Here is a 230,686-nt window from a genome sequence, read left to right as displayed (position 1 = left end):
GTATCAAATATGCATTCCAAGAGGTATACTACTGTATCTCTTATCCGAAAATGTAGAGTGAGGGATTACTATGAAAGTTAACGAATTGGCATCCTGTCTGGCCGTATCGCAGCTATACGGGGCAGGAGATATTGAGATCAAGAATCTGCAGACAGATTCCCGCCGGGTACAGCCGGGCGACTTGTTCATCTGTCTGCCCGGCCACACTGTAGACGGGCATGAGTACGCCTCACAGGCAGTGGCGAACGGGGCTGCTGCTATTGTGGCGGAACGAAGACTTGACCTTGATGTGCCGCAAATCGTAGTAGGCGACAGTCGTTTTGCGATGTCTGTACTGTCTAATGCCTTTTTTGGTTCCCCGAGCAGCCGCATGCGGATGATCGGTATCACGGGTACTAACGGTAAAACTACGACAACCTATCTTATTGAACGGATCATGGAAGATCATCAGGTGAAGACAGGACTCATTGGAACCATTCAAATGCGCTATGATGGTCAAAGTTATCCGATGTCCGGAACCACTCCCGAATCACTGGAGCTTCAGCGTTCACTGAGCGATATGGCGAACAAAGGCGTGCAATTATGCGTCATGGAAGTGTCCTCGCATGCATTGGAACAAGGGCGTGTGAAAGGAACAGATTTCCGCACAGCGATATTTACAAATTTAACCCAGGACCATTTGGATTATCATCATACAATGGAGGAGTACCGGGCAGCCAAGGGGTTGTTCTTCTCCCGCCTGGGCAATGTCATCTCCCCTTGGAAGGAAGAGCGCAAATACGCGGTGCTGAATGCAGATGATGGGGCCAGCGCTTATTTTGCTTCCCAGACCGCTGCAGAAGTCATTACATACGGCATTGACAATGAGGCCAATGTCCGTGCTTCTCAAATCTCGATCACTGCAAAAGGAACATTTTTCCATGTTGACACGTTTAAAGGGAAGACGGACATTTCGCTGCGAATGGTCGGCAAGTTCAATGTGTACAATGCGTTGGCTGCCATTACGGCCGCTCTTTTGGAGGATGTGCCGTTAGAGGAGATCAAGGCTAGTCTGGAAGCTGTTCCTGGTGTGGCCGGACGGGTGGAATCCGTGGACGAAGGTCAGGAGTTTGCGGTGATCGTGGATTATGCGCATACCCCGGATGGCCTGGAGAATGTATTGCGTGCTGTGCAGGAATTTGCGACGGGCAAAGTACTGACCGTATTCGGATGCGGCGGGGACAGAGACCGCACCAAACGTCCGCTGATGGGCAAGATCGCCGCCAAGTACAGTGATGCCATCCTTGTTACCTCTGACAATCCGCGCACCGAAGACCCACTGCTGATTCTGAAGGATATTGAAGCCGGGTTGGTGGAGGACGGGGTTGCACGGGAACGCTACGAACTGATCGCAGACCGGAGAGAAGCTATCAGGAAAGCTATTGAAATGGCAAGCCCCGGCGATGTAGTATTGATTGCGGGGAAGGGTCATGAGACCTACCAATTGATCGGCGGAGTGGTTCACGATTTCGATGATCGCGTCGTCGCTAAAGAAGTGATAAGGGGCCGAAGCTATTGATTACTAGTACACTTGAAAATATCGCCGCCATGTGCGGGGGGCAACTCTTGGCCCCTGCTGCTGCCGATATAGAGGTTACGGGAGTCGTTACGGATTCTCGCAAAATTGTGCCTGCCTGCTTGTTCGTTCCGCTGGTAGGCGAGAAGTTCGATGGACATGACTACGGTGCTGCATCGCTTGCGGCAGGGGCTGCTGGCACGCTCTGGCAGCGTGATAGGGGACCTGCTCCCGAGGGTGGGGTCATTCTCGTTGAAGATACGCTCATAGCTCTTCAGAAGCTGTCCGCTTCTTATCTGGATATCGTGAAGCCTCAGGTCGTAGCCATTACGGGTAGTAACGGTAAAACAACGACCAAGGATATCGTTACTGCCTTGTTAGAGAGCCAATATAAAGTTCATAAGACACAAGGTAATTTCAACAATCATATCGGTTTACCGCTAACGATTCTGTCGATGGCATCCGATACCGAGGTGGCCATCCTTGAGATGGGCATGAGCGGTCGGGGAGAAATTGCTCTTCTGGCCTCACTGGCCCCGCCTGATATCGCCATCATTACCAACATTGGCGAGTCCCACCTGCTGCAGCTCGGCTCTCGTAAGGAAATCGCCCGGGCGAAGCTGGAAATTGCTGAAGGCTTGAAGCCTGGCGGTCTGCTGGTCTATAACGGGGATGAGCCACTGCTTGCGGAAGTGATGGAGGAACCGGGGTTCCAGGCTCCGCAAGAGATGAGAACCTTCCGTTTCGGCCTGGCCGCAGACAATGATGATTATCCGACAGGCATGATGGCTCACAGTGCGGGAATGAGCTTCACTTCTCATCTCCATGCCGAGCGTGCCTTTACCCTGCCTTTGCCTGGCCGCCATAATGTGGTGAATGCTTTGGCTGCGCTGGCGGTTGCGCGTCACTTCGGCATTACGGAGGAGCATATCGAGCAGGGCCTCGGCGGACTCCGGCTGACAGGTATGAGAATTGAAGTGATCTCAGTGCCTTGCGGACTAACCCTGCTGAACGATGCCTACAACGCCAGTCCGACATCTATGCGGGCAGCGATTGATGTCATTCAAGCCATGAAGAGCAGCGGCAGCAAAATCGCCGTGCTTGGGGACATGCTGGAACTTGGGCCGGAGGAAGAACGGTATCACCGTGAAATTGGTAGCTACCTGAATGCCGAAGAGCTTGATTTTGTATTTACTTTTGGCCCTCTGTCTACACATATCGCAGAAGCTGCCACCAAGACATTCGGGCCGGACAGAGTATTCGCTTTTACCGATAAAGCGTCTCTGACTGAACTTCTGATCGCTAAAAGCACGCCAAGAGATATTGTGCTCTTCAAGGGCTCACGAGGCATGCGGCTGGAAGAAGTGCTGGGGTCACTGAATGCACATTATCAACAGACATAGAACATTGGAGGGGGTGTACCCATGGATTATCAATTATTGCTGCTTACTATCGCTGTTTCCTTTATCCTTGCGGTCATTGCCGCTCCGCTCTTCATTCCGCTGCTGCGCAGGATGAAATTCGGACAGCAGGTTCGTGACGACGGGCCTCAGAGTCATCTTAAAAAAGCGGGAACGCCTACAATGGGCGGGATCGTGATCATTGTGGCCTTTACCTTGTCTTTTCTTAAGTTTTCCGTAGTAAACTCGGATTTTTATGTCCTTCTTGTGGCTGCGCTCGGCTTTGGCCTGATCGGCTTTTTGGATGACTATATCAAAATCGTCTTCAAACGTTCCCTCGGACTAACGGCGCGCCAGAAGCTGATCGGACAGCTCCTCGTGGGAGCTGTAATGTGCTACCTGTTAATTTCCGCGGGACATAGCACCAGCATCAGTGTACCAGGCACGTCCTGGAGCTTTGATTGGGGTGGCTGGTTCTACTATCCGTTCGTCATCGTCATGATGATGGCTGTCACCAATGCTGTCAATTTTACCGATGGCGTAGATGGTCTGCTGTCCGGGGTTAGTGCGATTGCCCTTGCGGCTTACGCTGTTATTGCCATGCAGACGACTTCCATTGCGGCAGGCGTATGTGCTGCAGCGATGATCGGCGCTGTGCTGGGCTTTCTGGTCTTTAACGCCCACCCGGCTAAGGTGTTCATGGGAGACACGGGGTCGTTCGGGATTGGCGGCGCCATTGGTGCCATAGCGATCGTCACGAAGAGCGAGCTGTTGTTCCTGATTATTGGCGGTGTATTTGTAGTGGAAATGCTATCCGTTGTATTGCAGGTAGCTTCCTTTAAAACCCGCGGCAAGCGTATTTTCAAAATGAGCCCAATCCATCACCACTTTGAACTCAGCGGCTGGTCGGAATGGCGGGTCGTCATCTCGTTCTGGGCGGTAAGTCTGGTGCTGGCGGCAGTAGGACTTTATATCAGCAAGGGGTTGTAGACTATGAAACATCCGGATTTGTATCGTGGAGAAGAGGTCGTCGTTCTGGGTCTTGCCAAGAGCGGCGTCCAGGTAGCCAAAGTGCTGCATGAGCGCGGCGCCGTGGTTACGGTCAATGATAAAAAGGAAAGAGAACAAAGTCCCGAAGCTTCCGAATTGGAATCTTTGGGAATTTCTGTTATATGCGGCGGGCATCCGGAAGGGTTGATTCATCCGGGCATCAAGCTGGTGGTTAAGAATCCGGGCATACCGTATTCCGTGCCTCCTGTTCAAAAAGCATTGGAGCTCGGCATAGAAGTGGTCACCGAGGTCGAAGTGGCTTACCGTCTCTGTGCCGCACCGATGATCGGTATCACCGGTTCCAACGGCAAGACGACGACAACGACCTGGGTGGGTCAGATGCTGGATGCGGCAGGTATGAATCCGATCGTAGCCGGTAACATCGGCACACCGCTCTGTCAGGCGGCACAGGAGGCCACCGAGGACAACTGGATGGTGGTTGAACTGAGCAGCTTCCAGCTCAAAGGAACGGAGACTTTCCGCCCGAAGATAGGCTGTCTGCTGAACGTAGCCGAGACGCATCTGGATTATCACGGAGATATGAAGGATTATGTGGACTCCAAAGCGAAGATTTTTGCCAATCAACTGGATAGCGATACAGCAGTGCTGAACTGGGATGACCCCGTTTGTCGCGAACTGGTGCCTTATGTAAAAGCAGAACTGCTGCCTTTCTCTATGACAGAGGAGCTGGTGCAGGGCGTCTTTGTTAGTCCATCCTATGTACCTGATGTTGAAGACGATCTGGAGCGCGTCATTCTCTACCGTAATTCGGCGGGTCAGGAGATAGAGATCGCTCCGGTAGAGTCTATCAGTCTTCTAGGACGCTTCAATGTGGGGAATGCGCTGGCAGCCAGCGCTATTGCCATAGCGGCGGGGGCTGATCCAGCTGGACTGTCAGCGGTACTGAAGTCTTTCCGTGGTGTAGAGCACCGTCTGGAGTACGTTGCAGATAAAAACGGAGCTGCTTATTATAACAATTCCAAGGCGACGAATTCCCAAGCGACTACGATGGCGCTGACCTCTCTCCGTAGACCGGTAGTGTTGATTGCTGGCGGGCTGGACCGCGGGTCTGATTATCTTGAACTGCTGCCTGTCCTGAGCAGTCGTGTTAAGGCACTTGTGGCTCTGGGAGAGACGAAGGACAAGCTGGTGAACGTGGCGAAGCTGGCAGGACTAAACGCCGTGGTGTCCGTCGATAATGGGGAGAGCGCCGCCGCCGTGCTGGAGCAGGCTGTGCGGGAGGCTTCCGCCCTGGCGGAAGAAGGAGACATCGTTCTCTTGTCACCTGCATGTGCAAGCTGGGACATGTTTACATCCTATGAAGAGCGCGGGCGTATTTTTAAAGAGGCGGTGCATAACCTTTAAGTAGGGGGGCGGATAAGCCCCTACTACGGAAGCAGAGGTGTGCTCCTCATGAACAAATCCCGTCATGCGCCGGATATTTGGCTGCTGATCCCTATTCTTGCCCTGCTGGTTATCGGCATGGTGATGGTATACAGCGCCGGTTCCGTCTTGGGCTTTCGCAATTATGGAGACTCGTTTTATTTTGTCAAAAGGCAGCTGTTGTTCGCGGGTCTGGGCCTGGTGGTCATGTTCTTTACCGCCAATACGGATTATCGCGTTCTGAAGAAGTTCGCCAAACCGCTGTTGATCATTTGTTTTGTATTACTGGTGATTGTGTTGATCCCTGGAATCGGGGTTGTGCGCGGGGGAGCGCGCAGTTGGCTGGGCATTAGCTCCTTCGGCATCCAGCCCTCGGAGTTCATGAAGATGGGCATGATCCTGTTTCTGGCCAATTGGCTGGGACGCGATGATTATGATATTTCCACCTTCACCCGTGGACTGTTGCCCCCGCTGGCACTGATTGGTACGGCCTTTGGTCTGATTATGCTCCAGCCTGACCTTGGGACGGGCACCGTCATGTTCGGCGCCGCATTGATGATGGTCTTCACAGCTGGTGCCCGGATGAAGCATCTGGTGTCACTGGGTATTGCGGGCCTGGCCGGATTTGCCGGGCTGATCGCCACGGCTCCGTATCGTTTGCAGCGGATCACGGCGTTCCTGGATCCCTGGTCCGATCCGCTCGGCGCAGGCTATCAGATTATCCAATCGCTGTACGCCATCGGTCCTGGCGGACTTGGGGGCATGGGGCTTGGAATGAGCCGCCAGAAGTACAGTTATGTACCGGAACCACAGACTGATTTTATTTTTTCCATATTGGCCGAGGAATTGGGGTTTATCGGGGGCTTGGCGGTATTGACCTTGTTCTTAATTCTGATTTGGCGCGGGATGAGGGTGGCGATGAGCCTGCCTGACCGCTTTGGGAGCTACTTAGCCGTAGGCATCGTCTGTATGGTGGCTGTGCAGGTCGTCATCAACATCGGTGTGGTTATCGGCCTGATGCCGGTAACGGGCATTACGCTTCCGCTGATCAGCTATGGCGGGTCCTCGTTAACTCTCATGCTCACGGCACTCGGCATTCTACTGAATTTATCCCGTTATGCGAGGTGAAAGGCATGCGTATCGTATTAAGTGGCGGCGGCACGGGTGGACATATCTATCCGGCCGTCGCAGTCGCAAGGCAACTGGAAGCAGAGGACGACCAAGCTGCTTTTCTGTATATTGGCGGCACGCGCGGCCTGGAGAGCAAACTGGTTCCCCAGGAGAACATTCCGTTCAAATCTATTGATATTACCGGCTTCCGCCGCAAGCTATCTATGGATAACGTTAAGACCGTTATGCGTTTTCTGAAAGGAGTCAGGGCTTCTAAAGAGATGCTTAAAGAGTTCAAGCCGGATGTAGTGATCGGGACGGGCGGTTATGTCTGCGGTCCTGTCGTGTATGCCGCATCAAGGCTGGGCATTCCAACATTGATTCATGAGCAGAATGCCATTCCTGGTCTGACTAACCGCTTCCTGAGCCGTTATGCAGATACAGTGGCTGTCAGCTTTGAAGGCACGGAATCTGCGTTTCCTGGTGGTAAACGGGTCATTTATACCGGCAACCCGCGGGCTACTACAGTAACCACTGCAAGCGCACAGCGTGGGTATGCATCGCTTGGTATTCCCGAAGACAGCACAGTTGTGCTGGTGGTCGGCGGCAGCCGGGGAGCCAAGGCCATTAATGATGCGATGATTGACATGGCCCCTTTTGTGGGTAAGGGTAATGGAGTTCATTACGTTTATGTGACGGGCGAGCCTTACTTTGAAGAGACCCGCAAAGCGCTGCGGCAAAAATTGGGGAGTCTCCCCAACTGGCTGCATGTGCTTCCTTATATTCACAATATGCCGGAAGTACTGGCATGCACGTCGCTGATCGTCAACCGTGCGGGCGCATCATTTCTTTCGGAGATTACGGCTTTGGGCATTCCTTCTGTACTTATACCTTCTCCTAACGTAACGAACAATCACCAGGAAGCCAATGCCAGACAGTTGGAACGCGAAGGCGCCGCCGTGGTGGTGTTGGAGAAAGAACTGAATGGGCAGGCACTGCATGGAGCCATTGCCAAGATTATTGGAGATGAGGCTGTTCGCCGTAAAATGTCTGAGTCCTCGCTGCGTTTGGGCAAAAGAGATTCTGCCGCGCTGGTCGTCAGTGAGCTGTACAAACTCGTCGGCAAGCAAAAGTAATTCCTCAGCGGCTAAAGTACAGGCCGCACGACAGTGGGAAATAAGCCTGGATTTAGGGCTGCGGTGGCGGAAAATGCCTTATTGGCAGCCACAGTCACACACCCGAGGGATTGAACATAGGATAATCCTATAATCGTGACAATCACCCAGACACTTCCGGTATTGAAATGAGGCAGGCGGGCGTTCCTGTTCATTTCACGAAGGCCCTGGTACCGGAAGTGTTTGTGGTGGGTGAGCGGTAATCTCGGAGGTGATACATTGGACAAATTGGTGATTGAGGGTGGGAGTCCCCTGTCCGGCACCATTCGGATCCATGGAGCAAAAAATGCGGCGCTGCCGATCCTGGCGGCAAGTCTGCTGGCCGAAGGAGTTCACTCACTGCATAATGTGCCGAAGCTGCTGGACACCGTGACCATGCTGGATATTTTGGACCGGCTGGGCTGCAAAAGTGTGCATGAAGACGAGAGGGTGACGATTGACACATCCTCCGTGGCTACTTCTCATGTTCCAGAGGATTTAATGCGGCAGATGAGGTCCTCGATCTTTCTGATGGGTCCGCTCCTCGCCAGGTTTGGTGAGGTGAAGATATATCAGCCTGGTGGCTGTGCTATCGGCGAACGCAAGATTGATCTTCATTTGCAGGGGCTAAAGGCGCTCGGTGCGGTGATCGAGGAAAGTAGTGGCCAGATCTCCTGCAGGGCGGAAAAGCTTACAGGAAGTGATATTCACCTAGACTACCCGAGCGTAGGGGCGACAGAGAATATTATGATGGCTGCGGCTACGGCGGAAGGCACCACAACGATAACCGGTGCGGCCAGGGAACCGGAGATACAGGATCTTCAGCATTTTTTGAACAAGATGGGGGCCCAGATCATGGGTGCAGGGACTGATACCATCACAATTCAAGGTGTGAAGAAGCTTTACCCCTGTACGTATGAGGTCATTCCGGACCGGATTGTAGCTGGGACCGTAATGATTGCAGCGGCGGCAACACGGGGGAACGTTACGCTGACACATACTAACGCAGGGCATTTGACCTCGCTCATTCATGTGCTCAAGCGCGCCGGTGTTCAAATTACAGTCTGCAATGATATAATTAATGTCAGCTGCATGGGGCGTCCCCGGGGGGTAGAGCGAATAGTGACCTCTCCATATCCTTCGTTTCCGACGGACCTCCAGTCCCAGGTGATGGTGCTGCTTTCGCTCGCCGACGGTTTTAGTGTGATCAAAGAAACCGTGTTTGAGGGGCGCTTCAAGCATGTGGAGGAAATGGCTCGCATGGGTGCGGATATTTCTATTGACCTGAACCGGGCGTTCATCCGCGGTGTGCAGAGGCTCTACGGAGCTACTGTGGAGGCAACTGACCTGCGGGCGGGGGCAGCGCTTGTGATTGCCGGCCTTGCCGCCAACGGGACGACCATTGTCGAGCAGGCGCATCACATAGACCGGGGCTATGACGGTATTGAGAAGTTGTTTCAGAAACTGGGTGCCCGTATTAGCCGCAAGGTGCCTGTTCCGGGACCGATTGATTTGGCCAATTAAAGCTCCCTGTCTCCTTCGGAAGAATTGCCCGGGAAGGAGACAGGGCCTTACTACGGAGAAATGAGAATGTCTAAAACCACTGTGCCTCTATTGAAAGAGGACAAGCCCAAAAAGAAAATGAGCCGCAAGGTTACCTTTATTCTAATCCTGCTGTTCACCGCGCTGCTCGCTGTGATTTTTTTCCGTTCGTCTGCCAGCCGGATTACAGAGATAGATTTTGAGGGAAGCAAGTATTCGACGCAAGAAGAATTGCTAGCCCAAAGCGGTCTGCAGACCGGAGGACAGTTCTTTGCTGTCTCCAAGAGCGCTGTGGAGGAATCTCTGATGAAACTGGATACAGTGCAAAAAGCAACGGTAGATAAAAAGTTCCCGGGCTTAATTTCCATACACATTGAGGAGTACCCGGCGGTGGCTTATGAACTGGATCAGGATGGCAGCCTCAAGGCTATTCTCTCTAGCGGAGCAGCTGTCAAGGTAAATGAGACCGGAATTGCCGTCGAGAAGCCTATTTTGACCAATTGGAATCCATCCGATCCGTTTAAGGCAAAGCTCTCGCAGGTACTGGCTGGGATTCCTAATGAGCTGACGAGTGATATTTCTGAAATTGTACCTTCACCGACGCTGTCTTTTCCGGACAGAATTAAGCTGTACACCCGCTCCAAATTCGAGGTGATTACGGCGATTTCGCTGCTAAAGAACAAGGTGGGCTATCTTAATCAGGTCATAGAAACGGAGCAACCCGGATTGATCACGATGCTAGAGGCGGATTCCTACGTTCCGTTCCAACCGGAAGACGCAGAAACAGAGGGGAAATAGGTACACAAGAGTAAATAGTCCCTACTAATAGATTTAAAAAAATGCTAAAATAGATTTTATGGGTTATGAGCTCCATCCCTCTTTTTTCTCCGGATTTTTTGGAATCTGAGCATATTTATGGATATATTTTCACTCTTTTGCTTATATTTCTTGTGTGAAATGGTCTGCTTTTTGCTTTTTAGCAGAGTCATTTGCTTCTGGGATAGCTGTATTATTATTCCACTCAAAAAATTTGTAGAAAAAAGAGGGAAAGGATTAGGTATGTTGAATATGTACAGAAGATGTTTCCCGAGAACGGGAAAGGCTTTGCAATTTACTTTGATTATAACAGGAGGTGCCATAGGGCTTGAGCAACAATGACATCATTGTTAGTTTGGACATCGGTACATCCAAAGTTCGGGCGATCATTGGTGAAGTTACCAATGGAACCTTTAATATTATTGGCGTTGGATCTGCTGATTCGGAAGGAATACGCAAAGGTGCGATTGTAGATATCGACCAGACTGTGCAATCAATCAGAAGCGCTGTAGAACATGCAGAGCAGATGGTTGGTATTCAAATATCCGAGGTCTATGTCGGGATTACCGGCAACCATATCGGCCTGCAATCCAGCCACGGTGTCGTGGCCGTTCAGAATGAAGACCGTGAGATCGGTGAAGATGATATTGATCGCGTGATCAAGGCAGCGGAGGTGCTCGCCTTGCCTCCAGAACGCGAAGTGATCGATGTTGTCGCCAAGCAATATATCGTCGATGGCCTGGAGGGCATTCAGGACCCGCGCGGGATGATAGGCGTCCGTCTGGAAGTTGACGCGACCATTATCACTGGTGCGAAGACGCCAATACATAATTTGCTGCGCTGCGTAGAGAAATCAGGATTGAAAGTTAAGGATCTTGTACTGATGTCTCTTGGCGCTGGTGGATTGGCGCTCTCTAAAGACGAGAAGTCGATGGGATCGGTCTTGGTCGATATCGGAGCAGGATCAACTACAATTGCCGTATATGAAGAGGGTTCCCTCACTGCAACCTCTACGATTCCGATCGGAGGGGAATTTGTAACCAATGATATTGCCTATGGACTTCGGACACTGACCGATCAGGCGGAGAAGGTGAAGCTGAAGTATGGCTGCGCCTGGATCGACGATGCGGCTTCGGATGTGGTCTTCAAGGTGCTGCGTATTGGCAGCAACGTGGAGAAGGAGTTCAACCAGGAGGATCTGGCGGCGATTATTGAACCGCGAGTCCAGGAAATTTTCCATCTAATCCGCAAGGAAGTGAAGCGCCTGGGTTACAGTGAGCTCCCCGGAGGTTATATACTATCGGGCGGCACTGTTTCTATGCCAGGTGTGTTAAAGGTTGCTCAAGCAGAGCTGGCGGCATCTGTACGTATAGCTGTACCCGATTATATCGGTGTGCGCGACCCCGGATTTACCGGTGGTGTCGGCATTCTGCATAATGTGGTCCGCAGATTCCGTGGACGCAGTACCGGCGGAAGCGGCAACAAGAAGACGGCGGCCCGCACGAAGCAAAGTGCCGCACCCAACCAGGATACCGCTCGGAAGCCTGGATTGGTGGAACGTCTGAAGAACATGTTCAGCGAGTTTATATAACTGTAAGACCAGATATACTTGGACCGGGCATCCAAGCACTTTTCTAGGGGGAGATGGAACAATATGTTGGAATTTGATTTTGAAATGGAGAGCTTGGCGCAAATAAAAGTCATTGGCGTGGGTGGCGGCGGAAGCAATGCGGTCAACCGGATGATTGAAAATGGCGTTCAAGGTGTCGAGTTCATTACCGTTAACACGGATGCCCAGGCGCTGCATATGGCCAAATCGGAGCATAAGCTGCAAATTGGGGATAAATTGACTCGTGGACTTGGTGCAGGAGCCAATCCAGAGGTCGGCAAAAAAGCGGCTGAGGAATCCCGTGATTTGATCTCAAATACGCTTAAGGGTGCAGACATGGTATTTGTTACCGCAGGAATGGGCGGCGGTACAGGAACAGGAGCAGCACCGGTAATTGCTGAAATTGCAAGAGAGTGTGGAGCATTGACTGTAGGCGTGGTGACACGCCCGTTTACCTTTGAAGGCAGAAAGCGTTCGAATCAAGCTGATCTTGGTATTGAAGCTTTGAAAGAAAAGGTCGATACCTTAATCGTTATCCCGAATGACCGACTTCTCGAAATCGTCGACAAGAAGACCCCGATGCTTGAAGCTTTCCGCGAAGCAGACAACGTATTGCGTCAAGCGGTACAGGGTATCTCGGATTTGATTCAGGTTCCCGGCTTAATCAACCTTGACTTTGCAGACGTGAAGACGATCATGACTGAACGTGGTTCAGCACTGATGGGCATTGGTATCGCTAACGGTGAGAACCGTGCTGCGGAAGCTGCACGCAAAGCGATTATGAGCCCGCTCCTGGAGACGTCTATTGAAGGCGCACGCGGAGTTATCATGAATATTACCGGTGGATCTAACCTTTCACTTTATGAGGTTAATGAAGCGGCAGAAATCGTCACCGAGGCATCGGACCCGGAAGTTAATATGATCTTTGGTGCGATTATCGAAGAGAGTATGAAGGATGAGATCAAAGTTACGGTTATCGCGACTGGCTTTGAACATAAGCCTTCTTCTATGGCTCCTGGTCGTCGTCCGGCAGCTCCGAGTACGAGTACCGAGCCTGCAGCGGCGGATAAGAATGCTAATTTGCGTCCGTTCGGCAATCAGAATACTTCTGATCAGCTCGATATTCCAACGTTCCTCCGGAACCGTACACGTGGCAATAATGACTAAATAGATTTTAATGAGATATACGGAAGCACCGTATTGCTTTAGCTGACAGCTATGGGCAATGCGGTGTTTTTTTATTGTGCCTGCTGTTATAATAACAATAACGGGAGATGACATGATGGAACTGCTCGATCCCCGGGTGGATTTTGTATTTAAACGGATTTTTGCCAGTGACAACAATAAAGATGTGTTATTGGCCTTTCTTAACAGGATTTTCGCCGAGGCGGGAGAACCTGCCCTGGATGAAGTGGTACTGCTGAATCCATATACGGATAAGGATGATCCGCTGGACAAGCAATCTATCTTCGATATATGGGCCAAGACAGTAGATGGCAGAATGATTGATATTGAGATGCAGCTGTTTAACAAATATGATATTGAAAAACGAACGCTTTATTACTGGAGCAAACGGTATTCCGGACAGCTTCAGGAAAGCGGCAAATATAGAGATCTTAAAAAGTGTGTGACGATCAACATTTTGAATTATAGCTTGTTGCCTGGCGAGCAGTATCATAGTGTTTTTCATTTGCGTGAGGATCATTGCGGCATAGCGCTCACCCAGGATATAGAGATACACTTTCTGGAGCTGCCGAACCTGAAATTGTCCTCACCTCCCGAGCAAGAAGGTTTAGTGAACTGGCTGTTATTTCTCAAAGGTATAGACCAATCTCACTGGGAGGTGCTGAGCATGAATGAACCGGTCATGAAGAAGGCCATGGATACATTGCAGTTTTTAAGTCAGGATTCGGAGGCCCGCCGAATTTATGAAGCCCGCCAAAAATATTTGCATGATGAAGCTTCTCTTCGTGATGCAGCTGAGAATGGCTGGGAAAGAGGTTTGCAAAAGGGCATGCAAGAAGGTTTGAAAGAAGGTTTGAAAGAAGGTTTGAAAGAAGGTTTACATGAAGGACAACTAAAGGCTAAGCTGGAAATCGCCAAGAAACTGTTGGCAATGGGGTTGAACCAGGCAGAAATTCGCGAAGCTACCGGACTGAGTGACGAGGAGATTGAATCTAGTAACCCTTAACATTTAAAGTATTACAAATGCTGCGTAAGCAGACGCTTATGATTTAATATAATAATTAGCTTAGGGCCAGCCGGAAACGGCTGGTCTTTTTACGCTGCAATGGCGGTAGCTGTTCTATAACTCGACAAAAAAACCGCAAGAATGCCTCCCAAGTTTAGACAGACTTTGAATACGAGACTTTCTATACTAATCATATCGTCCAAAAAAGAGAGCCTGCTCTATTGTCCGTTTCGGGAATAGATTGCAGTCTGTAGGCAGGTGAATGTCCTGGTAGTTTATATTGACTTGATATTCGCCGCCAATTTGCTGATTGACGGAGTGCTGCTCTGGCTGACGGGCTGGCTGGTCAAGCTCAAAGTATCTTGGTGGAGGCTTGTACTATCTGCTGTGGTTGGAGCACTGTATGTGGTTATGATGTTTGTACCGGAGCTGACCTTCCTCTATACCTTCCTTATCAAGTTCGGATTGTCAGTGATTATGCTGTGGATTGCCTTTGGGTTCGGGAGCCTTCAGCGCTATCTGCGGACGATGGGCGCTTTTTATATCATCAATTTTGCGGCGGCAGGAGGAATTGTTGGCATTCACTATCTATTGCAGAGCTCAGGTGATATCTGGAATGGCATCATGTTCACGGCGGCAGGCGGGCATGCCTACAGGCTAAAAATCGGCATTTGGTTCGTTATTGCACTTCTGCCTTTGGTGCTGCTCTGCTTCAAGGCGGTACACACTTCTAGGATGAAGCGAGAACAGCTAGAGTCTTATATCGGCGAGGTGACTGTGGAGATTGATGGTGTAACCGTTACCTGCCTTGGCCTGCTGGATACAGGCAACAGACTAAGTGATCCGTTGACTCGTATTCCAGTCATGGTCATGGAGTCGTCGCTCTGGGAGAAGCAGCTTCCAGCATCCTGGAAGGGGAGGCTGACACAGAGTAGTGCGGACCAACTTTTACTGGAGACGGACGGGCAGTCCTTTGCTTGGCAAGACAGAATTCGGCTTGTTCCTTACCGGGGAGTAAACCGAAGTGCATCGTTTATGCTCGCCCTGAAGCCTGACCTTGTGACCATAAGGCTGGATGCAGACACCTTTTGCTGTAAGCGGGTGCTAATCGGGCTGGATGGCGGGACACTTTCGGGAGACGGAGCGTACCGGGCTGTGATACATCCCGATCTGGTTGTGCGGGAAAGCGCCGAGGCGGTGCCTTCCTAATATGGGCATACGACTGACAGACATGTACGTTTCTCAAGGCCATTCTTTTACGAGCCAGGCACATCTTGAAGGAGGAACAAGAATGATCAAATGGAAGATTTCGCTGCAGCTACAATATTACCGCATGCTTTTTCTGCTGGGACTGAAAAGCCAGGAAATTTATTATATCGGCGGGAGTGAAGCTCTGCCACCCCCGTTAACACGCGAGGAGGAAGAGTTTCTGCTGCAGCGGCTGTCTAGTGGTGATGCGGCTGTACGTGCGATGCTGATTGAGCGCAACCTGCGGCTTGTCGTCTACATTGCCCGCAAATTCGAGAATACTGGGATCAACATTGAGGATCTCGTCTCTATCGGTGCGATCGGACTGATTAAGGCGGTTAACACCTTTGACCCGGAGAAAAAGATCAAACTTGCAACCTACGCTTCGCGTTGTATTGAGAATGAGATTCTGATGTATCTGCGGCGCAACAGCAAAACACGCAGCGAGGTCTCCTTCGATGAGCCGTTGAATATTGATTGGGACGGTAATGAACTCCTGCTGTCCGATGTACTGGGAACCGAGAATGATACGATTTACCGGAACATTGAAGAACAGGTGGACCGCAAGCTGTTGCAGAAGGCGCTGGAGAAGCTGAGTGAGCGGGAGCGGCTGATTATGGAGCTGAGATTTGGGCTGCGCGGCGGTGAGGAGAAGACACAAAAAGATGTGGCTGATCTGCTGGGCATCTCCCAATCCTACATCTCACGTCTGGAAAAAAGAATTATCAAGCGACTGCGTAAGGAGTTCAACAAGATGGTCTGAGGTGAGATCATCAAGGAATAAAATGCCGGACCGGGGAGATAATGTACAGTAATGTTTCTCCTTGGGAGGTTAATCATCATGACCCGTAATAAAGTCGAGATTTGCGGTGTGGACACATCCAAATTGCCCGTTCTAACGAACGTTGAAATGCGTGAATTGTTCACTTCGCTGCAGCAACAGGGGGAGCGATCCGCCAGAGAGAAATTGGTTAACGGCAACCTGAGGTTGGTCCTGAGTGTAATTCAGCGGTTCAACAACCGGGGGGAATTCGTGGACGACCTGTTCCAGGTGGGGTGCATCGGGCTTATGAAAGCCATCGACAATTTTGACTTATCGCAAAATGTTAAGTTCTCCACATATGCGGTTCCCATGATCATCGGCGAGATTCGCAGATATCTGCGCGATAACAATCCGATTCGTGTCTCCAGATCGCTGCGGGATATCGCCTATAAGGCGCTGCAGGTTCGCGACAGTCTGACCAACCAGAACTCGCGGGAACCGACGATTTTCGAAATTTCGCAAGCCCTTGGCGTACCTAAAGAGGATGTTGTCTTTGCCCTAGATGCCATTCAGGATCCAGTGTCCTTGTTCGAGCCGATCTATCATGACGGCGGGGATCCGATTTATGTCATGGACCAGATCAGTGATGATAAGAATAAGGATGTCTCATGGATTGAGGAAATTGCCTTGCGGGAAGCTATGCGGAAGTTAGGTGGCCGGGAGAAGCGAATTCTATCCATGCGCTTTTTCGAAGGGAAGACTCAGATGGAAGTCGCTGATGAAATCGGCATTTCACAGGCCCAGGTCTCACGTCTGGAGAAATCCGCAATTCAGCAAATGCAGAAGCATGTTAAATCGTAATTATTAGCTTCACTAAAAATGGGATGTCCCTTCAGCCGAATTCAAGGCTTGGGGACATCCCATTTTCTATGTGCATTTCTAATCTAGAACTATCCTATGAACGCACAGGCAGCCTCGACTTGCAGTATTCCATGAAATGCTCCATCTCACCGACAAAGCTGCATAGTGCTTCCAAATTATATTTGTCCGAGGGAGGGAGAATGGGGACGAAATAGACATGTTGCCAAGCTTAGGGATCATATATTGGACTATAGGTCTGATAGTACAGGGGTGATGAAATGAATCAGGAAACTATAGGAGCGGGCAAAAAAATGAAGATCTCTGATTTTCAGACTAAGGATGTCATCAATATCGTAGACGGTAAGCGACTGGGACAGATCAGTGACTTGGAGCTGGATCTCCGGCGGGGTGTTATTGATGCTATTGTGGTTCCCGGGTATACCCGTTTCATGGGATTGTTCGGCGGTGGTGCAGACCTGATCATTCCCTGGAGGAATATTGTGAAGATTGGATCGGATGTTGTCCTCGTGAAAATTGAAGAGAACCGGATGCCCCAGGCTGAGGAAGAACGGCAGACGATGTATTTGGAGCGGGGAGACCGGAGTGAACGGCGCATGTATTAATGATGCGTCTTTTTCTTTGGATCTTCTCTTACAATCTAGGTCAAAATGCCTGGATTTTCAGAATTTGCCCTGAATCAAAGGCATTTCTTTGTGGGGAGTTTTGCCCTGTGTTACACTAAGGCGGAGGTGAGGAAATGGAACCGTTTGTACGGAGCGGGAAGGCTCCTATGCTACTGCGGCTGGAACCGTGGGCTGAGGAGCATCCGGAAATAACTGCGGGATTTACTGGCAGAGAGGGTGGGACCGGTACGGCACCCTATGATAGTTTTAACTGTGCATTCCATGTCGGGGATGATCCCGACAATGTTATGAATAACCGGACAAAGTTGGTCGATAGTCTGGGATTTGCCCTGGAGGACTGGACCTGTGGTGAGCAAACGCATGGTGCTACAGTCGCTGTTGTTACAGAGAATGACCGTGGACGGGGTCGTCTGGATCGAGCCTCTGCTTTTCAGGCTACAGATGCAATGGTCACCAACATTCCTGGTGTACTGCTGACTTCATTCTATGCAGATTGTGTGCCGCTGTATTTCTATGATCCCATCAATTGTGCCGTAGGTCTTGCTCATGCAGGCTGGAAAGGGACTGTAGCGGAAATTGCTGCTGCCGCTGTTCAGGCTATGGAGCAAGCATATGGGAGTCGTCCGGAGGATATTCGTGCCGCCATCGGCCCTTCGATTGGTGATTGCTGTTATGAAGTCGACGATTATGTGATGGATCATATCCGGCGTCTGGAAGCAGAGTGTGGGGAGTCACCAGGGCAGGGTGAAGTGCTGTACAGTCCTTCTGCTGCAGATAGCAGTAAATGTATGCTGAACTTGAAAGAAATGAATCGACGCATTATGATAAAAGCAGGAATATTGCCGACTCATATCGAATGTACATCATGGTGTACAAGCTGTAATACAGATATTTTCTTTTCATACCGTGCGGAAAATGGGATTACAGGCAGAATGACGAGCTGGATCGGAATAAAGGAGAGTTGAAAGTTGGCTTTAACACTACAGGAGAGAATAGCCGAGGTAGAAGAGCGCATAGCACGTGCCTGCGCAACGAGCGGACGAGACCGTAAGGACGTCAAGGTAATCGCGGTTACAAAATACGTTTCCTTGGAAACGGTATCCGCTGTGCTGGAAGCAGGGCTGGAGCATATCGCCGAGAGCCGCTGGCAGAATGCTGAGCATAAGTGGTTGGCCTTGGGAGAGAAGGGGACCTGGCATTTCATCGGTCACTTGCAAACGAATAAGGTTAAGGATGTTATCGGTAAATTTCAATATATACACTCCCTGGACCGTATTTCGCTGGCCCGGGAGCTGCAGCGAAAGGCCGAGAGCATCGGACAGAAGGTCAATGTTTTTCTGCAGGTTAACATCTCGGGTGAGGATACGAAGTTTGGTTTGTCACCTGCAGATGTACCGGGATTTTTGCAGGAAATCGCTGATCTTGACCGCGTTAACGTGATCGGACTGATGACCATGGCACCTTATGAGATGGAGCCTGAACTGACTCGCCCTGTCTTCCGTGGACTTCGAGAATTGCGTGATGAGCTGAATCGGCAGGGACTGACACCGGAGCCGATTACGGAATTGTCGATGGGAATGTCAAATGATTTTGAAGTGGCGATAGAGGAAGGAGCTACCTGGGTTCGCTTGGGTACGGTGTTGGTAGGTCACAAGGAGGGATAGGTGATGGGTGTTATGAACCGTTTTATGAGTTTTTTTGGCTTGCAGGAGGAAGAGGAGATTGTGGAGCGGGAGCAGATTTCTTCACGTGAGGAAGATGAGTACGAGCCAACCCCTGTAGAAACCCGCAAGAATCAGCGGACCAACAACGTCGTCAGCATCCACTCACAGAAAAATGTCAAGGTTGTGCTGTATGAACCGCGTTCCTATGAGGAGGCGCAGGAAATTGCCGATCATCTCCGGGCACACCGGACCGTTGTAATTAACCTGCAGCGTGTGCGCAATGACCAGGCTATGCGAATTATTGATTTTCTAAGCGGAACTGTTTATGCCCTGGGTGGAGGAATATCCAAAATCGGGGGCAATATATTTATGTGCACTCCGGATACGGTTGAAATTCAAGGCTCCATCACCGAGATCCTTGGCGACGAACAAGACTATAACAGAATGAGGTGAACGGGCTTTGTACCAAGAAGTGAGCTCCATTATTGATATCCTGTTTAATATTTACTTCTACATGATTTTTATCTATATCCTGATGTCCTGGGTTCCTAGTGTCCGTGAGAATTTTATTGGGGAACTGCTGGCAAAGCTGGTTGAACCGTATTTGTCACCGTTCCGCAAGATTATTCCGCCACTTTTCGGAATGCTGGATATCTCGCCGATCGTTGCGTTGTTTGTACTCAGATGGGCGGTTTACGGCCTCAAATCTTTGCTGAGCTATGTTCTGTAACCTATGTTGAAGACAGAAATTTACGGGCATTTTCATCCCGACGAGCGGCAGTTTGTGGACAGGGCCTGGGACTGGGTGACGGCTGCTGGGGAATATCATGAGAGTAAACTGACTGATTTCCTCGATCCGCGCCAAGGTCATATTCTGCATAGTCTGGTGAACCGCCATCCTGATGTCATAGTCAGATTGGAAGGTGGCCATGAAGATGCAGAGCGGTGCAGAGCCCTCATTGCTCCAGATTACCGCGAGCTGGATGGCGAAGACATGGAAATGAAAGTGTTAGCGATTACCTCCGGGGAGCAGAAATTTCTGGCTCTGGAGCATGGGGATTATATGGGCGCCATTCTGGGCCTTGGAATCAAACGAAGCAAAATTGGTGATATTCATGTGCTTGCAGATGGTTGCCATGTCGTAGTAACGGCAGATATCGCCGATTATCTCACCATGAATCTGCATGGTGTGCATAAGGTTAATGTCAGCACTGAAATCTTACCGCTTTCCTCGCTGCGTAGCAGTGAGACCAAGCTTGAAATGATGGATTTGACTGTGGCCTCCCTGCGGCTTGACGGCATTGCTGCGGATGTGACCCGTCTTAGCCGGAGCAAAATTCTTGCGCCGATCAAAAGCGGACGGGTACGGGTGAACTGGAAGGTGGAGGAGGATCCGTCCACCGCACTCAAGGAAGGCGATGTGGTATCTCTGCAAGGCTTTGGCCGTTTCAAGGTGCTGGAAGTCGGCGGCTTGACGAAAAAAGGCCGATACCGGGTTCAGGTTGGCAAATTTGTGTGAATCCCTTTGCAGGAATCCCGCTTTCCTTGTCGAAAATGATTAACTCGTGGGAAACAAACGAATTTGAAGCTGGACGCCGATAGTGTAGAAGAGGCGGACCCTAGCCGGCAGTGAGTATGAAACAGCAACTTCTGCCTAATACTTGAGTTACAATCTTGCTTCTTTGTCTGCTGCACGGCTGCAGAGGCCAGGAAGGTCCGAAATTTCTAGGAGGTGCACAGCATGCCATTAACGCCGCTCGATATACATAACAAGGAGTTTTCCCGGCGGCTCCGCGGTTATGACGAAGATGAGGTCAACGAGTTTTTGGACCAGGTCATCAAGGATTACGAAAGCGTCATTCGTGAGAACAAGGAACTGCAAAATCAGCTCCTGGCCCTTCAGGAGCGTCTGGACCACTTTGTGAACATCGAGGAGACATTGTCCAAGACGATCATCATTGCTCAGGAAGCAGCTGATGAAGTGAAGAACAACTCCAAGAAGGAATCGCAGCTGATTATCAAGGAAGCGGAGAAAAACGCTGACCGTATCATTAACGAAGCTTTATCCAAATCCCGCAGAATTTCGATTGAGACTGAAGAGCTGCGTAAGCAGGCTTCTATTTACCGGACTCGTTTCCGGACGCTGCTTGAAGCCCAGCTGGAGCTGCTCTCCCAGGATGACTGGAATGCACTTGAGAGTCGTGAGGTTACCGAGAACGCATTTTAGGTGTGTTCTGTCCGGTTGACATTTAAGCTCAAAGAGGCTATAACTAGAACATATCTTCAACCATGATTATATGTAATTCGATGAAGGGCCAAGTACGACAAGAATCTGTTCCCCAGAGAGTCGGTGATTGCTGAAAGCCGATGTTCAGACCCTGCCGGAAAATCTCCCCTTAGAAGCGACGCTGAAGCGCATTCTCGCGTGTGTAAGCCGAGCCGTCTGCCGGACGTTATACCGGACCCGCGTCATAAAGTAACGGCGCGGAACTGAGATCGTGCCTGAATACTCTCCCTCTAAGGAGGTGCTCATGCACTGAATTAGGGTGGTATCGCGAGCGTCGTCTCGCCCCTTGTGGGGCGGGATGGCGCTCGTTTTTGCGTGGACGCATCCCCCTAAATCCCCCTTCTAAGGGGGACCCCAAGGGCCGCAGCCCTCTGGACACCCGCAAGTAAATCTCGACGGAAGAAGGTTGGCTAGCGGACAGGTGGTTTGTTCGGCGGGGGAGCGGCACTTCTTAGGCTCCCCTGGCGGGTTCGCCTGCGTGGCCTCCACAGCGTTAAAGAGCAAGGAGACTGCGCCGCTACGCCTGTCGCAGAGTCCCGAGCCCCGGGCTGCCTCCTTTGGAGGATCGCGGGCTCGGGTCAGAGCAAGGAGACTGCGATGCTACGCCTGTCGCAGAGTCCCCGAGCCTCAGGCTGCCTCCTTTGGAGGATCGCGGGCTCGGGTCAGTGTAAGGAGACTGCGACGCTACGCCTGCCGCAGAGTCCCGGAGCCTCAGGCTGCCTCCTTTGGAGGATCGCGGGCTCGGGTCAGAGCAAGGAGACTGCGACGCTACGCCTGCCGCAGAGTCCCCGAGCCTCAGGCTGCCTCCTTTGGAGGATCACGGGCTCGGGTCAGAGCAAGGAGACTGCGATGCTACGCCTGTCGTAGTCGAGGCCGCGTAGGCGAACCCGTAGGGAAGCCTAAGAAGGGCCGGTTCTCGCGCCAACGTATCAGTTACTATTCCACCACTGCCACTCCCACCTGGAGCTCTGCTTCCGGGTGTCCAGAGGGCGGCGCCCTCTGGGGCCCTCCCTTGGCGAAGGGAGGGTTTGGGAGGGATCGAAAAGATTGAAAAAGGTTGAAAAACCAAGAAAGGATTTGACCCTAAATGCAAAAAGTTGATGTCAGAGAAAAAGCGCGGGCTAGAGACGTCCGCATCTTGAAGAAATGGAGCGACGAAAATACGTTCCGCAGATCCATGGAGAACCGTGAAGGCCGCAAGAACTATGTGTTCTATGAAGGACCTCCTACAGCGAATGGTGCACCCCATATCGGGCACGTGCTGGGACGCGTAATCAAGGACTTTATCGGCCGTTACCAGACGATGAAGGGCTACCGCGTTGTTCGTAAAGCGGGCTGGGATACACACGGCCTGCCGGTTGAGCTGGGTGTTCAGAAGCAGCTCGGAATCTCCGGGAAACAAGAGATCGAGGAATACGGCATCGAGAAGTTCATCGAGAAATGTAAAGCGAGCGTCTTTGGATACGAGAAGCAATGGCGTGAATTTACGGAAGCGATCGGGTACTGGACGGATTTGGATAACCCGTACATCACCCTGAACAATACGTACATTGAGAGTGTTTGGAACATCTTGGCGACAGTGCATGAGAAGGGTCTTCTATACCGTGGGCACCGCGTTAGCCCGTACTGTCCGAGCTGCCAAACGACACTGAGCTCCCACGAAGTTGCACAAGGCTACAAGACGGTCAAAGACCTCAGTGCTACCGCCAAGTTCAAGCTGGATGACAGCGGAGAATATGTACTGGCTTGGACCACAACCCCTTGGACGCTGCCGGCGCATATGGCGTTGGCGATGAACCCGGACATGGATTACGTGCGGGTACAGCAAGAGGATGGAGTATACATCCTGGCGAAGAATCTGGTGGATGATGTGATGAAGGGTGAGCATACGATCCTTTCCACGCATAAAGGTTCCGAATTTATCGGCAAAACCTATGCGCCTCCATTCAGCTATATTCAGGCTGAGAAGCACAATGTCATTGTTGGCGCCTCTTTCGTTACAGATGCCAGCGGTACAGGGATTGTACACATGGCTCCGGCGCATGGTGAGGATGACTACAAGACTTGCCGCGAGAACGGCATCAGCTTTGTGAATGTGGTTGATGCTTCCGGTAAATATACAGATCTGATTGTTGATTTTGCCGGACGATTCGTGAAGGATTGCGATCTGGACATCGTGAAGACGTTGTCGGAGAAAGGTCTGCTCTACAGCAAGGAAAAATATGAGCACAGCTATCCGTTCTGCTGGCGCTGTGATACCCCGCTTCTGTACTATGCGACAGACAGCTGGTTCATCAGCACGACAGAGATCAAGGATCAACTCATTGCCAACAACAACGGTGTGAGCTGGTATCCTGAACACGTCCGTGATGGACGTTTTGGAAAATTCCTGGAGGAGCTGGTGGACTGGAATATCAGCCGTAACCGCTATTGGGGAACGCCGCTGAATGTATGGGTCTGCCAGGACACCGGCAAGGAGTTCGCGCCGCACAGCATCGCTGAGATGAGAGCGATGGCCGTGGACGAAGTACCAGAGGATATCGAGCTGCACAAGCCGTTCGTGGACAACATCAAGCTGCGCAGTCCGTTCAGCGAGGGTGGAGTGATGGTACGTACATCGGAAGTTATCGACGTTTGGTTTGATAGCGGATCGATGCCATTTGCGCAAAGCCACTATCCATTTGAAAATGCTGACGCGTTAGATGACCAATTCCCGGCAGATATGATCTGTGAAGGAATTGACCAGACTCGTGGCTGGTTCTACAGCCTGCTGGCAGTTTCCACGTTGTTCAAGGGCGTAGCGCCTTACAAAGCGGTTATTGCTACTGGTCATATTCTTGATGAAAATGGCCAAAAAATGTCCAAATCCAAGGGCAATGTCATTGACCCATGGGAAATCATGAACGAATACGGCACCGATGCTTTCCGTTGGGCGATCCTGTCCGACAGCGCACCATGGAACAATAAACGCTTCTCCCGTGGTCTGGTCGGTGAGACCAAATCCAAAATCGTGGATACACTGGTCAACACGCACGCGTTCCTGACCTTGTATGCTGGTATTGACGGTTATGATCCGGCGGATCATCCGTTCAAAGTATCCGAACACAAGCTGGATCGCTGGATTCTTTCTCGCATGAACAGCCTGATTCTGTTGGTAGATAAAGGGCTGGCTGTGAATGATTTTGTCAATACGTCAAAAGCGATTGAGAACTTCATCGACGAGCTCAGCAACTGGTACATCCGTCGTTCCCGTGACCGCTTCTGGGGCAGCGGCTTGGGCGAGGAAAAGCTGGATGCTTACCGTACGCTGACTCATGTACTGTTGACCACAGCACAGCTGATGGCGCCGTTCACACCAATGCTGTCTGAGGATATCTTCACAAACCTGGGTGGCGGCGAGAGCGTACACTTGGCGGATTATCCGGTAGCTGACGAAAGCCTGATCGACAAAGAGCTGGAGCAGGATATGGAAAGTGCTCGGGGCATCGTAGAGCTTGCACGTAACGTGCGTAACGAGACGGGCATTAAGAACCGCCAGCCGTTGTCCGAGCTGATTGTGTCGATTGATCGCAGCTTCCACGTGGCCGACTATGAAGAAATCATCAAGGATGAGATCAACATCAAGAACATTGTGGTGGAGACCAGCGATAGCGGGTTTGTTGATTTTACCTTGAAGATGAATCTGAAGGTTGCTGGTAAAAAATACGGCAAAAACATCGGCTTCCTGCAAGGCTTCCTGAAGAGCCTGGACAGTGAGGCTACACGCAAAGCCGTACAGGACGGCGTAATCGCCATCGTCTCTCCGGAAGGGGAAGAGCTGCAAATCACTGCCGATGAGCTGCTGGTGGAGAAGCAGGCTAAGCCTGGTTTCGCCTCTGCATCTGGCTATGGTATCACTGTAGCGCTGAATACCGAGATCACGCCTGAACTGGTGCAAGAAGGCTGGGTGCGGGAGATCGTACGAGCGGTGCAGGATTACCGCAAACGTCTGGATCTGCCGATCGATAAGCGCATTGCACTGACACTGGATCTTGACGACGAACTGAAGGCGGCGGTTACTGCATTTGAGCATGTGCTACGTGAGAACGTTCTGGTTACCACTGTTGAATTAGGTGGAGCACAATCCTTTGAGACCGTGGAAGCCGGAGGCAAATCTATCGGTATTCACATCGGTGCTTAAAAATGTATCACTTGTCCGTTAATGGCATATACTAGCGTCACAAGCATAGATGAACAGTCTTTGGGCCGTCCGTCTATGCATGAAATATAGTTCCTTATATTTCGGCGCAAAATAACGAGCCCGTGCTAAAGGAAAGATATTTCCTTTGCCGGGCTCGTCTGTTTTGAGATGCCAGGAACATGGGAAGGGACGGGTGACAGTGACGGAACGAAAGGAAGACAGCAAAGGTTCAGGGCCTAGAGGGAGAATCTCCATCAAGACCTCGGACAAGATAAAGGGGCACAAGGAAACTCCAGCCGGGGATCCTCGAAATCCTGAGGAAATTCCACCGGAGGAGAAGCTAAACCTCGTCTATCGGATGACCTTTGATCTGGCACAGCAGATGGAGAAGTCTCGGATTGCCGAGTATACACAGCTGCTGTACTCTCCTTGGCGCCTAATTTGGCTGAATGTGCTCTCAGGAACGTCACGTGGAGTTGGAATTGCAGTGGGCTTCACGTTTTTTGCGGCAACGATTATTTATGTCCTTCAAGTGCTCGGGGCGCTTAATCTGCCGATTATCGGGGATTATATTGCGGATATCGTGCGGATTGTACAACATCAACTGGAACTGAAGACTTTTTAAAAGCCGTGGCCTCTGCGTTGCTCCAACCGCTTGCTTTGATCGGCTTTCTAAAGCTGTTCCAATCCCTCTTCAACCGCTGCAGCGGAGTGTATTGCTTCTTTTCCGCATAGATAATCCGCAGTTTTCTCATGAGCAGTTGATAACGCCGGTCATCTTGATGACTGAACTGATGTACTTCTTTAAAGTAATTAGATTTCATTGTGCATACTCCTTCTGAGTTGGGTTCGTGATACACATAGACAGAAAAGAATTTATACAGGGCCAACAGATATATAGTTCAACAGAACTATTATACTAGGACATTCTGAACATTTTCTCAAAGTTTTCTTAAACAAAAAAAGAGGAGCCGGTATATAGCGTCCTGCAACCGTCTCCACGCGATTTATTCTGATGTTTTTCTGTGCATAATTCATGAATAGGTTCTATTAGTCTTCTCCGTCTTCTTTGCCATGGGGATCAAGCAGGTAACTACCCTCGCCGCTGTCCATATAATGCTGGTAGCTGCGCCCTCTAACGACAGTTACATTGTTGCCTTCGATATCGGTAGCAATGAAATTTTCCCAAGGCTCTACGAAGCCTTCGGTCTCGTCGGCCTCAATCTCCATGTCTTCATAAGCTCCGATCTCATTGCTTTCTGCCATGGCCGGAGAATTGGAGGTACCCCAGCTCTCGACAATTTGCCAGGCGTCTTCGCCGTCAAAACCATTCTGCTCTTCATTCTCGTCAAGACTGGTTCGCCCAAAAGGGGGCGTGAGGAATTCCTCTTCGGCGGGACGGTTATTCGGCTTCTTTTGTTTGGGATTATGCTCTTTGCAGTAACGGGTAGCTGGGACGACGGCTAACCGCTCAAATGGAATAGGTTCACCGCCGGCAATACAGGTGCCATATGTTCCTTCATCCATCGCCTTCAAGGCTGCATCGATATCCTCCAGCTCATGCTCGTCCCGCTCCAGCAGCGAAATGTCCATGGACCGGTGATACAGGTCGGTAGCGGCATCGCCTGGATGGTTATCGATTTCTGACAGTTCCCCGGAGTTGTCGCGCATGGATTCCTGCAGCCCGTAATGTTCATTATTTTGCAGTCTGTGGCGGATATCGGCCCGTTGCTGGTGCAGATTTGCACGAAGTTCCGAGAGCTGCTCTGCTGTCAGGTGTGTCATTTGATTGTGCTCCTTTCTGATCCTGCTTCAGAACATCATTCCTTCCCCTTCGCCTGTGCGGGAGGGATCCTTGATAGGTTGACCGGAGAGAAGGGATTTTAGCGATGGAAAATAGTCCCCAAGAGTCCCTGCACGAAAGGGTCTGCAATAGACGGGTCTTTAGGCCTGTGCTACAATATACGAGTCTTTAATCAGTATTTGACCGCGTAGACGCGGGAAAAATAAGAACGGAGTGACAACTTCTGTGGTGTATTATCTGATAGCTCTCATTGCTTTTTTGATCGACCAGGCAACCAAATATGTAATCGCTACGCGTCTGGAGCTCGGGGAACAAATTCCGGTGATTGGGAACTTCTTTCTGATTACCTCCCATCGCAACCGCGGGGCCGCTTTCGGCATTCTGGAGGGACAGCAGTGGTTCTTCATTTTGGTTACCATTGTGGTTGTTGTCGGTATCGTATGGTATCTGAATAAGGTCAAAGCGACACGCAAATTGCTGCCTACCGCATTAGGTCTCGTACTCGGTGGAGCCGTCGGCAATTTCCTGGATCGGATGTTGAACGGCGAGGTTGTCGATTTTCTGCAATTTAATTTTGGAAGCTATACCTTCCCGATCTTCAATGTCGCGGATTCCTGCATCGTTATCGGTGTGGCGCTGATTATTCTGGATTCGCTGCGTGATATGAAGGGCGGAGAAGAGATCACGGAAGTAAAGGAAACAAAGTAAGCTCACAGAAAGGAATGAATGATTTGAATAATGACGTCAATCAGCAACCGGCATCCGGCTACGAAGAAGAGAGGGACGTCACGGAGTGGACGGTCTCCGGCGAGAATGCCCGGGAGCGTATTGATAAGTATATCACCGAGGCTTGGGAGGAAGAGGTGTCCCGCTCACAGGTTCAGCTGTGGATCAACGGCGGAAATGTTACTGTGAATGGTGCAACGGTCAAAGCCAATCACAAGCTATGGGAAGGCGACGTGGTCGCTGTCACGGTACCTGAAGCGGAAGTCACGGATCTGGTTGCGGAAAATATCCCGCTGGACGTTGTGTATGAAGACAGCGATGTGATCGTTGTGAACAAGCCGCGCGGAATGGTCGTGCATCCTGCAGTAGGTCATCCCTCAGGAACACTGGTTAATGCCCTCATGTATCATTGCAAGGACTTGTCCGGCATTAATGGTGAGATCCGTCCAGGTATTGTACACCGCATTGACAAAGATACCTCTGGCCTCATTATGGCCGCGAAGAACGACGCCAGCCATGCTTCGCTGGCTGCGCAGCTGAAGGAGCACAGTGTGACCCGTCGTTATATTGCTGTAGTTCAGGGCAATCTGAGTCATGACAAGGGAACTGTAGATGCGCCAATCGGCAGAGATCCGCATGATCGCAAGCTGTACACCGTAACGGAGAAGAACAGCAAAAAATCTGTAACTCATTTTACCGTACTGGAACGGTTTGGCGATTGCACGCTTCTGGAGCTGCAACTGGAGACAGGGCGCACCCACCAGATTCGGGTACATATGAAATTCATCGGTCATCCTCTGGCTGGTGATCCGATCTATGGCCGCAGCAAAGGAACGACGATGAAAGGTCAGGCTTTGCATGCAGCTGTTCTCGGATTTGTTCACCCTTCTACTGGAGAGTATATGGAGTACAGTGCACCACTTCCAGCAGATATGGAAGAATTATTGTTCGCTTTGCGTAGCAGATAAGTACAAATGAAGTGATAATAAATCCATGGTTTTGCATCACGGTTTACGTCATATTTATGATTAGAACTTTGAAAAAAAGCCAGGAGATGACCTTTATGAGTATTGAACAATATCAAGATACATTCATCCAGAGTAACTTTGCAGACCGCATCGGCGGTGCCAATTACGGTAAAGACACCGCGATTTATAAATTCGAGAAAATCAAACGCGCCAAGGCATCCGCGAAGCTGGATTTCCCTGACATCGAACTTATTGACATGGGTGTCGGCGAACCGGACGAAATGGCGGACGCGGGCATTGTTGCCAAGCTGGCCGAAGAAGCATCGAAGGAAGAGAACCGTGGTTATTCGGATAACGGTATTCCTGAGTTCAAGGCTGCAGCTGCACAATACTTGCACGATGTATTCAGCGTGGAAGGCATTGATCCGGTAACCGAGGTTGTGCATTCTATCGGTTCGAAGCCAGCATTGGCCATGTTGCCATCTTGCTTCATTAATCCCGGCGATATCACCATCATGACGGTTCCAGGCTATCCGGTCTTGGGCACACACACCAAATACTTGGGTGGACAAGTCTACACGGTGGAATTGAAGAAAGAGAACAAATTCCTGCCGGATCTGAACGCCATTCCTGAGGACATTGCCAAGAAAGCCAAACTGCTTTATTTGAACTATCCGAACAACCCTACGGGAGCCAGTGCGACGCCTGAGTTCTTCGCTGAGGTAGTAGTCTGGGCCAAGAAATACGATGTTGTCGTGATTCATGATGCACCGTACGCTGCCCTGACCTATGATGGTGTGAAGCCGCTCAGCTTCCTGTCTGTTCCGGGTGCTAAGGATGTCGGTGTTGAGCTGCATTCCCTGTCCAAGTCGTATAACATGACTGGTTGGAGAATTGGCTTTGTAGCCGGCAACCCGCTGATTGTCAAAGCGTTCAGCGATGTGAAGGACAACAATGACTCCGGTCAGTTTATCGCCATCCAAAAAGCTGCAGCCTATGGTCTGGCTAACCCTTCGATCACAGAAGCGATCGCGGACAAATATTCCCGCCGTCATAACCTGCTGGTAGATGCGCTGAACAGTCTCGGCTTCCAGGCCGAGAAGCCTAAAGGCTCGTTCTTCCTGTACGTGGCTGCGCCGAAAGGCGTGAAGGGCGGACGCCGTTTTGAGACTGGCGAAGATTTCTCGCAGTTCCTGATCCGTGAGAAGCTGATCTCCACCGTACCTTGGGATGATGCCGGAGCCTTCGTACGTTTCTCCGTAACCTTCGTTGCCAAAGGCGAAGAGGAAGAGCACCGCGTGATCTCTGAGATCAAACGCCGGCTCAGCGATGTTGAATTTGAATTCTAAGATAGTGGATATAGCATACCCCGCAGCCAGTAATGGCTGCGGGGTATTGTTTTACTCAGGAGAAAATGAAATACATATAACTGGTGGGCAAGCATCCGTTATTAAAACAACTTCTTCAAAACTAATTCATCAAGACAATCAGCCCAGAAAGTGGAAGATCATTTATATGAGCTAACGGACCGTATAGTCCTTATTTTCCGGATGAAGTTGCTCCAGGTATATGGAGTGGACTCAGACGACGTTATTTCGTTCCAAACAGAGGATTTTGAACAGGATTTGTGCCCATAAGGTCTCTGGAGTCCTTTATCTTCCTGAATGGTTGATTTTATAGCCAATAAAGCCGCTGGAGTCCGTTACGAGGCAAGCACTGGTAGTATGGAAGACATTATGATGGAAAAATTGTTAGTTTATTTTCAAAAAAAGAAAAGGCCATCCTGCAAGGATGGCTCTTAAATTTACCGTTTCAGTCAACACGGGGAACAGCGTATCTCACTAGTGTTAAAGTACAGAATATTCGAGCACCTTTTTATAAAGGCTTTGTCCCACACGCCATAAAAAATAGCATCATGGCATGAGCTTCCGGAGAATTAACAAAATGGTCATAGGATTTATTTAATTCCTCAAATTCGTATGAAGAAATAATGCCATGTTTATAGAAATCAGCAAAGCGGTTGATATCAAATTGTCGTTTGAAGCCTTCGATACTATGTAAATCACTATGTTGGATGATTGCATCCATATCCACGTCTATAAAGCCGGAATCGGATAGAATCCGCGGCAAGCTTCTTCCGATATTCCGGTTGCCACCTCTTGAAGCTTGTAGTTGTGACAGCTTTTTCAATATGGATGGTAAAACATCTAGTTCAGGTTGAACAGCACCAAATACCCCGTCATCGATATCAATAATAATGAGTTTCCCGCCTGGTTTTAAGACACGGCTAAGTTCTTCCGCAGCTTGCAATGGGTCATGTAGATGAAGGAAAATTAATCGTGCAATCACAAAGTCATACTGATTATCGGGGAGTTCGGTATTGTAAATCGATGCTTTAACAAAATTAAGTCTTGATTCAGGGATATGACTTAGCCTCTGTCTAGCTTTTTCAAGCAGAATATCATCAATATCCAATGCGGTAATTTGACTCTGCGGTAATTCCTCCAGTAGTTGTTCAGTAACAAATCCGGGGCCACTTCCAACTTCCAATACCTTCATCCCATCTTGTAGTCCAAACCATTTCAGAGTGCGGAATTCTTTTTCCCAACCCATCAGAGCTTGTTCTTTTAAGCGCAACAATTCTGCGTCGGCTCCAATACTAACATTCTGAAAATTATATGTTGATTTGCGTTCTTCCAATGATATTCCCTCCTGTTAGATTATGAGTTCAATGGAATAAAATAATCATAACATCGGTTGGAAGAAAAGTGAAAATTATAACAGTGAGGATGCTTTCACTTCGATAATAGTTTTTCAATAAACCAAGGTTTAATCAAAGGCAGAACCGTTTCAGGCTGCATCGCTTTTGTATGATCCATGTTCTCCCCGCGTAAAAGATTAACATTCCAGCCAAAGTGCTTGAGTACATCTTCATTTTTCTTTAATAAGCCGCTGATATTGACAGTTACATTCCCAAAGTTCTCGCCATAAACAATGGTATCTTTGTCACCAGTGAATGTAAGCTTAGGAAAGTTTAATCCGGCCTGAATTTTGCTATCATCGAAATCTATTAAGTTTTTGTACATGGTGACAAATTGTTTGGTTTGTTTTGGATCTATTGTTACCTGTATGTTATCCCAATCGAATTCCTCTGGACTGATATTTTCTTCGAATTGATACTTAGAGTTATCATGATTATTTAATGCTTGCTCATAAGTCTTTGTGGTTACTACCATCATTTCTTTATAGGGCCCCTCATAGGGTGGGAATCCTCCCATAACTAAACTTTCCAAACGGTTTGTTCTAATCGCCAATTGTAAGCCAATTAGAGCCAACCAGGAGTAGCCGTAATAACTAAATGTGTTAACCTTCATTTCATCAGCGATTCGTAATAAATCCTTTGAGATGTTCTCTGGTGTAAGAAGATCTGGTTGAGGATTGCGAAAAAGGTGGCCTTCATAGTCAAAGTACAACACCTGAAATTTATCAGAAAGTCCTTCCACAAAATTTCTTCCTAGTTCAGGATCTACACCCCACAATTTCAACGTTTCAGCTTCTTGACCAAAAACAGATTTTTTAGCGATTGGTAACATAATTACTTTACTAGCAGGATCTCCAGTCAAACCTGCCTCTAATTTTGATCCATCATTTAATGTTACGATTTTGTTCAACATGATCACTCCCCACCGGATATACTAATAACATACAACATTCATGCAATAGTCCGGTTTTTCCCAACAAAACCTTGGTATTAGTATAGAATACGGACTTTATGTTAACGCAGCACTTTAAGGTTTTACTTTAAGATTTGGGAGTGGGGAAATGCAAAGTATATTCACACCTACACAAATTGCTAACAAACTGAACGTAAGTACCACTACTTTAAGGAGATATGAAGAACAAGGATTAATCCCTGATGTACCGAGAACGGCAGGAAGTCATAGATCCTATACTCTGGTACATTTTCAGGCTTTTAGTACCATTCGATCATTATTGAAGGGATATGATATACCTGTAGTTTACGATGTCATGAGGCGAATCAAGAATATTGATATAACGGATGCTCTTTGGCTAGTGAACCATCAGCTGTACCTGACTCAAGAAGAAAAACAGCGGGTTGAAGAAATACTGGGTATGATCAGAAATGCTGATTTCAGCCAATACAGAAATATTAAATTAATACAGCCACTGACTATTGGAAAAGCAGCTGAAATTGCTGGGGTTAACACCTCTGCTATTAGGCATTGGGAGCAGGAGGGGTTGATTTCTTCAGAACGAGACGAAGGTAATGGTTATCGAATTTTCACTATGTCTGAATTGCGGAAGATCTTAGTGATTAGCAGCTTAAGAAAAACAATATATTACACTGAAAATCTGAAAGACCTTCTAAATGACCTAGAAACACACCATTTTACAACAATAGATCGATCGTTTCAGTTAGCACTTGAAAAATTAAACGATAAGCTAATAGTACAATTAAAGGGAATAGTAGAACTAATGAAATATATAGACTACATCAAAGTGGATTAGCAATTCTGGTAGACAATCTCTTGGGTAAGGGGTGACCGGATAGAGGTCATAAATTTTATCCGCTCATCGTATAGCCCCTCTGAAGTTCCCCATGGTAATCGGTGTACAATAGATATTCTACTTTGCCTGATAGTGAACAACAGAACTCAAGATGTTCATAAATCATGTCCGTGATAAAAGTGATTCTGCCGGGCTCCTGACGGATAGGGATCAGTTTGAATTTATACGGCACCCCATACATTTTAGTAACCGTTAGATAAAGCTCTTGATTTTTAGTGGAAATGTCCAAGGACGTATTTGTCTCGTTTTCAAGGAAATAGCAGCCGGTTAGAGCGTCTAGGCCTGTGAATGGTACCCGGACTGCAATAGGTGGTAAAGTGACCTGATCCTCAAATATTGTCTTGGCTATATCTCTGGATAAATGCGTTACAGGTGTGACATTCATATTGCTTAAAAAAATGATTGTCAATTCATCGTCAACAAATCGCAGGAAATCATTAAAAAATCCACTAATATCTCCAAAATGATTCAAGCATTTTCTTCCCAGTTCATTAGAAACGACCCAACCGCAGGCATAGGACTGGAGGTGTGGGGTAAACATGTGGTTCATCAGCTCTTGACTTAGTATTTTCGCAGATTTCAAGGCCTGATCCCAAACCAATAAATCCTCCGTTGTAGAATATAATCCATACGACCCTAAAGGCAAGGACATATCGGCGTAAGCGGTATGAATCGGCTTCTCCCAGAACGAATAACCGGAAGCCATTCCTGGAATGACGTTTATCCCATCGTCGCATCCCGTATTATACATGCCTAGCGGCAGGCATATTTGTGCTTGTATATAATCTGAATACGACATCCCGGAGACATTTTCGATAATGGCCGTTAAAATTGCATAGCCAGAACTAGAATACCCAAAGCGGCTTCCAGGCTGGAATTCCAATTTCTGCTCTTTAAATGAGTCTATCAGCTGATCCAGAGTCGAAGGTAATCTCATCGTACGAGGCCAAAAATCCGGGGAGCTTGTATAGTTGGGGATGCCAGCAGTATTCGTTAGGCAATGATAAATTGTAATTCCTTCAGGATTTGGGTAATGGGGCAGGTACTTGTCTATTTTGTCGTGGATGTTCAGTTTCTGCTGCTCATGTAATTGAAAAATGCACATAGCTGTAAAAGCTTTGGTTATAGAGCCGATGCGAAATTTCGTTGCAGGTGTATTAGGTACTTTATGCTCCCGATTTGCCAGTCCAAATCCTTTGTTGATAAGGATATTTCCCTTATAAGCCACCAGGATGGCTCCGTTTAAATAACCATTTCCATCGTAGGACGCAATCCATTGATTAATCCGTTCCTCTACACTCACAATTAGTTCCCCCAATATAATCATGACATTGATAAAATCCAGCTGCCATCATGATAACAGAAGGGGGTGAAATGAAACTGGTATAAAATTATTAAGGTTAAACTCTCCCCAATCGCACAGCATATCTAACAATGAAATAAGAGAAAGACTACGTTCACATAGCTGAAAAGAGGTAAACACGGTTATTCCAAATAAATTTATAATAGTTAAGACGGTTTCTTAATTCTTCTTACGTCTAATGTTATGAACTTAATTTGAGGAGGATGAAAGTGGGTTGTTCGGATACAGAGCTGGTAAATAGGGTGTGTAAAGGAGAGGTTGATGCATTCGGTGAACTTATCAGCAAATATGCCAATGCTGTTTACGGGGTAGCTTACGGCAAATTGGGTGATTTTCACACTGCACAGGATGTTGCACAGGAGGTCTTTGTCAAGACATTCAAGAAGTTGTCCAACTTAAAGGAACCCGAAAAACTCAGCAGTTGGCTATATGCAGTTACCACAAGGGAATGCATGGACTGGTTTAGGGCTAACAAACACAAGGAAGTGTACAAATTAGCGGAACAAGTAGATACTCCGCAGCTAGAAAGCACCGAAGATACATTATTAAAGAAAGAACTTCATAGTGAGGTATGGAACGCTCTAAACACCCTATCCGAAGCTAACCGTACAGTCACAATTCTATACTATATTGATGGATATAAGATTAGGGAGATTAGTGATTTCCTTGGTGTATCTGTCGATGCAGTAGAGAGCAGACTTCGCAGATCAAGAACATCATTAAAAAGGGAGATGTTAAGCATGGTAAATGATAATCTCAGCGAGAACAGATTGAATGAGGAGTTTAAGAAGAAGGTATTTCAAGATGAGAGAATGCCAGAAACGCAGTTCCGGCGTGTGGCTATGGGAGGCAGTGATTTTGACGACAGCGATCTGAATACAACAAGATTCTATAACATTAATCTGGAGGGCTCCAGTTTTGATGATATCAATATGAGCAAGACCGTCTTTAATAATATAAACATGCATCTTGCGAAATTTGTTGAGGTTGGATTGTGGGAGATTGAGGTGAGTAATTGTCAGATGGGAGGAGCTCATTTCCATGATATTACCAAGCACGGAGAAGGGAATCGGTTCGAAAACTGCGAATTACAGGGGAGCTCCTTCCTAAACTGTAATCTTTCAAACGTCGACATTAAAGATTGCGATATCTCAGGGCTTAAAGTTAATGGGGTGTCCATCGAAGCCCTTTTGGCGAGCTATAATAACAAATAAAACATGTAAGTTGTTTAAATACAAAGGCCATCCTGTATTCAGGATGGTCTTTGTTAATTCTTACTATAATTAAACTTTACCGAAATTCTTCCTTCAACCTTTAGTATTATGAAAATGGGATATCCATTTATATACAAAGGGGATTTTAAATGCTGAATGTATTTGATGTTGCCAAGTCACTTTTGAATCATATAGAGAAAGTTTACGCTGAAGAGATTGCGATTGTTGCTTACTACGGATCATACGCGCAGGGAACCGCGACGAAACGCTCTGACTTGGACTTCTTTTTTATACCAGCCACATCAAAAGGATATGAAGCAAGTATTCAGTTTATCATTGATGACATAAGCTTTGACTTCTGGCCGATTAGTTGGGAACGTGCGGAGAGAATGGCTTCGTTTCAAGAAGATAAAACCACGATTATCACGGATTGTAAGGTCCTCTATACTCGTTCGGATGAAGAGCGGGAAAGATTTATGAAGCTGCGGGAGACCACTTCTGTATTGCAGGCCTCTGAGAATGCGCAAAAGATGATAGAGAAGGCTGAAGCCGAGCTCCGTGATGTTTATGTGCATTTGTATAAGCTGACCAGGGCTAGAGGGTCTGGTTCTTTAGCGTTCTATAGAACAGAGGCACACGGTATTTTAACAAGGATTTTCCTAAGCCTTGCCCTGTTAAATGGGACGTATTACTCAAAAGGCTTTGGTAAAAACAAGGAAGAAATATTAAGCCTGCCGCTCAAGCCGGTGCGCTTGGAATCTTATATAGAAACGATTACACAAAGCGACGTGAACGCCCGTATTCATGAGGCATGTGAAGAACTCGTGGCAGATACACTTGAGCTAATCATGGCGCAAAGGGAACAGCACTACAGCGACCCTGCTTACCCCGAAAGAATGAAAGGCTTTTATGAAGAGGAAAAGGGAGTTCTGGATAAAATCATTACCGCTTGTGAAACGAACGATTTCGATACCGCATTTTTCTCTGCTGTCCATGTACAGGATGTGGTCGCTGCCTTTTTGTTTTACGCTGAAACCGGGCATTGGCCAAGTGATTATACCACTGATTTTAAATACCAGGAGCAATACCTACAATTGGGATTCCCCGATCTGGTGTCACTTCTCCGCTCGCAGGATCTAACGCAATTACAAGCAGCCACTGAACGTTTAAGCGCTATGCTAGAGGCTTATCTGCGAAGTAAAGGGGTCCAAATCAATCGTTTTGAGAACATTGAGCAGTTTGTAGTGTTTCTTGAGAAGAAGGAAGTAGCCAGACACAATTTCACAAAAACAAGCGGTGCGCCTGTTACCTATTCTTTCAATGAGGTTACCTTTCAGCTTCAAGAACAACACGATTTTGCATGGCTGCGGTCTCTAGGCAAAGTATTCTGCGTGTTTGATCAACAGGATTCAGGTAATATCTGTTTCGGAGTGGAGAAGGATGGGGAGAAGAAATTCGTTAAGTATGCAGGAGCCAGGCCGCTAGATTTTTCGGGAAATCCTCAAGAGGCTGTGTCGCGGCTAGTTGCGGCTATTCCATTGTACGCTGCTTTAAATCATCGGCATCTTATTCAGCTCAAGGATCATTTCCGTACCGCTAACGGATACGCAGCAGCATTTGAATGGTTTGAAGGGGAATGTCTTCATTCACATTGGTCCTTCGCTGGTGAAGCAAAATATAATCATCCAGACTCGCCATTTTATAAATACAAGCATTTGCCCCTTGAAAAGCGCCTGGAATCCCTTGATGCCATTTTTGAATTTCATACTTTTGTTGAAGCACAAGGATATGCCGCAGTTGATTTCTACGATGGAAGTATCTTATACAATTTTTCACACGATATAACGAAAATATGTGACATTGATTTCTACAGAAAAGTCCCTGCTGTAAATGATATGGGGGAGAATTTCTGGGGTGCAACGAGATCAAAAGCTCCTGAAGAGTTCATATTAGGTGCCCCTATTAATGCACAGACCAATGTTTTCACGATGGGTGCTATTGCCTTTGGTTTGTTAGGCGGTGAAATGGATCACTCCTTCGCTAAATGGGAAGCAGGGAGACCGCTCTACGAAGTAGTACTGCGAGCAGTTAGTGAAGATCGAGAATTGAGGTACGACAATGTCAGCACGTTCAAATGCTTCTGGGATGAAGCAAAGGGCTTGTAAATTGCAATAATGGAACAGCATGTTTGCTAAATTGCTTTGCTTAAATACACTCAAGGAGGTAGATAAGATGATAGAACTATCTGATGAGGAGTACACTCACGTTCTGCCGCTGCTTAAGAACCAAGCGTATGAACCTGTGTTTGCGTATTCCGTAATTGATCATAATCAGTCTGGAAAAGTGTTTGTGGATCACCGTGAGAATCCTGCCTCTTGTCTTGTCATCAATTCGTATGGACAGTATCTTTTGGCCGGGAGCGGCAGCGATGAGCGCTTTATGAACGATGTAGTTGAATATTTACTCAATGAAGAGAACCATTCAACTTACTATGATCTTTATGTTACAACGCCGGAACTGCTAATTCTAATTAACGAAAGGCTAGCGGGGCGGACTGTTTTGTTGCACTGATCTTCTTTTACATTCGATCCATCCCGATTCTAGAATCTTAAAACTACTCTAAAAGCATTGCCCGAGCATTATGTAATGAAATCAATGGATGACACGCTGTTCAACAAATATCGAAATGAAATGGACTCTTCCTATGACTCGCTATGGAATTCGTCCCAACATTTTATCGAGCGAGAATTTGGTTATTGCATAATGATGAATGATCATTTCGCTAGCGTGTGCAATTCTTTTTTTGTAGGTGGAGGGTATGCGGATATTGATATCGTAACGGTGGATGAGTACCAGAAGCAAGGGTTAGCAACACTTACAGGTGCAGCATTTATCGAGCATTGTTTGAAGCATGATGTAGTGCCAAACTATAATTGCGACGCAGGCAATCAACGTTCGATCCAGTTAGCGGAGAAGTTAGGATTTGTAAGAAATCATGATTTTCCAATGTTATGGTGGCATCAGGACAAGACAATCATTAGTGATTATTTGGAAAAATTCAATTATTCAAACCAGTAGAAAATCCTGAAACCTAACGCTATGGAGGTACGATGAAAAATAATATTGCTTTAACCAATGAGCTACTTAAGATAGCGGCACAACTTTTTAATACGAGCAGCAATGAGCTCTCTTATATAGGAGGCAGTCAGAATATCGTCTACGAGTATGAGCGGGAGGGAGCAAGCTTTATTCTGAGATTCACGCCAAGCGCCAATCGTTCAGAGAGTTTGGTCCAAAGTGAACTGGATTGGATGATGTTCCTCGCAAATGCAGGGATTGCAGTCTCCTTACCTACACTTTCGAATAAGGGACGATGGACGGAGGTCATTCATTTTCCGGGTGGGTATTACACTTGCGTGTCTTTTGAAAAAGCTCAGGGAAACAAGATCGACTACCCGGAATGTCTTCAGGATGATGAGCTGTACGAGCGGCTGGGACAGTTGACAGGCAAAATGCATGCGTTGTCTAATACATATCGCCCTAAGGAAGGTATTGCCAAAAGACAGGACTGGAACCAAAACTGGTTTCTGGAAAACATTGAACTGCTTCCTGAATCACAGGTCAGCGTTCGTGAGAGCTATTTGGCCCTGATCAAGATTATCGGGGCTTTACCCAAAGATAATAACGGATACGGATTGATCCATGGCGACATTAATGTTGCGAATTTTAAGGTGGATGATCATGGAGTGATTACACTTTTTGATTTTGATGAAGCCCAGTATAGTTGGTTTGTAGAGGATATAGCGATCCAGATCTATTATTTGGTATATGTTTATGGCGGTGATGATGGACTGGTTTACCGAGAGGAGCAGACCAGCCGATTTATGCATCACTTTATGAAGGGTTATCGCTTAGAGCATACATTAGATGAATATTGGCTCGGGCAGATCCCGTTATTTCTAAGACTAAGAGAACTGATCGTATACATAGGCTCATTTCGAAATTGGGACGGAGATGAAACTTTCAGCAGCTCTGACAATCAATGGTTTAAGGACTGGATTGCAGAAAGTAGATTCCGGATCGAGAACGAAATTCCTATTGTAAATCTGTAGTGCCTCTTCTTCCCAAAATCAGTTCTTGGAGTTGACAGGCCGCCGTCATTCTGTCATACTTCTGTTAAATGAATAGCGCCTTTAATTCAGTCCCGTGAGACTGGCAAGGTAACGTGAATCGAGGTTCGCGACTCTAGGAAGGTATCCGTATGACTATACGGAAGTCTTTTCATGTGCGCAGCCGTCATCTTCTTCATGTGTGGATTCCACTCCTTGCCTGTTTCAGGCAAGGAGTTTTTTGTTTTCCAAAGAACTTGAAGTGGCGTTCAAACAGAGAGGATGACAATCATGGTTACTGAAAAAAACGTCATTATGGACGAAACGGCGATTCGCCGGGCGTTATCACGAATTGCACATGAGATTTTGGAGAAGAACAAAGGTATTGAGAACTGCTTGTTAGTGGGTATTCGCACTCGAGGCGTATATTTAGCCCGCCGGATTGCTGAGCGGATCAAGGAGATTGAAGGGGTAGCCATTCCTTACGGTGAGCTGGATATCACCCATTACCGCGATGACCGTAGTGATGAGGGCAAGAGCAGCAATGAAGCGGGAGCCTCGGCGGTTGTAAGCAGTAATCTGATGTTGAATGCGGACAGTGCAGGCATCCACGATCAAAAAGTTATTCTGTGCGACGATGTGCTCTACACCGGACGGACCATCCGGGCGGCGATGGATGCCCTGATGGACTGCGGCAGGCCGCGCATGATTCAACTAGCGGTCCTTGCGGATCGCGGTCACCGTGAGCTGCCGATCCGGCCAGATTACGTCGGCAAGAACGTACCTACCTCCAAACATGAGCAAATCGAAGTGGCGCTGAAGGAATATGACGGTAAAGACGAAGTGTCCATTATTTCGCAATGGGAGGAAAAATAATCATGATGACAGCAACCAAGGTGAAGGAACGCAGCTTGCTCGGCTTAAAAGATCTGGATCGCTCAGAGATCGAACAACTGCTGGAGAGAACATCCCATTGGGATAATCAGAGTCAGAAATTAACACCCGTTCTGGAATCGCGGTTTGTGTCCAACATGTTTTTTGAGAATAGTACCCGCACCCGCTTCTCATTCGAAATGGCTGAGAAGCGCCTCGGTGCACAAGTATTGAACTTCACGGCTGCCGCTTCCAGCGTAGAAAAAGGCGAATCCATCTACGACACCGTACGGACGCTGGAATCCATGGGGATCGACGCGGGGGTTATCCGCTTGAAGCCGGCAGGGGTGCTGGAGCAGCTTGCGGAGAAAGTAGCTATCCCGCTAATCAACGCGGGTGATGGTAACAACGAACATCCGACACAAGCGCTGCTGGATATGTATACCATGACCAAGCATTTCGGTGCTCTGAAAGGCCTGAAGGTGTCGATCATCGGAGATATCCTGCACAGCCGCGTGGCTCGTTCCAACCTCTGGGGATTGACCAAGATGGGAGCACAGGTGCAGTTCTGCGCACCAGAGAATATGAAGGCTCCCGAGCTTGCGGCTTACGCGCCATATGTTTCCATGGAAGAGGCGATGCAAGCTGATGTGGTGATGATGCTGCGGGTACAGCTCGAGCGTCATGCCAGCGGAATTCTGCAGTCGGCAGAAGAATATCGCCGCCAGTTCGGCCTGACCGAAGAACGCGCTTCGAAGCTCAGTGCAGGTACGATCATCATGCATCCTGCACCGGTGAATCGGAACGTTGAGATTGATGATGCAGTGGTGGAATGCAGCCAGTCGCGCATCTTCCCGCAAATGTCCAACGGAGTGCCGGTACGGATGGCTGTACTCGAAAGAGCGCTTCTCTAAAAAAAGCTAACATTAACCGATTAATAAATATACACAATGATGAATTTTTATTATATAATAACGGGGAAGCTTGCGGCAGTGGTCTGCAGGCAAAAAGGAGAATCATGACAGTGATCATTAAAAACGCCAGCGTATTGAACAAGGACGGCAAGCCGGAGCGCAAACACATCGTCATTGAGGACGGAGTGATCTCCGCTCTTATAGATGGAAATGAGGAAGTAACCGGAGCTGCTGAGATCGTTGATGCAGAAGGAAAGCTGCTGATTCCCGGCCTGATTGACATGCATGTGCATCTGCGTGAACCAGGATTCGAGCACAAGGAAACGATTGAAACGGGCAGCCGTTCGGCAGCCAAGGGCGGTTTTACCACTATCGCCTGCATGCCGAATACGCGTCCGGTGACAGACAGCCCCGAAGTGGTTCAATTGGTTAAAGACAAGGCTCGTGAAGCCGGTCTGGTAAAGGTCCTACCTTATGCAGCAATTACGAAGAATGAGCTGGGTAGAGAGCTGACTGATTTTCCAGCGCTGAAGGAAGCCGGAGCGATTGGGTTTACTGACGACGGTGTGGGCGTGCAGAGCGCGCAAATGATGAAAGACGCCATGAAGCTGGCTGCAAAGCTGGATATGCCGGTGATTGCCCACTGTGAGGATAACTCGCTGGTGGAGGGCGGCTGTGTGGCTGAAGGAACGTTCGCAGAGAAGCACGGCCTGATCGGAATTCCGAATGAGTCGGAAGCGATCCATGTCGGCCGGGATATTTTGCTAGCGGAAGCGACTGGGGTTCACTATCATGTCTGCCACGTCAGCACAGAACAATCGGTACGTCTGATCCGTCAAGCCAAGGAGATCGGGATTAAAGTGACCGCTGAAGTATGCCCGCACCATCTGCTGCTCTCAGAAGAGGACATTCCAGGGCTGGATGCCAATTGGAAAATGAACCCGCCGCTTCGTTCGCGCCGTGACGTGGAAGCATGTATCGAAGGACTGCTGGACGGTACGCTCGATATGATCGTTACCGATCACGCTCCACACAGCGAAGACGAGAAAGCTAAGGGTATGCAGCTTGCTCCATTCGGTATCGTAGGCTTTGAGACAGCATTCCCGCTGCTCTACACGGCTTTTGTAGACACAGGCAAATGGGACTTGTCCCTGCTGGTCCAGCGGATGACCGCTGATCCGGCTCGCGTATTCCGGTTGAACACCGGGGTTTTGGAGGCCGGAGCGCCTGCAGACTTGACACTGATTGATCTGGAGCAGGAGAAGGAAGTGAACCCGGCGGATTTTGCGACTAAGGGTCGGAATACTCCTTTTACCGGTTGGAAGCTTAAAGGTTGGCCGGTAAGTACCTGGGTGGATGGCAAGCTGGTCTGGAATGAGACAAACTAACTAACGAACTTTTATAATAGAAACAACAAGAAGGAGTGGAAGGGAATGCAGGCAAGATTGTTGCTGCAGGATGGCACGCTGTTTACAGGTACCGCATTTGGTGCCGAGGGCGAGAAGACAGGCGAGGTTGTATTTAACACAGGAATTACAGGATATCAAGAGGTACTGTCGGATCCTTCTTACTGCGGTCAGATCGTTACCATGACCTATCCGTTGATCGGAAACTACGGCATCACCCGCGATGATTTCGAATCGGCACGTCCGTTCGTACACGGATTTGTGGTGCGTCGTCATGAGACGGTGCCAAGTAACTGGCGCGCAGAATACAGTGTAGACGATCTGCTGAAGGAATATGGCATTCCCGGTATCAGCGGGATTGACACCCGGATGCTGACCCGCATCATTCGCCACTACGGAACGATGAAAGCAATCCTGACCACGTCCAACAAACGGGTAGAAGAACTGCAGGAAATGATGGGTGACACCAGTATAGAGGAATTGCGCAATCAGGTAGCGCGCACCTCTACACCGAACACTTACATTAGTCCTGGCAACAAGGAAAGAATCGTACTCGTTGATTACGGTGCTAAGACAGGAATTCTGCGCGAGCTTAACAACCGCGGATGTGACGTTGTAGTCGTACCGCATGATGTGACAGCAGATGAGATTCGCCGCCTGAACCCGGATGGCATTCAGTTGTCCAACGGCCCTGGGGACCCTAAGGATGTACCTTACGCGGTACAAACAATCTCTGAGCTGCTTGGCGAATATCCGATCTTCGGCATCTGCCTGGGTCACCAATTGTTTGCCCTGGCTTGTGGAGCGGATACAGAGAAGCTGAAGTTCGGTCACCGCGGCGGGAATCACCCGGTTAAGGAACTGGAGAGCGGACGTTGCTTCATCACTTCACAGAACCATGGCTACACCGTTAATGAAGACTCCATCAAGAGTACAGAGCTGGAAGTTACACATATCAACAATAACGATAAGACAGTCGAAGGACTAAAACATACCCGTTACCCTGCCTTCTCGGTGCAGTATCACCCAGAAGCAGCGCCGGGACCGCATGACAGCAGCTATTTGTTTGACCGTTTCCTGCAGATGATTGCAGAGCATAAAGCGAGCAAGCCTGTAAGCACTCGTCAGGCGCAGCTTGCAGCCAACGCCAGAATCACGGCGCAGCAGTGGGCGCCCCAGCTTGAAGCCGTGAAAGGAGCAAGATAACATGCCTAAGAATGATAAACTTAAAAAGATACTGGTGATCGGCTCCGGTCCGATCGTCATTGGCCAAGCAGCCGAGTTCGACTATGCAGGAACTCAAGCTTGCCAAGCTCTGAAAGAAGAAGGCGTTGAGGTAGTGCTGATCAACAGCAACCCGGCGACCATCATGACCGATACCAATATGGCCGACAAAGTCTATATTGAACCTATCACCCTTGAATTCGTCACCGGCATTATCCGCCAAGAACGTCCGGACGGCTTGCTGCCAACACTCGGCGGACAGACCGGTTTGAATATGGCTGTAGAACTGGCCCGTGCAGGCGTTCTGGAGCAAGAGAATGTGAAGTTGCTCGGAACGCAGCTTCACTCCATCGAAAAAGCTGAGGACCGCGATTTGTTCCGCGAACTGATGCGCGAATTGGATCAGCCAGTTCCAGAGAGCACAATCATCACTACACTGGAAGAAGCTCTGAGCTTCGCTGATGAGATCGGCTATCCGCTGATTGTCCGTCCTGCGTACACTTTGGGTGGTACAGGCGGCGGTATCTGTGATAACGAAGAGGAACTGCGTGAGACGGTTAAGGCAGGTATCCGTTACAGCCCGATCGGACAATGTCTGGTTGAGAAGAGCATCGCCGGCATGAAGGAAGTCGAATATGAAGTTATGCGCGATGCCAACGATAACTGTATCGTGGTCTGCAACATGGAGAACTTTGATCCGGTGGGTGTACATACCGGGGACAGTATCGTTGTGGCGCCGAGCCAGACGCTGTCTGACCGTGAGTACCAAATGCTGCGCAGCGCGTCGCTCAAAATTATCCGTGCGCTGAACATCGAAGGCGGCTGTAACGTACAGTTCGCGCTTGATCCGCAAAGCTATCAATACTATGTCATTGAAGTGAACCCGCGTGTTAGCCGCTCCTCGGCGCTGGCTTCCAAGGCAACCGGCTATCCGATTGCGAAGATGGCTGCCAAGATTGCCCTTGGCTACACGCTGGATGAAATCGTCAACCCGGTAACCGGACAGACTTATGCCTGCTTCGAGCCTACCCTTGACTATATCGTGAGCAAAATCCCGCGCTGGCCGTTCGACAAGTTCACGTCGGCTAACCGCAAGCTGGGCACGCAGATGAAAGCGACCGGAGAGGTTATGGCCATCGGCCGTACTTTCGAAGAGTCCATTCATAAAGCGGTTCGTTCCCTTGAAATCGGCGTTCACCGCTTCCGTCTGCCAGGGGCAGAGAAGCTCGAAGAACAGGTTCTGAGAGATCGGTTGGCAAAAGCCGATGATGAGCGTCTGTTCCTGATCGCCGAGGCATTCCGCCGCGGCTACGGATTGCAAGAGGTTCAGGATATCACTAACGTTGACTGGTGGTTCCTCTCCAAGATCGAAGGTTTGGTGAACTTCGAGAGCGTTATTCGCGGGGAAGAAAGCCTGACCGCAGAAACGTTGTATGAAGCTAAGCGTTTTGGCTTCACTGACCTGGCTATCGCCGAGATCCGTGCTGAAGGTGACCCTAACGGCAAGCAAACGAAGGAATCCGAGGTGCGGGCATTGCGTCTCAGCCAGGGGCTGAAGCCAGTGTTCAAGATGGTAGATACTTGTGCGGCTGAGTTTGAGGCTTCCACACCTTACTACTACTCTACCTATGAGACTGAGAATGAAGTGACACCTTCTGACAAGCAGAAGGTAATCGTGCTCGGCTCTGGTCCGATCCGTATCGGACAGGGGATTGAATTCGACTACTCTACTGTACACGCGGTATGGGCGATTCAGAAGGCTGGTTATGAAGCTGTAATTATCAATAACAATCCGGAGACTGTATCTACAGACTTCAACACATCGGACCGGTTGTATTTTGAACCACTGTTCTTTGAAGATGTAATGAACGTAGTAGAGCAGGAGAACCCGATTGGGGTAATCGTTCAGTTCGGTGGACAGACCGCGATCAACCTTGCGGCACCGCTGAGTGCTGCCGGGGTGAATATTCTCGGAACAAGTCTGGAAAGCATCGACGAAGCCGAGAACCGCAAGAAGTTCGAAGCATTGCTCTCCCGTCTTGATATTGCACAGCCGAAGGGTAAGACGGTTACGACTGTCGATCAAGCGGTTGAAACCGCACAGTCGCTGGGGTATCCGGTATTGGTTCGCCCGTCTTACGTACTTGGCGGACGCGCGATGGAGATTGTCTACAACGACACTGAACTGCTGAGCTACATGGTCGAAGCTGTCAAGGTGAATCCAGAGCATCCGGTACTGATTGACCGTTACATGCTGGGTAAAGAGGTTGAGGTAGACGCCATCTGCGACGGAGAGACTGTAGTCATTCCGGGCATTATGGAGCATGTGGAACGGGCAGGGGTTCACTCCGGTGACTCTATCGCCGTCTATCCGCCGCAATATCTGGATGAAGGTCTGAAGCAGAAGATTTCCGAAATTACAATCAAGATTGCCAAGGAACTGAAGACCATTGGTCTGGTCAACATCCAGTTCGTTATCTATAAAAATGAAGTCTATGTTATCGAGGTTAACCCGCGCTCCTCGCGTACGGTTCCGTTCCTGAGCAAGGTGACCGGGATTCCTATGGCCCACCTGGCGACTAAAGTTATCCTTGGCGGCAAGCTCAAGGAAGACGGCTACCAAGAAGGACTATGGCCGGAAAGCGATTATGTATCGGTTAAAGTGCCGGTGTTCTCCTTTGCCAAGCTGCGCCGCGTAGAGCCTACACTGGGGCCGGAAATGAAATCCACCGGTGAAGTTATGGGCCGCGACAAGCTGTATGCCAAAGCGCTGTATAAAGGTCTCATCGGAGCGGGTATGAAGATCCCGGCTACGGGAGCCATTATCGTGACGGTGGCTGACAAGGACAAAGCTGAAGCGGTTGAACTGATGAAGGGCTTCCATGCGATGGGTTACAAAATCATTGCTACAGGCGGTACGGCAATCGCACTTGAAGATGCTGGCCTGAACGTGATGAACGTGAACAAGCTGGGCGAAGGCGAGCCGAACATCGTCGACTTGATCCGCAGCGGACAAGCGAACTTTGTCTTCAACACCCTGACTAAGGGTAAAACACCAGAGCGTGACGGATTCCGTATCCGCCGTGAAGCGGTAGAGAATGGCGTAGTATGCATGACCTCCCTCGACACCGTAGCGGCGCTGCTGAGAATGCTGCAGACAATCAACTTCTCGTCGCAGTCCATGCCTGCATTTGTCGGTCAATAAAGAACTGAATAGACAGCATTGAACATGCTACAGGGACGGTTTGCGGATGATTCGCAGACCGTCCCGCCATGACCGGGCCATGAATAAGATGAATGAGGTCCTCGTGGACAAGGTGAAACTGGATAGGAGCGGTGGTTATGGCTTACGAAAAAGAACAAGAGGTGAAGACAGATCTCGATGCTGCATGGTCAGACATGGCTAAGCGGCTGATGATTGCCCTGGATTACCCGGATGTAGCGAGTGCAAGACTGCTCATGGAGAAGCTGGAAGGCATCCCATGCTATATGAAAGTAGGCATGCAGTTGTTCTATGCGGCTGGGCCGGAGTTCGTACGGGAGCTGAAAGAACGAGGCTACTCTGTATTCCTGGATGTCAAAATGCATGATATCCCGAACACGGTAAAAGGCGGAGCAGGCAGCATTACAAGGCTGGGTGCTGATATGTTCAACGTGCATGCCGGAGGCGGCAAGGCTATGATGGCTGCTGCCCGTGAGGGCGCAGCTGCTGCGGTTAGCGCTAATCCGGAGCTTAATATGCCGGTGATTATTGCGGTAACCCAGCTGACCAGTACGAGTCAGGAAGTCATGAACGGGGAGATTGGAGTCCCGGGCAATGTAGATGACACGGTGGTTCGGTATGCCAAGCTGGCTGCGGAAGCAGGCCTGGATGGCGTTGTAGCCTCCCCGCAGGAGTCGGCGGCCATTGCGTCCGCCTGTGGCCCGGATTTTCGCACAGTGACCCCTGGCATCCGGCCAGCCGGCTCATCGATGGATGACCAGACGAGAGTCCTGACACCGGGACAAGCGATCCGGCAGGGCAGCCACTATCTCGTCATCGGCCGACCGATTACGGCAGCATCCGATCCGCGTCAAGCGGCACTAACCATTATTGAGGAGATGATTCAAGCGTGAGCCAATTTTCGAATAAAAGTGAACAAGTCGCTTCGTATTTGCTGGAGATCGGGGCGGTAAACCTGCGTCCGCAAGAGCCTTTTACCTGGACTTCCGGTATTAAGTCGCCCATCTACTGTGATAACCGTCTGACTTTATCGTATCCAGAGGTCCGTAACTATATCGCCGATGCATTTGCCGAGCTGATTAAGAGCCGTTACCCGGATGCTGAAGTGATTGCCGGAACAGCAACAGCGGGTATCCCGCATGCGGCTTGGGTAGCTGACAAGCTGAATCTGCCTATGGCATATATCCGTGATAAAGCTAAGGGTCATGGCAAGCAGAACCAGATTGAGGGCCTGATTGCTCCAGGGCAGAAGGTGATCGTTATTGAGGACCTGATCTCCACTGGGGGCAGCTCCATTAAGGCCGCTCAGGCGGTTCAGGAGGCCGGTGGCGTGCCACTGGCGGTACTGGCTATTTTCAGCTATGAGCTAGATCGGGCTACACAAGCATTCGCTGATGCAGAGATTCCGCTGCTGAGCCTGTCCAATTACACCACGTTGATTGATGTTGCACTGTCGCAGAGTAAAATTGCTGCAAGTGATGTAGATCTTCTGCACTCCTGGAGAAAAGATCCTGCGGCATTTGGAGTATAAATGATGTTTTACAGTCCCTCGCCTTGGCGCGCAGGGACTTTTTTTAATATATATATCGCTGAAACGGATACCGTCCCTTAGCGGACGGAGAAGCCGTTCTAATTATTCCAATATAAGGGAATTCGATGAAAGATTCGTTGTTTAACTTTAAATTTGCTGTAACTTTCACAATGCTATAAACCTATATAATACATAAAGAAGGAATGGATGATTACTCCAGTAACCAGGCGTTCATGATCTAATGTTTAGTATGTTCAGGAGGGATATATAGTGAAATTTAATAGGAATACAACTGACAAGAAACGAAAGGCAATCCGCCGGGTGAGTCTTGGTCTTAGCGCGGCATTGCTGCTGCCATTGGCGTCATCGAACTTACATACAGCGTGGGCAGAATCAGGGCAAGGCCATGCTCAGCAGAAAGAACGTGTGCTGCGGATCGGTAGCTTGTGGAGCGGAGAAGAGGATACCTATTTTCGCCAACAATTTACGGATCTGTATGAATTGAAGCATCCAGAGGTCAAGCTTGAGATTGTGCCAGCTATAAACAGTAGTGACACCCGTTTCAATCCTGGCCCGCAAGCACCCGCAGGAGACAACCTGGAGAGCATTCGTAAGCTCATGGGCGGAGACAAGCCTGTGGATGTTATTGTCGGGGACAGCACGCTCATCAAGAGCCTGAGAGACCACAACATGCTCAAGCCGCTTCAGCCGCTGATTGATCGTGACCATTATGATATTAGCAATATGGCGCCGACGATGCTGGATGGTATCCGCGAGCTGGGTAACGGCAGTCTGTACGCTCTGGCACCGACCTTTAATTCCAGTGCTTTGTATTATAACAAAGCTATTTTTGACAAGGCAGGTCTACCTTATCCAACGAATGGAATGACCTGGGATGAAGTCTTCACACTGGCGACGAAGGTTGTCAATGCTTCCAAAATGGCCAAAGTGTCGGGTCATCCAGATAGCCGTGTCTACGGATTCTCCATGAGCCGTTATTCCAGCGATCCATTCTGGGACATGCTGACCTATATATCGCCGCTTCAGCTGACCATGTACGATAACAAAGGCGAGAAGATGACTGTCAACAGTCAACCATGGAAAAAAGCATGGACAACCTATAGTGAACTTGTGCATAAGGGGATTATTCCCGGGTTTGTCAGCGATGTCGGTAGTCCCGAGAGCAATGGCTTCAACCCGCTTCAGGGAGATCTATTCGCGACAGGTAAGGCTGCCATGGTTATCGGGGAGTACGGCTATGTGAAAGAATTGGCGGATATTGAGCGAAATGCCTCCAAAATCCCTAACTACAAGCTGGCGGATTGGGGCATTGTGAATGTACCTTCGCATGCGGAGAAGCCGGGGGTGTCATCCGGCACTTGGCTGGGAAATATGATGGCGATCAGTGCTAATGCGCCCGATCCAGAGGATGCCTGGGACCTGATTAAGTTCGTTAACAGCAACGAGGTGGCGAAAATCAAAGCCCATAACAACTACGAACTGACGTCCCGCACAGACTACATTACTTCCAGTCAGCCGGGTCTGGATTTGCAGCCTTTTTATACACAGAAACCACTGCCTGCTGGTGATCCCGCTATGGATCAACTGGAGGCGCAGAAGCCGGGAATTACCCAAATCAGCGATGCCGGCCGTCAGTTGTTCATCGAAGTGTATAACGGCCGCCAATCTGTGGATCGAGCACTGAAGACCTGGGAATCCCAGGGTAATAAGATGCTTGAGAAGCTGAAAAAATCCCCGGCGTCCACCTTTGATCTGGAGGATGGCTGGATGTCACAAGGTGCTGTGAGGAATTAATCACTATTTATTCCAAATAAAAGGTCCAAAGCCGCCGGGAGTTTCGGCGGCTTATTTTATGAAAACTGGGTATGATAAGCTCATGAAGGAATCCCATTATTTTGCCGACAAAGGAGCCGAATACAGCATGAACTGGATATACTTCGCCAAGTTGTTCCGGACCCGATTTCAAGCCGGATGTCTAGCCAAGCGATTAGAGCAGGACGGATGGATTTATGGCTATCATGATCCACGTTTCGTGGAAATTTACCGTTCCCGTAAGGGAAAGTACGGGGTACGTTTCCTCCCTTGAGAAGTTTTTCTAAATTCTCTTGACTTAGAGGCATCATGTAATGTATATTAATTATTGTCGCTGTTTGAATTTAATGACTGACGCGGGGTGGAGCAGCCCGGTAGCTCGTCGGGCTCATAACCCGAAGGCCGCAGGTTCAAATCCTGCCCCCGCAACCAATTTTATTCATCCTCAGCACTCCTAAATACGGATATTTTAGATCCGGGCCCTTAGCTCAGTTGGTTAGAGCGGTCGGCTCATAACCGATTGGTCGGGGGTTCGAGTCCCTCAGGGCCCACTTCGCCAAAACCCTTACGTTGTAAGGGTTTTTTGCTGTTTATACACTTAGCGGAGCGAATATGCTTGAGTGTGGGAAGGCAGGAATACTACAAAATAACTATAGAACTTAAAGCTGCTAATAATATTCCAAAACTGCAGATCCTAAAAGATTAACAAAGCCCCGCGGACCATTGAGGTTCGTGGGGCACCGTAATATGTATATTTTGTGTTTTGATAACAATCAAAGGCCTATCTCTGACTTTCAATCTTGTGCAGTTTTTTTGTCAGGAGCGGCAGTTGATGCTGGGGGAGCTTTTCAGTAGGAGCTTCTGTTATCTCCACTGTGGGGAGCTGGCGTTGGATCTTCTGTAGGTTCTACGGTAGTTGTAGCTGACAGTGTGGACTCAGCGACCTTCTTATTTCCACCCATATTACCCATAACTCCAAAAACAAGTACCACCAGTAAGCAAAGCCACCACTTCACTCCAAAAATAATTATCACCAGTAACCAAAACCACCACTTTTTAAAAATCGACTTTTCCAATCATTCTTCCCCCTAAATCTGATAATTATTTAAAATTGATTCTATCAGATAAAGGGATGGTAATCTATGCATTTTACTAAGAATGATATATGTAAAGGGCATCTTTCGAGTAAGGTTATACCCCCTTATCTGTAGCATCGCGCAGCCATTTTGGTAGTGAACAGTTCTTCGTTAGAGCGGTCGGCTGATGATTTTCCGCAGAGAAGTATAGATACCTATTTTTCATATGGTAATATATAACTATTGGGAAGGTGGTGATCAGGTTGTTGGAAAGGGAAAATAAAATTTCTGGTGTAATAACTTGGATGGGGATTATTAACATCGCAGCAGGATTTATTCTAGGTTTGGTATTTGGGAGAGAAAATGTTGGACTCTATAGTGACACATATGAACAAATATGGTCTGTCACTCTGTTGTATTGGGCTGCTGGTTTTGTGTCGGGGATGTTTTTCATCGGTATATCCGAGATTATAGAGCAATTACATAAAATTAATTCAAAATTAGGAAAAGAGCCAGAAGAAGACGATCTACGTTTATTAAGCGATTAAGCGGGGGAATGGAATGTTAGTAAATATCGAATGTCCTGTTGAATGTCTTGATTATGAATTATATGAGAGTAGAAGCACAGGAAAGATTTACTGTTCATTAATGTTTAACAACTTGTCTTCCCGTACCGTAAAAGGACTAAAAATTATTATTTACTGCTATGACCAATTCGGTGATCCAGTTGAGGATGAGCGGAACACATTTGAATGTAAGATTGAATTTAAAGATGGTTTACCTCCGAGCTTAAGACAATTCACGGACAAAAAGTTAGAGCTGGCAGTGGATCAAAACACCAGAAAAATAGAAGTGGATATTGTGAAAATCCTGTTTGACGATAATTCAATGTGGAACAACGATACCTCTTCATCGGAAAAGATTGAACTAGTAAAGGTAGGGGATCCCAAGCTATTGGCATTCGTACAAGCGAGAGCTGGGGATGATGCTAAATATTTGGCTAACGAGTTTGATGAGAGATGGATATGTATTTGCGGAAGATTGAATGTTGGCGATCACCTAACTTGTAAAAGATGCAGAAGAAACAAAGAGAATGTTCTGACTGATTATAAAGAAGAGGAGACAATAATCCGGAATTTGAGGGTTTTTGAAGAAGAAAAGGCAAAAAAGCAGATGGAAGAACGTGAGAAAAATGAGCAACAATTAAAAAGAAACAAAGAAAAGCAGAAAAGAATTATCAAAAATTCATCTTACATTGCCGCAATTCTTCTTGTAACAGCTGTAATCAGTTTCGGATTTTTGACTAAGTTTACTTTTTCAATAAAGAATCATCAAGCTTCAACGGATGAGAATAACAATAAGGTAACATTTGAAACTATACCCGTGGTAGAAGCAGAAAAAGAACCAGAACCGGAAAAGCAATTAGTCGAAGACTCGCTAAAGGCGGATTTAGTTGAAGAGGTTATCCATACTTCTTTTGTGTCAAACGGTGGAAACAATGGTCGGGGAGAATTTGAAGTAGAGTACCGTAAAGAAGGTGTTGTTAAAACTAAATTAATCAGCGACATCTTTGAACCTAAAAGTGTTGATATAGACCACGATGGTGTAAATGAGTTTGTGATTTCATATCGAATAGATGTGGACAATCTTAGTAATGCTCAAATGCCCTATTGGGATGATGTATATGAATTCGATGTAAACAAGGAAGATCTAGTGTTGGTTAGTAATAAATACAGTGAATATTATAAAAATAATTACATACCGTCTTTGAAAAAGAAAGTAACTGAGAGCAGTGATTTAGGAGAAAAGCAAGCGCTGTTTGTGTTAATTCAGGCTGCCAATGATTTGTTTGAGGGAAACTTTATTCCTGATGTTAATCAGGAGAAGATTGATTCTTTGGTTCAAGATCATCAAATTGTGAGTCCTTTGAAGATTGTAAAAAAAAGTAATAAATTCTATATCCATGGGATAACTTTAGGGATGAATATTAAAGAAGCGATTAAACTCCTTGGTAACCCCGATGATTCATTTGAAGTGGACTCTAAAGTTGCGATATGGAATTTAAAGGATAATTTGAAACTGACTGTCGAGTATGTAATAGATACAATTGATTATCTTGACCTGGGAGAATTTGATCAATGGACCCAGGATCAAAGCATGAGTGCTTTGGGTAACCCAGCAGAAGTTGGGGAAGAGGAATATTCATATCTTACTTCGACTCAGAGGCTTAGATTCCATACGATGGTTAAACCTGGGGAATTTAGAGTACAGCTTATGGATCCTGAAGTTCTTTAGGTTACTCTGGCAGCTCAATTGATTTCAAACATTGAGGTGCCAGAGTTATGTAAAATCAGTGATTTTTCTTTTTGGTTCCACTGTTGTGATAGTGGTATTCTCCCTTTTTCAATCCCCACTTCTCGCAGTTTGTGCGGCAATAATGACCACCTTTTGAATCGGTTCGACCCGGATGGGCACTGGCTAGTGCGGGTGTAAGTAACAGAATTATCGAAAGGAACAGTGGGAGTAATACTTTTTTCACGACAAAAATCCTCCTGAATTGTATGATATTTAGATATAGTCTATCAGAACTAGGTAAATATTACTATAATTCTGGGAGAATATTGATATTACTTATTCGGGAATAAGGTAAAAATACTTTAACCTAGTGATATCTGCTTTGTTTTTTAAAGGAATCAGACAAACTGGTGAAAGCATATGGGTTACATAAACGCTATAGAGGTGGATGGTGAGCCCATGCTGCATAATCAGGAGTTTAAGGTATATATTATAACCTCTCGGGATATCCTGCGGTTTATTGTCATGGAGATCGTGATCGGAACGATGGCGTATTCCATAGCTATGAAGTTGTTTCATAACGTGATTTTGGCGAGTGCCGGGAGCTGGGCCGGGACAGAGGGAATCAAGCGGCTGACGGGTGTTTTAAGAGCGATAGCCAAGTAGTAATGGAGAGGCTTGTGAAAAGCCGCAAAATAAGCACCTTGCCAACAAGGCGAGGTGCTTTGATGTAGTCAGGCCTATGTATGAGTAGGATAGATATTGTATGATGTCTGCTTACAGAGTTTGTCGGTAAAACAGTTAATCGTAGATCTTCTTGTCCAAATACGTGATTAGAAGCTCTGCCAAGGCTCTCAGCTGTATGGGGTTATTCTCTTGGGCTATTGCCTCTTGGATGCGGCTGATTGTGATTTGACTGTCTTTCTCTCTGCTGGCTTCCTGGTCCACCGGGGTACCGGTTATATTGTGTTGCAATGTATGGGACACGCTCTCGATCTCCGTAATCGGAACCCAGAGTGATTCTTCCTCCGTCTGTATCTTGATCATTCGGTAGGTCAAGGCTTCGGCTGTTCCCTTTAGATTCCCGCCATTCAATAAAACGAGGTTAATACGTTCGTTCTTTGCCACTGCAGCTTGCAAGTTCTGACGTACTCCTTTATTCATTAAATTGCCTCCATAAATTAGTCTGTGTCAATTATACCCATATTATGATTGGTATAACAACCGTTAGCAGGAGGCGTTTCATGCACATACAGGTCTTATGGATCTTAGGGCCACATGAATCATACATGCTCCGCTGGTCGATAAACCTAGCGGAGCGTATGATTATAGAACTATATCATCTTCCTTGGGTTCTTGCAGCAGGATGGAGAAGGTCTGAGTCTCGTGGTCCACTTCAATCGTTTCGATTCCGACAAAATCAGGCATTTCGGGGTGTACTGCATCAACATTGTATTCGGGATGGGTCAATAATAAGGCAATGACTTTAGTGGCTTCCATAAGCTCCCTCCAATGAGATCATTCCACCATGTAACGCGGGTGGGCGGTTAATAGCTTGGCGATTGTGTTATCGCTATTATCCCCGCGAGCCGGACTGAATATCATTGGAATTAATTTGCTGGGGACATTACCGCAAGCAGTTGACCTTGAAATATGCGTCTTTGTATCTGATCAATCCGCTGGACAGCCAATTCGTTCGGGACTTGAAACATAGCTGACAGGTAACGAATCGCCTCTCCACGCTGCTCCGGCAATGGCATGCGCGAGATCATGGAGTAGGGCATGGAGGCATACAGAATGAAGCGGTCGGATTCATCCTCCTGATCTTGAGTGAAGATTTCGGGCATCAGCGTACGCTTCCCGGAATGGCGCAGCAGGTGGCAGAGGGCGTGAAGAAATTCCAGGCGCTGCATGCTTGATGGCAGACGATTATCAATGAACATGCTGTACATCCCGGCAGATGCCTCCACCGCCTTGCTTCTCACATCGAGATAATGGACCCAGATATTCAAGCGTTCTGAAATATACTCGATGGAGATTTGGGAAGGCTGCTTTATTTGGAGTCTGTTGTATAGATCCTCGGTCCATTTCTCCAAAACAGTCATTTGATAATATGATTTCACTTCATCCACCTCGTTATAGGATCGTATGTTCGTATTTAAAAGTAAAAGAAAAGCCCGGAGGGCTTGTGAAATACAGAGAGGCGGAGAAAGCAGATGTCTGCTTTCCGCCTGGTGTCTTTTGAAATACTTTTAAAAAAGGGAACTAATGTTCTTGTTAGATTAGCATAAAACAATCAGACGCGAATATCAAGTGTTTTTCCTAAGCTAGGATGAACGCTTTGTTCAAGCATCTGCACCAGATTCTGGCTCTGAGTTTCTGCCTGGTCCTTAGCAATGCTTAATACCTGTATACCCACAGCCTGGGCCAGGGATGCCTGGCTCATTGAAGTAGATAATGCTGCAATATCCATGTCGCACCTCCCTCTATAAGCTATATCGACAAGGATATTCTTTTTTATAAGCAGGCAGGGTACACAAAAATAGCTCAGTCAAGGCCTTGATATAATTGTCACGCATTTCTTTACCTGTTGGCCCATACCTCAAGGCGGAATTTCACATATTCTGAGCTGTATTCAATATTCATCATTCTAAGGAGGAAATTTAAATGGGTGCAGGATATGGTTGCGGTTGTGGAAATGTTAGTCCGGTAAATGAAGCTCCGGTTGTCGCTCCGTGTGTAAGTCCTTTTACTTCTACAGGTGCTATTCTGGTTCTCTTCATTCTGTTGGTTATCATCACTAAAGCCTGTTTGTTCTAGGATAGCTTTATCGTACTGTCCCCCCCTGGCCTTAGCCGGGCGGGGGTTATTTCTTTTTTCTGCGCGCAGGCCCAATTTGGCGTTTGATTCTTCCGGTATTCGGATCCACTTCGACAATGTACAATTCTTTGATCGTTCCCGATAAGGTAAACCATTCCTGCAAGGCCTCGGTTTCAGACATGGGTCCGTATAGTCTTCTTCCGCGATAACAAATATAGAACACCTGGCTCTCCGTTTATGGATAAAATTCCATTCTATTTTAAACTGAAATAGAGGATTTTAAACATTGCATCAAGAACATTTGTTCGCATATAATAAAATCAATCGTTAAATTTCGGCAGGGGGACAGACATCATGACCAGCAATATTGGGAATTTCGGCATAGCAGCAAGTCAGGAATTTTGGATGAAGGGCTTACTGGAGCGACTAGAGGTGGAGTGCAGAGATATGGAGTACCGCGGTAAGCCTGAATTAACGGTGGCTCAATGCAAGGCGATAATGGAAGATATTTTTTATTCGTTTCAGAACGGGTGCAGGATTTCTATGTATACTTGGGACCCGTTTGGCACTGAAAAACTAAGTGGAATTGTGCGGATTATGAACGTCAAACCGCTGCAAATCAAGTTAGAGTTGAACAATGGCACATTCAGGTGGGTGTGGATGGCGAATATTGTGGACACCTTTACATAATAAGGCCCCGGAGGTTATCCGGGGCCGGTTCTGTCATTATTGGAACATGAACTCCACGCGAACACCGTCCGCATATCCTTCTAGCTGATTGCCAACCCAACTTCCGGCGCCGCGGTTGTCGCTTGGCGATATGTATTCAATATCTGCGCCTTCTCCGCCTTCCTTGCACATCGCCATTGGCCATTCGTCGCGGTCATAGCCCTTCTTGGTAGGGACGCCCTTTAGAGAGAGGCGGCGGTTGTTCTCTGCTTGCTCACGATCGATTGTGCATATGGCGGACTCACCCTTTGCAATGGCATCCTGGATGTGCTTAGCTGTCTCCGGATAACGATCCGAGGGAAAGACCAGCTGGACAATTTCAGAATCGGATGGGGATGATGGCGGGAACTGTCCGTCCTCTTCATACCAGTAAGAACCCAGAGCTAGCAGCGCAACAATGATGAGACTGCCGATTAATTTACGTAACTTCACTTCTGCTCCTCCTTTTTCTGCGCTTCAATCAGTATAGCGTATTTCCAATTATAGCGCCTGGATTTGTATATCGCTGATAAAATCGAGCAGAGAAACAGCAGATTCTAAAGACAGGCTCTCTGTCCTGTAGATTAGCCGCGTCCGTGTACAGGGCCTTTTCATACTATGTACCAAAAGTACAAGGGTGGTGAGGGCTAATGGAACAAGGGGTACTTTGGCAGCTGTTAGATTCTGCATCACGGCTGGTAAACGATGTGCAGTGGCAGACGGCGTTCAGGAATTGGGTCATGACCCCGGCCAATCCGAATTTGACGGTTCCTGCCCGAAATCTTCTGAGGACGTTATATGCTTTACAAGGCACGGGGATTATTAACGGACAGCATGATTATCTCGAAAGTCCCGATGAATTCAGCAATAAGCTGAAGACGACTGGGGGACAATATGCCGGGCTCCATGGTTACGAACTGGGAGCCATCAACAACCAGACGCCAGAACTGATCCGCAGCCAAAGAGGCGGGGTAGTCGCCAGTGCAATCCGCTGGTACCAGTCCGGAGGGATTGTAGCCCTGACCTATCACGCTCATCTGCCTGGAACAGCCCCGGCCTGGTCTAATGTATCTATGAATCTGAGTAATGCAGAATTCGATAAATACGTAACGCCCGGCACTCCCCAGAATGCTGCACTGCTTGCCGATCTCGATGACGTTGCTTTGTCTTTGCGCAAGTTAGCGGATGCTGGTGTTCCTGTGTTATGGAGGCCATATCACGAGATGAACGGCGGTTGGTTCTGGTGGGGGCGCAAGAGCAAGTTCATCACACTTTGGAATTTGATGTTCGATCATTTCACGAAGACTCATAAGTTGAACAATATACTATGGGTGTGGAGCCCAAATGCAGACGGTGATGGAGTTGAAGCGCAAGAAGCTTATTACCCCGGCGGGGCGAGGGTGGATATTCTGGCACTCGATATCTATAACAGTGAATTTAAGGATGAGTTTCATAATCGGCTGTGGGATCTTGGGCGGGGCAAGCTGATTGCTATTGGGGAGAATGGCAAGCTTCCGTCACCTGCACTACTTGCCAAGTCACAGCGCAGGTGGTCTTACCTGATGACCTGGGGCAAGCTTCTTTATGAGAGCAATACGGAGTCGGCTATCAAGGATTTTATGAATGCCAGCTTCACCATCAACAGGAGTGAATATACGAAGGCACTTGCAGTTCAGGCTTCCAAGCCTGAGGGTAGTCCGCCAGTCCCTGTCAGTGGTCTGCGGGGAGAGTATTTTAATAATATGCTTCTTAGCGGAATGCCAGCTTTAGTACGGACGGATGCCAATATTAACTTTGTCTGGAGACAAGGCTCGCCGGACCCGGCAATCGGTGTGGACTTCTTCTCTGTACGCTGGAACGGAAGGCTCAGTGCGACTTATAGTGAGGGTTACACGGTGTACTCTTCATCCGATGATGGCATTCGAATCTGGATTGACGGACAGCTGGTTATTGACAGCTGGATCAAGCAGAGTGGACAGGAGCGAAAAGGTATTGTTAATCTGATCGCTGGCAAGCTGCATGACATCAAAGTGGAGTTCTATGAGAATCAGGGTGATGCGCGGGCCGTGCTGATGTGGGAGAGTCCCAGTCAGGTCAAGGAGGTCATCCCGGCGGCGGCATTCTTTCTTCCTTAACGCAGGGCTATGTGGAATTCTCTATATAGAAGTCAACGAGGTAACAGCCCCGGAAATGATCCGGGGCTGTTTGATCTGCAACAAAGGCGTATAAGGTCAAATCTGTTCGCGATAGCTAATGTTATTAACAGTCTTTTCATCACGTACTGCTTTGCGCAGCGCATCCTTGACAGTATGGGCACCATGGATCTTGCGGAACCACAGCTCGGGCGATGAAGCATCATCGGAAAAGATTGTCAGTGTCCCGATACCGAGCATGCGATCCAGAATGGATTGGGATACTCCCAGGTCACGAATTCGGAGCAGTTCAATCTCTTCGACATTTTTACCGATCAGGCCTGTCTTTACTATAATTCTCTGGCTTGTAATCGTATAAGTAGTCGTATTAAGGCCCACAAGACCCTTCAGTCGGTCGGATATGCCCGCCGGCTTTCCTTCCCATAGCTTGATTTCCTGAGCAGGCGTCAGGTCTCGCAGCGTGCGCTCGGCTGTCGGTGAAGCTCCTCCGTTCAGCGCGGTCCCACATTCTCCGCAAAATTTAGCGGCCTGCTTATATTCTGTTCCACAGGCTGTACAATAAGGCATCGAATGAACCTCCTCTCCCCATAAACATTTGTTATATTTATTATTATACTGCCTTATCCGGTCATTGGTTGCACACATAGCTATGATGTATTTTTTTTGCATTTTCCCCCGATTTACATTAATTTCATTTGCACTTTACAATAACCGACATTATTCTGTTATGTGGGGGGAATGTAAACGATGAAACGAGCTTGGCTAATAGGGTTGATTGGGCTGGTTCTAACGCTCTCAGCCTGCAGCTATAATGATTCTGCTTCAACCGCGGCGCTGTCGGAGGAAGAAGTGCAGGAATCTGTGCAAAATTATTACAATGAAATGTCCAAAATTGAACAATTAGGAAAATCGTCGCGGGAGCAATTCAACAAGACGATCGCCGCGTACTCGGCTGGGACAGCTACATCCAAAGAAATGGAGAAAGCCATTGCTCAGTTCAAGGATACGGCTACTGATATCTCATCTCAGGCGAAAAAGGTTGAAATCTCCGACCGTCTGCCGGAGAAAGTTAAGAAGCTGCTGGATGAGGCTCAGATTGCTTTTCAAAGTGCCTATTCTTTAAAAGAAAAAGCTTCAAAAGGTGCCGATTCTGCTGATGTGTCCGCCGACGAATTCAACGAGCTTAATCAGAATGCAGATCTCGCGATGCTGTACGGAATCTCTAAGCTCAACGAAGCCAGAGTGGCTACTGGACTTTTGGAGCCGGACAAGGATGCTGACCCGAAGGCAGCCGCTGATTCCAAGGTGGTAACCGGAACAGATTTGGAAAATGTTAAACCATAAGATACCCTGCCCCTATGCCTGGGGATGACGATAAAAGGCGCTGCACAGCACAGCTGTGGGCGCTTTTTTGCGTGCGGATTGTCATTTTTTTCATATTGATTAAAGGACTTGACTATGGATATAATACAAACATACGTTCGTGTTATGTGGAATTATTAATTGAACCGAAGGAGGCCAGGCAATGGGTAAGAAGCTGGAAGGTAACGGATTATGGGAGAGCAGCCGGATGATGCTGCCGGAGCACAAGAACCGGATTATCAGCGATGAACGGGAGACGCTGCGCCGCATCCAGCCGGTACTGGATGAGCAGAAGCAGGAGGAGATTGAGAGCACCCTGGCGCTGTCACTGCGAAGTCATGTGTGCGTCACGGTGATTCTGTTCGATCCGTTCGAGAATGAGGCGGTGAGCGGCTTTGTGACCTCCATTCACACCCACTCGCGGGAGATTAAGCTGCAGTGGGCGGAGGAATGGAAGTGGATTCGTGTAGACCAGATTGTGGAAGCCTATATCGTTTAACATCACTACTGTCGTTCTTAATCAGCTTACAAACTCCTCTATTGCTGTGCTACAATGTACTGGCAATGGGGAGTGAGTGGAGGATGACTAGATGAAATTTATCAAAGGGAGCATTATATCTAAAATTATTATCAGCTTAATCGTAGCGACAACTGTTCCTTTCATTATTTCTAACTATTTGTCGTATCAGATCACGGGCAAAGCAATTAAACGCCAGTTAGTTGAGCTTAATCAGAATTCGATGTCAATTACGATGTCAGAATTGCAGTCTTATTTTCATGATTTGTCACTACTTGGCCTAACATACTTTTCTGATCCTGAGCTTGTTAGATTATTGTCAGAAAAAGACCCGCAAACCCCTGCTGAGAGTGTCTATATTGCGCAGAGGCTTGAGAAAATATATGCGAATTACAGCGAGATAGGTGCAGTTTCTTACAAAAGCGCACTAACAAACAAGCAGTTCAATATTCGAGATCATTATAATTCCATAGTTACAATTCCTGATTTTAAAAACCGTGAGATGTCTTATGCGCATACAGAGCTTAAGCAGCCCTTTCAAGTTACACATAATAATAGAGAACCCAGATTACGTGTCAATAAGCCATTCATAGATGTTTTTACTAGAGAAGTAATCGGCTTTACTACCTTTGATATTAAACCCCTACAAATCCGTAAGATGCTAACATCCTTAACGACAAGTGAGCAAGGCCCTGTATACTTATTTATCGGTAATAATCTGGAATTGCTCTATACAACTGCAGATGAGAGGGATTCGACTGAGCCGGCACTTTCCCAAACAACGTATCCGGAGACAATACAAAAAACTGGAGAAGCATGGCAGGCAGAACTTAATCAGAGGCTTCATACATCGCAACTACTTACAGATAAAGGGGAACTTCAAACTCCTGAAGGCAGTTATGTCTATTTGAGTAAGACAAATGAGAATGGCGCAATCATGACAATAGTTAGGTTTATACCTCTTTCATTTATTAATCAGGCACGTACTTCTGCACTTGGTAAAACTGTATCCATTCAAGTCATTTCAATTATTTTTGTTTCAATTTTGGCGGCATTCATCTCTTATTACATGTTGCGTAGGATTAAAATTATACTGCGGCACATTAAGAAGTTGCAGATGGGTAACTTTCAATTACAGCGTATGCCTGTACCAACAACACCGGATGAGTTAGATTTGTTGGAAATTAGATTGCATGAAATGGCTGGTGAGCTAGATGAGCTGTGGAATAAGCAATATCGTCATCAGCTTGAGTTATCACAAGCTCGTTTGAAAATGCTGCAAGCTCAAATTAATCCTCATTTTTTCTATAACACACTGCAATCGATTGGAACGTTAGCAATTAAATCTAAAGCGTACGACGTCAGTGATCGACTTGCTGAATTTGCAGCTTTGTTTCGTTATTCCATGGACATTGAGAATGAGGATGTTTCGCTAGAAGAAGAAATCGAACATTTACAGCATTACATGGTACTTCAGCAAGGCCGATATAAGCAAAAGCTTCAATTTGAGTTAGACTGTCCAGATGAGGCCAGATACATTCCTATACCTAAAATGACTTTACAGCCGCTTGTTGAAAATAGTATTATACATGGTTTAGAACGGGGAAATGGTCAAATTCATATTATTGTAAGCGTTGTCCTTACTAAGTGTTCACTGTTAATCAAGGTAATCGATAACGGAAAAGGCTTTACAGATCAGCAAATTGAACAAATCAAGGTTGGATATAATGAGCAGGTTATTGTATCGGAGAGACGGGGAATTGGCTTGTCCAATGTATTGAAGCGATTGATGCTCTATTATGGCAACGAATTTAATTGGTCGATTTCTAGCAGCCCCTTTAAAAAAACAATAGTAGCATTGTCGTTGCCGGTTGAATCATCAAGGGGGATACAGGAAGATGAAGTTATTGATCGTAGATGATGAAGAGCATGTACGTGAAGGTGTTGAGCTATCGATAGATTGGCGACATTATAACATCAATAAGATATTCATGGCAGAAAATGGGTTAGAGGCATTGGAACTTGTACGACAGCATCATCCAGAGTTGATAATTTGCGATATGAGCATGCATATTATGGATGGCTCGCAATTTTTAGAGAAGCTTCGGGAGGAAGGATGGACTTGCAAAGTTATTGTGCTAAGCGGCTATCAACAGTTCCGTTACACTAGGGCGACTCTGCTTGCAAACGGTGTAGATTACTTGCTTAAACCATTTAAAATTAGTGAGCTGGACAAAGCGATTCAAAAAGCTTGCGGTCAAATACAACAAGAGCAGAAAGTTTGGCTAAAAGAACTTAGCACTAATTTTCGATTAAATGAAGTGAATCATCTCGTTATGGAGCAACGTTTTTCTCGCTTAATTGAGGAGGAACAGGTTTCTAAAGAAGAGCTTGATACTTTTCTTACTACTCTTGGCATCAACCCTGATCATTTTTATGCTGTTACTTTTTTGCCTAGAAATAAAGATGCAGTTGTAAAGCAATATTATAATCGAGACGAGCAGTTGTTTAATTATTCGGTGAAAAATATTGTTAAAGAGCTGGTTGAATCACTTGGTAGCTGGTATATGCTTCAATATGAAGAGTTTATCATCGTGTTTATAAGTTCAGATTATTTACTTACTGATATAGAGGATACTATTCACAAATTACAGGATGCTTGGAAAAGAACTTTGCGGCTATCAACATTTTCTGGTTTCTATAAAATGAGTTTGACAGCTAGTAGATTTCAATTAGCATTGTCTGAGGAAAAATCGATGATTCTTAATAGTTATGTTTTTGGTCATATGAAGAGTGGACGAAAGTCAACAGCCATGCACTTTTTCATAGATAAGGAGCGTGTTATTTTAGAAGCAGTTCTTGTGAAAAATAAACACTATCTTTATAAGTTGGTCGATTCTTTCGAAATGGAGTTGGCTTCATATGAGGCTGTAAGCTTAAGAGAGCTTCAGCACTATACCATAGAAATCAACCTATTGCTCGTAAGAATTTATATACAATTGAACAATGATAGCTTTCATGAGACGATGCCGCTTTGGTTATCACAGTTGGAGGAATGGTCCTCAAAACTTAAACAAATTTTTAGTGATATGTTAGAATCAATCAACTATAGTAGGCTGGAAATAAGTAATCTTCAGTCTATCGCTTCAGTAAAAAATTATATCAATGATCATATGAAGGAAGAGATTACGTTAGCGGGCTTGGCAGAAATTTTTCATTTTTCTCCGCAATATTTGGCAAAAAAGTTTAAAGAAGAGTATGGCACAACGATTATGAATTATCTGACTCAGATAAGGATGGAAAGAGCGTGCTCATTGCTTGATCATACTGAGTTATCAATTCAAGAGGTTGCGAGCGAAAGTGGCTTTGAAGAGTTAAATTATTTCGGTAAAGTATTTAAAAAATATACTGGTATAGCACCTAGCGGTTACCGAAAGAAATACAAAATGTAACATACAACACATTCAATAAAAATCTAAAATACTTCTGCTTGAGTTAATAGTGGGAGTTTTTGGAATTGAATGTGTTTTTTTGTTTTTCGATATATGTATAAGAACTTCAGATTCAAAATTTACTCATTTAGGTGAATATCACGCCTGTCAGAGGGCAAATGATTATAGATATAATACACCTATAAATTAAATTCAAAATTGTAAGAGGGGGTTGCAATAATGAAGAGAAGTTGGGGTCTTGTGCTACTTACTGCTATGCTTTTCATTTTTTCAGCATGTGGCAATAATACAGGCGTTAATCCAAATGAAGGAACAGGTAATAGCGGAAATAAAGCTAAGAAGCTTGCTAAAATTACATTGTTTCAAAGTAAAGTTGAAATTGCCGGAGCACTTGAGAACTTGGCTTCTAAGTACAAAGAAGAAACAGGAAATGAAGTTGAGATATGGGGTTCCGCAGGTGATTCCTACATTACACAGCTACAAACAAAGTTAGCTGCTAATGAAGGTCCGACAATTTTTTCAGTGCAACAAGGTGTTGAAGCAGAAAAATTTGCATCATATTTCTATGATATGACGAATGAGTCTTATGCTAAGTACATCGTTCCAAACATGGCTTTAGAAATAGAAGGTAAGGTTGTAGGTGTTCCAATTGGGATCGAGGGATTTGGACTTGTATACAATAAAGAGTTATATGATCCGTCTACTGTAAAAGACACAAAGTCATTGATACAAGCACTTGAAAAATTCAAAGCTGATGGTATTAATGGTTTGGAGCTGTCTCAAACAGCGTATTTCTTAATTGGTCATATTATTAATACACCATTCGCATTGCAGAAAGATCCTGTGGCCTTCATTAAGAAAGTAAACAAAGGTGAAGTGGATTTGAAAACAATTCCGGAATTCCAGGAATTCGCTAAAGTGATGGAAGCTATTCGTGCTAATTCTGCTAATCCAGTTGAAGTAACGTATGATAAACAAATGGGTGATTTGGCAACAGGTAAAGCGGCAATTGTACACCAAGGTAACTGGAGTTACAGTATGCTTGCTGAATATGATGATATCAATATTGGGATGGCTCCACTTCCGATCGTTGGAAACGATAAATTGGAAGTCGGTATTCCATCTGGTTGGGTTATTAATAATAAAGCATCTCAAGAGCAAATTACAGCAGCTAATGTATTCTTAGAGTGGTTGTATACTAGCGAAACTGGTAAAAATACAATTCTTAATGATTTTGGTTTTATTCCAGCGGTTACAACGATCGAACCAACTGGGTTAGATCCATTATCACAGCAAGTTTATGAAGCAACACAAGCGGGAAATACGATTCCTCGGGCTTTGAATTACTTCCCACAAGGAATTATTATTAATGATCTTGCACCGCTAGCATCTGAATTCTTCCTTGATTCTTCAATTACACCAGAACAATTCCTTGATAAACTTCGAGATGTTTGGGTAAAAGCTGCTAAGTAATACAAAGACATCCAATGTTGAAGGCCTAACCCTTATAAGGGATGTTAGGCTTTCCACTTCTCTTCTAAGTTGAGCTTCATGAAAGGATGTTACCTATGTCAAATAAAAATAAAAATATATGGTACTGTATATTCACGATGCCATTATTTTTGATTTTTCTTATTGTTGTTGTTGTTCCGTTTTTGATCGGAATTTACTATTCCTTTATTAGCTGGGATGGTATTTCAAGTACCCCTAAAGTATTTGTTGGTTTGGATAATTATTCAGCATTTTTGCAGGATAAGCGTTTCATTGCATCTGCATGGAATACTATAAAATTCACTATATTTGCACTAATTAGCGTTAATTTGCTGGGATTATTTTTTGCTTTGCTTGTTACAGCGGGGTTCAAAACGAGTAATCTTGTTCGTACGCTACTATTTATGCCAAACCTTATTGGGGGCCTAATACTTGGATATATCTGGCGTTTCATTTTTACAGATGGATTTAAGCAGATTGGGGCTACGACAGGAATGGAATCTATCTTCTTTAATTGGCTGATTGATCCAAACTATGCTCTAATTGCACTGGTAATTGTCTTCACTTGGCAGATGGCAGGCTATACAATGGTTATCTATATCGCTGGTATTCAAGGGATTTCCGATGAAGTGATGGAGGCAGCAAAAGTAGATGGGGCAAATATATGGCATCGTATGACCAAAATAGTATTTCCGCTACTAATGCCATCGTTTACAATTTGCTTATTTTTAACTTTGTCAGGTGCGTTCAAAATTTACGATGTTAACTTGTCACTAACTAATGGTGGCCCAATATATTCTACTGAGTTGTTTGCTATGAATGTATTTAATGAAATATTCGGATATGGTAATTATGGACTTGGTCAAGCGAAAGCAATCGTATTCTTTGTTATTATTGCGTTAGTAACGATTACCCAGGTCGTAATTACGAAGCGAAGAGAGGTGCAGATGTAATGAATAAAGCTAAGAATGGAATAGTCTCTTTGCTAATCGTTATTATCGCACTGCTGTTTTTGTCACCAATGTACATTATGTTTGTTAATTCATTCAAAACACGTGCTGAATTATATGAAAATGTACTTTCTTTACCTGGCGATTTCAGCTTTCAATATTATACAGCGGCAATTAAGAAAATGAATTTCTTAGTTGTACTTGGAAACTCGCTGTATGTGACGATTGCTACTGTTATTTTTGTTATTGTGCTTTCCTCGATGACGGCGTGGATGCTTGTACGTCGCGATAATGTCATGAGTAAATTCATTTTCTTCTTGTTTGTTGCAACAATGCTTATTCCGTTCCAAACATTAATGATGCCACTTATGCAAGTAATGGATTGGCTACGTACCTATTTGCATTTGCCAATGCTTAATACGCATGGAGGATTGATATTTATGAATATTGGTTTCCATGCTGGTATAGCGGTATTTCTATATCACGGTTTTATTAAATCAATCCCTGTGGCTTTAGAGGAAGCGGCTGTTCTTGATGGTTGTAGTACCTTCGGCGTATTCTGGAGAATTGTATTTCCTTTACTAAAAAGCATTACTGTAACAGTTGCGATTCTCGACGTTATTGCTTCATGGAATGATTACTTGCTTCCGTCACTCGTGCTATCTGAAAAGGGCTTGCGTACTATCCAGTTATCAACGTTCTATTTCTTCGGCGAATTTACAATTGTTTGGAATCAGGCGATGGCTGGCTTGACATTAACTATTATCCCTATTGTTATTTTCTATGCTATTGCACAAAAATATATTATTAAAGGGATTGCAGCAGGGGCAGTGAAGTGAGATTGTAATAAAAATTAAAATATGGGGGATAAAATGAAACCACTACAATTGGAAAAGCGCGGAATAGCCACAAGTCGTATGGTGATGGGATGTATGGGACTAGGAGGTGGTTGGAATCAAAATCCAATTACAGCAGATGATATAATGCAAGCCCATCATGCAGTTGATGCAGCACTATCCATCGGTATCAATCTGTTTGATCATGCGGATATTTATACCTTTGGAAAGGCAGAGATAGTATTTGGGCAAGTTTTAAAGGAGCGTAAAGATCTTAGAGAAAACATATTAATTCAATCTAAATGCGGTATTCGATTTGAAGACGGTCCAGGAAGGCCTGGGAGATATGATTTTTCTTCTGACTATATTCGCAACAGTGTCGACGGAATCTTAAAAAGACTGGGAGTAGAGTTTATTGATTTTTTACTATTTCACCGACCAGATCCGTTGATGGAACCAGAAGAAGTTGCTGAAGTAATTAATGAATTAAAAGAGTCTGGTAAAGTACGACATTTTGGTGTCTCCAATATGAGTGCAGCACAAGTCAAACTGCTTCAATCCTATTCTAATGAACCTTTAATCATCAACCAATTAGAGATGAGTCTAGCTAAACTTGATTGGTTAGAAACAGGGGTACTTGTCAACCACGATGAACGTATAAATGCCCACTTCCCTGAAGAAACTCTAGAATATTGTCGTCTTGAAAATATACAAATTCAAGCCTGGGGCTCCTTGTCACAAGGACTGTTTTCGGGAAGGAATTTAGATGGTCAATCCGAATCTATACAAGAAACAGCCCGATTAGTTAAAGATATGGCTGATCAAAAACAAGTATCACCCGAGGCAATTTTATTAGCCTGGCTAATGAGACATCCTGCAGGTATTCAACCTATTTTAGGTACTACTCGACCAGACCGTATTCAAAAATGTGGAGAGGCAATGAATATAACCCTAACAAGAGAAGAATGGTATTCTCTTTATGTAAGTTCAAGAGGTAGACGACTACCATAGGAGAAAATATGTAGTTGTCCATGTATAAAACTCGGTTGAATTTTAAATCAACAAATTTCACGATAACTGGTGGAGGTATTTATGAGTCAGGTAAACTTCTTAAGTGAAGATATAGGTGACATTGATTTAAAAGGTTCTATTAAAAAAAATGGTACGGGGTACGATGTAATTGCAGGTGGGGAAGATATCTGGGGGACTGCAGATCAATTTCATTTTGGTTATGTAACAATTCATGATGATTTTGATATGACAGTAAGGATAGAATCACTTAGCATGGCTAATCTCTATACGAAAGCAGGACTTATGGCTCGTAAATCTTTACTTGCTGATAGTGAACATGTTTTCTTTATGGTTTTTCCTGATAATAGCCCTCGTAATAAAAATAATGGAGGCTATGAATTCCAATATCGGGAAAAGCTTGGGGCTGATTCTTCTGCAATATATCCTAATGATTATAACTCGGAACCAGCAGAATTCCCAGTTAATTATCCAAATACATGGTTAAGACTAAAGAGGTCTGGTGATGTTTTTTACGGGTTCTATAGCACAGACGGTGAGACGTGGAAATTATATTCGAGTTATGAAATGAAAATTGATCGAACTGTTTACTTAGGGTTAGCGGTAACTTCTCATAATGAAAACAAGACGGTGAAAGCATCATTTAGGGATATAACGATCAAATAAATCTATATGGGTTATTCTTAGATAAGGCCCCGGACGTTGTCCGAGGGCTTTTTTTCGTGGGAAAGCGGTATGCAGAAGCATTGAAATTACAAACATCCAGGCATAGGGGTATCTGAACAAGCAGAACAGAAAATTCGGACATCTACTATACCAGGGGGTGAATATATGCTGACTTTGGACGTGGTAAAAAGCAAATCGGCAACTGCTCTCACGGGGCTGAACCCGGCTGTGTTGGTCGGAGCGAACACGCTGATCGAGCGTAGCTTCGCCAAGGGCGTGCCGATTATCATTAGCCAAGGCCTACGGACCTTTGCCGAGCAGAATGCTCTCTATGCACAGGGGAGAAGCAAGCCGGGGAATATCGTGACCAATGCGCGCGGGGGATTCAGTTATCATAATTATGGATTGGCGATTGACTTTGCACTGCTGTTGCCAGATGGCAAGGGCATCTCATGGGATATGAAGCGTGACGGAAACGGCAATAAAATCGCAGACTGGCAGGAAGTAGTGCAGGAGGCGAAACAGCTGGGTTTTGAATGGGGCGGGGACTGGACCTCCTTCAAAGATTATTCCCATCTGCAGATTGCTTATGGCCTTTCAATTGATCAATTGCGGGCAGGCCTCCGCCCGTCGGCAGAGCAGATCAAGGCTGCACTTAAGGTGATCAATGGAGGTGACAACGTGAACAAAGACGTGAAGGTAAGCATCGTCCTGAATGGTAACAAGCTCACAGATGGTGTTCTGGATACCGGCGTCACCTATGTGCCCGTACGGGCGCTGGCGGAAGCGTTGGGTGCGAAGGTTACGTATGACGCCGCAAGCAAGACCGTGAATATTGTTACAGGATAAGCAGTTTGGGGTTGCATAGAAAATAAGGGATAAGGGGAAATTATCAGCAACCAAATTACAAGGGGGCAACATATCTTGAATAAGCTGATAACAAGCCTTATCTGTACCGCTGCACTGTCTATGACGCTGCTTGGCACCGGCTATACGGCCGAGGCTGCTGGAGTCGACGGGGTGGGGGATACCACACGCAATACCGGCACCATTAGAAACGACGCAAACCGACTGCATCCAAATGGCAGCATGATCAATGGTACGACAGGAACGAGCAGAAGCAACAGTAACATCCTGGACAACAACGTTCGGACTGAAGATAATCACAGAGTAGCTCCGTTGTCCACGACGAACCAGAATGGTACCTATCGGGCCACCAGCACCACCAGTAACGGAAACGGGTCGAACTGGGGCTGGTTGGGACTCATCGGCCTGCTCGGTCTGGCTGGCATGAGAAATCGTACTGGAGAGCGCAGCTAGGTAGTGAAGGGAAGGACGCCGAGCAGTTACATGCATGTGAAAATAAAGCTGATTTTATTAACGTTCCTGTCCATTCGGCAGGGACGTTTTTTGTTGCATGTCTGGGTTAAAGAATCATGGACCTATCTCGAAATTAGTACGTGCTTCTTGTTCTATCTGGCAACGGACCCCAGAGACGTTATGAGCAGAAATCCTGTGTAAAATCCACGGTTTGGGAGGAAATAGCGACACCTGAGTCCGTTACATGCTCCAGAAGCTGTTTGATGTGCAAATAACGACGATAGGGTCCGTTAGCCCTCATGCATAAGTTTCAATCTTCTGAAGCAGTGGTTTTGGTATTGGTAAGCACTGATGATGAAGTTCAGCCTGATTTATAAGGATTTTATAAGGCTATTTCTCATCAACAATCGTAGATAATGGTGTTTCTGGACAGTCTAAGGAGCCTACATACGCAGGCTCCTCTTCCCATTACGTGTACAATAATGTGATGACCAGCAATTCATAAAGCACAAGAGTTAAGATCATTTCATCATTGGAATATGGACTCCGTTGTCCTCCCTGACTGCTAACCTTTAAATACATCAATCCGCCGCTGCAGCCGACAATTCTCCCCACGTACACCTGGCCATCCAAAGTTTCAATTCTAACGGATTGATTGCCATAAATCCGGCAAATATTCTGCAGTTTGTCTCGAACACTTCTTAAATTATGAATCGTGTTATTGTCCGCTCTGTATAACACTTGTTGCTGCGGATGATGATATCCTGATGGTTGAAGACTCATGAGTATTTGACCTCCGGTTACAATATCAATTTAGAATTATCGTATGCATTTGCCTAGGGAGAGGTGCGGAACTAAGGGATTAGTCTTTTTATGGAGATGCAAGGTGAGGGGGTTGAGGAAACTTACATATTTTTAGGGGTTGCATGATTGTCCAAAACATGATATTATCTATCTTGTCGCCAATAATACGAATTACTAGCTGAACGTCAGCGATTTAGTAATATCTTCATGCCGGGGTGGCGGAATTGGCAGACGCACAGGACTTAAAATCCTGCGGTAGGTGACTACCGTACCGGTTCGATCCCGGTCCTCGGCACTAGTAAAACAAGGGTTTCAGCTCATTAGAGCTGGAACCCTTGTTTGTTTTTAAGGTGGTTTGCTAACCTTTTGCTAAAGCCGCTACTTTTTCGTGTGGATTCGAGGTTTTTGGGTATGTGCGGAATGATGCTTGTACCGGCTTTACGGCGAGCGGTTCTTTGCTCAGAATCTGCGTTCGAGAAATCTGCCGCACCCCCGGTATGAAAGAGACTTTAGCGCAGCCCAACGCCTTCCATACTGAATAATACGGCGATTGGACAGAAATACGTGACTCTTTTTGGTAGTTCGACCTATGTGGCCTAAATTCCCGAAATTACGTAGTTACAATATATTCTCAAAAATGGTTGAGTTTAACTCGTTATACATTGTACAATGTGTAACGAGGCTGGTGTTCATTATGACGATCATTTATGAAACTAACGAGACCCCTACCGATCACCCCCTTTTAGCGCAGTTTCTACGGCGCATCCTACCTGATAGAACCCAATCGGACAAGCCGCCGGCGTTGAAACTGATCTCAAGACTTGTTTCCCTGGCACCTATAAGAAGATTTTGTCTATCACTTACTATCTGATTCTGGAAGAAAACAACTTATTCAGCCGCTTTTCGCTGATAACGCATACATAGTCATCCCTTTGCAGCAGATATTGCTTTTCAGTGAAGCAGCAGGCTGTTCCAGTAGATTGAAGAGGCTAAGCGTATAGCCTTTATCGAATGACAGGGGAATCCATCGAAAAGGAACTGGGTTTTTGCTATATATATTGGCGGTGGTCGTTTTGCTTTCGTGGCTGCCCTCTTGCTATGGCGTTACGTCCATATCTGTGAGCTGAATGGAGCGATTTCCCGGAAATCGTAATATATATGTTAGTGGGGTTTGCTTATGGTGAAGAGAATAAAACTTCGCACGTTGTTTATAGGAGGGTGTATCACCCTTTTTTTTCTTGTATTGCTCGGCAGAGTATTCTGGATTCAGGTTCTGGAGCGGGATTTCTGGCAAGCCAGGGCCGCAGGGCAATGGGCCCATACCTCGGTGATTAAAGCGGTGCGTGGCACGATCGAGGACCGCAACGGCAAGGTGCTGGCCAGCGATGTGCCGGCCTACACGGTAGTGGTCAATCCGGATGCGATTTCCGCGCTCGGCATCGGGAAAGAAGTTATCACCGGTCTGCATGAACTGCTCGGCAAGCCTGAGGATGAGCTTAAGGCGCTCGTGGAAGCCAAAGACGAGAACGGGAAGTATCTGAAGAACCGGGAGATCCGTAATGAAGGCTGGAGGATAGACCGGGAGCTACGTGACAAGGTCGACGAGTTTATTGAGAAGCTGAAGGATGAACATGACACTCTGGAGACTGGCGTCGGTTTGATTAGGGAGCAGAAGCGCTATTATCCGCAACAAACACTGGCCGCACATATTTTGGGTTATACAGACCGCGACGGCAATGCGGTTATGGGGTTTGAAAAGTATTTTGACATGCGGCTTAAGGGTGAGGATGGCAAGCTATTCTACCAGAGCGACGGCAAAGGCATCAAGCTGCCTGACTCGGAGGATGCTTACCAGCCGGTGGTCAATGGAAGTGATTTCAAGCTGACGATTGATAGCACAATCCAGTATTATATCGAACAGGCAATGCAGAAGGCCTATGCAGAATATAAGCCCAAGAGTATTACGGTAATTGCCGCGGACCCGAGGACTATGGAAATATTGGGACTGGCGAATATGCCGACCTTTAACCCGAATGAGTTCTGGAATTATGCCTCTAATCCCGGGGCATTCTTCAACCATGCTATCAAAACGAGATTTGAACCAGGCTCCACGTTCAAGATTGTACCGCTTGCCGGAGCGGTGGAGGAGAATTTGTTCGATCCGAACGCAACCTTCATGTCCGGCTCTATCCGTATCAAGGGGTACGGCAAGCCGCTGTATGACCAGAAGAGAAGTGGTTATGGCGAAATCACCTTCCTGGAAGGCGTAAAGCGTTCAAGTAACGTGGCCTTCGTCAAGCTTGGCTATGAAATGCTCGGTCCGGAAAGGCTGCTGCAATACGTGGATGATTTCGGATTTAATGATCCTACCGGTATTGACCTGCCGGGGGAAATCAGCGGAATCGTTAATCCTACACCGAACAATGCTTCTGAGAACGCGACGATCGCATTCGGACACGGCAAAGTACAGGTGACTCCCATTCAGCAGCTTGCCGCTATGGCGGCCATCGCTAATGGTGGTAAGTTGATGGTACCGCACGTGGTCAAAGAGAGCACCGATCCTAATACCGGCAGGATTACCGTAACCCAGCCGCAGGTGGTGCGACAGGTTATTTCCGAGGAAAGCGCCAGTGAAACCGGCAGTTATCTGGAGCAGGTCGTTGCAGACCTGGTCCATGGAACCGGGCGTCATGCGTACATTGAAGGCTATAGGGTAGCAGGAAAGACCGGTACGGCGATTAAACCTGACGGTAAGGGCGGGTATGACCGCAACAAGGTGCACTCGTCTTTTCTTGGATACGTACCGGCTAATAATCCAAAGATTGTGGTCTATGTCGGTATTGACGAGCCTGCTAATGCGGCTGGCGGTGGTGCTGCGGCGGGACCGGTGTTTAAAGAGATCGTATCCGAGGTATTGTCATATATGGGTGTTCCAAAAGTTACAACGGGTGATAGAGGCAGTGTTTCCGTATCCGTTAAGAATGCACCTTCCGCACAGCGCTCCGCACCTGATCTGACCGGCAAAATGGTGCAGACGGCCAGGAAATTGCTGATGGATCAGGGCTTTGATTTTGAAACGGTCGGAGGCGGAAGCGAAGTGGTCAGCCAGTATCCGGAGGCGGGCACCCTGCTTGCTTCGGGACAAAAGATTTATCTGTTAAGTCAACAGGACGATCAGGCATCCATTCCTGACCTCAGGGGACAATCGCTGCGTGATGCGCTGGAGGTGCTCAATCTGCTGAAGGTCAAGATTTCCGTTGAAGGCGAAGGGTATATCACCGGGCAGACAGAATCAACCCAGAACGGCAAAAGGCTTGTACAGCTGAAGCTTAGTCCGATGGGTGCATACGGCGAGGATATTCCGGTATCTACGGCGGAAGAGGAGGCTTCGGAGGCCGGGGGTAGTGGAGGGTAGCTGGCGCTAAGCCGTTTAGCTTTTTAATTCGGCTTGTTGATTTTTGTCTTTGCGGTTAAGCGAGAGGAGCTGAAGGGCCTTTGTAAGAGTCGTTTTGCGTCTGGAATATAAAAAGCCCCCTGTAACTCGCATGGTTAAAGGATTTGAGCTCGATCAGGGTTTCAACTCATTTGAGTTGGGGCCCTTGTTTGTTTTTAGGCGGGCCTGCTAACACTGCTCAAAATACATTGTAATACCTTCTTGGTGTAATTGAAGAACCGAATGCTCTGCTTGGTTTTGAGCGGCGGGAACCTTTCCATTCTATTCATGCTGCCCTCCTGTCATATGTCCATTGAATGATCGATAATATTAATAGCTAGAGGTAAAGGTGAAGTTGGAAGCAAAGGTATATATTAGAATTAAACGTTGATAAACTTTGTATTTTAACTATAATATAGTTTGTGTATTTACAAAATTAGGAACAACGAGAAAATGGGGGAGTTTTGGTTGCTTTACAGAGGTTTTAAATGGATGGCATATTCACTTTCTTTGGTTAGTTTAGCCGCAGTAGTTGGATGTAGCAACAATTCAAATGTTGTGAAAGAAGCTGCTAAAAGTAATGTTGAAAGTAAAATTGTGGAGGATGATAGAACACCGCAAGAAATTCTAACAGTCATAAAGAGTAAAGTTGCAAAAAATGACATGGATGGTGCTGTGAAGGACTACAGAATCTTAGAACAAATAGATAAAGATTCAGTACTTCGTACAGCTCAAGCGCGTGGGTGGATTAAGACTAAGTATTTAGTATCTGGAGATATAGATGCTGCCCTCAGTATCTATGATGGAATTACGAACGAATTGATTTTGTCTGAGAAAGAAAAAATAGTAGAAGCGAAACAAATCTTAACACAAGCAACTCAACTTGAGACTGAGAAGAGATACGTAGACGCTGCCGATAGCTATAAAGAAGTATGGGCAAAATTATCTATTCCCGATGAATCATATTTCTACGGAAAATATATATCTAATACATTAGAAGGAATTAAGAGCTTGATAAGGGATGAGAAATACGAACAAGCTAACGAACTCACTAAGCAACTGTATGGTAATTCAGAAGCATCTGCACTTAGAAACTACATAAATGCAAAACAAGCTTTTATAAAAGGAGACAAGGAAAGAGCAGTTGAAATACTTGAAGTTTACTTAAGGGGATATACAGGAGATTTTCTGAAAGAAGTAGATGATTTGAAATTATCTTTAAAACCAAGAGACTACTGGTTTGAATCGGATGTTGAGTATTATCAGGTCCAAGAAGCGCTTAATAAAGTCGACCCTACAATTGGTATGTCAGTGAATGAACTAAAGAATTCAAGATGGGGGCAGCCCAAAGAAATAAATAAAACAACGACGGATTATGGTACAAGTGAACAATGGGTATATAGTGGTTTTAGATATGTTTATGTAAATGATGGGATCGTCACGGGGATTCAAGAGTAAGCGGAGTGGTGTTACTGACGTTTTGGCGGAATTGGCAGACGCCACAGGATTTTAAGTCCTGCGCTAGGGACTACTGTATTGGTTCGATCCCGGTCCTCGGCATCTACGAGAAAAAAACCTTGAAAAATCAAGGTTTTTTTGTTTTTATATACCATTATATAAACTATGAACCCTGTGGGCTGCGGAAAAGGTTGATCCAGGCGCACAGGACTCTTACTAAATGGTCCTCTTTTGAGCTGTCTGTTCTTCACAAACCAGGTAGGGGCGAAGGAGGATTTTTTATTTTTCTCGCCTTCTGAATACATAACTCAGAATATCCACAATAGCTCCTGTCAAAAAGAAGGAAGCAAAGTGTAACAAATAAGCAGTCGGACGAATGACATCATCAGCTCCGATGATCCAACTTCGAAAGGACTGTTCGTAAACGACAGTGTTCAGAAAGGGATTAAAGCCAATCAGTAAAATATTCTTGTCGTCGTTTCCCATGTAGTTAAGCAGACAAACTAGAATGCTTACTAATGAGAACCAGAAAGTAGCTTTTCTGAAAAGGGACATATGATTTCTCCTCATTCTATAGATAATAGGGTATGCTTTGTTACATTTTAATATGAATATTAGAAGTATATAAATCAAAATAGTAACCTTTCTTGTAGATCTCAGCCAATTTGATGTTTATGCATATGAAATGGTAGTATATGTATGGAGTAGAAATGTCTCATAATTCGCAAATGGATGCTGTTTTGTCACTCTGGAATAACTAATGGATCACATTGGAGTAGGATATAGGTGGTGGATTATGGATGGTGAAACCATGGAAGATCGCCTTATTTAGTTTCATCGGGATTATTGTTTTATTAGTGATAGTTGCGGCCGTATACATCCATAATATTGGGTACAACAACGTAAAACAGATGTATCGATTACAAACAACGGGTCTATCCATTGTGCAGATCGAGAGTGATGCAAGCGGGTATGTACGTTATCTTACAAAGGCAGAACAACCACAGGAGCTATTAAAGGCACGCATGAAAAAGGAAGGCTGGACTTATATCAGCCAGGAGGGTGCGGGTTACTTTTTTGAAAAGGATGGCCAGCAGGAAATTGTGACAATGAAAAAATGGAATCATTTTTATATGATTTACGATTTGAAGCTTAAAGCCGCCAACCTTGCAGATTAAATAGATAAAGGTTAAAGCCCTCCACAATCAAGTGGGGGGCTTTGTTGATCTCAAACACAAAACAAAATTTTAAATCCATACAATTTTCGACATAAAGTCTGTCATTATACGTGTATTATTATGGAAAAAAGGCTGTGGTGACTATGGGCAACTCTATCGAACTGTCTGTCGCTATATGCACCAGGAACCGGCATGACGATCTGTTGAAGTGTGTGGAGTCCATCTCAAGACAAACGAACATGGAGGAGGACAGCATTGAGGTCATTATTGTGGATGATGGTGATACCGATAGAGAGTGGCTCGACCACGCCGGTAGCCTCATTAACAAGGGGAATATGTATCTTCGATACTATAAGAAAGACCCTAGTGAAGCTGGTTTGATCAAGTCTAGAGTTAAGTCTATTGAGGTTAGCAGCTACGAGACGATTCTTTTCATAGATGATGATGTTGAGCTTTCAGCTAATTATTTGGATGTTCTTAAGCAAACGCTGATTTCGTACCCGGAAGCTGTTGGAATTAGCGGCGCTGACCAAGGCTTTTCATGCTCTCTCAAAGGTAGATTTATGATGATTCTTAGTGGCCGCAGTTTGTTTTCTCCGGGAAAATACTCGTTAAGTGGATTTGCTTCAGCTATGAACTTGTGGAATATTCAGAAGAATGTTTTTCGGACAGAGTTTTTGCATGGCTGCAATATGTGCTACCGGAAAAAGTACCTTTTGGAGATCGAAGCGGTAAGCTGGCTCCAAGGATATAGTCTAGGCGAGGATTTGTATATCTCTGCTTTGGCTGGTAAACATGGCCCGATGTATGTAAATCCAGATCTGAAATTAATACACCACGGATCACCGACCTCACGGGATAATGCCGAGCAGGTTGCTCACACGAAAATTATAAATCACTTCCATTTGCTTAAAACGAGAAATAAGGCGAATTACTTCAGGTACTTCATGCTCAGATGGACGGCCGGATTCCTCAGTATGGAGGCCAAGTTTAGTCGTAATCATGAGGCTTACCTTGGATATAAAAAAGGAAAAGAAGAACTCCGTTCACTTTTTAAAGGTGCGTAGCACAAATTTCTTTTTCCAAATAAATAATCCTAAACTGGTTTCTTATTTTAATCACATGGAAGTATTGAATATTTATACCACCTCCTAATCCACCCTCCTTAGCTCTTACATAATGAATTTCACTCCCATATCAGCACTGAATTAAATCCAATCCAGAATGAAGCATGCCGAAAATCACCACTTTATGATGCGAGTTTATTGGAAATAACCCCTGATATGAAATGGGAATTAAATATGTAAATGGAGGGAGCCCCGGTGATTAAGTCTTTTAAAACAGATTTAAAAGCGAACCGTAGAAATCCGCAAACGCTCATGGTCTTATTTACTTATCGTTTTGGTAACTGGGTGCACTATCAGGTTAAGGGTAAGATCTTAAAGAAACCGCTGTGGATACTTTATAAGGTGATGGATTTGATTTTCGTCAGGATTCTTTCTAACGGAGAATTACATGCACAGGCCAAGATCGGGGACTATCTTCATTTGCCGCATGGTTTAAATGGGATCGTTATTAGTCACAAAGCAGTGATCGGAAGCTATGCTACGATCTTTCATCAAGTGACGATCGGTGGAAGAAACGGTTTGGGTGAGCCAGTCATTGGAGATAGAGCCTTGATCGGAGTAGGGGCTAAAATACTGGGTCCTATCTGGATTGGGAATGATGCGAATATCGGAGCGATGTCGGTAGTAGTCAAGGATGTGCCTGACAATGCATCAGCGATAGGAATTCCGGCACGAAACTTGCTCCGAAATGAACCTAAAGAAGAACATGCTAGATAGGATGAGCAAAAGAAAGAAACAAAAGCGAGGAGGAACGAAGGGGGAAGTTTTGGAACTGTAGGAGCGAAGCGCTCGCCTGAAAGCTTTCCACAGGAAAGCTAGCATCGGAAGCATAAGCTTACCAGATGTCAACCGCTAGAAGCGGTTTTCAAATGAGAAATCTGGCGGCAACAGAGACCGGAAGTCCAAACATTCCACCGCAGTGACGACCGAGCCTTACGTTCGGATCTTAAGTTCATCTTTTTTAGATAGACAAACGGAGAGATTGTGTAAGAAAAGGTCTAAGAACAGGTGATGTTTCATTACACAAATTGAGTTCGAGCGAACAGCATTTTCCTGAATAAAGTGGTATGAAATTGAGCAATCCCCCCCTTGAATTGGGGCTAGAAATAAAGCCATTGAATGCAGTCTTTATCTTTGGTCAAAACTTCTAAAAGGCAAGCCAATCAAGGGGAAGTAGCCCTTTTCCGGTAAGCACTATAGTTCTAATTCCCTTCATTTTGTGATCCCCTTAAATTCCTCATCACTCCCTATGTGCTATAATGGGGGATACATACAGTCATAACTGAAATATCAAGAAGGATGGTAGTGCGGATTATGGTATCGATTAAAGATGTAGCAAAACATGCGGGCGTGAGTATTTCTGCGGTCTCGAAGACGCTTAACGGGTATAGCGATGTCAGCGAAGCTACGCGGAAGAAGATTCTGCAGGCTGCGCAGGAGCTGAATTATTCACCCAATATGTTAGCTAAAAATTTGAAGCATAAGGTGACAAAGACGATTGCGCTGATCATCTCGAACTTTGAGCAGGCCAACGGTAAGGACGGCGTCATGTTCCAGATCATGAGCGGTGTCTATGCGGCGGCTACGGAGTTCAGATATGAGGTCGTGATCTATACCCGCAGTCTGTCCGAACAGCAGGATAAGTCATATTGGCAATTCTGCAAGGATCATAAGATCGCGGGCGTAGTGATCTCCGGTCTGCGGACGACGGACCCTTATTTTGAGGATCTGGTCGGCAGTGATATTCCCTGCGTGGTTATTGATGCAGATACGGTTGGTCCGCACGCTGGCTCTGTAATCACAGATAATCTTACGGCTGCCCGGCAAGCGGTGAAGTACCTGATTGGCAAGGGACATCGGGAGATCGGAATGATCAACGGGCATAAATATGCTACGGTCAGTATTGTCCGGCAGCAGGGGTATCGTGAAGCGCTAGAGGAAGCGGGGATTGAATATATTCCTTCGCGTGTTGTAGAGGCCGATTATAGCGAAGAGCAGGCTTATGATCTGGCAGAATCCTACATTACGGAGAACCCGCACCTTACAGCCGTATTTGTGGCCAGTGATCTCATGGCGATTGGATTCATGAACCGGTGCCGGGAACTGGGACTACAGATTCCAGGCAATATCTCGATCCTGGGCTTTGATGATATTGTGCTGTCGAGCTATACAACACCGAAATTGTCCACGATCAGCCAGGACTTTGCCGGTATTGGATACTCCGCATTGGAGCAGGTTGTGAAGATGCTGGAAAATAATACCCCCGGATATCATAAGATTCTTCCTTTCAAAATAGTTGACAGAGAGACAATCATGCTTTTATAATAAGGTCGAAAACGTTTTCGAAATCCCTTACACAATTTGTTACACAAAGGGATCTTAATGAGTTCATCGAAATCGTTTTCGATGTTTTTTCTGAAGTTCGAAAACGATTTCGATATCGCTTACAAAGATTCCCTGAATTAGAGAGAGAATACTAGGAGAAAGAAAGGAAAATCTAACCCATGCTTAATTACAACAAGACACTACCTGATGGAGCCCCGGGGTGGGTTGTATCGGAAGACCAATTCTCAAGCTTGGCACTAGCCAAATGTGAAGCTGTAATGTCTCTTGGCAACGGCTACATGGGACTTCGTTCCGCAGCGGAGGAGTCTTATGTAGGAGAAAAACGCAATTTGTTCGTAAACGGTACATTCAACCGTTTCGATGAACTGGAAGTCAGCGAGCTGCCGAATGCGGCGGATCTAACGAAGCTGGACATTCGGATAGATGGCAAACGCTTTACTTTGGAGCAAGGTGAAGTGAAGGCGTATAGCCGCAGCTTGAATCTGCGAGACGCTGAATTGGTTCGTACCTTCATTTGGAACAACGGCGAAGGCAAGGAACTGGAATTCACATTCCGCCGTTTCGTTTCCCTGGATTCCCTGCATGTGATCGGACTGAAGATGGAAGTGAAAGTACTTCGTGGTTCGGTGAATCTGTCGGTGAGTTCCGGTATTGATGCTCAAGTCAGCAACAGCGGTAGCCAACATTTCCATGAAGGCGAAAAGCGCATCTATGACAAGACTTATCTGGAGCTGATCCAGACGACAACAGAGTCGAAGGTTGATTTTGCTATCGGAGCCTCACACCGCTTGAAGGTAGACGGTCAATTGGTTGACGTTGCGCCAGCAATGGAGATCGACCGCCGTATTGTAGCTGTTGGTTACAGCTTGAAGCTGGAAGAAGGACAGTCCCTTACATTCGAGAAGGTAGCTACCGTATACACTAGCCGCGACAAGGAATTTGGTGACAACTACAGTCTGCCAGCTATGCGGGAAGTAGCACTTGCAGCATTGAAAACAGCACAAGAGTCCGGGTACGACGCATTGTTCAGCAGCCATACTGCTGCTTGGGCTAAGGTGTGGGAGAATTACGGAATTACGATTGAGTCCAGCAATCCATTTGACCTGCTTGGTGTACGCTTCGCACACTACCACTTGGTAGTAATGACGCCAGCTCACGATAACAGAATGGGTATTGGAGCTAAAGGTTTGAGCGGCGAAGGCTATAAAGGTCACTCTTTCTGGGATACAGAAATTTTCATCCTGCCATTTTACATCTACAGCAACCCGGAAATTGCCCGTTCTTTGCTGGAATACCGCTACTTGGGACTGGAAGGCGCACGGAACAAGGCGAAGGAGAACGGTTTTGCCGGAGCGATGTATCCGTGGGAAGCAGCTTGGCCGTCTGATGGCGAAGTAACACCAGTATGGGGTGCAGTTGATATTGTGACAGGTGAGCAGACCAAGATCTGGTCCGGATTCATTGAACAGCATATTACATCCGATATAGCTTATGCGGTATGGCATTACTTCCGGTCTACTGGAGATACCGATTTCATGGAGAAATACGGCTATGAGATTATCTTCGATACAGCTGTTTTCTGGGCAAGCCGCCTGGAGTGGAATGAAGCGCTCGGACGCTACGAAATTAACGAAGTTGTCGGACCAGACGAATATAAAGAGCATGTCGACAACAATGCTTTTACCAATTACATGGCTCACTTCAACATCGAACTGGCAATGGATTACTATCAGGAGCTTGAAGCCCAGAATCCAGAACTGTTCGCCCGTTATGATGGATTGTTGAATCTGAAAGAAGCTCATAAAGTGTGGGAAAGCAAGCTGAATCTGATCTATCTCCCGCAACCGAACGAGGATCTGATTATTCCGCAGGACGATACGTATCTGCAAAAGGAAATTATTGACCTGACACCATACAAGGATCAGGAAAAAGTGGGCAGTATATTCAATGACTACAACCTGGATCAGGTTGGTAACTTGCAGGTTTCGAAGCAAGCAGACATTATGATGTTATTCTTCCTACTGGAGAATAAATTCTCACCAGAAGTAAAGCGTGCCAACTACCAATACTACGAGGAAAAAACATTACATGATTCCTCGCTGTCACTGTCCACACACTCGATTCTGGCCAGCGACTTTGGTGACAAGGAACTTGCTTACCGTCTCTTCCACAGAGCGACCGAGATTGACCTTGGACCGAAGGTTCATTCCTCCGATGCGGGTATCCACTCGGCTTCACTTGGCGGAATTTGGGAATGTGCTGTAATGGGCTTCGCCGGCGTGAGAATGCTGGACGGAAAACTTCATCTGGCACCAAAACTGCCCGAGCATTGGGACCGGTTGTCCTTCCCGCTCTACTGGCAGGGTAAACGCCTTGAAGTTAACATTACCCCGCAAGAGATTTCCATTACGAATGTTACAGGTGGGTCGATTCAACTGATCGTTCACGGTAAGCAGCAAGAAGTACATGAAAGTGCTACATTTGCTAATACATCGACATTATAAGGGGAGGTCTTTCTATATGAAAAAGACAGTATCCATGAAGATTGCCAGCGTACTCGCAGGCGTTATGCTTCTTTCGGCTTGTTCCGCAGGTAACACAAACACAGGTAACAACGAAAGCTCCGGCAATGCCGGAGGCAAAAAGGTACAGCTGACCTTTACAACTTGGGGTGACGTAACCAGCGGTTCCTCAGAGCAACAACTGGCGGATGAATTCAATGCAGCACACCCTGATATCGAAGTGAAATTCGAGCCAGTTCCAGGCGACGGCTATGCAACAAAGCTGACAACCTCTCTGGCAAGCGGTACCGCAGCGGATGTATTCCTGATTGGGGAAGGCGACTTCTACTCCTACGTGGATAAAGGTGTTGTCGAGCCACTTGACGATTATATCGCCAAGGATTCTACATTTGACCTTGCCATGTACCAAAAAGACCTGATCGATATGGAGCGCATCAACGATAAGCTGTACTACCTGCCGAAGGATTTCAATCCACTCGCGCTGTGGTACAACAAACGTATCTTTGACGAAGCAGGCGTTCCTTATCCAAGCGATGACTGGACTTGGGATGATATGTTCGCTACAGCGAAGAAGCTGACCAAGCAAGAGAACGGCAAATATACACAATTTGGTTTCAACGCAGGCACTTGGGAGTATCCGATTTACACTTACCTGTGGACTAATGGCACTGATATTGCTAATGAAGAAGGCACCAAAGCTGAAGGCTTCATGAACAGTGAGAAGACCGTTCAAGCCATGGAGAAATATGTAGCGCTGTCCAAGGGTGATGGAAGAGTATCCCCTACACCACAAGATACACAAACCATGGGTGGTGACTCCTCCATGTTCATGACCGATAAGTTGGCCATGATGGTTACTGGTCGCTGGATCAAGTCTGATCTGGACAAATCCAATGTAGAATACGGCTCCGCGCTGATTCCTAAGGGTGCTGACGACGAACGTGCCGGCATTATCGCAGCTGCAGGTTGGGCGATGAACTCTAAGACGAAGCATAAAGTGGAAGCTTTCGAACTGATGAAATGGTTGTCCGGTACAGACGCGCAGAAACTGCGCTCCAAGAACGGATTGGTACTGCCTGCTACTGTAGCTGAACTGGATCAAGTGAAAACTACAGAAGAGAAGGACAAACCAGTTATCGAAATGATGAACTTTGCACGTAAACCGGTTACTATGCGTTCTGCTAACGGCCCGATTTTCAAAGAGGCCTTCACCCAGGCACTTGAGAAAATTCTGCTAGGTAAGCTGGATGTGAAGAGTGCACTCGACGAAGCAGCTAAAACCGCTGATTCCAAAATCAAATAAATAAGTTTGCGGGTGGAGCACTGATCACGGTGCTTCACCTGCTTTCCATCAAGGAGGCCGTCATGAATAATACCAAATCGGAGCGCGCGGGCTATTGGTTTATCCTACCGTGGCTGCTGGGACTGGTTATTTTCACACTTGGGCCGATGATCTTTTCGCTGATCCTATCCTTCAGCAAATGGGATGTAATCACCGGCGTCGAGTCGATTCAATTTGTGGGATTGGACAATTTCAAAGCCATTTTTCACGATGAATTGTTCTACCAGTCTTTAAAAGTAACCTTTATCTTCGCACTCGTCTCAGTGCCTCTCTTTCAAGTGGCATCCATTCTGATTGCATTACTTCTAAATATGCGTTCGCGCGGAATGAAGTTTTTCCGTCTGATCTTCTTTATGCCTTCTGTAATTCCTGCTGTCGCCACTTCCATGATGTGGGTGATGATCTTCAATCCGGAATACGGGATTCTGAACAAGGCATTGGCTTGGTTCGGTATTCAAGGACCGGCTTGGCTGCAGGATCCTAGCTACGCGCTGGGCGCCCTGATCGTAATGGGTCTATGGGGCGTGGGTAATACAATTATCATCTATCTGTCAGGTCTGCAAGGGGTACCGGAGGACTTGTACGAGGCGGGTCAACTGGATGGTGCAGGTCCGCTCCGCAAATTCTTCAGTATTACGTTGCCAATGATTACGCCGACCGTATTTTTCAACTTGATTATGGGGATTATCGGCGGATTCCAATATTTTACCCAAGCTTTCGTTATGACGAACGGTGGACCGCTGAACTCGACCCTGTTCTATAATCTCTATTTGTACAACAAAGCATTTATGGAATTTGACATGGGTTATGCGTCCGCGCTCTCCTGGATTCTGTTCCTGATCATCATGATTTTCACGCTATTGGTCATCCGCAGTTCGTCCTTCTGGGTTCACTACCAGGGCGATGATCAAAATGACTAAGGAAGGAGAAGCCAAGATGCAAAAAATACAACCTAGATTCAATCTGTCCCAACTAATTGCGCTGTTACTGCTGCTCGGTGGTTCTGCCATCGTACTGGTTCCGTTATTGTGGACGATTTCGACATCCTTGAAGACGCCGGCCGAAGTGTTCGGTTCTGCCTTCTGGCCGACTAAATGGCAATGGTCCAACTATGCGGATGCCGTGACGGCGATTCCGTTTTTTAAATTCCTGGGCAATACGCTTATTATCCTTATTCCAGTCATGATCGGTACGGTGTTCACATCGGCGATCAGTGCTTACGGCTTCGCCCGCTTCAACTTCCGTGGCAAAAGAACGCTGTTCCTCGTACTGCTGGCGACAATGATGCTGCCAAGCCAAGTAACCTTGATTCCGACCTTCCTGTTGTTCAAACAAGTAGGACTCACGAACTCGTTCTTACCGCTGGTCCTTCCGGCATTCTTCGGACAAAATGCGTTTAATATCTTCCTTGTACGCCAGTTTATGCGTGGAATTCCGCGTGAGCTCGATGAATCGGCTTATGTGGATGGTGCTAACCGCTGGCAGATTTTCACCCGGATTATGATGCCGTTGTCCAAAGCACCGTTGGTTGCCGTATCCATCTTCACCTTTATGGGCGTATGGAATGACTTCCAAGGTCCATTGATCTATCTGAACTCCAATGAGAAATATACACTCGCACTGGGACTTTCCATGTTCAAGGGCTTGTACAACGTAGAGTGGAACATGCTCATGGCGGCGACGATTCTCATTATGCTGCCGGCTTTGATCTTGTTCTTTATCGCGCAGAAATATTTCATCGAGGGCATTTCCATCTCCTCAGCCGTGAAAGGCTAATGAGGCTAAAGTGTTATCGTATGACCTACAGATAAGGAGATGAGTTATCTTAATGGCTAGAACTACTAGCAAGCATCCATTCAATCTATACTATAACGGTGGAGAATACGTCAAAATCTGCGGTACGCAGGACGGCTATTTTCCTGATTTCGGCCACCATGTTGCCAATGAGATGGGCGGTGTCTGGCTGCACCCGATCAAGCTGCTGGATGGCTTTTGGCTGAAGCTTACTGATAAGAAGCGAAATATTTCCGTCTGGTCCCGTGCGGATGGCTTCATAAGCGAGCCTTGGGGCAGCCGGTTCCAATATGATCATGGCCTGAGCTACATCCCGGTATCCATGGAGCGTACTCAGTTTGCTCCTGAGCATGTAAAAGGGATGACGGCTGCTTATGAAATCAAGCACTACGGTGATGAGGAATTGCAGCTTCAGGTGGAACTTCTGTTCCGTACCGATCTGCGCCCGGTGTGGTACTCGGATGAGGTTGGTATTCATGATGGTGCTGCGGATGAAGCTACCGTGCTGAACCCGCGCGAAGTACTCGTGAAGGACTCCAGTCATGATTGGTACACACTGGTTGGTACCGATCTTCCTGGTGATCAAGTTGAGACTCGTCCGGATCTGTATGGACCTGAGTTTACAGCCGGAGCAGGCTGCGGTATCGCTTTCCGTACTGAACTGAGACTGGCTCCAGGCGAGAAGCACAGTTTTAATCTGTTTGTCGCTGGGTCCCACACTTCCCGTGAAGAGGTTGAGGAGACTTACCGTCATCTATCGGCTCATTATGCAAGTTTGCTGGCTGAGAAGCGTGAGGTATACAACGCCATTGCAGATCGGGCGAAGCTGACCATTGAAGGCGAAAACGAATGGAATGAAGCCTTTACCTGGGCAAAATGGAACAACCAATGGCTGATCCAAAAGGTGGATGGTATCGGACGCGCCCTGACTGCGGGTGGACCAACGTATCCATGGTGGTTCGGCTGTGACAATACGTATTCCTTGCAAGGGGTGCTGGCGATTGGTGATCCACAGCTGGCCAAGGATACACTGAACCTGTTGCTGCAAAAGTCGGAAGAAGTTAACGGCAACGGTCGTTTCATTCATGAAGTGACGACGCTTGGAGCAGTATCGAACAAGGGTAACACGCAGGAGACAGCTCATTATATTGCTTTCGTATGGGATCTGTTCCTCTGGACCGGGGATGAAGAACTGCTGCGTCGCCACTACGACTACTGTGTTAAAGGCATCGACTGGCTACTGGGTGAAATGGACCCGGATGGCGATCTGTTCCCTTCCGGATACGGCATTATCGAGATTGCCGGATTGAACATGGAACTGATCGACAGTGCAGTGTATACAGCACAGGCGCTGCGGGCTATGGCCGAAATGAGCGGTTATTTGCAAGATAGCGAAGCGCAGAACAAATATAGTGAACTGGCTCAACGCTGCGCAGATGCCGTGAACAAGTACTTCTGGCAAGAAGAAGAAGGCTTATACGCCGATGCGGTAGCTCCAGCTTCAGATGTTGCGCCAAAAGTAGACTACATGGTCTCCTTGGCAGAAGGACAAGGGATTAATGACTACCGTGAATATGTAGACGGACTCTTGGCTGCCTCCGGTGAGGATGTATCTGCTGACCGTGGCTGGTTGCTGAACAAGAACTGGGTTATTGTGACCCCGATGGAAGCTGGCATCGCTGAGCCTGATAAAGCTCGCCGGGCGCTGGACAACATGCGGAATGATACCTTCATCGGAGAATACGGAACGTACTTGTCCGGGATGTATCAGCAGGGAACAATGACGATTTCAACGGGTGTGCACGCTGTAGCGGAAGTTGCCAACGGCAACCCGGACGCAGCACTGGATCTGTTGAACCGGATGAAACGCAGTTTCTCACGCGTTATGCCGGGTTCTTTTTCCGAAATGTCACCAGATTACGGTTGTGTAGTGCAGGCTTGGACCATTTATGCTATTGCGGTACCGTTTATCCGTCACTTCTTCGGCGTAGAACCTTTTGCTGCTAATCAAGAATTGAAAATCAAACCACAATTGCCTGCTGCCTGGAACGGCAAAGCTTGCTCATTGGAACATTTGGTAGTTGCGGATGCACAATTCGATCTTACCCTGACCCAAAACGATGGAACGCTGAAGGCGGTCATCCATAATGAGGCGGGCTGGAAAGTAACAGTAGATTGGAACGGCGAGACAGTAACTAGCAGTGAGAAACATATTGAACTTGAACTATCCGCAGGGTAACCTATATAAAGAGAACAGAACATAGAGCTGGGAGATGGAGAATAATGAAACTGGAAGCTGTTATTTTTGACTTGGATGGTGTCATTACAGACACCGCAGAATACCATTACGTAGCGTGGAAAAAGCTTGGGGAATCCATCGGAATTCCATTCGAGCGTGAATTCAACGAGACTCTTAAGGGCATCAGCCGCGGCGAATCCCTGGAGCGGATTCTGCGTCTGGGCGGTAAGGAAAATTCCTTCACGCCTGAACAAAAGGCCGAGCTGGCCCATCAAAAGAACGAACATTACGTCTCCTTGCTGGTAGATCTTATACCGGCGGATACTTACCCTGGTATTGCTGAGCTGCTGAAAGAGCTGAAAGAACAAGGCATTCCGGCTGTTATCGCTTCGGCGAGCAAAAACGCGCCGCAAATCCTGCGTTCCCTTGAGCTGGACAGTTTCTTCCAGTATGTGGTACCACCGGATTCCGTACAGCATGGCAAGCCTGCACCAGATTTGTTCCTGGCTGGAGCAGAGAAGGTCGGTGCAAATCCTGAGTTTTGTATCGGCGTCGAAGATGCTACAGCAGGCGTTGAAGCCATTAAAGCTGCTGGCATGAAGGCCGTAGGTATCGGCGAGCGTGAAAGCCTTGAAGAGGCTGGAGCCGATGTAGTGCTTCCGGATACGACTGGCCTGAGCCTGGCGTTCCTGAACAAGGTGCTGGAAGGTTAAGACCTACATCCGCAAGCTACCTGCGTTCGTATGCGCCTGCGTGGCGGGAGAATTGATATAAGCCAGCAAGTCCATTGGGACTTGCTGGCTTTTTTGTTGTGTAAAAGTTAGTAGAAAACTCATGTGTTATTTTACAAATAATGCTTATTAAGCTGAGATAAATAAGAAAAATATGGTATTATACTGAAGGAGTTATTCTTCTAATGTTTACAAGACTTGGCTTGCTAGAACTATTATAGTGATTAGCTATATAAGTGAAATTAAATATTAAACAGAAATTAGGCGCTATTTTGTTAAATTGTGTTGAAGATAACTCTCTATAAGGTGAATTTTCTGTTCCCTATAATTTAATTTAATTTAATTTAATTTAAGTCCCGTCGTATAAACAGAAAAAAATGGTTCACCTCCCCAATTAAGAGCATTTTCGTACCTTAATTTTCTTGAATATGGGTAAATAGGTCAATTAAGAGCATTTTTGTATCTTATTTTCGAAAAATCGAGCTGAAAGGCCTATTATGGAAAATTTAAGGTACAATATTGTCGTTAATTCCCACTAAGCGGTAGCTGCAGAGTATTTAAGGTACAAAAATGCCTTTAATTACACTTTGGTATAGTTATTAATGCGTTCCATATATTATTTTTTTAAATTGGAGGTTTTATTTTGCAAGGAACTTTAATAGTAATGATCATTGCTGGATTAATATTGGGACTTCTCTTGTTCAAGTTTATTAGTCCCAACAAGCGCAAATCTAAACCATTTAACATAGAAAAAGTGACGGACTTAAAGTCAGTTACTATCGCCAATATTGATAAGATGGAGGATGGAACGGGATTTGAGATGTATCTCTACAGGCTTTTTTTAGAGTTAGGTTATACGGGCGTTTATAAAACTTTAGGGAGTCGTGATTTTGGAGCTGATGAAATTTTCACAGACCGTCATGGAATCAGAAATGTTATCCAGGCAAAACGCTATTCTGTTGATAATACAGTGGGTATCAGTGCTGTCCAAGAGGTCTATTCTAGTATGAGATATTATAAAGCTAAAAAGGCTATTGTAATTACTAGTTCTAGATTTACAGAGCCTTGTGAGACGCTGGCGGGGATTAATCATGTGAAGCTCCTGGATCGTTCAGATTTGGTAAAAATGATCGAAGCCTTCAAAAGAGATGATAGAAGAGAGGCTCGAAACATTATAGAAGCGGAGCCGCGAATGATACTAGAGTCTTGGAGTGAAGCTAGTAGCACTGAACTGGATGAAATCCGTAAGGATTATAAGGCTGAGAAGCATATCAGCAAGGTAATGGGAGACTAGAATTCAATATTTACCAGGGATGGGGAATATACTACGTACATAACAACAAGTGTTTCGAGAAATAAGAGTTTTAAAGCTCCTTATCACATTTGAAAAGAGGCGATTGTTCCATGGCAAATCATCGTTCATATCAGATTATCGCAAGCTCCGCACGCAAAGACTGGTCTGAGGTTCCGGCGCTCCCGGTAGACCAATATCTTTGGCTAGACAACGGTTATGCGCCTAAAGTAGAAGTCAGATCGTATTACACCGCTGAGCGGCTGTATGTTCAATTCAAGGTGGATGAGAGTCATCCGCTAGTTCGCTATCGTCAGCCCAATGAGCCGGTGTATACGGATAGCTGTGTCGAATTCTTCGTACAGCCGCTGCCCGGAAGTGACGCCCGGTATTTGAATTTTGAACTGAATGCGGCGGGGACGCTACTGCTTCAGCTTGGCGAGGGACGTGACCGGAAGTATCTGGAGGATGCGCCGCCTGCGCTTTTTGAGATTCAGACCTCTTATGCAGACAGGGAACAACATCCTGACGAAAGCGGCTGGGAGCTGGAATTCTCCATTCCTTTCGTTTGGCTGTCGGGATTGTTCCCAGATTTCACGGTCAGTTCGGGGCAAGTCTTGCGCGGGAATTTCTACAAGTGTGGGGATGAGACAGAGTTACCCCATTATGGCTCTTGGAACAGGGTGGATTCCGCCACACCAAACTTTCATCTAAGCGCGAGCTTTGGAGAATTGGTGCTGGAATAGAATAGGATTACAGGACAACGGGTACCTTCCTAAAGAGGATGGTACCCGTTTCTTTTTGTGTGGGGAGTCGTGTAGGTGGCTGTAAGTATCGTCTGTGCTGGGACTCTAAATGCTGGATTGTAATTTTAATACCCTTCGAGCCCGTAGCGCCTTAACGCATGAGCAGTGAAGCTCAGATTTTGGTTTTGAACAACTAGATAAGCACATAAGTTGCCCTCAAAGGACCATGAACCCCAACAACGAGCTGCATTTCAATATCGGCCGAGTTGGAAGGCCCAGAGATGAAATTGATGGCTGAGCCCATAGGCTCACCTGCTTCAATTCGCCGGTTGAGATATGCCGCTGCCTGGGTGGAACGAAGCACGAGTCTCTCTTTTTCAATAATCGCAATATAGTTAGTAGGCAGAAAGTGGAGGGAGCGGCCTTGGTCTGGGCGACTCTCTATGACTATCGTTCCTGACTCGGCCAGTGCATAATCAGCGAAGACAATAGCCGTATTGGCCGTTTCTGAGCGGAGGAGATTGTTCTCCCGTCCTGCGGCTTCTTCCCAAACGAACGAGTTGGGGAAGCTTAGCCCGTAATGTAGAAAACGGTCATCTCCAGATGTGATTACAGCGCCCCCGCCATTCGCATGGATTAGATCATTTAACGTTGTCTGCAAAATCTCTGGGTTCGACTCGATTAACTGGGTGTGGATGAAATAGCATTGCTCTTTAAGAATCTCAATCAGATCGTCGTTAGTTAGACTACCATAGCTGTCGGGGATCAACGGTCGCAGGTCGGGCCGCTGTACGTCATAGACACGTTCCCGTCCAAGCTTGGCGGCGATTGTATTTAAAAAGGACTCCTTGCCCGATATCGTCATTACTCAGCGCCTCCTTTGCGTCGATCAAGCCAGGTCCGGAAGCTGTCTTGCTGCTTGACTGGCTGACTAAGATCACGAGCGTTGATCCAGCCGCGGACTAGCCCCGGTCCTTTTATAATTCGTCCATGTCTGCTGAGCAGCCGGCTTGCCGGATTTGCAAACCGCAGGGCTTTGCCGAACAATGTCTGAGAAGACAGGAGACGGCCTGCCGTCTTCATCTGGATTCTTTCCGCGCTACCGGTTCTCTTTTCCTCCACAATTTTCTGGCGGTGCAAGATCAGCTGCTCATGAAGCGGGATTTTAACCGGACAGACATCGGTACAAGCAGCACACAAGCTGGAGGCAAAAGGAAGCTCTTTGTAGTCACCGTATCCGCCCAGTAGCGGGGTGATTACAGCGCCAATCGGACCTGGATAAATGGACCCGTAGGCATGACCGCCAATATGACGGTAGACCGGGCAGACATTAAGACAAGCGCCGCAGCGGATACACTGCAGGGCTTCGTTAAATTCGCTTCCCAGAATCTCGGAGCGGCCGTTGTCCACGACAACTAAATGGAACTCTTCGGGCCCATCCGTCTCCCCGGTAGCGGAAGGACCCATCACGGTAATATAGCTGGTCAATTTCTGCCCTACAGCACTTCGACAGAGCAGATTATCCAGTATCTCCATCTCCTCAAGCGTGGGCACGATTCGTTCCATCCCCATCACAGCGATATGCGTTTTTGGTATGGCGGCTGTAAGATCGCCGTTGCCTTCATTGGTAACCAGATTAATGGCTCCCAGGTTCGCGATGGCAAAGTTGCAGCCCGTGATCCCGACATCTGCTTCCAGAAACTTTTGCCGCAGCACCGTCCGGGCGAATCTGGCAAGATTCTCGGGACTTTCATCACCGGTATAGCCAAGCTTTTCCGTGAATACTCTTTGGATTTGGTTCCGGTCTTTATGCAGCGCAGGGGCCACAATATGGGAAGGCGGGTCCCAATCATCGATTTGCAGAATATATTCCCCAAGATCGGTCTCGATCAGCTCGCAGCCGGCATCCATCAGGACACGGTTCATCTCAATTTCCTCGGTAACCATCGATTTGGATTTGACGATTTTTTTAGCCTTTTTTTGCATGACGATGTCCCGGATATAGCTGCTGGCTTCCTCTTTTGTTTTGGCAAAATAGACATGTCCGCCCTTTTTCTCTACGTTATCTGCCAACTGCTCCAAGTAATAATCCAGATTCTTCAGCGTATGCTGACGGATTTGCTGACCAATGGAACGCCACTGTTCCCAGTCTCCAAGAGCGGTGGCGGCTGACAAACGCCTGGTCTTCAGGCTGTCTTGGGCTGAACTTACGGCGCTTCTCATGAAGTTGTCCCCGAGGCCTTCTGAAGTCCGTTCGCTGAAGTCGCGTTTATCTGTTTGCAGGCTCATGTCTCATGTCCTCCTTTGGCAATATCAGCAGCATGGTGATGATTCAGCACTTCTGCAATATGCATTATTTTTACGGGTTCGCCCTTACGTGACAGCCGGCCACCGATGTTAAGCAGGCATCCCATATCTGCACTGATCAGAATATCTGCTCCGGTGTCCACGACACAACCACATTTTTCATCGACCATTTGCTCGGAGATCTCAGGCATTTTCACAGAAAAGGTTCCACCGAATCCGCAGCAATTATCGCTGTTTTTGAGCGGCTCCAGTTGAAGTCCCCTAACCTTGCCAAGCAATTGATAGGGGGTTTCCTTCTCGCCCAGCAGTCTTGTCATATGGCAGGAACGATGGTAGGTGGCGGTCCCTTTAAGCTTTGCGCCAACATCGGTAACGCCGAGCACCTTTACGATGAATTGGGTAAACTCATAAGATTTTTCTTTTAAAGCAACCGCTTTCAATTCCCAGTTGGGGTCTCCTTTAAAAATCTTCGGGTACTCATGAAACATAGCGATACAGGAGCCGGAAGGACCCACGACATAATCGGAGCTTTCAAAGGCAAGCATCATGTTCTTCATGGCAAGCTTTGAATCTTCGAGATAGCCGCTGTTATAAGTAGGTTGACCGCAGCACACCTGCGCAGCCGGATAATCGATGTCACAGCCCAGCCTCTCGAGCACTTCAACCATAGCTATTCCGACATTCGGAGTCATAAGATCCACTAAACAAGTCGAAAAAATACTGACTTTCATTCCGATCCCTCCAATTGAAACCTTGATGAGAATAGCTTAACTCAGGAAGTCAATGAAAAACAACATAAAAACAAATAAAAAAAGTGAACTTTGTTGACAATAAATATTGATAGCGTTTACACTGAGAAAGGATAAAATGGATAATCTACCTTGAGGGGGAGAGTCAGTGGAAAAGCATTTGATGTATATCGACGGCCAGTTTGTGGAATCAGAAGGCAAAGAGTGGATGGATGTAACCAATCCAGCAACAGATGAAGTCATTTCACAGGTTCCCAAAGCTACAAGGAATGATGTGGTGCGTGCCATTAACGCAGCGGAAGAAGCCCAGTCAGCCTGGGAGGAGACACCTGCGGTTGAACGAGGAAAGTACCTTCATGCCATTGCCGACGGGATTCGGGCAGAGGTTGATATCCTGGCCAGACTGATCTCCGAAGAAGTAGGTAAGACCTTGGAATTGTCCACGGTAGAGGTTAATTTTACAGCAGATTATATGGATTATATGGCAGAATGGGCACGTCGCTATGAAGGGGAAATTGTTCAGAGTGACCGTGATAATGAAAATATTTTTGTTTTTAAAAGAGCGATTGGCGTAACAACAGGCATTCTGCCTTGGAATTTTCCTTTCTTTCTTATTGCTAGAAAAATGGCACCGGCGCTGATCACCGGAAATACGATTGTCGTCAAGCCTAGTGCCGAATCTCCCAATAACGCGGTGGCTTTTGCCAAAATTGTGGATAACATCGGTCTTCCTAAGGGTGTGTTCAACCTTGTGACCGGTAAAGGCGGAGAGGTCGGTAATGAATTGGCCAGCAACCCTAAAGTGGGCATGGTCAGCCTAACGGGCAGTGTGCCAGCAGGACAAAAGGTGATGCAAGCAGCTGCTGAAAATATCATCAAGGTGAGTCTTGAGCTTGGCGGCAAAGCCCCTGCCATTGTTATGGATGATGCCGATCTGGATTTGGCAGTTAAAGCGATTGTAGACTCCCGGGTGATCAATACAGGGCAGGTCTGTAACTGTGCGGAGAGGGTCTATGTTCATGAGAAGATCAAGGACGAATTCACTACCCGTCTGGTTGAGGCGATGAGCGCAGTGAAGTATGGTGATCCGCTGAAAGACGAAGGTATTCATATGGGGCCATTGATTAACAAGGCGGCGCAAGAATCTGTGCAGCAAAAAGTGGACCGTGCAGTAGAAGAAGGCGCTAAGATCGCCTTAGGTGGTAGTAAGGTAGAGGGAAGCGGCAGCTTTTTCGAACCTACCGTCATTACCGATGCTACCAATGATATGGAAATCGTGCAGGAGGAAATTTTCGGACCGGTCATCCCTATCATTTCTTTTGCTAACCTGGATGAAGCGATTGCGCTGGCCAATGACAGTGAGTTTGGACTGACCTCATCCTTATATACTCAAAATCTAAACGTAGCTATGAAAGTGATCAAGCGTCTCAAATACGGGGAAACCTATATTAACCGTGAGAATTTTGAAGCGATGCAAGGCTTCCATGCAGGCTGGCGGAAATCCGGCATCGGCGGTGCGGACGGCAAACATGGCTTGAACGAATATTTACAGACCCATGTAGTGTATCTGCAGTACGATAAATCGATTAACTGATCAGCTGAAAATGAAATACGCAAGTAACCGATACGGCCCGAAAGGGCCGTATTTGTGTTAATAGATCAGCCAGGAGTTCTGGCGGATCTACTTTACTTACTGTTCCTTTCTTGTATTCATCTTATAGTTAGCAGAAAATAAAGTCCTAACCTGCCGTTGTTTTATTCGCTTGTTGGCCATCTTGTGGTTGATCCCGATTGGAGTCAGAAAATATAGAAGATGACACCTTTGCCCTCGGCTACAGTTTGGCTGTAGAAACGCTGGATTTCGTTAAAATGCTGAAGCATGTAGGCAAAGAACGCGTCCTTATCCTCGTCTGAAACAGTGTCAGAGTCAAGAGGGTATACCTCGTCCTTGACCATGGCCGGGAAATCATACCGCAAGCAGAGCTGCGTTTCATCTAACTCAGACATAGCCTGAAGCGCTTCTGCAACCTGCCCGGCGCGTAAGGAAAACGCCCCGAATGAGCCAAAATCAATGCCTTTGTCTGACGTCAGCGGTACAACATAGCCAAGAGGGGGATCACCATCGGAAATATCTCCACAAAGCAAGTAGTGAATCGCCTCCCAGGATCTATCAATGTCCAGTCCGGGATAATCGTCTATTTTCAAATTCTTCAATGCAATGTCGCCTGCTGCGATTTGTTGCACCAGGTTGTCATCCATAGCAAAGTAATATCCACGCATTCCCATGTTCCAAGCCCTCTTTCCATTTTTAATAGTAGTGACTATACTGCTCTATCAAAATGTAACATTCGGGAATTGTGAATTTCAATTTTTATTTGAGTGTACTTATCCTCAGGTGCTTTGGGGAAGTGGGGGTGTATAGAAGTAGAAGTAACTTTGTATACAGCAAAAACAACGGGTACCTTCCTATACTGGAAAGTACCCGTTGTTGTATTCTGCGGCAAAGAGGGACAGAAACCACACCTTGCTGCTGACTGGTATTCTTTTAGAATAAGATAAAATATCAGGCCCCTGTTATCCCTTGTCCCGCTGGAACTTGGTCGTTTCCCGGTCATAATGTGAAATTGAGCCGTCGAACCCGACAAGGCGGACATAACCTTCTGAGAACTTGTCAATCCGTCCAAAGCCTACCCGGGCATACATTCCGTCAGGATCGAGCTGCAAAGCAGAGACGAAGGTCTGGGATAGGGCGGCTACGAAAAAATCAATATTTTTAACCAAAGTGTGTGGCATAACGTTCTTCCTCCGTTGAAATGGTAGTTCGGCTAAACCGTGTGGTGTTGCTCGTTCTAATATAATAGCATGAGTAGAGTCACTTTGTGATAAGGTAGGACATATTGGAAGACAAATGTCAGCAAGAGAAGGGGAATGTACATTGAACGATCAACTAGAGAGCGCGAAAGCATTGTTCATGGAATACTGTGGCAGTTTGCCAGATATGCACCGGGGTGGAAGGTATGCGGAGTACAAAACCTATGGCGTCGATATCGCGACAGAGAAGCTATGGTGCAAGGAAATGGTGGAGCAGCTGACGGTAGAACTGTCCATTCGGGATTGGGAAGCAGTGTCATCGCTGAGCTTAGTCTCCAAGCATTATCAAGAGAGCGGAATTGTCGAAAATGTGATTTCTTTTGCCGCCCGCAATATGATGAGTGCCGATAGCGTGGTCCGATTGATGTTTGCTGAACACTTACTGGATATTATCCGGTTGCATAAAAAAGAAATCTCCCAAGAGCTGCTGCTGCGGGCCTGCAAGACGGCTGCTGAACTGCTTGAGGCGATTATCGCCCAGCCGCTGATCGTCGACCCCGGCCATGAACTGGCACAGCTGAAGCTGAAGGATAAACGGGGGCTGAACCAGCGGGCCAAGCAGGACATGGATTCTATTGAAGAGATTATGAATTGAACGATCCTGACAGGAGGGGATGAATCATGCGGATTAGAACAGAGACGGTAGAGGATTACCGGCAGGTATACGATTTAAATGTTGTCGCCTTTGGGAACAGAGAGGACGAATCCAGGCTGGTGGAGCGGATCAGGAAGTCGGAGGGTTTTATCCCGGAGCTGTCTATTGTGGCAATTCAGGGCGAGGGGGAGAGTGAAGCTGTCATCGGTCATGTGCTGTTGAGCAAAGCGAGTGTAATTGATGGCGACACAGAGCACCCCGTCATCGTGCTGGCTCCGGTGGCGGTTCATCCTCATGCGCAGGGGCAGGGAGTAGGTAAGGCGCTGATTAAGGAAGCCTTGCGGAGATGCCGGGAGCTGGATTACGGATTGGTGCTGCTGATCGGACATCCGGGCTATTATCCTAAGCTAGGCTTCAAGTCGGCTAGACCTTATGGGTTGGAACTGAAGCAATTCGAAGTCCCTAACGATGTGTTCATGGTTCACGAGATCATAGAGGGTCGATTGGCTACTGTAAAGGGTGAGCTGAGATATCCGGCTGCTTTTCTAGAGTAGGTAAGTAACGTGGGACTATATATTCTCATAAATAGCCAAATTAAAAACCCGCCCTTAAACTGGCTAAAAGAGGCGGGTAACAAACAAAAGCTTTGCTTAATTATTAGAGTCTAACTTCTACGTCCCGGCTTGGATCGCTGTATTTATAGATACCAGGGTTCAGTTCAATTTTTCCGTCAAAAGGAACATCTTTGTAGCTATCGATATTAGTTCCTGTAGATACCATACCTTTGGGTGTAATTTCAGGCACCACTTCTTTGCCATTAATACGTAACGTAGTTTGGTTAACGCCCTTGAAGCCAGGAGACTTGGAAGTCGACTCAACAATCAAATTTCCGCCTTCAGTATAGTACGTGAATTGAATTTCACAACCATCCACAGTCAGTTTGGTGAACTGCTTTTCCTGCTCAGGTTTATTTAGAGTGATCCAATTGTTAGAGGTATCACGTTTCTCAATAACAGCATCTTTTAATATAAGTTTCATTGGAACATCAGACCAGCTCTTATACCACTCCGGAGATTCAAATTGAAATAAATGCTGATAGCTTTCGGGATTGTCTCCTTTCAAATTTAACCCCCCAGTGATTGTTTTATCACCTACAACTAACTGGGCAGTTTTATAGTGAACAATTCCTTTTTTAAGCGAACCTTCTTCATCTATAAGAATTTGAATATCCAAAGGAGTAACCACCAATTGCTCTAAAGTTACACCTGTCTTTTCTTGAAATTCAGGGCTGGTATTCAGCTTCTTAGCATAAATAGCTTCACTTGCTTTTTTTCCATCGGCTTTAAAATCGAACGCCCAAGTACCCGAAATACGCTGTGCTTCTTCAATGTAACTAAAACGAAGACTAGCATCCTTCCAATCTCCTTCGGTCACATTGAATACCTGTTCAATAAACAAATCCGAACCTTCGTTAGGCATAAGGGTTGAAATGGCCGCTTTCTCTTGACCACCGATACTAACTACCAAATGTGGGTTACCACGGCCTGAGTCAGATGGTGATGCAGCGACTCTATAACGGACAATGGTTTGATTTTCAGCCTGTCGAACGGAATCGATATGAACGCTTGGATACTGTGCAGCCCCGGTAAGGATCGTATCTCCAGCTTGATGATTAGATTTTAAGGGAATATCCTTATTACGATAAAAAATGAGATTCTGTGCTTCAAACCTGTAATCTTTTTTACTATCCTTCAATGTATCAGGTGTTTCATAAATACCAATGAGCTTCTGGGTTTCTGGATCGTATTCTAGATAACCTTGTACCTTTGATGTGGCACCGGATTCGTTAGTCATAGTATTTCGCTCTGTAGCAAATCCAATATAGTGGGTTAGGTCCATGTTTGTATCCAGTGAGATGAGCATTTTCATTGTTTCACCATCAGATACAACTCCATTCAAATTCATTGTAACTCCTGAACTGGAAGCTTTAAGATCATACTGCTGACCGATACCGTTATTTAATGCATTGGTCACACTACGACCGCCAATTTTATTCCAATTAATCGTCACACCTGCGAATACAGGGATGCCGACAAGCAAAAAGCACGAGAATAGGATACTGATGGGAACAACTTTCATGCGATTTCCAGGGGTCCGTGAGGGTTGCAGATTAGCTTGGCGTTTATAGGCTTCTTGTTCTATGGCTGTCCACATGGAATCATAGTTTGGCTGAGGAATATGCTTATCCTTTTGAATATACTGACTCATTACTATTCATCTCCTTTAGCTGAGGTTTAGCCATACGATTTAGCAGTTGAAGTCCCTTGTTTAGTCTGGATTTTGCAGTTCCTTCAGGGATGTTCATAACTTTAGAAATCTCAGGCACAGTCAACTCGTTGATAAAACGAAGGACAACTACCATTCTTATTTTGTCAGGAAGCTTGCTGTATAGTCCTTGAAGTTCTTTTTGAGTTTCACGACGATATAAACTTTCTTCTACAGGGTTGGAAGCTTGAGATCTGGATAATAAATAATTGCGTACTTCTTTCATGAATCCGGTTTTGCGCCTTTTAAGAATACTGTTACATTCATTTGAAGCAATTCGTAAAATCCACGATTTAAGATCCCTTACCTTTGATCGATCAGCCAAGATCACTTTGACAAATACCTCTTGGCAAACATCCTCAGCATCTGCCTGATTTTTCATCAAATAGTAACAAAAATAATAGACCTGTTCTTTATAGAGTTCGAAAATTTCCCGGTCAGTCATTCTGCTGCACCCCCTTTTTTTTGTTGTTCTCACCAATAAGACCGATAATAGAATGTAATCGTTCATTTTATTTATAGGATTGTCGAAACTATTTTATCGGATGGATTAACAGAACTTGTAAGAGGGATTGCGCGGAGGAACGGTTTCTTATGATCTAGAGATCCTCACGCAAAGTAGAAATGGTCCCGCCCGTTGTTGCAGTAGCTCGGGTGGTTAACCTGACATAAGGCTGTCCAGTTACGTATGCTACAATTTCTCCAATGGGCATAATGGATGGATCAAGCGTTCATGCCGGAGTGCAGACAAGTTATAAATTCTATGGGGGGCAAAAGAATGGCCGAGCCTTTGAAAGCCATGTACAATAAGGAGTTTTTGCACAGCCTCGCCGGGAAAGTACAGCGTGCCTATTCGTCGTTTGACTCGGAGGGCTTCATCGCTGCGGCGATGGCGGAGCCGTGGGAGGAGTTGGAGCTAAAGGGGCGCATGAGGCGTATTACGCAGTCGCTAGGAGAATGTCTACCCTCGCGTTATGAAGATGCACTGCGGGTTCTATATGAGATTGACAAGGATTGTGTGGGGTTCCCGTATCTGATCTTTCCCGACTTTGTCGAAGTGCATGGACAGGCCCCGGAACACTGGGAGTTGTCCATGGAGGCGCTGGAGCGGTTCACGTCAAAATCATCCGCAGAGTTCGCGGTAAGACCGTTTCTGCTGCGCGAGCCGGAGCGGATGATGGCGCAAATGCTGATCTGGTCCAGGCATGAGAACGAGCATGTCCGGCGGCTATCCAGCGAGGGTTGCCGGCCAAGACTGCCATGGGGGCAGGCACTTCCGATGTTCAAGCGCGATCCATCGCCGGTGCTTCCTGTGCTGGAGCAGCTAAAGGCCGATCCGTCTCTCTATGTTCGCAAAAGCGTCGCTAACAATCTTAACGACATCGCCAAGGATCACCCGGCGCTGGTGCTGGAGATTGCGAAGCGCTGGAAGGGTCAGCATCCTGACACGGACTGGATCGTGCGGCATGGTTGCCGCTCCCTGATCCGTAAAGCAGATCCTGGGGTGATGGCCTTGTTCGGTTACGCCGAAGCGGATGATTCGGCGCCACTTGTGGTTGGCGCTTCCTTGACGGCCGCACCAGAAGCGCTAGGGATTGGTGACAGCAGCGAGCTGACGTACGAGCTGCGGGTCCGCGAAGGAGAGCCTGTCCGTATTCGCATCGAATATGGGATCGACTTTGTGAAAGCGAGCGGGAAGACCTCCCGCAAGCTGTTCCTCCTGTCCGACAAGACTGTCCCCGGCGGGACTAGGCTGGCGGGTACTCGCACGCACCGGTGGGCTGATCTGACGACCCGCCGTCATTATCCGGGCGAGCATCTTATTACGCTCTTGGTTAATGGACGTGAAGCTGCCACCACCCTGATTAAGCTGGAATTACCCAAAGAAGCAGAAGGAGGAGTATAGATGATTACGAATAACATGATGATCCGGTTGAAAGACCGGAGTCCCGAGAATATCGTAAAGGCAAAAGAGGTTTTGCTCAGTATGAGGGGGCAGATCGAGACTCTACGTGACCTGAGAGTGGAAATAAATATCCGTCACGAGCGATCTTCCTATGATCTGATGTTTGTAACACAATACGATTCTATGTCTGATCTTGATGCGTATATGGTACATCCCCTTCATATGGAGGTAACACAATATATCGGAAGCGTAATCGATACGGGAGCCTCTGTATGTTATGAATCGTAAATTGTAAAACCTGGATTGTTAGTGCTAAGTGCTAAGTGCTAAGTGCTAAGAGCTGAGTGGTAAGTGCTAAGTGCCAAGTGCTAAGTGCCAAGTGCCAAGTGCCAAGTGCCAAGTGCCAAGTGCCAAGTGCCAAGTGCCAAGTGCCAAGTGCCAAGTGCCAAGTGCCAAGTGCCAAGTGCTAAGTACTGAACGCTAAACGCTAACGCTAAACGATCATTGCTCCCAACTATGGCTCTACGTCATAATCAGTGCCTGCCAAAATAACTTGGCCATAACAGTGTTATTATAACAACTTCGTTAATCTAACCTTTTGACCTGGTCAAAACAATCAAGATAGAAGAATGAGTCACGTCAGGGAACTAACGGACCGTATAGTCGTTATTTGCACATAAAGCAGCTTCTGTTAAATGGAACGGACTCAGGAGACGCTATTTCCTCCTAAACCGTGGATTTTAAGCAAGTATTTCTTTAATAAGGTCACTGGAGTCCTTTATCTTCCTGAACGGTGAAATCCGTAGGCAATAAAGGCTCTGGGGTCCGTTGTTTTGCTGCTTCGTTGTTTTGTTGCTTTGTTTCTTCGTTGCTTAACGAAGCAAGTACTGATCTTAAGGTAGACCTTTAATTTAATAGCTATGAAGTAGGAGGTTCCCCCGATTCCGGTTAACGGCTGGGGGAGCCTCTTTACTATGGTTATACTATGTCTGCACTATGTCTGCACTATGTTTGAGCTAAAATCGCGTCATATTTCGACAAAATATTTATTTTTGAGACTATTAATTTTAAAAGATTATGTTATAATCGTAAACATTACGATTAAAGCAAGGGGATGTGAGCAACACTGATACGCTATCTGTTTCAACGGCTTCTGCATATTCTTCTGGTGCTGCTCGGCATCTCCTGCATTACCTTTGCGCTGATGCACTTGACGCCAGGCGATCCCGCAGAGATTATGCTGCGGGCGGATGGCATCAAGCCTACAGCAGCGGCGATCGAGGTTACCCGCCATACACTAGGCCTCGACGGGCCGGTATACATACAGTATGGGCATTGGCTTAGCCGTGTGCTGCATCTGGATCTAGGGTCGTCTTATAGCAGTGGCCGGCCTGTTCTGACGGAGATACTGAGCCGTTTTCCCGCTACCGCGCTGTTGGCGATCTGCGGGATCATCGTCGCTTTACTGCTCGCAGTGCCGTTAGGTATCCTCTCAGCACTCTATCCGGACCGCTTCATTGACCGCTTGGGCCGGGTGTTCGCGCTGCTCAGTGTATCCATGCCGGGCTACTGGCTTAGCCTGCTGCTGATATACTATGGCGCGGTTAAGCTGAGACTCTTCCCGTTGATGGGAATGGAAGGGGGCTCCAGTCTGGTTTTGCCCTCGTTGGCGCTGGGCTTCGGCATGGCGGGTGTCTACATTAGGCTAATCCGCGCAAGTATGCTGGAAGCGTTGGGCCAATTGTACATTAAAGCGGCCAGAGGTAGGGGTGTGCGGGAATGGTCTGTGATTGGTAGGCATGCCTTCCGCAACGCTCTGTTGCCAAGTCTTACTCTGCTAGGTGTCCAGATTAGCGGGCTGCTAGGTGGCTCGGTGATTGTGGAGACTGTATTCGCCTGGCCGGGCATCGGCCGATATGCTGTTGAGGCGATTTTTGCCAAGGATTATATCGTCATTCAGGGCTATGTATTATTGATGGCGGTTGTCGTCGTTTTGGTAAATCTGGTTGTGGATATAGGCTGTCTGCTGCTGGACCCGAGGATCAGGCTGCGCTAGAGCCGGAGAGAGGAGAAACTGCAAATGATTACTCTGCACTTGCCCAAGGGAAGTCGTGCGACCTTGGCTGGAGGCAGCATCGTATTGATATTTATTGTAATTGGGATCTTCGCTCCCTATCTGGCCCCGTCCGATCCGCTGCAGATTCATATGGATCACAAACTGAGCTTGCCCTCTTGGGAGTATCCGCTCGGCACTGATCATTTGGGCCGCTGTGTCTTGTCCCGTCTGATCTATGGCACGCGTACTTCTCTATACTATGCCCTGATAGTATTGGGTGTCGTATTCGCCATCAGTATTCCTGTTGGCCTGATCGCCGGTTATGCCGGGGGAAAGTTGGATCAGCTGATTATGCGAATCATTGATGTATTGCTGGCTTTTCCCAGTCTTATTCTTGCGCTAGCGGTGACAGGGATGCTGGAGCCAGGCCCCGTGAACCTGCTGATTGCTTTTGCAGCCGTCTGGTGGACAGGTTATGCGCGGATTATCCGTGGCATGGTGCTGCAGATCAAGGAGCGCGATTTCATAATGGCGGCTAAAGCAGCAGGATCATCGCATCTACAGATTATGGTGCGGCATATTTTAACGAACGTTGCCCGTCCGATTCTTGTCTTGGCCTCCATGGAGGTAGGAACGATCATTCTGTCACTGGCCGGAATGTCCTTTCTCGGACTGGGCGCTCAGCCACCGGCACCGGAATGGGGCGTGATGCTGAATGACAGCCGAACCTATATTCAGACCGCACCACGCTTGATGCTCTTTCCCGGCCTCGTAATTTTGCTTGTCGTTGTGGGCTTTAATCTGCTGGGCGAGGGGCTGCGCAGAGCAGATGGCCGAATGCATTAATGAGCTCGGGGAGAGGAGGATGACATTTGACGATAAAGACGTCCGCTATACTGCGGGTTGCGCAGTTAACTACCCGGTTCCATACACCGGGCAAGGTCATTACTGCGGTTGATGGCGTTAGCCTGGAGGTGAAGCCAGGGCAGATTGTTGCCCTGGTTGGGGAAAGCGGCAGCGGCAAAAGCGTCACGGCCATGTCGGTTCTCGGTCTGGTCGACCCGCCCGGCGTGGTGGAGCAGGGCGAGATTTGGCTCGGCGGCGTCAATCTCCGGGAATGTACGCCGCGCAGGCTCCGGGCACTCCGGGGAAGTCAGATGGGGGTCATCTTCCAGGACCCCATGAACGCCTTGAACCCGGTGCTGACCATTGGTGCGCAGATGATCGAGACGATCAGGCTGCACCGCCGGATGTCCCGGGCCGAGGCGAAGGAGCTGGCCCGGGCTCAGCTGACCCGGGTCGGCCTGCAAGACCCGGATACGCTAATGACACAATATACGTTTCAGATCAGCGGTGGAATGTGCCAGCGGGTGATGATCGCGCTGGCGTTAGTCTCCCGGCCTCGCCTGCTTATTGCCGACGAGCCAACGACGGCGCTTGATGTAAGAGTGCAGGCCGGAATTCTGAAGGAGCTGGACCGGATCAGGGTGGAGGAGGATATTGGAATTCTCTTGATTACCCATGATTGGGGCGTTGTCGCCGAATTGGCAGATGAAGTCTATGTGATGAAATCGGGGCAGATTGTGGAGTTCGGGAATGTATTCGATATTTTCGAGAACCCCCGGCATCCCTATACCCGAGGACTTATAAACAGCAGATAACAACTAATATGAAATGGTTTAGAAAGCTCGCCGTATTTAATCATTATATGTCGTTCTGCGAATTGGAATTTGACTGCTAGATAGAGAGGAGGAGACTGCGCAATGAAACTGCTGGAGGCTGTAAGTCTTAGCAAAACCTACGGCAAAAAGCGGAGCTGGTTCACTACGCAGGCCGGGGCGATGCAGGCTGTACATAATGTGTCATTAAGTCTGGAACAAGGTGAGACCCTCGGGTTGGTTGGAGAGAGCGGCTCTGGCAAAAGCACGCTCGGCCGTTTGCTACTCGGTCTGGACAAGCCCACCTCTGGGAAGGTGATGTACCGGAGGCAGGATATCACGGGCCTCAGCCTAAAGCGGATGCGGAGTGTCCGGCACAGAATGCAGATGATTTTCCAGAATAGTCTGTCGGCCTTCAACCCGCTGTTTACCGTCGAACAGATTATCGGCGAACCGTTGAGAAATTATAGAGTGGGAACTGCTGAAGCGCAGAGGGAGAAGGTGCTGGAGAGTCTGGAGCGGGTAGGCCTATCTAGCCAGTATATGAGGAGATGTCCGCATGAACTGAGCGGCGGCCAGCAGCAGCGGGTTGGAATTGCCAGAGCCATCGTGCTTGGGCCGGAGCTGCTGATCTGTGATGAACCCTTTTCCAGTCTGGATGCGACCTTGCGGAGACAAATGCTGAATCTGTTGCTGGATCTGAAATCACAGCTGGGCCTATCCTATGTGTTCATTACACACGACTTGTCACTGGTCGACCGCTTCTGTGACCATGTGGCGGTAATGCACCAGGGACAGATTGTTGAATGGCAGCGTAGTGAATGCATCTTACAGAATGCTGTTCATCCTTATACGCGCTCTCTGCTGGAGTCGGTACCGATCCAGGACCCCAGGTTAAGACAAGCAGCTTTATTTTGAATAGAGAAAAGGAGAAAATCAATATGAGCAAGATGGAAAAGAGAAAAGATGTACGATGGAGCAAAGTATTTCTGGCTGCAGTGACGACAGCAGTCCTGGTCATTGCCGGATGCAGCAGCCACAGCGGTACTAACAAGGATAGTAGCAGCACTGCCAATGGAACCACGGCAAATGCAGTGACACAGCCTGCCAGCAACACTGCTGATGACAATAAATCGATTACTGTGGCAATAGCGGCAGATGCCGGTATTGATCAATTGGACGCCGGTGCCTATAAAGGCTCAATGAATGTACATGCCATGATCTATGACGGGCTGGTGGAATACGGAGAGAAGGGCGAGATTTTGCCGGCACTGGCGGAGTCGTGGGAGATCTCGGAGGATGGCAAGGTCTATACCTTCCATTTGCGTAAGGGCGTCAAGTTCTCCGACGGTACGGATCTGAATGCAGCGGCGGTCAAGTTCTCTTTTGAGCGCTGGATAAAGGACCCGGCTAATTCCCTTAATATCGCAACGGCGATGCAGTCACTTGAAGCTGTGGATGACCTGACAATCAAGATGACATTCAATAAAGCTTACTATCCGTTCCTGACGGAGTTGTCTTTCGCAAGACCGGTCCGGATCATCAGTCCTTCCGCTGTCGAGCCTGCTGGCGATCCGGGTGGAACTTTTGTTAAGGCGATTGGAACCGGGGCATGGATGGCGGAGAGTTATAAAACCGATCAGGAGGCGGTGCTCGTCAGAAACCCTTATTACTGGGGGGAGAAGCCGAAGCTGTCCAAGATTATTTTGAAGGTGATTCCAGATCCACAGTCCAGAGTGCTTGCGCTGCAGAACGGTAGCGTTGATCTTGCTGGAGGCCAGCTGGGCAAAATCCCGGTGGAGAGTTTGCCCGTCCTGCAAAAAGATTCTACGCTGAGCGTACAAGAAGCACCGGGGACGAATTCCCATTTCCTCGCTTTCAACGGTAACAACCCTGTCCTTCAGGATGTGAAAGTGCGTCAAGCGATCAATTTGGCGATCAACAAGAAGAGCATCGTTCAAGATCTTATGGGGGGAATAGGCAAGGAAGCCAAAGGATTATTCCCGCAGACTGTTCCTTATGTGACAGAAGATAATAGCACTTGGTACGGATTCGAGCCAGAGCAGGCCAAGGCGTTGTTAGCTAAAGCAGGGTATAGCGACACTGACGGTGATGGGATCGTGGATAAGGCAGGAGTTCCGCTGACACTGAATTTTGTGCTGCAGGAGTCCGAATTTCCGGAATGGAAATCCATCGGGGAGCTGATTCAGTCGGAACTTAAGGACATCGGCATTAACGTGAAGCTGCAGGTGCTGGAGCCGAATGCCTATTACGATGCGCTCTGGAAAACGAAAGATTATGACCTGATCATCTATCGTACCTATGACGATGCGTACAATCCGCATGCCTTCCTCTTGTCGCTATTCCATAAGACAGGGGATGCTCCTGCTGTCGTCTGGTCCGATGCCAAGCTAGAGGCGCTGATTGACAAAGCCGTAGGTACGACCGATCTAAAAGAGCGGCAGTCTGCTTACGATGACATTTTCAAAAAGCTGTACCAGGAAGCAATGTTCGCCGCCGTGTACTTCCCGGATGATATCTTTGTCGTCAATAACAGAGTGAAGAACTTCAAGCTGGGCTACACCACCTTTACTCCGGTTTTCTGGAATCAGCTGGACGTGGGTGAATAATCAATGCTTAAAGAGATTTCCAAGTATTGGACCGTCAGCTCCGAGGGCTATGACAAGGTCATCCGTGCCCAGTTCCGCAGTGCTAAAGCAGTGTCCATTTGGAAGGAGCTGCTGGAAGAAGGGTTACAAGGCAGGCAGGAACAGAGGGTGCTCGATGTGGGTACAGGCCCTGGTTTCTTCTCCCTGCTGCTGTCGCAGATGGGGCACCAGCCGACGGCAGTGGATGCTTCGCCAGGGATGATTGAACGGGCATCGGCTAATTTTGACCGCTTTGGCTACAAGGTGCCTTCATTTGTTGGGGATGCAGCTAATCTGGAGCGAATTGCCGACAACAGTTTTGACGCGGTGGTCTGCCGGGATGTGGTGTGGACTCTGCCGGAGCCGCAGAAGGCGTATGCGGAATGGCATCGGATTCTGAAGCCGGGCGGAGTGCTGATTGTTTTTGACGGGAATTATTTGTATCAGGAGAAGCGTTCCCTGTTCCATAAGCTGTGGTATGCCTTATCCTGGACGTTGATTTTACTCACGGAAAAAAGAGTCCGGCGTCGCAGCAGTCGTGATACAGCGTTGCTCGGAGGGCTGCCGTTCGTCAATGTCCTCCGGCCAGAAGCGGATGAAACGGCTCTCCAACTTGCTGGATTCAAGAGTATCCGCATTCGCCGCAACTTCATTCCGGCCCGTCGGCAACCACTGAATCATTTGAAATATGGAGTTCAGAACGTACAACGTTTCATGATAACGGTCACAAAGGAGTAGAAATCCATGAGTATACAGCAAGAAGTAAAGACCTATTGGGAGGGCGAGGCCGAGCTATACAGTGAAGGCATTCGTAAGGAATTAAATGGTTTTCAGAGACAGGCCTGGCTGGACCTTATTCTGGAGCATGCTCCTCAGAAAGAGACCCTGAAAGTGCTGGATATCGGCTGTGGTCCCGGATTCTTCTCCGTGATCCTGTCGAGCGCGGGTCATCTCGTTACCGGGATAGACTGTACGGATAATATGCTGGAGCAAGCACGCAGTCATTCCGAGCGGGAAGGTGTTACGGTTACATTCCGGAAGATGGATTCGCATGTACTGGATTTTGGTGACGATAGCTTCGATCTTCTGGTATGCCGGAACGTCACATGGAGTCTGGCTGATCCCGAGGCGGCGTATAAGGAATGGAAAAGAGTGCTGAAGCCGGGTGGGCGTCTCCTGGTCTTCGATGCCAACTGGAACCGTCATCTAGTAGATGACGAGATGAAGGAGAAGCGTGAAGGCGATTACCGCGACTATGAAGCGAAAGGCTGGGGCAGTCCGCCGCGTCACATAGACTGGGAGGAGTCCGATAGACTTAGCAGACTTCTGCCGCTGACCCGGGAATGGCGGCCGGCATGGGATGTCCGGACGCTGGAGAAGGAAGGCTTCGCCAAGGTGTACAGCAAGGAGAATCTGTCATCCAGCGTGATGGATGAGAGAGAGCAGGTTCTAACCCGTTCCACCCCGGTTTTCATGGTGTGCGCAGAGAAATAATTCGGCTGGCAATAGGCTTAATGAATTTATCAGCTAAAGGAGTATTCTTATATAATGAACAAAAGCAGTTCTGCCGGACGGCTTCCGAGGGCTAAAGGAATAGACATGGCTACCTGCTATATGCCCAAGGAATGTGCCAGAAAAGTCCGCCACCTCGTCTTGCCTACGGTGAACCAGAAGATCGTTGAAGAGTTTATTACGATTCTCGGCATGCGTGAGACCTTCGAGGAACATGGTGTTCCTATTCCGAACAAGATTGTGATGTACGGTCCCCCAGGTACCGGGAAGACGCTGACCGCCTTTCATCTCGCGAAAATGTTGGAGCTTCCGCTCATTCTGGTCCGGCTCGATGCGCTTATTCATAGCCACTTGGGCGAGACCGGAAGCAATATCCGCAAAATTTTCGAGTATGCCAAGCAGTCGCCTTGCGTCCTCTTCCTTGATGAATTTGATGCCATTGCCAGGACCCGGGAGAGCGGTGATGAAGTTAAGGAGATGGCGCGGGCAGTCAATACGCTGCTGCAATGTCTGGATGACTTTGGAGATAATAGTATCTTTGTAGCAGCCACCAATCTGGAAAAAGAGTTGGACCGCGCCATTTGGCGACGCTTTGACACCAAAATGACTTATTCTCTCCCCGATAACGAGAGCAGAGAGCAATATATCAAGCTGTTGATCGGTGAATTCGGACAAGAGGAAGGATTGGCTGAGCTCGCTTGTCAGCGGTTGACGGGTTGTAGTTTTGCCGATATCGAACAGATCATTCTGAAAGCCAAGCGCAAAGCGATTATTGCAGGCCTTCCGCTATGCTGGCAGCATGTCTCGGTCTCCTATGACGAGTATAATCCGGCTGTCCAGTAGCGTCTGAACATCATCGATAACGGTACGACAAGAAGCCTTTCCATAAAGGGGATTCCCATTTGGAGGGGTTTCTTTTAATTGGGTTACATTTTATTACTGAAAAAGAATACACTTTTGTGACCTTTTCCACACTCTTCCTATTATACAATGGTTAGATAGTAATTTAGTATAAAAGAACAAAGGTGGAATTGCAGTGAAGAAAACAACTCAATACAGTAAATGGGCCGCAGTGCTGCTGACCAGCGCACTCAGCCTGACCCTGACCGCGCAAGCCTTCGGCGCGCCGCTTCAAGCCGGACTGAAGCCAAGCTGGACTTCGGCGTCTCTATTCACATCGTCGGTTCTGGTCCCGAAGGATGCAGAATCCGTTATTTATGACGTCAAGGCCGTTCCTGCGAAGAAGCAGGTGTACGTACATATGGGACAGAATGTGCCGAATACCACCAGCAAGACGAAGCAACTGTGGTACGTCGATACGTTAAAAGCACTGGATGCCGATACCGGCAAGCAGAATTGGGAATATGTATTTCATGATTCCAAAGGACCTTACACAACTGCCGGCAGCTCGGTCTTTAACAGCAACGGCACTGCCTATGTCTATCAGGCTTTTTCGGACAAGACCTATCGTTTGTACTCGGTGAACAGCTCTGGGAAGCTGAACTGGGTTCAATCTCTGACCGGACCATCTTCTATCTCTCTGCTGAAGGACGGCTCTATTCTGGCAGCATCTCCTGGTGCGCCGGACAGCAAGGGGATCGTTAAGACCACGCTCACCCAATTCGACGGCAGTGGCAAAGTGTCCAAACGTCAACAGCTACCAGGGACTTTGCTTACCGCCCAGGAAGACCGGATTATCCTGTCCACCAGTCCACTAGTCAAGAATAGTGCCGGTATTTGGCTGGACAAGCTGAACCCGCGCCTGGAAGTCTATGATTTGTCTTTCAAGTCGCTGTACAGCTATCAGGTACCGGCTGGTTCCAACATATACGGAGACGGCAGTCCTGGACAGATGGTATTGAAGGACGGTACGGTGGTCCTCCGGACCAACGTCAATGGAACAGGGAATAAGCTTCAGGCATTTAACTCGCAAGGTAGCGTGCTGTGGGAGCGTAGTATTCCGGGCAGTGCGCTTACTCAATCGACAGGTAACGGTTATGTCGTATTTGCCAACGGGACGATGACCCTGTATGATTTGGAGAAAAATACAGAGACTCGTACTTTTGAAGAGGAAGAAAGCAAATATACCGTAATTGCCCAAACGGGTGACGGGAAGCTAAGCCTGAACCTGAAAGATAATACGTACCTGTTGAATCCTACGTCGTTGGATGTGATTCTCTCCTTCAACAGCGGCAGTCATAATCCGTTGATGACTACCTACGGAGACAATGCGGTATATGTCTCTTCAGCGGATGGCAAGCTGACTAAATTGGCTGTAAAGGCTGGGAAATAAGCTGTTCATCTAAAATAGTAAAGAGGGGTGATGCACCCCTCTTTTTGTTATGAAGACATTTTTCTATGGTAAGCCTCGTCCAGAACTTGTTTTAGCCCTTCGGATCTCTTCTGAATAAACGTTTTCCAGAATGTCTGACCCCGCTGGCTCAATTCCTCATCCGTATAGCTTCCTTCTTCATATTTGCCCCAACAGCCATCTTCCGTAAGTTTATCCCAACCCATGTAATCAGCATAAATACGATTGTTCTGAGGAACATCCGAGCCCATAGAACTTTTCTTAACAAGATCAGGACAGAGCCACATCGCCGTGCATACAGACAGTAGGCCACCATGCATCTCATTTAAATCTTGAAATCCGGCCGTATGTATAGCTTCTTCCCAAGCGTTATGAGTATTGTGATTTGGGGCAATTACAAGAATATGAGGGTATTTATAATTAATATGTTTAATAAAAGCCGCTTCCCAGTAGGCACCCCCATGCCCGGTACAAACTACAAACTTATTGAAATTTTGTCTTGTCAAATTGACTATTATTTCTTCTATCATTGCCGTTAAAATATTGGGGCTAACGGTCACGGTCCCTTTATAGTTGGCGTGTTCTTCTGATGTGTTGAAGGGCAGTGTAGGTAACACGTATGCATTCAATGCTTTACCGTAAGCCTCGGCGTATAGATCTGCTATAAGCGAGTCCAAATGCATCGGAAGAAAAGGACCGAACTGTTCGGTAGCTCCTATGGGTATAATTACGGTGTCAGTTCCGCTGCTGGCTATCTCAGCCGTTGTGTTTGTATAATTTAGCATGTACATCTCCTGATTTGAATGGTTTTTAATTTATAATGTACCATAATGTGGATGAAATGAGATAGTAGTTTATAACACAACATCCATCTACTGTGAGCACTTAGAAAGTGATGAATATTTACCGTTCGTTCTACAAATGCTAAAATAGTCTTAGAAAGGAGCATGATTATGGCTCGTAGCAAAGAATTTGAGATTGACGACGTTCTTGAAAAAGCGATGAATCTCTTTTGGCTGCAAGGTTATGAGAAGACCTCCATGCAGGACTTAGTGACTGGGATGGGGATTCATAAGAGAAGTATGTACGATACTTTTGGAGACAAACACTCCTTATATATGAAAGCTGTGGAACGGTATGGAAGGAGCGTTGCCGAGCGCATGAAGGAGCAGGCTGAGGCACAGCCTACAGTGAAGCAGGCGATCCGCAGCTTGTTTGAGATGGTGCTCCGGAACGACACCGGGATGCCCAAAGGCTGCTTGATGGTTAATACGGCGGTGGAACTGTCGCTGCATGATTCTGAGGCCGATTCCCTTGTACAGGATAGCTTTCTGTCCAGCGAACGGCTATTAGAAAAGCTGGTGTCAAGCGGGCAGGACAGCGGGGAAATCTCCCGACAGTTGGAGGCCCCAGCCCTGGCAGCTTATCTGCATAACGCGCTGGTAGGACTGCGAGTGATGGTCAAAACGGGGCAAGATCCCTCCAGACTGGAGCAAATCGTGGATATTACATTGACTGTTTTGGATTGAGAGAAATAGCTTCAACTAAGGAAGCGAATGAATTACAATAAGGCTTTGAGCAACTTCTTGGCGTTGAAAGGAGATTCATCAAAGTGGCTAAGCAGAAATTTTATGTAGTATGGGAAGGTAAGCAGCCTGGAGTCTATGGTACCTGGGCGGAATGTCAGGCCCAGACAGATCATTATACAGGAGCGAAATATAAATCCTATGAATCCAGAGCGGCTGCGGACGCCGCCTATAAGGCGGGCTGGAAAGGTAATTGGGGTACAGGCGCTACAGCAGGCGGAGCAAAGCCTAAAGCAGGTAATTCATTTCGACGCAGCACCGCTGTGGAGACTTCGGAGGAGATCGACTACGATAGTATTTCGGTGGATGTCGGTACCAGAGGCAATCCCGGTCCGGTAGAATATAAGGGCGTGGATACCCAGACTGGTGATGTTATCTTCTCCTGTGGTCCGATCCGAAAAGGAACGAACAATCTGGGTGAATTTTTGGCGATAGTGCATGCCCTTGCCTACTTAAAGAAGGAAGGTAGCAATCGAACGGTTTATAGTGATTCTGTTAATGCCATCAAATGGGTGAAGCAGAAGAAGGTAGCGACAACCTTGCCGCGCGATGCTTCCACGGAAGAAATCTGGCAACTGATTGATCGGGCGGTGCAATGGCTGCAGAGTAACACCTATGACAACAAGCTGCTGAAGTGGCAGACTCGTGAATGGGGCGAGATTAAGGCGGATTACGGCCGGAAGTAGCAAGGGACGTTTGCCGTAAATGACGATTCTTCTATCGTCAGTACGTTCGCGGACTTATAATAGGGTTAATACAGAGTAAACCATGTATCAAACAGGGTAGCAGGAGGAACAACTCATGTTCGGCAACGATTGGGATAAAGTATTACAAGAGGAAGTAGAAAAACCGTATTTCGATGAACTGCGCTACGCATTGGCGCGGGAGTATAAGACACAAACCGTTTATCCGCCTAAGGATCAGCTATTCTCAGCTTTGAAGCTGACACCTTATGAAGGAACACGAGTCGTCATTCTTGGACAGGATCCTTATCATGGAGAGGGACAAGCCCATGGACTTAGCTTCTCGGTGAAGCCAGGCGTACGGATTCCGCCATCGCTGCGTAATATCTATGCGGAGCTGCATGAGGATATTGGGATGCCAATTCCGACCCATGGCTACCTGAAGCACTGGGCGGAGGAAGGTGTTCTGATGCTGAATGCGGTGCTGACTGTCCGTGAGAGTCAACCTAATTCGCATAAAGGTCTGGGCTGGGAGCGTTTCACGGATGCTATTATGGAGAAACTGAATGAGAGAACCGTACCGATGGTCTTTATTCTGTGGGGGAGTCATGCTCAGAAGAAGGGGGCCTTTATCGATAAGAACAGGCATCTGGTTATCCAGTCACCGCATCCGAGTCCGCTGTCGGCGCATCGCGGGTTCTTGGGCAGCCGCCCGTTCACGCAGGCGAACCGATTCCTGGAATCCCACGGATTGCAGGGGATTGATTGGACCATACCGAATTTGTAGGGATTCGGACACAGTGAAGGGGGTGGAGCCATGCGCCATTGGGTAGGCAGACCGGTCATAATGTATTGCGGCGAGAAGCCGTACACGATCATGAAGGGCATTCTCCGCAAATGGGACCCTTCCCTGCGGATTGCGGTAATCGGCCATCAGGAGATTGCGGTGCCTTTTCAGGATATTGTATATATCAAAGCCTTGGCGCCCAAGGAGAGAGCACTGCCCCCTGTCCTTCATGCCGTAGGGTATGTCATGCGGGAACGACAGCAGTTCGATAATGCGGTCTATTTCAAGTCGGCGGTGACCGTTTGGAAGGGCGATAAGCTGATTGCCCTCAATACCACCATTGTGTCACATACGAAAGGCTCCGTGATGCTGGAGGATGGTCAAAATCTAATGAAGGGCAATCACATCTTTGTAGTGCGCTCCTTGCGGGGCTGAGGGGAAATTAACCTCAGGCTCAAAATGTAACGATAGAATCGCTCCTAGCGGATGAAGAGGACAGGTGTTCCTTCAATCCAGCCGGGAGCGATTTTTTAATGGACAGACTCTTACATCTGTTCTTCTTTGATCAGTGGTTCCTTGGCCGAGTTAGTGTCGCCGGTTCGTTCCGCAATAATAATTCCATATAGCCGCCGTACTATAATCTTGAGAATCATGTACACCGGGAGCGCAATCAGCACACCAATGATCCCGTAAAAATCCCCGCCGATCAGCACCAGCAGCACCGTGGTTAACGGATGTACATCCAATGACTTCCCATACACAATTGGCGAGAGCAGGTTATCCTGAATCTGTTGGGCGATTACGATCACAACCGTTGCCCAGATCGCCATCGTAGGCGATTCGATAAAACCGACGATGATGACCGGCACAGCCGAGAGCAGAGACCCGACATAAGGAATGAAATTGAGTGGAATCGCAATAACAGCCAGCAGCAGTGAGTAAGGCAGCCCGATAATCAGAAATCCTATGTACAGCATTACCCCCAAAATGACATTCAGCAGGACACGAGTCACGATAAAGTTGCTGAGGGCACCGTCGATCTCGCGTAGCATTTCTTGACCGGGCTTGCGAAATCTTCGGGGAACTAGACGTAATAGAATCGGCGCCAGCTTGTGTCCGTCTTTGAGCATATAGTAGAGAATGATGGGTAGCGTGGCGATGATAACGACAATATTGGAGATGACCCCGATGAGATTACTGACAGAATTCGATACCCAGTTGATCGCATCATTCAGATAAGAAGACAGACGTGTTGCCAAGTCCGAATCTCCTGTGAAAAAGCGGGACCATACTGGATTCTGCTGTAAATCATGGAACTGCTCTTGCAGACCATCCACAAGCTGTGGCGTGTTGTCGATGAAGGTCTGAATCTGCTCCTGCAACGTCGGCCACACGAGCACCGAGAACAGCACGAACAGGCCAATAAAGACAAGATAAATCAGCAGGATGGAGAGCATACGGTTCAGTTTTCTTTTCTCCAGGAAATTCACCAGCGGCCGGAGCAAATAAAACATGAAGCCAGACAGCATCATGGGCACGAGCAGCAGTTTAAGAATGGAGATCAGCGGTGAGAACAGGAAGAAGACTTTTGAGCCCAAATACAAGATTAACAAAAAAGCAATAATAGCCATGCTTGTGCGAAAATACTTGCTTTGCTGCATGGCAGCACCCCCCGATTACTTTCTATTCCTATACTTGACCCGATTCTATATTTATAAACAGAAATGGTAGGGGTAAAGCACTTGGTCGTACCAATTCATTTCAGAAGCGATTGCCGATCATAGAACGCCTATATTAAAAGCAAACTATATTAGTTGTAACGAATTGAGTGTGATTTATCTACGGGGTGTTTTGTTAATGAGGATACGTATGAAGGGCAGATTGATAATCCGCTTAGTTTGAACCTTTATGCGTATGTAGAAAATATAAATAATCCGGTGGTTTGTTTTTTAGGAGGTGGATTTGAAAATATGGGAGTTAGCAACAAATCGGCGTGAAAAGCCGCCTTCTAAATGAGAATGAAGGTGGCTTTTCGTATTACACCGTATTTACACGAGGAGAATTTGCTATGTCTCATGTCACCATCGTTGTCGCCAATCATGTCGCTGTCGCAGCTCTTCTGTCTTGTTCACATGATATGGTTAACAACGACCTGAATCCCTTGCTCTTGCAAGGAGGTGGAGTAGTGTTCGGTAGAATCGTTGTCGTTGGACACCATATCTTGTCCTCTAGTCTTAGGACAAATTGACTGATATTGTCTAAGGTTGTCTTGATTTAGAGTGGTAATATTTGTATGATGAAAGAGTGTCAACATTTGTGTGCTGTGTAGGTGAGTGACAAATAATTTATATGAAAAATGCAAGCAAAGCTATGCATTTTCGGAAAGGAAGAAAAAATGAACATTACCATCCATAACTGTAATAATATTGACTCGGGTAATATACATATTGAAAACGGAAGACTGAACATCAAATATGCTATTAATGGTACTGGAAAATCAACGATTGCCCAAGCCATATCTTTACATGTTTCAGGTCAGACACTCACAGACTTACGCCCGTTTAAATATCTGAATGATGGAGAAGATGATCATAATTCAAGTGTCATGATATCTGACACCCTTCGAAAGGTAGCTGTTTTTAATGAGAAGTATATTGAAACCTACGCTTATCAGAAGGATGAGTTAGTAGCAAATAGTTTTGAGATATTTGTGAAGACGCCCAAATATGAAGAGCATATGCGAGCAATCTCTGTATTGATCTCAGGCATACAAACAGCTTTTCGTGACGATCCGGAACTTGATGCCCTAATAAACGATTTAGCAACCTTTATTGACGGCTTTGGTAGAACACAAAGTGGATATTCAAAAACAAGCGAACTGGGCAAAACTATCGGAAAAGGTAATAAACTGGAAAATGTGCCTCCTGAACTTGCTCCGTATGCTCCATACTTAAGAACTGCTGGTGTAAATCTGAAATGGGTAAAGTGGCAAACCGAAGGGAAAGACTACTTGGAGATTACTGATAAATGTCCTTATTGCGTATCCACTATTTCAACACCTAAAGAAACAATTTTAAAAGTAAGCCAAGAGTATGATACCAAATATCTTTCTGCATTAAGCAAAGTACTTGATGTATTCACCTCTTTAGAAGCATATTTTTCCGAATCCACAAAAGAAGCCATTCAAATCATATCCAGAAACGCTACTGGTATAACACCAGAGCAAGTTGAATTCCTTAAACGCTTAAAAGAAGAAGTAATTACATTAAGAGATAAATTAATAGGTCTAAAGAACCTAGGTTTTGCTTCATTAAGCAATGTGGATCGTGTAGCTGATGCATTGCTCGAAAATAAAATAGAATTAGCCTTTTACCCTCAGTTAGAGAGTGACTACACAAAATCTAAAATAGAAAGAATTAATGCTTCACTAAACGAAGTAATTACTGTCGCAGGCCAGTTACAAGGACAGGTTGCTCAGCAGAAAAAGGAAATAAGAAAGACTATAGAAAAACACAGTAAAGAAATAAATGGGTTTCTTGAATCCGCAGGTTATCAATACAAAGTTTCAATTGTTCAATCAACAGGAGAAACTTATCGGTTAATTTTGACTTTTACAGATCAAAGTAGTGGTATTCAAAATGTTAAAGACCACTTAAGTTATGGAGAGCGGAATGCTTTTGCCTTGGTATTGTTTATGTATCAAACGCTTAAAGAAAATGTAGATTTCATTATATTGGATGATCCTATATCTTCTTTTGACAACAATAAAAAATTTGCAATTATGTCTATGCTTTTTAGAGGTGCAAATTCATTTCAGGGAAAAACCGTATTAATGTTAACTCATGATTTTGAGCCAATCATTGATATTGTTTGTACTCTGCGAGATATCTTCTCACCTGCAGCAAAAGCATACTTCATTTCAAATATTAACGGAACGCTAGATGAAAAAGGCATTACAAATGCAGATGTCAAATCGTTTGTGTCAGTATGTGAAAGCAATATTGCTGATTCCTCTGATATAGTCCATAAACTAATATATTTAAGGCGACTTCTTGAAATCAATAATCAGAAGGATGAAGCTTGGGAATTGCTTTCCAATATATTTCACAAAGGAAGGGAAGTTCCTAAAACCAAAAATGAAGATGGAAATCTCAGAGATATGACTGCTGACGAACTTATACAATCAACTGTAATTGTTAACGAGTACATCCCTGAATTTGATTATCCAACTGTATATGCACGTACCCAAAACATTACCGAAATGGTTGCATTATATCGTTCATCTGCTAGTGGTTATGAAAAGGTTCAAATCTATAGAATGTTGAAAGATGGTGAAATGGAGCGCGGGAGCGCAATGAAAAAATATGTTGATGAAACATTTCATGTTCAAAACGACTATTTATTTCAACTTAACCCAAGAGAATATAAAGTTGTACCACAATACATTCTTAACTACTGTGATAGTGAAATTATTGGAATTGAAGAAAGTCTGATTCAACCAGTTATGTGATTTTCAAAAGATATGCAAAGAGGGGCAGATTGAGTCTGCCCTTTATCTGTAGTTCCACCCACTGTCGTAAGTTGTTGAATAAGTATCGGAAACACGATCCCAGATCCTCACGTAATCTTTTACAAGGCCGCCCTGATTCATCAGTTGTTCATGCTTTCTCTGCCCTGCCGTTTATAATGACCTTTTTGTATTTGCCGGAACGCTGCAGCCAGCACCTTTGCCAATGTTGGACCCGTCAGCTTTATGGCATTAACTGATAGGTGAATTGTTTGCTGTTTGAACAGTTTGAAAATCCTACTGCAAGTAATCATATTCCTTTAAGACAAAAATTGACCCTCAGATAAAAGGTGGGACCATTTAAATCTCATATAATAAGAGGCTTTTGTTCTTCGTATGTTTCCCATAAGAAAAAAACGGTTGTGGTTGATGCCCCAACAGCGAGCCGGGCATGGCGAGGTGACAACCCTTTATATGTTGAACTTTTCCCGTGTCCGGTACCGTAGGAATTTCTTAATTCAGCCATACCAGCGGATATTGCAGATAAATTCCCTAAAATCTGTTTAATAGTATCACTTGCCTTTGCTGTGTCAGGAATATCATCGGGAGTCAGTTTCAACTCTTTGCATGTGTTTTTTACAAGTTGTTGAACACTCCAATCTTTATTTACTGAAATAGTTTTACCAGCTAGTATGGTATGACAACAAGATTCTAAAAGCTCTTTTGCTTTCCCAATAGCATCTGCTGGATGCTTCTCAATAGCTTCATTCATTTGCCTTATCTGTGCCGCGATGTAATCAGAGTTAAAAACATCAATTAACCTCTCTGACCGCTTTGCAATTTGGGAAAAGGCTTTTCCACCATAAAGCCTTCTGACAGCTTCCCAACATGCATCAACAGCCTTTTGATTTTCTTTTACTTTGTCTTCATACTTTACTGCGTAATAATTGAGCAGATCTTCAAGTAATTTTGCGACGGCAAGATTGTCCCCACCATCAATAAAAGAGTTTAGCGATTTACCTTTTGAAAATTTATAATGCTCACACAGTGGTATGCCAATGCTATCAAAAGTAAACCTATCAAATTCAGACGTAGAAAAGTGCAGGACATAACCACTCTGGTTAAATAGTCGATTTATACTATCTTTTTCTAAATAGCTTAACTGGGCCATACCGATCCTCCGCAACGATTCAATAATTTATATCATATCCTTTTTCACTTCGAGACAAGTTGATCCAGAGTATTTTACCATTTTCAAAGGTCAGTGCGGTACGACTTTTGGAGGCACTGGGCATAAGGCCAATCTTCTGGATGATACTGCTCTTGAGGGTCTCATGAATAGAGGCCTTTTCAGGCTGTATGTTGATATGAGCAAGGTTGCAATCTTTCAATCACAGCAAATTGACGAAGATACCGTTCGTAAGTCGATTGAACGGGGACTTTTGCGTTTAGCGAGATTTCTGCAATCCGACTTTTGAAGCATTAAATATTCGGGGTTCTAACAAATACTCGGTGAAGTATTACCACGAATTCAGTTTATTTCGTGATGGGATCTTCGCTGTTAGCAATAAAAAAGGAAAATATGCGCATAAATACATTAAACCCGGTGTTATATTTTATGAGGTGATTTTAAAAACATAAAAATCAGTAATAATTTTCTTGAAATGCCAACTTCAAAGATTTAAAGGAAGGTGGCATTTCTCACTCAGCGTTCAAATATAGCTTCAATTTCTGAAATAAACGATTGATTCATACTATTACCACGGTAACTTTCGTGATAAGGATCTCGAAAATAGGAGTCAAAAGCATTTTCAATGTCAGTTGTATTTACATTAAAATTCGTCGGTACTTGTAATAATTGATGAAACTTTTCTTCAAGCGAAGCAAGTTTTTCTTGTACTTCATCCTCTATGTCACTAATAATTTTCTTCTCTAAATCTGATACTACCGAAGATTTATCGACGTACTCTTCGTAATCTCGGCTATCCCAATATGATCTAGTATGTTCACTAATCAAATCTCCCATATTATAATTATCACAATATTCCGAAGTATCAGCGCATTCAAAATAGTACCTTATGCTTTCATATAATTTTTCTTTGCAGATTTGTTCAAACCATGGAGGACAAGTTTCTTGTGCTTTAAAGAATTCATTTAAAAGGTTTATAGTCATAACCAATTCATCTAAATCCACGTCTTCCAATAGATTAGAAATACTATCTTTTGAGTAAATAAATTGGTCTATTGAGTAAAATTTGTAAAAATCATTACTGAGTAAAGCAGATAAGACCTCAAAATGAGTCAGGCCATTTACGTGTGAATTGTTATAGTAATAGGAATTTAATAGATAGTCAAAGATTATGGGGGTATAATTTGTATTCTTTATGTGATGTTCAAAGATTTTTGATGTAATAAAATAATTTTTTTGATGTATATCGACAAAGTCAATCTCATGAACTGTTTCATCAATGATTAGCTGATAGTAGATATTAGAAAGTTCTTCTTTTGAATAACATCTTTCAAATTGAAGGGCATTACATATAGAATCCCGAATAGCATGTAGCTCTAAAAGATTATTTGTAAACACAAGCTTTAGGTAGTCGTTTACAGAAGGGTTAATTACTCCGATATGTTGTCTGCCTTTAAGATCGACAATATTAATGATGGATTGATTCAATCGAGATAAGACAAGGCTCCATTGGTCAACTGTAAAGTCAACATTGTTCATAGTTGATACTCGTTTCAAAAAGCATTTTTTTAATATGTCATGTTCAATATAAGTATCAGTTAAAGAATATATTGTTGTTAAAAAGGCTCTATCGATATTTTGAAGGCGCTGTTCAAATTCATTTTTCCAAATATCATGTGGATTTGTGAGATTGTGAACTATAAAATTGAAATACGATTTAGGCAACACCCTTAAGTAGTTATGTTCAAAAGTTACGTGTTCAATGATACGAGGTGTGTAGTTTTTATGTTGAACTACTTTTAGATAATTTTTATTTTCTATAATTGAAGAGTAGTAATCTGCCGGTATTTTTTTAAGTTTCAGATGATTGTATAAAATTTTCGCTTTCTCAAGAGAGGTTATTTCATCCATGTTGATAATATAATTCACTAATTTTTTTTGTTCAAAGAAATTATTAAATTCGTAGGATCTTTCTTTCGCTTCATTGAAAATAGTAATTCTAGAATTTAGAATCAGCTTTTTGTTTGTAAATAACTTTGTATATTTTATTAAACTAAGTAACTCATCCTCTTGACTTTGTTTCATCTTAAAATAGTGCTGACCTAAGCAATCGTCTAATAGAACGACTTCTTTTTGTTCTTTATCATGCGATAGGGAGTTCTTAATATTTGCGATATCCCCATTTGTGGTGTATCTAATTCTGTAACCTTGTGTAGCAAAGTATAGAACGAGCATCTTAGAAGTAATTGTTTTTCCTACTCCAGGACCGCCTGTAAGCATAAGCGTTCCATTATTAATTAGATGTTCAATACAAATTTCATAGATATGTGTAGGTACAAAAGACTTACATTCTTCGTTTACATCACTTAAGAGTGTTTCACAGTCGACAAAAACATTTTGGTTATAAATCTCACCTAATATATTGGATGAATAAAGCCATAGCTTGTAGTGTTTTCTTACTATATCAGCATTTTCTGTATTTTGAAGGAAGTCGTCAATTTCGTTTAAGGTTACTATGTTGTGGTCTGTCATCATAAATTCTGAAAACATTTCGTATATTTCTCTAATGTTTGCTGCAGTTAGTTCCATTCCACAACAAATATAGTATTGCTTAGGACTCCACTTGTTAACTTTCTCCATTTCAGTCTTTAAAGCTGCTCTAAGATTAGCGTAGCTACTTCGAATGTAATGCTTGACTTGTACAACAATGTTGTGACTATGAGTATTATCCGTTAAATCAATACCACCGTCTCTTCCTTTTGAAAATAATCGTAAGTTAGCAGATAGTTTTCTTTGCATTACATCTTTGCATAGTTCTTCAAATTCGACATCATTTAAGTTGTGATAATTATACATTCCATCACCTATTTGATAATCATATAGTTATTTATATTGATCTGATGCACTGACTTTACTTATTAAGTCAGTTAAGATTATTATATCCTATTTTTATCAGCTTCTATAGACTTGGTTTGTTTGTAATAGAGCAGATTTTATTAGATCTATTGATAATAATGTCAGTACTCAGCTTGTTACTACCTCTCCTCTTCAAAGAATTGAATACCACACTACATTTCTATAGTATGGAAGATTCGATTAGCTGAGAGAGCGCTTAAATGGCATTTAAGAGGTTAGTTGTTAGTTACCGCTTATTCTCACAAAAATTCAGGAAACCGCGAGGCTTTTAGCCTTACGGATTCCTTGTTCAAGAAAGGTCTACGGATGCTTTATTTATTTTTAAGTAGATGAATAACCGATATTGCACACTTGCCTCAATGGTAATGACGAAGACGTATCCACTCTGTGGTTATTTTTAATCCTCATTACTTTTTAATATACTATCATATGGATAGGTATTATTTACTGCTCTTATCACTAATCCATGTTTTTTAAGCTGACTCTCAAGTTTGTTCTTGTCAGCTACCCATCTGAACAGCATAGGCTGCCGATGATAATGTTGATGGATAGTATCTCGTTTAGGATAAAGAATTCTTTCAAACTTTAATACTCTTTCTGCTTTATCATCTACCCACACAAATGGGTTCGAAAATAACGGTGTCCACTTAAATTTCTCTCGTAAAAAAATAGAAGGATAAATTTGACAGTTTCCTAATATAAACTGCGCTGAGCCAACAATAGACCTTACGAGACAGATTCCGTCTTTAGATATGTCTTCCAAACCATATTCAAAAAGGTCGTCAGTATCTGCAAGCATTGAATAGTTAATAAACGTCTGATTAATTCTATTGCTGCATAGAATACTGCCGCTGTGAAGTGCTTTTAAAGTGTAAAACAAAATAATGCCATTATCATAATGGCCGACAGGATACCAAAGGCATGCACCTAATAATTGCTCATTTTGGTTCAGCCCAGTATGAAGAATAGCCTGTGCCATTGATTCAGCTTTCTTGTAGTCATCATCTTTCAGACACTCTTTAAGTTCGCTTTCAATATTCCATACCTCATCGTCTATAACTGTAGGCGAAGTGGTAGTAACCCACGCGTCATCCACATCAAGGAAATACTGCATTCGCCATTCAAACGGCAGATGATCCCAACGTCCCAATAGCTCCTCTCCGTACAGTATAGGGTCAATAACATACATGCCGGGATTCCTCACGAGTATGCAATCACCTGAACGGATATATTGTTCTTTTTTTCTTTCTGCGGCCCCGGAATTCTCACGAATAAACTTCACAATATCTAGACCTGTGTCGTATTCGTTTGTGGCACGTGAATTTAAGTCAAGAAATGCCCTGATTCCAATTGGTACGTTACTATCGTCGATTAAAGTGTAAGGCTTCGGCATAGTAAGTTTGTATTGCTCGGGGGAAGCGTGTAGTGTTAATGGCTCAGAAAGCATACCTTTTACATGCGAAAATTTTGCTAGAATCGAGTACAGTTTCATTTTTTCGGTTAGCCTGTTACTTTTCTTGTATTCTTCTTCGAGTGTATTTATCAGCTTTTCAATTCCGACAGGCGCTTGACGTCCCCAACGTTCACTTATGAGCACAACAGCATCTTTTTGTTCAGAAAGCAGAGCCTCCCAATTATGAACAATCCAGTTGTATAGAGAAGGGTGGCTGATGCATAGGGCATAAATTGCTGGCAATGCGATTTCGTTTCGATGAACGTTATTTAGCTCAAATTGCTCTAGCAAGATATTCAACGATAATTCATGTAAATTTCTCGGTTGCAGAAGATTCTGAATAACTGTGCTTTCTGATGTTGGAAAAGGAATGTGTCCATCCCCGGAAATCCAAAGCTCCTGACAATGCAATTCTGCATCAAGTAAAGACAACATATCATCGGCAAACATGTCTGAGTACAGTAAAAGAAGAAAAGAAGCATTTCTAGTTGAGGTTTGAAAATCGTATTCAAAAAGATTTGCGCCGATAATTTCGGTCAGTTTCCAAAAAGCATCATATTTCAAGTGTTCTTTAAGCTGACTGATTATATAGTCACACCCATAATTTTCCCATTGTCGATCTTCCAGTTTGGGTGCTATTACATTCAAAAAACGAGTGGCTTCTGTACTGCTCATTTCGCCGCGGCGTAATATTTCTTTCCAAGAAATGTCGATATTATTCCATTCATCAAGATGCGAGACTGTGTTTACATAGTTTGCAATGATTTCATTTGTCGGCAATCCGCTAATCTCTTGCTCGAATGCTCTATTTCGTTCCTTTTTCTTAATATAGTAGTCATCTACGCTTAAAGAATTGCTGTAATCTAATTTAACTGGTTTGTCATTTGCGATGGTAACCTGGGTAGGAGTGTATTTTGAAACAAAATCTATAAACGTATGACCACCGAGTATCCTTGAATACTCAATGCATAAATCATAAATATTCCCTAACGTAGCTCTGTCAGACTTGTTATACCAGGACAGCATACCGCATGCCTGAATCCATATTGCAATGATATCCTGTTCAGTATGGGCCATCACCAGTAAATCATCGAGTTGCTCATGTAGTATGTTTAAGTTACAGTGATAATTACTGTCTAAGTGGTGTAACTTCCAAAAAGATGAAATTCCACAGTGAACAGCACTTTTGCTTAACGCCTTAGCAACGTCATTTGAATATACATTGGAAAAGTTATCAGCAATAACGGAAATAGCATTTAATCGAATACCTTCTGTTTCCCACAAACCTGGCGTTTTTTGCGCACAAATTTTGTATACTTGGAGAGGCATATTGATAGCGGTTTCTTCGTGACCACTGTAGGATACAACATCCCATTTTAGCCTAGTGGAAAGCGAAGAGGATATTTCGGGAATAACAACGGAACTGTATTTCAGAAAGTGCTTGTGTGTACTCGCCCAATCCTCCTGCTGGCATAACAATTCTCCGGACATGCCATAGAGAGCAAGTAAATATTCCTGAACTACATCCAGTCGATCATGCTTCATTAAAAATTCTAAAATGATAGATTTGTAGTGCATTCCTATAGATTGGAAAGTAAGAAGAGTATGCTTTAGATCTGCACATATGACATCAAGATCTATAATTTTTTCAATTGATGAAGTATTCAAAATAGTGTGAAGCAGGAAACGAAAAGCTTTAGTAAATTCGAAGCTGCGCACTGCAGGCTTGTCAAAAAAGGTGTGTAGATACTGATATAGCAATCTGCTATCGATGTTTATATCAGGTGATTTTGCTAGCAGATAATTATACTTACCAAGCAATGCGGCTATGCGCATTAATAACTTCAAGTAAATAATTTCACTTTCATAAATCCCGCTATCATCCATTATATTCAGATGTGTATAAGCTTGATTTATTATAACAATGTCGTCACCTGAGGCGTTTTGCACACCAATAATATAAGCCATTGCAACTGCATTCAGAGAATTGCTGTCATAAATATGCTTTGTCGGCTCGTTTAATTTAATAGGTTTAATCTTATCTTTTCTTATTGGATCAACCATTAGCAGAATTGCTGAAGCAAAAACATGAGCCTCTTCCTTAAGTTTGTAAGTTTGAAGTGTTTCAATAATATCAACAAAAAGCTGTGCTTTTCCGTTAAGCAAAATACTTTCAAGCTTTTCAAAAACACAATCAATTGAAATTCTCACATTTTTTATTCCTGCTATCGCATCTTCATATTGTTCATATTCAATAAAATAGGAAAAATACGCATTGCCAAACAGTATCTCGGCATGAATTTCATAATCGTGGAGATCGTTTGCTTCGTTACGTAATGATTTTATATCTTTCAGATTAAACTGTGCGCTGGTTTGCCCCCATAATGTTAGTATTTTTTTAATGTTAGTTTCGGTAGCAAAATTATCTGGATAGTTCGCATGAGGGTACAACGCTCTAGCGAAAGAAACGGGTGTTCGTGATCCAAACCACAATTCGTATAGCGAAATTGCGCGTCTATGCATGTCAGGTGTGTCTGCAGCGTAGAGTCTTTTGCACCTTATAAGGGTATCATGATAATCTTCTATGTTCTCCTTTGATAAAGGCAGCGCTCGTATTTCTGAAATATCTATAGGAATGACCTCATGTAAATCTTCTGATTCGTAGATTCGACCATAATGCTCGTAGTATTTACGATGCTGATGAAGCGTGGTCAATGCAAGGTAAACGCTATGATATTTAAGTATATGTCGCGATTTTACAGCTTCTGAATAAGCAATGGCAGCGAAAGTATTCAGTTCGTAATAGGATATGCCCTCGGCCAGTGCATTTATTACAAAAGAAACATTAAAGTAGTCGGCGGTTAATTCAGTTTTTTCTGCACATATAAGTAGAGGGATTACGTTTTTATATTTAACACTTCCCCAGTCGCTTCTATGCAAATATTCAGCGATTTGGTACGACAGTTCCTTGTATATTTGAGGATATTTGGTTCCAACACTCATCAGATACACACGAAAATCATTATGAAAAAGATTATATTCGTGTTTAGTTTTATTCGGTACAACTAGTGGATACAACGAGTCCATTAGCTGATCCCATTCTGCTAATGACAAGGACATGTCTTTTAGTGCCTCATGTAAAAGGCAGGTATAGATACGACCACTTAACAGAAGTATAGCATCGGCTACTTTAGCTTCTGCGAAACTGGTTATTATATTATTCTTAATAATAACTTCGGTTACATGTCTCCAAATATTGTCATAATATTGATTAACATCAGAAGAAATTAGGCCAGATGCGGATAAATTAATGAGTTCCTCAAATGTTGTAAGTTTCTTCATTGATTCAATAGCATAAACAACAGACAAATTGTTGCCTTTTGTCAGTGAATAAATTAATTCGGAAACTCTTCCTGCATCTCCTGAATATTGAGGTGCCTTTTCAATTACTAATTGCGTTATATCTCCTTTTTCAAGCGGGGGGATCTCAATGTACTTAACCGATGAGGACTCAACTTTAAGCCATGAAGGGTATCTGTCGTATAAATTTGAAGGCTGGCCGACAATAACGAAACATACACCCTTAGGAATCTCTGATGGTGAATATAGAGAAGAGAGAAAGGTTACAGGTGAATTAGAACGCGCTGCATGATCAATGCCATCAATACATATGTACACAGTTTTTCGTGTTTCTTCGCTGATAACACTGAGAAGGCGAAGAACTTCAGAACGCAAGTTTGTATCAGAGATATGATCGCAAATGACCGGCACACTGTGCTTGTGAAGTATACCCTTTAGATTTGCACGTATTTGAACCATAAGTTCTATCCACAATTGACGTGGTTCACATAACCCCATATCTGCATTATAAAATCTTTGTTCGGGTGATATAGGACGGAAAGCATGGTAGCGAATTGTGAATAGATTATATGATGACTGTATGTGGCTGACGATGCTTGTTTTACCTGAGCCAGGTTCTCCTGAGATAAACACTATGGGAATTGTAGCTTGCCGTATTTCAGCCACAACATTTCTGCAAAATTCTTCTCTGCTTTTAAAGAAAGGACTTGGGGGAGCGAGTCGATGCTGTTCGTTTGAAAATTCAAGCTTTGTACTAAGTGCTTCGAAGACAGTTTCGATAGTGATTTCTTCGGAAAATCTTGTTGATGTCGTCCATACAGGTAGTTCAGCAACTAAACGGTTAAATAATTTTTCAGCAATTTCATGTGAGCATCCAAATAACTTGCTAATAGCTGCAACTTGAGATTCTCTGAGTTCGCTTAATGAGGATTGAGATGCTTCAACAGTCAGTTTGCTTAAAAATGAAATCATTAGATCATCAGGTAGGCATATTGCATCAGAGAACTCCTGCCATTGCATATTCAAGTTGTCCTCGGCCTCGGTAAAAATGAGTTTGCTAGTTCCATCTGCCTCGGTGATTTTTTTCTTTATTTTAATTATAAATTCGCCTAAGGGTATCGCTTGGTACTTTAAGCCTTTAAAAGTGCGCTGCGTTCTATTACTTCCAAGAGTTCTGTTTGTATAAAGAATGGGTGTTATGTCATTCCCAGTTGTGAGAGATGCTTCATTCCACCCTGTTGCAAGGGCATTTATTAAGCTTTTACTTGCAGATTTGTCATTCTGTTCTTTTGTTATAAGCTTATTAAAGGTCAATGCTTTATTATCTAACGTTTCAATCTCATGTTTGACTTGATAGCAATACTCCTGTGTGCCATTTTTATATTTCACCACTACATCGTCGATGGTATTATAGTTGCCTTTTTGAAAAATGACACATGAAATTTCGTTATCATAGTCTATTATTCTGATAACTTGGCTTAGACCTACATACCATTCATACCAGTAAGGATCAGCAATTCCCGGTGATATCATTTTCATATTCTCCCTATCTTTTTTGAATAAGCATTACCAAATTTTAGTTTATCATAAAACATCGAAATTAACAGAACAATAACGCTGCGCCAAAGCCTATTGTAGTTTTCATTACATTAGCTACGTGGATGTTTATGAGATTGTTTTGGCAGATATTCAGTGCCATGCCTGGATTGCCAAGGAGCAGGAAAGCGCCTTTGTGGAGATGGTTGCAACCATGAGTAAGAGCCAGCAGAAGAAGCAGTGGGGAACAGCAATCAAAGAGCGGGCTAAACTGTCTAAGCGGGAAAGTGACCTGCAAACGATTCAACGAAAGCTGTATGAGGATAATGTTTTGGGGGAAATTGCGGATGAGCAGTACGTGGCTTTATCACGAGATTTTACAGTAGAGCAAGCTCAATTGAAGGAGCGGCTCAAGCTGCTGGAAGAACAGCTTCAACAAGCAGAGAGCAAGCTAGAGATTACGACTCGATTTTTGGAATTGGTACGAGAGTATACAGATATGAAGGAATTAACGAAACCAATCTTGAATGAACTGATTGACAAGGCTGTGGTATATGATGCCGAGAAGGTGGACGGCAAGCGTGTACAGCGCATTGATATTTACTACCGATTCGACGGTCTAATTTCGTAAACAACAGAGGTTCTTACCTCGTTAAAAATAGATTACTCCATTGATTTATTGTATTCCTCTTCTGTAAGACCCTACTTTCTTTCTTATTAACTGGGTTGCAGCATTAGGTAATTTTATAATAAAAAAGTAGCTGCAGACATAGCATCCCAAGTTGTTCAGAATACAGCGAAGGGATCACTGAAACTCGACTTACAACATCTCGCAAAAAGAGATTTGAAAATGGTAAATATGCAGAAAAACTCAGGTGTAGACAGAGTCGCATTTGGTGAATATATTCATGAATTGAAATAAGCATTCGGCATGAGACCTAATCAAAATTTCACTTATCAAGATTTATTGAAATATGCACAAGAACTTAAAAAAAGCGATGGGTAAATAGAAGGGAGAGAAAGATGAAAGGTAGATTTTCTTTTATAGTGCGTGATGAGGCTTTAGACTTTGATGATATAAGTAGAAAGTTAAAAATTCGACCAACTTCTATAACTAAAAAGGGAGAATTTATCAGGAAGAAGATGGGAATACAAGCTCCATATGATATTTGGCTATTTGAAGTGATAATAACAGAAGAACTTGAACCAGAGGAGGCTCTTGATGAATTACTGAATAAGTTAACACCCAATTTTAAAGAAATTAATGAATTAATTTGGATCTATACAGAAGTTAACATTAATTGTTACTTGAGATCAGATTATGGTCAAATGGGCTTGGAGCTTTCAATTGAATTGATAAAAAAATTAGCATATTTAGGAGTTGGGCTTAACATTCACATTCTATCCTTTGGTGGAGTGAAAAGCTGATATGTTTTATATTGATTTAACCACATGTGAGACACATACTCCATGTAGTGCTGAATGGGGTACATGGGCGAGGATATCGCGAGTTTAATAACAGATGAAGCGGATGTCTGTAATATGATTGAAAACTACCAAAAATACATAGCGAAGTTTTGAAAAAAAGCCAAGGTGATAAGGAATGGTGGAAAATGAAAATCAAAAGTAATTCCCCGCAGATTAAATTACATCCATTAAGGATTCCTTCAAGCTGGGAAGTATCCTACAATTCTTTAGTAGAACTTGATCCTAAGGATTTGGAGAGTAACGAGAAAGAAAAATGGTTCAATTATAGTGAAGATCTATTGCAGCTTAAGCATGTTAAATACAATATTTTGCTAGATGTTGGCTGGTACCCTGAAGCTGATCCAAGCGGTTCATTTGGATTGGAGCTTGTTAAAAATACCGATTGGAGTAATCCACTTCTATCATTCAGCACAGCTAATAAGTATGAACTAATAGAGCAAATTGAATTAATATTATGGCAAGTGGGGGAGGGGGATTTTAACTAGAGGTTAGTATAACTGTTATTAGATTTAATTATATAATATTTGAGAGGGAGTGCGATGATCCCCATAGCAAAAGTTACTAGAAAAATGGAGCGAATTTAAGTGTTAAAAGAAAGTGTCGCTTGATCCCAACATACAACCAATAATACGTATAGCCAAAATAATATTTGTATTAATATTCCCTCACAGCTTGTACACACATAAATGTTTGAATTTTATTACCTAAATAAAGCCATTGCCTCACTCCCAACAGGTATAACAGTCAGACCACACTGGGCTGAAGCGGGCCGGGGATGACCCATGACGAACGTAATTGCGATTTATTTAAAAGGGGAATTTGAACTCCCCATATATAAAGCGGAGGCATATACTAAATATCCCCTAAGAAGGACATGTAATGTTGCTTGCTCTTGAACAAGGAGGTGGCTTAATCCGTTGTTACTCCATCACGGGTATAATGCACTCCAGCTAATAGGAGAACGAGTCATTTTATCTTCTTCTCCGCGGCCGGCCTTTTTGTTTAGCTACTGCCTTCTTATAAGATCTAATAATAGCCAGCGGGAGAACATCGCTTTGTCCTCCGGTCTCCTTAGTAATCTCCCTGGCTTTGACAAGCGACAAAAAGGCGAAGAAGTCGCCCAAGGCAGTAAGTCCGGCTCCAATGATGGCATAATCTTCAGCGCTCAGCTCGTTCGCCTCTACACCGTCACCCCCGGAATTTTTGGAGCTATTCCCGTTACTATTCGTGGGCATTCTCGTTCACCCGCTTTCTCTAATGTACTATAAAATATGTCGTGAGGTGCGGTAGGGAAATAGGCAATTTGGACGTAATTTAATGAGACGCAGACTTCCGGCGTAGCCAGGATAAATCGGATGAGCTCATAGACGCTTCGTCCATAAAAAAAGGTGGCGCACAGTGAATATCCTGTGCGCCACCTTTTATTTAACTTATGATTCTTGTGCCCGTTTTTGAATCTTGTAGAGACATTTGCGTCCGCCTTGTGCTAAGCAGTCCGGCCGGGAAATCTCTGCCTCAAGCAGGGACTCGAATAACTGAAGCTCGCACTGGCAGGCGTGGTTGTACTGATTGGCAATCTGGGAGATCGGACAATTGTATTCCACCAGTTCGTAATCGTCCTGACCAATCTGCTTCCATTCCACCATGTAGCCATTGTCATTCTGTAGCTCGGCCAGCAATGAGACTTTCTCGTGGAAGCTCTTGTTCTCCATGACAGAAGAATAACGCTTGAACAATTTTTCTTTCCGGCGTTCAAACAGCCGTTCTACCATTTCGTCACCAGTCTCCTGCACCAATTCATCGAGCAGATCCAGAGCTACCGTGTGATATTTATTGGGAAAAAGCACACTGGAGCGCTCTGTCAAATGATAGGTCGCTGTTGGCCTACCCATAGGCTGCCGGATGGTTCGCGCTTCAATAAATCCGTCGCGCTCCAGGGCATCAATATGGCGGCGCACCGCCATGGAAGTGATGCTGAGCCGATCTGTCAGCTCTTTGGCTGTCAGCTCATCATTGGTTTTAAATAGATGTAATATCGTCTCACGGGTGGACAAATCCTCTTTGGGTTGCACGGTCAGCTCACCGCCTTTGTCTATACCTTTATTTAGCGTGCTGCACTCGTAACTGCGGCGCATTCGTCCGAGCAGTGACCACTGTGCTCTGTTTCACAGTCCTCACAGCAAATATGCTGCAGGTGGCAAGCATCGTTGGCACAGTTGATGAATCGGTCAGCCGGCTTACCGCAGTGATGGCAACGTCCGACAACGATATCCTCATCGGTATGATTGATCTGCACGGAGATACGCTCATCGAACACATAGCATTTTCCGTCGAACAGTCGGCCCTGTACTTCGGCGTCTTTACCATAGGATACGATACCACCATCCAGTTGGTACACCTGCTGGAAGCCCTCATTCATCATAAACCCGCTTAATTTCTCGCAGCGGATACCACCTGTACAGTAGGTCAAGATTGGTTTATCTTTAAGATCGCTCATATTCTCGCGAATCCAGTCCGGGAATTCCTTGAAGCTGTCTACCTCCGGTCGGATCGCGCCACGGAAATGACCGAGGTCATATTCGTAACCGGTACGACCGTCCAGAACGATAACATCGTCGCGCTGTAACATTTCGTGGAAGTCCTTCGGCGCGAGGTGCTCTCCGGTGATCACATTAGGGTCCAGTTCTTCCTCAACACGGAAGGTCACGAGTTCTTTTTTATAACGTACAAAGATCTTCTTGAAGGCATGACCATCAGCCTCATCGATCTTGAAGACGATATCGCTAAACAGCGGGTTCGCGCGCAAATCCTTCATGTATTGCTCAGTTTGGGCGATCGTACCGGATAGTGTTCCGTTAATGCCCTCTTCGGAGATGAGAATCCGGCCTTTTACGTCCAGCTCTTTGCAATAAGCAAGATGCTCCTGGGCGAATTGTTCTGCATCCGGCACTTTTACAAATTTATAGTAAAGCAGAATTGCATATTCCGATTGTGGATTCATTCTTTTCACCTGTCTCATTAGAATTACACTTCACGTGCTGTTTACTTTGACTACTAAGTAAATGTTTAACTATAAAAAGTATTGTAACATATTATCTAGGCTTGACAAGAGATACTCTTGAAGCAGTATGGTTTAAACGCGGATCTTGGCGAGAAAAACAGCACAATAAATATGTCAGAATCATCGCAAACATGGGGATTTATTCACTGCTTCTTGAAGAAACCATTGCGTTACTGTAAAAAAGATTATACTTAGAAAATAGATGAAGGGGAATCATGGGAGGACTCTTGGCAGTGATTCCTTGGTTTACCTGGTTTAGAAGGAGCATGACACCATGAAATTAATTGCCAACCTCTCTCTTCAGAAAAAAATAATATTGTTAATGCTGATTTTGTACCTCCCGCTTCCGCTGCTAGGTCAATTCTGGTACGAAAAAAGCCATAAGGTCATTCGGCAAAACACCATTGAATCAAGCTATCAGCTGGTTGAACAGGTGAATAGATATGTGGACAGGTATTTTCAGGACATTGAGCATCAAATGTATCCCATCCTGGTTAATGATCTGACATTGCAATTTTTAAATGATTCTGTAAGCGGTTCCTATGATCGTTTTCTGCGCTCCAATCGCATCGAGCGAGAGCTTTTGAATCCGCTAACAAGTAATCGAGAAGGCATCCGGGGAATCTCTCTGGTCAATGGGGAGGGGAGGGCGGTATCGTCTTCCAGCTTCACATCTGCAGAGCGGAGATATAAGGAATATAACGCCAAGATTACGAAGACGGGCGTTTTTGAAGTTATGGGGCTGGAACAGGATGAATGGAGCCCGCCCTTTTTGTCCATTGCGCTTAAATTCAACAGCACGAGTTACAGTACCAACAGCGGGCTGTTAATTATTGATTTGAAGCTGGACGAGGTGATCCAGATTGCCCGGAATGTGCGGATTGGCAAAACCGGGTACGTCTGGATTGCAGACAGCAAGGGAAGCGCGATTTACCGGCCTGGCAGTCATCCTAATGAGGGACTGTCTATTGACTATGCCAAAGCTATGGGCGATAAGCGTCAGGGGACGCTGACGATGCCTGGTGAATCGGGGGACAAGCTTGTAATGTTCTTTCATTCTAATACCACAGGTATGTCACTGTTCGCGGAGGTACCGCTTGCTGAATTGAACGAGCCTCTACTACAGATTAGCAGAATTTCTACCATTGTATTGCTGCTGATCTTCCTGCTGATCATGATTATTGTCAGTGGGGTGATGTACATGCTGAGCAATTCACTGCTGACACTTTTGCGGCTGATGAAGCGAACTCAGCTTGGCGAACTGGGAGTCAGAGCGCCAGAAAACCGAACTGCAGAAATAGGCAGCTTATACAGGGGCTTCAATAAGATGGTTGATGAAATTCAAAGGCTCATCGATACGGTGCACCGGGCCAAGTTGAGGGAGAAGGAGCTCGAGGTGAAGCAGAAGGAAGCACTCCTTCTAGCTATGCAGGCGCAGATCCATCCTCATTTTCTCTACAATACGCTGGAATTTATTAATGCCAGTGCCATTGTTGAGGGCAACCGGAAGATTAGCCGGATGATCGTTTCCCTCGGTGATATGTTTCGATACAGCGTAAGGAACCCGAATGAAACGGTCACGCTTGCCTTGGAGCTGGGGCATGTGTCTGCCTATCTCTCGATTCAGGCCGAACGCTATGAGAGTCTCTCCTACTTTATTCAAGTCTCTGAAAAAGCTGCAGCACAGACCTCAGCGATCAACTCTATGCTGCAGCCGATTGTTGAGAATTGCTTCAAGCATGGATTTGATAAATATAAAATCGTTCCCAATTACATTCGCATATCGGAAATGCAGGTCGCAGCCGGCTCTTTAATTTCGATTGAAGATGGGGGCGGTGGCATGCCTCCGGCTATCATGGACAACTATAATCGACTCTTTGATCTATCCGGAGATGAATTACTGGAGCTTGAAGCAGAGAACAAGCAAAAAGGGATAGGTTTGCTGAATGTACATACCAGATTGCGGCTGTTATTTGGTGAACCGTATGGACTATTCATCTCCACTTCGGGTCCAGATGGGACATGTATCGATATATTGTTGCCTACACACATCGCGGAATTAGAGCAGGAACAACAAGGGGGCATACAGGATGTATAGAATTATCCTTGTGGATGATGAATCCATGAGCAGAAAAAGTTTGGATAAAATTCTTACTTCGGCGCATTCTCAATACCAGATTGTGGGCGAAGCCGCTAATGGGGCTGAAGCCCTGGAGCTGATACGGCTTCAACAGCCTCATCTGATCATTACAGACATCAGCATGCCCATAATGGATGGAATCGAGCTGATCCAGCGATTGCGCCAGGATGGCTACGATGGTGAGATTATCATTTTGTCAGGGTATGGGGAGTTTGAATATGCCCAGGCCGCCCTGCGCCATGGGGTAGTAGATTATCTGCTGAAGCCGCTGAAGGAGGAATTGGTTGTAGAGCTGGTTGGTCGACTGTTCGATCGCTTTGCCAACACCCGCCAGAAGGCGATGGTAAAAAATCAGCTGTTAGCACCGGTTATATCAGCTGCAGAACGAATTAGCACGGCACTCTGGGCTGCGAATGCACCGGTTCTTTCCCAGGAAACCGAAAATCTGCTTAAACTACTTGCGCATCAGGAACTTTCTTATGAGGAACGGCGCACACTTTTGGAGAACGCAGCCTCATTGATCCAGAATCAGCTGGAGGATCGGCTCTTGATCAGCCCATGGGAGATCCCATACGATGAACCAGGGTACACAACACTGGAGTCATCGTTCAGAGACTGGCTGGAACGCAAGCTGGCAGAGACACGGGACAAGCGGAATTGGGGAAGACGCAGTGCCACCCAGCAGGCGATGGACTATATTAAGCAGCATTTCTCAGATAGTGAGTTGAGCCTGGAGAAGGTGCTTGAGCCACTGGATATTTCCACGACTTATTTTTACCATCTGCTGATGGAAGAGACAGGGATGTCCTATATTGCCTACCTGACTAATGTCCGCATGGAGCACGCCAAAGCATTGCTGACAGACACTTCGCTGAAGACCTATGAGGTTGGACAACGCTGTGGCTATCCCGATTACTCCCATTTCACGAAGCGTTTCAAGCGGATGATCGGCCTTTCGCCCTCAGAATATAGAAAACGGATGCAACAATAATGTAACCGCTAACACTGAGTGATGAAAAGAACATAACGAAATGAAATCTCCATTTTTTTGCCCCAGACTATCTTCTACAATAACCATGTAGACAAGAAACACAACTAAGAGGGGGAACACTGATGAGCAGAAAAGGTAGTGTCTTGGGCACGGCTATGCTGGCATCCGTAATGCTATTATCTGCCTGCGGCGGCAATTCATCCGGCAACAATAGCGGCAATACTGCTAGCGAGGGTGATAGCACAACACCGGCGGTGGAGAAGGTTAATGAGTTCGGCTGGAAGCTGCCGCAGAAAACGACGCAGATTCACTTTTTCCAAGCAGAGAAAGGAAATCCGGATAAGATCAACAGGAAACAAGCAGCGTTCCATGATTATTTGTTGAAAGAATTTAATGTAGATATCCAAAGATCGTCTCTGGATGTTGATCCCAAAGAAAAATTGAATCTGATGCTGGTATCCGGTGATTACCCAGAGGTTATTGCAGCCATGGATGAATCCCAGATTTCCCAGTGGAAGGCACAGGGTAAAATCATCGATCTGGCCCCGCTGGTAGATAAATACGGACCGAATCTCAAGAAAGAGTTAGGCTCCCGTTATGAAACCTATCTTGACGCAGATGGCAAGCTGTGGGGACTTCCTCGTGGTTGGGGATATCTGCCTATTCCTGATTTTACCGCTCACATCCGTTGGGACTGGTATCAGGAGATTGGTGCTCCCGAGATCAAAACGCCTGATGATTATTACAATGTCCTGAAACAGATCGTAGCCAAGCATCCTACCAATGACAAAGGTGAGAAGAACTATGCACTGTCCTGGAATAGCGACGTCAGAATTGACAGCGCTCTCGGCTTCTGGGGCTTGAAGGATGGCTACAAAGAGGACGGGGATCACAACCTTACGCACTGGCTGAACACGGCAGAGGGCAAGGAAGGCCTGCTCTATTACAACCGTTTCTTCCGTGAGGGGCTTATGGATCCAGACGCGTTTATTAATAAATTCGACGATTGGAAAATCAAGTTCTCCAACGAGCGCATCGCTGGCCATATCGGCCCATGGTGGCAATCATGGAATGCTGGCCATGAAATCTGGCAAAAAACAGATCCGGATTACAAAGAAGACAAACGTTTCGTGCAGATGGCATTCAAAGCTCCTGACGCAGAGAAAGCTTATCTGTCCGCCAAGAATACACATGGCTGGAATTACACAGTAGTCACAGATAAAGCAAAAAATGCTGAAGAGATTATCAAGTTCCTCGATTTCACAGTTTCACCGATCGGTACACGTCTGATGGGCTGGGGCATTCCGAACCTGCCGGAATCCTATTGGAACTACGAAGGTGACGGCAAATGGTCGTTCAATGAGACACAGAAGCAAACACTTCTGGACGGCAAGCTGGATTTTGAGAAAACAGAGACAGCGAACGGCAGCAATTCCTTCTGGCTGGCTTATCCGCAAGGTCTGCTGAGTGATGATAACAAGAGCACTGCTTGGTTCGATCAGAACTTCATCGCTGATGAGAAGTGGAAGAAGCTGATGAATGATAATGTCAAGGATACGATCTATGACAATACGGAGCAGCGTGTCAGCTTCACCAATGAGAACCCGCTGACGATCAAGAATCAGCAGGTCGAAGATCTCGTTAAAACAGGATTTGTTAAAGTCATTATGTCCCAGTCTGAGGATGAAGCATCCCGTAACTTCGATGAGCTGCGTGACAAGGCTAACAAGCTGGGTCTGAAGGATCTCGAGCAGTACCGCACTGAGGAATATAAAAAGAACCTCGCGCTCGTGAAATAACAAGGAGAGATTTGGAGGGAAACCTACTATGAATTACCTCAAGCGATTTTCCCGCGAACGGCAGCTGTGGCTGTTAAGTTTGCCAATCATCCTATGGGTACTTTTGTTTGCCTATTATCCGATGTATGGCTTAGTAATCGCCTTTCAAAATTATATTCCAGGGCAATCCCTTTTCGGAAACTGGATCGGCTTTGACAATTTTGTCCGGTTCTTTAACGAACCTGACTTCTGGATGATTATTAGAAATACGCTTGTCATCAGTATGCTAAATCTGCTGATTGGCTTTCCAGCGCCGATTCTGCTGGCACTGCTGCTAAGTGAAGTGAAAAGCAAGGCTTTTAAGAAAACCATTCAATCTCTGTCTTATGTACCCTACTTTATCTCATGGGTCGTGGTGGCTAGCATCCTGTTCACCCTTCTGGGAAGTGACGGTATTATCAATGAACTGCTGGTCCGCTTCGGCTGGATCGACAAACCGATTCTGTTCCTTGGCGAAGGTAAATATTTCTGGGGAATTCTGACTTCCGCTAACCTGTGGAAGGACGTCGGCTTCAGCTCGATCATTTACCTGTCTGCTATTGCCGGGATCGACAAGGAGCAATATGAAGCTGGCAGAGTAGATGGTCTGGGACGGTTTGGGTTGGTATGGCATATTACACTACCAAACATTCGTGCCACAATTGTACTATTATTTATTCTTGCGCTAGGCGGTATTCTGAATGCGGGCTTTGAGCAGCAGCTGCTCTTGGGAAGCCCTAACACGAGGGATTATCATGAAGTCATCGATACGTATGTATACCGGTTCGGGGTTCAACTTGGTAATTACTCCTATGGTACTGCGGTCGGCTTGATGAAGAGTTTGATCGGATTAACTTTGGTCATAACAGCCAACCGCTTGTCCCGAAAATTTATGCAAACGTCTATTTTCTAGAAAGGAGAATGCATCGATGGCCTCACGATCGGTTCCTTGGTCACAACGCTTATTTGATATTGTAAATATTCTCGTCCTGTCATTATTCGGTATTGCTGTAGCCTATCCATTCTTCAATCTGCTGGCACTGTCGCTGAATGATGGTGCAGACGCGGCGCGCGGTGGTATTTACATTTTTCCACGGGTGTTCTCGTTAGATGCCTACAAGCTGTTGTTCGAGAACAGCAAGCTGCTGGAGGGCTTCGGATGGTCCGCTCTTCGTGTAGCGGTGGGTACGAGCACCAGTTTGTTCGTCACAGGTCTGCTGGCTTATATCGTCAGCGTCCGGCATTTCTCGGGACGTAAGTTCCTCCGTGTGTTGTTTCTGGTTACGATGTACTTCAACGGCGGACTGATTCCAACTTACCTGCTTATGGTGAAGCTGGGCTTAACGGATTCTTTCCATGTGTACTGGATTCCGTCTCTGATCAGCGCGTACTATATGCTGCTGATGTCTTCCTATATTTCCGAGCTTCCTGAAGCTCTGTTTGAATCTGCGAGAATTGATGGTGCTACCGAGCTGAAGATTTATATCCGGCTGGTGCTGCCAATGTCGCTTCCGGTGTTTGCAGCGATCTTTATCTATTCCGCAGTAGCACACTGGAATTCGTGGTTTGATGTGGTGCTGTATAATTCCAGCGGACATTATGACACGCTTCAGGTCTATCTGCGCCGCTTGCTTCTGGAAGTAGAAGCTTCACAGCAAATTATGGATCAGCAGCTTCTGCACCAGAAGTTCAACAGCCTGTCGCCACTAACGCTTCGTGCAGCTACAACAATCGTGGTAACAGCTCCGATCTTGCTAGTTTATCCTTTCTTGCAGAAGTACTTTATCGGCGGCTTGACGATCGGTTCGGTTAAGGGCTGATACAGCTATCACTAGGAGAGAACCCAACAGGAGGAACTATGACGAATTTGATTGACGCTCTTCTCCCCACCGTAAATGTGGTAAGCGAAGAAGATTTCTTTGAAATATCCAAGACTGTTGAGCGGACTGAGGAACATCTGTTGTTCATTGGCATTCGCTTAAAGGCGAAGCGAGACGGTATCCCGCCAGTATGTACGATTAGCTGGTCGATTCCAGCCCTCGATATCCATTCGATGTGGCATCCCGGCGTGGAGCGAAATCGGGCATTCCAGATTGATTGGGGCTCCGGTTTTAACAGCCGGAACTCTTCGCAGGCGCCTGTGACGGCCTTGTTAAATCTTGCCGGAAGAAACCGTATGACCTTTGCTTTCACCGATGTCTTGAACAAGATCGAGGTGAAGGCAGGTATTCATGAGGAGGATTCCTCCTTCCTGTGCTCACTGAAGCTCTTTGAAGAGCCTGTACCTAGCCTGGAGGTATACGAGGCGGTACTGCGGATTGATACCCGAGATATCCCGTATCATGAGGCATTAGCAGAGGTTAGCCGTTGGTGGGAGCAGCAGCCGGGTCTTGAGCCTGCTGGCGTTCCTGATGCTGCCCTGCTCCCGATGTATTCTACTTGGTATTCTTACCATCAGGAGCTGACTGATGCTGCACTTGAGGAAGAATGCCGTCTGGCCCGTGAAATCGGCTGCGATACGATTATCGTCGACGATGGCTGGCAGACAGATGATAACAACCGGGGATATGCGTTTACCGGGGACTGGGAGGTCTGTGAGACCAAGATCCCGGATATGAAAGCGCATGTGGATCGAGTTCATGATCTGGGCATGAAATATATGCTCTGGTATTCTGTACCGTTCGTCGGCCGGAAAAGCCGGGTCTGGGACATCTTTAAGGACAAGGTGCTCAAGGTAGAGGAAGGTCTGGACGCCGGCGTGCTGGATCCGCGCTTCCCTGAGGTGCGGGATTACCTCCTGCATATTTATCAGCAGGCAGTAACGGAGTGGGGTATCGACGGATTGAAGCTGGATTTTGTGGACAGCTTTCAGCCGAGAGACGGTGAACTTCCGGTAGAAGGGGGCGGCCGTGATTACCGTTCCATCCCGGAAGCTGTAGACCGGCTCTTCACCGACATCATGCAGTCGCTCAAAGCGATCAAGCCGGATATTCTGATTGAGTTCCGTCAGAGCTATATCGGACCGTTAATGCGCAAGTACGGCAACATTTTCAGAGCGGGGGATTGTCCGAACGATTCCATTCAGAACCGTGTGCGTACGCTTGATCTTCGGCTGCTGTCCGGCGATACAGCTGTACATTCCGATATGATTATGTTCAATCCGCATGAGGACACTGCTAGCTCAGCTATGCAGTTCATCAACAGTCTCTTCTCTGTGTTGCAAATTTCTGTGAGACTCGCAGAGATTGGGGAGGAGAAGCTGGCGATGCTACGGTTCTGGACCGACTTCAGCCGGGAATACAGTGATGTGCTTCTGCGTGGAAGCTTGTCTCCGCAGCACCCGGAACTGCTGTATCCGATCGTGACGGCGAAGAAAGACAACGTCCAGGTGATTGCTTGTTATGCTGAAATGGTCATCACGCCAGAGGGAACGCCTGAGCGATTGGCGATTGTCAACGGAACTTATACTGATAATGTAGTTGTCAGATGGACGTCTGATCCTGCCGTGTATGTGGCCGTGATTAAGGACTGCCGTGGGGAAGTGACGGAACAGCTGACACTGGAATTACGGAAAGGGCTGCTGGAGGTGCCGGTGCCACGCGCAGGCGCAGCTATTTTGACCCGACTACAATCATAAAGGTGAAGAGGGAGTGCAGATATCTGCATTCCCTCTTTTTTACATTGGCTTAACAAACCGTAGCGTAGTTCTCGAAATACGACCATTGTTACCGCATTTCGATGTATTTTTTAACGTTTTTTAAAATATAATGGGAGAAAAACAGAAAGGGCCAAATCATCATTTTTACACAAAGGTGTTTAGAGTCTCTTCTTCGCGTGGTATAATGTAAACAGAACTTATCAAATTAAAGAAAGGATCAGGATACCATGTGTCCCCGAAGGACGAATCCCCAAAGGACGATTTGGAAACGTTATGATCTGTCTTATACTTAGCTTCCCTGCCGAAGATGCGCGAACCGTTAATTGACGAAGCCGCCTCTACGAGGGAAGGGAGTAGCATTATGCGAAGGAGCAATACCTCCGGTTCAACCCGTCGTAGAGGTTGGTGGGACGTCTAGCCGCCATTTACGATAAGGGGAGACCAGTATGAGGAAACACAATCACGGAGCAGAGCTTCTGCTGCGGTTGACAGTCATTTTGTTAGGAACATTGCTGCTTGCATTTACGTATTATCACATTAATTATCAGAACCATTTGACCGAGGGCGGGTTCGTAGGTTTATCGCTGCTTGGTAAATATGTATTGGGCATTTCGCCTTCACTTTCTATTTTGATCCTAGACATACCAGTACTTCTGATTGCCTGGTTCTTCAAAGGAAAAGCGTTTGTCTTGAACACATGTGTCTCTGTAGGAGCGTTCACTCTCTTCTACGGACTGATGGAACATTACTCTGGATGGGTCATCAATCTGCATGATAATTTGCCGGTTGCGGCTCTGTTATCAGGAGTACTGACAGGTCTGGGAGCTGGAATGGTGCTTCGCGCAGGCGGGGCGAGCGGCGGTGACGATATTTTGTCGCTGCTGATCAGTGAATGGAAAGGAATTAAAGTTGGCACCGTATTTATTCTGATGGATGTTATCGTGCTGGCACTATCCCTCTTCTATATGCCATTGAAAGAGACGCTATACACGGTTATGGCTGTCGTTGTGGCAGGTTATGTAATTACTTTTACAACCTCTCTGGGCAAAGGAAAGCTGGCGAAAGCGCCAAAGCCGAAATTGCCAACACCGCTGGGCAACCCCCAGAATGTGCGATAATTGGAATGCAAGGCTGAATCATCAGCTAGCTATGGATATAGACTTATTAGTGAGAGACCGGTCAGAATTTCTGGCCGGTTTTTTGCTGCTGCTTCTTTTTTATGAATTTCCCTGCTTCATTGAAACCGGGTCTGCTTGCTGGCGTATATATTTTCATCAAACAGCCATGCGCTTATATTAGGTTTGATAATCTAAGGAGGAATAGCGGGATGAGTGCTCACGAGATTGATTATGCAATTATGGGCGAAGAAATACAGTGTGTGGAGGTACAGCTTGATCCCGGAGAGAGCGTCATTGCTGAAGCGGGCAGCTTCATGATGATGGACCCGGAGATTACGATGGAGACGATCTTCGGCGACGGCAGTGGCGGAGGCGGACCGAGCAGTGGTCTCATGGGCAAGCTGATGGGTGCAGGCAAACGTCTGTTGACCGGAGAAAGTCTGTTCATGACCATCTTCACACACAGCGGAGCGTATGGACGGAGATGCGTCACCTTTGCAGCGCCGTATCCCGGCAAAATCATCCCGCTGGACCTCCAGCAATACGGCGGGAAAGTAATCTGCCAGAAGGATGCCTTTCTCTGTGCGGCTAAGGGCGTCTCGATCGGAATTGAGTTCCAGCGCAAGCTGGGCGCAGGGTTCTTCGGCGGAGAAGGCTTTATCATGCAAAAGCTGGAGGGAGACGGGCTCTCGTTCGTGCACTCCGGCGGATATGTCATGGAACGGACGCTGCAGCCAGGCGAGGTGCTGCGGATCGATACCGGCTGTCTGGTCGCCATGACTTCTACTGTGGATTACGACATTGAGTTTGTAAAAGGAGTAAAGTCCGCGCTGTTCGGGGGAGAAGGTCTGTTCTTCGCTACGCTGCGCGGACCCGGCAAGGTCTGGGTTCAGTCACTGCCCTTCAACCGGATGGCGGACCGCATTCTGTCTGCAGCGAGACCGGGCGGGCGCAATAAGGAAGAAGGCAGCATCCTCGGTGGCCTCGGTAATCTGCTGGACGGCCGGTAAGAAAGTCTGTGAAGCTGTGTTTATGTTAAAAAAGCGGCCTTACCGGGGATTTCAGGTGAGGTCGCTCTTTTGTTTACTGACGTTATTAATGGAGGCAATCGTTTCAAATACCCATGAATACGCAGCCTTGATGTTCGTACTATTCACAATGTCAAGTGTAATCCCCCAATCCTGACGCGCCATCACTGGTGGATCTCCGCCGGGTTGATCTTCAGGGTGCAGCAGAAATCCTGAAATATACATATGAGGATCTATGTCTGCAAAAGTGCCGTATTCCACATCCTCGAGAGTAAAAAAGGCGGCGGGCTGCTTGGTTTCCACGAAAAAGATGGGCAGCCTCGTCTCCCCGTACATTTTCGCATATTGGCCTTCCGCGGCTTCGCGAAGATGCTCCTTCATAATAAAGACGGCGTCGTAATGGGACGCAAGCTCAGCCCCTCTTTTCAAATCCTCAAAAGTAATCTCAGTGAAGGTCACATGCTTTTCTCTCACGATCGGCGGATCGCCAATGACCGCCAGATTTAAGCTTTGTCCTCTGTATAGCGATGTATCATCCGATTGCTGAATCATCTCAAACGTACAGCCAGCCAGCAGCACAACCAGCGATGCCAAGAACAGTATAAGTTTACTTGCTTTCATTGCATTCATATCCCTAAAGCTCCAATCCAATTATCGTTGAAACGGTATTCCATTATTTTACTTATGGTTATAGGATACCATAGAATGTAATTGCACCGTATACTAAAGAGCTGAATTTGACGTACGTCCCTGGTGCTGTATATATTAGTTGGCAGACCCCCGGTCAAGAGATCTGGGTCATTGGAGGCGCAAATTAGAATGTTTAAAATATTCATTATTGAGGATGATCAGAGCCTGGTGTCGTTGCTCCAGGACTACTTGCATAAATTCGGTTATAAGACACAGGCCGTGCATAATTTCGAGACGGTGCGCGAGCAGTTTGAGGCGTTCGCTCCGCATCTGGTGCTGTTGGATGTCAACCTGCCTAAATTCGACGGGTATTACTGGTGCCGCCAGATTCGAGGCATCTCTACCTGTCCGATTTTGTTCATTTCGGCAAGAGAGGGCAAGATGGATCAGGTGATGGCACTGGAGAACGGTGCGGATGACTATATTACGAAACCCTTCGATTATGAGATTGCTATGGCCAAAATCAAAAGTCAGCTCCGGCGCGCCTACGGTACTTTCGCGGGTAACTTTAATGAACGGAGTCTTACCGTTTCCGGACTGACGCTGGATGTGGAACGGCTGGTGCTGTCCAGGGGCAATGACCGGACGGATCTCAGTCATACGGAGGTCAAGATTTTGGACGAGCTGATGCAAAAAGCCGGAGCTATCGTCACCCGTGACCGCTTGCTGGAGAAGATATGGGATGATCAGGTGTTTGTCGATGACAACACGCTTAACGTCTACGTTACCAGGGTCCGTAAAAAACTAGCGGCGCTGGAGATCCATGACGGTCTGCAGACCGTGCGGGGTCAAGGCTACCGGCTGACACCGAACTGGGGGAATGGGGAGTGAAACTATTTTTACGGGAGCAAAAGACGTTAATCCTCGTATATCTGACCCAACTAGCTGTCATTACACTGGTGTACAGACTGGATGGAGGTAGCGCGGTCAGTGTTAGTCTATATGCTGATATCCTCAGCACTTGTCTGCTGCTTGCCTACCTCGGTTTCCGTTACATCTCCAACCGTACCTTCTACGAACGGATGACGGCACGGCCTTCCACGCTGGACGAGACAGGTGGCCCGTCGCAGGATACGCCGCTGGCTGAGAGCTTGCGCGGGCTGTTAACCCATCAATTCCGCCTCTATAAAAATGATCTGCATAGTTACCGCCACAAGCTGGAGGAGCATATTCATTTCATCAATCAATGGGTTCATGGCATGAAGACCCCTTTGTCCGTCATTCATCTGATCATTCAAGACAAGGATGGCCCACCCTTCACGGCGATCGGGGACGAGCTTGACCGTCTGAAGAAAGGACTGGAGACCGTGCTATATACAGCACGACTGGATACATTCGAGCATGATTTCTATGTGGAGCGGTTGGAGCTTCAGACAGTCCTGCGGCGGATCACTTCAGAGCAGAAGCGACTGTTCATTCGTAGCCGTGTATATCCCTCTATTATGGTAGAGGACAATATTGTTGTGACTTCGGACGAGAAATGGCTGTCCTTTGTGCTGACCCAAATCATTACAAATGCTGTCCGGTATACGGTAAAAGAGGGCGCAGTCATTCATTTAACAGGCTATATACTGAATAATAGGGTAGTACTGGATATACGTGATGAAGGGGTAGGCATTCCGCAGGGCGATCTGCCGCGGGTGTTTGACCCTTATTTTACTGGCGTAAATGGCCGGGATTTTCAAGAATCCACCGGGATGGGGCTGTACCTGGTTAAGCAGATTTGTACCAAGCTCGGTCATGAGGTAAGCATCATTTCAGAGGTAGGGAAAGGCTCTACGGTACGGATCGTATTCTAACCACCTTACAATTGTGTAAGGTAACTGTAAGTTTCACAAATAGCTGGCGCCTGAGACGTGTTTGTATAATAGAAGCATTCCAGGCCACGGAAGGAGCGGCGGCACTTGCCCATACTTGAAGTCAATAATTTATCCAAAATTTATGAGGGCCAAGTGTCCACGCACGCGCTGAATCATATCCGGTTTGCTGTGGAAAAGGGTGAATTCGTCGGTATTATGGGCCCCTCAGGAAGCGGGAAAACGACCCTGCTGAACGTCATCGCCACTATCGATCAGCCGACCTCCGGTGAGATTTCGATTGGTGGACGAGACCCTAATCTGCTCAGCAGACAAGAGAAGGCCTTGTTCCGCCGTCATGAGCTGGGTTTTGTATTCCAACAGTTCAATCTGCTCGACACGCTCACCGTGGAAGAGAACATCATTTTGCCGTTGACACTGGCCGGTGCCTCTGTTCCAGAGATGGAAAGCAGGCTGCTACAGGTATCAGGAGCGCTTGGCATTGGGCACTTGCTCAAGAAGCGGACGTACGAAATTTCCGGCGGGCAAATGCAGCGGACGGCGATCGCCCGTGCTATGATCCACCGGCCTGCGCTGATTTTGGCCGACGAACCTACAGGCAATCTGGACTCCACAACATCGGGCGAAGTGATGGGTATGCTGGAGCAGATCAATGCTTCGGAGGGAGCGACGGTGCTGATGGCTACACATGATGCCGTGGCTGCGAGCTTTTGTCACAGGGTGATTTTTATCAAAGACGGGCGGTTCCATAGTGAGATGTACAGGGGCAGCAGCCGGGCCGCCTTCTTTCAGAATATCATTGACATGCTGTCGCTTCTGGGAGGCGCGGGCCATGACCTTTCGGCAGTTCGCTTATAGAAATGTAATTCGTAACAAGCGGAAGTATGCCGCCTATTTTGTCAGCAGCTCGTTCTCGGTGATGATCTTCTTTCTGTGTGCCCTGTTTATTTATCACCCGGCTCTGTCCAAGGATCTGATTTTCAGTACTGCAACGCAGACGATGATGGTCGCCGAAGGGTCCATTTTTGTGTTTTGCTCCCTTTTCGTACTGGTATCTGTGAGTTCGTTCCTGCAATCCCGCAAGAAGGAGTTCGGCATTCTACTGATGCATGGGATGACTAGGCGGCAGTTGCACCTGATGGTCTTTTTGGAAAATATGATGATCGGCAGCGCGGCAATTTTCACCGGTACCGGGCTGGGCTTGCTGCTTGGCAAGCTGTTCCTGATGATCGGCTCGGGCTTTCTTGGCATTCATTCGCTTTCCTTTCATCTGCCCTGGCAGGCCCCAGTGCTGACCATTTGCAGCTTTGTGCTGTTGTTTGGTCTGATCTCGCTCTGTACTTTTGCACTAACCGGCCCTGAAGATCCGATGCCGCTGTTCCAAGGGGAAAGCAAGCATGAGGAAGAACCTAAAATCTCTATAGTGCTTGTGCTGCTGTCAGCAGTTTTCCTGATCGCTGGCTACGTTATGGCCGCCACAGTACGCGCGGCTTTGGTAGATGTCATTATGTTCCCAGTCGTGGTCATTACGGTTGTTGGAACGTATCTGTTCTATACCCAACTGAGCATCTACATTGTGAAGCTGCTGAAGAGAACCCGGCGTTTCTACTGGCATCGGATTAACCTGATCGCACTCTCTGGCCTGTCATCCCGCTGGAGAGAGAACGGACGCATGTTCTTCATCATCACGATTATTTCGGCCGTATCATTCACTTCTGTTGGTGTATTTGCTTCCATTCAGACGTTGACCCGGGAACTGAAGCTTAATTACCCGGCAGCTGTTGGCTATGTGGCAAAGGGGACGGAGGACGCGGCAGAAACAGAGCGGCACCTGGACAGCATTCGCAGGGAGCTCGCAGGCCGTGGCCTGATCTTTGATACACTTAGCATCCCTATTAAATATGCAGAGGTGGAATCGCAGACTGGGCCGGATCGGACGCGGCTGCTGCCCCTGATCTCCTACAGTCTTTATAAGCAGGCGCTGATGAAGGCTGGATTCCGTTCGTCTGAAAGGCCGCTTGAAGGTCATGACGGGCTGGTCATGATCGGCTCTCAGCGGGACCGTAGCCTGACGGGTGAACGAGTCAAGGCTACATATACACTGCGGCAGGGAAACTCAATTCGCGAGACCGGCTACACCGAGGAATTACCGATTGCGAACCATCTGCTCCCGGCGCTGGACGGCGTTGACGGGGGTGACTTTAGCGGCATTGTGGTTAACGATGAGTTGTATGCCGCTATCCGCCCCGTGCAGACTGATAGGTACACGGGATTCTATGTTGCGGATTTGCTGCAAACGGTTGGAATCGCAGCCGATCTTTCGGTCAAGGGCAAGAGGGCATACACTGCTGATTATCCCTATGCCATTGCAGTCAGCGGCACATTGTTTGAGATCCACAAGACTCTGTACAGTACAATGCTGTTCGCTTCTCTGCTTGTGGGCACCGTCTTCTTCATTGCAGCTGGAAGCTTTCTTTACTTCCGTCTGTACATGGATCTGGATTATGATCGTCTGCAATATTCCACCCTGGACAAGATGGGATTAACGGATCGGGAACTGAACCGGATTGTGACATTCCAGCTAGCCCTGATGTTCTTTGTACCGATCGGACTGGCTATCCTGCATAGCCTATTTGCTTTTATCGCCCTGCAGCGCCTGTTCTACTTATCAATCGTGACCGAGACTGGTGCGGTGCTGGCGGTTTATTTTGTCGCGCAGGTATTGTATTTCTTCTTCATCCGGAGTCGTTACTTGCGCAATCTGAAGAAAAATTTAAGGAGGATTTAACATGGACCTGCTCATGATTATTAAAGCAATTATTCTTGGCATCGTCGAAGGTATAACCGAGTTTGCTCCCGTATCCTCTACTGGTCATATGATTATTGTGGATGATATGTGGCTGCGGTCACAGGCATTTCTGGGCCAACATACGGCAAATACATTTAAAGTAGTTATTCAGCTAGGCTCGATCCTGGCGGTTGTAGTGATTTTCTGGAAAAGATTTATTGATCTGCTCGGCTTGAAGCGGTTCAGCCGCAAAGAAATGCAGCCTGTGCCGGATGGACAACCACAGTTACCTGCCGGTGAAGGGCATCTAAAGCTTCGCATGGTGCTGATTGGTCTCATTCCTGCCGGAGTCCTTGGCGTACTGACAGAGAACTACATTGATGACCATCTGTTTTCGACGGCAACTGTATTGATTGGTCTCGTCATCGGTGCGGTATTTATGATTTGTGCCGATCGTTTCGCCCCAAAGAAGGTTCAGACCGAAACGGTCGATCAAGTGACATACAAGCAGGCGCTGGGCGTTGGCCTGATGCAGTGCTTCGCCCTGTGGCCGGGTTTTTCCCGCTCCGGTTCCACCATCTCCGGAGGTGTACTGCTGGGGATGAGCTACCGGGCAGCTGCTGACTTCACGTTCATTATGGCCGTGCCGGTCATGGCCGGAGCTACGCTAATCTCCCTAATCAAGAACTGGCAATACTTTACGATGGATTCCTTGCCGTTCTTCATCGCTGGCTTCATAAGTGCCTTTGTTTTCGCGCTGATATCGATGCGTTTCTTCCTGAAACTGATCAATCGGGTCAAGCTGATGCCCTTCGCGATCTACCGAATTGTGCTGGCAGCAGTGGTGTATATTATTTTCTTCTAACTGGCTATAAGGATTCCGTATAACTGCTACACTCATAATCTATTGCGGTTTACTTGGTATTCCAGTATGATGACGTTATATTCATTCCCGAAACTGAATAACGGATACAGGTGCCTGCCGGATGCCAAGGCATACCGGGTGGCTTAATAGGGAAGTTCGGTGCAAGACCGACGCGGTCCCGCCACTGTAACGGAAGAGTCTTCAGCAACCCTCGTCACTGACAGCATATGCTGTTCGGGAAGACGGCTGGAGATGTAGACGCCGCAGCCAGGAGACCTACCTGTTTCGACAGCACAGCTTTACCTACGGAAGATAGGACGGTGTTAGACCAGCTACCAGTATGTATAATACTAGGGCGTCTTTCCCTCTGACTTCTTACAGGGAGAGACGCCTTTTTTGGGTATAAAACATGACGCATATAGATTATTAGTGAGATAAGGGAGGAACCTAGGAATGACGCAAACAGTAAAAGTAAGTAACCTCGGGTACCCGAGAATCGGGAAAAACCGTGAATGGAAAAAGAACCTGGAGACCTTCTGGTCCGGCCAAAAAAATGAAGCTGAATTCCGTTCCGAAATGGAAAGAATCCAGCTTGAGCATTTGCAGACACAAAAAGAAGCCGGTATTGATCTGATTCCGGTCAATGATTTCACATTCTACGACCACGTGCTGGATGCAGCCGTAATGTTCGGAATTGTACCTCCACGGTATGAATACGATGGCGGAGACATCGGACTGGACCTTTACTTCGCAATGGCTCGCGGTAACGCTACAGCTACTGCATGCGAAATGACTAAATGGTTCAACACGAACTATCACTATATCGTTCCAGAGATCGGCAACCAAACGCCGCGTCTGACTGAGAACAAGCCACTTGCGGCTTATCGTTTTGCTAAAGCGCAAGCCGGTATCGAAGGCAAGCCGGTTGTCATCGGCCTTTACACCTTCCTGAAGCTGTCCAAAGGCTTCCAGCCATCTGAAACGGCTGAAATCGCGAAGCGTTTCTTGCCAGTATATGTGCAACTGCTTCAAGAGCTGAAGCAAGAAGGCGTGAAATGGGTACAAGTGGACGAGCCTGCGGTAGTAACCGGGCTTACCAATGAAGATATCAGCCTGCTTGAGACGATTTATGCAGAAATCGCTGCAGCTGTGCCTGGATTGAACATCATCCTGCAAACTTACTTCGAAGCTGCTGAACCGCTTGAAGCACTTCTTAAGCTACCTGTACAAGGTCTGGGTCTGGACTTCGTACACGATGGCGGTACAAACCTCGAATCCATCGAGCGTCTGGGCTGGCCGGAAGACAAGATTCTCGGCGTTGGTATCATCGACGGACGTAACATCTGGCGCTCCGATCTGGATGCTAAGCTGGCTCTGCTGGACAAACTGGCGACTCATGTTAGCTTGGACCGTGTGTTCCTGCAACCATCCTCCAGCTTGCTGCATGTACCGGTAACCGTAGAAGGCGAAGACAAGGTGAAATCCGTAATCAAGAACGCTCTGGCATTCGCGAACGAGAAGCTGGTTGAACTGAAGCTGATCAGCTCTGCACTGGAAAACCGTGATGCTGTTGCTGCCGAGCTGCAAGCTAGCCGCGATGCACTTGCTACCTTCCGTGCCCTGCCTGAGCGCGGCCGTGAAGATATCGCTGCAGAAGTGCGCAAGCTGGCTGAACTTCCTGCAAACCGTAACCTGCCATTCGCAGAGCGTGTGAAAGTACAACAGGAGAAATGGAATCTGCCGTTGCTGCCAACAACAACGATCGGAAGCTTCCCGCAAACACCAGAAGTTCGCCAAGCACGTCTCAAATGGCGCAAAGGGGTATGGAACCAAGAGCGTTATGATCAATATATCCGTGATCAAATCGACGAAGTCATCACTTTCCAAGAGAAGCTCGGACTGGATGTACTCGTACACGGTGAATTCGAACGTACAGACATGGTTGAATTCTTCGGTGAGAAGCTGGCTGGATACTTGTTCACTCGCAACGGCTGGGTGCAATCCTATGGTTCCCGCTGCGTGAAGCCGCCAGTAATCTATGCTGACGTTGCTTTCATCGAGCCAATGACAGTTAAAGAGAGCGTCTATGCACAATCCCGCACCAAGCTTCCGGTAAAAGGCATGCTGACTGGACCGGTAACGATCCTGAACTGGTCGTTCGTCCGCGATGACTTGAGCCGTGAAGAAGTAGCGAACCAAATCGCAATTGCACTGCGTCATGAAGTGAAGGCGTTGGAAGACGCTGGAGTTGAGATGATCCAAGTGGATGAGCCAGCGATCCGTGAAGGTCTGCCGCTGAAGCCAGAAGACCGTCAGCACTACCTGGATTGGTCGGTTAAAGCGTTCCGTATCTCCACTTACGATGTCAAAGACACGACTCAAATTCATACGCATATGTGCTATAGCGAGTTCAACAACATGATCGATTCCATTTCCGATATGGATGCTGACGTTATCTCCATTGAGACTTCCCGTAGCCATGGCGAACTGATCGTGAGCTTTGAGGAGCAAGACTACGATAAAGGCATCGGCCTTGGCGTATACGACATCCACAGCCCGCGTGTCCCAGCTGTAGAGGAAATGACAGTCAACATCGACCGCGCTCTGCGTGTACTGGAACCAGAATTGTTCTGGATCAACCCAGACTGCGGACTCAAGACCCGCGGATGGGCAGAAACCGAAAGCGCCCTGCGCAACATGGTTGAGGCCGCTGCGATCGCAAGAGCCAAGACTAGCCCAAGCAAAGTGTAAATACCGCGCTGTAAGCTATGATATAGCAACGGAAAAAGATAACCAGCAGATCTCCCTTCGTGGGGGGCCTGCTGGTTTTTTGTTATTGGGCACTAGAATTGGCCCGGTTCACTCAGGCCATTTTAGCTGACTTGAGTTAGGCTAAACAGGAAGTGAGCAAGGGCATACAAAAGGAAGACAAGAGCTTAGGAAAGAGGGTGAAGCGCATTTAGCAGGGGCAAGGGCGTGGGAAAGGTGAGTAAGAACATACAGCAGGTGGGCAAGGGCGTGAGAAAAGTGAGTAAGAACATACAGTAGGCGAGCAAGGGCGTAGGGGAAGGCGAGTATGGGCACAGCAGGAGAATAAGAGCATGGAGTGGGCGAGGAACAGATACAATCTAGTGGCGAACGAGAGAATGCGTCAGGTGAGCAGGAGCAAGCAGCAGATAAGCGAGAGAATGCGTCAGGTGAGCAGGGGCAAGCAGCAGATAAGCGAGAGATTGCGTCAGGTGAGCAGAAGCAAGCACTAGATAAGCAAGTGCCTACTGCATGCAAACAAGATCATGCTGTAGACAAGCAAGAGCATACAGCAGTAAGTAAGGTTGTGTGTAGACTGCAAAGGGCGTGTCCACGTCTTCTGGCGTTTAGGACTACTTCTTTATTGTATATTCTTTTTTTAGCGATACACTTGATAATAATTCTCATTCTTGATAGAATAAATGAGAAAAGAAGGAACCGTGGAGGGTTCCTTCCGGGTAGGCTTACTTGCTCTCGAATGTTTTACAATCTGTTTCTTCCGCACGTGTTGGCTCCTTGGAGCTGTGGAAAGCAACAAAGATGGAATCAGCCTGACATTTGTTCTCCTCTGCCCAGTGGGTGCAGGAGTTGACTTCACAGATTACGTCTTTTGCCATAAGGGTTCACCTCCCCTTTAGTAAAATGACTGCATCGTTAAATGGAATGCACTGCTCGGCAAGGTGGAGCTTGTCCGAACAGAACCATGCCCTCATCCTAATTGGATGTTAGGGTTTTTGGTGTTATTTGTCTGTTAAGACACCGTAATTGTACCAAACAAAGTGACTGTTCGCAAACAGTAGCATCCTGATCAGGATACTTCTGTTTTTTTGTTTTTTTACTAGGATTCTTTATCACTTTATGCAAAACTTTTAATAACATGCAACCTTCCAGCTTCTGGAATCGTCTGGGTAGAAAGAAGTATTCTACTAAATTATGGGGGTATGGCGATGCGAAAATGGGGGCTGTATGGGATTTGGTTTTTGATTTTGGTTATTGTCGTCACGGGTTGCGGATCGGCTGACAAGAACAGCAGTAATATGGCTGCGGATTCGGGAACGGCTAGCTCTGAAAGTAAATTTGACAGTGAGGCGCTGATACAAAAATCTGAGATGGCGGACAAGTCTATGTCTAATGTTTCTGCCGATTCGGACGCCAGCGCCGAGGGCGGATCAGGAGACGGTAGTACGGACACCGCAGGAGATTCTACAGCGTTAAATACCGGCAAGGCTGGTGCCGGATTTACAGGCAGTGACGTAGTAGCTGGATTGAACAAGAAGCTGATCTATCGCGCCAATCTGAACATGGAAGTGGATAACTACGCTAAGGCTCAGACTGAGGTTCGCAACATGGTGACGCTTGCCCAAGGCTATATTATCGAGTTCAACGAGAATATGTCTGAATATGAGCAGGGTGGCACTTTTATTATGAAGGTACCTGCATCTGGCTTCTCCTCTTTTTTGAGTAATCTTGAAAAAGTGAAGCATGCGAAACTCCAGCGTAGTATTCAGGGGCAGGATGTATCTGAAGAATATGTAGATCTTGAGTCCCGGCTGAAGGCTAAGCAAATGATGGAAGCCCAATATACCGAATTTATGAAAAAAGCGACCAAACCCGCTGACCTTGTCGCGTTTGCCAACGAACTGGGTTCCATCCAGGAGGAGATTGAACGGATCAAAGGGAGAATGCGTTACATTGACCAGAATGTTTCGTTTTCAACTGTAGAGCTACGTTTGTACCAAACGGACGAAAGTTTTGATGTGATGAAGAAAAAGGGTCAGGATCCACTCGGTACACGCGCATCTCAGGCCCTGAGCGGCAGCTTGAATGCGTTATCTGTTACCTTTCAGTGGATTGTGGTGATCCTGGCCGGTGCTTTGCCAATATTAATCGGTGCAGCGCTTGTTCTGATTATCGTTTTTGCTTATCGTAGAAGAAGACAGCGCCGGCAGAGTGAACAATCTCAATTGATTCGGGAAGCGAACCGGCAGACGGGGCGGACGCAAGAGAAAACGCCGGAAATCCGGCAGCCGTCACCGGAGATCAAACAGACGCAGGCGAAAGCAAACCAGACGCAGGCGAAAGCAGACCAGGCGCAGCTTAAGGTAGAGAAGTCACAATCGGAAGATGTGCAAGCGCCACAGGGCGGGGCTGATCCTGTGGATGAACGTGAGAATGGTAACCGTGATAAAAAGTAATGTATGCGGGTGAGAAATTTGTACTGGAACGCGAACCTGCCTCATTTGTTGCTGAAGCTAAGTGGAGGTAGAAGGTACTGCGTTTGTTGAAAGAAAAAAATCGGGTAGACCATTTAATATACAAACAAACAAGTGTATCGAGCAGAGGGATCAGTTCGTTTAGAACAATCTGATGAGTATAACCAGAGTCGTTGTAAGCGAACAAGGCAGTCCTGTTATTGTGTGAATATCTGGAGAAATGTTTGAATTAACAGGAGAATCTCCAGTTAGCCAACAGTGTGGGGGATGATCAGCTTGTACCTTTTGGGTATAAGCCAGAAGTGAGTAACGGAATTAGTAACAGGAGTTAATCACAGGAGTTAGTAACGAGCATTCTAGTTAGATTTCATTGTTGGCAATAGATATTCCGTATTTCTTTACTATTTCCACTAATGGTACACACAGCAAGATCAAAAAAGCCGTCAAGTCTCACGTATTCCGTGAAGCTTGGCGGCTCTGTCTTTGGCTTTGATATTACTGTGAGAAGCACAATAGCAGGTCAGCTATTCGTATTTAACGGTGTTGTATAAACAGCGTAGTGGCTCCTGTCTGTACTTATATGTCGAAGTTTTAGTTGCTGCTCATTATTCAAACGCACACACGTACTCAAACTCATTACTCAAGCTCGTACTCTAACGCGTGCTCGAACTCATACTCTTACCAATACCCATCCCCGCTAATTAAGCTTGCTGAAAAAGTACCCGGTATTCCCCGTATCCTTCTTCTTCAAGGTCTTCTTTGGGCACAAACCGCAGTGCAGCGGAGTTGATGCAGTAGCGCAGGCCGTTAGGGCCGGGGCCGTCGTTGAACACATGGCCGAGGTGAGAATCGGCTTCTTTACTGCGGACTTCCGTACGGACCATCAGGTGGCTGAGGTCGGTCTTTTCTTTGACGGAGTAATCGCGGATCGGACGGGTGAAGCTCGGCCAGCCGCAGCCGGAGTCGTATTTGTCCTCAGAGCTGAACAGCGGCTCGCCGGATACGATATCTACATAAATGCCATCCCCGTGATGATCCCAGAATTCGTTGCGGAAAGGCGACTCTGTCGCATTATTCTGTGTCACTTCATATTGGAGTGGGGTCAAACGTTCTCTCAGGCTTTCCTTGTCTTCCTTATGGGACCAGTGTTGTTCGATAAAAGCATCCCGGCCGGAGCCAGTGCGGTAGCGTTTGTAATGCCCCGGGTTCTTGTGGTGATAGCCTTGATGGTATTCTTCAGCCCTATAGAACTTGGACGCTGGAAGAATAGGAGTAACAATTGGCTTGGAGAAGCGGCCGCTCTCCTGAAGCTCGGCTTTGGAAGCTTCTGCCTCAGCCCGTTGTTCCTCGGAATGGGTGAAGATCGCTGTGCCGTACGAAGTTCCACGGTCGTAGAACTGTCCGCCTTCATCGGTAGGGTCGATTTGTTGCCAGAACAGCTCTAACAGCTTGCGATATGGGAAAATATCCGGATTGAACGTAATTTGCACCGCTTCTACGTGGCCCGTAGTTTCGGAGCATACTTCTTCATAGGTAGGGTTCTCTGTATGGCCGCCGGTATAACCTGAGACTACGTCGATAATGCCCGGTAGCTCCTCAAAAGGGGATACCATGCACCAGAAGCATCCGCCTGCGAAGGTGGCTTGTTCCGTTTTGGATTCTATATGATTCTTATGAACTTCACTCATTAATATCCCTCCATTCGGATAATGCAATTAAATAGATCACAATTTAATTATAAAACAAATATGGGCCGCCTGCCAGCAGTTGCCTCCATTAAGCCCCATTTGGACGCGAGCGTAATGATAGCCCTGCTAGGCCAATCACAGCCACGTACAGCAGGACAGCAATAATAGCATTACTTGGATTGCTCAACCCATTGCCGCCAAGATATGCGAACAGGGCGATCCCGGGGATTTTGCCTAAGCCTGATGCCAGTAAAAAGCTCCAGAAGGGCAGGCCTGCTGCTCCGGCGTAAGCGTTGACCGCAGTCTGCGGGATGATTGGCAGCAGCCGGGCCAATACGACAGAAGCGAAGGGACGGCGTTCCACAGTAGCTGTGAATTTTTCAAGCGCGGGAATAGAGGCCAGATAGGCTCGGGCTCTGCCCTGGAACCAGTACTTTACGCCAATGAACATCAAGGCTGCGGCCAGGTTAGTCGCTAACCAGCAGATCACCGCACCTGCAAGACTCCCATATACATAGCCGAATAATCCGATGACGGCCTTGTAGGGCACTACCGGAAATAAAGCGAGCACGGTGGCCATTCCCACCGACAAAATCGGGTTTTGAACATTTCGCATCCAGTCCAGGATGTCATTCCTGTACATAAAAGCTGCGCCTATACCCGCAATATACAACAGAATCGGCAACCATTTTCTCATTTTAATATGCCCTTTCCTCCATCTCTTCATCTCATCATACTGAAAAAAATGAAATTATTGAAGCAAAGGTCATTTGTCGGGTCACCAGTTCAAGGTATAATAGCTGGAAGAGTGTATACGTGATGAACATTCAGACTTCAAGAGGGGGAGAGCTCACGACATGATAGTTCCTGATCGAAAAAGAGTTGCACTGGTCGGCATCGGTGGTATTGCGCGTAAAGTATATCTGCCACTGCTGGCTAACCATCCACATGTGGAGGTCGCGGGAGTGTTGAGCCGTTCCGCGACAACTGTGCGAGATACGGTAGAGACCTATCGTTTTCCTCAGGGCACGACCGATTTGAATGAATTACTGTCCTGGGATGTGGATGCCGTATTTGTACATAGCCCAACACCCTCCCATTATGATATCGTTATGAAATGTCTAGAACGCAGAGTCTCAGTCTATGTGGACAAGCCGCTCTCATATGACTTGAAGGAGTCGCAGGAAATGGCCTCTTTTGCTCAGGAGCAAGGGGTTCTGCTGGCTGTAGGGTTTAACCGCCGGTACGCTCCTTTGTATATGCAAGCGAAGGCTTGGTTAGAGCAGGCGGGTGGCATCAGTCAATGTACTGCCGTTAAGCATCGAACAGAGCTTCAGTCTGGCAGTAGCCGGGAGACGGTGTATGATGATCTGATTCATATGCTGGATTTGCTGCTATGGCTGTGCGGCAATGACTATGAGCTGTTACGATCCATGCTGCAAAGTAACAAAGAGGGACAATTGCTGCAATCCTCAGGTCTATTGGGTTGGAGTAGTGGAGCGTCAGGGATGTTCAGTATGATCCGGGATGCCGGAACAGATCTGGAGAAGCTGGAGCTGCACGGAAACGGTAGATCAGCGGAGGTAGTGAACCTGGAGACAGCGGTACTCTATGAAAAAGGTGGCTTGCCGCGTAGCCAGGGCTTTGGTAGCTGGGATACGATACTCCAGAGAAGGGGCTTTAGCGGCGCTGTGGATGATTTTCTAAGCCATATTGACTCTCCGGAGCAATGCGGCATCGCGGCCGCAGCCGTATTGGCAAGCCACAAGCTGGCGGAAGAGCTTACGGATTGAGGAGAACAGAAAGGGGACATACATAAAATGGATGACCAGCGTAAACAAATGGAAGAACAGATTATTGAGAGTTATAAGCGTGATGAAGAAATGATGATTCTTGTTTTTGCCCAGTGGTGTGTGAACAATAAGCTGGACCCGCATGCCTTATATTTGCAGGCTTACCCGCATCAGGAGAACAATGCAGCTCTGCACCATGCGCTCTCCTTGACCGTATCTGAGGAAGAAGCCGGATTCATTTCCAATGATACGGTGCTCGGCGTGTTGTCGCTGTATGGCAATGATGATCTGGCCTTCGTAGTCACTGAAGCGATAGCGGAACGCGCTTCTTCACAGGGTGACGGAGAGTAGTAAGAAACGGCAATTATTATGTCAGTATTAACTTTTTTTTGGCAAACGATGTTCATCGGGGTTGAAGTGTGGTAAAATTTTATATACTAACTAATAGTAAGTTTTATTAGTGAGAGGTGAAAACAATGGAACAACATCAACTGACAATGTGTCCGAGATTTGAGACGGCTTTTTCTTTCCTTGGCAAGCGGTGGAATGGACTAATTATTCAGACGTTAATGAGCGGGCCGAAACGCTTCAAGGATATTTCCGGTCTGATCCCTTCGATGAGTGACAAGATGCTGTCGGAGCGGATGAAGGATCTGGAATGCGAAGGCATTCTGGTACGCCATGTCTATCCAGAAACTCCGGTACGGATTGAATATGAGTTGACGGACAAAGGACGGGCACTTGAGCCTGTCATGAAACAAATTTCTGTATGGGCCGAGAGCTGGGTTGAGTAGCTTGCATCCGGTCAATGACTTGTAGATAGCCTCTTTCTCCTGTATTGGAGAGGGGCTTTTTTCAACCTCTGATAGCTCAGCTATGGTATTCAGGTCTGTCCAACTATGAAATTACTTATTTACTTAAAATTGGATAGGGAATGGTTGCACAAAGTCGAGATTTGTGTAATATAATAGAAAAAACATTGCCCATACTTCGTGGGGATGATTTCCAATCGCATGTTTTGTCCTGTTGTCCGGCCTAAGTATTCTCTAGTCAGCCCGGGTACCACGTTGCTGCTTGAGATGCATGCTTTAGATTCAGCACAACTAACAGGAGGCGAGAAGATGAAGACTACCCTGTTTTCCCGGGAAATAACGTATGGAAAAAAGGATGTTGCCGAGCTGGAGGCTGCTTCGATTAAGGTGCAGCTTATTTATGACAAGACACTGTTTATGCTTCACAGCCATCTTCCTAAGTCCGTGTGGGATGCGTGGATCGGTGTGCCTTACAATATTATTTCTTCCCTTTATAAGGGAGATAACGATGGTGGAACTGTTTTTCAGAAGTGGATTCAAGGTCCGTCCGGCTTTAAATGTATCGGTTGTGAACGTCACTGCCTGGAATCTACGTCACCTCCCGCTGAGATTCGTCCATCCGGCGTACAGCGGAAGTACAAATTCCACAATGGCATCAGACAAAGCATGGTACTTCAGGCTGTAATCTGGTCCATGTATGAGAATACGATATTGTTCGAACCCTTTTTGGGCGGGGAGCCCTTTTTGACTGAAGAGGATCTGGATACGATCTCCTCTTACTTCGTGCCAACCTATCTGAGCAAATTCCCTTTGCTTGAGCGCTCGAAGCCCTGTAAAGAGTATAAGGATCAGCATATTCGCGTGTACCAGGAATGGATCTCAGCACCCGATGTGGTCCTGCAATGGGATGGCGGGCTGACGGAAGGTCGATGGATGACTGGTGTTTATATGGATCATGCCCGGTTTGCCGGACTCGGCCCTTATGTGAAGGATGCCAAAGGCAAGCGTACGTATATGCAGGCCTTTGTTCAATAAAACGTTTCAATTGCTGTGTGCTAAATCACAAGTCAAGGTTTCTGTCGGAGGTAAAGTGGAAGGGTAGACCAACCTGAACCGCCAACCGAAGGAGGAACCCACAATTATGAGACAACCTATGAATAGAGTTTCAGCCTCCCGGCCAACGCCGGAGAGCAGTTTTAGCAATGAAACTTGGGTAAGAGATGTAGTACTGCTATTTCCTAAATCTGCGGATTATTTTAAAGTTAATCGAATTGATTTCTGCTGCGGTGGAGATAGACCGCTTGGAGAAGCTGTCACTGAACGGGGATTGGACAAGGATGCTGTGCTTGCCGACCTGAACAAACTGCTGATGGAACATCCGGTTCTGGAAGAAGAAACAGTATGGAACTATGCTCCTTCCTCTGAACTGATTCAGCATATTGTGGATAAGCATCATCATTACCTGCGTCAGGAATTGCCTCTAATCGCACAGAATGTCAACAAAGTATTTCGCGTTCATGGAGGAAGCTCTCCACATTTGGCCCAGCTACACGAGCTGTTCCACAAGCTGATGGATGAACTGCTTGACCATACAGCTAAGGAAGAGGATACTCAGTTCCCTAGGATTTTGGCATATAGTGCTGATTCGGGAGCAGCCAGCTTGACAGAATTACGTGCTGCTCTGGCTGAGCTGGAGGATGAGCATGATGCTGCAGGCGATATTTTACGACAGATTCGCAAGATTACTGAGGATTTTACACCTCCGGAACACGCGTGCACTACGTATCGATTGACCTATGCGCGCCTAGAAGAGTTAGAAGGAATGACGTTTGAACATATTCATCTGGAGAACAACATCCTTTTTCCCAGATATCATATAGAAGCAGAGTTTGCATAGAGTCCCTTCGGGGACTCTTTTTTATTCTATCAATAGGAATAATCTCCTGATTTTGCATTGAGAACATGGCTGGCTTCGGTTATCCTAAAATGAGACGAAATACGAAGTGATTACAGCCTGAGACACTACTAGCGGATGTTGTCGGGAAGATAAGGCGGTGCTGGAAATGCCCATGGTAGGGTTGGGGCGTTTGTTGCTAGGAGTGATTATTATTATGACCTTGGGGGGATGCTCCTCCGCTCTAGGTACCAAAGCGGAAATGGTTACAGAGCCTGTGGGGCCGACATTCTCTTTAATGGTTGGCGGCAGAGAACTGGCTGACAGCACAGAAAGATTGTTGAGCGGCACTTATAGAAAAGGAATCACGATTCTTGAACTGTTGCAGGGCAGCGGTATTGCTGTATTTGCGGAAGACAGACAGAAGATTCTCGCTGTAAGCAATGTGTCCCTGGGGCCAGAAATGGAATGGGAAGTACAAATGGACGGCAAGGTAATCAGTAATACGAATTGGAAGAGCAGTCCCGTTAATTCAAGCGCACGTGTTGTGATTATGGCAAAGTCGGATGCCGGAGGCAAAGACCCGGATTCAGTCTTCCTATACGTGAACGGTGGGAGTGAGCAGGAGAACCTGACACATATATACGTAATGAGCTTTACAAGTGATCTCTCTGTGAGAAGCCTGCTGAAAAGCTGCGGAATGGTTCAACTGTCGGAAGACAACCAGAGAATACAGGCGGTGAAGGGACATACACCACTGTCCAGTGAAATATGGAAATTGCGAGTAAATGGAAAAAAGCTGCTGGACAACGGGATGGACATGAAACTTCGGCCGATGGATGAGTTGGAGATTTCCTTAGGGTTGCGATAATAACAATACATAACGGCCAGATCGCCTATTAGAAAAAGGGGGTCTGGCTATTTCATTTGCGTTCATCAGGGATTGTTATAGATAAGATGAACATAAGATTCCAACGTATGCTTGTCGTCACTACGGTGGAATGTTTGGACTTCCGGTCGCTGTTGTCACCAGATTTCTTCCTTGTAAACCGCTTGTAGCGGTTGAAATCTGGCTACAGCCCATGCTTCCGATGCTAGCATTCCTACGGAAAGCTTTCAGACGAGTGCTTCGCTCCTACAGTTCCAAACCTCCCCCTTCGTTCCTCCTCGCTATTTGTTACTTTCTGTTGTTCATCTTATATAGATGGTTAGTTGTTAAATATATTGTGAAAGTATTCACAAATACTGTGACTGCAATCACAATCACGGTTTAAATTTGAAATGTATACTTTCAGTATATGGAAGTAACAAGAGAGCATGCAGAAGCATTGAGGAGGTACCTAACCATGACAGCAAGCAGAGAAAAGTTGGTATTAGTCGGCAACGGGATGGCTGGAATTGGCACTGTGGAGCAGATTTTAAAGCTTGGCGGTGCGTATGAGATTACCGTGATCGGTAGTGAACCTCACCCTAATTACAACCGTATCATGCTTTCTTATGTTCTTGAAGGCAGCAAGACTACCGAGGATATTATTCTAAATAATTGGAACTGGTACGAAGACAATGGGATTACGCTGCATACGGGAACAACAGCTACGCGCATCGATACAGCATCACGCCAGATCTACACGGACAGCGGTTTGGTGATTCCGTACGACAAGGCAATCATTGCCACTGGATCGAATTCGTTCATTCTGCCGGTTCCGGGCAGCGACAAGGAGGGAGTAGTAGGCTTCCGCGATATTGCGGATTGTGAGGCTATGCTGGAGGCAGCGCAGCAGTATAACAAAGCAGCTGTAATTGGCGGGGGACTGCTCGGACTGGAAGCGGCCAAAGGGCTGGTCAATCTGGGCATGGATGTCACTGTCGTGCATCTGATGGAAGATTTGATGGAGCGCCAGCTGGATCGGAGCGCATCTTCAATGCTGCAAGCCGAACTGGAGCGCCAAGGCGTGAAGTTTGCGATGGGTATGCAGACGGTAGAGCTGACCGGCGGGCAGAGGGTAAGTGGGCTGCGCTACAGTGATGGCAGTGAGCTGGCGGCTGATTTTGTGGTCATGGCTGTCGGGATTAAGCCGAACGTGCAGTTGGCGAGAGACAGTGGGCTTGAAGTTAACCGCGGCATTGTTGTGAATGACTATCTTCAGACCTCCGCAGTGGGAGTATATTCTGTGGGCGAGTGTACGGAGCACCGGGGTGTATGCTATGGCCTCGTCGCGCCGTTGTTTGAGCAGGGGATGGTGCTTGCGAAGCATTTGTGCAATGTAGACACGAAGCCATATGAAGGTTCCGTGGTATCGACTAAGCTGAAGATTTCCGGTGTGGATGTATTTTCTGCTGGCGAATTCATAGATACCCCCGAACATACGGTGATCTCTGCCAAAGATGAATGGAAACGAACATATAAGAAGATTTTGCTGAAAAATAATATTATCGTCGGCGCTGTTCTGTTCGGAGATGTGACAGAATCGGCCAACTTACAGAAGCTTGTGAAGCAAGGCGCGGAGATGACGGATGATATCTATGCCGAGGTTATGGGAACCGGCTGCTGCGGAAATGGGGAGGCCAAAAAGGGCTTATCTGTGGAATCTATGGCCGATGAAGAAATCGTCTGCGGCTGCAACGGTGTGACGAAGAAAGCTATTGTAGATGCGGTAACCGAGAACGGCTTCACGACGGTGGACGAGATCAAGGCCTGCACAGGCGCAACCCGTTCTTGCGGCGGCTGCAAACCTGTGGTTGAGCAGATTTTGCAATTTGTACTTGGTGACAGTTTCCAGCAAAGTGCCAAACAGGGCATTTGCACCTGTACTTCCCTGAACCGCGATGAGATCGTGGCAGAGATTCACGCCAAAGGTCTAAAAACCAGTAAAGAGGTCATGCATGTGCTGGGCTGGGCCCAGGAGGAGGGCTGCTCCAAGTGCCGTCCTGCTATTAACTATTATTTGGGTATGACTTATCCCGACACCTATGAGGATGAGAAGGAATCACGCTTTGTCAATGAGAGAATGGGAGCCAATATCCAGAAGGACGGTACCTATACTGTAATTCCGCGGATGTACGGCGGGGTGACTACACCGGAGGATTTGAAAAAAATCGCCGACGTTTCCCTCAAGTACGACGTTAAAGTGGTCAAAGTTACCGGCGGACAGCGCCTCGATCTGATTGGTGTGAAGAAGGAGGATCTGCCCAAGGTGTGGGAAGAGCTGGATATGCCGTCCGGTTATGGTTATGCAAAGTCGCTGCGTACCGTCAAGACCTGTGTGGGATCACAGTTCTGCCGCTTTGGCACCCAGGATTCTATGGGGATGGGGGCTTTGATGGAACGCAAGTATGAACGCCTGGACTTCCCGGCTAAATTTAAAATGGCGGTCAACGGCTGCCCGCGCAACTGTGCGGAATCCTGCACGAAGGATATCGGCATCGTCGGCAATGATGGCGGCTGGGAGGTCTTCATCGGGGGCAACGGCGGGATCAAGCCGCGGATTGCAGATTCATTCTGCAAGGTCAAGACCGATGAGGAATTGATTGAAGTATGCTCAGCCGTGATGCAGTATTACCGGGAGACTGGCAACTACCTGGAGAGAACCTCCGAATGGGTAGAGAGAATGGGACTTGAGAACATTCAGAACGTTATTCTGAACAATGAGAGTAACCGCAAGGAACTGGCGGCACGAATTGATTTTGCCCTGGCCCAGGTTAGCGATCCTTGGAAAAAAATCCTGAACGATGACAGCACCCGTTCGGCTCTGTTCGAGACAGCAAAGGTCTAGCCATGCGCAAGCTGGCCGGAATGAGGAAGGAATAATCTTAAAGGAGCGAGAACGATGGAAATGACGAAGCAGGAATATGCGATCGGCGCAGTGCAGGATTTTCTACCACAGATCGGCCGGGTAGTTAGGGCGGGACAGACTGAGCTGGCTGTTTTCCGCACCTCTGACGGGACTTTTTATGCTGTGGAGAATCAGAGCCCTCACCCGAAGGGCGGACCGCTCGCGGAAGGAATCGTATCCGGCTATTATCTCTATGATCCCTTGTACGATTGGAAGATTGATCTGCGCTCTGGAGAGGTTCAGGCACCAGATCAGGGCAGAGTGGTGACCTATTCCGTTCAGATTGAAGAAAATCAGGTGAAGGTTAGCGTGTAGCCTGACCGGTTAAGATTCATAAGCATGGTGAACCAGAAACAGCGGGGTGAAAGTTAATGTTTGCACAAAATGTGGAGAACATCGTTGAAGCAGCTGTTTACAAAAGGGATAAAATGAATGAAAGTCTGCCCAAGTATTTTCTGGCAGCACTACTGGCAGGGGCCTATGTAGGGATCGGCATTATCCTTATCTTTTCACTGGGAGCGCCGCTGGCAGCACTCAAGTCGCCATTTCAATCACTAATTATGGGGGCTTCCTTCGGGATCGCATTGAGCCTTGTTGTCTTTGCGGGATCGGAGCTGTTTACCGGCAATAATATGTTTTTTACTGCAAGCACGCTTGCAGGCAAAACGAGCATCGGGGATACACTGAAAAACTGGGTGATCGTCTTTTTTGGCAATCTGGCGGGTGCAATAGTTCTTGCTCTTCTGATTCAAGGGACGGGGCTATTCAAGGCGGCTCCGGCGGAACATCTAATTTTCACGGCTGCTGCTAAAAAAATGAGTCTGCCGTTCTCAGAGTTGTTCTTCCGCGGCATTCTTTGTAACTGGCTGGTGTGCCTGGCGTTATGGATGTCCTCGCGGGCCAAGAGTGAGACAGCCAAGCTGGTGCTGATCTGGTGGTGTCTGTTCGCGTTCATCGCCAGCGGCTATGAGCACAGTGTAGCGAATATGACGCTGCTGAGCGTAGCGCTGCTGCTTCCAGGTCATCCCGAAACGATCTCGCTGGCAGGCTGGCTGCACAACATGATTCCTGTAACGCTCGGTAATATTATTGGCGGCGGCGTCTTTGTCGGTATGGCCTATTGGCTGATTTCACCTTTGCGCGGCGCGGGTAAGAAAATCTAGAGGCAAAGCTAAAGAGTATATTAGAGGTAAAAGCTAGAGCTAGAGATAAAACAAAAGCAAACGCAACATCAAACGTAGAGTTAAAGGGCGTCTTTTGCTGAGCACAATGCTACTCAACAAAGTTACACTTTTTAAACCAGGATGTCTCCAGCAGGTCGGGGACTTCCTGGTTTTTTACATTTGGAGGACTGTCCATGTCGTTTGGTCCTTCTAAAAGCCCCTTATTTGGCCTTTGTCATCATCGTAGATCGCCAGTACAGCCGTAAAAAAAGACGCCCCGCAAGGCGTCTTGACCACTCTATTAAGTTCCGTGAAATTTCTTGGGTCAGGTATGATTCAATGAGGTGAATAGAGGGTATTAGATTAGGGCGTTAAATTCGGCAAATTTCTCCCGGGCACATTTCGCAATGGCAAATTTCCTGAAGCATGCCCAGATCCTTGATGACGATCATGCCATTCTCATATTCCACAGCGTCTTTCTTCCGAAGATCGCTCAGCATCCGGTTCACGCTCTCACGGGTGGCACCGATCATATTAGACAGGTCTGTGTGCGTTATTTTTTTGTTAATCAGAATGTTCTCGCCGCTCTTCTCACCATAGGTGTTGCCCAGACGGATCAACGTAGAGCAGAGTGCACCCGGTTTACCATACATCATTAGATCCCGGAATTTAGTTTGTGTCAGACGATGATGAATACCCATCCATTTCATGAAGTCAATGGCAAAGTCGCAGTGCTGGCAGATGAGAATCTCCAGATCCTTGTGTTCTATGACGCCTACTTCGCTGTCTTCAATGACTTCGGCTGTAAAGCTGTGCTTCGTGCTGAAGAAAGGATCCGCTTGACCGACCATATCGCCAGCTTGGTACATATAGAGAATGAGTTCTTTACCTTCATCGGTAGATTTGGTTAATTTCACACGTCCACGTTTGATGTAAAATAGTTTATCCGAATAGTCGCCTTCCCAGAAAAGGTGTGATCCTTCAGGGACTGTACGTTCTTTCATTGTAACGAGAAGTCTGTTGAAGTTCTGCTCGGAGAAACATTTCGTATTGCCATGGGCTTCGATAGCATTGTGGTATTCCTTGATCATAATCGACATCCCCTTTATTCCCTCAGTTTTTCAGTAAATTTTAAATTAATTATACCTTGAAATTGGCCAGATATGGGTAAAAAAAAGCCCTTAAAAGTGTCGAATTTTTAACATTGTGATTATTTTCACTTCAAATGTGTGAGATTTAATATGATTTTCGCGACATTAGGAGTATAAAGGGTAACTAAGGTGCATAGCAAAACAGCCATTACCAGTATACACATATAGTGGGATTTGGTTGTTTTTTTGTTGTCTTTTTTGCAAAAGAGGTTGGTTTGTACACTGGTTTCTCATAATTTCGTATAAATGCACATAACTCTGTTACAGCCGGACATTGGCGACAATAAAGCCGGACGATATCCTAGAGTTGAGCGTCTGGAGCTCTGTGATTATAAGGGCGGGCGGACAAAACTCAGGAGAAGGAGAAATCATACATGGCTAAAGTAGCGGACAAATATCTAAAGGTGGATCCGTGGGCAATTATCGAAGAGGGCTTCGACACGGAGCGGAACCGGGTTTCCGAATCTATCTTTTCACTAGGTAACGAATACATGGGCGTACGTGGATACGCTGAAGAAGGATACAGCGGTGACAGTCTTATCGGGAGTTATTTCAACGGTTTAAATGAACAGCTGGACATCGGCAACCATTATAAAGGAATTATTCGCTCTCTGCGGTATATGGTCAATTCCGTGGACTGGCTGCATACACGTATCGCTGTAGACGGCGAACAGCTTGATTTGGCTAAGAGCAAGATTTCGGATTATGTACGTAAACTGGATTTCCGTACGGGCACCTACCGCCGGGAATTTGTATGGCATCTGGAGAATGGGAAAAGCCTGAAGCTTGTTTTCACCCGTCTTGTCAGCATGACTATGTCTCACCTTGGTTTGCAGCAAGTTGCATTTGAGCCGCTAAACTTCTCCGGAAGTGTGGATATCATTGCGGGTCTTGATTTCAATATCATTCATGAAGAGCGCGGCGTGAGCATGTGGAACCCTGTTCGCAGCGGAGAGCAAGATGGAATCTCGGCAATTTTGGCGAGCACCATAAATACCGGCAACAAGCTGTTCTCCAGCTTCACATTGAAAGCTTCCCAGCCGCTTGAAACGGCACGTGTTGAACGGGAGAAATTCATTGGACAGAGCTTCTCACTGGAATTGACCCAAGGTGAAACTGCACACTTTACGAAGTTTGCTATCAACTGCGCAGACAGCACATCCGCAAGAAGTGCCGAAGAGCTGTGGAGTGAAGGTCTGGGTCTGGCTGTGGCGTCATCGAGTCTTGAAGAGAAGGCTGTACTTGCGGAGCAAGAAGCTTACTGGAACGGAATCTGGGAGACCAGTGATATTAGTATCGAAGGCGATCCTGAGAACCAACAGGGTATCCGGTTCTGTATTTTCCAACTGTATCAGACCTACCATGGAGACCATCCCGGCTTCAACATCGGAGCCAAGGGTCTGACGGGGGAAGTATACCGCGGATTGGCCTTCTGGGATACAGAGTCCTACTGTCTTCCATTCTATATGTTCAACAATCCGAAAGCGGCCAAGAGCTTGCTGGAGTTCCGCTACAGAACGCTTCCTGAAGCTATGCAACGCGCCAAAGATGTGGATTGCGAAGGTGCTTGCTACCCGATCGCTACCATCGACGGAACGGAAAGCTGTGATCTGTGGCAGCACTCCAACCTGCAGTTGCATGTAGGTACGGCAGTATCCTTTGGTATTTGGCACTATGTCAAGAATACTGGAGACAAAGAGTTCCTATTCAGCAAAGGGGTAGAAATGCTGATCCAGATCAGCCGTTTCTATGCAACACGCGGTCAATGGGGACAACGTACTGGTGAATACGGTTATTTTGGAGTTATGGGACCAGACGAATTCCAACTGATGGTGAACAATAACTGCTATATCAACCTAATGGCTAAAAAATCCTTCGAATTTGCCCTGGAAGCGATTCAGGAAATGAAGGAAAAGGCGCCGTCCGAGTTCGCTGAATTGTCAGCTAAAGTGGAACTGCGTGAGGAAGAACTGGGCGACTGGAGCAACAAGGCAGAAAAAATGAAGATTCCTGTAGATAAGGAAACTGGAGTATATGAGGAGCATGACGGATTCTTTGATATGCCTCACATTGATATTCACTCCATTCCAGTCACTGAATTCCCGCTGTATTCGAACTGGTCGTACGATCGCCTGTACCGCTATGACATGATCAAACAGCCGGATGTGCTGATGTTCATGTTCCTGTATAGTGAGCAATTCACCAAGGAAGAGAAGCTAGCTAACTATGAATACTATGAGTCAAGATGTATCCATGAGTCTTCGTTGTCGCCATCGATTCACTCCATTCTTGCCAGCGAAATCGGCAAGCATGAGGAAGCGTACAACTTCTTCGAATTCGCAACACGTCTTGACCTGGATAACTATAACCGCAATACCCGTGAAGGACTTCACACGACTTCCATTGCTGCGGCATGGATGAACATTGTGTACGGATTTGGCGGCATGCGTTCTGACGGCGAGCGCCTGTCATTCCAGCCATCCCTGCCTGAGCGTTGGACATCCTACAGCTTCCAGGTAATGTACGAGGGAGTGCTGCTGAAGATTGTTGTGAGCAAGGATAACGTTAGTCTGAAAGCCATCAGCGGCGGTAGTACTGAGATTATTGTGTACGGGCAACGGATTAAAGTGGATGCCTCCGGTACGGTGCTTCCGCTGGGCGAAGGGATGATTGCAGGTTGAACTGGACAGTTAGAGAAGAGAGCTTCGACAAGAACCAGATAACGACGAACGGGAACAAATATATGACCGGCAACGGCTATATGGGTTATCGCGGCACACTTGAAGAATTCGGCAAGGAGCAGCTGTCCGCGGTGACACTGGCCGGCCTCTATGATAGAGCTGGTGAGAAATGGCGTGAGCCTGTGAACGCTCCGAATGGACTGTTCACGGTCATCTCCTGCAACGGCCAGCCGCTCAGTGTGCTTGATACCGAACCGGTATCCCACATACAAGAGCTGGATTTCCGCAGTGCAATCCACCGTCGTGAGACTGTGTACCGTACGCCTGAGGGCGGCACGGTGACCGTTACCGCCGAGCGTTTTGCAAGCATGGATAACCTGCATCTGCTTCTCAGCAAACTTACTGTCAGCAGCACAATCGATTGCCGGATTGATATTGAGACAGGAATCGACGGAGAGGTGTGGGATATCAACGGTCCTCACCTTTTCGAGAAAAAAGAATATGCCGAGGGCGATGTACTGATCTCTAGTGCGGTTTCTGGAGAATTGAACGTTCCGGTTGCCGTGGCAGAAATCGCTGATTTTGGCTTTGGAGAGCAGCAAATTGTGGATGGTCTGGCCATCCGCAAGCTCTTGCTGGATGCCAAGGCAGGCGAAACCTACGAATGGAACAAGTATGTGTCGGTATACACTGGCCTTGATGCCGGTAAAGCACCGGTAGACAATGCTGTAGAGGCTGTTCAGGCGGCGGCTAAATTAGGTTATGATGAGCTGCTTGCAGCACATCGTAAGCGTTGGGAAGATCGTTGGGTGGGCAGTGATGTGATCATTGAAGGTGACGATGAAGCACAGATGGCGCTCAGATACAGCATTTATCAGCTGCTGATCATTGCCCCAACGGAATCGGAGAAGGTCTCCATTCCGGCGCGCGGTTTGTCCGGGCAAGTCTATAAGGGAGCAGTGTTCTGGGATACAGAGATGTTCATGCTTCCGTTCTTCCTTCACAGTGATCCGAGTACCGCTCGCAATCTGATGATGTACCGTATCCACACACTGGATGGAGCCCGCCGCAAGGCAGCGGAATATGGCTTCCTTGGTGCGTTCTATGCCTGGGAGAGTCAGGATACGGGTGACGATGCCTGTACCCTGTTCAACGTGAACGATGTGTTCACTGGACGGCCTATGCGTACTTATTTCCGGGATAAACAGGTGCATATCAGTGCGGATGTTGTCCACGGTATTTGGCAGTATGTGCAGTTTACCGGTGATGACAGCTTGCTGGTGGATGGCGGAGCAGAGGTAATCTGGGAGTGCGCCAGATTCTTCTATTCCTACGCTTTCTACAATCCAGTCAAGAAGCGTTATGAAATTCTGGATGTGACCGGACCGGATGAATATCATGAACGTGTTAACAACAACGCCTTCACGAATGCGCTGGTCAAGGAAAGTCTGGAAATTTCGCTACGGACGGCGGAATTGCTCAAAGAGAAGTATCCTGCCGAGTTTGAAAAATTGACGGCTCAGTTCGCAGACGGTCCATTCCTGACCGAGATCGGTTCGATGCTGGAGAGCTTCTATGTTCCACAGCCTGATGAAGAGACGCTTGTCATTGAACAATTTGACCGTTATCATACCCTTGAAGAAGTCACGCTGGCGGATCTGAAATCACGTGTTCTGAATAAAAACGAATATTGGGGCGGCGGCAACGGTCTGGCTACTACAACCAAAATCCTGAAGCAAGCAGACGTTGTGCTCATGATGAACCTGTTCAAGCATTCCTTCTCTAAAGAAGTCAAGAAGGCGAACTGGGAATTCTACGAGCCACGCACCGAGCATGGCTCCAGTCTCAGTCCGTGCATTTATGCGCTGGTTGCTGCTGATATCGGCTCTCCCGATTGGGGATATCCGTACTTTATGCGGACCGCTACAGTGGATTTGACAGGTGAATCAAAGCAATACGTAGGCGATCTTTATATTGGCGGAACGCATCCGGCTGCGAACGGCGGCGCGTGGATGGCAGCGGTACTTGGTTTTGCCGGCGTGCATTTCGACGGTGATACCGTGCATATCAAACCTTCCTTGCCACAGAAATGGGAGGCAGTGGAGCTCCCGGTGGTCTTGCGCGGAGGAACCTATACGCTGAGAATCAGCCGCGGAGAAGTAACGATTACGGCTGCAGCTGGCAACAGTAGTGCATTAAACTTTGTTGTAGATGGCGCAGAGCCGCAGTTATGCCAGCCGGGCGTGGAGCTGAAACTTCAGACCGCAGGGGCTGCGGTATAACCCGATCAGCATTGTGATGTATTTTCAGCTACAAAATAGATATATGATCAACACATAGAGAGGACAGAATGTCATGCTGCAAAATATGAAAGGTGCCATCTTCGATTTGGACGGTGTCATCGTAGATACGGCGAAATACCATTTTCTGGCCTGGGCAGAGCTTGCCCGTGAGCTTGGCTTTGAATTTACAGAGGCGGATAACGAACGGCTCAAGGGCGTAAGCCGGATGAGATCACTCGATATCCTGCTGGAGGTAGGCGGTCTTGATTTCCCAGAGGAAGAGAAGCTGGCGATGGCGGATAAGAAAAACCGCCTGTATGTAGAGTTCATCAACAAGCTGGATCAGTCCGAGCTGCTGCCTGGCGTGAAGGAATATCTTACAGGTCTTAGAGAACGCGGTGTTGGTATCGCGCTTGGTTCAGCAAGCAAGAATGCCATGTTCATTCTTGACAAGCTGAACATTACGGAATTGTTCGATGCTGTAGTTGATGGCAACAAAGTGTCTAACGCTAAGCCTGACCCTGAAGTGTTCCTCACCGGGGCTGTAGAGCTTAAATTGCAGCCGGAGGAATGTATTGTGTTTGAAGACGCAGAAGCGGGTGTGGAAGCAGGAAAAGCGGCAGGAATGAAGGTAGTCGGAATCGGCAATCCAGAAATCCTTAAGGAAGCGGATCTTGTTGTTGCCGGATTGCATGAACTCCTCTAACTTGATAGACTGATGTCATTGTGAGGGAATTCCCTCATAATGACAAGTCTATGAAGGAAGATTGAGGGATGAGAAATGGAGACCATTCTTTTATGGCCTGACGGTGCTCCCGGAGCTGTGGGTACTAGTGACGAGGATTGTCCGGCTATTACACCTTATCTTGTCGAAGGGGACGGCAATGCCGCAGTTGTGATTTGCCCCGGTGGTGCTTACGGGATGCGTGCAGATCATGAGGGGGAACCGATAGCCATCTGGCTCAACAGCCTGGGCATTTCAGCCTTTGTGTTGCGCTACCGCGTAGCGCCCTACCAATATCCAAATGCACTTCTGGATGCCAAGCGGGCGATGCGTACAGTGCGCTTGCACGCTGAGAAATTCAGGATTGATCCCGCCCGAATCGGGATTCTTGGATTCTCCGCAGGGGGTCACTTGGCCTCTACGGCTGGCGTGTTGTTTGACAAGGGCAATGCAGAGGATATTGATCCGGTGGAACGGGTGTCTAGCCGTCCGGATCTTATGATTCTATGTTATCCGGTAATTTCTATGGATGATCAGGTGGTACATAAAGGGTCCAAGGACAATTTACTGGGTTCTTCCCCGCAAGGTGATTTGGTGGATCTAATGAGCAGCGATCTGCAAGTAGGAACGGACACACCGCCAACCTTTCTGTGGCATACGTCGGATGACGAAGGCGTGTCGGCTGAGAACAGCCTTCTTTTCGCCGCAGCTCTGAGACGTCATGGTATTCCGTTCGATCTGCATGTCTATGCACACGGAAGACATGGCCTAGGCTTGGCTACGGAGGAACAGCATACTAGTGGCTGGACGGAGACTTGCGCTTCATGGCTTGACTTAAATGGATATACGCAATAATAATGTACTAATACGTGTTCAGAGAAGACTGGAGCCGTTCTGACGGGCTGTTCCAGTCTTTTTTTGTGCTGTAGCTGTATAACTGAGATTTTCAAATATCCTCCAAAAGTTAACGGATAACTGAAAATTTAGCAGTCCACTTTCGCTGGCTGGATCATGGCGTAGCTTTTATTTTGTCTTTAGTAGAAAAATAGATACAAATACTCCTAAAAAACTTTAGAATAGACATATATGACGCATATAGCGTTTGTTATAGTATGAAGCTGGAGGTGTGCCTTATGTGGTCAAGACTTGTTAAGCCACTTGTGAAACTGAACGTCAAGCAGCAGTTAATCCTGCTCTTCCTGATTATGATCTCTCCCATTCTGATTCTGAACAGCTACGGCAATTTGAAGGCCGAGGGCATTCTCAAGCGTCATGTTACGAATGCATATGTGGAGCTGAATAAACAGAACTTTACGATTATTAACCGAGATATTGAGACCGTTAACAAGATCACCACCACCATCATTCAGAACCCGCTGATTCAACAGCTGAGTACAAAAACCAATGAAATTGTGATGGATTCGTTCAAGCGTTATGAGGCTATAGAAAAGCTGCTGCTCAGCTACTCTCAGGGTACCGGCAAGGATGATGTTGTTTATTACTCGCTCTATGTATACGATCCGGAGGATAAATATTTCTTTGCCCCGAACTTTCCGCAGGTCAAGAAGGCGGGAGTTTATTTTTTCTCCAAGGAAGAGGAGCCTAGTTGGTTCCAATCGGCGGTGCAGCAGAAAGGGCGGGGCTATCTGCAGTTTATGGACAGACTCAGCGCCCAAGCCGAGAATAACAAGACACTAACCTATGTCAGGGCGGTCAACAACATTTACCGGGGAGAAGGGACCATTGGCGTATTGGTCGTGACCAAAATGGAGTCCAAAATCAGTGAATCGCTGAAATCGATATCCCTGCCTGACGGTGAGATCTACCTCACAGATATGAATAATCTTGTACTTGCTTCTACGATTAACAATTTAGGTGACCATATTGAACTGCCGGAAGGGGCAGAGGAGGGAGATCCGGAAGGTATCGTGGATGTTATCACCAATGATTTTATTTATGTGGTCAATAACAACCATGCCCTGGGTCAGAAGCTTGTCTACAAGGTTCCTGTAAAAGCGCTTTTACAGCAGCAAAATGAGATGAAGAGGGTCATACAATATATCACCATCGCCTATGCGGTATTCGGGCTGATCATTATTACATATTTCTGGCGTTCCCTGATGACGCCTTTGCAAAAGCTAGCCTTTTTCGTGCGTAAATACGAACCTGGCAATCGTGTCCCAGAGACGCCAAGGTGGGGCAGCAATGACGAGGTCAGCGTGCTAATCACTTCCACGTATGACATGGCCCGAAGGCTTAATGGCCTGATTACTTACAAGTATAAAATGGAACTGAAGCAGAAAGAATCGCAGCTGCAGTTGCTTTACCAACAAATCAATCCCCATCTGCTATATAATACACTTGAGAGCATATATTGGAAAATATCACTTGAAGGTAATGCGGAATCTGCCGAGATGGTCAAGCAGCTGTCCAAGCTGATGAAGATTAGTCTCAGTCGTGGCAGAGAGTTGATTACACTGGAGGAAGAACTGGAACATGCCTCAGCTTATATCAAGCTCCAGCAGCACCGGTATGATTATGTTTTTCGGGTTGAGATGAATATTGATCCGGATATTAAGAGCAACTTGATTCCGAAGATCACTTTGCAGCCGTTGATCGAGAATGCCATCATTCATGGGGTGAAGAATATGGGAGAAGACGGCGAGATTATTATTACAGCCTGGATGGAGGAGGATTACATCCTTATCTCCATAGAAGATAACGGTTACAAAGAAGTTGATTTTGAGGCAATTATGTGGATTCTCGATGAAGAAAATCCAAATCCGACCAGCGGATATGGCATCCGCAATGTCAACCAGCGTATACATCTGCATTTTGGCCCTGAATATGGCATTAGTTACGCTGCCCGCGCAGGTGGTGGTACCCAGGTAGTAGTGAAGCTGCCGAAATCAGAGAATCACGAATAAAAGGAGATCAACGATATGTTTAATATTTTAGTAGTGGATGATGAGCCGTTGATTGTTAAAGGACTGAGCAGCCTGCTTGCTTCATCCGGCTTGGAAATCGATCATATTTATACAGCAAACAGCGGTTTTGAGGCGCTAGATTGCATTCGAATGGAAGATATCGACCTGCTGGTCACGGATATCCAGATGGGCGCCATGAGCGGCATTGATCTGATGCAGCATGCGAAACTGACCAAGCCTTGGGTACAAACCATTGTCATCTCAGCGCATGAGACGTTTCAGTATGCCCAAATGGCCGTACGGCTAGGAGCCAAGGATTATTTGATCAAGCCCTTGAACAGCGAGCAGTTCCTGGACTCTGTACGTAATGTGCTGCTGAAGCTGGATAAGCCTTCACCGGAGCTGGATACGTTCATGTCCGGTATCAGCGAGAGCTTTCGCTTAGAAGAGACGCAGCCGGAATACAGTCAACTGTTGACTGAATTGCTGGCGAATCCGGATAAGGTGCTGGCTGACCCGCGCAGTCTGCAAAAAATCGATGCCCTTAACCTTCAGGGACCTTTCTTTTCGGTTATCAAGATCAAGCTTCCGTTGTCTGAACCGGGATCAGAGAAGAAATATTGCGCCAATGATAAGCGCCTCTTATGTTATGCAGCCTTGAATATTGCCAAGGAACTTATGGATCAGGAGTGGAACTCTATTGCTTTTTACTCTCCAGAGGGAGAAATAACGATCATTATCCAGTGGGATGAGAAAAGCTATGAAGAATCTTCCTCGGGCCAGATTAACCGGTTAGATGTTCTGGGTCGCAGTTTGCATTTTAATATTCATAAATATCTGCATCTGCACGCGGTTATCGGGATTAGCCAGATTCTGAAGGGACTGCCGTTTATGAATGTGCTGAACCGGCAGGCTTCAAAGGCTATTCTCTGGAACAAGGAGCATAGCGACCACTATGTGTTCTACTATGGTGATTTTAACTGGAATAATTACGCAATAGATCCTTCTGCTGAAGAACTACATACGCGAAGCAACCTCATCGTCCAGAAAGCGAAGGAATACATCGACGAGAATTATGCGCAAAAAGGTCTGACCATTCACGAGGTGGCGAAGAAAAATCATGTAAGTCCCAACTATCTGAGCTACCTGTTCAAGAAGAATACAGGCTTTAATCTGTGGGAGTATGTGATTAAGCTGCGGATGGAGGAAAGCCGGGAAATGATCCTGAATACGGATCTGCGAAGATATGAAATTGCAGAGCGGGTAGGCTATGAATCACCGGAACATTTTAGCAAAATATTTAAAAAATACTATGGAATTAGCCCCAGCGAATTGAAGAAGTAAGAACAGTCATTACTTCGATAGATATACACATGTTCAGTACAAGCCTGATTTTCTACAATTTAAGGTAGGAAGCATTTTGCGAAAAAATGCCGAACGAACCAAAGGAATGAGGGAGCTTGATGAACCAAACTGCAGTAGTAAACGAAAACCCGGGGGCACAGATGGAGCGTAAATCGTCCACGCCACAACGGAATGGCCGCTGGAAGAAAAACTTCTGGGGCTACATGTTCCTTGTACCCGCATTTGTAATTTTCATCCTATTCATGTGGGTTCCCATTTTGAAGGGCTTAGTGTACAGCTTTTATCACGTCGATTTCGTTTCAGGCAATACTTTTGTGGGCTTTGACAACTATGCCAGAGCACTTACAGATCCCGATGTATTAACGGCTGTAAAGAATACCCTCTATTACATGGCATTGTGTTTTGTCCTCGGATTTTGGGTTCCAATCGCCTTCGCGATTGCGATCTCGGAGCTCCGCAGATTCGGAGGCTTTGTGCGGGTAGCTGCTTACTTGCCTTTTGTCGTACCAGGCGTCGTGTTGTACGGACTATGGAGATGGCTGTACGATCCGGTTGGACCAATCAATGCGTTACTTGGCACTTTTGGAATCGACCAAATTGCGTTTTTGACTGACACCAGGTGGTCTATGATTTCACTCGTCTTTATGGAGACCTGGCAGCAATTCGGTTCAGGGATGCTAATATATCTGGCAGCAGTGCTGAGCATTCCGCGTGACTGGTATGAAGCGGCAGAAATTGACGGTGCTGGTGTATGGGCACGTATTCGTCATATTACATTGCCTTCTATGCGTAATCTGATCATTCTGATGCTTATTTTGCAGGTTATCGGCACTTCGCAAGGGTACCAGTCACAGATGGCTTTGCTTGATGGTGGACCTAACAACACCACGTTGACCTATGCGCTCCTGATGGTTAAATACGCGTTTACAAAACTTGATTATGGAACGGCTACTGCACTAGGCATGCTTATGTTCATCGTCCTGGGCGGTTTGGGCGTCTTACAGTTCAAGCTCAACAAGGAGGACAACTAAGATGAAAAGTGGAGATAGAGGTATATTATCGGAACACGATCTTAAGCAGACCAGTAATAAAATCGTATATGGAATAATGGTTTTGGTTATATGTGCCATGGTGTTCAGCATGTTGTATCCTATACTCATGATGATGTTTAACGGACTCAAGTCCAATACAGAAGTGAACACGTTCCCGCCGCACTTTTTCCCGCAGGAATGGCATTTTGACAACCTGAAGCAAGCAATGAACTATATTGATCTGTTTTCATACCTAAGAAACACTATCTATATCTTTGTGGGTAACATGTTAATGACCCTGGTAGTGTTGGGGATGGCGTCGTTTAGTATCTCCCGGATGAATGTACCTTATAAGAAAGCTATTTATTTCTTCTTCCTGATGACCCTGTTCATTCCGGCGAGCAGTTATATGGTTCCAAACTTTGTCAACTTGAAGGAACTGGGCTTGCTGAACCAATACGCAGCTTTCTGGCTGCCAGCAGGTGCGAATACATTCTATTTCCTGTTGCTCAAGAACTTCTTTGACGGTATTCACCCTGAAATCTTCGAAGCTGCCCGGATCGACGGAGCCTCGGAGCCAAGAAGCTTCTTCTCCATCGCAGTACCGCTGTCGGTTCCGATTTTCGCAACACTTGCCATCTTTATCTTCTCCACAGCATGGAATGACTGGTTCTGGCCGTCACTCGTTATGCATAGTGATGACAAGTACACATTGGCAACAGCGATCTATAAGTATGTTATTAGCGTTAAGGCACTCAATACCAATATCAAGTTTGCGATTCTTTTCCTTGTCAGCTTGCCGCCAATTGTCGTATTCTTGATCTTCCAGAAGTTCATTATGCGCGGTGTGGCTTTATCCGCTGTCAAAGGTTAAATTTAATGTCTGATTCTACTACCAATCGTAAACTTACACATAAAAGGAATATAAATGCACCTCGTTTGTAAACGATTTCTCTTTTATGATCAATGTGTAAGATAATTATGAAATTGAAAAGGGGAGTTTCAATGCGCAAGTATTCCACTATGCTACTAAGCCTCCTAATGGCCGGTTCGTTGCTTTCCGCTTGTGGCGGTAACAACGGTAATACAGCCAGCGACAAGGGTGGGGATGCAACTACAGCCCCAACGAATGCTGCAACAGACAATTCGAGCGGCACCGATGCAGCAGCTAAGGATGACATTACCCAAAGAAAAGTTACAATCAAGATTCACTATCCGACACCTGACCTTACAGAAATCAGAGCTCAGGAAGATGACAAAATTAAGCGTTTCCAAGCTGAATATCCAAATGTTGAAATCCTTAAGGATGACTGGCAGTACAACGTAAATGAAATCGGCATCAAAATGGCTGCCAACGAGGCACCAACGTTCTTCAATACCTTTGCTACAGAAGCTAAGTTCCTGGTTGAAAAGGGCTGGGTAGCTGATATCACAGATCTTTGGAACAACTATGAACACAAAGATGAAATTAACCCTGTCTTGCAGAATCAGTTCATCATTGATGGCAAAGTGTACGGCGTAACACAAAAAGGTTATGTCACCACTACAATGATCAACAAAAAGCTGCTTGATGAAAAAGGTGTAGCTGTTCCTCCACTTGACTGGACTTGGGACGATATGCTGAACACTGCCAAGGGCGCAGCTGATACTAAAAAAGGTATCTCTGGTATTGCTCCAATGGGTAAAGGTAATGAAGCTGGCTGGAACTGGACCAACTTCCTGTTCGAAGCAGGCGGAGAAATTCAAAATATTGACGGCGGTAAAGTTGTAGCTACATTCAACTCCGACGCTGGTGTGAAAGCACTGGACTTCTATAAGCAGCTTAGATGGGAAGCTAATGCTATTCCTCAAGACTGGGCACTTGGCTGGGGCGATGCTGTAGGCGCGTTCCAACAAAGCCGTACTGCAATGGTTATGGCCGGTTCTGACGGCGTTATCGAGCAAGCCCTGAACCAAGGTGGTTTGAAACCTGAAGAGGTGTTGACGTACCCAATGCCTGCAGCTGAAAAAGGCGGCAAGCACACAGGCGTACTTGGTGGCGACTATCTCGTAATCAACCCGAATGCAACGAAAGACGAGCAAGAAATGGCTTTCCGTTACATCACATTCGACTACTTCTCTGAAAAGGGTCTGGATGCACTTGATGCGGTAATCAAGCAACGTGAAGCAGACGGTAAATTCTTCATTCCGCCGCTTCTTGACTACTTCTCCGCTGATTCTGAATTCGGTAAGAAGACTAAAGCTGTCTATGATAAGTATACAAACGTCTACCAATACAATCCGGAAATCATGAACCTGCTGGACGGTAAGCCAGAAGCTCAGTACAATACTCAGGACTACTATGCAACAATGTCCAATGTCATTCAAGAGCTGTTCTCCAAAAAAGGAACGGATTCCAAAGCTCAGCTTGATGCTGCTGCTAAAACAGTCCAAGAGAAATTCTTCGACGGAATCAAAGTTCAATAATCAGACTTCAGCATAATTGCTGTAACTGAATAGCACGAACAAAGGGATGTCCCAGAAACCATGTGAATGGTGAGGGGCATCCCTTCGTATTATAGGATCAACGAGAGAGTACTGGTTGATCTTTTTTAATAGCCGTTTTTTGTTAGGTAGGTTTGAGATTGAAAAAGCGAGCAGGATTGGCACTGAGCGGGGAAGAGGGATTGTGAACCTTCTGTGATTCATGGAGTGTTGAATGAAGAGCAAGAGGTTTCTTTTTAGTTATAAATAACAAGGAATAGGCTGGGTAAAAGCCTAAAATCAGGGGAATTAAACGATTTTTTAAATAAAATATGGTTAAAATACCTGAATATGATTGAATGTAAGCGCTTTGAAACACGTCAAAAAAACTTTATACTTTGTGAAAGATTTCACTATACAAGACGAAAAGTATGTGATAATATGAACATGTAGAGAAAAACAACTCAAAAATTGACAGGAGGACGAGGGACATGGCAGTTAAAAATGAAGTGCCCGCCCAAGTGAAGCAACCAACAGCTGAGGAATATATTCAGACTTTGGTAGATAAAGCCAAGAAGGCTCAAGAAGCGTACATGCAGCTGGATCAAGAGCAAGTCAACACAATCGTTCATGCAATGGCGCTGGCAGGACTCGACAAGCACATGTATCTGGCGAAACTGGCCGTAGAAGAAACAGGTCGCGGAGTCTATGAAGACAAAATTACGAAGAACATTTTCGCAACAGAATATATCTGGCACGGAATTAAATATGACAAAACCGTAGGGGTCATCGAAGACAACTCCTACGAAAGTTTCCAAAAGATCGCCGAACCGGTCGGCATCGTTATGGGTATCACACCGGTAACCAATCCAACATCCACCACGATGTTTAAAGCTTTGATCGCCGCAAAGACACGTAATCCTATTATATTCGGTTTTCATCCATCTGCGCAAGAGTGTAGTGCAGCATCCGCCAAAATTCTACATGACGCAGCAGTGAAAGCTGGCGCACCTGAGAACTGTATCCAATGGATCGAATTGCCTACGATGGACAAAACCAACGCTTTGATGAACAACCCTGACGTTGCACTGATTCTGGCAACAGGCGGATCGGCGATGGTTAAAGCAGCTTATAGCTGTGGTAAACCGGCTCTGGGTGTAGGCCCTGGTAACGTGCCTGCCTTTATCGAGAAGAGTGCCAATATCGACCAAGCGGTAACTGACATCATTCTTTCCAAGACATTCGATAACGGTATGATTTGTGCATCCGAGCAAGCTGTTATTATTGAAGAAGCTATCTTCGATCAAGTGAAGAAGAAAATGATTGCGAACGGCTGTTACTTTGTTAACAAAGAAGAAGCTGGCAAGCTGACTTCCGGCGCAATGAACGTTGAAAAATGTGCAGTGAATCCGACAATTGTTGGCCAATCTGCAACGAAGATCGCGGAAATGTGCGGAATTCAAGTTCCAGCAGGCACTAAAATTCTGGTAGCTGAACTTGAAGGTGTAGGTACAAAATTCCCGCTGTCTGCAGAGAAGCTTAGCCCGGTACTTGCTTGCTATAAAGTTAAAAATGCTGATCAAGGTATCGAACGTGCTGCCGAGATCGTTGAGTTCGGAGGCATGGGCCACAGCTCGGCTATCCACTCCAACAATGAAGAAGTGATCATGAAATTCTCGAACCGTCTGCAAACCGGACGTATTCTGGTAAACTCGCCATCAACACACGGTGCCATCGGCGATATTTACAACACTAATATCCCTTCGCTGACCCTGGGCTGCGGATCTTACGGACGCAACTCGGTATCGCAAAACGTGACTGCCATCAATCTGATCAACGTGAAAAGGGTGAATCGTCGTACCGTGAATATGCAATGGTTTAAAGTACCCGACAAGATCTATTTCGAAAAAGGTGCAACTCAATACCTTGCCAAAATGCCTGATATTACACGTGTTGCAATTATCACTGACCCTATGATGGTGAAGCTGGGTTATGTGGAAAGAGTTGAACACTACTTGCGTCAACGTCAAACACCAGTAGCCATCGAAGTGTTCTCGGAAGTAGAACCAGATCCATCGACAACTACAGTGGAAAAAGGTACAGCTATGATGAACAGATTCCAGCCGGACTGCATCATTGCACTTGGCGGCGGTTCCCCTATGGACGCAGCTAAAGGTATGTGGTTGTTCTATGAACACCCAGACGCTGACTTTAACGGTCTGAAACAAAAATTCATGGATATCCGTAAACGGGTCTACAAGTTCCCTAAACTGGGTAACAAAGCTAAATTCGTTGCCATTCCTACCACTTCGGGTACGGGTTCGGAAGTTACTTCTTTCGCGGTTATCACGGATAAAACAACTGAAAAACACACCAAATATCCTTTGGCTGACTATGAGCTCACACCTGATGTAGCTATCATTGATCCAGAGTTCGTATACAGCTTGCCAAAAACTGCTGTTGCTGATACAGGTATGGACGTTTTGACCCATGCGATTGAAGCCTATGTGTCGGTTATGGCTAGTGACTACTCCGATGGTCTGGCCATCAAAGCTATCCAGCTCGTATTCCAATACCTGGAGAAATCGGCACTGGAAGCTGATCCACTGGCCCGTGAGAAAATGCACAATGCTTCCACGCTTGCTGGTATGGCGTTTGCCAACGCGTTCCTGGGCATTAACCACAGCTTGGCGCACAAATGGGGCGGTCAATATCACACGGCTCATGGTCGCACCAATGCGATTCTTATGCCACACGTTATCCGCTACAATGCCAAGAAACCAACGAAGTTTGCTTCGTTCCCTAAATATTCGCACTTCGTTGCTGATGAGCGCTATGCAGAAATCGCCCGTATTTTGGGACTGCCAGCTCGTACCACTGAAGAAGGGGTTACCAGCTTGATCAATGCTATCCGCGACATGAACAAAAAGCTGGGTATTGAGGAGTCGTTCCAACAGCTGGGCTTTGATCCTAAGGATTTCGAATCGCGTGTTGACTATCTGGCTGACCGTGCATTCGAAGACCAATGTACAACTGCCAATCCAAAAATGCCGCTTGTCAGCGAGCTTGCAGACGTATACCGCAATGCTTTCTACGGAAAATTTGACAACTAATACCAAGGGTTTAAGCTAAGAATTCTGTTCCTTGAGAAACTGGATGCTAGTGACAAATATCACCGAAAAGGTGATATTTGTCACAGTCCTTTTTCAGAAAATAAACTAAAATATTTATATAAACAAACAACGATCCCAGTTGTAAAATCACTTTTGTGAATTTTATAACAACCATTAGATGGGGTCGCGAGACACGGGATTAACCTTCAAGCCCGCGATCTCTACAATACTATAAATATAGATGGAGGGATTTAGCATGTCGGTGATTGAAAAAGATGTACAAGAAGTGAAGTCGGGTTGGCGCGGTTTTACAAAAGGTAAATGGTCCAGAAAAGTTAACGTGAATGACTTTATTGAGAAGAATATTACCCCTTACCTGGGCAAGGAAGATTTCCTCGCCGGAGCTACTGAGAATACCAAAGAGCTGTGGAAAATTGTTTCTGAAATGACTAAACGGGAAATTGCCAACGGCGGTGTGCTTGATGTAGATGTGAACACTGTATCTACGATCGTCTCGCACAATCCTGGTTACATTGACAAAGACAAGGAGCAAATTGTCGGCGTTCAGACAGACGCGCCTTTCAAACGTTCCATCCAACCGTTCGGTGGTATTAAAATGATGATCGATGCCTGCAACGCATACGGATTTGAACTTCCGCAAGGCATTGTCGACATGTTCACGAACATTCGCAAAACGCATAACCAAGGCGTATTTGATGCATATACAGATGAAATGAGAGCAGCGCGCAGAGCGGGTATCATTACCGGTCTTCCTGATGCTTACGGCCGTGGCCGGATCATTGGTGACTATCGCCGCGTAGCGCTTTACGGAATTGATTTCTTGGTCAACGAAAAGAAACAAGATCTCAAGAATCTTGAAGTAGATGCCATGAGCGAATCCGTAATTCGTCTTCGGGAAGAGGTCTCCGAACAGATCCGCGCACTGGGTGAACTGAAGAAGATGGCAGCTATGCACGGCTTTGATATCTCCAAGCCAGCTAACACTGCCAAAGAAGCTTTCCAATGGGTGTACTTCGGATATCTTGCAGCAATCAAAGAACAAAACGGTGCGGCAATGTCCCTTGGACGCGTATCCTCTTTCCTTGATATCTATGTTGAGCGCGATATCGCAGAAGGTATTTTGACCGAAGAACAAGCACAAGAGTTAACAGACCATTTTGTAATGAAATTGCGTATCGTTAAATTCCTGCGCACACCTGACTATAATGAACTGTTCAGTGGTGACCCTACCTGGGTTACAGAATCCATTGGCGGTATGTCCGTAGATGGTACAACACGCGTTACTAAGAACAGCTTCCGTTTCCTGCACACCCTGTACAACCTGGGACCTGCACCGGAACCGAACTTGACTGTACTGTGGTCCGAGAAATTGCCTGAAGGCTTCAAGAAATATTGTGCCAAGGTATCCATCGAGACCAGTTCCATTCAATACGAGAATGATGATCTGATGCGTCCGATCTATGGCGATGACTACGGTATTGCATGTTGTGTATCTGCAATGCGCATTGGTAAACAAATGCAATTCTTCGGCGCACGTGCCAACCTGGCAAAAGCACTGTTGTATGCTATCAATGGTGGTGTTGATGAAAAATCCGGCGTGCAAGTTGGACCTGAGCTTCCGCGCATCACTTCCGATGTTCTTGATTATGAAGAAGTAATGAAACGTTTCAAACCAATGATGGAGTGGCTGGCTAAGCTGTACATGAACACGCTGAACGTCATTCACTACATGCACGATAAATATTCCTACGAGCGTATTGAAATGGCTTTGCATGACCGCGATATTCTGCGGACCATGGCTTGTGGTATCGCCGGTTTGTCTGTTGCAGCCGACTCCCTGAGCGCCATCAAATATGCCAAGGTTAGACCGGTACGTAACGAACAAGGTATTGCCATTGATTTTGAAATCGAAGGTGAATTCCCTTGCTACGGTAACAATGACGATGCCGTAGACAGCATCGCGGTAGATTTGGTTGAATCCTTCATGACAATGATTCGCAAAAACACAACTTACCGTGATTCCTTGCCGACACAATCGGTACTGACCATCACTTCTAACGTTGTGTATGGTAAGAAGACAGGTACTACACCTGACGGACGTAAAAAAGGCGAGCCATTCGCACCGGGTGCTAACCCAATGCACGGCCGTGATAAGAAGGGCGCCCTGGCATCCCTGAGCTCTGTTGCCAAACTGCCTTACGAGGATAGCCTGGACGGAATCTCCAACACCTTCTCCATCGTGCCTAAGGCATTGGGTAAGGAAGAAGAAGGCCGTAAATCCAACCTGGTATCCATGCTTGACGGATACTTCGGCAGCAAGGGTCACCACCTGAACGTCAACGTGTTCGCCCGCGAACAGTTGATGGATGCTATGGAACATCCAGAGAACTACCCACAATTGACCATTCGTGTATCCGGCTATGCAGTTAACTTCATCAAGCTGACCCGCGAACAACAATTGGATGTAATCAACCGTACGTTCCATGGTTCGATGTAAGACGATAACGAAATTGCTTTGGCTTTAGCTATATCATTATGATACTCGCAAGGAGATGCCGCCCTTGTCACAAGGGCGGTAAAATCTTGTTCTCAATTGGTTAAAATTTTAAATTTCGGGACCGCGATTTTAGGTGACAACAGTCTTTAAGGACAGGGACCTTCTTCGGAAGGAGAGGCTGTGGTCAGTCGTGGAGAAAGGATGACTCCTAATGATTAAAGGTCGCATACACTCCTTGGAAACCTTTGGAACCGTTGACGGGCCTGGCATTCGATTTGTTTTGTTCATGCAAGGCTGTCTGTTGAAATGCCAATATTGTCATAATCCAGATACATGGGCATTGGATGAGGGCAAGGAAATGAGCCTGGAAGAGGTTCTGGCTGAGATAGAGCCTTACTTGAACTATTACCGTACGTCCGGAGGTGGCTTGACCGTATCCGGCGGAGAGCCAACGCTGCAGGCCCATTTCGTAAAGCAACTGTTCACGGAAGTGAAGAAACGCTGGAATCTGCACACCACACTGGATAGCAATGGCTACAATGAAGGTGATAAGATTAATGATCTGCTGGATGTGACAGATCTGGTGATGCTGGATCTTAAGCATATCGATGACGAAGCCCACATCAAGCTAACGGGCAAATCCAATGAGCGGACACTGAAGCTCGCACGCTGGTTGTCAGATCATGATCGCAAAATGTGGATCCGGCACGTCTATGTTCCTGGCATTCATGACCGGGAAGAGGATCTGTTGAATCTTGGTCGCTTCATCGGCAGCCTGAATGGGGTAGAGAAGTTCGAGATCCTGCCATACCACCAGATGGGCGTATACAAGTGGGAAATGTTAGGCAAGGCTTACGAGCTTGAGGGTGTTCCCAGCCCAACTGAAGAGGAAGTACAGCGGGCTTACAGACTGGTTGAAGAAGGTCGCAAGCAAGTCGAACTGGTATAATATCTTGTCATAAGAACATAAGAAGCCGTCCCAAAATAGCTGCTGCTAAAGGGGCGGCTTCTGTTATGATATAAGAATAATCCGCTTACAAATTGATTAGAAAAGAATCGTTTGTTTTGATTTATGTTAAAATACATAACATAATAACGGTTCATCATACATAAATGCACTTATTCTTCATTGTTTTTAGATGGTTTTTGATTTTAAAATTAGCCTTTACAAAGTTATATGTTATAAATACTAACGTTAAAAGTTAAAAAATAACAATGATTTCGCTTACATTAGACAATTTTATCCCTACTGTAGATGAATCTTAACCTTACGTTAACAATCACCTTTTTTTATAATAGAAACTGTAAACGAAATCATTAAATAGGGAGGGTCACAAAAATGAAAAAAAGTATGACTTTGCTGTTGTCCCTGATTTTCGTAAGCTCTGCGCTGCTTGCCGGTTGTGGAGGAAATAACAACACTAGCACTACCAATGGTGAGGGCAACAAAACTGGAACGAACACGGTGGAAGCTACAAACGCACCTGCTACTGAGGAACCGGTAAGTGAGGAGCCGTTCGAAATGACGATCCGTCACACCCAAGTAGGGGCAGACAAACAAAAACGTTTGGCTATTTTGGAGGATGTAGTTAAGAAGGTAGAAGGGGATGTTCCTGGTTTAACCTTTAAGCTGGACGGCGTTGAATCAGACGTGAACCGCAAAGAAAAACTTCGTGGTGAAATGGCGGCAGGCAATCCACCGCAGGTATTCGATCTGTTCGGTAGCCCTGACTCCAAGATTTATGCAAAAGAAAACAAGCTTCTTGATCTGACGCCTATTCTGGAAGAATTGGGCATCAAAGATAAGTTCTCCAACCTTGATCCGTTTACTTATGAAGGAAAGATCTACGGATTGCCAATCGGCGGTTCCGGTGAAGGATTCTTCTATAACAAAGAGTACTACAACAGCAAGGGCTGGAAGGCCCCTACGACTTTTGCCGAGCTGGAACAACAACTGGCAGATATCAAAGCTGACGGCAAAGTGCCATTGGCTGCTGCCTCCAAAGCAGGTTGGGTACCGTTGATGTTGGCTAACCACTTGTGGTCCCGTTATGCTGGACCGGAAGTTACTGCTAAGTTCGCTACTGGCGAAGCTAAATGGACAGATCCGCAAGTCGTTGCCGGCTTTGCTAAGTACAAAGACTGGGTAGACAAAGGTTACTTCAAAAAAGGCGAACTGGGCTTCGAATATGCTGAATATACAACACAATTCACAAGTGGTGAAGCCATCCTGTTGTATGACGGAACATGGAAATCTTCCGTATTTAAACCAGGTCAATCTGGTGAAGGCCTGATCGGCAAAGTTGGATTCTTCAATATTCCTCCGGTTGAGGGCGGCGCGGGTGACCAAACAGCTCTGATGCGCGATGTGAACAATGGTTACGGCTTCTCTGCAGCAGTAGCTAATGATCCTCGTCAGTTGGCTGCAGTGAAGTCCTTTATCAAGAATCTGTTTAATGAAGAAATGCAGCTTCGCGGACTTGTAGAAGATGGTGTGCTGCCTGCAATGAAGATTGACCAAAACGTATTGAATGAGAATATTACAGATGATCTGATGAGCGAGATCGTAGCTGTACTGAACAACTCCCAATCCTCATTCCCAGCCTTTGACTCTCTTGTGCAAGCGGATGTAACGACCGAGATCAGTAACATTCAAATTCAAAAGCTGATCGGCGGACAAACCACACCTGAGAAGATGGGCGAAGCGCTGCAAAAGGTTCAGGAAGAAGCCAACGCAGCAGTGGAATAAGAAGCAGGAAACTGAATGTACCCTGGCGCTTGTTCCAGGGTACATTTTTTAAAATACTTCCTTAAATCGTTCTCTGATGTCTAAGCAATTGGAGGTAGCCATGAATAAAGCATTGAGAAACCCTGTGGTTTTTACGCTGTTTGTTGTTCCTGCTTTAATTCTGTTCCTGATGTTCTTCATTTATCCGATCTTCAGTTCCATCTATTACAGCTTTACCAGTTGGAATGGTGTATCAGCGACGGTGAAATACACTGGGTTTAGTAATTATACGAAGGCTTTTGGGGATGAAAGATTCTGGATTTCGGTGAAAAACAACGGATGGTTCATTCTGTTCTCCGTGTTTATCCAAGTTCCTTTGATCGTGATCTTCTCTCTTTTGATCGCAAATGTCAAAAAGCTGAAGGGTCTGTATAAGACAGCAGTATTTATGCCATCGATTATGTCAACGGCTGTTATCGGCATCCTGTGGGGCTTTATCTACGAGCCAAACATCGGACTCTTTAACAAACTGCTGAGTTTGGTCGGAATCAACCCGGTATACTGGTTGTCGGATGAGCGGTTCGCGATGCTATCCATCCTGATCACCAATGCGTGGCAGTGGACCGGATTTTATATTGTCATGGTGCTGGCGGCTATTCTGTCTATTCCAGGCGAACTGGATGAAGCTGCGGCAATTGATGGCGCGACCCGTTTCCAGCGGGCGACCCGGATTACTCTTCCTTTGATTGTCCCTATTATTTCAGTAGTCATCATGCTGTCCATCGCGGGTGCGATGAAGGCGGCGGATATCGTTATCGTCATGACGAAGGGCGGACCAGCAGGTTCCACCGAGGTTATGGCAACTTATATGATTAAATATGCGATTACCAACTTCAAGTATGGGTACGGCAATGCCATCGCTGTTCTGATCTTTGCGTTCACGCTGGTGGTTACAGTTCTTTATCAAGTGCTTATTGCCCGGCGTACAGAAAGGGTGGAATACTAATGCGCACCCTGAAAAAGAGTCTGCCCCATGTGATCCTGCTGGGTTATCTGCTGGTCATCCTGTTTCCTTTCCTGTTCGTGCTGTTCTCGTCTGTAAAGAAGGATAACAACGCGATTGCTCTCAATCCTTTTGGTATTCCGAAAGAATTTGTTTTCAATAACTATGTTGAGGCATGGGTTAACGCCAAAATAAGCACGTATTTCTTCAACAGCTTGTACATTTCTGTGTTATCATCCGTCGTATCCATCCTGCTAGCCTCGATGTTCGCGTTTGCAATCACGCGCATGCGTCAGGGCAAATGGAATACGATATTGTTCTCTTTGGTTCTGGTAGGGATGCTGATTCCGAACAACGCGCTGATGCTGCCGATCTACAACATTGTACGTAAGCTTGGCATCTTGAACACGCATTGGGCGCTGATCATCCCATATATTGCGAATGCGATTCCATTTACGATCATTATTTTGGCTGCTTTTATGCGATCTTTGCCCTCGGAGATTGAGGAAGCGGCCGTTATGGATGGCTTGAATGCCCCTGGTATCTTTGCTAGAATTATTGTACCTCTAACGGTTCCCGCTATGGTTACAGTATTCATTGTGAATTTCCTAGGAAATTGGAATGAATTCTTGCTAGCCAACTACTTCCTTTCCAATGATGAGCTGCGTACGCTACCAGTGGGCATGGTTCAATTCCGTGATCAATATCAGATGAACTATGCACAGATGTCGGCGGGGATTGTCTACAGCGTATTGCCAGTGGTTGTTATCTATGCGATTTTGCAGGAGAAAATCATTGAAGGCGTTACAGCGGGTAGTGTGAAAGGATAATCCCTTAGGGTCAGGAGCATGGCCGATGAATTTGCGCTATAAACTCTTTACGGCATTTGTGGGCCTGATTATCATTCCCCTATTTATACTTGGCATGATTATGTTCTTCGTGACTTATAATTCTATTGAGAAAAAATATAGCCAGCAGTCGGAATATTCCCTGAAGGCGATCAGCTACAGTATTTCTAATGTCTTCAAAGACATGGACAATGTAACAGACAACGGAATTGCCACTTCAGTATTCCATATGGCACTAAGTGCCGATGATCCTTCCAAACAGGATCTGACGGATGCCGAGCAACTGAGCCTGAATGCCAGCCAGCGCAATTTCCGGAGTCTGTTATACAATCATCCTTCTATTAGTTATGCGTTTCTATACAATTTTAATGGAAAAGGCAGTTCGGAGATTGTCTCGGTTTTCACCAAAGAGAATTTCCGCACGATGCCTTATGAAAAGTTCAAAGAGAGCGATCTGTACAAGCAAGTCATGACGCTCAATGGTGTGCCCAAATGGCTGGCTCCTCACGAATACCCGGAACTTACGGGGACTGAACCCGTGTTTACGCAAATTCGGCTCGTGAAGGAGCTAAGCTTTTTTCAGAATATCGGCATACTGGTTGTTCAAATTAAAAACTGGGAGTTCGAGTCGATCTTCCGCAATTTGAAGATAGGCGACAGCGATCAGAATGTTTCCTTCATGCTGGTCAATGATGACGGTATGATCCTGTTTGATCCGGATCGCAAGCTGGATGGGCAAAACTTTGAATCTTTTACCACTAAACAAGTAGCCTTCAAAAAAGGATTTCAGAGCTTTAAAACCGAGTTCGACGGCGAGAAGAGTATTCTCTCTGTCTATCACCTGAAGGATTATCCATGGAGTCTTGTATCCGTGACCTCTTGGGAGACATTATCCCGTGAAGTCACAGTGTTCGCACGCTGGTTCGTGATCGTCGTATTTATCTGTTTCTTGGCTGCCGTTTTCTTCAACCTGTTCTTCATGAACCGAATTACCGGGGCAATTGCGGTCATTGTCCGTTTCATGCGCCGTGTGGAAGACGGAGATTTGACTACCCGTGTTGAGGAAAAAGGGAACGATGAGCTGACTCTGCTAGCGAAGGGATTCAACGATCTGATGAATAAGATCAATGGTCTGTTCAACCGAATTCAGGTCGAGCAGCGTCGCAAGAATCAGGCGGAAATGAGAGTGCTGCAGGCGCAGATTAAGCCTCACTTCTTGTTTAATACCCTTGAGTCAATCAATGTGCTCGCGGTGCAGAATGAGGGGCGCAAAGTAAGCGAAATGGTCTACAGGCTGGCCAGCATTTTACGGATCAGCATTCAGGGCAGGGATGAAATTACCGTTGAGGAAGAGACGAAACATCTGCGCCATTATTTGGATATCCAAAAGTTCCGTTTTGAGGATCTATTCGACTATGAGATCGACATTCCAGATGAGCTGATGAGCTGCGGAATACTGAAGCTTACGTTACAGCCGCTTGTGGAGAACAGTATTCAACACGGCTTTGAAGGGATTGATTATACAGGCAAGCTGATCATCCAGGGATGGGAAGAACGGGGGAATCTGATCCTGAGAATCTCAGACAATGGTATCGGCATGACACCGGCTCAGCTATCGCTATTCCAGTACATGGTGAACGAAAATGCGGAGCAGGAAGTCATTGACAAGCCGGAGCAGCGAATGAATCATGAGCGACGGGGACTTGGCGTCCGCAGTGTGGCCGACCGTATCCGTATTGAATACGGTGACTTATACGGTGTCTTTATCTGCTCCAGTCCGGGACTTGGAACGATCATACAATGCGTCATACCTAAATACGAGCAGGGGGAAGATCATTATGCTAAAAGTATTATTGGTTGACGATGAGGCGCCGATTCTCAATAATTTGAACCGTGTGCTGCCCTGGGAGGAAATGGGCATGACTGTATCGGGCATGGCCCGCAGCGGGATGGATGCCTTGCGTATCGCCGAGGAGGAGCATCCCGATCTTGTGCTGTGTGACATCCGCATGCCCGTCATGGACGGTCTGACGTTCGTTGGTAAGCTGCGCGAGCTTGGCAATGAGTGCGAGGTACTGCTGCTCACCGGCTATCAGGAATTTGATTATGCTCGTGAAGCGATCCGGCTTGGGGTGAGGGAGTACATCTGCAAGCCGATACACTATGAGGAACTAGGCAACAAGGTACGTGAGATCGGGGCTCACATTCGCAGCAGAAAGTACAAAGATAAACTGTTCAATAGTCTACCTTTGTTCCAGGAAGTGCCGGAAAACGGAAGCGAGAACTCGAAAAAATCATCGGATCAGCTCATGAATATGGCGGTTCAGTACATTACAGAAAAGTTGAGTTCCGACATCGGCATTGAAGAAGTGGCTGGTAAGCTTGGCATAAGCAGTAGTTACTTCTGTTTGCTGTTCAAGAATCGCTTCTCCATGACATTTGTCGAATATGTGACGCAGCAGCGAGTGGATGCCGCCAAGTTCATGTTGGCCCACAGCGAGAAGAGCATTGCGGTGATTGGTTCGGGTGTCGGCTATCAGGAACGGCGTTATTTCACCAAAGTATTCCAGAAACAGACGGGAATGTCGCCCAAGGAATACCGGGAAGCTTGGAAGCGTAGCGCCGAGTAAGCATTTGGTATAGCTCCCAAGTAATTTAAGCCCTATAAAAAATGCGCAATGGCATACTATGGACACCTTCATGGATCATGGTTTTCGATTCAGGGAGGTGTTTTTCCCATGTTTATGGAAGCTGGCGTTAATCTTTTCTTTACATTTCTGAAACTTTTTAAGGCCTGATGCGTCTAATACTATGTTTTGTTAAAAAAGTACGTGGCAGATTTGACCGCCGTCCTTAAGGATGGCTGCATTTTTGCAGGGAATGTGGTTGCTGTACATCTAACAAGATCGTAGTGCGCTAATATTCCATCAAATAGGAGCAGAAGGAGTTATACAATGAATTTTAGAAAAATCGCATTAGTTGCTGTACTGGCCGTTTCCCAGGTCGCTGCAGCCGTTCCGGCATTTGCGTCCTCTGTGAGTGGTACGGTAGTCGGCACAGTTGGTGCCGCTGTCCCGGATGCTACGCCACAGAACACTGTGAATCCGACGCAAGCAACAGACGCATTGCCGCATCAGCCAGAGGCCACAGAACAGCCTCTTAACACCGGAGCGCCTGAAGCAGATCAAGCTTCACCCACGCCTCCGCCAAGTGACGTGCCTGTAACCACAGAAACACCCGTATCTACAACGTTGCCAACAGCAACACCAGTACCGAGTGCAACTCCGACGCCAACCGTTACCCCGGGCTCAGGCACACAGCCTATTCCCACTGGTGGTCCCAATCAGCTTATTCTGATGATGAATAGTAACAAAATGTATGTCAATGGCGTTCAATATCTGGCTAACCAGCCAATGGCGGTCAAGAATGGTGTATCCTATGTGTCAATCCGCGCCATGGTGGAGCGGGTAGGGGTCAAATTCATTTTTGACAACAAAACAAAGGAAACAGTCGTAACTAAAGGTACTGACGTTATGCGTTTCAAGACGAACAGCAATGTTTATACCGTTAACGGCAAGAAGGTAACGATGAAAGGTCCAGCTTACCTGTTCAATGGTACCTTTATGATTCCGCTAACTTCCATTACTGCGGCACTTGGTATTCCTTATACCGTAGATAATGTGCAAAAAAGTGTCACTCTGACACTGGATACAAAGCCTAAAGCTTCCTTCACGGTTCAGCCGACCGAGATCTATGCTGGCCAGCCGGTAGCCTTTACTACAAGCAGCTCTTCCCCGAATGGTACAGCCATCGTTGAAGAACGTTGGGAAGGCAAGCAGGATATATATGATCAACCAGGCTTCTATACCGTTAGCTACTCCGTTAGGGACGCGAATGGAGAATGGAGTAATCCTTACTCTGTAACCATTAATGTCCTGCAGCCTAACCAGCCGCCGGTAGCCAACTTCACGACAGATAAAGATGAATATAAAATGGGTGAGCCAGTGGTTATTACTGACCACAGCTACGATCCTGAAGGCGAAGAACTGACGGCCGAATGGTCGAATCGCGCACTTGCCTATTTCAACCCGGGTCCAATCTCCATTCAATTGAAGGTTACGGACAAACACGGACTCAGCGGAACATTTGAAAAGACGATTAATATTACTAATGATCAGATGTATACACAAGACGAAGTAGCCAAGTTGTTCACCCCGCCGGGTGATGTTCTGACTATCGATGGTGGTTCTATCCCAAGCTATCCTAATTTGGCGTACAACACCTCTTCCGAGCCATACACACTGATCCGCAGTAACAGCCCTGAGACAGTAAACACTGAAGGCGTATTGTACCGCGAGACGGCTCTTGGTGCGACACGTTTCCTGGTTCACCATAAGAACAACATGAGCACAAGACAGAAAGTGTATATCATTGCAACTAATAACAATCCGGAACCAGCGACGATTACGACTCAATTTGTCGGATTTGCCGGTCCGGCAGCATCACCGGAGTACACGGGCAAAATTTCTGTCATGAAGTACTATAATTCTATTGTGACTGGTGCGAACTACAGCACGATCACACTTCAACCGGGACAAAGCGTTCCGATCCTGACGGATACTAGCAAAGTCGCTATGAAGCCGGGTGACATCATCTCACTGAGTGCTGACCTGATGAGCGATTATGCCATCCAATATAACGTAATCATGATCGAGCAGACCAAGGATCCGTTGACTACATTGCCGCTGCTGCCTATTCTTGACCGCGACGGGGTGCACAACCGTGGTACGTATCCTGATTCTACCCGCATCATCGACGTACCTGATGTAGTAGGAACAGTACCATCCAGACTTGTTCTGGGTGACAACAAGAACGATTTGAACCTTATCGGTGTGGATCCAATGAATGGCACCGAAGCTTCCAACGCCGGGAACTTTGGCGTATTGTACAAAATCAAAATTGATCGGGTAGCTCCAAACACACTGATCACTTTCAACCCGCGCGGAGGAAACTACCTTGGTTCTGTTCTTGTAAATGGTGTGATTGTGAATCTGGCGAATAAAGGAAGCTTGTCGAATTCTGACATGAACGCAGTACTCTTCCGTACCGGTGAATATGAGGGCTCGGTTGAGATGCTCTTCACCGTTGCATCCGGAAGTAATCTTCCTGTAAACTTTGTCTTCACTCCGCTTCCAGCTAAAAAGTAAGGATATTTACAGTTTAAAGCACTTATAAATAGATTTTCTTATCCATCCCGAGGGCGTTCAGCTATTGAACGTGCCTCGGGTTTTTTAATGAATTGAATACATATGGACTGATATTTGATTAGGCTAGGGTGGAGCTTCATTGACGGAGCATATATTTTGGGGCATTATAAAGAGAGTGTTATTGAAATGAACAATTATTATGGGAGATGAGCGTATGCTGTCGACAGATCAAATATTGGAAGTCATGTCGGGGCAGGGACTGCGAATCACCGACCAGCGCAAAACGCTTGCCAAGTTATTCGGCGAGAATACAGGATATTTGTCAGCGAAGGATGTCTATGATCATATGGGCCGCAAGTATAGCGGTCTCAGCTTTGATACCGTCTACCGTAACCTCCGGGTCATGGAGGAGCTGGGTGTGCTTGAGCAGGTCGTCTTTGAAGATGGCGTGAAGTTCAAAGCAAGCTGCGTACACGATCATCATCACCATCATATGATTTGCCTTCAATGCATGAAGACTTATCCAATCCATTTCTGTCCGATGAATTTGACTGATACGCCGGACCAGTTCCGGGTCGTCAAGCATAAATTTGAGGTGTTCGGTTACTGCAAAGATTGTGAAGAGACCCGGGAAGAAGAGTCAGCGCCGGCAAGTCTTAGTAAAGCAGGACATTAAGATGGGAGTCGGACGCAGAACGATTCAGGCGCCAATCCGGGTATACCGCAAGTATATTTCTCCGATTAAGCCGGCTACTTGCCGATTTTACCCGACCTGTTCAGCCTATGCACTGGAAGCGATAGAAGTTCACGGCCCCTTAAAGGGTTCATGGCTGGCTGCGAAGCGGATAGCCCGCTGCCATCCGTTTCATCCGGGAGGTTTGGACCCTGTCCCTCCGCTAAAGGAAGAGAACCCAGAGGGAGGAACGTCCCAGGTTACTTGACATGACGGCGTCTTTTTGGGTATATTTTGGATAATAACTTGATTTCCGAGGAACGGATGAGTAGATCGGGATACCTGTACAGAGAACCGGGGAAGCTGAGAACCGGCAGGAGACGCCAGATTGAATATGGTCCGGGAGGAACTGTGTTCGAGCGAAGAACCGCATGACTGGGTTCACGTAAGATAACGGCGTGTTCCAGCGTTAATGGGCAGTTCCCGGCAAGGGAACTGGAGAAGCCTGTTCTCTGTGAGGAGACAGGGAATTTTGGGTGGTAACGCGTGAGTTTACTCTCGCCCCATATAGGGGGCGGGAGTTTTTTGTTTTTTATGGAGAAGAAAGGGTGACGACAATTGAGCGACAAGAAAACTTTTTATCTGACAACACCAATCTATTATCCGAGTGACAAGCTGCATATCGGGCATGCCTACTCAACGGTAGCTGGAGATGCTATGGCCCGCTATAAGCGCCTGCGTGGCTACGAGGTTCATTACTTGACTGGTACAGATGAGCATGGGCAGAAGATTGAGCAAAAGGCTGGAGAAGCTGGCAAGACCCCGCAGCAGTTCGTTGACGATATTGTTGTTGGCATCAAGGACCTGTGGCGCAAGCTGGACATTTCCAATGATGATTTCATTCGTACAACAGAAGAACGCCACAAAACTGTCGTTCAGGATATTTTTGACCGGTTGCTGAAGCAAGGCGACATTTACAAAGGGGAGTACGAAGGCTGGTACAGCATTCCTGACGAGACGTTCTACACCGAGACGCAACTCGTTGATGTGGAGCGCGATGGCAATGGTGTCATTGTTAGCGCGAAAAGCCCGGACAGTGGTCATGCGGTAGAGCTGGTCAAGGAAGAAAGCTACTTCTTCCGGATGAGCAAATATGCGGACCGTCTGCTGAAATATTATGAGGAGAACCCGGAGTTTATTTTGCCGGAATCCCGTAAGAATGAGATGATTAACAACTTTATCAAGCCGGGTCTGGAAGATTTGGCAGTGTCCCGTACGACCTTCGACTGGGGCGTTAAGGTTAAAGGTGATCCGAAGCATGTGGTGTATGTATGGATTGACGCGCTCACCAACTACATTACTGCACTGGGCTATGGCTCGGAAGACCGTAGTCTGTACGATAAATACTGGCCTGCAGATGTGCACATCGTGGGTAAAGAGATCGTCCGTTTCCACACCATTTACTGGCCGATTATTCTGATGGCACTGGGTGAGTCGCTGCCGAAGAAGGTTTTTGCGCATGGCTGGCTGTTGATGAAGGATGGAAAAATGTCCAAATCGAAGGGTAACGTCGTAGACCCGGTAACCCTGATTGACCGCTACGGTCTGGATGCCCTGCGCTACTATCTGTTGCGCGAAGTGCCATTCGGCTCTGACGGCACGTTCACACCGGAAAGCTTTGTAGACCGCGTTAACTACGATCTGGCGAACGACTTAGGCAACTTGTTGAACCGTACAGGTGCAATGGTTGAGAAGTATTTTGACGGCGTGCTTCCGGCTTATGAGGGTAACGTAACAGCATTCGACGGCGAATTGCAGGCTGCGGCGCAGAGCACGTATGCCAAAGTAGAAGAAGCGATGGAAAAAATGGAGTTCTCCGTAGCACTGACTGCCATTGGGGCGTTCATCAGCCGGACGAACAAGTATATCGATGAGACGCAGCCTTGGGTGCTTGCCAAGGATGAGAGCAGAACTGCGGAGCTGGCTTCCGTGATGAGACATCTTGTTGAAGGTTTGCGGACGGCGTCCATTCTGTTGCAGCCATTCCTTACTGGCGCACCAGCGAAGATTTGGGAGCAGCTGGGTATTGTGTCAGGGGAGCTGACTACATGGGATAGTGGTAAGACATTTGGCCTGATTCCGGCCGGCACGAAGCTGGTGAAGGGTAATCCGATCTTCCCGCGTCTCGATGTGGAACAAGAGGTGGCTTACATCGCTGAGGCGATGGGCGGAGGCAAGGCAGCAGCGGCTCAACAGGCTGAAGCGACTCCTGCAGTAGAAGCTTCCGAGGTGGAAGAAGAGCACAAGGAAGAAATCGGCATTGACGATTTCGCCAAGGCAGAGCTGCGGGTGGCACAAGTCATCGCCGCTGAGCCAGTGAAGAAAGCTGACAAGCTGCTGAAGCTCCAACTGGATCTTGGTTACGAGCAACGCCAGGTGGTATCGGGAATTGCTAAATTCTACACGCCTGAAGAGCTGGTAGGGCAAAAGGTGATCTGTATCGTGAACCTGAAGCCGGTTAAGCTGCGTGGTGAGTTGTCGCAGGGTATGATTTTAGCAGCTTCCAAAGGCGATCAGCTGACGCTTGCTACGGTACCGGACAGCATGCCTAACGGAGCGATTGTGAAGTAAGACGGGACATTTTTTAAAAAAGTGATTTAGAGTAGTGCAGAGCAGCAATTTGGAATAATGCCAGAGTACTGCCGAGCACAACAGAGTGCCCTAAAAAGGGAACATCCTTACAGCTAAGAGAGCTGAGGGGATGTTCCTTTTTGTATATACAATGAGAAAGAAAAAGAAAAAGAAAAAGAAAAAGAAAAGGAAAAGGAAAAGGAATAGTAAGACTATGCTTCGGCAACAGCGGTATTCTATTATCTGCTATAGAAGGGCAAGCTAAAGAAAGAGAAAACACAAGTCAAATACCAAATCAACATTAGGGGTAAAGAGGATAAAGAGTTGACTTATCGTAACCATTACTATTATAATTCGCATAGTAAATATTACGATCTGAGGAGTCGATAGTTATTATGGTTTCACGCATGTCACGCAAAGGGTGGTTCATGGCAGCCCTGATGCTGGTTCTGGTACTCGCCGGATGCGGCGCTAAGAGTGGTGGAAATATTGTGGAGGGCAAGGTAAACGTGGTCACCACATTTTATCCTATATATGAATTTGCCAAAGAAATTGGCGGGGATGACGTCCATGCCATTAATCTGCTGCCAGTCGGTGTAGAACCGCATGACTGGACGCCTCGCAGTCAGGATATTATTAATACTTCTAAAGCGCAGCTGTTTTTGTATAATGGTGCCGGGCTGGAAGGCTGGGTGCCGAACTTCCTGAAGGGGCTGGATCGTGGAAGCAAAGTGCAGGCGGTGGAAGTGAGCCAAGGCATTAATTTGATTAAAACTAATGAAGATGACGGTCATAACCATGGCGGCAGCGGTAATGCTGATCATGAGAGTGGAGCAGAGGACCATGGTGCGGAGAGTGGAAATACGGGCGGCGATAGCCTGCACACGGACCCGCATACTTGGGTAAGTCCGAAGTCGGCGCTCATTATGGCCGGAAATATTAAAAATAGTCTGCAAACCGCTGACCCTGAGCATAAAGATGCCTACGAGGAGCGTTACAATAAGCTCGCAGAGCGTCTCAAGGCACTTGACACCAAGTTCGAAACCGAGCTTGCCAAGGTACCGGGCAAAGAAATCGTGGTTTCCCATCAGGCCTTCGGCTATCTGGCTCGTGATTACGGTCTCGATCAGCATGCGATTATGGGCTTGTCACCGGATGCAGAGCCACGCGGGCAGGATATGGTTGCGCTGGCGAAACTGGTGAAGGATGAAGGGATTAAGTATATTTTCTTCGAGGAACTGGTCTCCGATCGACTTGCCAAAACACTGGCAAATGAAGCAGGTGTATCGACGCTTGTGCTTAACCCGGTAGAGGGACTGACCCAGGAACAGGAGAAAAATAACGATAATTATTTCACTCTGATGGAGAAAAATTTGCAAAATCTAATTCTAGCCTTACAATAATAAGGAAAGTATACGTGAAAGGTGGTACTATGCATGCAACCGGTATCCCTGGACTGTCATCAACATATGATTGAGATACAGGATCTTTCCTTTTCCTATGGAGAGCAAAAAGTTATATCCGGACTTAGCTATACTGTAAAAGAGCGTGATTTTCTCGGCATCATTGGCTCCAATGGCGCTGGTAAAACCACGTTGATGAAAATGATCGTCGGCCTGCTGCCTCCGAGTAGCGGCGATATCAAGTTGTTCGGCCAATCCGTGCGCAAGTTTAAGGACTGGGAGCGGATCGGCTATGTGCCGCAGAAAAACGCGTTTAACCCGTTGTTCCCGGCTACCGTGCGTGAAGTGGTGCTGTCTGGCCTCTATAACAACAAAAACCTGATTCGTAGAGTATCCAAAGCACAGCACCGGCAGTGTGATGATGCACTCGAAGTGATGCGTATACAGGATATTGCGGATAAAAGAGTGGGTCAGCTCTCCGGCGGTCAGCAGCAGCGGGTGTTCCTGGCGCGTGCGCTGATCAATCACCCGGATCTGCTGATTTTGGACGAGCCTACCGTTGGGATCGACGCCGAGACACAGGCCGGATTCTTCGACCTGATCACGCATATGCATGCTCATCATCATATGACCTTCCTGATGGTGTCGCATGATATTGATATGATCCGTAATTATTTGGGGCAGGAGCCTGTCCAGCGTAACGGTAAAATCAATTTCTACTCCCGCCACTCTCATGATGTGCAGGATTGTGTCGAGGATAATCTTCAGCACACACTTGGTTGATGGAGATCGAGTGCATGAGAATAACGGGGTTTTTTCCCGGTAATCTGATTCATTCTTTGGTCAGTGTTAGAATAACAGGATAAGTTCCTGTTATTTCTCGGCTATTGAGCTCTAATCCGTTTAAAATGCTAGATTAACAGGAACAATTCCAGCTAATTTGAGAAAAAGGGGCTATCCTTCTTAAATAACTGGAGTTTTTCCAGTTATGCTCCCAGGTTTTTTAGTATTGATGAGGCGTCGACAGTATAACATTAGATGCCTTAAAATGTTTGCTTTGTGGTTATCCATGGTCAAACATAGGATAACCAAGCGCATTGGATCTTACAGTTATCCATTGTATAACATAGGATAACATCAGGTCTTTGCCCTTGCCTTTGACCTTATATCTTGATCTTGTCAGTAGATCTTTCAAGTCCCTAAGTCCCGTCCACCGTAAAGCGTGTCCCGTCAGGGACGAAAGCGAGCATGCGCCAAACGGTCCTAGACACAGCCCCCCTCCCGCCTACGTCAGTTGCACTTAGCGGTGTCCAGAGGGTGCAGCCCTTTGGGGCCCTCCCTTCGGGAAGGGAGGGTTTGGGAGGGATCGAAAAAAAAGGAGAATTGATTTTGGAAATTCTATTCAGCGATTTTTTCCAGCGGGCGCTTGCGGGCGGTCTGCTGATTGGTATTACTGCGCCGCTTATAGGCGTTTTTCTTGTTCTTAGACGTCTGTCGATGATCGGGGACACGCTGGCGCATGTCACGATTGCCGGTGTGGCATTGGGCTTCTTGGCGGGATTTTATCCGCTGGGAGCAGGACTGATTTTTGCCGTTGCCGCCTCCTTTGCCATTGAGAAGCTCCGCAAGGCTTACAAAAGCTATGCCGAGTTGTCCATAGCCATCATCATGTCAGGCGGTGTAGCGCTGGCTTCGCTTTTCTTCACACTGGGGAAAGGGTACAATGCAGATGTTATGAGCTATCTGTTCGGTAGCATCTATACGCTCGATAATACGGACTTGCTCGTCGTTGGACTGGTTACGATAGCAGTTGTGGTTGTGGTTGCGCTATTCTTCAAAGAGTTCTTCTTACTCAGCTTTGAAGAGGATGCTGCGAGCGTCAGCGGACTGCCGGTAAAGCTGTTGAACATGTTAATAACGATCCTGACCGCACTGGTAATCAGCACAGCGATCAAAATCGTTGGTTCCCTGCTGGTATCCGCGCTGCTGACCATACCAGTAGCCATTAGCCTGCTGTTATCGCGTAGTTTTAAATCATCGGTTATTGTTTCGGTGGTTATCGCAGAAATTGCGGTAGTGGGTGGCCTTGTTGTAGCCGGAATTTGGAATCTTGCGCCAGGGGCTACGATTGTCCTGTTACTTATTGCGATGCTGGCTCTGACGCTGATCGGGAAGAAGGGCCTACCAACATAAACAGGGGATACGCAGGTAGTCCCGTGTAGGCAGAAGTTGGGCGTGTGGACGCAACAATGAATATGTGTGAATGCAACATTGAACGTCTTAACGCAACAATGAATGTGTGAACGTAACAAAGAACGTGTAAGCGGACGTTGAACGTGTGAATGCAACATTGAACGTCCTAACGTAACAATGAATGTGTGAAAGCAACAAAAAAGGTGTGAGCTGAGCATTTTAACATATACAACGGGAAATCATAAGTCGCGATACTGAAGAAGGTTTTGGGAAGAGACATTAATCGGGAAGGAGCACTGCTGCTTTGTCCAACATTAATGCAGGAATAGCTTTTGCTGCGGGTCTGGCCTCATTTATCTCTCCATGCTGCCTGCCTCTTTATCCTTCGTATTTGTCTTACATAACCGGATTATCTGTTCAGCAATTGAAGAGCGGCGGCAACACCAAAGAGGTCCGTTTCCGGACCTTGAGTCATACTTTGGCTTTTATCCTTGGGTTTTCTGCGGTTTTTTACACATTGGGTTTTGGTGCGGGGTTGTTCGGACAGTTCTTTAACGGCCAGCGGGATCTGATTCGCCAGTTATCGGCAATCCTTATTATTGTTATGGGGCTGTTTTTGCTCGGTATTTTTCAGCCACAATTTCTGATGCGTGAACGAAAGCTGAATCTCAAATGGAAGCCGGCAGGCTATGCCGGATCTTTTATCTTCGGCATTGGCTTTTCTGCCGGCTGGTCACCGTGTATTGGCCCGATTCTAACAGCCATCATTGCGCTATCGGCCAGTGATCCTGGCACGTGGTTTACGCTTATTACTGCATATAGTATCGGGTTCGCTTTACCTTTTTTTGCGCTGGCTTTCTTCCTAGGCGGAGCCAGACGCATCCTGAAGTACTCCAATGTGCTAATGAAGATCGGCGGCGTTCTGATGGTGCTTATGGGCCTGTTGCTCTTTACGGATCAGATGTTCCGCATCACGATTTGGTTGCAGAATATTACACCTGAATGGCTGAAGTTTTAGGCTGAGCTACTCTGGAATTAATATGGGACAATGGCTGTGATTCTTCCTATTTAGAAGATGCTGCTAACGCAGCTTGTCTCATCAGGTGAAATAATCAATCTTACCTTCTGGAAAATGCTCGAAAATCCGCTCTGTGATGAATTCCCGCAGGGCGGTTTGTTGTTCATCGGGGTAGACGTATTTGTTCTGGCCCCACCGTCCCCATTTCTTTTTCCGTTTCTCAATGTCCATCTCCAGCTTCGACTTCGGATAGCGCTTCTCAATGACCGTCTTGGCCGTCTTGGTAAAGCGATGTTGAATCATTTCAAAGGTCAAGCCTTTACCCGCTTCGGGAGGTAGCGCTTCTGCGAGCTTGGACAGCAGCTCTGCGTAGCCCTCCTGCCAGCCGTCATGCCAGATAATAGGGGCAATGATGAAGCCCAGAGGGTAGCCGGCCCTAGCGATCTTACCGGCAGCCTCTATACGTTCCTCGAACCGGGCGGTGGCCGGCTCGAAATTTTTGATGACATAATCGGCGTTGACACTGAAGCGGATACGCGTATGGCCGTTATGCTGAAGCTTTAGCAGGGAGTCCACATGCTGATACTTAGTCACAAAACGCAGCCGGCCCAGCGGCTCTTTTGCCATGAAATTAATTAGTTCCTCCAGGGAACCTGTAATATGCTCCAGACCCAGCGGATCAGAGGTACAGGCGGCTTCGAACGTTGTGATCTCTGGTGAGCGCTCTTCGATGTATTTTTTAGCAGCATCCATCACATCATCTGTATTGACGTATACCCGAATGTAAGGCTTGGCCCCAAGGGTAGTTTGAAGATAGCAATAATGGCAGTGCCCCATACAGCCGGTCGCGATGGGAATAGCATAATCGGCAGAAGGCTTGGACTGGTCGAAGGTCAGTGTTTTGCGCAAGCCGACGACAAGTGTTCTTTTGGCGATTTTATATTGCTCGGATTCCGTTTCGCCTGGAAGATTGGTGATACGATTATGCGATGTTGTCATACGGTAAGGGATGTTATTGCTCTTGACCCATTCCATAATCCGCTCCCCTTTGGGGTAATTCAGGGCATTCGGCTCGAAAAAAACAAGCTCGGGCATGAAGGGGGCTGTTGGTCTTTTTTGCCGCCTGACTGCAGGGCGTTTCGGTGTCACGGTTGACATGAATACACGCTCCTTCATATAGGGGATGTCCTTAGTGTGCGGGTTTAGCGGTCATTGAAACCGTGGTAATCCTGTGCAATTTGGTCCGCAAAATGTGGCGGGACTTGCCAAGGAGCGGGAGAAACATGTATCATTGTTAGAGCAAGGTTTGGCCTTATGCGCCACGCTCATTATAGAAAAGAGGTAAAGTTGAATGCCAACACCCAGCATGGAGGATTATTTGGAGCGCATATACAAGCTCATCGATGAGAAGGGATATGCGCGGGTCTCGGATATCGCCGAGGGATTGGAAGTCCACCCTTCATCTGTGACCAAGATGATCCAAAAACTGGATAAGGACGAATATCTCATCTATGAGAAATATCGTGGGCTTGTCCTGACCAATAAAGGAAAAAAAGTGGGAAAACGACTGGTTGACCGCCACCAGCTTCTGGAGCAATTTCTTGAACTGATTGGTGTGCAGCAGGAGAATATCTATAAGGATGTTGAAGGCATCGAGCATCACTTGAGCTGGGACTCCATCACGCGTATTGAGACACTGGTGGAATATTTCCGGCGGGATCAGGAACGGGTGCAGACGCTTTATAATATTCATGATGAACTGGTTAGCGATTCTTAGAAAAAGGGACCCGGATGTTTCTTTTCTACGAATTTACCGCAACCTTTCCCAGTTTTTTACGTCAAAACGGATACCGTCCTTTTTAGGATGACTCCGTTTTTTTGTTTTTTTACCACACTTTTTGAATTTGGGGAGGAATTATGAAATACCGTAAATGGATGCTAGGACTACTGGTAATCATCTTGAGTCTGCCGCTGTTTTCTGTAGGGGTACGTGCGGCGGGGGTTCAGATTACGATTGAACTGGACGGGCAGGCGCTGGTTAGTGATGTGCCACCTTATATTACACCGAAGAATGTGACTATGGTGCCCATCAGCGTTATCAGTAAAGGACTGAGCGCAGGTGTTGAATGGAACCAGAGCAGCAAGACCGCTACGATCACGCAAGGGGACACGGTAATCAAGCTGACCAGCGGCCAGAAGAACGCTCTGGTGAATGGAACGGCAGTAACTCTTGACACCACCGTAGAGGTGAAGCAGGGCCGGGTAATGGTACCGCTGCGTTTTGTCAGTGAACAGCTCGGGTTGCAGGTGATATGGGATCAAGCAACGAAGCATATCTCCTTGTATACAGGGGCAGAACCGCCGCAATCGGCAGGTCCGCAGCAGCCGACACCATCGACTGCACCTACCTCTACACCAGCACCTACGGCGACGCCAGCACCAACAGTAACACCAACAACGACGCCAACACCAACGTCGACGCCAGCGGTACCGACAGTGCCCCTTCCTGGGGCGGGAGTTAACAAAGCGATGAAAGGTGCATGGATTTCCTCTGTCTTCAATCTGGATTGGCCATCGGTGTCTTCCGCCGGGAAAATCGATAAGCAGAAGCAGGAATTCGATAATCTGCTGGACAAGCTGAAGGCAGTGGGCTTCAATGCGGTTTTTGTGCAGGTTAGACCGTCTGCAGACAGCTTATATCCGTCGTCCCTGGTGCCATGGTCGAAGGTGTTGACCGGAACGCAGGGCAAGGATCCGGGCTACGACCCGCTCGCATATATGGTCAGCGCAGCTCACGCACGCGGTATGCAATTTCATGCTTGGTTCAACCCGTTCCGGGCTACCACGGATGCGTCTACTACAGGCCTCGCCAGCAATCATGTCGCTAAAGCCCATCCTGAATGGATTGTGAATGCCGGAGGCAAGCTGTACATAAATCCAGGGGTACCTGAGGCGCGTCAGCATATTATTGACACGGTAATGGAGGTCGTCAATGGCTATAACATTGATGGCGTTCATCTGGATGATTATTTCTATCCGTCGAATACTACCTTTGCTGATGATGGAACCTTCAAGACCTATAACGCCAAGGGAATCGTATCTAAGGATGACTGGCGCCGGGACAACATCAATGAGTTCGTTCGTCAGCTTGGATCACAGATTCACAGCGCTAAGCCAGCAGTATCGTATGGCATCAGTCCATTCGGCGTCTGGCGCAACATCAAGATGGATAGCACAGGCTCAGACACCACAGCAGGCGTAACCGCCTATGACAGCATGTATGCCGATGTGCGGACATGGGTCAAGCAGGGCTGGATCGACTATGTCGCTCCACAGATTTACTGGAGCCTGTCCTTCAATGCTGCACGGTATGACAAGCTGGTCGATTGGTGGGTGAATGAAGTAGCGAACACTAAGGTGAAGCTCTACATCGGCCTGGCAGCCTATAAAGTCGGGGCCAGCGACCAAAGCGCGGAATGGCAGAGCGGTCAGCAGATCATCAATCAATTGAAATATAACGAGAAGTATAATGAAGTGGCGGGAAGCATTATGTTCCGCGCCAATGATATTGTGGTCAGAGATCCATTTGGGCTTTCAAGCCTACTCACATTTTATTTTAAGCCCTGATCCTTTAGTTATCCCTTATAGGTCATGAATTTACCCCCGTGCACATAGATAAGCAGTAGGATCTATGGGAACGGGGGTATTTCTATGGTTATGGCCATAAATGCTGTATTTGAAGGCGGGGGAGGTATTTTTCAAGGGCTGGCGGCCCCGCTGAAGTGCAGACTTATTGAAAAAGGCATCCCACACGTTAAACGTGGAGATGCCTTTTTACATTAATGATATTTGGGGAGGTGATCATCGTTCTTGCCTTTGCTGCCTTCGATGACCTGGAATGGATAGCTTTTACGTTTACCGGGCGAGGCCTGGCTCTTGCGGGTGCCAGCTACCTTGGCCATCGTTTTCTGGGAAGGCTTTACCTTGATCTTCGATCCACGTGGACTTCCGCTAAAGGCACGTTTTTTGAAGAAATAATAGATCACAGCGATCAAGAGAACCGGGATAATCAGTTCAGATAAAGCCCCCCAATCACTATCGATGATCGAGTACACCAGTCCGAATGCTGCCAGCAGTATTGCACTCCAAAAAATCAAAGCATGCCTGTTCATAGGCCACTCATCCTTTCGCCGGATCCAATATGCCTGACACACTTGCTCCTGCATAACCCTTTGCTTCGATCTCTGCGTCCAACTCCCGCATGCGGTTGAAGGAAGCGATAGATACCTCTACCTGTTCGTCTTTAGGCTCTTTCGTTGTGAGCAATTGAAGCCACAGACCCGGATAGCCCAGGTACTTCAGTCCCGGTACGTCGCGTACCGCGTTTGTTCCCTTCAATACTTCAAAGGAGACTCCGATAACGACTGGCAGCAATATAATCCGCTGAATTACACGTTCCCACAGACTATCCCATGGAACTACAGAGTAGATAATTACGCCAAGCACAATGGTCAGCATCATGAAGCTGCTTCCGCAGCGGTAATGCAGGCGGCTGTACTTCTGCACGTTGCGCACGGTCAATTCCTCACCGGCTTCAAAAGCGCTGATGACCTTATGCTCCGCGCCGTGATACTGGAAGAGCCGCTTGATAACCGGTGTCTGGGAGATCGCCCATAGATAGACCAGCAGCAGAATCAGCTTAATGGCACCTTCTATGATGTTGTGCAAAACATAGTTGTCGAATACATTTTTAAATAAAAAACTTTCAAGAAATACCGGTACGAGGGTAAAAATTACCTTACCAAAAATAAAAGAAAGAATACCCATGACAGCGACGCCAAAGATCATTCCAAGACTCCAGCCCTCTTCCTTATCCTTCTTCTTGGGTTTGGCGTCTTCTTCTGGATCTACCTCATCCTCGGCATAAGATTCTGCGGAATAGTTCAGGTGTTTGGAGCCCTTGGCACTGGCATCTATAATACTGACAAGGCCGCGAAGCAGCGGAATCTTGCGGAGTTTGACGACCCAGCTTTTGTCGCTTTTCGGCACCTCCAAAAATGTGATTTCCTGATTCTTGCGCCGTACGGCTGTTACGTTGACATGCTTTCCGCCGAACATGACGCCTTCAATGACGGCTTGGCCGCCGTAGCTTGGAGTTTCCTGGGACAACCCATTCACCTTCCCGTTTGTAATATATTTGTATATCCCTCATTGTAACTAATTTTTACGGACATTACTAGTTGGATCGGCTTTTGCTGTACATACTATCCATTAGAGAGAGGATAAGGATGTTTAGGCCGTATTAAACCAATGAGGAAAGGGTGTACAGCCAAGATGAGCAAGTCGCAACAACAGAGAACAGTGCATACAAATCCGTTTGTGTTTGCTTTGGAGCTCGGCTTTTTTGCCGGATTGTTCTGGGGAGGTGCCCGCTGGATCATGTATACACTACACTTTACCAAAGTCATTCCCGCATTTTTGGCGGAGCCTTTCTTTAAGCATGAGTTTTTGCTGAAGCCAGCCGGTCATCTGATCGGTTACTTGTCCTTTATTCTCCTGTCGGTGATCGCTACCCTGATTTATGTATTCGTGTTCCGCTGGTTAAAGGGACCGTGGCCGGGGATGATTTATGGAGTACTCTGGTGGGCAGGCCTCTTCCTGGCGGGCTCCTGGCTCTTCCTGTTGCAGCGTCCGTTCCGGCTGCCATGGAATTCGGTGATCAGTGAATTTTGCGTTTTTTTACTCTGGGGACTGTTTATCGGGTATACCGTTGCGATGGAGTACACGGATGAGCGCAAGCGGGAACGGAAAAGCATACTTACTTAAACGCCTCAAAAAAACTTCTCAAGGGCATAACCCTATGTTAAAATACAATGTGGCTATTTTGAGAGGAGAATGAAAATGGGCAACAAGCGTGTCTCCAAGCTGCGCAAGGCTTTGCTGGATCAAGGTTTGGATGCGATCTTAATTACCAGCGACATCAACCGCCGCTATTTGAGCGGATTTACCGGGTCGTCAGGATATGTGCTCGTCACAGGTGACGAGGCTTACTTGCTGACAGACTTCAGGTATATGACACAGGCAGCGGATCAATCAAACGGATTAAAAGTGGTAGAGCACGCTTCCAAGTTTCTAGATACGGTACGTGAATTGCTGCCAGCAGGCAACAATGTGCGTATTGGCTTTGAACAGGATCAAGTGGCTTACAGCGCTTATACAGCTTATGCGGAAGCCTTAAAGCCGGCTGAGCTGGTTCCGGTATCCAAGGCTGTTGAGAACCTGCGTACCTACAAGGATGAAGAAGAGTTGGCTGTCATGAGACGGGCCGGCGCGCTAGCGGATGATACTTTCCGCCATATTCTGAATGTGATCAAACCGGGCATGACCGAACGTGATGTGGATCTGGAGATGGAATTCTACATGCGTACCCATGGAGCAACGTCTTCGTCCTTTGATACGATCGTCGCTTCCGGTGAACGTTCGTCGATGCCGCATGGTGTGGCGAGCAGTCGTGTGATTAAGGGTAACGAGTTCATAACTTTGGACTTCGGTGCTCTGCTTGATGGCTACTGCTCCGACCTGACGCGGACCATTGCGCTAGGATCGCCTGATCCGAAGCTGAAAGAGATTTATGATATTGTGCTGGAGGCTCAGCTACATACGCTGGCAAATATCAAACCGGGTATGACCGGACGTGAATGCGACGCACTGGCGCGTGATATCATTACGCGTTATGGATACGGCGAGCAGTTCGGACACAGCACCGGCCATGGCCTTGGCATGGAAGTGCATGAATGGCCACGCCTCTCCAAGCTCAGTGATGAGATTATGGAGCCAGGCATGGTAGTTACCGTAGAGCCGGGAATTTATCTGCCGGGTCTCGGCGGCGTGCGCATTGAAGATGATGTAGTGATTACGGAAAGCGGCATTTCGCTGCTGACGCACTCGTCCAAAGAGTACACCATTTTGTAAGTTGGCTTTAAGCCCATGAGTAGCTTTCGAACGGGAAGACTATATTTTCTCATTAGGGTTCCATTATAATTATTGATTTCAGGAGGGGTATTTGTGATTTCAGTTAACGATTTCAAAACAGGTTTGACCGTAGAGGTGGACGGAGATATCTTCACCGTTCTTGATTTCCAGCATGTTAAGCCAGGTAAAGGTGCGGCATTCGTACGCTCCAAGCTTAAAAACCTGCGTAACGGTAACACCGTTGAGCGTACTTTCCGTGCAGGCGAAACTATCGGCCGCGCGATCATCGAAAACCGTGGTGTACAGTACCTGTATGCCAGCGGTTCGGAGCACGCATTCATGGACAACGAAACTTACGATCAATTCGAACTGTCCAGCAAGCAGCTTGAATGGGAACTTAACTTCCTGAAAGAAAACATGACTGTGAACATTGTAAGCTACCAAGGCGAGATCCTTGGAATCAACCTGCCTACCAGCGTAGAGCTGAAGGTTGCTGAAACTGAGCCAGGCGTGAAAGGTAACACCGCTCAAGGTGCTACTAAATCTGCTAAGCTTGAGACTGGCCACACTGTACAAGTGCCTCTGTTCATCAACGAAGGCGATGTTCTTCTGATCGATACCCGCGAAGGTAAATACATCTCCCGCGCGTAGTCGTAAGGCAGGAGTGTTCCATATCAGACTTTATTGCGTACAAGCCCCCCGCATTAGCGGCGGGGCTTGTACGTGTTTGGGTTTCCCGAACAATCATTTTCCTGTTAAAATTGCCCTGTGAAGGGCCTGATTCCGGACAATCCAAGAATTGCCCGGATATTTTTTTGTGAAACCATTAACGCATAACACTAATTTCGTATTATACTGATTTAAAGCGGGAAACTGAAAGCAAGATACTACATAGACCGAAATAGGGAGTGAATGGGACTTTGTCACTTTATGTTATGAAATTCGGGGGCAGCTCCGTCGGCGACATTGAACGTATGAAGCGGGTCGCAGGACGTATTGCACAGAAGCAGGATGAGGGCCACCGCTGTGTTGTAGTTGTATCCGCCATGGGTGATACGACAGATGATTTAATTGATCAGGCGAAGGAATTGAACGCTCAGCCACCAGCGCGTGAAATGGATATGCTGATGACTACAGGGGAGCAGATCTCTGTCGCTCTGTTGTCTATTGCGCTGAATGGAATTGGCCGGGACGCTGTGTCCTATACAGGCTGGCAGGCTGGATTCCGTACGGATGAGACGCACGGACGCGCTCGCATTAACGAAATTTTGCCTGGCCGCGTGCTGGAGTCTCTGGAGAAGAACCAGATTGTCATCGTTGCCGGATTCCAGGGGATGACTGTGGACGGTGAGATCACCACGCTGGGTCGTGGTGGTTCAGACACAACGGCCGTTGCACTTGCAGCTGCGATCAAAGCAGATGTGTGTGAAATCTACACCGATGTCGACGGGATCTACTCAACTGACCCGCGGATCGTGAAGACTGCGCGCAAACTGAAGGAAATCTCTTACGACGAGATGCTGGAGCTCGCCAATCTGGGCGCTGCTGTTCTGCATCCGCGTGCCGTGGAGTATGCCAAACGTCATCAAGTCAAGCTGGTCGTCAGATCAAGCTTTAACCATAATGAAGGTACTGTTGTGAAGGAGGAAACAAGCATGGAGCAGGGAGTAGTGGTAAGCGGTATTGCCTACGATAAGAACGTGGCACGGATCAGCATTTTGGGAGTGCCTGATGTGCCGGGCGTACTCGCACAAGTCTTCGGCAAGCTGGCCGGAGAAGGCATCGATGTGGATATTATTGTACAGAGCGGCGTGCAAGGGGAGCAAGCTGATTTCTCCTTTACCGTCTCGCTGGATGATTTGGACCGTGCCAAGGGAGTAATCAAGGAGCTGCACAGCGCACTGCCTTACCGTGAAGTGACCTCCGAGGATAATCTTATTAAAGTATCCATTGTCGGCGCTGGCATGGTCAGCCATCCTGGAGTGGCGGCTCAAATGTTCGAGGTAATCTCCAATCAGGGCGTTAGCATCAAGATGGTAAGCACGTCCGAGATCAAGGTATCCTGTGTCATTGAATCCGGCAATCTGCAAAATATCATTCAGGCGCTTCACACCGCCTATAATTTAGATACCACTGAGCAAGCTTTTGTTGGCGGACCACAAGACCGCCGTTAAGTTATACGTGAGCACACAAACAGGGATGTCAGCAGCCATTACGGCTGTCGGCATCCCTGTTTTTTTGCGAAAAAGAAAACGCATTATCTCCGTTGCCCGAATGCTCTTTGGGAAACCTGGAAAGTGTGCATAAATCTACCGGATAAGCATGTGTTTTAAAGGGTAGTCCAAGATAATCAACTCTCTCAGTCATATGATACAAGCAGGAGGTGAAAAACTTATGACTATTCAATTTATTGATTTGAGGGTCTCCAATCAAGCTGCGTCTGATTCGACACCGGTCACTATTCCTCTAGCTGCCACGCCCTTTGTATTCGGTGATATTGGGATTCAGACCGCCGGAGTGTTGCCGGAGAATCATGGCAATGTTCGTGTGCTCTTGTCAGGTTTTGTGAAAACGGAAAATAATCCACAGTTCAATACCAACACTATTAATGTCCGCAGAAACGGCACAGTTATTTTTACAACGACTTTTGGGGTGGCGCTCAGCAGAGAAAATGAAATGATTGGATTTAATGCGGTTGATGTACCCCCGGCTGTGGATGTTGCAACAGGACAGATTCAGTATACCTGCGAAATTTTCACTAATGCTGCTGTTACAGACAACTTGAACAACGTTCAGGCGAGAAATTTCAGTGGAACAGCGGCCGCTGGCAATTTCACAGGTTAGAAGACTTCCCGAAGTCTATAACAAATAAGGCCTGCGCGATAGTGACTTGTGAAAAAAGTCTCTTCCTGCAGGCCATTTATATTCATTTTGAGAGAAAAGATAGGGTGCTATTACTAGCTGAGTCTTCTGAACCGGCCAAGAATCTCTACCGTCTCCAGTACATTGACGAAAGCTTTTGGATCGGTCTCCAGAATCGTCTTCCTAAGCTCTGACAGCTCATAACGGGTTGTGACCGTCATCAGCATGGTATTTCCCTCGTGGCTGTAGCCACCTTCCGCATTCACCACGGTAACCCCATGTGGCAGGAGTGTGAGCCGATTCAGCATCTTCTCCCGTTCCTTGGTGACGATGAAGCAGGTCAGTTTGACGTGGCGGATATGTATCATATCCACGACCCGGCTCTTGACGAAGATGCATAGCATGGCATACAGGGCCGAATCCCAGCTTTTGAAGAAGCCAAGACTCAGAATCACGATTCCGTCCATTACGAACAGGATCGACCCCATCGGAATATCGTGCTTACGGGTAATAATAGAGCCAAGAATATCAAAGCCCCCGGATGAACCGCCCACTCGCAGCGCAAAGCCAACACCGCAGGCAATAATCACCCCGCCAAAAATACTGGCCAGAATCGGATCTTTGGTCAATCTTACCACCGGAATAATCGTCATAAACCAGGTTGTAGCCACCACCGAGAGCATGCTTAGACAGATATACTTCTTCCCCACAGCGACAAAGCCCCACACTAGAATCGGTAAATTCATTGCAAAATAAATTATAGAGATATATTTCGGATTGGTTAGATATCCCACTACGGACGCTGCCCCGGCTATTCCTCCGCTTAATAGCTGGTGCGGAATCAGAAACAGACGCAGCCCGCTGGCGACCAAAAAGGCCGAAATAATAATAATTGCTACTTCTCGCGCCTGCTTCACAGCAGCAGCTCCACTTAGTCCTGCCCATAAATTCCGAACGTACATACGATATCCCCTCTTTTTTTCTTATGTAAAAAAATAAATTTATCATACTGATGATATTTTCTTATCAAAATGATCACTATGATTTGTTTCACAGTCTTCCCCTTAATCTTCCCTTTCTTTCCTGTCTAATCCGGGCCCGTCCCGCATATCCATGAATAATGGCTGGAAGTAGAGAATTCAAAGGGAGCAAGAGTGTTTTTAATATTGTCAGAAGGAGATGAGCGGATTTGGACAAGTATGTAAGCTGGATGGCTGTGTTGAGAATGCTGTCCGGCAGTGCCGAGATTATAGCTGCGCTGCTTATGCTGAGGCTTAATCAGGTGGATAAGGCGTTGGCTGTCAATTCTACACTGGCTTTAGTTGGACCCACTATATTGATTCTGACCACGGCTATTGGACTTACCGGTATGGCACAGGAACTGTCTTGGGGCAAGCTGGGCTGGATTGGCTGCGGTGTTGCCTTTCTCTTAATTGGAATTCTAAAAAAATGATAGATGATAGTCATATTTGACCGGTACAAGCATAAATATGAACTAAAGCAGAAGAAGTAGAGGACAACTTGGGGGTAGCTTGTATGGCAAATGACTGGCTTCACTTATTCCCTGAAAAAGTAAGAATGCTGCTAAAAAGCCTTCCTTTGCAACTTTTATCAGCGGTAGAGGAAATCCGGGTCCGCGAAGGCCGGCCGCTCGAAATCAACTATTCCGGGAAGTACCACTTTCTAAGCGCTGATGGTAGGCTCACACAAAAGCCGGAGGAAGCTTATCGGCCGGATCGTGAGGATAGCCACCGGCTGTTGGATCTGATCAGCAACCACTCCTTGTATACGATGGAAGAAGAGCTGCGGAAGGGGTTCATTACGATTCCTGGAGGCCATCGGATTGGACTGGCCGGACGAACTGTATTGAGCGGGGGCGGTGTGGAACATCTGCGCGACATCACCGGATTCAATGTACGTATTGCACGTGAAGTGCCGGGTGTGGCTGACAGTGTGCTTCCTTATCTGCTGGACAAAGGTCGGCTGCGGGTGCTGCATACGCTGATCCTTTCGCCGCCCCAGCATGGCAAGACCACACTGCTGCGCGATCTCGCCAGACAGATCTCCGGGGGCAGCCAGAACAGGCAAGGCGGGAGCCGGCAAGGTCTCAAGGTGGGTATCGTCGATGAACGATCCGAGATTGCTGGAAGCAGACGCGGGATCCCCGCCTTCGATGTAGGCCCACGCACTGACATTTTGGATGGCTGCCCCAAAGCGGAAGGAATGATGATGATGATTCGTTCGCTCTCCCCAGACGTCATTATTGCCGACGAGATCGGTCGTCCCGAGGATGCCGATGCGGTAACTGAAGCACTGCATGCAGGCATTACAGTCGTGGCTTCCGCTCACGGTAAGGAAGTGGCCGAGCTGGCCCGCAGACCGGGGCTGGGCAGTCTGCTCGAACACAGGATGTTCGAGCGCTATGTGATTCTCCACCGCAGTGAGGCGGGATTATCCTTCCGCGTTCTGGACAGTCAGAAGCGCGCGCTGCTTCCCGGCTCACCGGGAGAGCGGACAGGCGGTGAACGCCATGCTTAAACTGTTCGGCGCCGTGCTGGTCGTGCTAGCCGGTACATTGGCCGGGTTCCAGCGGGCCAGGCAATATGCCGATCGTCCCCGGAACATCCGTAGCCTGATCGCCGCCCTGCAGCGGCTGGAGACCGAGATCATGTACGGCTTTACGCCGCTGCCGGAAGCGCTGCGGCGGATTGGACAGCAGTGCAAGGAGCCGCTGAGAGCCTTGTTTGTCCAAGCTGCGGAGGAAATGTCTCCGCCGCATGATCGCAGCGCCGAGGAGGCCTTCGGCCGGGCTATGGAGGCTCACTGGAAGGCCGCAGCGCTGAAGGGTGCGGAGAAAGAAATTATAAGGCAGCTAAGCTGTACGCTTGGCTCCAGCGACAGGTCGAACCAGAGCAACCATATCGCGCTGGCTTTGCAGCAATTAAAGCAGGAAGAGACGGCGGCCAGAGAAGATCAGGGCAAATACGAAACTATGAGCAAAAGCCTGGGTCTGCTGCTTGGAGCATTGATCGTCATTTTGATCTTTTAGCGAGGTGCCAGGAATGAATATTGAAGTGAATGCCATCTTCCAAATTGCCGGCATTGGCATCATCATCGCCATGATTCATACCGTGCTGAAGCAGATGGGCAAAGAGGATATCGCCCATTGGGTCACAGTCATCGGGTTCGTCGTCGTGCTGTTCATGGTCATCCGCATGCTGGACGGACTGCTCCAGGAAATCAAAACGATCTTTCTTTTTCAATAGGCGCGGCGTGTCATGGAGATCATTCAAGTTGTAGGGATCGGGCTCATGTCGACCATATTGATACTCGTCCTGAAGGAACAGAAGCCGATGTTCGCCTTCCTGCTCACAGCTGCCACAGGAGTTCTGATCTTTCTGCTCCTGATTGGCAAAATCGGGATGGTCCTCTCCACGCTGGAGCGGATCGCCGAATCCTCCGGGATGGAAATGATCTACCTGAAGACCATCTTCAAAATTATCGGGATTTCCTACATTGCCGAATTTGGCGCCCAGGTGGTGCGTGATGCAGGCCAGGAATCGATTGCCTCAAAGATTGAGCTGGCTGGAAAAATACTGATCATGGTGCTGGCCGTGCCCATTATCAGCATTATTATTGAAACGGTCATGAAGCTTTTGCCCGCATAGGGTCTTAAATAACTACGAACGCGAAAGAGGAACAGGGAGGAGAAGCCATGCCGGAGCGCCGCAAGTTTCGCCCTCCGCCGTTCAAAATCATACTGCTTCTGCTCCCCTGCCTCGTGATGCTGTGGTGTGCCGGGAGCGCCGCTGCTTCGCCAGCGCCTACTCCAGCAGGAAGCTCATCGCCGGTGGATCAATGGGTGAAAAGCCAGGTAGAGAGCCTTCCCAAAGATAAAGTGGACAAATACTGGGATCAGCTGATGAAGGATTACGGCGGATTTTTCCCGGACGGGGCCACCCCTTCCCTCATGGATATGCTGCTGCCAGGTGACAAGGGACTCAGCATGAAAGGGGTGCTGTCAGGTCTAGGGGCGTACATGTGGCACGAGGTACTGTATAACGGCAAGCTCCTCGTCACCATTGTCATGATCAGTGTGATGAGCATGATCCTGGAGACGCTGCAGACCGCTTTTGAACGTAAAACCGTCAGTAAAGTCGCGTATACCCTCTGTTATATGGTAGTGCTCGTCATTGCCGTTAACAGTTTCAATATTGCTATCGGTTATGCCAAGGACGCGATCGACAGGATGATTGATTTCATGATGGCGATGATTCCTCTGCTCTTCGCGCTTCTCGCTTCCATGGGGAATATCATCACGGTCTCGGTCACTCATCCACTAATTGTGTTCATGATCCATACGGTCGGCACCTTGATTCACACCATGGTTTTCCCGCTGCTATTCTTCTCGGCCGTGCTGCATCTGGTCAGTTCGTTGTCCGAGAAATACAAGCTTACCCAACTGGCCAATCTGCTGCGCAATATCGGTGCCGGGCTGCTGGGGGTACTGCTGACTGTGTTTCTGGGCGTCATATCCGTCAGGGGCATTACCAGCTCGGTCACTGACGGGGTTACGATCAGGGCTGCAAAGTATATAACGGGAAATTTTGTTCCGGTCATCGGTAAAATGTTCGCGGATGCCACGGACACCGTCATTTCTGCTTCACTGCTGGTGAAGAACGCCATTGGATTGTCGGGAGTTATCATTATTTTGTTCCTCTGTGCGTTTCCGGCAATCAAAATCCTGGTGCTTGCACTCATCTACAATGTTGCTGCCGCTGTTATGCAGCCGCTCGGCGAGACACCAATCGTAACCTGCCTGCAGACGATTGGAAAAAGTATGGTGTATGTGTTCGCCGCCTTGGCTGCAGTCTCGCTGATGTTCTTCCTGGCCGTCACGATTATGCTGACCGCAGGCAATGTCACGGTAATGATGAGGTGAGTGCAGGCGGTGCTTCTGAAGCCGGATTGCAGCAGAGGATTCCGGGATGCAGCATCAGCAGCACACTTTTGGGAGGGAGACGATGACTTGGTTAAGCGATTGGCTGCGTGAGATCATCCTTGTAGTACTGCTGGCGGCTTTCGTGGAGTTGCTGCTTCCTAGCAAGTCCATGGAGCGTTATGCCAGACTGGTGCTCAGCCTGTTGATACTGCTCACCCTGTTGAACCCCGTCGTCTCCTTGCTGAAGGGAGACGCTGCTAAGGAGCTTAGCTTGGCGATGAGTCAGCAAGAGAAGACAGGCGGAATGTTCACAAGCACTGGCAAGGGGACGGATTCGCTGGAAAAGATTTTGGCGGACGGACAGAAGTTAGCCCAGGGCCGTCAGGAGCAGAGTCTCAAGCTGGCGGCCGAGGAAGTAGCTGGACAGATGCGAGATCAGATCGCAAGTGAAATGGGCGTCCGGGGTGTCCGTGTAACTGTCTCGCTGGCGATGGGCAAGCCGCCTGGGGGCAACGGTGGAGACGTCCCGGTGATCTCAGGTGTAACGGTAGCGCTGCCTGCAGCCCAATCCCCTTCAGAGGGGGAGGGAGGTGCTTCCGGCGCAGCGGTCTCCCAGCCGATTGTCATCGCCCCTGTGGAAGCTGTAGAGGTGTCTATAGGGGGAATACCAAGTGCAGCGCCAGCCCAAACCGGGCACACGGGAGTAAAGGGCAGTGTCGACGAGAGCGGGGAGTCAAAGGAAGAAGCAAAGTTAATTACTCAGCTGCTGAAGCAAAAATGGGATCTCGATCCGGAGGTCATCCACATACAAGATCAAAGCGCAGGCGACACAAAGCTGTGAGGTCAAGCATCGACAATATGCCGAACAATGAAGGAGGGATACAGGGATGGGCAACTGGTTGAAAAAGCTGGAACAGTGGGCCGGGGGCGGACAGGGAAGCCCGAAGCGGAGCCATACATTCCGCTGGCTGATTATTCTGGGCTTATTGGGCGCTGCGATCATGCTGTTTAATTCTTTTGTAAATGTGAAGAAGATTGACAGCGAGAATACAGGGCGGGAGCCGCCCGGCTCCGGTAGTTCACAGGCTACTATCCAGCAAGCTGATCCGGCGGTCAGCAATTCTTTTTCCGGCATAGAACAGGCTATGGAAGACCGCACCAAGGAAATTCTGGAGAAAATCGTCGGTGTGGGGACAGTGGATATTATGGTCACAGTTGATTCTACCGAGGAAATCGTCGTGCAACGAGATGTCAAAGACTCTCAGCAGAGCAGTGAAGAGACGGATGCCAACGGGGGAAAGCGCCATACGACGCAGTACACAAGAGACGGCGAGATCGTAACCTACACCCAGTCCGGGGATCAGACCCCGATCATAACCAAGCGGGTTAAACCTCAGGTGCGCGGTGTGCTGGTAGTGGCCAAAGGAGCAGAGAACAAGGTTGTCCGCAGCTTGATTGAGCAGGCAGTCCAGAAGGGTCTGAATGTACCGAGCTACAGGATTTCCGTAGTGCCGCGCAAGCAGGAATAGAAGAAGGAAAGCATAAAAGGAGGAATAAGGAATGAACGGCAAAAGACAAACGATTTGGTTAGTATCGATGCTCAGCTTGATGGTGGTCTTATCCGCGTATTATTTATTCACAGAAGACTCTGGTGCTTCAGTTCCGAAGGAGACGGCGGGCAGCATGCAGGTGGATGGCGCAGCTAAGGGAACCTCCGCAAATACTGCTCTTGATAAAGGCTTCGAGGTCAATGAAGTTGTGACCCAAGGTGATGTTACCGGCGATGTAGATGCTACCGCTCAGACAACAGCACAAGACCCTGCAGCATTAGATGACAGCACAGCAGCAACTACTGATGACAGCAACAAAGCTGCCGATAACAGCAATAATGCAGCAGCTAGCACCGATGCTTCAGACAAGACAACCGATAAATCAGCTGCGGGGGATAAAAAATCTGACGGTAACAAAACAACTGCTGACAGCAAGAACAGCAGCGACAAGAGTACCGATAAGAAAACCGCAGTAGCAGATGAGAAAACACCAGCCAAGAAAGATGCCGATGTCCTGGACGAAGTCGCGTCTCAAAGTGTCTCTGCAAGCAGTTTATTCAACAATTACATGTACGAGCGTGAGCAAAATAATCAGAAGCAATACCGCGATCTGATGGCTCTGATCAACGATATGGATAAGACGCCAGCTGAGAATGCTGTAGCTCAAGAACAGTTGCATGCGCTGGAAGACAAAGAGTCCAAAATCACTAACATCGAAGAGCAGCTTCAACAAAAATATGGCGAGGCCATCGTCAAGGAAGACAGTAACAATTTCTACAAAGTGATCGTTCAGAGTGACAAGCTGGATGTGAAGCAGGCGGTGAGCATTGTAGACCTGGTCATGAAGGAACTTAGTGTCACTCAGGACAAGGTCAGCGTGCAATACGTCTCCCAGCAGTAAACGATGAGAAAAAACAAAGAAAATAGCGAAAGAGCTCGGGTTATCCCGGGCTCTTTCCATTTCTAGCGTTTATGATATAATACTTAAAGTTATCTTGTCCGCGAAGAAGAGCGGTTTCGAGAGAAAGCTGAAGGAGTGAACTGATTTTATGTTCAAATTAAGCGAAATTAAGGAATTGATCAAATTGCTGGACCAGACATCCTCCGTACATGAGCTGGAGATTGACAGCGAAGGAATGAAACTGGCTATCCGCAAACCGAAACGCCCTGAGGCCGACGGAACAGCGGTTCCTTATGCCTATCCTCTGACGCAGCCTGTTCTGCAACAGCCTGTTCCGCAGCAACCAGCGGTCCAGCCAACTGTAATTGAGACACCTGTTCAGGTACAGACTCCGTCTACTCCTGCAGAAAGCACATTACATACAATCGTGTCTCCGATGGTCGGTACCTTCTATAGTGCCGCATCTCCTGAAACGCCGTCGTTTGTATCTGTCGGCGACCGTGTCAATGCCAAGACAACAGTATGCATTATCGAAGCTATGAAGCTGATGAATGAACTGGAAGCGGAAGTGAAAGGCGAAATCGTATCCGTTCTGGTCGAGAACGGCCAGCTTGTGGAATACGGCCAGCCGCTGTTCTTGGTTAAACCGGAATAATATGCCGTAAATCATGCGGAGCTAAGGCTCCGCAATACTTTTGGGAGGAAACGCATGAACATTCAAAAAGTGCTGATTGCCAACCGTGGAGAAATAGCGGTCCGCATTATCCGGGCCTGTCGTGAACTCGGCATTTCCACCGTGGCGGTCTATTCCGAGCCCGACAGGGACTCACTGCATGTCCGTCTGGCAGATGAGGCCTACTGCATTGGACCGATGCCATCCAAGGACAGCTATCTGAACTTTACTAATATTATGAGTGTTGCCACGTTGACCGAATGCGATGCTATCCATCCGGGATACGGATTTCTCGCGGAGAACGCTGATTTTGCGGAGATTTGCGAGTCTTGCAATATTACCTTTATCGGGCCTTCCCCGGAAGCGATTACGCGTATGGGTGACAAGGCTGTGGCGAAAGACACCATGAAGCAGGCCGGAGTTCCGGTTATCCCGGGTTCTGATGGCCTTGTGGGTGATGTAGAGGAAGCTGTAACGCTGGGCCGTGAGATCGGGTATCCGATCATCGTTAAGGCAACAGCGGGCGGCGGAGGCAAGGGCATCCGGATTGCTGAGGATGAAGAATCCTTGGTGAAGCAGATTACTGCAGCCCAGCAGGAAGCACAGAAAGCCTTCGGTAACGCCGGAGTCTATCTGGAGAAATTCCTGACGGGAATGAAGCATGTCGAAATACAGATTATTGCTGATAAGCATGGCAATGTTGTCCATCTGGGCGAACGGGACTGCTCTGTGCAGCGTCGCCGTCAGAAATTGGTGGAGGAAGCGCCTTGCGCCGTACTGACACCGGAAATTCGTGAGGCCATGGGTGATGCGGCCGTACGTGCGGCGCTTGCCGTGAACTATTCCGGAGCAGGTACACTGGAATTTCTGCTAGGTCCGGATGGTAATTTCTACTTCATGGAAATGAATACCCGGATTCAAGTTGAACACCCGGTTACAGAAATGGTTACCGGTGTTGACCTTATCAAAGAAATGATCTCCGTAGCTGAAGGCAATCCGCTTTCCTTCAAGCAAGAGGATATTGTCATTAACGGCTGGTCCATTGAATGCCGGATCAATGCCGAAGATCCTGAGAAGAATTTCATGCCTTCACCGGGCAAAATCGGCTTTTATCTGCCACCGGGTGGTCTTGGCGTTCGCGTAGACAGTGGCGCTTATCCCGGGTATACCATATCGCCATTCTATGATTCCATGATTGCAAAGCTGATTGTCTGGGCACCGACCCGCCAGGAAGCTATTGCGAAGATGAAGCGCGCTCTGGGCGAGTTCGCGGTGGAAGGTATTCATACGACGATTCCGTTCCATCAAAAACTGCTTGAACATCCTGTGTTCTTGGACGGGAATTTTGACATTAAATTCCTGGAAGAGTATGAAGTTTAGGACGACTTTGCTTTGTTTGTCATAAAGTTCGCCAAATGATATAGTATGTTTAATAAGAGACGTGCTTTAAGCTTGAAATCATGAACAACATGTTGAAAGGTGTGAAGGCTAAGATGAGTACATTGCCGACGGAATTCGAACGGACGGAAATCGGTGAAATCCAAATTGCCCCGGAAGTAATCGAGGTAATCGCAGGTTTGGCTACAGTAGAAGTTAAAGGTGTAGCCGGTATGAGCGGTGGATTTGCTGGAGGAATTGTGGAGCTTCTCGGACGCAAGAACCTGTCCAAAGGTGTGAAGGTAGAGGTTGGTCAACGCGAGGCAGCGGTGGATGTATCCGTAATCATCGAGTACGGCAACCGTCTTCCTGAAGTGGCGGCGGAGATTCAGCGCAATGTTAAGCGTTCCATCGAGACCATGACTGGACTTACCGTTGTGGAAGTCAATGTTCATATTCATGATGTGCAGTTCAAGAGCACCACTGTAGAAAAGAACGAGGATGTCGAAGCCGTGCTTCGCGTGAAATAATAGCCACCCGTTCTTCTATAAACCCCCGACAGCAACGTCGAGGGTTTACTCTAATTTAAGGAGGTTATGAGACTCGTGGCAAAAATTTTGGACAGGCTTCTGCTGTTCATCTACAGCCTTAGCATCGGAATATTATCTGTAATTGCCATCCTCCTCTTGAGCGGAGCCATCCCCAGAACGGTGGAGATTAAGGATGGGCCGGCAGTTTACATTGTTGCGATCACGATCTCAGTGATCCTGTTCTTGCTCAGCATTCGTTTCTTCTATATCTCCATGCGACGCGACCGGGCAACTTTGCCTTCGGTGGATCAGCGCACAGAGTATGGGGATATCCAGATCTCCATGGAAACGATTGAGAACCTCAGTCTCAAGGCTGCCGGTAAGGTGAAAGGCATCCGCGATCTGAAGTCGCGTATCCGCGTCTCTCAGGCGGGTCTGGAAATCATGATCCGCGCGGTAGTGGACGGAGAGCATTCGCTCCCGCTGCTGACCACGGAAGTTCAGCGTCAGGTGCATGATTTCGTGCAGGAAACGACTGGCATACCGGTCGCGGATGTGTCCGTATATATTGCCAACCTGTCACAGTCTCCAAGCTTCAAAAGTCGAGTGGAATAGAGGTGGGTTTCCCCTATGTCCTGGAGAGAAGTATGGGAAAGTCACGGGGGTAGGATCGCCGGAGTCTCCTTCGGGGTCATTCTCGGTTTGATTTATTTGATTAGTGGTTTTTGGGATATGCTGTTCTTTGCACTGGTAGTGTTCATCGGATATACGCTTGGCAAAAGGAAGGACGATCACGCGCAGTCTCCTATGGTTAGATGGCAGGAGCTGGTAGAGTGGTTGTCTGGACGCTGGCGTCCTTTCAAATGAACCGCGATAGTCTTTCTCCCGAAGCAGGAATTGCAGGTCTGTTGATGTTCGTTGCCCCGGAAGAAAGATCACGCGGTTTTTTTGTGGAGAGAAGGCTCTTGTCGCAGTTGCGATAATATCTGTGTCCTATATAGGGATAGAATGTGCTGAATTTGGGCTTAAAATAAAGATATGCGAAACAAGATTTTAGGAGGAACACATGAAGAGACGTTTAGCTAGAGAAATTATTGTACAAAGCCTGTACCAAATGGAAATGAATGATGTGGACAGTGCTGAGGCGGTAGAAATGCTGCTGGAAGAAGCTTCGGAGGAGAATGAGACGGAACGTGTCATTACCGATGAGATTGAACTGAAGCACTATGTAGTAGACCATGTGAATGGCGTTTGGGAGCACAAGGTAGCGATCGATGACATGCTGGAATATTACTTGAAGGGCTGGCAAATGAGCCGTCTGTCGCGTGTGGACCGCCAAATTTTGCGTCTGGCGACTTTTGAAATGGTATTCGCAAGCGATGTTCCTGCCAAGGTCTCCGTCAACGAAGCCATTGATCTGGCCAAGCATTTCGGTACCGAGGATTCCGGCAAGTTCGTCAACGGGGTACTGGGTAAGATGATTCAGGAATTGGACACACTCAAAGCGGATCATCTTCAATAATTGATTTAACGTTGAGGATGCTAATTTAGCAAGAAACAGGTGAATGTATGATTTAGGAGCATTATCGTATGCTAAAATGTTCTACTTTAGTCTTAGAGAAGTAAAGCTTTTAGATTAATTACGGTTATTGCTCTTAATGTACATTACACACCGGAATTCCCAAGTTTTAAGGTGGAATATTGCCTTTGTTCCGAAACTCAGCATTGCAAGCTCAGGTTTTGAAAGCACGCCATGTTTTGCGTAGAGCTATTAACTTTTTTTAAATAAATTAAGCTGGAATTAGGAGTTATCTTTAGAATCAGGAAAGAACTTTAATGTTGACCTCTGATTTTGACTTGAGCCCCAAAACAGGTTCAATTTATAATATAAAATCAATCAAAGCCTACCAAAGAGGAGAGATTTTCATGACAGCAGCAATCATCAGTGGTAAACAAGTATCCGACGAAATTCGCATCGACATTGCCCGGGAGGTTGCTGGGCTCGTGGAACGCGGGGTTAAGCCAGGCCTTGCCGTTGTGCTTGTAGGGGAAGATCCAGCATCGCAAGTATATGTTCGCAATAAGGAGAAATCCTGCATTAGCTTAGGCTTCCATTCCGAAGTACATAGACTGGATGCCTCGACTTCGCAGGAAGATCTGCTGGCACTGGTAGAACAGTTGAATCAACGTGATGACATTGACGGAATTCTTGTGCAATTGCCATTGCCGGGACATATCGAAGAAAAAGCCGTTATTGATGCGATTGCTGTGGAAAAGGATGTTGACGGTTTCCATCCGGTGAATGTGGGTAATCTGGTTATTGGCGATGATAGCCTTCTTCCATGTACACCTGCTGGTGTCATAGAGTTGATCAAGCGTACGGGAACCGAGATTTCCGGTAAGCATGCCGTGGTTATCGGTCGCAGTAATATTGTTGGCAAGCCGGTATCCCTGCTGTTGCAACGTGAGAATGCTACGGTTACTATGTGTCATTCCCGTACAGCTAACATTGCGGAGCTCAGCCGTCAGGCTGATATCTTGGTAGTCGCGATTGGACGTGCTAATTTCATTGATGCATCCTTTGTGAAGCCGGGCGCTATCGTCATTGATGTCGGTATGAACCGTTTGGACTCTGGCAAACTTGCCGGTGACGTTGACTATGAAAGTGCGAAAGAAGTTGCTGGCCATATTACACCCGTACCGGGCGGCGTGGGCCCTATGACGATTACGATGCTGATGGGGAATACGCTGATTGCAGCGAAACGCCGTCACGGACTGGAATAGGTAGGAATCATGGCGGCAGAGCGGCAAGTCTATTCCATTAAGGAACTTAACCGTTACATCCGCATGAAGCTGGACTCGGATCATCTTCTGTCGGATGTATGGATACGTGGTGAAATCTCCAACTTTACACATCACGGCAGCGGACATATGTATTTCACACTGAAGGACGAGAGCAGCCGTATCAAGGCGATCATGTTCGCGTCCCACAATCAGCGTTTACCCTTTGTGCCAAAGGAAGGCTCCCGGGTTATTGCCAGAGGCAATGTGACTGTATATGAGCGGGATGGGCAATACCAGTTCTATGCAACGCACATGCAGCCGGATGGCATTGGCAGTCTGTATCTTGCTTATGAACAGCTGAAGGCAAAGCTGGAGC

General features: G+C 46.9%; 206 protein-coding genes, 3 tRNA genes, 4 pseudogenes and 1 riboswitch (1 of these 214 only partly in view). Of the genes and pseudogenes, 174 read left to right on the top strand and 39 right to left on the bottom strand.

The window, feature by feature from the left end:
* The first annotated feature begins 70 nt into the window (after positions 1–70).
* The 23 genes from ACFVU8_RS11905 to ACFVU8_RS11795 all read left to right on the top strand — a co-directional run bounded on the left by ACFVU8_RS11905 (position 71) and on the right by ACFVU8_RS11795 (position 26,082).
* Positions 71–1,558 (top strand): UDP-N-acetylmuramoyl-L-alanyl-D-glutamate--2,6-diaminopimelate ligase, encoded by a 1,488-nt coding sequence (locus ACFVU8_RS11905; RefSeq protein WP_387427534.1) that lies wholly within the window; start codon positions 71–73, stop codon positions 1,556–1,558.
* Complete coding sequence (locus tag ACFVU8_RS11900) at positions 1,555–2,958, top strand: UDP-N-acetylmuramoyl-tripeptide--D-alanyl-D-alanine ligase (protein WP_387427533.1); 1,404 nt, start codon at positions 1,555–1,557, stop codon at positions 2,956–2,958. The genes ACFVU8_RS11905 and ACFVU8_RS11900 overlap by 4 nt, the downstream gene beginning before the upstream one ends.
* 21 nt (positions 2,959–2,979) lie before the next feature.
* On the top strand, positions 2,980–3,945 hold the full coding sequence (gene mraY, locus ACFVU8_RS11895) for a phospho-N-acetylmuramoyl-pentapeptide-transferase (RefSeq protein WP_175372879.1): 966 nt from the start codon (positions 2,980–2,982) through the stop codon (positions 3,943–3,945).
* Between the two features lie 3 nt (positions 3,946–3,948).
* Positions 3,949–5,370, top strand: coding sequence for a UDP-N-acetylmuramoyl-L-alanine--D-glutamate ligase (murD, locus tag ACFVU8_RS11890; protein ID WP_379465790.1), 1,422 nt, complete (start codon positions 3,949–3,951; stop codon positions 5,368–5,370).
* A gap of 48 nt (positions 5,371–5,418) precedes the next feature.
* On the top strand, positions 5,419–6,516 hold the full coding sequence (gene spoVE / locus ACFVU8_RS11885; RefSeq protein WP_387427531.1) for a stage V sporulation protein E: 1,098 nt from the start codon (positions 5,419–5,421) through the stop codon (positions 6,514–6,516).
* A 5-nt stretch (positions 6,517–6,521) separates the two neighbouring features.
* A complete protein-coding gene (gene murG / locus ACFVU8_RS11880) occupies positions 6,522–7,634 on the top strand; it encodes an undecaprenyldiphospho-muramoylpentapeptide beta-N-acetylglucosaminyltransferase (protein WP_387427530.1) in 1,113 nt (370 codons plus the stop codon).
* Positions 7,635–7,892: 258 nt separating this feature from the next.
* Positions 7,893–9,176 (top strand): UDP-N-acetylglucosamine 1-carboxyvinyltransferase, encoded by a 1,284-nt coding sequence (murA, locus tag ACFVU8_RS11875; RefSeq protein ID WP_379465788.1) that lies wholly within the window; start codon positions 7,893–7,895, stop codon positions 9,174–9,176.
* A gap of 66 nt (positions 9,177–9,242) precedes the next feature.
* Complete coding sequence (locus ACFVU8_RS11870) at positions 9,243–9,992, top strand: cell division protein FtsQ/DivIB (RefSeq protein WP_379465787.1); 750 nt, start codon at positions 9,243–9,245, stop codon at positions 9,990–9,992.
* 346 nt (positions 9,993–10,338) lie between these two features.
* On the top strand, positions 10,339–11,601 hold the full coding sequence (gene ftsA / locus ACFVU8_RS11865) for a cell division protein FtsA (protein ID WP_175372885.1): 1,263 nt from the start codon (positions 10,339–10,341) through the stop codon (positions 11,599–11,601).
* A gap of 63 nt (positions 11,602–11,664) precedes the next feature.
* On the top strand, positions 11,665–12,786 hold the full coding sequence (gene ftsZ / locus ACFVU8_RS11860; RefSeq protein WP_175372886.1) for a cell division protein FtsZ: 1,122 nt from the start codon (positions 11,665–11,667) through the stop codon (positions 12,784–12,786).
* Between the two features lie 112 nt (positions 12,787–12,898).
* On the top strand, positions 12,899–13,810 hold the full coding sequence (locus tag ACFVU8_RS11855; RefSeq protein WP_387427529.1) for an Rpn family recombination-promoting nuclease/putative transposase: 912 nt from the start codon (positions 12,899–12,901) through the stop codon (positions 13,808–13,810).
* Positions 13,811–14,068: 258 nt separating this feature from the next.
* Positions 14,069–15,019: a sigma-E processing peptidase SpoIIGA gene (gene spoIIGA / locus ACFVU8_RS11850; RefSeq protein WP_387427527.1), complete on the top strand. Its 951-nt coding sequence runs from the start codon at positions 14,069–14,071 to the stop codon at positions 15,017–15,019.
* An 82-nt stretch (positions 15,020–15,101) separates the two neighbouring features.
* Positions 15,102–15,821, top strand: a complete 720-nt coding sequence (gene sigE / locus ACFVU8_RS11845; RefSeq protein WP_066364125.1) for an RNA polymerase sporulation sigma factor SigE — start codon at positions 15,102–15,104, stop codon at positions 15,819–15,821.
* Between the two features lie 78 nt (positions 15,822–15,899).
* Positions 15,900–16,682, top strand: a complete 783-nt coding sequence (sigG, locus tag ACFVU8_RS11840) for an RNA polymerase sporulation sigma factor SigG (protein WP_066364124.1) — start codon at positions 15,900–15,902, stop codon at positions 16,680–16,682.
* Between the two features lie 278 nt (positions 16,683–16,960).
* The gene (locus tag ACFVU8_RS11835) at positions 16,961–17,305 is read left to right on the top strand and encodes a YlmC/YmxH family sporulation protein (protein ID WP_175372889.1); all 345 of its coding nucleotides are present in this window, start codon (positions 16,961–16,963) and stop codon (positions 17,303–17,305) included.
* Positions 17,306–17,439: 134 nt separating this feature from the next.
* A complete protein-coding gene (pgeF, locus tag ACFVU8_RS11830) occupies positions 17,440–18,291 on the top strand; it encodes a peptidoglycan editing factor PgeF (RefSeq protein WP_387427525.1) in 852 nt (283 codons plus the stop codon).
* 3 nt (positions 18,292–18,294) lie between these two features.
* The gene (locus tag ACFVU8_RS11825) at positions 18,295–18,990 is read left to right on the top strand and encodes a YggS family pyridoxal phosphate-dependent enzyme (RefSeq protein WP_387427523.1); all 696 of its coding nucleotides are present in this window, start codon (positions 18,295–18,297) and stop codon (positions 18,988–18,990) included.
* Positions 18,991–18,993: 3 nt separating this feature from the next.
* Entirely contained in the window at positions 18,994–19,443 is a 450-nt protein-coding gene (locus tag ACFVU8_RS11820; RefSeq protein WP_066364116.1) for a cell division protein SepF, read from the top strand.
* Positions 19,444–19,450: 7 nt separating this feature from the next.
* Positions 19,451–19,720, top strand: a complete 270-nt coding sequence (locus tag ACFVU8_RS11815) for a YggT family protein (protein ID WP_139084608.1) — start codon at positions 19,451–19,453, stop codon at positions 19,718–19,720.
* Positions 19,721–19,726: 6 nt separating this feature from the next.
* Positions 19,727–20,509: a YlmH family RNA-binding protein gene (locus ACFVU8_RS11810; RefSeq protein ID WP_387428010.1), complete on the top strand. Its 783-nt coding sequence runs from the start codon at positions 19,727–19,729 to the stop codon at positions 20,507–20,509.
* A gap of 222 nt (positions 20,510–20,731) precedes the next feature.
* Entirely contained in the window at positions 20,732–21,217 is a 486-nt protein-coding gene (locus tag ACFVU8_RS11805) for a DivIVA domain-containing protein (RefSeq protein ID WP_066364112.1), read from the top strand.
* 1,147 nt (positions 21,218–22,364) lie between these two features.
* Entirely contained in the window at positions 22,365–25,457 is a 3,093-nt protein-coding gene (gene ileS, locus ACFVU8_RS11800) for an isoleucine--tRNA ligase (protein ID WP_379465781.1), read from the top strand.
* Between the two features lie 322 nt (positions 25,458–25,779).
* Positions 25,780–26,082 (top strand): DUF5665 domain-containing protein, encoded by a 303-nt coding sequence (locus ACFVU8_RS11795; protein ID WP_379465943.1) that lies wholly within the window; start codon positions 25,780–25,782, stop codon positions 26,080–26,082.
* A gap of 425 nt (positions 26,083–26,507) precedes the next feature.
* Here the strand turns inward: ACFVU8_RS11795 and ACFVU8_RS11790 are convergent, their stop codons facing one another.
* Entirely contained in the window at positions 26,508–27,242 is a 735-nt protein-coding gene (locus ACFVU8_RS11790) for a TraR/DksA C4-type zinc finger protein (protein WP_379465780.1), read from the bottom strand.
* A gap of 244 nt (positions 27,243–27,486) precedes the next feature.
* Here ACFVU8_RS11790 and lspA point away from each other — a divergent pair, with 244 nt between their 5' ends.
* From lspA to ACFVU8_RS11775, 3 genes are all read left to right on the top strand, one after another.
* Positions 27,487–27,969, top strand: a complete 483-nt coding sequence (gene lspA / locus ACFVU8_RS11785) for a signal peptidase II (protein WP_387428008.1) — start codon at positions 27,487–27,489, stop codon at positions 27,967–27,969.
* A 14-nt stretch (positions 27,970–27,983) separates the two neighbouring features.
* On the top strand, positions 27,984–28,955 hold the full coding sequence (locus tag ACFVU8_RS11780) for an RluA family pseudouridine synthase (protein WP_379465779.1): 972 nt from the start codon (positions 27,984–27,986) through the stop codon (positions 28,953–28,955).
* A 95-nt stretch (positions 28,956–29,050) separates the two neighbouring features.
* The gene (locus tag ACFVU8_RS11775) at positions 29,051–30,304 is read left to right on the top strand and encodes an LL-diaminopimelate aminotransferase (protein ID WP_379465778.1); all 1,254 of its coding nucleotides are present in this window, start codon (positions 29,051–29,053) and stop codon (positions 30,302–30,304) included.
* Positions 30,305–30,830: 526 nt separating this feature from the next.
* Here ACFVU8_RS11775 and ACFVU8_RS11770 read toward each other — a convergent pair.
* Complete coding sequence (locus ACFVU8_RS11770) at positions 30,831–31,655, bottom strand: class I SAM-dependent methyltransferase (RefSeq protein WP_387427522.1); 825 nt, start codon at positions 31,653–31,655, stop codon at positions 30,831–30,833.
* A 95-nt stretch (positions 31,656–31,750) separates the two neighbouring features.
* Positions 31,751–32,626: an alpha/beta fold hydrolase gene (locus ACFVU8_RS11765; protein ID WP_387428007.1), complete on the bottom strand. Its 876-nt coding sequence runs from the start codon at positions 32,624–32,626 to the stop codon at positions 31,751–31,753.
* Between the two features lie 151 nt (positions 32,627–32,777).
* Between ACFVU8_RS11765 and ACFVU8_RS11760 the strand changes: the two genes are divergently transcribed.
* Entirely contained in the window at positions 32,778–33,485 is a 708-nt protein-coding gene (locus ACFVU8_RS11760; RefSeq protein ID WP_387427520.1) for a MerR family DNA-binding transcriptional regulator, read from the top strand.
* 55 nt (positions 33,486–33,540) lie between these two features.
* Here the strand turns inward: ACFVU8_RS11760 and ACFVU8_RS11755 are convergent, their stop codons facing one another.
* Positions 33,541–34,848: a serine hydrolase domain-containing protein gene (locus tag ACFVU8_RS11755; RefSeq protein WP_387427518.1), complete on the bottom strand. Its 1,308-nt coding sequence runs from the start codon at positions 34,846–34,848 to the stop codon at positions 33,541–33,543.
* A 263-nt stretch (positions 34,849–35,111) separates the two neighbouring features.
* Here ACFVU8_RS11755 and ACFVU8_RS11750 point away from each other — a divergent pair, with 263 nt between their 5' ends.
* The 17 genes and pseudogenes from ACFVU8_RS11750 (at position 35,112) to ACFVU8_RS11670 (ending at position 51,786) form a co-directional block, all read left to right on the top strand.
* Entirely contained in the window at positions 35,112–36,122 is a 1,011-nt protein-coding gene (locus ACFVU8_RS11750) for a sigma-70 family RNA polymerase sigma factor (protein ID WP_387427516.1), read from the top strand.
* 149 nt (positions 36,123–36,271) lie between these two features.
* A pseudogene (locus tag ACFVU8_RS11745) lies at positions 36,272–36,940 on the top strand (kanamycin nucleotidyltransferase C-terminal domain-containing protein); the annotation flags it as partial.
* Positions 36,941–37,366: 426 nt separating this feature from the next.
* Entirely contained in the window at positions 37,367–38,287 is a 921-nt protein-coding gene (locus ACFVU8_RS11740) for a protein kinase family protein (protein ID WP_387428005.1), read from the top strand.
* Positions 38,288–38,354: 67 nt separating this feature from the next.
* Positions 38,355–38,693 carry a GNAT family protein gene (locus ACFVU8_RS11735; protein ID WP_387427514.1) on the top strand — a complete coding sequence of 113 codons (339 nt, stop codon included), beginning with the start codon at positions 38,355–38,357 and terminating at the stop codon, positions 38,691–38,693.
* 48 nt (positions 38,694–38,741) lie between these two features.
* Positions 38,742–39,200 (top strand): annotated as a pseudogene (locus tag ACFVU8_RS11730) (GNAT family N-acetyltransferase); the annotation flags it as partial.
* Positions 39,201–39,232: 32 nt separating this feature from the next.
* Positions 39,233–40,234 (top strand): phosphotransferase enzyme family protein, encoded by a 1,002-nt coding sequence (locus tag ACFVU8_RS11725; protein WP_387427512.1) that lies wholly within the window; start codon positions 39,233–39,235, stop codon positions 40,232–40,234.
* Between the two features lie 288 nt (positions 40,235–40,522).
* Positions 40,523–41,107 (top strand): bifunctional pyr operon transcriptional regulator/uracil phosphoribosyltransferase PyrR, encoded by a 585-nt coding sequence (pyrR, locus tag ACFVU8_RS11720; protein ID WP_379465772.1) that lies wholly within the window; start codon positions 40,523–40,525, stop codon positions 41,105–41,107.
* Between the two features lie 2 nt (positions 41,108–41,109).
* A complete protein-coding gene (locus ACFVU8_RS11715; protein ID WP_066364071.1) occupies positions 41,110–42,018 on the top strand; it encodes an aspartate carbamoyltransferase catalytic subunit in 909 nt (302 codons plus the stop codon).
* Between the two features lie 104 nt (positions 42,019–42,122).
* A complete protein-coding gene (locus ACFVU8_RS11710; RefSeq protein WP_066364066.1) occupies positions 42,123–43,406 on the top strand; it encodes a dihydroorotase in 1,284 nt (427 codons plus the stop codon).
* 45 nt (positions 43,407–43,451) lie between these two features.
* Positions 43,452–44,630, top strand: coding sequence for a glutamine-hydrolyzing carbamoyl-phosphate synthase small subunit (gene carA / locus ACFVU8_RS11705; protein ID WP_379465769.1), 1,179 nt, complete (start codon positions 43,452–43,454; stop codon positions 44,628–44,630).
* A 1-nt stretch (position 44,631) separates the two neighbouring features.
* Entirely contained in the window at positions 44,632–47,853 is a 3,222-nt protein-coding gene (gene carB, locus ACFVU8_RS11700) for a carbamoyl-phosphate synthase large subunit (RefSeq protein WP_387427511.1), read from the top strand.
* A gap of 137 nt (positions 47,854–47,990) precedes the next feature.
* Positions 47,991–48,764 (top strand): orotidine-5'-phosphate decarboxylase, encoded by a 774-nt coding sequence (gene pyrF / locus ACFVU8_RS11695; protein WP_387427510.1) that lies wholly within the window; start codon positions 47,991–47,993, stop codon positions 48,762–48,764.
* The gene (pyrE, locus tag ACFVU8_RS11690; protein WP_175372908.1) at positions 48,761–49,402 is read left to right on the top strand and encodes an orotate phosphoribosyltransferase; all 642 of its coding nucleotides are present in this window, start codon (positions 48,761–48,763) and stop codon (positions 49,400–49,402) included. Before pyrF ends, pyrE begins: the two co-directional genes overlap by 4 nt.
* A gap of 270 nt (positions 49,403–49,672) precedes the next feature.
* Positions 49,673–51,217 carry an ABC transporter substrate-binding protein gene (locus tag ACFVU8_RS11685; RefSeq protein WP_387427508.1) on the top strand — a complete coding sequence of 515 codons (1,545 nt, stop codon included), beginning with the start codon at positions 49,673–49,675 and terminating at the stop codon, positions 51,215–51,217.
* Positions 51,218–51,275: 58 nt separating this feature from the next.
* Positions 51,276–51,509 (top strand): hypothetical protein, encoded by a 234-nt coding sequence (locus tag ACFVU8_RS11680; protein ID WP_175372781.1) that lies wholly within the window; start codon positions 51,276–51,278, stop codon positions 51,507–51,509.
* An 81-nt stretch (positions 51,510–51,590) separates the two neighbouring features.
* Positions 51,591–51,667: transfer RNA gene (locus tag ACFVU8_RS11675), tRNA-Met, on the top strand.
* Between the two features lie 45 nt (positions 51,668–51,712).
* Positions 51,713–51,786, top strand: a tRNA-Ile gene (locus ACFVU8_RS11670).
* Positions 51,787–52,083: 297 nt separating this feature from the next.
* Here the strand turns inward: ACFVU8_RS11670 and ACFVU8_RS11665 are convergent.
* Complete coding sequence (locus tag ACFVU8_RS11665; RefSeq protein ID WP_387427506.1) at positions 52,084–52,311, bottom strand: hypothetical protein; 228 nt, start codon at positions 52,309–52,311, stop codon at positions 52,084–52,086.
* 263 nt (positions 52,312–52,574) lie between these two features.
* Between ACFVU8_RS11665 and ACFVU8_RS11660 the strand changes: the two genes are divergently transcribed.
* Positions 52,575–52,859 carry a hypothetical protein gene (locus ACFVU8_RS11660; RefSeq protein WP_066364037.1) on the top strand — a complete coding sequence of 95 codons (285 nt, stop codon included), beginning with the start codon at positions 52,575–52,577 and terminating at the stop codon, positions 52,857–52,859.
* A gap of 13 nt (positions 52,860–52,872) precedes the next feature.
* Positions 52,873–54,606 carry a hypothetical protein gene (locus tag ACFVU8_RS11655; RefSeq protein ID WP_387427504.1) on the top strand — a complete coding sequence of 578 codons (1,734 nt, stop codon included), beginning with the start codon at positions 52,873–52,875 and terminating at the stop codon, positions 54,604–54,606.
* Positions 54,607–54,688: 82 nt separating this feature from the next.
* Here the strand turns inward: ACFVU8_RS11655 and ACFVU8_RS11650 are convergent.
* A pseudogene (locus ACFVU8_RS11650) lies at positions 54,689–54,859 on the bottom strand (YHYH domain-containing protein); the annotation flags it as partial.
* Between the two features lie 167 nt (positions 54,860–55,026).
* Here ACFVU8_RS11650 and ACFVU8_RS11645 point away from each other — a divergent pair.
* A complete protein-coding gene (locus tag ACFVU8_RS11645; protein WP_379465762.1) occupies positions 55,027–55,272 on the top strand; it encodes a hypothetical protein in 246 nt (81 codons plus the stop codon).
* A gap of 135 nt (positions 55,273–55,407) precedes the next feature.
* On the opposite strand, the gene ACFVU8_RS11640 is transcribed toward ACFVU8_RS11645, so the two are convergent.
* The 4 genes from ACFVU8_RS11640 to ACFVU8_RS11625 all read right to left on the bottom strand — a co-directional run bounded on the left by ACFVU8_RS11640 (position 55,408) and on the right by ACFVU8_RS11625 (position 57,079).
* Entirely contained in the window at positions 55,408–55,770 is a 363-nt protein-coding gene (locus ACFVU8_RS11640) for a hypothetical protein (RefSeq protein WP_379465761.1), read from the bottom strand.
* A 162-nt stretch (positions 55,771–55,932) separates the two neighbouring features.
* Entirely contained in the window at positions 55,933–56,106 is a 174-nt protein-coding gene (locus ACFVU8_RS11635; RefSeq protein WP_175372915.1) for a hypothetical protein, read from the bottom strand.
* 110 nt (positions 56,107–56,216) lie between these two features.
* Positions 56,217–56,729, bottom strand: coding sequence for an ImmA/IrrE family metallo-endopeptidase (locus ACFVU8_RS11630; protein WP_379465759.1), 513 nt, complete (start codon positions 56,727–56,729; stop codon positions 56,217–56,219).
* A 173-nt stretch (positions 56,730–56,902) separates the two neighbouring features.
* Positions 56,903–57,079: a YjfB family protein gene (locus ACFVU8_RS11625; RefSeq protein ID WP_066364027.1), complete on the bottom strand. Its 177-nt coding sequence runs from the start codon at positions 57,077–57,079 to the stop codon at positions 56,903–56,905.
* Between the two features lie 194 nt (positions 57,080–57,273).
* On the opposite strand from ACFVU8_RS11625, the gene ACFVU8_RS11620 reads away from it, so the two are divergent.
* Entirely contained in the window at positions 57,274–57,426 is a 153-nt protein-coding gene (locus tag ACFVU8_RS11620) for a hypothetical protein (RefSeq protein WP_175372782.1), read from the top strand.
* 46 nt (positions 57,427–57,472) lie between these two features.
* Here ACFVU8_RS11620 and ACFVU8_RS11615 read toward each other — a convergent pair whose 3' ends face one another.
* The gene (locus ACFVU8_RS11615; protein WP_387427503.1) at positions 57,473–57,607 is read right to left on the bottom strand and encodes a hypothetical protein; all 135 of its coding nucleotides are present in this window, start codon (positions 57,605–57,607) and stop codon (positions 57,473–57,475) included.
* A 173-nt stretch (positions 57,608–57,780) separates the two neighbouring features.
* Between ACFVU8_RS11615 and ACFVU8_RS11610 the strand changes: the two genes are divergently transcribed.
* Positions 57,781–58,116: a YolD-like family protein gene (locus ACFVU8_RS11610; protein ID WP_387427501.1), complete on the top strand. Its 336-nt coding sequence runs from the start codon at positions 57,781–57,783 to the stop codon at positions 58,114–58,116.
* A 36-nt stretch (positions 58,117–58,152) separates the two neighbouring features.
* On the opposite strand, the gene ACFVU8_RS11605 is transcribed toward ACFVU8_RS11610, so the two are convergent.
* On the bottom strand, positions 58,153–58,587 hold the full coding sequence (locus ACFVU8_RS11605) for a DNA-entry nuclease (RefSeq protein WP_387427499.1): 435 nt from the start codon (positions 58,585–58,587) through the stop codon (positions 58,153–58,155).
* 197 nt (positions 58,588–58,784) lie between these two features.
* On the opposite strand from ACFVU8_RS11605, the gene ACFVU8_RS11600 reads away from it, so the two are divergent.
* The gene (locus tag ACFVU8_RS11600) at positions 58,785–60,269 is read left to right on the top strand and encodes a glycosyl hydrolase (protein WP_387427497.1); all 1,485 of its coding nucleotides are present in this window, start codon (positions 58,785–58,787) and stop codon (positions 60,267–60,269) included.
* Between the two features lie 96 nt (positions 60,270–60,365).
* Here ACFVU8_RS11600 and ACFVU8_RS11595 read toward each other — a convergent pair whose 3' ends face one another.
* Entirely contained in the window at positions 60,366–60,854 is a 489-nt protein-coding gene (locus ACFVU8_RS11595; protein WP_175372921.1) for a PH domain-containing protein, read from the bottom strand.
* Positions 60,855–61,034: 180 nt separating this feature from the next.
* Between ACFVU8_RS11595 and ACFVU8_RS11590 the strand changes: the two genes are divergently transcribed.
* The 11 genes from ACFVU8_RS11590 to ACFVU8_RS11540 all read left to right on the top strand — a co-directional run bounded on the left by ACFVU8_RS11590 (position 61,035) and on the right by ACFVU8_RS11540 (position 71,910).
* Positions 61,035–61,631 carry a hypothetical protein gene (locus ACFVU8_RS11590; RefSeq protein WP_387427496.1) on the top strand — a complete coding sequence of 199 codons (597 nt, stop codon included), beginning with the start codon at positions 61,035–61,037 and terminating at the stop codon, positions 61,629–61,631.
* 181 nt (positions 61,632–61,812) lie between these two features.
* Positions 61,813–62,148 (top strand): YolD-like family protein, encoded by a 336-nt coding sequence (locus tag ACFVU8_RS11585; protein WP_387427495.1) that lies wholly within the window; start codon positions 61,813–61,815, stop codon positions 62,146–62,148.
* A 91-nt stretch (positions 62,149–62,239) separates the two neighbouring features.
* On the top strand, positions 62,240–64,087 hold the full coding sequence (locus tag ACFVU8_RS11580) for a sensor histidine kinase (protein ID WP_387427494.1): 1,848 nt from the start codon (positions 62,240–62,242) through the stop codon (positions 64,085–64,087).
* Positions 64,065–65,618 carry a response regulator gene (locus ACFVU8_RS11575; protein WP_387427492.1) on the top strand — a complete coding sequence of 518 codons (1,554 nt, stop codon included), beginning with the start codon at positions 64,065–64,067 and terminating at the stop codon, positions 65,616–65,618. Before ACFVU8_RS11580 ends, ACFVU8_RS11575 begins: the two co-directional genes overlap by 23 nt.
* A 219-nt stretch (positions 65,619–65,837) precedes the next feature.
* Positions 65,838–67,091, top strand: a complete 1,254-nt coding sequence (locus ACFVU8_RS11570; protein WP_387427491.1) for a sugar ABC transporter substrate-binding protein — start codon at positions 65,838–65,840, stop codon at positions 67,089–67,091.
* Between the two features lie 95 nt (positions 67,092–67,186).
* Positions 67,187–68,062 carry a carbohydrate ABC transporter permease gene (locus ACFVU8_RS11565; protein ID WP_387427490.1) on the top strand — a complete coding sequence of 292 codons (876 nt, stop codon included), beginning with the start codon at positions 67,187–67,189 and terminating at the stop codon, positions 68,060–68,062.
* Positions 68,062–68,898: a carbohydrate ABC transporter permease gene (locus tag ACFVU8_RS11560; protein WP_387427488.1), complete on the top strand. Its 837-nt coding sequence runs from the start codon at positions 68,062–68,064 to the stop codon at positions 68,896–68,898. Before ACFVU8_RS11565 ends, ACFVU8_RS11560 begins: the two co-directional genes overlap by 1 nt.
* 33 nt (positions 68,899–68,931) lie before the next feature.
* Complete coding sequence (locus ACFVU8_RS11555) at positions 68,932–69,906, top strand: aldo/keto reductase (RefSeq protein WP_387427487.1); 975 nt, start codon at positions 68,932–68,934, stop codon at positions 69,904–69,906.
* Positions 69,907–69,987: 81 nt separating this feature from the next.
* Positions 69,988–70,590 (top strand): DUF1349 domain-containing protein, encoded by a 603-nt coding sequence (locus tag ACFVU8_RS11550; protein WP_387427485.1) that lies wholly within the window; start codon positions 69,988–69,990, stop codon positions 70,588–70,590.
* 165 nt (positions 70,591–70,755) lie between these two features.
* Positions 70,756–71,439 (top strand): M15 family metallopeptidase, encoded by a 684-nt coding sequence (locus ACFVU8_RS11545; RefSeq protein ID WP_387427484.1) that lies wholly within the window; start codon positions 70,756–70,758, stop codon positions 71,437–71,439.
* A 75-nt stretch (positions 71,440–71,514) separates the two neighbouring features.
* Entirely contained in the window at positions 71,515–71,910 is a 396-nt protein-coding gene (locus ACFVU8_RS11540; RefSeq protein ID WP_387427482.1) for a WGxxGxxG family protein, read from the top strand.
* Positions 71,911–72,378: 468 nt separating this feature from the next.
* Here the strand turns inward: ACFVU8_RS11540 and ACFVU8_RS11535 are convergent, their stop codons facing one another.
* Entirely contained in the window at positions 72,379–72,693 is a 315-nt protein-coding gene (locus ACFVU8_RS11535) for a hypothetical protein (protein ID WP_379465750.1), read from the bottom strand.
* 230 nt (positions 72,694–72,923) lie between these two features.
* Here ACFVU8_RS11535 and ACFVU8_RS11530 point away from each other — a divergent pair.
* The 4 genes and pseudogenes from ACFVU8_RS11530 to ACFVU8_RS11520 all read left to right on the top strand — a co-directional run bounded on the left by ACFVU8_RS11530 (position 72,924) and on the right by ACFVU8_RS11520 (position 77,605).
* A tRNA-Leu gene (locus ACFVU8_RS11530) sits at positions 72,924–73,009 on the top strand.
* A 451-nt stretch (positions 73,010–73,460) separates the two neighbouring features.
* Positions 73,461–73,669, top strand: a pseudogene (locus tag ACFVU8_RS29985) (IS1634 family transposase); the annotation flags it as partial.
* 222 nt (positions 73,670–73,891) lie between these two features.
* The gene (locus ACFVU8_RS11525) at positions 73,892–76,129 is read left to right on the top strand and encodes a penicillin-binding transpeptidase domain-containing protein (protein ID WP_387427480.1); all 2,238 of its coding nucleotides are present in this window, start codon (positions 73,892–73,894) and stop codon (positions 76,127–76,129) included.
* Positions 76,130–76,600: 471 nt separating this feature from the next.
* Entirely contained in the window at positions 76,601–77,605 is a 1,005-nt protein-coding gene (locus ACFVU8_RS11520; protein ID WP_387427478.1) for a tetratricopeptide repeat protein, read from the top strand.
* A gap of 279 nt (positions 77,606–77,884) precedes the next feature.
* On the opposite strand, the gene ACFVU8_RS11515 is transcribed toward ACFVU8_RS11520, so the two are convergent.
* Positions 77,885–78,160 carry a hypothetical protein gene (locus tag ACFVU8_RS11515; RefSeq protein WP_387427476.1) on the bottom strand — a complete coding sequence of 92 codons (276 nt, stop codon included), beginning with the start codon at positions 78,158–78,160 and terminating at the stop codon, positions 77,885–77,887.
* Positions 78,161–78,405: 245 nt separating this feature from the next.
* Here ACFVU8_RS11515 and ACFVU8_RS11510 point away from each other — a divergent pair, with 245 nt between their 5' ends.
* The 12 genes from ACFVU8_RS11510 (at position 78,406) to ACFVU8_RS11455 (ending at position 92,921) form a co-directional block, all read left to right on the top strand.
* On the top strand, positions 78,406–78,783 hold the full coding sequence (locus tag ACFVU8_RS11510) for a hypothetical protein (RefSeq protein WP_387427474.1): 378 nt from the start codon (positions 78,406–78,408) through the stop codon (positions 78,781–78,783).
* A 143-nt stretch (positions 78,784–78,926) separates the two neighbouring features.
* Positions 78,927–79,850, top strand: a complete 924-nt coding sequence (locus tag ACFVU8_RS11505; RefSeq protein WP_387427472.1) for a glycosyltransferase family A protein — start codon at positions 78,927–78,929, stop codon at positions 79,848–79,850.
* Positions 79,851–80,105: 255 nt separating this feature from the next.
* On the top strand, positions 80,106–80,627 hold the full coding sequence (locus ACFVU8_RS11500) for a serine O-acetyltransferase (protein ID WP_387427470.1): 522 nt from the start codon (positions 80,106–80,108) through the stop codon (positions 80,625–80,627).
* Positions 80,628–81,224: 597 nt separating this feature from the next.
* Positions 81,225–82,235: a LacI family DNA-binding transcriptional regulator gene (locus ACFVU8_RS11495; protein WP_066365549.1), complete on the top strand. Its 1,011-nt coding sequence runs from the start codon at positions 81,225–81,227 to the stop codon at positions 82,233–82,235.
* 179 nt (positions 82,236–82,414) lie between these two features.
* On the top strand, positions 82,415–84,760 hold the full coding sequence (locus ACFVU8_RS11490) for a glycoside hydrolase family 65 protein (RefSeq protein ID WP_387427469.1): 2,346 nt from the start codon (positions 82,415–82,417) through the stop codon (positions 84,758–84,760).
* 16 nt (positions 84,761–84,776) lie between these two features.
* The gene (locus tag ACFVU8_RS11485; protein ID WP_387427467.1) at positions 84,777–86,081 is read left to right on the top strand and encodes an ABC transporter substrate-binding protein; all 1,305 of its coding nucleotides are present in this window, start codon (positions 84,777–84,779) and stop codon (positions 86,079–86,081) included.
* A gap of 62 nt (positions 86,082–86,143) precedes the next feature.
* Positions 86,144–87,040, top strand: coding sequence for a carbohydrate ABC transporter permease (locus tag ACFVU8_RS11480; RefSeq protein WP_175372956.1), 897 nt, complete (start codon positions 86,144–86,146; stop codon positions 87,038–87,040).
* Positions 87,041–87,056: 16 nt separating this feature from the next.
* On the top strand, positions 87,057–87,896 hold the full coding sequence (locus ACFVU8_RS11475) for a carbohydrate ABC transporter permease (protein WP_175372957.1): 840 nt from the start codon (positions 87,057–87,059) through the stop codon (positions 87,894–87,896).
* A 52-nt stretch (positions 87,897–87,948) separates the two neighbouring features.
* Entirely contained in the window at positions 87,949–90,153 is a 2,205-nt protein-coding gene (locus ACFVU8_RS11470; RefSeq protein WP_387427465.1) for an alpha-L-rhamnosidase-related protein, read from the top strand.
* Between the two features lie 44 nt (positions 90,154–90,197).
* Positions 90,198–90,866: a beta-phosphoglucomutase gene (pgmB, locus tag ACFVU8_RS11465; RefSeq protein ID WP_387427463.1), complete on the top strand. Its 669-nt coding sequence runs from the start codon at positions 90,198–90,200 to the stop codon at positions 90,864–90,866.
* 661 nt (positions 90,867–91,527) lie between these two features.
* The gene (locus ACFVU8_RS11460; RefSeq protein WP_387427461.1) at positions 91,528–92,178 is read left to right on the top strand and encodes a restriction endonuclease; all 651 of its coding nucleotides are present in this window, start codon (positions 91,528–91,530) and stop codon (positions 92,176–92,178) included.
* A gap of 110 nt (positions 92,179–92,288) precedes the next feature.
* Positions 92,289–92,921 (top strand): carbohydrate-binding family 9-like protein, encoded by a 633-nt coding sequence (locus ACFVU8_RS11455; RefSeq protein WP_387427460.1) that lies wholly within the window; start codon positions 92,289–92,291, stop codon positions 92,919–92,921.
* A gap of 193 nt (positions 92,922–93,114) precedes the next feature.
* Here the strand turns inward: ACFVU8_RS11455 and ACFVU8_RS11450 are convergent, their stop codons facing one another.
* Genes ACFVU8_RS11450 through ACFVU8_RS11440 form a run of 3 tightly spaced genes read right to left on the bottom strand, consistent with a single transcriptional unit; the run spans position 93,115 to position 95,959 of the window.
* A complete protein-coding gene (locus tag ACFVU8_RS11450) occupies positions 93,115–93,786 on the bottom strand; it encodes a LutC/YkgG family protein (protein WP_387427458.1) in 672 nt (223 codons plus the stop codon).
* Positions 93,786–95,210 carry a LutB/LldF family L-lactate oxidation iron-sulfur protein gene (locus tag ACFVU8_RS11445; RefSeq protein ID WP_387427457.1) on the bottom strand — a complete coding sequence of 475 codons (1,425 nt, stop codon included), beginning with the start codon at positions 95,208–95,210 and terminating at the stop codon, positions 93,786–93,788. The genes ACFVU8_RS11450 and ACFVU8_RS11445 overlap by 1 nt, the downstream gene beginning before the upstream one ends.
* Entirely contained in the window at positions 95,207–95,959 is a 753-nt protein-coding gene (locus ACFVU8_RS11440; protein WP_387427456.1) for a (Fe-S)-binding protein, read from the bottom strand. Before ACFVU8_RS11440 ends, ACFVU8_RS11445 begins: the two co-directional genes overlap by 4 nt.
* Positions 95,960–96,125: 166 nt before the next feature.
* Between ACFVU8_RS11440 and aldA the strand changes: the two genes are divergently transcribed.
* Positions 96,126–97,571 carry an aldehyde dehydrogenase gene (gene aldA / locus ACFVU8_RS11435; protein ID WP_387427454.1) on the top strand — a complete coding sequence of 482 codons (1,446 nt, stop codon included), beginning with the start codon at positions 96,126–96,128 and terminating at the stop codon, positions 97,569–97,571.
* A 203-nt stretch (positions 97,572–97,774) separates the two neighbouring features.
* Here the strand turns inward: aldA and ACFVU8_RS11430 are convergent, their stop codons facing one another.
* On the bottom strand, positions 97,775–98,263 hold the full coding sequence (locus tag ACFVU8_RS11430) for a YfbM family protein (RefSeq protein ID WP_387427453.1): 489 nt from the start codon (positions 98,261–98,263) through the stop codon (positions 97,775–97,777).
* A 288-nt stretch (positions 98,264–98,551) separates the two neighbouring features.
* Positions 98,552–98,770 carry a hypothetical protein gene (locus ACFVU8_RS11425; protein ID WP_175372965.1) on the bottom strand — a complete coding sequence of 73 codons (219 nt, stop codon included), beginning with the start codon at positions 98,768–98,770 and terminating at the stop codon, positions 98,552–98,554.
* A 142-nt stretch (positions 98,771–98,912) separates the two neighbouring features.
* On the opposite strand from ACFVU8_RS11425, the gene ACFVU8_RS11420 reads away from it, so the two are divergent.
* Entirely contained in the window at positions 98,913–99,443 is a 531-nt protein-coding gene (locus ACFVU8_RS11420) for a hypothetical protein (RefSeq protein WP_387427451.1), read from the top strand.
* A 26-nt stretch (positions 99,444–99,469) separates the two neighbouring features.
* Complete coding sequence (locus ACFVU8_RS11415) at positions 99,470–99,997, top strand: GNAT family N-acetyltransferase (RefSeq protein ID WP_387427450.1); 528 nt, start codon at positions 99,470–99,472, stop codon at positions 99,995–99,997.
* A gap of 103 nt (positions 99,998–100,100) precedes the next feature.
* On the opposite strand, the gene ACFVU8_RS11410 is transcribed toward ACFVU8_RS11415, so the two are convergent.
* Positions 100,101–101,711, bottom strand: coding sequence for a DUF4179 domain-containing protein (locus ACFVU8_RS11410; RefSeq protein WP_387427449.1), 1,611 nt, complete (start codon positions 101,709–101,711; stop codon positions 100,101–100,103).
* Positions 101,686–102,213: an RNA polymerase sigma factor gene (locus tag ACFVU8_RS11405; protein WP_387427448.1), complete on the bottom strand. Its 528-nt coding sequence runs from the start codon at positions 102,211–102,213 to the stop codon at positions 101,686–101,688. The genes ACFVU8_RS11410 and ACFVU8_RS11405 overlap by 26 nt, the downstream gene beginning before the upstream one ends.
* A gap of 333 nt (positions 102,214–102,546) precedes the next feature.
* Here ACFVU8_RS11405 and ACFVU8_RS11400 point away from each other — a divergent pair, with 333 nt between their 5' ends.
* The 11 genes from ACFVU8_RS11400 (at position 102,547) to ACFVU8_RS11350 (ending at position 113,841) form a co-directional block, all read left to right on the top strand.
* On the top strand, positions 102,547–103,674 hold the full coding sequence (locus ACFVU8_RS11400; protein WP_387427446.1) for a DNA alkylation repair protein: 1,128 nt from the start codon (positions 102,547–102,549) through the stop codon (positions 103,672–103,674).
* Positions 103,675–103,962 (top strand): Dabb family protein, encoded by a 288-nt coding sequence (locus tag ACFVU8_RS11395; RefSeq protein ID WP_379465727.1) that lies wholly within the window; start codon positions 103,675–103,677, stop codon positions 103,960–103,962. It abuts the gene before it with no gap.
* An 838-nt stretch (positions 103,963–104,800) separates the two neighbouring features.
* Positions 104,801–105,730: a nickel ABC transporter permease gene (gene nikB / locus ACFVU8_RS11390; protein ID WP_387428003.1), complete on the top strand. Its 930-nt coding sequence runs from the start codon at positions 104,801–104,803 to the stop codon at positions 105,728–105,730.
* A 24-nt stretch (positions 105,731–105,754) separates the two neighbouring features.
* Complete coding sequence (nikC, locus tag ACFVU8_RS11385) at positions 105,755–106,576, top strand: nickel transporter permease (protein WP_387427445.1); 822 nt, start codon at positions 105,755–105,757, stop codon at positions 106,574–106,576.
* Positions 106,577–106,602: 26 nt separating this feature from the next.
* Positions 106,603–107,391, top strand: coding sequence for an ABC transporter ATP-binding protein (locus tag ACFVU8_RS11380; protein ID WP_387427444.1), 789 nt, complete (start codon positions 106,603–106,605; stop codon positions 107,389–107,391).
* A gap of 102 nt (positions 107,392–107,493) precedes the next feature.
* Positions 107,494–108,306 carry an ATP-binding cassette domain-containing protein gene (locus ACFVU8_RS11375; protein ID WP_387427442.1) on the top strand — a complete coding sequence of 271 codons (813 nt, stop codon included), beginning with the start codon at positions 107,494–107,496 and terminating at the stop codon, positions 108,304–108,306.
* 23 nt (positions 108,307–108,329) lie between these two features.
* Complete coding sequence (locus ACFVU8_RS11370; protein WP_387427441.1) at positions 108,330–110,018, top strand: nickel ABC transporter substrate-binding protein; 1,689 nt, start codon at positions 108,330–108,332, stop codon at positions 110,016–110,018.
* Between the two features lie 3 nt (positions 110,019–110,021).
* On the top strand, positions 110,022–110,774 hold the full coding sequence (locus ACFVU8_RS11365; RefSeq protein WP_387427439.1) for a class I SAM-dependent methyltransferase: 753 nt from the start codon (positions 110,022–110,024) through the stop codon (positions 110,772–110,774).
* A 6-nt stretch (positions 110,775–110,780) separates the two neighbouring features.
* Positions 110,781–111,530, top strand: a complete 750-nt coding sequence (locus ACFVU8_RS11360; protein ID WP_387427437.1) for a class I SAM-dependent methyltransferase — start codon at positions 110,781–110,783, stop codon at positions 111,528–111,530.
* 54 nt (positions 111,531–111,584) lie between these two features.
* Complete coding sequence (locus ACFVU8_RS11355; RefSeq protein WP_379465720.1) at positions 111,585–112,391, top strand: AAA family ATPase; 807 nt, start codon at positions 111,585–111,587, stop codon at positions 112,389–112,391.
* 193 nt (positions 112,392–112,584) lie between these two features.
* A complete protein-coding gene (locus ACFVU8_RS11350) occupies positions 112,585–113,841 on the top strand; it encodes an outer membrane protein assembly factor BamB family protein (RefSeq protein WP_387427435.1) in 1,257 nt (418 codons plus the stop codon).
* 47 nt (positions 113,842–113,888) lie between these two features.
* Here ACFVU8_RS11350 and ACFVU8_RS11345 read toward each other — a convergent pair whose 3' ends face one another.
* Complete coding sequence (locus ACFVU8_RS11345) at positions 113,889–114,644, bottom strand: creatininase family protein (RefSeq protein WP_387427433.1); 756 nt, start codon at positions 114,642–114,644, stop codon at positions 113,889–113,891.
* 168 nt (positions 114,645–114,812) lie between these two features.
* On the opposite strand from ACFVU8_RS11345, the gene ACFVU8_RS11340 reads away from it, so the two are divergent.
* The 4 genes from ACFVU8_RS11340 (at position 114,813) to ACFVU8_RS11325 (ending at position 117,350) form a co-directional block, all read left to right on the top strand.
* On the top strand, positions 114,813–115,388 hold the full coding sequence (locus ACFVU8_RS11340; protein WP_387427432.1) for a TetR/AcrR family transcriptional regulator: 576 nt from the start codon (positions 114,813–114,815) through the stop codon (positions 115,386–115,388).
* Between the two features lie 83 nt (positions 115,389–115,471).
* Complete coding sequence (gene rnhA, locus ACFVU8_RS11335) at positions 115,472–116,131, top strand: ribonuclease H (RefSeq protein ID WP_387427430.1); 660 nt, start codon at positions 115,472–115,474, stop codon at positions 116,129–116,131.
* Between the two features lie 115 nt (positions 116,132–116,246).
* The gene (gene ung / locus ACFVU8_RS11330) at positions 116,247–116,915 is read left to right on the top strand and encodes a uracil-DNA glycosylase (RefSeq protein WP_387427428.1); all 669 of its coding nucleotides are present in this window, start codon (positions 116,247–116,249) and stop codon (positions 116,913–116,915) included.
* Between the two features lie 30 nt (positions 116,916–116,945).
* Complete coding sequence (locus tag ACFVU8_RS11325; protein WP_175372979.1) at positions 116,946–117,350, top strand: hypothetical protein; 405 nt, start codon at positions 116,946–116,948, stop codon at positions 117,348–117,350.
* Positions 117,351–117,460: 110 nt separating this feature from the next.
* On the opposite strand, the gene ACFVU8_RS11320 is transcribed toward ACFVU8_RS11325, so the two are convergent.
* The gene (locus ACFVU8_RS11320) at positions 117,461–118,576 is read right to left on the bottom strand and encodes an AI-2E family transporter (RefSeq protein ID WP_387427426.1); all 1,116 of its coding nucleotides are present in this window, start codon (positions 118,574–118,576) and stop codon (positions 117,461–117,463) included.
* Positions 118,577–118,983: 407 nt separating this feature from the next.
* Between ACFVU8_RS11320 and ACFVU8_RS11315 the strand changes: the two genes are divergently transcribed.
* Both ACFVU8_RS11315 and ACFVU8_RS11310 read left to right on the top strand, forming a co-directional pair.
* Positions 118,984–119,163 carry a hypothetical protein gene (locus ACFVU8_RS11315; RefSeq protein WP_387427424.1) on the top strand — a complete coding sequence of 60 codons (180 nt, stop codon included), beginning with the start codon at positions 118,984–118,986 and terminating at the stop codon, positions 119,161–119,163.
* A gap of 147 nt (positions 119,164–119,310) precedes the next feature.
* On the top strand, positions 119,311–121,425 hold the full coding sequence (locus tag ACFVU8_RS11310; RefSeq protein WP_387427422.1) for an AAA family ATPase: 2,115 nt from the start codon (positions 119,311–119,313) through the stop codon (positions 121,423–121,425).
* A gap of 364 nt (positions 121,426–121,789) precedes the next feature.
* Here the strand turns inward: ACFVU8_RS11310 and ACFVU8_RS11305 are convergent, their stop codons facing one another.
* The 3 genes from ACFVU8_RS11305 to ACFVU8_RS11295 all read right to left on the bottom strand — a co-directional run bounded on the left by ACFVU8_RS11305 (position 121,790) and on the right by ACFVU8_RS11295 (position 131,873).
* Positions 121,790–122,593 (bottom strand): abortive infection family protein, encoded by an 804-nt coding sequence (locus tag ACFVU8_RS11305; RefSeq protein ID WP_387427420.1) that lies wholly within the window; start codon positions 122,591–122,593, stop codon positions 121,790–121,792.
* A gap of 534 nt (positions 122,594–123,127) precedes the next feature.
* Positions 123,128–125,467, bottom strand: coding sequence for an nSTAND3 domain-containing NTPase (locus ACFVU8_RS11300; RefSeq protein WP_387427418.1), 2,340 nt, complete (start codon positions 125,465–125,467; stop codon positions 123,128–123,130).
* Between the two features lie 457 nt (positions 125,468–125,924).
* Positions 125,925–131,873 carry an ATP-binding protein gene (locus ACFVU8_RS11295; protein WP_387427416.1) on the bottom strand — a complete coding sequence of 1,983 codons (5,949 nt, stop codon included), beginning with the start codon at positions 131,871–131,873 and terminating at the stop codon, positions 125,925–125,927.
* 145 nt (positions 131,874–132,018) lie between these two features.
* On the opposite strand from ACFVU8_RS11295, the gene ACFVU8_RS11290 reads away from it, so the two are divergent.
* From ACFVU8_RS11290 to ACFVU8_RS11280, 3 genes are all read left to right on the top strand, one after another.
* Entirely contained in the window at positions 132,019–132,507 is a 489-nt protein-coding gene (locus ACFVU8_RS11290) for a DUF4368 domain-containing protein (RefSeq protein ID WP_387427415.1), read from the top strand.
* A 392-nt stretch (positions 132,508–132,899) separates the two neighbouring features.
* The gene (locus ACFVU8_RS11285; RefSeq protein ID WP_387427413.1) at positions 132,900–133,304 is read left to right on the top strand and encodes a DUF4279 domain-containing protein; all 405 of its coding nucleotides are present in this window, start codon (positions 132,900–132,902) and stop codon (positions 133,302–133,304) included.
* 185 nt (positions 133,305–133,489) lie between these two features.
* On the top strand, positions 133,490–133,849 hold the full coding sequence (locus ACFVU8_RS11280) for a hypothetical protein (protein ID WP_387427411.1): 360 nt from the start codon (positions 133,490–133,492) through the stop codon (positions 133,847–133,849).
* 486 nt (positions 133,850–134,335) lie between these two features.
* On the opposite strand, the gene ACFVU8_RS11275 is transcribed toward ACFVU8_RS11280, so the two are convergent.
* From ACFVU8_RS11275 to trhO, 3 genes are all read right to left on the bottom strand, one after another.
* Positions 134,336–134,599 (bottom strand): hypothetical protein, encoded by a 264-nt coding sequence (locus ACFVU8_RS11275; protein WP_175372981.1) that lies wholly within the window; start codon positions 134,597–134,599, stop codon positions 134,336–134,338.
* 195 nt (positions 134,600–134,794) lie between these two features.
* Entirely contained in the window at positions 134,795–135,436 is a 642-nt protein-coding gene (locus tag ACFVU8_RS11270) for a helix-turn-helix transcriptional regulator (RefSeq protein ID WP_387427409.1), read from the bottom strand.
* 32 nt (positions 135,437–135,468) lie between these two features.
* On the bottom strand, positions 135,469–136,365 hold the full coding sequence (trhO, locus tag ACFVU8_RS11265) for an oxygen-dependent tRNA uridine(34) hydroxylase TrhO (protein WP_387427407.1): 897 nt from the start codon (positions 136,363–136,365) through the stop codon (positions 135,469–135,471).
* Between the two features lie 334 nt (positions 136,366–136,699).
* Here trhO and ACFVU8_RS11260 point away from each other — a divergent pair, with 334 nt between their 5' ends.
* From ACFVU8_RS11260 to ACFVU8_RS11225, 8 genes are all read left to right on the top strand, one after another.
* Positions 136,700–138,523 carry a cache domain-containing sensor histidine kinase gene (locus ACFVU8_RS11260; protein WP_379465710.1) on the top strand — a complete coding sequence of 608 codons (1,824 nt, stop codon included), beginning with the start codon at positions 136,700–136,702 and terminating at the stop codon, positions 138,521–138,523.
* Positions 138,516–139,556 carry a response regulator transcription factor gene (locus ACFVU8_RS11255; protein ID WP_379465709.1) on the top strand — a complete coding sequence of 347 codons (1,041 nt, stop codon included), beginning with the start codon at positions 138,516–138,518 and terminating at the stop codon, positions 139,554–139,556. Before ACFVU8_RS11260 ends, ACFVU8_RS11255 begins: the two co-directional genes overlap by 8 nt.
* 122 nt (positions 139,557–139,678) lie before the next feature.
* Entirely contained in the window at positions 139,679–141,355 is a 1,677-nt protein-coding gene (locus ACFVU8_RS11250; RefSeq protein ID WP_379465708.1) for a type 2 periplasmic-binding domain-containing protein, read from the top strand.
* A 28-nt stretch (positions 141,356–141,383) separates the two neighbouring features.
* Positions 141,384–142,286 (top strand): ABC transporter permease, encoded by a 903-nt coding sequence (locus tag ACFVU8_RS11245; RefSeq protein ID WP_379465707.1) that lies wholly within the window; start codon positions 141,384–141,386, stop codon positions 142,284–142,286.
* Between the two features lie 16 nt (positions 142,287–142,302).
* Positions 142,303–143,193, top strand: a complete 891-nt coding sequence (locus ACFVU8_RS11240) for a carbohydrate ABC transporter permease (protein ID WP_379465706.1) — start codon at positions 142,303–142,305, stop codon at positions 143,191–143,193.
* A 38-nt stretch (positions 143,194–143,231) separates the two neighbouring features.
* The gene (locus tag ACFVU8_RS11235; RefSeq protein WP_379465705.1) at positions 143,232–145,010 is read left to right on the top strand and encodes a glycoside hydrolase family 36 protein; all 1,779 of its coding nucleotides are present in this window, start codon (positions 143,232–143,234) and stop codon (positions 145,008–145,010) included.
* Positions 145,011–145,477: 467 nt separating this feature from the next.
* Entirely contained in the window at positions 145,478–146,149 is a 672-nt protein-coding gene (locus ACFVU8_RS11230; protein WP_175372988.1) for a YitT family protein, read from the top strand.
* A gap of 209 nt (positions 146,150–146,358) precedes the next feature.
* Positions 146,359–147,159: a TIGR00266 family protein gene (locus tag ACFVU8_RS11225; RefSeq protein ID WP_387427405.1), complete on the top strand. Its 801-nt coding sequence runs from the start codon at positions 146,359–146,361 to the stop codon at positions 147,157–147,159.
* Positions 147,160–147,210: 51 nt separating this feature from the next.
* Here the strand turns inward: ACFVU8_RS11225 and ACFVU8_RS11220 are convergent, their stop codons facing one another.
* Positions 147,211–147,798 (bottom strand): hypothetical protein, encoded by a 588-nt coding sequence (locus ACFVU8_RS11220; protein WP_387427403.1) that lies wholly within the window; start codon positions 147,796–147,798, stop codon positions 147,211–147,213.
* Between the two features lie 198 nt (positions 147,799–147,996).
* Here ACFVU8_RS11220 and ACFVU8_RS11215 point away from each other — a divergent pair, with 198 nt between their 5' ends.
* From ACFVU8_RS11215 to metE, 6 genes are all read left to right on the top strand, one after another.
* The gene (locus ACFVU8_RS11215; protein ID WP_387427401.1) at positions 147,997–148,698 is read left to right on the top strand and encodes a response regulator transcription factor; all 702 of its coding nucleotides are present in this window, start codon (positions 147,997–147,999) and stop codon (positions 148,696–148,698) included.
* Positions 148,695–149,666: a sensor histidine kinase gene (locus ACFVU8_RS11210; RefSeq protein WP_387427399.1), complete on the top strand. Its 972-nt coding sequence runs from the start codon at positions 148,695–148,697 to the stop codon at positions 149,664–149,666. The genes ACFVU8_RS11215 and ACFVU8_RS11210 overlap by 4 nt, the downstream gene beginning before the upstream one ends.
* A 105-nt stretch (positions 149,667–149,771) precedes the next feature.
* The gene (locus tag ACFVU8_RS11205) at positions 149,772–150,542 is read left to right on the top strand and encodes an ABC transporter ATP-binding protein (RefSeq protein WP_379465700.1); all 771 of its coding nucleotides are present in this window, start codon (positions 149,772–149,774) and stop codon (positions 150,540–150,542) included.
* Positions 150,517–152,472 carry an FtsX-like permease family protein gene (locus ACFVU8_RS11200; protein ID WP_387427397.1) on the top strand — a complete coding sequence of 652 codons (1,956 nt, stop codon included), beginning with the start codon at positions 150,517–150,519 and terminating at the stop codon, positions 152,470–152,472. The genes ACFVU8_RS11205 and ACFVU8_RS11200 overlap by 26 nt, the downstream gene beginning before the upstream one ends.
* Before the next feature lies 1 nt (position 152,473).
* A complete protein-coding gene (locus ACFVU8_RS11195; protein WP_379465698.1) occupies positions 152,474–153,337 on the top strand; it encodes an undecaprenyl-diphosphate phosphatase in 864 nt (287 codons plus the stop codon).
* Between the two features lie 91 nt (positions 153,338–153,428).
* Positions 153,429–153,635: riboswitch (cobalamin riboswitch) on the top strand.
* Between the two features lie 155 nt (positions 153,636–153,790).
* Positions 153,791–156,088 (top strand): 5-methyltetrahydropteroyltriglutamate--homocysteine S-methyltransferase, encoded by a 2,298-nt coding sequence (gene metE / locus ACFVU8_RS11190; RefSeq protein ID WP_175372999.1) that lies wholly within the window; start codon positions 153,791–153,793, stop codon positions 156,086–156,088.
* 740 nt (positions 156,089–156,828) lie between these two features.
* On the opposite strand, the gene ACFVU8_RS11185 is transcribed toward metE, so the two are convergent.
* A complete protein-coding gene (locus ACFVU8_RS11185; protein WP_175373001.1) occupies positions 156,829–156,981 on the bottom strand; it encodes a DUF1540 domain-containing protein in 153 nt (50 codons plus the stop codon).
* A gap of 330 nt (positions 156,982–157,311) precedes the next feature.
* Between ACFVU8_RS11185 and ACFVU8_RS11180 the strand changes: the two genes are divergently transcribed.
* Positions 157,312–158,559, top strand: coding sequence for a DUF4349 domain-containing protein (locus ACFVU8_RS11180; RefSeq protein ID WP_387427395.1), 1,248 nt, complete (start codon positions 157,312–157,314; stop codon positions 158,557–158,559).
* A 719-nt stretch (positions 158,560–159,278) separates the two neighbouring features.
* Here the strand turns inward: ACFVU8_RS11180 and msrA are convergent.
* Complete coding sequence (msrA, locus tag ACFVU8_RS11175) at positions 159,279–160,265, bottom strand: peptide-methionine (S)-S-oxide reductase MsrA (protein WP_379465695.1); 987 nt, start codon at positions 160,263–160,265, stop codon at positions 159,279–159,281.
* Between the two features lie 88 nt (positions 160,266–160,353).
* The gene (locus tag ACFVU8_RS11170) at positions 160,354–160,962 is read right to left on the bottom strand and encodes a TVP38/TMEM64 family protein (protein WP_387427393.1); all 609 of its coding nucleotides are present in this window, start codon (positions 160,960–160,962) and stop codon (positions 160,354–160,356) included.
* A 160-nt stretch (positions 160,963–161,122) separates the two neighbouring features.
* Between ACFVU8_RS11170 and ACFVU8_RS11165 the strand changes: the two genes are divergently transcribed.
* The 9 genes from ACFVU8_RS11165 (at position 161,123) to ACFVU8_RS11125 (ending at position 169,760) form a co-directional block, all read left to right on the top strand.
* On the top strand, positions 161,123–162,058 hold the full coding sequence (locus tag ACFVU8_RS11165) for a Gfo/Idh/MocA family protein (RefSeq protein WP_387427391.1): 936 nt from the start codon (positions 161,123–161,125) through the stop codon (positions 162,056–162,058).
* 27 nt (positions 162,059–162,085) lie between these two features.
* Positions 162,086–162,409 carry a hypothetical protein gene (locus tag ACFVU8_RS11160; protein WP_379465692.1) on the top strand — a complete coding sequence of 108 codons (324 nt, stop codon included), beginning with the start codon at positions 162,086–162,088 and terminating at the stop codon, positions 162,407–162,409.
* 125 nt (positions 162,410–162,534) lie between these two features.
* Entirely contained in the window at positions 162,535–162,852 is a 318-nt protein-coding gene (locus tag ACFVU8_RS11155; protein WP_175373008.1) for a winged helix-turn-helix transcriptional regulator, read from the top strand.
* Between the two features lie 327 nt (positions 162,853–163,179).
* Entirely contained in the window at positions 163,180–163,905 is a 726-nt protein-coding gene (locus ACFVU8_RS11150) for a hypothetical protein (RefSeq protein ID WP_387427389.1), read from the top strand.
* Between the two features lie 106 nt (positions 163,906–164,011).
* Positions 164,012–164,767, top strand: a complete 756-nt coding sequence (ric, locus tag ACFVU8_RS11145) for an iron-sulfur cluster repair di-iron protein (RefSeq protein ID WP_387427387.1) — start codon at positions 164,012–164,014, stop codon at positions 164,765–164,767.
* A 166-nt stretch (positions 164,768–164,933) separates the two neighbouring features.
* On the top strand, positions 164,934–165,635 hold the full coding sequence (locus ACFVU8_RS11140) for a hypothetical protein (protein WP_387427386.1): 702 nt from the start codon (positions 164,934–164,936) through the stop codon (positions 165,633–165,635).
* Positions 165,636–166,110: 475 nt separating this feature from the next.
* Entirely contained in the window at positions 166,111–168,537 is a 2,427-nt protein-coding gene (gene nirB / locus ACFVU8_RS11135; RefSeq protein WP_387427385.1) for a nitrite reductase large subunit NirB, read from the top strand.
* A 54-nt stretch (positions 168,538–168,591) separates the two neighbouring features.
* Positions 168,592–168,912 (top strand): nitrite reductase small subunit NirD, encoded by a 321-nt coding sequence (gene nirD / locus ACFVU8_RS11130; RefSeq protein WP_387427383.1) that lies wholly within the window; start codon positions 168,592–168,594, stop codon positions 168,910–168,912.
* A 56-nt stretch (positions 168,913–168,968) separates the two neighbouring features.
* Positions 168,969–169,760 (top strand): formate/nitrite transporter family protein, encoded by a 792-nt coding sequence (locus ACFVU8_RS11125; protein ID WP_387427381.1) that lies wholly within the window; start codon positions 168,969–168,971, stop codon positions 169,758–169,760.
* Between the two features lie 371 nt (positions 169,761–170,131).
* On the opposite strand, the gene ACFVU8_RS11120 is transcribed toward ACFVU8_RS11125, so the two are convergent.
* Positions 170,132–170,851, bottom strand: a complete 720-nt coding sequence (locus ACFVU8_RS11120) for a Crp/Fnr family transcriptional regulator (RefSeq protein WP_217622451.1) — start codon at positions 170,849–170,851, stop codon at positions 170,132–170,134.
* 434 nt (positions 170,852–171,285) lie between these two features.
* Here ACFVU8_RS11120 and ACFVU8_RS11115 point away from each other — a divergent pair, with 434 nt between their 5' ends.
* The 25 genes from ACFVU8_RS11115 (at position 171,286) to ACFVU8_RS10995 (ending at position 207,719) form a co-directional block, all read left to right on the top strand.
* On the top strand, positions 171,286–173,592 hold the full coding sequence (locus tag ACFVU8_RS11115; protein ID WP_379465686.1) for a glycoside hydrolase family 65 protein: 2,307 nt from the start codon (positions 171,286–171,288) through the stop codon (positions 173,590–173,592).
* Entirely contained in the window at positions 173,589–175,874 is a 2,286-nt protein-coding gene (locus ACFVU8_RS11110) for a glycosyl hydrolase family 65 domain-containing protein (RefSeq protein ID WP_387427380.1), read from the top strand. Before ACFVU8_RS11115 ends, ACFVU8_RS11110 begins: the two co-directional genes overlap by 4 nt.
* Before the next feature lie 73 nt (positions 175,875–175,947).
* Entirely contained in the window at positions 175,948–176,580 is a 633-nt protein-coding gene (gene pgmB, locus ACFVU8_RS11105) for a beta-phosphoglucomutase (RefSeq protein ID WP_387427379.1), read from the top strand.
* Positions 176,581–176,655: 75 nt separating this feature from the next.
* Positions 176,656–177,453, top strand: a complete 798-nt coding sequence (locus ACFVU8_RS11100) for an alpha/beta hydrolase (protein ID WP_387427378.1) — start codon at positions 176,656–176,658, stop codon at positions 177,451–177,453.
* A gap of 278 nt (positions 177,454–177,731) precedes the next feature.
* The gene (locus tag ACFVU8_RS11095; RefSeq protein ID WP_379465682.1) at positions 177,732–179,525 is read left to right on the top strand and encodes a cache domain-containing sensor histidine kinase; all 1,794 of its coding nucleotides are present in this window, start codon (positions 177,732–177,734) and stop codon (positions 179,523–179,525) included.
* Positions 179,526–179,540: 15 nt separating this feature from the next.
* Entirely contained in the window at positions 179,541–180,869 is a 1,329-nt protein-coding gene (locus ACFVU8_RS11090) for a response regulator transcription factor (RefSeq protein ID WP_379465681.1), read from the top strand.
* Positions 180,870–181,030: 161 nt separating this feature from the next.
* Positions 181,031–181,921 (top strand): carbohydrate ABC transporter permease, encoded by an 891-nt coding sequence (locus ACFVU8_RS11085; protein ID WP_246317300.1) that lies wholly within the window; start codon positions 181,031–181,033, stop codon positions 181,919–181,921.
* A 1-nt stretch (position 181,922) separates the two neighbouring features.
* Entirely contained in the window at positions 181,923–182,795 is an 873-nt protein-coding gene (locus ACFVU8_RS11080) for a carbohydrate ABC transporter permease (RefSeq protein ID WP_379465680.1), read from the top strand.
* A gap of 131 nt (positions 182,796–182,926) precedes the next feature.
* Positions 182,927–184,387, top strand: a complete 1,461-nt coding sequence (locus ACFVU8_RS11075) for an ABC transporter substrate-binding protein (RefSeq protein ID WP_379465679.1) — start codon at positions 182,927–182,929, stop codon at positions 184,385–184,387.
* A 488-nt stretch (positions 184,388–184,875) separates the two neighbouring features.
* Positions 184,876–187,497 (top strand): bifunctional acetaldehyde-CoA/alcohol dehydrogenase, encoded by a 2,622-nt coding sequence (gene adhE / locus ACFVU8_RS11070; protein WP_387427377.1) that lies wholly within the window; start codon positions 184,876–184,878, stop codon positions 187,495–187,497.
* A 256-nt stretch (positions 187,498–187,753) separates the two neighbouring features.
* Positions 187,754–190,015: a formate C-acetyltransferase gene (gene pflB / locus ACFVU8_RS11065; protein WP_175373024.1), complete on the top strand. Its 2,262-nt coding sequence runs from the start codon at positions 187,754–187,756 to the stop codon at positions 190,013–190,015.
* A 211-nt stretch (positions 190,016–190,226) separates the two neighbouring features.
* Entirely contained in the window at positions 190,227–190,964 is a 738-nt protein-coding gene (gene pflA / locus ACFVU8_RS11060; protein ID WP_066363800.1) for a pyruvate formate-lyase-activating protein, read from the top strand.
* 390 nt (positions 190,965–191,354) lie between these two features.
* Positions 191,355–192,764, top strand: coding sequence for an extracellular solute-binding protein (locus ACFVU8_RS11055; protein ID WP_379465678.1), 1,410 nt, complete (start codon positions 191,355–191,357; stop codon positions 192,762–192,764).
* A 100-nt stretch (positions 192,765–192,864) separates the two neighbouring features.
* Positions 192,865–193,749, top strand: coding sequence for a carbohydrate ABC transporter permease (locus ACFVU8_RS11050; protein WP_175373026.1), 885 nt, complete (start codon positions 192,865–192,867; stop codon positions 193,747–193,749).
* Entirely contained in the window at positions 193,749–194,576 is an 828-nt protein-coding gene (locus ACFVU8_RS11045) for a carbohydrate ABC transporter permease (protein WP_175373027.1), read from the top strand. Before ACFVU8_RS11050 ends, ACFVU8_RS11045 begins: the two co-directional genes overlap by 1 nt.
* A gap of 25 nt (positions 194,577–194,601) precedes the next feature.
* Positions 194,602–196,455 carry a cache domain-containing sensor histidine kinase gene (locus ACFVU8_RS11040; RefSeq protein ID WP_379465677.1) on the top strand — a complete coding sequence of 618 codons (1,854 nt, stop codon included), beginning with the start codon at positions 194,602–194,604 and terminating at the stop codon, positions 196,453–196,455.
* Positions 196,433–197,224: a response regulator transcription factor gene (locus ACFVU8_RS11035; RefSeq protein WP_379465676.1), complete on the top strand. Its 792-nt coding sequence runs from the start codon at positions 196,433–196,435 to the stop codon at positions 197,222–197,224. The genes ACFVU8_RS11040 and ACFVU8_RS11035 overlap by 23 nt, the downstream gene beginning before the upstream one ends.
* A 324-nt stretch (positions 197,225–197,548) precedes the next feature.
* Positions 197,549–199,801 carry a copper amine oxidase N-terminal domain-containing protein gene (locus ACFVU8_RS11030; protein ID WP_387427375.1) on the top strand — a complete coding sequence of 751 codons (2,253 nt, stop codon included), beginning with the start codon at positions 197,549–197,551 and terminating at the stop codon, positions 199,799–199,801.
* Positions 199,802–200,015: 214 nt separating this feature from the next.
* Entirely contained in the window at positions 200,016–200,477 is a 462-nt protein-coding gene (locus tag ACFVU8_RS11025; protein WP_066363786.1) for a Fur family transcriptional regulator, read from the top strand.
* Between the two features lies 1 nt (position 200,478).
* Positions 200,479–200,742 carry a membrane protein insertion efficiency factor YidD gene (gene yidD / locus ACFVU8_RS11020; protein WP_379465674.1) on the top strand — a complete coding sequence of 88 codons (264 nt, stop codon included), beginning with the start codon at positions 200,479–200,481 and terminating at the stop codon, positions 200,740–200,742.
* Between the two features lie 350 nt (positions 200,743–201,092).
* The gene (gene metG, locus ACFVU8_RS11015) at positions 201,093–203,105 is read left to right on the top strand and encodes a methionine--tRNA ligase (protein ID WP_387427374.1); all 2,013 of its coding nucleotides are present in this window, start codon (positions 201,093–201,095) and stop codon (positions 203,103–203,105) included.
* Between the two features lie 395 nt (positions 203,106–203,500).
* On the top strand, positions 203,501–204,508 hold the full coding sequence (locus ACFVU8_RS11010; protein ID WP_387427372.1) for a metal ABC transporter substrate-binding protein: 1,008 nt from the start codon (positions 203,501–203,503) through the stop codon (positions 204,506–204,508).
* 33 nt (positions 204,509–204,541) lie between these two features.
* On the top strand, positions 204,542–205,291 hold the full coding sequence (locus ACFVU8_RS11005) for a metal ABC transporter ATP-binding protein (protein ID WP_175373034.1): 750 nt from the start codon (positions 204,542–204,544) through the stop codon (positions 205,289–205,291).
* A 606-nt stretch (positions 205,292–205,897) separates the two neighbouring features.
* Positions 205,898–206,701: a metal ABC transporter permease gene (locus ACFVU8_RS11000; RefSeq protein WP_175373035.1), complete on the top strand. Its 804-nt coding sequence runs from the start codon at positions 205,898–205,900 to the stop codon at positions 206,699–206,701.
* 304 nt (positions 206,702–207,005) lie between these two features.
* Positions 207,006–207,719 (top strand): cytochrome c biogenesis CcdA family protein, encoded by a 714-nt coding sequence (locus tag ACFVU8_RS10995; protein ID WP_175373036.1) that lies wholly within the window; start codon positions 207,006–207,008, stop codon positions 207,717–207,719.
* Positions 207,720–207,800: 81 nt separating this feature from the next.
* Here the strand turns inward: ACFVU8_RS10995 and splB are convergent, their stop codons facing one another.
* Positions 207,801–208,877 carry a spore photoproduct lyase gene (gene splB, locus ACFVU8_RS10990; protein WP_379465671.1) on the bottom strand — a complete coding sequence of 359 codons (1,077 nt, stop codon included), beginning with the start codon at positions 208,875–208,877 and terminating at the stop codon, positions 207,801–207,803.
* 193 nt (positions 208,878–209,070) lie between these two features.
* Between splB and mntR the strand changes: the two genes are divergently transcribed.
* From mntR to ACFVU8_RS10975, 3 genes are all read left to right on the top strand, one after another.
* On the top strand, positions 209,071–209,496 hold the full coding sequence (gene mntR / locus ACFVU8_RS10985) for a transcriptional regulator MntR (RefSeq protein ID WP_066363772.1): 426 nt from the start codon (positions 209,071–209,073) through the stop codon (positions 209,494–209,496).
* 140 nt (positions 209,497–209,636) lie between these two features.
* Entirely contained in the window at positions 209,637–211,346 is a 1,710-nt protein-coding gene (locus tag ACFVU8_RS10980) for a family 10 glycosylhydrolase (protein ID WP_387427370.1), read from the top strand.
* A gap of 84 nt (positions 211,347–211,430) precedes the next feature.
* The gene (locus ACFVU8_RS10975; RefSeq protein WP_387427368.1) at positions 211,431–211,562 is read left to right on the top strand and encodes a hypothetical protein; all 132 of its coding nucleotides are present in this window, start codon (positions 211,431–211,433) and stop codon (positions 211,560–211,562) included.
* Here ACFVU8_RS10975 and ACFVU8_RS10970 read toward each other — a convergent pair.
* Both ACFVU8_RS10970 and ACFVU8_RS10965 read right to left on the bottom strand, forming a co-directional pair.
* Positions 211,559–211,891 carry a hypothetical protein gene (locus tag ACFVU8_RS10970; RefSeq protein WP_379465668.1) on the bottom strand — a complete coding sequence of 111 codons (333 nt, stop codon included), beginning with the start codon at positions 211,889–211,891 and terminating at the stop codon, positions 211,559–211,561. The genes ACFVU8_RS10975 and ACFVU8_RS10970 overlap by 4 nt on opposite strands.
* Positions 211,892–211,898: 7 nt before the next feature.
* On the bottom strand, positions 211,899–212,837 hold the full coding sequence (locus ACFVU8_RS10965; protein ID WP_379465936.1) for a DUF1385 domain-containing protein: 939 nt from the start codon (positions 212,835–212,837) through the stop codon (positions 211,899–211,901).
* Between the two features lie 216 nt (positions 212,838–213,053).
* Between ACFVU8_RS10965 and ACFVU8_RS10960 the strand changes: the two genes are divergently transcribed.
* The 5 genes from ACFVU8_RS10960 to ACFVU8_RS10940 all read left to right on the top strand — a co-directional run bounded on the left by ACFVU8_RS10960 (position 213,054) and on the right by ACFVU8_RS10940 (position 217,535).
* Positions 213,054–213,545 carry a YqhR family membrane protein gene (locus tag ACFVU8_RS10960; protein WP_387427366.1) on the top strand — a complete coding sequence of 164 codons (492 nt, stop codon included), beginning with the start codon at positions 213,054–213,056 and terminating at the stop codon, positions 213,543–213,545.
* 75 nt (positions 213,546–213,620) lie between these two features.
* On the top strand, positions 213,621–214,691 hold the full coding sequence (locus tag ACFVU8_RS10955) for a M24 family metallopeptidase (RefSeq protein ID WP_175373042.1): 1,071 nt from the start codon (positions 213,621–213,623) through the stop codon (positions 214,689–214,691).
* A 93-nt stretch (positions 214,692–214,784) separates the two neighbouring features.
* On the top strand, positions 214,785–215,342 hold the full coding sequence (gene efp / locus ACFVU8_RS10950) for an elongation factor P (protein ID WP_175373043.1): 558 nt from the start codon (positions 214,785–214,787) through the stop codon (positions 215,340–215,342).
* A 269-nt stretch (positions 215,343–215,611) separates the two neighbouring features.
* Positions 215,612–216,865: an aspartate kinase gene (locus ACFVU8_RS10945; protein WP_379465666.1), complete on the top strand. Its 1,254-nt coding sequence runs from the start codon at positions 215,612–215,614 to the stop codon at positions 216,863–216,865.
* A gap of 220 nt (positions 216,866–217,085) precedes the next feature.
* Positions 217,086–217,535 carry a hypothetical protein gene (locus ACFVU8_RS10940; RefSeq protein ID WP_175373045.1) on the top strand — a complete coding sequence of 150 codons (450 nt, stop codon included), beginning with the start codon at positions 217,086–217,088 and terminating at the stop codon, positions 217,533–217,535.
* A 113-nt stretch (positions 217,536–217,648) separates the two neighbouring features.
* Here ACFVU8_RS10940 and ACFVU8_RS10935 read toward each other — a convergent pair whose 3' ends face one another.
* Positions 217,649–218,515: a YitT family protein gene (locus tag ACFVU8_RS10935; protein ID WP_175373046.1), complete on the bottom strand. Its 867-nt coding sequence runs from the start codon at positions 218,513–218,515 to the stop codon at positions 217,649–217,651.
* 227 nt (positions 218,516–218,742) lie between these two features.
* Between ACFVU8_RS10935 and ACFVU8_RS10930 the strand changes: the two genes are divergently transcribed.
* From ACFVU8_RS10930 to xseA, 17 genes are all read left to right on the top strand, one after another.
* Positions 218,743–219,006: a YqhV family protein gene (locus ACFVU8_RS10930; protein ID WP_376767049.1), complete on the top strand. Its 264-nt coding sequence runs from the start codon at positions 218,743–218,745 to the stop codon at positions 219,004–219,006.
* Positions 219,007–219,089: 83 nt separating this feature from the next.
* Positions 219,090–220,091 (top strand): stage III sporulation protein AA, encoded by a 1,002-nt coding sequence (gene spoIIIAA, locus ACFVU8_RS10925; RefSeq protein WP_387427364.1) that lies wholly within the window; start codon positions 219,090–219,092, stop codon positions 220,089–220,091.
* Positions 220,084–220,602: a stage III sporulation protein SpoIIIAB gene (spoIIIAB, locus tag ACFVU8_RS10920; protein ID WP_387427362.1), complete on the top strand. Its 519-nt coding sequence runs from the start codon at positions 220,084–220,086 to the stop codon at positions 220,600–220,602. The genes spoIIIAA and spoIIIAB overlap by 8 nt, the downstream gene beginning before the upstream one ends.
* Positions 220,603–220,615: 13 nt before the next feature.
* Positions 220,616–220,819: a stage III sporulation protein AC gene (spoIIIAC, locus tag ACFVU8_RS10915; RefSeq protein ID WP_025335735.1), complete on the top strand. Its 204-nt coding sequence runs from the start codon at positions 220,616–220,618 to the stop codon at positions 220,817–220,819.
* Positions 220,820–220,831: 12 nt separating this feature from the next.
* Positions 220,832–221,221 carry a stage III sporulation protein AD gene (gene spoIIIAD / locus ACFVU8_RS10910; protein WP_066363745.1) on the top strand — a complete coding sequence of 130 codons (390 nt, stop codon included), beginning with the start codon at positions 220,832–220,834 and terminating at the stop codon, positions 221,219–221,221.
* A gap of 47 nt (positions 221,222–221,268) precedes the next feature.
* Positions 221,269–222,495 (top strand): stage III sporulation protein AE, encoded by a 1,227-nt coding sequence (spoIIIAE, locus tag ACFVU8_RS10905; protein WP_387427361.1) that lies wholly within the window; start codon positions 221,269–221,271, stop codon positions 222,493–222,495.
* Positions 222,496–222,577: 82 nt separating this feature from the next.
* Positions 222,578–223,336: a stage III sporulation protein AF gene (gene spoIIIAF / locus ACFVU8_RS10900; protein ID WP_387427360.1), complete on the top strand. Its 759-nt coding sequence runs from the start codon at positions 222,578–222,580 to the stop codon at positions 223,334–223,336.
* A 46-nt stretch (positions 223,337–223,382) separates the two neighbouring features.
* Positions 223,383–224,024 (top strand): stage III sporulation protein AG, encoded by a 642-nt coding sequence (gene spoIIIAG / locus ACFVU8_RS10895; RefSeq protein ID WP_175373051.1) that lies wholly within the window; start codon positions 223,383–223,385, stop codon positions 224,022–224,024.
* Between the two features lie 31 nt (positions 224,025–224,055).
* On the top strand, positions 224,056–224,946 hold the full coding sequence (locus ACFVU8_RS10890) for a SpoIIIAH-like family protein (RefSeq protein ID WP_387427358.1): 891 nt from the start codon (positions 224,056–224,058) through the stop codon (positions 224,944–224,946).
* A gap of 148 nt (positions 224,947–225,094) precedes the next feature.
* Entirely contained in the window at positions 225,095–225,601 is a 507-nt protein-coding gene (gene accB / locus ACFVU8_RS10885; RefSeq protein WP_175373053.1) for an acetyl-CoA carboxylase biotin carboxyl carrier protein, read from the top strand.
* Between the two features lie 54 nt (positions 225,602–225,655).
* Positions 225,656–226,999: an acetyl-CoA carboxylase biotin carboxylase subunit gene (gene accC / locus ACFVU8_RS10880; protein WP_379465660.1), complete on the top strand. Its 1,344-nt coding sequence runs from the start codon at positions 225,656–225,658 to the stop codon at positions 226,997–226,999.
* 113 nt (positions 227,000–227,112) lie between these two features.
* Positions 227,113–227,526 carry an Asp23/Gls24 family envelope stress response protein gene (locus tag ACFVU8_RS10875; protein ID WP_175373055.1) on the top strand — a complete coding sequence of 138 codons (414 nt, stop codon included), beginning with the start codon at positions 227,113–227,115 and terminating at the stop codon, positions 227,524–227,526.
* 75 nt (positions 227,527–227,601) lie between these two features.
* Positions 227,602–228,141, top strand: coding sequence for an alkaline shock response membrane anchor protein AmaP (gene amaP / locus ACFVU8_RS10870; RefSeq protein WP_379465659.1), 540 nt, complete (start codon positions 227,602–227,604; stop codon positions 228,139–228,141).
* 15 nt (positions 228,142–228,156) lie between these two features.
* A complete protein-coding gene (locus tag ACFVU8_RS10865) occupies positions 228,157–228,393 on the top strand; it encodes a DUF2273 domain-containing protein (RefSeq protein ID WP_066363711.1) in 237 nt (78 codons plus the stop codon).
* Positions 228,394–228,592: 199 nt separating this feature from the next.
* Entirely contained in the window at positions 228,593–229,048 is a 456-nt protein-coding gene (gene nusB / locus ACFVU8_RS10860) for a transcription antitermination factor NusB (RefSeq protein ID WP_066363708.1), read from the top strand.
* Positions 229,049–229,452: 404 nt separating this feature from the next.
* The gene (folD, locus tag ACFVU8_RS10855) at positions 229,453–230,310 is read left to right on the top strand and encodes a bifunctional methylenetetrahydrofolate dehydrogenase/methenyltetrahydrofolate cyclohydrolase FolD (RefSeq protein WP_379465658.1); all 858 of its coding nucleotides are present in this window, start codon (positions 229,453–229,455) and stop codon (positions 230,308–230,310) included.
* Positions 230,311–230,319: 9 nt separating this feature from the next.
* A protein-coding gene (xseA, locus tag ACFVU8_RS10850; protein ID WP_387427357.1) for an exodeoxyribonuclease VII large subunit crosses the window boundary here: on the top strand, positions 230,320–230,686 show its 5' end (the start). The gene runs 1,019 nt beyond the window's last position; the window shows 367 of its 1,386 coding nt (coding positions 1–367); its start codon is at positions 230,320–230,322; its stop codon lies beyond the right edge, outside the window.

The sequence above is a fragment of the Paenibacillus sp. NPDC058177 genome (assembly GCF_042883835.1).
Lineage (GTDB): Bacteria > Bacillota > Bacilli > Paenibacillales > Paenibacillaceae > Paenibacillus_AQ > Paenibacillus_AQ agri.
Note: the sequence above shows the minus strand (reverse complement) of the source record. Positions and strands in the feature narration are given on the sequence as shown.

Coding starts and splice junctions, on each gene's coding strand:
- ACFVU8_RS11905 (WP_387427534.1), top strand. CDS start 71: ATGAAAGTTAACGAATTGGCATCCTGTCTGGCCGTATCGCAGCTATAC.
- mraY (WP_175372879.1), top strand. CDS start 2,980: ATGGATTATCAATTATTGCTGCTTACTATCGCTGTTTCCTTTATCCTT.
- murD (WP_379465790.1), top strand. CDS start 3,949: ATGAAACATCCGGATTTGTATCGTGGAGAAGAGGTCGTCGTTCTGGGT.
- spoVE (WP_387427531.1), top strand. CDS start 5,419: ATGAACAAATCCCGTCATGCGCCGGATATTTGGCTGCTGATCCCTATT.
- murG (WP_387427530.1), top strand. CDS start 6,522: ATGCGTATCGTATTAAGTGGCGGCGGCACGGGTGGACATATCTATCCG.
- ACFVU8_RS11870 (WP_379465787.1), top strand. CDS start 9,243: ATGTCTAAAACCACTGTGCCTCTATTGAAAGAGGACAAGCCCAAAAAG.
- ftsZ (WP_175372886.1), top strand. CDS start 11,665: ATGTTGGAATTTGATTTTGAAATGGAGAGCTTGGCGCAAATAAAAGTC.
- ACFVU8_RS11855 (WP_387427529.1), top strand. CDS start 12,899: ATGATGGAACTGCTCGATCCCCGGGTGGATTTTGTATTTAAACGGATT.
- sigE (WP_066364125.1), top strand. CDS start 15,102: ATGATCAAATGGAAGATTTCGCTGCAGCTACAATATTACCGCATGCTT.
- sigG (WP_066364124.1), top strand. CDS start 15,900: ATGACCCGTAATAAAGTCGAGATTTGCGGTGTGGACACATCCAAATTG.
- ACFVU8_RS11835 (WP_175372889.1), top strand. CDS start 16,961: ATGAATCAGGAAACTATAGGAGCGGGCAAAAAAATGAAGATCTCTGAT.
- pgeF (WP_387427525.1), top strand. CDS start 17,440: ATGGAACCGTTTGTACGGAGCGGGAAGGCTCCTATGCTACTGCGGCTG.
- ACFVU8_RS11820 (WP_066364116.1), top strand. CDS start 18,994: ATGGGTGTTATGAACCGTTTTATGAGTTTTTTTGGCTTGCAGGAGGAA.
- ACFVU8_RS11805 (WP_066364112.1), top strand. CDS start 20,732: ATGCCATTAACGCCGCTCGATATACATAACAAGGAGTTTTCCCGGCGG.
- ileS (WP_379465781.1), top strand. CDS start 22,365: ATGCAAAAAGTTGATGTCAGAGAAAAAGCGCGGGCTAGAGACGTCCGC.
- ACFVU8_RS11790 (WP_379465780.1), bottom strand. CDS start 27,242: ATGACACACCTGACAGCAGAGCAGCTCTCGGAACTTCGTGCAAATCTG.
- ACFVU8_RS11780 (WP_379465779.1), top strand. CDS start 27,984: ATGAATGATTTGAATAATGACGTCAATCAGCAACCGGCATCCGGCTAC.
- ACFVU8_RS11775 (WP_379465778.1), top strand. CDS start 29,051: ATGAGTATTGAACAATATCAAGATACATTCATCCAGAGTAACTTTGCA.
- ACFVU8_RS11760 (WP_387427520.1), top strand. CDS start 32,778: ATGCAAAGTATATTCACACCTACACAAATTGCTAACAAACTGAACGTA.
- ACFVU8_RS11750 (WP_387427516.1), top strand. CDS start 35,112: ATGAAAGTGGGTTGTTCGGATACAGAGCTGGTAAATAGGGTGTGTAAA.
- ACFVU8_RS11735 (WP_387427514.1), top strand. CDS start 38,355: ATGATAGAACTATCTGATGAGGAGTACACTCACGTTCTGCCGCTGCTT.
- ACFVU8_RS11725 (WP_387427512.1), top strand. CDS start 39,233: ATGAAAAATAATATTGCTTTAACCAATGAGCTACTTAAGATAGCGGCA.
- pyrR (WP_379465772.1), top strand. CDS start 40,523: ATGGTTACTGAAAAAAACGTCATTATGGACGAAACGGCGATTCGCCGG.
- ACFVU8_RS11715 (WP_066364071.1), top strand. CDS start 41,110: ATGATGACAGCAACCAAGGTGAAGGAACGCAGCTTGCTCGGCTTAAAA.
- ACFVU8_RS11710 (WP_066364066.1), top strand. CDS start 42,123: ATGACAGTGATCATTAAAAACGCCAGCGTATTGAACAAGGACGGCAAG.
- carA (WP_379465769.1), top strand. CDS start 43,452: ATGCAGGCAAGATTGTTGCTGCAGGATGGCACGCTGTTTACAGGTACC.
- carB (WP_387427511.1), top strand. CDS start 44,632: ATGCCTAAGAATGATAAACTTAAAAAGATACTGGTGATCGGCTCCGGT.
- pyrF (WP_387427510.1), top strand. CDS start 47,991: ATGGCTTACGAAAAAGAACAAGAGGTGAAGACAGATCTCGATGCTGCA.
- ACFVU8_RS11680 (WP_175372781.1), top strand. CDS start 51,276: ATGAAAACTGGGTATGATAAGCTCATGAAGGAATCCCATTATTTTGCC.
- ACFVU8_RS11655 (WP_387427504.1), top strand. CDS start 52,873: ATGTTAGTAAATATCGAATGTCCTGTTGAATGTCTTGATTATGAATTA.
- ACFVU8_RS11645 (WP_379465762.1), top strand. CDS start 55,027: ATGGGTTACATAAACGCTATAGAGGTGGATGGTGAGCCCATGCTGCAT.
- ACFVU8_RS11640 (WP_379465761.1), bottom strand. CDS start 55,770: ATGAATAAAGGAGTACGTCAGAACTTGCAAGCTGCAGTGGCAAAGAAC.
- ACFVU8_RS11635 (WP_175372915.1), bottom strand. CDS start 56,106: ATGGAAGCCACTAAAGTCATTGCCTTATTATTGACCCATCCCGAATAC.
- ACFVU8_RS11625 (WP_066364027.1), bottom strand. CDS start 57,079: ATGGATATTGCAGCATTATCTACTTCAATGAGCCAGGCATCCCTGGCC.
- ACFVU8_RS11620 (WP_175372782.1), top strand. CDS start 57,274: ATGGGTGCAGGATATGGTTGCGGTTGTGGAAATGTTAGTCCGGTAAAT.
- ACFVU8_RS11615 (WP_387427503.1), bottom strand. CDS start 57,607: ATGTCTGAAACCGAGGCCTTGCAGGAATGGTTTACCTTATCGGGAACG.
- ACFVU8_RS11610 (WP_387427501.1), top strand. CDS start 57,781: ATGACCAGCAATATTGGGAATTTCGGCATAGCAGCAAGTCAGGAATTT.
- ACFVU8_RS11600 (WP_387427497.1), top strand. CDS start 58,785: ATGGAACAAGGGGTACTTTGGCAGCTGTTAGATTCTGCATCACGGCTG.
- ACFVU8_RS11595 (WP_175372921.1), bottom strand. CDS start 60,854: ATGCCTTATTGTACAGCCTGTGGAACAGAATATAAGCAGGCCGCTAAA.
- ACFVU8_RS11590 (WP_387427496.1), top strand. CDS start 61,035: ATGAAACGAGCTTGGCTAATAGGGTTGATTGGGCTGGTTCTAACGCTC.
- ACFVU8_RS11585 (WP_387427495.1), top strand. CDS start 61,813: ATGGGTAAGAAGCTGGAAGGTAACGGATTATGGGAGAGCAGCCGGATG.
- ACFVU8_RS11580 (WP_387427494.1), top strand. CDS start 62,240: ATGAAATTTATCAAAGGGAGCATTATATCTAAAATTATTATCAGCTTA.
- ACFVU8_RS11575 (WP_387427492.1), top strand. CDS start 64,065: ATGAAGTTATTGATCGTAGATGATGAAGAGCATGTACGTGAAGGTGTT.
- ACFVU8_RS11570 (WP_387427491.1), top strand. CDS start 65,838: ATGAAGAGAAGTTGGGGTCTTGTGCTACTTACTGCTATGCTTTTCATT.
- ACFVU8_RS11565 (WP_387427490.1), top strand. CDS start 67,187: ATGTCAAATAAAAATAAAAATATATGGTACTGTATATTCACGATGCCA.
- ACFVU8_RS11560 (WP_387427488.1), top strand. CDS start 68,062: ATGAATAAAGCTAAGAATGGAATAGTCTCTTTGCTAATCGTTATTATC.
- ACFVU8_RS11555 (WP_387427487.1), top strand. CDS start 68,932: ATGAAACCACTACAATTGGAAAAGCGCGGAATAGCCACAAGTCGTATG.
- ACFVU8_RS11550 (WP_387427485.1), top strand. CDS start 69,988: ATGAGTCAGGTAAACTTCTTAAGTGAAGATATAGGTGACATTGATTTA.
- ACFVU8_RS11545 (WP_387427484.1), top strand. CDS start 70,756: ATGCTGACTTTGGACGTGGTAAAAAGCAAATCGGCAACTGCTCTCACG.
- ACFVU8_RS11535 (WP_379465750.1), bottom strand. CDS start 72,693: ATGAGTCTTCAACCATCAGGATATCATCATCCGCAGCAACAAGTGTTA.
- ACFVU8_RS11525 (WP_387427480.1), top strand. CDS start 73,892: ATGGTGAAGAGAATAAAACTTCGCACGTTGTTTATAGGAGGGTGTATC.
- ACFVU8_RS11520 (WP_387427478.1), top strand. CDS start 76,601: ATGGGGGAGTTTTGGTTGCTTTACAGAGGTTTTAAATGGATGGCATAT.
- ACFVU8_RS11515 (WP_387427476.1), bottom strand. CDS start 78,160: ATGTCCCTTTTCAGAAAAGCTACTTTCTGGTTCTCATTAGTAAGCATT.
- ACFVU8_RS11510 (WP_387427474.1), top strand. CDS start 78,406: ATGGTGAAACCATGGAAGATCGCCTTATTTAGTTTCATCGGGATTATT.
- ACFVU8_RS11505 (WP_387427472.1), top strand. CDS start 78,927: ATGGGCAACTCTATCGAACTGTCTGTCGCTATATGCACCAGGAACCGG.
- ACFVU8_RS11495 (WP_066365549.1), top strand. CDS start 81,225: ATGGTATCGATTAAAGATGTAGCAAAACATGCGGGCGTGAGTATTTCT.
- ACFVU8_RS11490 (WP_387427469.1), top strand. CDS start 82,415: ATGCTTAATTACAACAAGACACTACCTGATGGAGCCCCGGGGTGGGTT.
- ACFVU8_RS11485 (WP_387427467.1), top strand. CDS start 84,777: ATGAAAAAGACAGTATCCATGAAGATTGCCAGCGTACTCGCAGGCGTT.
- ACFVU8_RS11480 (WP_175372956.1), top strand. CDS start 86,144: ATGAATAATACCAAATCGGAGCGCGCGGGCTATTGGTTTATCCTACCG.
- ACFVU8_RS11475 (WP_175372957.1), top strand. CDS start 87,057: ATGCAAAAAATACAACCTAGATTCAATCTGTCCCAACTAATTGCGCTG.
- ACFVU8_RS11470 (WP_387427465.1), top strand. CDS start 87,949: ATGGCTAGAACTACTAGCAAGCATCCATTCAATCTATACTATAACGGT.
- pgmB (WP_387427463.1), top strand. CDS start 90,198: ATGAAACTGGAAGCTGTTATTTTTGACTTGGATGGTGTCATTACAGAC.
- ACFVU8_RS11455 (WP_387427460.1), top strand. CDS start 92,289: ATGGCAAATCATCGTTCATATCAGATTATCGCAAGCTCCGCACGCAAA.
- ACFVU8_RS11450 (WP_387427458.1), bottom strand. CDS start 93,786: ATGACGATATCGGGCAAGGAGTCCTTTTTAAATACAATCGCCGCCAAG.
- ACFVU8_RS11445 (WP_387427457.1), bottom strand. CDS start 95,210: ATGAGCCTGCAAACAGATAAACGCGACTTCAGCGAACGGACTTCAGAA.
- ACFVU8_RS11440 (WP_387427456.1), bottom strand. CDS start 95,959: ATGAAAGTCAGTATTTTTTCGACTTGTTTAGTGGATCTTATGACTCCG.
- ACFVU8_RS11430 (WP_387427453.1), bottom strand. CDS start 98,263: ATGGGAATGCGTGGATATTACTTTGCTATGGATGACAACCTGGTGCAA.
- ACFVU8_RS11425 (WP_175372965.1), bottom strand. CDS start 98,770: ATGCCACACACTTTGGTTAAAAATATTGATTTTTTCGTAGCCGCCCTA.
- ACFVU8_RS11415 (WP_387427450.1), top strand. CDS start 99,470: ATGCGGATTAGAACAGAGACGGTAGAGGATTACCGGCAGGTATACGAT.
- ACFVU8_RS11410 (WP_387427449.1), bottom strand. CDS start 101,711: ATGAGTCAGTATATTCAAAAGGATAAGCATATTCCTCAGCCAAACTAT.
- ACFVU8_RS11405 (WP_387427448.1), bottom strand. CDS start 102,213: ATGACTGACCGGGAAATTTTCGAACTCTATAAAGAACAGGTCTATTAT.
- ACFVU8_RS11400 (WP_387427446.1), top strand. CDS start 102,547: ATGGCCGAGCCTTTGAAAGCCATGTACAATAAGGAGTTTTTGCACAGC.
- ACFVU8_RS11395 (WP_379465727.1), top strand. CDS start 103,675: ATGATTACGAATAACATGATGATCCGGTTGAAAGACCGGAGTCCCGAG.
- nikC (WP_387427445.1), top strand. CDS start 105,755: ATGATTACTCTGCACTTGCCCAAGGGAAGTCGTGCGACCTTGGCTGGA.
- ACFVU8_RS11375 (WP_387427442.1), top strand. CDS start 107,494: ATGAAACTGCTGGAGGCTGTAAGTCTTAGCAAAACCTACGGCAAAAAG.
- ACFVU8_RS11370 (WP_387427441.1), top strand. CDS start 108,330: ATGAGCAAGATGGAAAAGAGAAAAGATGTACGATGGAGCAAAGTATTT.
- ACFVU8_RS11365 (WP_387427439.1), top strand. CDS start 110,022: ATGCTTAAAGAGATTTCCAAGTATTGGACCGTCAGCTCCGAGGGCTAT.
- ACFVU8_RS11360 (WP_387427437.1), top strand. CDS start 110,781: ATGAGTATACAGCAAGAAGTAAAGACCTATTGGGAGGGCGAGGCCGAG.
- ACFVU8_RS11355 (WP_379465720.1), top strand. CDS start 111,585: ATGAACAAAAGCAGTTCTGCCGGACGGCTTCCGAGGGCTAAAGGAATA.
- ACFVU8_RS11345 (WP_387427433.1), bottom strand. CDS start 114,644: ATGCTAAATTATACAAACACAACGGCTGAGATAGCCAGCAGCGGAACT.
- ACFVU8_RS11340 (WP_387427432.1), top strand. CDS start 114,813: ATGGCTCGTAGCAAAGAATTTGAGATTGACGACGTTCTTGAAAAAGCG.
- ung (WP_387427428.1), top strand. CDS start 116,247: ATGTTCGGCAACGATTGGGATAAAGTATTACAAGAGGAAGTAGAAAAA.
- ACFVU8_RS11325 (WP_175372979.1), top strand. CDS start 116,946: ATGCGCCATTGGGTAGGCAGACCGGTCATAATGTATTGCGGCGAGAAG.
- ACFVU8_RS11320 (WP_387427426.1), bottom strand. CDS start 118,576: ATGCAGCAAAGCAAGTATTTTCGCACAAGCATGGCTATTATTGCTTTT.
- ACFVU8_RS11315 (WP_387427424.1), top strand. CDS start 118,984: ATGTCTCATGTCACCATCGTTGTCGCCAATCATGTCGCTGTCGCAGCT.
- ACFVU8_RS11310 (WP_387427422.1), top strand. CDS start 119,311: ATGAACATTACCATCCATAACTGTAATAATATTGACTCGGGTAATATA.
- ACFVU8_RS11305 (WP_387427420.1), bottom strand. CDS start 122,593: ATGGCCCAGTTAAGCTATTTAGAAAAAGATAGTATAAATCGACTATTT.
- ACFVU8_RS11300 (WP_387427418.1), bottom strand. CDS start 125,467: ATGTATAATTATCACAACTTAAATGATGTCGAATTTGAAGAACTATGC.
- ACFVU8_RS11295 (WP_387427416.1), bottom strand. CDS start 131,873: ATGATATCACCGGGAATTGCTGATCCTTACTGGTATGAATGGTATGTA.
- ACFVU8_RS11285 (WP_387427413.1), top strand. CDS start 132,900: ATGAAAGGTAGATTTTCTTTTATAGTGCGTGATGAGGCTTTAGACTTT.
- ACFVU8_RS11280 (WP_387427411.1), top strand. CDS start 133,490: ATGAAAATCAAAAGTAATTCCCCGCAGATTAAATTACATCCATTAAGG.
- ACFVU8_RS11275 (WP_175372981.1), bottom strand. CDS start 134,599: ATGCCCACGAATAGTAACGGGAATAGCTCCAAAAATTCCGGGGGTGAC.
- trhO (WP_387427407.1), bottom strand. CDS start 136,365: ATGAATCCACAATCGGAATATGCAATTCTGCTTTACTATAAATTTGTA.
- ACFVU8_RS11260 (WP_379465710.1), top strand. CDS start 136,700: ATGAAATTAATTGCCAACCTCTCTCTTCAGAAAAAAATAATATTGTTA.
- ACFVU8_RS11255 (WP_379465709.1), top strand. CDS start 138,516: ATGTATAGAATTATCCTTGTGGATGATGAATCCATGAGCAGAAAAAGT.
- ACFVU8_RS11250 (WP_379465708.1), top strand. CDS start 139,679: ATGAGCAGAAAAGGTAGTGTCTTGGGCACGGCTATGCTGGCATCCGTA.
- ACFVU8_RS11245 (WP_379465707.1), top strand. CDS start 141,384: ATGAATTACCTCAAGCGATTTTCCCGCGAACGGCAGCTGTGGCTGTTA.
- ACFVU8_RS11240 (WP_379465706.1), top strand. CDS start 142,303: ATGGCCTCACGATCGGTTCCTTGGTCACAACGCTTATTTGATATTGTA.
- ACFVU8_RS11235 (WP_379465705.1), top strand. CDS start 143,232: ATGACGAATTTGATTGACGCTCTTCTCCCCACCGTAAATGTGGTAAGC.
- ACFVU8_RS11230 (WP_175372988.1), top strand. CDS start 145,478: ATGAGGAAACACAATCACGGAGCAGAGCTTCTGCTGCGGTTGACAGTC.
- ACFVU8_RS11225 (WP_387427405.1), top strand. CDS start 146,359: ATGAGTGCTCACGAGATTGATTATGCAATTATGGGCGAAGAAATACAG.
- ACFVU8_RS11220 (WP_387427403.1), bottom strand. CDS start 147,798: ATGAAAGCAAGTAAACTTATACTGTTCTTGGCATCGCTGGTTGTGCTG.
- ACFVU8_RS11215 (WP_387427401.1), top strand. CDS start 147,997: ATGTTTAAAATATTCATTATTGAGGATGATCAGAGCCTGGTGTCGTTG.
- ACFVU8_RS11200 (WP_387427397.1), top strand. CDS start 150,517: ATGACCTTTCGGCAGTTCGCTTATAGAAATGTAATTCGTAACAAGCGG.
- ACFVU8_RS11195 (WP_379465698.1), top strand. CDS start 152,474: ATGGACCTGCTCATGATTATTAAAGCAATTATTCTTGGCATCGTCGAA.
- metE (WP_175372999.1), top strand. CDS start 153,791: ATGACGCAAACAGTAAAAGTAAGTAACCTCGGGTACCCGAGAATCGGG.
- ACFVU8_RS11185 (WP_175373001.1), bottom strand. CDS start 156,981: ATGGCAAAAGACGTAATCTGTGAAGTCAACTCCTGCACCCACTGGGCA.
- ACFVU8_RS11180 (WP_387427395.1), top strand. CDS start 157,312: ATGCGAAAATGGGGGCTGTATGGGATTTGGTTTTTGATTTTGGTTATT.
- msrA (WP_379465695.1), bottom strand. CDS start 160,265: ATGAGTGAAGTTCATAAGAATCATATAGAATCCAAAACGGAACAAGCC.
- ACFVU8_RS11170 (WP_387427393.1), bottom strand. CDS start 160,962: ATGAGAAAATGGTTGCCGATTCTGTTGTATATTGCGGGTATAGGCGCA.
- ACFVU8_RS11165 (WP_387427391.1), top strand. CDS start 161,123: ATGATAGTTCCTGATCGAAAAAGAGTTGCACTGGTCGGCATCGGTGGT.
- ACFVU8_RS11160 (WP_379465692.1), top strand. CDS start 162,086: ATGGATGACCAGCGTAAACAAATGGAAGAACAGATTATTGAGAGTTAT.
- ACFVU8_RS11155 (WP_175373008.1), top strand. CDS start 162,535: ATGGAACAACATCAACTGACAATGTGTCCGAGATTTGAGACGGCTTTT.
- ACFVU8_RS11150 (WP_387427389.1), top strand. CDS start 163,180: ATGAAGACTACCCTGTTTTCCCGGGAAATAACGTATGGAAAAAAGGAT.
- ric (WP_387427387.1), top strand. CDS start 164,012: ATGAGACAACCTATGAATAGAGTTTCAGCCTCCCGGCCAACGCCGGAG.
- ACFVU8_RS11140 (WP_387427386.1), top strand. CDS start 164,934: ATGCCCATGGTAGGGTTGGGGCGTTTGTTGCTAGGAGTGATTATTATT.
- nirB (WP_387427385.1), top strand. CDS start 166,111: ATGACAGCAAGCAGAGAAAAGTTGGTATTAGTCGGCAACGGGATGGCT.
- nirD (WP_387427383.1), top strand. CDS start 168,592: ATGGAAATGACGAAGCAGGAATATGCGATCGGCGCAGTGCAGGATTTT.
- ACFVU8_RS11125 (WP_387427381.1), top strand. CDS start 168,969: ATGTTTGCACAAAATGTGGAGAACATCGTTGAAGCAGCTGTTTACAAA.
- ACFVU8_RS11120 (WP_217622451.1), bottom strand. CDS start 170,851: ATGATCAAGGAATACCACAATGCTATCGAAGCCCATGGCAATACGAAA.
- ACFVU8_RS11115 (WP_379465686.1), top strand. CDS start 171,286: ATGGCTAAAGTAGCGGACAAATATCTAAAGGTGGATCCGTGGGCAATT.
- pgmB (WP_387427379.1), top strand. CDS start 175,948: ATGCTGCAAAATATGAAAGGTGCCATCTTCGATTTGGACGGTGTCATC.
- ACFVU8_RS11100 (WP_387427378.1), top strand. CDS start 176,656: ATGGAGACCATTCTTTTATGGCCTGACGGTGCTCCCGGAGCTGTGGGT.
- ACFVU8_RS11095 (WP_379465682.1), top strand. CDS start 177,732: ATGTGGTCAAGACTTGTTAAGCCACTTGTGAAACTGAACGTCAAGCAG.
- ACFVU8_RS11090 (WP_379465681.1), top strand. CDS start 179,541: ATGTTTAATATTTTAGTAGTGGATGATGAGCCGTTGATTGTTAAAGGA.
- ACFVU8_RS11085 (WP_246317300.1), top strand. CDS start 181,031: ATGGAGCGTAAATCGTCCACGCCACAACGGAATGGCCGCTGGAAGAAA.
- ACFVU8_RS11080 (WP_379465680.1), top strand. CDS start 181,923: ATGAAAAGTGGAGATAGAGGTATATTATCGGAACACGATCTTAAGCAG.
- ACFVU8_RS11075 (WP_379465679.1), top strand. CDS start 182,927: ATGCGCAAGTATTCCACTATGCTACTAAGCCTCCTAATGGCCGGTTCG.
- adhE (WP_387427377.1), top strand. CDS start 184,876: ATGGCAGTTAAAAATGAAGTGCCCGCCCAAGTGAAGCAACCAACAGCT.
- pflB (WP_175373024.1), top strand. CDS start 187,754: ATGTCGGTGATTGAAAAAGATGTACAAGAAGTGAAGTCGGGTTGGCGC.
- pflA (WP_066363800.1), top strand. CDS start 190,227: ATGATTAAAGGTCGCATACACTCCTTGGAAACCTTTGGAACCGTTGAC.
- ACFVU8_RS11055 (WP_379465678.1), top strand. CDS start 191,355: ATGAAAAAAAGTATGACTTTGCTGTTGTCCCTGATTTTCGTAAGCTCT.
- ACFVU8_RS11050 (WP_175373026.1), top strand. CDS start 192,865: ATGAATAAAGCATTGAGAAACCCTGTGGTTTTTACGCTGTTTGTTGTT.
- ACFVU8_RS11045 (WP_175373027.1), top strand. CDS start 193,749: ATGCGCACCCTGAAAAAGAGTCTGCCCCATGTGATCCTGCTGGGTTAT.
- ACFVU8_RS11040 (WP_379465677.1), top strand. CDS start 194,602: ATGAATTTGCGCTATAAACTCTTTACGGCATTTGTGGGCCTGATTATC.
- ACFVU8_RS11035 (WP_379465676.1), top strand. CDS start 196,433: ATGCTAAAAGTATTATTGGTTGACGATGAGGCGCCGATTCTCAATAAT.
- ACFVU8_RS11030 (WP_387427375.1), top strand. CDS start 197,549: ATGAATTTTAGAAAAATCGCATTAGTTGCTGTACTGGCCGTTTCCCAG.
- ACFVU8_RS11025 (WP_066363786.1), top strand. CDS start 200,016: ATGCTGTCGACAGATCAAATATTGGAAGTCATGTCGGGGCAGGGACTG.
- yidD (WP_379465674.1), top strand. CDS start 200,479: ATGGGAGTCGGACGCAGAACGATTCAGGCGCCAATCCGGGTATACCGC.
- ACFVU8_RS11010 (WP_387427372.1), top strand. CDS start 203,501: ATGGTTTCACGCATGTCACGCAAAGGGTGGTTCATGGCAGCCCTGATG.
- ACFVU8_RS11005 (WP_175373034.1), top strand. CDS start 204,542: ATGCAACCGGTATCCCTGGACTGTCATCAACATATGATTGAGATACAG.
- splB (WP_379465671.1), bottom strand. CDS start 208,877: ATGTCAACCGTGACACCGAAACGCCCTGCAGTCAGGCGGCAAAAAAGA.
- mntR (WP_066363772.1), top strand. CDS start 209,071: ATGCCAACACCCAGCATGGAGGATTATTTGGAGCGCATATACAAGCTC.
- ACFVU8_RS10980 (WP_387427370.1), top strand. CDS start 209,637: ATGAAATACCGTAAATGGATGCTAGGACTACTGGTAATCATCTTGAGT.
- ACFVU8_RS10975 (WP_387427368.1), top strand. CDS start 211,431: ATGGTTATGGCCATAAATGCTGTATTTGAAGGCGGGGGAGGTATTTTT.
- ACFVU8_RS10970 (WP_379465668.1), bottom strand. CDS start 211,891: ATGAACAGGCATGCTTTGATTTTTTGGAGTGCAATACTGCTGGCAGCA.
- ACFVU8_RS10965 (WP_379465936.1), bottom strand. CDS start 212,837: ATGTTCGGCGGAAAGCATGTCAACGTAACAGCCGTACGGCGCAAGAAT.
- ACFVU8_RS10960 (WP_387427366.1), top strand. CDS start 213,054: ATGAGCAAGTCGCAACAACAGAGAACAGTGCATACAAATCCGTTTGTG.
- ACFVU8_RS10955 (WP_175373042.1), top strand. CDS start 213,621: ATGGGCAACAAGCGTGTCTCCAAGCTGCGCAAGGCTTTGCTGGATCAA.
- ACFVU8_RS10940 (WP_175373045.1), top strand. CDS start 217,086: ATGACTATTCAATTTATTGATTTGAGGGTCTCCAATCAAGCTGCGTCT.
- ACFVU8_RS10935 (WP_175373046.1), bottom strand. CDS start 218,515: ATGTACGTTCGGAATTTATGGGCAGGACTAAGTGGAGCTGCTGCTGTG.
- spoIIIAA (WP_387427364.1), top strand. CDS start 219,090: ATGGCAAATGACTGGCTTCACTTATTCCCTGAAAAAGTAAGAATGCTG.
- spoIIIAB (WP_387427362.1), top strand. CDS start 220,084: ATGCTTAAACTGTTCGGCGCCGTGCTGGTCGTGCTAGCCGGTACATTG.
- spoIIIAC (WP_025335735.1), top strand. CDS start 220,616: ATGAATATTGAAGTGAATGCCATCTTCCAAATTGCCGGCATTGGCATC.
- spoIIIAD (WP_066363745.1), top strand. CDS start 220,832: ATGGAGATCATTCAAGTTGTAGGGATCGGGCTCATGTCGACCATATTG.
- spoIIIAE (WP_387427361.1), top strand. CDS start 221,269: ATGCCGGAGCGCCGCAAGTTTCGCCCTCCGCCGTTCAAAATCATACTG.
- spoIIIAF (WP_387427360.1), top strand. CDS start 222,578: ATGACTTGGTTAAGCGATTGGCTGCGTGAGATCATCCTTGTAGTACTG.
- spoIIIAG (WP_175373051.1), top strand. CDS start 223,383: ATGGGCAACTGGTTGAAAAAGCTGGAACAGTGGGCCGGGGGCGGACAG.
- ACFVU8_RS10890 (WP_387427358.1), top strand. CDS start 224,056: ATGAACGGCAAAAGACAAACGATTTGGTTAGTATCGATGCTCAGCTTG.
- accB (WP_175373053.1), top strand. CDS start 225,095: ATGTTCAAATTAAGCGAAATTAAGGAATTGATCAAATTGCTGGACCAG.
- accC (WP_379465660.1), top strand. CDS start 225,656: ATGAACATTCAAAAAGTGCTGATTGCCAACCGTGGAGAAATAGCGGTC.
- ACFVU8_RS10875 (WP_175373055.1), top strand. CDS start 227,113: ATGAGTACATTGCCGACGGAATTCGAACGGACGGAAATCGGTGAAATC.
- ACFVU8_RS10865 (WP_066363711.1), top strand. CDS start 228,157: ATGTCCTGGAGAGAAGTATGGGAAAGTCACGGGGGTAGGATCGCCGGA.
- nusB (WP_066363708.1), top strand. CDS start 228,593: ATGAAGAGACGTTTAGCTAGAGAAATTATTGTACAAAGCCTGTACCAA.
- folD (WP_379465658.1), top strand. CDS start 229,453: ATGACAGCAGCAATCATCAGTGGTAAACAAGTATCCGACGAAATTCGC.